This is a genomic window from Pleomorphomonas sp. NRK KF1, from assembly GCF_023721755.1.
Classification (GTDB): Bacteria; Pseudomonadota; Alphaproteobacteria; order Rhizobiales; family Pleomorphomonadaceae; genus Pleomorphomonas.
Genome location: NZ_JAMDLH010000010.1, coordinates 1 through 165,111, shown reverse-complemented (window position 1 = coordinate 165,111; position 165,111 = coordinate 1). Strand labels below are relative to the sequence as shown.

Annotated in this window: 158 protein-coding genes, 1 tRNA gene and 4 pseudogenes; 69 read left to right on the top strand and 94 right to left on the bottom strand. The window is 64.9% G+C overall.

Translation table 11 applies throughout. The annotated features are described in order from the left end of the window. Positions 1-92: 92 nt before the first annotated feature. Both M4J39_RS21240 and M4J39_RS21235 read right to left on the bottom strand, forming a co-directional pair. On the bottom strand, positions 93-1,109 hold the full coding sequence (locus M4J39_RS21240) for an ATP-binding cassette domain-containing protein (RefSeq protein WP_251730495.1): 1,017 nt from the start codon (positions 1,107-1,109) through the stop codon (positions 93-95). Between the two features lie 22 nt (positions 1,110-1,131). Next, positions 1,132-2,379, bottom strand: a complete 1,248-nt coding sequence (locus M4J39_RS21235) for an ABC transporter substrate-binding protein (protein WP_251730494.1) — start codon at positions 2,377-2,379, stop codon at positions 1,132-1,134. Positions 2,380-2,542: 163 nt separating this feature from the next. Between M4J39_RS21235 and M4J39_RS21230 the strand changes: the two genes are divergently transcribed. From M4J39_RS21230 to M4J39_RS21215, 4 genes and pseudogenes are all read left to right on the top strand, one after another. After that, on the top strand, positions 2,543-3,685 hold the full coding sequence (locus M4J39_RS21230) for an ROK family protein (protein WP_251730493.1): 1,143 nt from the start codon (positions 2,543-2,545) through the stop codon (positions 3,683-3,685). Between the two features lie 39 nt (positions 3,686-3,724). Next, a pseudogene (locus M4J39_RS21225) lies at positions 3,725-4,327 on the top strand (SPFH domain-containing protein); the annotation flags it as partial. A 265-nt stretch (positions 4,328-4,592) separates the two neighbouring features. Continuing rightward, positions 4,593-4,820: a hypothetical protein gene (locus tag M4J39_RS21220; RefSeq protein WP_251730491.1), complete on the top strand. Its 228-nt coding sequence runs from the start codon at positions 4,593-4,595 to the stop codon at positions 4,818-4,820. Next, positions 4,762-5,283, top strand: a complete 522-nt coding sequence (locus M4J39_RS21215) for a DUF2335 domain-containing protein (protein WP_251730490.1) — start codon at positions 4,762-4,764, stop codon at positions 5,281-5,283. Before M4J39_RS21220 ends, M4J39_RS21215 begins: the two co-directional genes overlap by 59 nt. Before the next feature lie 12 nt (positions 5,284-5,295). On the opposite strand, the gene M4J39_RS21210 is transcribed toward M4J39_RS21215, so the two are convergent. Both M4J39_RS21210 and M4J39_RS21205 read right to left on the bottom strand, forming a co-directional pair. Then, complete coding sequence (locus M4J39_RS21210; protein ID WP_251730489.1) at positions 5,296-5,493, bottom strand: hypothetical protein; 198 nt, start codon at positions 5,491-5,493, stop codon at positions 5,296-5,298. A 14-nt stretch (positions 5,494-5,507) separates the two neighbouring features. After that, positions 5,508-5,593 (bottom strand) — tRNA-Leu (locus M4J39_RS21205). Between the two features lie 545 nt (positions 5,594-6,138). Here M4J39_RS21205 and M4J39_RS21200 point away from each other — a divergent pair. Continuing rightward, on the top strand, positions 6,139-7,281 hold the full coding sequence (locus M4J39_RS21200) for an iron-containing alcohol dehydrogenase (RefSeq protein WP_251730488.1): 1,143 nt from the start codon (positions 6,139-6,141) through the stop codon (positions 7,279-7,281). Positions 7,282-7,821: 540 nt separating this feature from the next. After that, entirely contained in the window at positions 7,822-8,559 is a 738-nt protein-coding gene (locus M4J39_RS21195) for a peptidase (protein WP_251730487.1), read from the top strand. An 18-nt stretch (positions 8,560-8,577) separates the two neighbouring features. Here the strand turns inward: M4J39_RS21195 and M4J39_RS21190 are convergent, their stop codons facing one another. The 4 genes from M4J39_RS21190 to M4J39_RS21175 all read right to left on the bottom strand — a co-directional run bounded on the left by M4J39_RS21190 (position 8,578) and on the right by M4J39_RS21175 (position 12,546). Continuing rightward, positions 8,578-10,251, bottom strand: coding sequence for an NAD+ synthase (locus M4J39_RS21190; protein ID WP_251730486.1), 1,674 nt, complete (start codon positions 10,249-10,251; stop codon positions 8,578-8,580). Between the two features lie 44 nt (positions 10,252-10,295). Continuing rightward, positions 10,296-10,838 (bottom strand): response regulator, encoded by a 543-nt coding sequence (locus M4J39_RS21185; RefSeq protein WP_251730485.1) that lies wholly within the window; start codon positions 10,836-10,838, stop codon positions 10,296-10,298. A 184-nt stretch (positions 10,839-11,022) separates the two neighbouring features. Continuing rightward, on the bottom strand, positions 11,023-11,445 hold the full coding sequence (gene ndk / locus M4J39_RS21180; RefSeq protein WP_251730484.1) for a nucleoside-diphosphate kinase: 423 nt from the start codon (positions 11,443-11,445) through the stop codon (positions 11,023-11,025). A gap of 186 nt (positions 11,446-11,631) precedes the next feature. Further along, positions 11,632-12,546 carry a LysR substrate-binding domain-containing protein gene (locus tag M4J39_RS21175; protein ID WP_251730483.1) on the bottom strand — a complete coding sequence of 305 codons (915 nt, stop codon included), beginning with the start codon at positions 12,544-12,546 and terminating at the stop codon, positions 11,632-11,634. Between the two features lie 109 nt (positions 12,547-12,655). Here M4J39_RS21175 and M4J39_RS21170 point away from each other — a divergent pair, with 109 nt between their 5' ends. Further along, positions 12,656-14,098, top strand: coding sequence for a catalase (locus tag M4J39_RS21170; protein WP_251730482.1), 1,443 nt, complete (start codon positions 12,656-12,658; stop codon positions 14,096-14,098). A 75-nt stretch (positions 14,099-14,173) separates the two neighbouring features. On the opposite strand, the gene M4J39_RS21165 is transcribed toward M4J39_RS21170, so the two are convergent. Beyond that, complete coding sequence (locus M4J39_RS21165; RefSeq protein WP_251730481.1) at positions 14,174-14,848, bottom strand: invasion associated locus B family protein; 675 nt, start codon at positions 14,846-14,848, stop codon at positions 14,174-14,176. A 364-nt stretch (positions 14,849-15,212) separates the two neighbouring features. Here M4J39_RS21165 and M4J39_RS21160 point away from each other — a divergent pair, with 364 nt between their 5' ends. Together M4J39_RS21160 and M4J39_RS21155 are read left to right on the top strand one after the other, a co-directional pair. Further along, positions 15,213-17,036 (top strand): extracellular solute-binding protein, encoded by a 1,824-nt coding sequence (locus M4J39_RS21160; protein WP_251730480.1) that lies wholly within the window; start codon positions 15,213-15,215, stop codon positions 17,034-17,036. A gap of 41 nt (positions 17,037-17,077) precedes the next feature. After that, positions 17,078-18,706, top strand: coding sequence for a class I adenylate-forming enzyme family protein (locus M4J39_RS21155; protein WP_251730479.1), 1,629 nt, complete (start codon positions 17,078-17,080; stop codon positions 18,704-18,706). 214 nt (positions 18,707-18,920) lie between these two features. Here the strand turns inward: M4J39_RS21155 and recO are convergent, their stop codons facing one another. The 11 genes and pseudogenes from recO to M4J39_RS21100 all read right to left on the bottom strand — a co-directional run bounded on the left by recO (position 18,921) and on the right by M4J39_RS21100 (position 29,720). Continuing rightward, positions 18,921-19,658: a DNA repair protein RecO gene (gene recO / locus M4J39_RS21150; RefSeq protein WP_251730478.1), complete on the bottom strand. Its 738-nt coding sequence runs from the start codon at positions 19,656-19,658 to the stop codon at positions 18,921-18,923. Between the two features lie 11 nt (positions 19,659-19,669). Next, entirely contained in the window at positions 19,670-20,287 is a 618-nt protein-coding gene (locus tag M4J39_RS21145; protein ID WP_251730477.1) for a RecX family transcriptional regulator, read from the bottom strand. Beyond that, positions 20,284-21,060 carry an RlmE family RNA methyltransferase gene (locus M4J39_RS21140; RefSeq protein ID WP_251730476.1) on the bottom strand — a complete coding sequence of 259 codons (777 nt, stop codon included), beginning with the start codon at positions 21,058-21,060 and terminating at the stop codon, positions 20,284-20,286. The genes M4J39_RS21145 and M4J39_RS21140 overlap by 4 nt, the downstream gene beginning before the upstream one ends. Beyond that, positions 21,053-22,678 (bottom strand): hypothetical protein, encoded by a 1,626-nt coding sequence (locus M4J39_RS21135; protein WP_254005035.1) that lies wholly within the window; start codon positions 22,676-22,678, stop codon positions 21,053-21,055. The genes M4J39_RS21140 and M4J39_RS21135 overlap by 8 nt, the downstream gene beginning before the upstream one ends. A gap of 149 nt (positions 22,679-22,827) precedes the next feature. Continuing rightward, the gene (locus M4J39_RS21130) at positions 22,828-23,943 is read right to left on the bottom strand and encodes a branched-chain amino acid ABC transporter substrate-binding protein (protein ID WP_251730474.1); all 1,116 of its coding nucleotides are present in this window, start codon (positions 23,941-23,943) and stop codon (positions 22,828-22,830) included. 140 nt (positions 23,944-24,083) lie between these two features. Beyond that, positions 24,084-25,202: a branched-chain amino acid ABC transporter substrate-binding protein gene (locus M4J39_RS21125; RefSeq protein ID WP_251730473.1), complete on the bottom strand. Its 1,119-nt coding sequence runs from the start codon at positions 25,200-25,202 to the stop codon at positions 24,084-24,086. A 164-nt stretch (positions 25,203-25,366) separates the two neighbouring features. After that, positions 25,367-25,714: a DUF6867 family protein gene (locus tag M4J39_RS21120; RefSeq protein WP_251730472.1), complete on the bottom strand. Its 348-nt coding sequence runs from the start codon at positions 25,712-25,714 to the stop codon at positions 25,367-25,369. Between the two features lie 68 nt (positions 25,715-25,782). After that, entirely contained in the window at positions 25,783-26,520 is a 738-nt protein-coding gene (locus tag M4J39_RS21115; RefSeq protein ID WP_251730471.1) for an ABC transporter ATP-binding protein, read from the bottom strand. A gap of 26 nt (positions 26,521-26,546) precedes the next feature. Beyond that, a pseudogene (locus M4J39_RS21110) lies at positions 26,547-27,401 on the bottom strand (ABC transporter ATP-binding protein); the annotation flags it as partial. Between the two features lies 1 nt (position 27,402). After that, a complete protein-coding gene (gene livM / locus M4J39_RS21105; protein ID WP_251730469.1) occupies positions 27,403-28,797 on the bottom strand; it encodes a high-affinity branched-chain amino acid ABC transporter permease LivM in 1,395 nt (464 codons plus the stop codon). A 2-nt stretch (positions 28,798-28,799) separates the two neighbouring features. After that, the gene (locus M4J39_RS21100; protein ID WP_251730468.1) at positions 28,800-29,720 is read right to left on the bottom strand and encodes a branched-chain amino acid ABC transporter permease; all 921 of its coding nucleotides are present in this window, start codon (positions 29,718-29,720) and stop codon (positions 28,800-28,802) included. Positions 29,721-30,096: 376 nt separating this feature from the next. On the opposite strand from M4J39_RS21100, the gene M4J39_RS21095 reads away from it, so the two are divergent. Both M4J39_RS21095 and purB read left to right on the top strand, forming a co-directional pair. Further along, complete coding sequence (locus tag M4J39_RS21095; RefSeq protein ID WP_251730467.1) at positions 30,097-30,657, top strand: flavin reductase; 561 nt, start codon at positions 30,097-30,099, stop codon at positions 30,655-30,657. Positions 30,658-30,826: 169 nt separating this feature from the next. Continuing rightward, positions 30,827-32,152, top strand: a complete 1,326-nt coding sequence (purB, locus tag M4J39_RS21090; protein WP_251730466.1) for an adenylosuccinate lyase — start codon at positions 30,827-30,829, stop codon at positions 32,150-32,152. 52 nt (positions 32,153-32,204) lie between these two features. Here purB and M4J39_RS21085 read toward each other — a convergent pair whose 3' ends face one another. Next, on the bottom strand, positions 32,205-32,675 hold the full coding sequence (locus M4J39_RS21085; protein ID WP_251730465.1) for an SRPBCC family protein: 471 nt from the start codon (positions 32,673-32,675) through the stop codon (positions 32,205-32,207). Then, positions 32,668-32,991, bottom strand: a complete 324-nt coding sequence (locus M4J39_RS21080; RefSeq protein WP_251730464.1) for a helix-turn-helix transcriptional regulator — start codon at positions 32,989-32,991, stop codon at positions 32,668-32,670. The genes M4J39_RS21085 and M4J39_RS21080 overlap by 8 nt, the downstream gene beginning before the upstream one ends. A gap of 292 nt (positions 32,992-33,283) precedes the next feature. Between M4J39_RS21080 and M4J39_RS21075 the strand changes: the two genes are divergently transcribed. Then, complete coding sequence (locus M4J39_RS21075) at positions 33,284-33,844, top strand: alpha/beta hydrolase (RefSeq protein ID WP_251730463.1); 561 nt, start codon at positions 33,284-33,286, stop codon at positions 33,842-33,844. A 23-nt stretch (positions 33,845-33,867) separates the two neighbouring features. On the opposite strand, the gene M4J39_RS21070 is transcribed toward M4J39_RS21075, so the two are convergent. After that, positions 33,868-34,641 (bottom strand): HpcH/HpaI aldolase/citrate lyase family protein, encoded by a 774-nt coding sequence (locus M4J39_RS21070; protein ID WP_251730462.1) that lies wholly within the window; start codon positions 34,639-34,641, stop codon positions 33,868-33,870. Between the two features lie 16 nt (positions 34,642-34,657). Further along, the gene (locus M4J39_RS21065; RefSeq protein WP_251730461.1) at positions 34,658-35,041 is read right to left on the bottom strand and encodes a DUF1476 domain-containing protein; all 384 of its coding nucleotides are present in this window, start codon (positions 35,039-35,041) and stop codon (positions 34,658-34,660) included. Positions 35,042-35,389: 348 nt separating this feature from the next. On the opposite strand from M4J39_RS21065, the gene purC reads away from it, so the two are divergent. From purC to M4J39_RS21020, 9 genes are all read left to right on the top strand, one after another. After that, the gene (gene purC / locus M4J39_RS21060) at positions 35,390-36,187 is read left to right on the top strand and encodes a phosphoribosylaminoimidazolesuccinocarboxamide synthase (protein ID WP_026782764.1); all 798 of its coding nucleotides are present in this window, start codon (positions 35,390-35,392) and stop codon (positions 36,185-36,187) included. Positions 36,188-36,302: 115 nt separating this feature from the next. Then, on the top strand, positions 36,303-36,545 hold the full coding sequence (gene purS / locus M4J39_RS21055; protein WP_251730460.1) for a phosphoribosylformylglycinamidine synthase subunit PurS: 243 nt from the start codon (positions 36,303-36,305) through the stop codon (positions 36,543-36,545). A gap of 7 nt (positions 36,546-36,552) precedes the next feature. After that, a complete protein-coding gene (locus tag M4J39_RS21050; RefSeq protein WP_251730459.1) occupies positions 36,553-36,672 on the top strand; it encodes a phosphoribosylformylglycinamidine synthase-associated small membrane protein in 120 nt (39 codons plus the stop codon). A gap of 20 nt (positions 36,673-36,692) precedes the next feature. Continuing rightward, complete coding sequence (gene purQ / locus M4J39_RS21045; RefSeq protein WP_251730458.1) at positions 36,693-37,364, top strand: phosphoribosylformylglycinamidine synthase subunit PurQ; 672 nt, start codon at positions 36,693-36,695, stop codon at positions 37,362-37,364. 185 nt (positions 37,365-37,549) lie between these two features. After that, positions 37,550-38,110, top strand: a complete 561-nt coding sequence (locus tag M4J39_RS21040) for a BLUF domain-containing protein (RefSeq protein ID WP_251730457.1) — start codon at positions 37,550-37,552, stop codon at positions 38,108-38,110. 128 nt (positions 38,111-38,238) lie between these two features. Further along, on the top strand, positions 38,239-40,443 hold the full coding sequence (gene purL, locus M4J39_RS21035; protein WP_251730456.1) for a phosphoribosylformylglycinamidine synthase subunit PurL: 2,205 nt from the start codon (positions 38,239-38,241) through the stop codon (positions 40,441-40,443). 147 nt (positions 40,444-40,590) lie between these two features. Then, the gene (locus tag M4J39_RS21030) at positions 40,591-40,821 is read left to right on the top strand and encodes a BolA family protein (RefSeq protein WP_251730501.1); all 231 of its coding nucleotides are present in this window, start codon (positions 40,591-40,593) and stop codon (positions 40,819-40,821) included. 51 nt (positions 40,822-40,872) lie between these two features. After that, positions 40,873-41,214: a Grx4 family monothiol glutaredoxin gene (gene grxD / locus M4J39_RS21025; protein WP_251730455.1), complete on the top strand. Its 342-nt coding sequence runs from the start codon at positions 40,873-40,875 to the stop codon at positions 41,212-41,214. A gap of 445 nt (positions 41,215-41,659) precedes the next feature. Then, the gene (locus tag M4J39_RS21020) at positions 41,660-42,160 is read left to right on the top strand and encodes a hypothetical protein (protein ID WP_251730454.1); all 501 of its coding nucleotides are present in this window, start codon (positions 41,660-41,662) and stop codon (positions 42,158-42,160) included. 63 nt (positions 42,161-42,223) lie between these two features. Here the strand turns inward: M4J39_RS21020 and M4J39_RS21015 are convergent, their stop codons facing one another. Beyond that, the gene (locus tag M4J39_RS21015) at positions 42,224-43,009 is read right to left on the bottom strand and encodes an SRPBCC domain-containing protein (protein ID WP_251730453.1); all 786 of its coding nucleotides are present in this window, start codon (positions 43,007-43,009) and stop codon (positions 42,224-42,226) included. Between the two features lie 172 nt (positions 43,010-43,181). Here M4J39_RS21015 and M4J39_RS21010 point away from each other — a divergent pair, with 172 nt between their 5' ends. After that, positions 43,182-44,303, top strand: coding sequence for a beta-lactamase family protein (locus tag M4J39_RS21010; protein ID WP_251730452.1), 1,122 nt, complete (start codon positions 43,182-43,184; stop codon positions 44,301-44,303). Between the two features lie 59 nt (positions 44,304-44,362). On the opposite strand, the gene rpsD is transcribed toward M4J39_RS21010, so the two are convergent. The 4 genes from rpsD to M4J39_RS20990 form a co-directional block, all read right to left on the bottom strand. Then, complete coding sequence (gene rpsD / locus M4J39_RS21005) at positions 44,363-44,980, bottom strand: 30S ribosomal protein S4 (protein WP_251730451.1); 618 nt, start codon at positions 44,978-44,980, stop codon at positions 44,363-44,365. A 199-nt stretch (positions 44,981-45,179) separates the two neighbouring features. Then, positions 45,180-46,022: a glutamate racemase gene (gene murI, locus M4J39_RS21000; RefSeq protein ID WP_251730450.1), complete on the bottom strand. Its 843-nt coding sequence runs from the start codon at positions 46,020-46,022 to the stop codon at positions 45,180-45,182. A 107-nt stretch (positions 46,023-46,129) separates the two neighbouring features. Beyond that, positions 46,130-46,921, bottom strand: a complete 792-nt coding sequence (locus M4J39_RS20995; RefSeq protein WP_251730449.1) for an RNA methyltransferase — start codon at positions 46,919-46,921, stop codon at positions 46,130-46,132. A gap of 126 nt (positions 46,922-47,047) precedes the next feature. Then, a complete protein-coding gene (locus M4J39_RS20990; protein WP_251730500.1) occupies positions 47,048-48,079 on the bottom strand; it encodes an aldo/keto reductase in 1,032 nt (343 codons plus the stop codon). Between the two features lie 262 nt (positions 48,080-48,341). Between M4J39_RS20990 and M4J39_RS20985 the strand changes: the two genes are divergently transcribed. Continuing rightward, positions 48,342-49,256 (top strand): LysR family transcriptional regulator, encoded by a 915-nt coding sequence (locus tag M4J39_RS20985; protein WP_251730448.1) that lies wholly within the window; start codon positions 48,342-48,344, stop codon positions 49,254-49,256. Here the strand turns inward: M4J39_RS20985 and M4J39_RS20980 are convergent. Together M4J39_RS20980 and M4J39_RS20975 are read right to left on the bottom strand one after the other, a co-directional pair. After that, a complete protein-coding gene (locus M4J39_RS20980) occupies positions 49,253-49,882 on the bottom strand; it encodes a LysE family transporter (protein ID WP_251730447.1) in 630 nt (209 codons plus the stop codon). The two genes, M4J39_RS20985 and M4J39_RS20980, sit on opposite strands and share 4 nt — an antisense overlap. Then, the gene (locus M4J39_RS20975) at positions 49,879-50,334 is read right to left on the bottom strand and encodes an Lrp/AsnC family transcriptional regulator (protein ID WP_251730446.1); all 456 of its coding nucleotides are present in this window, start codon (positions 50,332-50,334) and stop codon (positions 49,879-49,881) included. Before M4J39_RS20975 ends, M4J39_RS20980 begins: the two co-directional genes overlap by 4 nt. Before the next feature lie 176 nt (positions 50,335-50,510). Here M4J39_RS20975 and M4J39_RS20970 point away from each other — a divergent pair, with 176 nt between their 5' ends. The 4 genes from M4J39_RS20970 (at position 50,511) to M4J39_RS20955 (ending at position 53,624) form a co-directional block, all read left to right on the top strand. After that, on the top strand, positions 50,511-51,062 hold the full coding sequence (locus M4J39_RS20970; protein WP_251730445.1) for an NADPH-dependent FMN reductase: 552 nt from the start codon (positions 50,511-50,513) through the stop codon (positions 51,060-51,062). A gap of 27 nt (positions 51,063-51,089) precedes the next feature. After that, complete coding sequence (gene map, locus M4J39_RS20965) at positions 51,090-51,839, top strand: type I methionyl aminopeptidase (protein ID WP_251730444.1); 750 nt, start codon at positions 51,090-51,092, stop codon at positions 51,837-51,839. A 159-nt stretch (positions 51,840-51,998) separates the two neighbouring features. After that, a complete protein-coding gene (locus M4J39_RS20960) occupies positions 51,999-53,216 on the top strand; it encodes an NADP-dependent isocitrate dehydrogenase (RefSeq protein WP_251730443.1) in 1,218 nt (405 codons plus the stop codon). Positions 53,217-53,447: 231 nt separating this feature from the next. After that, positions 53,448-53,624 (top strand): YegP family protein, encoded by a 177-nt coding sequence (locus tag M4J39_RS20955; RefSeq protein WP_251730442.1) that lies wholly within the window; start codon positions 53,448-53,450, stop codon positions 53,622-53,624. Positions 53,625-53,716: 92 nt separating this feature from the next. Here the strand turns inward: M4J39_RS20955 and M4J39_RS20950 are convergent, their stop codons facing one another. The 3 genes from M4J39_RS20950 to M4J39_RS20940 all read right to left on the bottom strand — a co-directional run bounded on the left by M4J39_RS20950 (position 53,717) and on the right by M4J39_RS20940 (position 55,192). Further along, positions 53,717-54,085, bottom strand: coding sequence for a VOC family protein (locus M4J39_RS20950; RefSeq protein ID WP_251730441.1), 369 nt, complete (start codon positions 54,083-54,085; stop codon positions 53,717-53,719). Between the two features lie 96 nt (positions 54,086-54,181). Further along, complete coding sequence (locus M4J39_RS20945) at positions 54,182-54,442, bottom strand: hypothetical protein (RefSeq protein WP_251730440.1); 261 nt, start codon at positions 54,440-54,442, stop codon at positions 54,182-54,184. Between the two features lie 261 nt (positions 54,443-54,703). Beyond that, entirely contained in the window at positions 54,704-55,192 is a 489-nt protein-coding gene (locus M4J39_RS20940) for a GNAT family acetyltransferase (RefSeq protein ID WP_251730439.1), read from the bottom strand. Positions 55,193-55,489: 297 nt separating this feature from the next. On the opposite strand from M4J39_RS20940, the gene M4J39_RS20935 reads away from it, so the two are divergent. After that, on the top strand, positions 55,490-56,104 hold the full coding sequence (locus tag M4J39_RS20935; protein WP_251730438.1) for a PadR family transcriptional regulator: 615 nt from the start codon (positions 55,490-55,492) through the stop codon (positions 56,102-56,104). Positions 56,105-56,186: 82 nt separating this feature from the next. On the opposite strand, the gene alaS is transcribed toward M4J39_RS20935, so the two are convergent. The 4 genes from alaS to recA form a co-directional block, all read right to left on the bottom strand. Then, positions 56,187-58,841 carry an alanine--tRNA ligase gene (gene alaS / locus M4J39_RS20930; RefSeq protein ID WP_251730437.1) on the bottom strand — a complete coding sequence of 885 codons (2,655 nt, stop codon included), beginning with the start codon at positions 58,839-58,841 and terminating at the stop codon, positions 56,187-56,189. Between the two features lie 349 nt (positions 58,842-59,190). Continuing rightward, positions 59,191-59,313 carry a hypothetical protein gene (locus M4J39_RS22950; RefSeq protein ID WP_256469841.1) on the bottom strand — a complete coding sequence of 41 codons (123 nt, stop codon included), beginning with the start codon at positions 59,311-59,313 and terminating at the stop codon, positions 59,191-59,193. Between the two features lie 16 nt (positions 59,314-59,329). Further along, the gene (locus M4J39_RS20925; protein ID WP_251730436.1) at positions 59,330-59,584 is read right to left on the bottom strand and encodes a RidA family protein; all 255 of its coding nucleotides are present in this window, start codon (positions 59,582-59,584) and stop codon (positions 59,330-59,332) included. A 75-nt stretch (positions 59,585-59,659) separates the two neighbouring features. Beyond that, a complete protein-coding gene (gene recA / locus M4J39_RS20920) occupies positions 59,660-60,745 on the bottom strand; it encodes a recombinase RecA (protein WP_371875492.1) in 1,086 nt (361 codons plus the stop codon). Between the two features lie 212 nt (positions 60,746-60,957). Between recA and M4J39_RS20915 the strand changes: the two genes are divergently transcribed. Beyond that, entirely contained in the window at positions 60,958-61,845 is an 888-nt protein-coding gene (locus M4J39_RS20915) for a PfkB family carbohydrate kinase (RefSeq protein ID WP_251730434.1), read from the top strand. A 187-nt stretch (positions 61,846-62,032) separates the two neighbouring features. Continuing rightward, positions 62,033-62,947 (top strand): pseudouridine-5'-phosphate glycosidase, encoded by a 915-nt coding sequence (locus tag M4J39_RS20910; RefSeq protein WP_251730433.1) that lies wholly within the window; start codon positions 62,033-62,035, stop codon positions 62,945-62,947. An 82-nt stretch (positions 62,948-63,029) separates the two neighbouring features. Here the strand turns inward: M4J39_RS20910 and cckA are convergent, their stop codons facing one another. The 7 genes from cckA to flgB form a co-directional block, all read right to left on the bottom strand. After that, on the bottom strand, positions 63,030-65,573 hold the full coding sequence (gene cckA / locus M4J39_RS20905) for a cell cycle histidine kinase CckA (RefSeq protein WP_251730432.1): 2,544 nt from the start codon (positions 65,571-65,573) through the stop codon (positions 63,030-63,032). A 187-nt stretch (positions 65,574-65,760) separates the two neighbouring features. Further along, complete coding sequence (flhB, locus tag M4J39_RS20900; RefSeq protein ID WP_251730431.1) at positions 65,761-66,837, bottom strand: flagellar biosynthesis protein FlhB; 1,077 nt, start codon at positions 66,835-66,837, stop codon at positions 65,761-65,763. A gap of 10 nt (positions 66,838-66,847) precedes the next feature. Further along, positions 66,848-67,612, bottom strand: coding sequence for a flagellar biosynthetic protein FliR (gene fliR / locus M4J39_RS20895; RefSeq protein WP_251730430.1), 765 nt, complete (start codon positions 67,610-67,612; stop codon positions 66,848-66,850). Then, a complete protein-coding gene (fliQ, locus tag M4J39_RS20890; RefSeq protein ID WP_251730429.1) occupies positions 67,609-67,872 on the bottom strand; it encodes a flagellar biosynthesis protein FliQ in 264 nt (87 codons plus the stop codon). The genes fliR and fliQ overlap by 4 nt, the downstream gene beginning before the upstream one ends. A gap of 26 nt (positions 67,873-67,898) precedes the next feature. Next, entirely contained in the window at positions 67,899-68,237 is a 339-nt protein-coding gene (locus M4J39_RS20885; RefSeq protein ID WP_251730428.1) for a flagellar hook-basal body complex protein FliE, read from the bottom strand. Positions 68,238-68,263: 26 nt separating this feature from the next. Next, complete coding sequence (flgC, locus tag M4J39_RS20880) at positions 68,264-68,674, bottom strand: flagellar basal body rod protein FlgC (RefSeq protein ID WP_251730427.1); 411 nt, start codon at positions 68,672-68,674, stop codon at positions 68,264-68,266. Positions 68,675-68,683: 9 nt separating this feature from the next. Then, positions 68,684-69,088 carry a flagellar basal body rod protein FlgB gene (gene flgB / locus M4J39_RS20875; RefSeq protein WP_251730426.1) on the bottom strand — a complete coding sequence of 135 codons (405 nt, stop codon included), beginning with the start codon at positions 69,086-69,088 and terminating at the stop codon, positions 68,684-68,686. Positions 69,089-69,491: 403 nt separating this feature from the next. Here flgB and M4J39_RS20870 point away from each other — a divergent pair, with 403 nt between their 5' ends. Together M4J39_RS20870 and fliP are read left to right on the top strand one after the other, a co-directional pair. Further along, the gene (locus M4J39_RS20870) at positions 69,492-70,778 is read left to right on the top strand and encodes a flagellar biosynthetic protein FliO (RefSeq protein ID WP_251730425.1); all 1,287 of its coding nucleotides are present in this window, start codon (positions 69,492-69,494) and stop codon (positions 70,776-70,778) included. 153 nt (positions 70,779-70,931) lie between these two features. Then, entirely contained in the window at positions 70,932-71,726 is a 795-nt protein-coding gene (fliP, locus tag M4J39_RS20865; RefSeq protein ID WP_371875494.1) for a flagellar type III secretion system pore protein FliP, read from the top strand. A 5-nt stretch (positions 71,727-71,731) separates the two neighbouring features. Here the strand turns inward: fliP and M4J39_RS20860 are convergent, their stop codons facing one another. From M4J39_RS20860 to M4J39_RS20840, 5 genes are all read right to left on the bottom strand, one after another. Next, positions 71,732-75,583, bottom strand: a complete 3,852-nt coding sequence (locus tag M4J39_RS20860; RefSeq protein ID WP_251730423.1) for a hypothetical protein — start codon at positions 75,581-75,583, stop codon at positions 71,732-71,734. Between the two features lie 170 nt (positions 75,584-75,753). Beyond that, a complete protein-coding gene (locus M4J39_RS20855) occupies positions 75,754-77,004 on the bottom strand; it encodes a hypothetical protein (RefSeq protein WP_251730422.1) in 1,251 nt (416 codons plus the stop codon). Next, a complete protein-coding gene (locus M4J39_RS20850) occupies positions 77,001-77,477 on the bottom strand; it encodes a DUF6468 domain-containing protein (RefSeq protein ID WP_251730421.1) in 477 nt (158 codons plus the stop codon). Before M4J39_RS20850 ends, M4J39_RS20855 begins: the two co-directional genes overlap by 4 nt. Further along, complete coding sequence (fliM, locus tag M4J39_RS20845) at positions 77,474-78,691, bottom strand: flagellar motor switch protein FliM (RefSeq protein ID WP_251730420.1); 1,218 nt, start codon at positions 78,689-78,691, stop codon at positions 77,474-77,476. The genes M4J39_RS20850 and fliM overlap by 4 nt, the downstream gene beginning before the upstream one ends. Before the next feature lie 11 nt (positions 78,692-78,702). Continuing rightward, the gene (locus tag M4J39_RS20840) at positions 78,703-79,212 is read right to left on the bottom strand and encodes a flagellar basal body-associated FliL family protein (RefSeq protein WP_251730419.1); all 510 of its coding nucleotides are present in this window, start codon (positions 79,210-79,212) and stop codon (positions 78,703-78,705) included. A 344-nt stretch (positions 79,213-79,556) separates the two neighbouring features. Here M4J39_RS20840 and flgF point away from each other — a divergent pair, with 344 nt between their 5' ends. Genes flgF through flgH form a run of 4 tightly spaced genes read left to right on the top strand, consistent with a single transcriptional unit; the run spans position 79,557 to position 82,866 of the window. After that, complete coding sequence (flgF, locus tag M4J39_RS20835; protein WP_251730418.1) at positions 79,557-80,300, top strand: flagellar basal-body rod protein FlgF; 744 nt, start codon at positions 79,557-79,559, stop codon at positions 80,298-80,300. 17 nt (positions 80,301-80,317) lie between these two features. Continuing rightward, entirely contained in the window at positions 80,318-81,106 is a 789-nt protein-coding gene (flgG, locus tag M4J39_RS20830; protein WP_251730417.1) for a flagellar basal-body rod protein FlgG, read from the top strand. 9 nt (positions 81,107-81,115) lie between these two features. Beyond that, positions 81,116-82,102, top strand: a complete 987-nt coding sequence (gene flgA, locus M4J39_RS20825; RefSeq protein ID WP_251730416.1) for a flagellar basal body P-ring formation chaperone FlgA — start codon at positions 81,116-81,118, stop codon at positions 82,100-82,102. A 20-nt stretch (positions 82,103-82,122) separates the two neighbouring features. Then, positions 82,123-82,866 (top strand): flagellar basal body L-ring protein FlgH, encoded by a 744-nt coding sequence (gene flgH / locus M4J39_RS20820; RefSeq protein WP_251730415.1) that lies wholly within the window; start codon positions 82,123-82,125, stop codon positions 82,864-82,866. Positions 82,867-83,142: 276 nt separating this feature from the next. Here flgH and dksA read toward each other — a convergent pair whose 3' ends face one another. Together dksA and M4J39_RS20810 are read right to left on the bottom strand one after the other, a co-directional pair. Further along, on the bottom strand, positions 83,143-83,559 hold the full coding sequence (dksA, locus tag M4J39_RS20815; protein ID WP_100078724.1) for an RNA polymerase-binding protein DksA: 417 nt from the start codon (positions 83,557-83,559) through the stop codon (positions 83,143-83,145). A gap of 164 nt (positions 83,560-83,723) precedes the next feature. Then, the gene (locus M4J39_RS20810; RefSeq protein WP_251730414.1) at positions 83,724-84,146 is read right to left on the bottom strand and encodes a flagellar assembly protein FliX; all 423 of its coding nucleotides are present in this window, start codon (positions 84,144-84,146) and stop codon (positions 83,724-83,726) included. Between the two features lie 274 nt (positions 84,147-84,420). Between M4J39_RS20810 and M4J39_RS20805 the strand changes: the two genes are divergently transcribed. From M4J39_RS20805 to M4J39_RS20790, 4 genes are all read left to right on the top strand, one after another. Next, positions 84,421-85,497 carry a flagellar basal body P-ring protein FlgI gene (locus tag M4J39_RS20805; protein ID WP_371875493.1) on the top strand — a complete coding sequence of 359 codons (1,077 nt, stop codon included), beginning with the start codon at positions 84,421-84,423 and terminating at the stop codon, positions 85,495-85,497. Then, positions 85,497-85,817, top strand: coding sequence for a rod-binding protein (locus tag M4J39_RS20800; protein ID WP_251730412.1), 321 nt, complete (start codon positions 85,497-85,499; stop codon positions 85,815-85,817). Before M4J39_RS20805 ends, M4J39_RS20800 begins: the two co-directional genes overlap by 1 nt. Further along, positions 85,814-86,293 (top strand): flagellar protein FlgN, encoded by a 480-nt coding sequence (locus M4J39_RS20795; RefSeq protein ID WP_251730411.1) that lies wholly within the window; start codon positions 85,814-85,816, stop codon positions 86,291-86,293. The genes M4J39_RS20800 and M4J39_RS20795 overlap by 4 nt, the downstream gene beginning before the upstream one ends. Before the next feature lie 342 nt (positions 86,294-86,635). Beyond that, positions 86,636-87,019: a flagellar protein FlaG gene (locus tag M4J39_RS20790; RefSeq protein WP_251730410.1), complete on the top strand. Its 384-nt coding sequence runs from the start codon at positions 86,636-86,638 to the stop codon at positions 87,017-87,019. A gap of 97 nt (positions 87,020-87,116) precedes the next feature. Here M4J39_RS20790 and flaF read toward each other — a convergent pair whose 3' ends face one another. From flaF to M4J39_RS20775, 3 genes are all read right to left on the bottom strand, one after another. Further along, positions 87,117-87,491 (bottom strand): flagellar biosynthesis regulator FlaF, encoded by a 375-nt coding sequence (gene flaF, locus M4J39_RS20785; RefSeq protein ID WP_251730409.1) that lies wholly within the window; start codon positions 87,489-87,491, stop codon positions 87,117-87,119. Positions 87,492-87,836: 345 nt separating this feature from the next. Next, complete coding sequence (locus M4J39_RS20780) at positions 87,837-89,633, bottom strand: flagellin (protein ID WP_251730408.1); 1,797 nt, start codon at positions 89,631-89,633, stop codon at positions 87,837-87,839. 525 nt (positions 89,634-90,158) lie between these two features. Next, positions 90,159-91,970 (bottom strand): flagellin, encoded by a 1,812-nt coding sequence (locus M4J39_RS20775; protein ID WP_251730407.1) that lies wholly within the window; start codon positions 91,968-91,970, stop codon positions 90,159-90,161. A 328-nt stretch (positions 91,971-92,298) separates the two neighbouring features. Here M4J39_RS20775 and M4J39_RS20770 point away from each other — a divergent pair, with 328 nt between their 5' ends. Next, positions 92,299-93,768 (top strand): flagellin, encoded by a 1,470-nt coding sequence (locus tag M4J39_RS20770; protein ID WP_251730406.1) that lies wholly within the window; start codon positions 92,299-92,301, stop codon positions 93,766-93,768. A 23-nt stretch (positions 93,769-93,791) separates the two neighbouring features. Next, on the top strand, positions 93,792-94,205 hold the full coding sequence (flbT, locus tag M4J39_RS20765; protein ID WP_251730405.1) for a flagellar biosynthesis repressor FlbT: 414 nt from the start codon (positions 93,792-93,794) through the stop codon (positions 94,203-94,205). A 93-nt stretch (positions 94,206-94,298) separates the two neighbouring features. On the opposite strand, the gene M4J39_RS20760 is transcribed toward flbT, so the two are convergent. From M4J39_RS20760 to M4J39_RS20735, 6 genes are all read right to left on the bottom strand, one after another. After that, positions 94,299-95,960 carry a flagellin gene (locus M4J39_RS20760; RefSeq protein WP_251730404.1) on the bottom strand — a complete coding sequence of 554 codons (1,662 nt, stop codon included), beginning with the start codon at positions 95,958-95,960 and terminating at the stop codon, positions 94,299-94,301. Between the two features lie 35 nt (positions 95,961-95,995). After that, positions 95,996-97,891 (bottom strand): flagellar hook-associated protein FlgK, encoded by a 1,896-nt coding sequence (flgK, locus tag M4J39_RS20755; RefSeq protein WP_251730403.1) that lies wholly within the window; start codon positions 97,889-97,891, stop codon positions 95,996-95,998. Between the two features lie 77 nt (positions 97,892-97,968). Continuing rightward, entirely contained in the window at positions 97,969-99,354 is a 1,386-nt protein-coding gene (locus M4J39_RS20750; protein ID WP_251730402.1) for a flagellar hook protein FlgE, read from the bottom strand. A gap of 207 nt (positions 99,355-99,561) precedes the next feature. Further along, the gene (locus tag M4J39_RS20745) at positions 99,562-100,560 is read right to left on the bottom strand and encodes a YcjF family protein (protein WP_251730401.1); all 999 of its coding nucleotides are present in this window, start codon (positions 100,558-100,560) and stop codon (positions 99,562-99,564) included. Then, a complete protein-coding gene (locus M4J39_RS20740) occupies positions 100,557-102,020 on the bottom strand; it encodes a YcjX family protein (protein ID WP_251730400.1) in 1,464 nt (487 codons plus the stop codon). Before M4J39_RS20740 ends, M4J39_RS20745 begins: the two co-directional genes overlap by 4 nt. 74 nt (positions 102,021-102,094) lie before the next feature. Next, entirely contained in the window at positions 102,095-102,622 is a 528-nt protein-coding gene (locus M4J39_RS20735; RefSeq protein WP_251730399.1) for a histidine phosphatase family protein, read from the bottom strand. Between the two features lie 147 nt (positions 102,623-102,769). On the opposite strand from M4J39_RS20735, the gene M4J39_RS20730 reads away from it, so the two are divergent. After that, complete coding sequence (locus tag M4J39_RS20730) at positions 102,770-104,149, top strand: glutamine synthetase family protein (RefSeq protein ID WP_251730398.1); 1,380 nt, start codon at positions 102,770-102,772, stop codon at positions 104,147-104,149. On the opposite strand, the gene M4J39_RS20725 is transcribed toward M4J39_RS20730, so the two are convergent. The 3 genes from M4J39_RS20725 to M4J39_RS20715 form a co-directional block, all read right to left on the bottom strand. Continuing rightward, positions 104,095-105,240: an acyltransferase gene (locus M4J39_RS20725; RefSeq protein WP_251730397.1), complete on the bottom strand. Its 1,146-nt coding sequence runs from the start codon at positions 105,238-105,240 to the stop codon at positions 104,095-104,097. The two genes, M4J39_RS20730 and M4J39_RS20725, sit on opposite strands and share 55 nt — an antisense overlap. Before the next feature lie 162 nt (positions 105,241-105,402). Beyond that, positions 105,403-105,723, bottom strand: a complete 321-nt coding sequence (locus M4J39_RS20720; protein ID WP_251730396.1) for a 2Fe-2S iron-sulfur cluster-binding protein — start codon at positions 105,721-105,723, stop codon at positions 105,403-105,405. Between the two features lie 230 nt (positions 105,724-105,953). Next, entirely contained in the window at positions 105,954-106,295 is a 342-nt protein-coding gene (locus tag M4J39_RS20715; protein ID WP_251730395.1) for an Hpt domain-containing protein, read from the bottom strand. A gap of 679 nt (positions 106,296-106,974) precedes the next feature. Between M4J39_RS20715 and M4J39_RS20710 the strand changes: the two genes are divergently transcribed. From M4J39_RS20710 to M4J39_RS20680, 7 genes are all read left to right on the top strand, one after another. After that, the gene (locus tag M4J39_RS20710; RefSeq protein ID WP_251730394.1) at positions 106,975-113,061 is read left to right on the top strand and encodes a hypothetical protein; all 6,087 of its coding nucleotides are present in this window, start codon (positions 106,975-106,977) and stop codon (positions 113,059-113,061) included. Positions 113,062-113,236: 175 nt separating this feature from the next. Beyond that, positions 113,237-113,551, top strand: coding sequence for a DUF2282 domain-containing protein (locus tag M4J39_RS20705; RefSeq protein WP_251730393.1), 315 nt, complete (start codon positions 113,237-113,239; stop codon positions 113,549-113,551). 28 nt (positions 113,552-113,579) lie between these two features. Further along, complete coding sequence (locus M4J39_RS20700; protein WP_371875491.1) at positions 113,580-114,503, top strand: DUF692 domain-containing protein; 924 nt, start codon at positions 113,580-113,582, stop codon at positions 114,501-114,503. Further along, positions 114,490-115,302 carry a DNA-binding domain-containing protein gene (locus M4J39_RS20695; RefSeq protein WP_251730392.1) on the top strand — a complete coding sequence of 271 codons (813 nt, stop codon included), beginning with the start codon at positions 114,490-114,492 and terminating at the stop codon, positions 115,300-115,302. The genes M4J39_RS20700 and M4J39_RS20695 overlap by 14 nt, the downstream gene beginning before the upstream one ends. Then, on the top strand, positions 115,286-115,807 hold the full coding sequence (locus M4J39_RS20690) for a DoxX family protein (RefSeq protein ID WP_251730391.1): 522 nt from the start codon (positions 115,286-115,288) through the stop codon (positions 115,805-115,807). Before M4J39_RS20695 ends, M4J39_RS20690 begins: the two co-directional genes overlap by 17 nt. Positions 115,808-115,989: 182 nt before the next feature. Then, positions 115,990-116,556 (top strand): sigma-70 family RNA polymerase sigma factor, encoded by a 567-nt coding sequence (locus M4J39_RS20685; RefSeq protein ID WP_251730390.1) that lies wholly within the window; start codon positions 115,990-115,992, stop codon positions 116,554-116,556. After that, positions 116,543-117,178, top strand: coding sequence for an NrsF family protein (locus M4J39_RS20680; RefSeq protein WP_251730389.1), 636 nt, complete (start codon positions 116,543-116,545; stop codon positions 117,176-117,178). The genes M4J39_RS20685 and M4J39_RS20680 overlap by 14 nt, the downstream gene beginning before the upstream one ends. An 18-nt stretch (positions 117,179-117,196) precedes the next feature. On the opposite strand, the gene M4J39_RS20675 is transcribed toward M4J39_RS20680, so the two are convergent. The 4 genes from M4J39_RS20675 to M4J39_RS23120 all read right to left on the bottom strand — a co-directional run bounded on the left by M4J39_RS20675 (position 117,197) and on the right by M4J39_RS23120 (position 121,499). Further along, complete coding sequence (locus M4J39_RS20675; protein WP_251730388.1) at positions 117,197-117,790, bottom strand: ABC-type transport auxiliary lipoprotein family protein; 594 nt, start codon at positions 117,788-117,790, stop codon at positions 117,197-117,199. Between the two features lie 134 nt (positions 117,791-117,924). Continuing rightward, the gene (locus M4J39_RS20670; RefSeq protein WP_251730387.1) at positions 117,925-119,577 is read right to left on the bottom strand and encodes an MlaD family protein; all 1,653 of its coding nucleotides are present in this window, start codon (positions 119,575-119,577) and stop codon (positions 117,925-117,927) included. An 8-nt stretch (positions 119,578-119,585) separates the two neighbouring features. Further along, positions 119,586-120,380 carry an ABC transporter ATP-binding protein gene (locus M4J39_RS20665; protein WP_251730386.1) on the bottom strand — a complete coding sequence of 265 codons (795 nt, stop codon included), beginning with the start codon at positions 120,378-120,380 and terminating at the stop codon, positions 119,586-119,588. A 3-nt stretch (positions 120,381-120,383) separates the two neighbouring features. Beyond that, positions 120,384-121,499: an ABC transporter permease gene (locus M4J39_RS23120; protein WP_251730385.1), complete on the bottom strand. Its 1,116-nt coding sequence runs from the start codon at positions 121,497-121,499 to the stop codon at positions 120,384-120,386. A 411-nt stretch (positions 121,500-121,910) separates the two neighbouring features. On the opposite strand from M4J39_RS23120, the gene dgcA reads away from it, so the two are divergent. After that, complete coding sequence (dgcA, locus tag M4J39_RS20655; protein ID WP_251730384.1) at positions 121,911-122,891, top strand: N-acetyl-D-Glu racemase DgcA; 981 nt, start codon at positions 121,911-121,913, stop codon at positions 122,889-122,891. An 8-nt stretch (positions 122,892-122,899) separates the two neighbouring features. Here the strand turns inward: dgcA and M4J39_RS20650 are convergent. Next, positions 122,900-124,120, bottom strand: a pseudogene (locus M4J39_RS20650) (MFS transporter); the annotation flags it as partial. A 130-nt stretch (positions 124,121-124,250) separates the two neighbouring features. On the opposite strand from M4J39_RS20650, the gene M4J39_RS20645 reads away from it, so the two are divergent. Continuing rightward, on the top strand, positions 124,251-125,615 hold the full coding sequence (locus M4J39_RS20645; RefSeq protein WP_251730382.1) for a protein phosphatase CheZ: 1,365 nt from the start codon (positions 124,251-124,253) through the stop codon (positions 125,613-125,615). A 176-nt stretch (positions 125,616-125,791) separates the two neighbouring features. Further along, positions 125,792-125,980, top strand: coding sequence for a putative motility protein (locus M4J39_RS20640; protein ID WP_251730381.1), 189 nt, complete (start codon positions 125,792-125,794; stop codon positions 125,978-125,980). Between the two features lie 116 nt (positions 125,981-126,096). Here M4J39_RS20640 and M4J39_RS20635 read toward each other — a convergent pair whose 3' ends face one another. The 14 genes and pseudogenes from M4J39_RS20635 to M4J39_RS20575 all read right to left on the bottom strand — a co-directional run bounded on the left by M4J39_RS20635 (position 126,097) and on the right by M4J39_RS20575 (position 140,799). Next, entirely contained in the window at positions 126,097-126,315 is a 219-nt protein-coding gene (locus M4J39_RS20635) for a hypothetical protein (RefSeq protein WP_251730380.1), read from the bottom strand. Positions 126,316-126,405: 90 nt separating this feature from the next. Next, a complete protein-coding gene (locus tag M4J39_RS20630) occupies positions 126,406-127,407 on the bottom strand; it encodes a glycosyltransferase family 1 protein (protein ID WP_251730379.1) in 1,002 nt (333 codons plus the stop codon). Positions 127,408-127,844: 437 nt separating this feature from the next. Next, positions 127,845-128,642 carry a patatin-like phospholipase family protein gene (locus M4J39_RS20625; protein WP_251730378.1) on the bottom strand — a complete coding sequence of 266 codons (798 nt, stop codon included), beginning with the start codon at positions 128,640-128,642 and terminating at the stop codon, positions 127,845-127,847. Then, positions 128,624-129,895: a hypothetical protein gene (locus M4J39_RS20620; RefSeq protein WP_251730377.1), complete on the bottom strand. Its 1,272-nt coding sequence runs from the start codon at positions 129,893-129,895 to the stop codon at positions 128,624-128,626. The genes M4J39_RS20625 and M4J39_RS20620 overlap by 19 nt, the downstream gene beginning before the upstream one ends. 74 nt (positions 129,896-129,969) lie before the next feature. Beyond that, positions 129,970-130,419: pseudogene (locus M4J39_RS23115) on the bottom strand (helix-turn-helix domain-containing protein); the annotation flags it as partial. Positions 130,420-130,559: 140 nt separating this feature from the next. Continuing rightward, entirely contained in the window at positions 130,560-131,387 is an 828-nt protein-coding gene (locus M4J39_RS20615; RefSeq protein WP_371875490.1) for a UDP-2,3-diacylglucosamine diphosphatase, read from the bottom strand. Positions 131,388-131,639: 252 nt separating this feature from the next. Further along, positions 131,640-132,332: a 6-phosphogluconolactonase gene (pgl, locus tag M4J39_RS20610; RefSeq protein WP_251730376.1), complete on the bottom strand. Its 693-nt coding sequence runs from the start codon at positions 132,330-132,332 to the stop codon at positions 131,640-131,642. A 244-nt stretch (positions 132,333-132,576) separates the two neighbouring features. Further along, positions 132,577-134,220, bottom strand: a complete 1,644-nt coding sequence (pgi, locus tag M4J39_RS20605) for a glucose-6-phosphate isomerase (protein ID WP_256469836.1) — start codon at positions 134,218-134,220, stop codon at positions 132,577-132,579. A 181-nt stretch (positions 134,221-134,401) separates the two neighbouring features. Then, positions 134,402-135,199, bottom strand: a complete 798-nt coding sequence (thiD, locus tag M4J39_RS20600) for a bifunctional hydroxymethylpyrimidine kinase/phosphomethylpyrimidine kinase (protein ID WP_251730375.1) — start codon at positions 135,197-135,199, stop codon at positions 134,402-134,404. Next, positions 135,196-135,804, bottom strand: a complete 609-nt coding sequence (locus tag M4J39_RS20595; RefSeq protein WP_251730374.1) for a thiamine phosphate synthase — start codon at positions 135,802-135,804, stop codon at positions 135,196-135,198. Before M4J39_RS20595 ends, thiD begins: the two co-directional genes overlap by 4 nt. Before the next feature lie 33 nt (positions 135,805-135,837). Then, complete coding sequence (locus tag M4J39_RS20590) at positions 135,838-136,863, bottom strand: FAD-dependent oxidoreductase (protein ID WP_251730373.1); 1,026 nt, start codon at positions 136,861-136,863, stop codon at positions 135,838-135,840. Between the two features lie 265 nt (positions 136,864-137,128). Continuing rightward, positions 137,129-138,055, bottom strand: a complete 927-nt coding sequence (locus tag M4J39_RS20585; RefSeq protein WP_251730372.1) for a DMT family transporter — start codon at positions 138,053-138,055, stop codon at positions 137,129-137,131. Between the two features lie 100 nt (positions 138,056-138,155). Beyond that, a complete protein-coding gene (locus M4J39_RS20580) occupies positions 138,156-139,034 on the bottom strand; it encodes a dienelactone hydrolase family protein (RefSeq protein WP_251730371.1) in 879 nt (292 codons plus the stop codon). 253 nt (positions 139,035-139,287) lie between these two features. Further along, the gene (locus tag M4J39_RS20575; RefSeq protein WP_251730370.1) at positions 139,288-140,799 is read right to left on the bottom strand and encodes a CYTH and CHAD domain-containing protein; all 1,512 of its coding nucleotides are present in this window, start codon (positions 140,797-140,799) and stop codon (positions 139,288-139,290) included. A gap of 291 nt (positions 140,800-141,090) precedes the next feature. On the opposite strand from M4J39_RS20575, the gene M4J39_RS20570 reads away from it, so the two are divergent. The 6 genes from M4J39_RS20570 (at position 141,091) to M4J39_RS20545 (ending at position 147,306) form a co-directional block, all read left to right on the top strand. After that, a complete protein-coding gene (locus M4J39_RS20570) occupies positions 141,091-142,683 on the top strand; it encodes an ABC transporter substrate-binding protein (RefSeq protein WP_251730369.1) in 1,593 nt (530 codons plus the stop codon). Between the two features lie 211 nt (positions 142,684-142,894). Continuing rightward, positions 142,895-143,392, top strand: a complete 498-nt coding sequence (locus M4J39_RS20565; RefSeq protein WP_251730368.1) for a GNAT family N-acetyltransferase — start codon at positions 142,895-142,897, stop codon at positions 143,390-143,392. 9 nt (positions 143,393-143,401) lie between these two features. After that, positions 143,402-144,412, top strand: coding sequence for an ABC transporter permease subunit (locus tag M4J39_RS20560; protein ID WP_251730367.1), 1,011 nt, complete (start codon positions 143,402-143,404; stop codon positions 144,410-144,412). A gap of 4 nt (positions 144,413-144,416) precedes the next feature. Further along, positions 144,417-145,301 (top strand): ABC transporter permease subunit, encoded by an 885-nt coding sequence (locus M4J39_RS20555; protein WP_251730366.1) that lies wholly within the window; start codon positions 144,417-144,419, stop codon positions 145,299-145,301. After that, the gene (locus tag M4J39_RS20550) at positions 145,301-146,317 is read left to right on the top strand and encodes an ABC transporter ATP-binding protein (protein ID WP_251730365.1); all 1,017 of its coding nucleotides are present in this window, start codon (positions 145,301-145,303) and stop codon (positions 146,315-146,317) included. Before M4J39_RS20555 ends, M4J39_RS20550 begins: the two co-directional genes overlap by 1 nt. Beyond that, positions 146,314-147,306, top strand: coding sequence for a peptide ABC transporter ATP-binding protein (locus tag M4J39_RS20545; protein WP_251730364.1), 993 nt, complete (start codon positions 146,314-146,316; stop codon positions 147,304-147,306). The genes M4J39_RS20550 and M4J39_RS20545 overlap by 4 nt, the downstream gene beginning before the upstream one ends. A gap of 4 nt (positions 147,307-147,310) precedes the next feature. On the opposite strand, the gene M4J39_RS20540 is transcribed toward M4J39_RS20545, so the two are convergent. Then, positions 147,311-148,240, bottom strand: a complete 930-nt coding sequence (locus M4J39_RS20540) for an NAD-dependent epimerase/dehydratase family protein (RefSeq protein ID WP_251730363.1) — start codon at positions 148,238-148,240, stop codon at positions 147,311-147,313. 301 nt (positions 148,241-148,541) lie between these two features. Between M4J39_RS20540 and M4J39_RS20535 the strand changes: the two genes are divergently transcribed. Continuing rightward, positions 148,542-149,441, top strand: a complete 900-nt coding sequence (locus tag M4J39_RS20535) for a LysR family transcriptional regulator (RefSeq protein ID WP_251730362.1) — start codon at positions 148,542-148,544, stop codon at positions 149,439-149,441. Then, a complete protein-coding gene (locus tag M4J39_RS20530; RefSeq protein WP_251730361.1) occupies positions 149,438-149,992 on the top strand; it encodes a DNA-3-methyladenine glycosylase in 555 nt (184 codons plus the stop codon). The genes M4J39_RS20535 and M4J39_RS20530 overlap by 4 nt, the downstream gene beginning before the upstream one ends. A gap of 4 nt (positions 149,993-149,996) precedes the next feature. On the opposite strand, the gene M4J39_RS20525 is transcribed toward M4J39_RS20530, so the two are convergent. Next, positions 149,997-150,413: a DUF2000 domain-containing protein gene (locus M4J39_RS20525; RefSeq protein WP_251730360.1), complete on the bottom strand. Its 417-nt coding sequence runs from the start codon at positions 150,411-150,413 to the stop codon at positions 149,997-149,999. Positions 150,414-150,541: 128 nt separating this feature from the next. On the opposite strand from M4J39_RS20525, the gene M4J39_RS20520 reads away from it, so the two are divergent. Next, positions 150,542-151,015, top strand: coding sequence for an Lrp/AsnC ligand binding domain-containing protein (locus M4J39_RS20520; RefSeq protein ID WP_251730496.1), 474 nt, complete (start codon positions 150,542-150,544; stop codon positions 151,013-151,015). A 182-nt stretch (positions 151,016-151,197) separates the two neighbouring features. On the opposite strand, the gene M4J39_RS20515 is transcribed toward M4J39_RS20520, so the two are convergent. From M4J39_RS20515 to M4J39_RS20500, 4 genes are all read right to left on the bottom strand, one after another. Next, positions 151,198-152,004, bottom strand: a complete 807-nt coding sequence (locus M4J39_RS20515) for an HAD-IA family hydrolase (protein WP_251730359.1) — start codon at positions 152,002-152,004, stop codon at positions 151,198-151,200. Between the two features lie 38 nt (positions 152,005-152,042). After that, the gene (gene gph / locus M4J39_RS20510; protein ID WP_251730358.1) at positions 152,043-152,705 is read right to left on the bottom strand and encodes a phosphoglycolate phosphatase; all 663 of its coding nucleotides are present in this window, start codon (positions 152,703-152,705) and stop codon (positions 152,043-152,045) included. Further along, positions 152,702-153,358: a ribulose-phosphate 3-epimerase gene (rpe, locus tag M4J39_RS20505; protein WP_251730357.1), complete on the bottom strand. Its 657-nt coding sequence runs from the start codon at positions 153,356-153,358 to the stop codon at positions 152,702-152,704. The genes gph and rpe overlap by 4 nt, the downstream gene beginning before the upstream one ends. A 151-nt stretch (positions 153,359-153,509) precedes the next feature. Continuing rightward, on the bottom strand, positions 153,510-153,767 hold the full coding sequence (locus M4J39_RS20500; RefSeq protein ID WP_251730356.1) for a YjhX family toxin: 258 nt from the start codon (positions 153,765-153,767) through the stop codon (positions 153,510-153,512). A gap of 464 nt (positions 153,768-154,231) precedes the next feature. On the opposite strand from M4J39_RS20500, the gene M4J39_RS20495 reads away from it, so the two are divergent. The 3 genes from M4J39_RS20495 (at position 154,232) to M4J39_RS20485 (ending at position 157,566) form a co-directional block, all read left to right on the top strand. Then, positions 154,232-155,158, top strand: coding sequence for a LysR substrate-binding domain-containing protein (locus M4J39_RS20495; RefSeq protein ID WP_251730355.1), 927 nt, complete (start codon positions 154,232-154,234; stop codon positions 155,156-155,158). A 113-nt stretch (positions 155,159-155,271) separates the two neighbouring features. After that, positions 155,272-156,645: a phage tail sheath C-terminal domain-containing protein gene (locus M4J39_RS20490; RefSeq protein WP_251730354.1), complete on the top strand. Its 1,374-nt coding sequence runs from the start codon at positions 155,272-155,274 to the stop codon at positions 156,643-156,645. A gap of 93 nt (positions 156,646-156,738) precedes the next feature. Beyond that, entirely contained in the window at positions 156,739-157,566 is an 828-nt protein-coding gene (locus tag M4J39_RS20485; RefSeq protein ID WP_251730353.1) for a hypothetical protein, read from the top strand. A gap of 8 nt (positions 157,567-157,574) precedes the next feature. Here the strand turns inward: M4J39_RS20485 and M4J39_RS20480 are convergent, their stop codons facing one another. From M4J39_RS20480 to M4J39_RS20470, 3 genes are all read right to left on the bottom strand, one after another. After that, on the bottom strand, positions 157,575-158,351 hold the full coding sequence (locus tag M4J39_RS20480; protein ID WP_251730352.1) for a trehalose-phosphatase: 777 nt from the start codon (positions 158,349-158,351) through the stop codon (positions 157,575-157,577). A gap of 149 nt (positions 158,352-158,500) precedes the next feature. Beyond that, a complete protein-coding gene (locus tag M4J39_RS20475) occupies positions 158,501-158,809 on the bottom strand; it encodes a Dabb family protein (RefSeq protein WP_251730351.1) in 309 nt (102 codons plus the stop codon). 40 nt (positions 158,810-158,849) lie between these two features. Further along, positions 158,850-160,307 carry an MDR family MFS transporter gene (locus M4J39_RS20470; protein WP_251730350.1) on the bottom strand — a complete coding sequence of 486 codons (1,458 nt, stop codon included), beginning with the start codon at positions 160,305-160,307 and terminating at the stop codon, positions 158,850-158,852. 155 nt (positions 160,308-160,462) lie between these two features. Between M4J39_RS20470 and M4J39_RS20465 the strand changes: the two genes are divergently transcribed. The 3 genes from M4J39_RS20465 to M4J39_RS20455 are packed head-to-tail and all read left to right on the top strand — an operon-like array spanning position 160,463 to position 162,041. Beyond that, positions 160,463-161,239: a LamB/YcsF family protein gene (locus M4J39_RS20465; RefSeq protein ID WP_251730349.1), complete on the top strand. Its 777-nt coding sequence runs from the start codon at positions 160,463-160,465 to the stop codon at positions 161,237-161,239. Then, on the top strand, positions 161,236-161,667 hold the full coding sequence (locus M4J39_RS20460; protein ID WP_251730348.1) for a biotin/lipoyl-containing protein: 432 nt from the start codon (positions 161,236-161,238) through the stop codon (positions 161,665-161,667). Before M4J39_RS20465 ends, M4J39_RS20460 begins: the two co-directional genes overlap by 4 nt. Then, positions 161,664-162,041: a hypothetical protein gene (locus tag M4J39_RS20455; protein ID WP_251730347.1), complete on the top strand. Its 378-nt coding sequence runs from the start codon at positions 161,664-161,666 to the stop codon at positions 162,039-162,041. Before M4J39_RS20460 ends, M4J39_RS20455 begins: the two co-directional genes overlap by 4 nt. On the opposite strand, the gene M4J39_RS20450 is transcribed toward M4J39_RS20455, so the two are convergent. Together M4J39_RS20450 and pxpB are read right to left on the bottom strand one after the other, a co-directional pair. Beyond that, a complete protein-coding gene (locus M4J39_RS20450; RefSeq protein ID WP_251730346.1) occupies positions 162,026-162,982 on the bottom strand; it encodes a 5-oxoprolinase/urea amidolyase family protein in 957 nt (318 codons plus the stop codon). The two genes, M4J39_RS20455 and M4J39_RS20450, sit on opposite strands and share 16 nt — an antisense overlap. Further along, the gene (gene pxpB, locus M4J39_RS20445) at positions 162,979-163,632 is read right to left on the bottom strand and encodes a 5-oxoprolinase subunit PxpB (protein ID WP_251730345.1); all 654 of its coding nucleotides are present in this window, start codon (positions 163,630-163,632) and stop codon (positions 162,979-162,981) included. Before pxpB ends, M4J39_RS20450 begins: the two co-directional genes overlap by 4 nt. Before the next feature lie 242 nt (positions 163,633-163,874). Between pxpB and M4J39_RS20440 the strand changes: the two genes are divergently transcribed. Beyond that, complete coding sequence (locus M4J39_RS20440; RefSeq protein WP_251730344.1) at positions 163,875-164,978, top strand: Xaa-Pro peptidase family protein; 1,104 nt, start codon at positions 163,875-163,877, stop codon at positions 164,976-164,978. Positions 164,979-165,111 lie beyond the last annotated feature (133 nt).

The window sequence follows — 165,111 nt, the reverse complement described above, 5'->3', positions numbered from 1 at the left end:
CTTGCTCTCCCACGGGCTTGGTGTCCCTAAGGGGCGTCGGTCTCCCGTCCACCACCGCAACCGAAAGGATACCAGATCGCGGTGGGGCTAAGTTACAAGACGGGCGCATCAACGCTGACGGATACGCGCGTGCCCTCGGCGAGAGGAGCTGCGCTTCCGCGACGAACCCGCAGCAGGTGATCGCCGATCCGGACGGTGTAGTGGACGTCGGCTCCCATGAAGACCGCCGCGTCGACGACGCCGGGGCCGGCGGGATCGGCGACGAGCGAAAGGCACTCGGGCCGCAAGGAGATCTCGCCGCGCCCGCTCGCCCTTTCGGCCAGGGCCACCGCCCCACCCCAAGGCAGACGCGCCCGATCGCCGTCGACATCGACGGGTACGATGTTGGTATGGCCGAAGAACAGCGCCGTGAAGCGCTGGCGTGGGCGCATGTACAGCGCACGCGGCGCGCCGCTTTCCACCACCTGACCGTCCTTCATGACGATGATCCGGTCGGACATGCTCATCGCCTCGCTTTGGTCATGCGTGACATAGAGCGTGGTGGAGCCTGTCCGCTTGTGAAGAGCGATCAGTTCCTCGCGCAGCGTCTCCCGGAGCTTGGCATCGAGGTTGGAGAGCGGCTCGTCGAGCAATAGCAGGGCCGGCTGCACCACCAGCGCCCGCGCCAATGCGACGCGCTGCTGCTGGCCACCGGAGAGCTGGCGCGGCGAACGCGTGACGAGGCGTTCAAGACCGCAGATGGCGACCACCTGGTCGAACCGGCGCTTGCGCTCGTCCTTCGGCACCCGCTTCATCTTCAGTCCGAACAGGATGTTGTCGGCGACGCTCATGTGCGGAAACAGCGCATAGGACTGGAAGACGATGGCGATGTCGCGACGCTCCGGCGGTAGGCGGGTGATGTCCCTGTCGCGCAGCAAAATGCGCCCGCCGCTCGGCTCGGTGATGCCGGTGATGATGCGCAGCAGTGTCGACTTTCCACACCCCGACGGCCCGAGAATGGTGACGAACTCACCTTTCTTCACGGCAAACGAGGTGGGCAGGAGTGCCCGCGTTCCGACAAAGGCCTTGGAAACGTCCAGGACGTCGAGTTCATTCGCCTGTGTCGTCACGGCGGCCACTCCCTTTTCTTGCTCAGTTCTCGAGAACCTTGGCCGCGAAAGCATCGCGGACGACCTTGGACATGATCGGATTGGGGCTGGAAATCTGCCGTTCCGCGAACAGCTTGGTGGGCAGCAGGAACTTCCGCACGTCCTCGGGGATCATGCCGTCGTCAAGCCCGGTCTTCGGCGACCGCGAGGCGAAGCCGACCAGCTTCCAGGCCTGATGCTCGGGCGCCAGCATCTCGTCCATGAACAGGAGCGCGGCGGCGAGATTGTCGGTGTTGGCGGGAATGAACGCGCCTTCCGCGCCGCCGGTCTGACCGCCCTCCAGGATCGTGACGCGGATCGTCTCCGGCAGCTGCTTTCCCTTGATGTAGGAGAAGGTCAGGTCTTCCCAGGCGGTGCCGATCGTGGCGACGCCATTGGCCATGAGATTCAGCGTATCGGTGTTGCCGTTGGTGATCTGGGCGGTCTGGAGCAGGGTCTTGAAGTAATCCCAGACCGGCGCAAAGCACGGGCTGTCGTTGACCAGGGCCTTCGACTGCGCCTCGTCGCTGGTGAGGTCCATGAACTTCGCTACGCACTCGGCCGACATCTTCTGCCGGGCGAGCGAGGTCAGGAAACCGCTGCCGGAGCCACCGCGCAGCGGCGAGGTGACGGCGACCTTTCCGGGATGTTGCTCGGAGTAGGCGAGCAACTCGTCGAAGGTCTTCGGTGCCTCCTCCACCATCGCCGAGTTGAAGGCGATCACCGTCTGGTTGGCATGGAAGGGAACGTAGGCGCCGCCGTGGGCGATGCCCCGGTAGGTGCGGGCGTATTTCGGATCGATATCCGCCGCGTTCGGCAGCAGGTCGACCAGACGAATGTTGGCGATTTCATCGAGGCTCGCCGGCAGATCGGACGAGAAGTAGGCGTCCATCGGCGACGGCTTGCCCTCCTTGAAGGTCGCATCGAGCTGCGGCAGGCCGACGTTGGTCTCTACGGAGTTGAAGTTGACCTTGATGCCGTATTTCTTCTCGAAGGACGGGATGATCTGCTGCTGGTAGACGACGAGCGGCGCCGGCGGCCAGTAGCTGTAGAAGGTCAGGCTGCCCTTCGCCTTGGCCAGCGGCACCAAGGTTTCATAGAAGTTGGCGCGCGTGAGCTTGTCGAGCGGCACAGAGGTATCGGTGACGTTGAACTTCTCGCCGAAAGCCGGCGATGCGACATCGGCTGCAAGAGCGGCCGTCGAGATCAGCGCCAGGGCGGCGACTGACGCGACGAGGGACGTGGAGGACATGACAAGGCTCCTTGTGAGACGGACTGCGCTCGGGTGGCGCCCTGTGACTTAACGACGGTCAGTGACATTTTCTTTACAGAAAGAAAATTAGTGGCGATATTGTTTCCGGTCGCCCGATCCGGCATCACTGAGACCGGCCCGCCCTCTTCGCCACAGGACCGTCATGCTGCAGCCCAGCTTCTCCCTAGGCCACAATCACCGACGCATTCTTGAGACGTTGCGGCTCTACGGCCCGATGCCGCGCATCGAAATCGCCGATCTCACGGACCTCCAGCCCGCCACCCTGACGCGTCTCAGCCAAGACTTGATCGACTGGGGGATGCTGGAAGATGTCGACTTCGAAAGCGTCGCTCAGCCCCGCTCCGCCGCCAAGCGCAAGACCCGCCTGCTGCGCGTGAACAGCGACAGGCTGCGCATGGCCGGTATCGCTTTCACGGTGGATCGGGTTGCGGTGTCCCTCAGTTCGCTGACCGGTGAGGTTATCGCCGAGCGGATGGTGGAAACCGAGATGCGCGACCCCGGCGCGGTCGCGGCGATGACGGCCGACATCGTGCAGGAGTTGCTGGAAGGCGCCGGTCTTGATCGACAGCAGCTGTTGGCCGCCGGCGTCTCGCTGCCGATCAACCTGACCGACAATGAGCGGCGCTTCTTCACGCCGAGCGAGTGGCCGCTCTGGCGCGGCAGCAAACCGCGCCAGATCTTCGAGGCAGCGCTTGGCGTGCCGACCTGGGTGGAGAACGACGGTCACGCCGCTGCCCTCGCCGAAGCCTATTTCGGCGTCGGCGCCCAGATGGAGAACTTCTGCCTGATCTACTTCGCCTACGGGCTTGGCGGCGGCAACATCCTGCACAGACGCCTGTTTCGCGGCTCGCTTGGCAACGCGGCGGCATTCGGCAGCCACTTTCCGCAGGACATCCCGCGTCCGAGCGGACGCGACCTGATGCGGTATCTAGAGGAAATGGGCGAGAGCCACCGCAGCCTGTTCGACCTGCCCGAGACGCTCGGCACCGACACGCGCATCGACGGCTGGCTGCACCGGGCGGCATCGCAGCTCGCCCCGCTCGTCCATCACGCCCAGATGCTCCTCGATTGCGAAGCGGTCGTCCTGGGCGGCCTTTTGCCGCGCAGCGTGCTGGAGGCCCTGGCGGAACATCTGCGGATACTGGTGAGCGAGCCACCGTCCGACACGCAGATCCTCGTTTCGCAGATCGACCGCGAACACTTCCATCTCGGCGCGGCGAGCATCCCCCAATATGAGGTCACCGCCCCCCACAAATATCGAGGCCGGGCGGTGAAAGGCATCTAGCGGACGGTCTGGCAGTGATCGAACTGCGATCAGCAGACCGCCGCGCTTGCCGTGTCGGTCAACTACTCGATCCCTGGCGACAAGGCCGGTCTGGTCTACAGCGATTACGGCAACGAAGAAAACCTCATGTCGCGCCTCGTCGAGCGCAAGCTGATGGCTCAGGTCAAGAACGTCTTCGGCCAGTACAACGCGGCCCGCGCCATCACCGAGCGCGCCAAGCTCAACGCCGACATCCAGCTCGCCCTTCAGGAAGCGGTCGAGGGGCCGGTCACTATCGAGGCGGTTCAGGTCGAGAACATCGACTTCTCAGCGGCCTACGAAGCCAAGATCGAGGAGCGCATGAGTGCTGAGATCGAGGTCCAGAAGCTCAAGCAGAACGCCGAGCGTGAAAAGGTCCAGGCGGAGATCACCGTGACCAAGGCAAAGGCCGACGCCGACGCCACCCGTGCTCAGGCTCAGGCCGACGCCGATGCTGCCCGCCTTCGAGGTGAGGCCGAAGCTGCCGCGATTCGGGCGAAGGGTGCCGCTCTGCGGGACAACCCGAACCTCGTCGAGCTGACTGCGGCCGAGCGCTGGAACGGCGTTCTCCCGACCACGATGGTTCCGGGAGGGGCTACTCCGTTCGTTCGTGTTGCTCCGTAAGCTAAGATCGACTGGGCAAGTGGGGAGTCCTCCCTGCCACTAATCCAATCTTGCCTAGCTGGGGGGAGTTAAGCTACACACACGGCAGGGCTGAGATAATTCACCACGACGTCGAGAAAGAAACTCTGTTTCGTCATAATCTCGTCGAAAGTGGAGCTACTGATAAAGCAATTGTCAACGGGATGTCGCTATCAATGGGTTGAGGCGTCACGTTGGAATGAGCATATATGCATTAGCAAAAGAACAAAAAGCCAGGAGTCGTCCGATGAAAAAGGCATTCAAAGCAGGTTTGGTGGATGGCTTCTCCGCACCGTTCGCGTTCTTTGTAAGAAAGTCCCTGCCCGTCGATACTTATCAGACAACGGTGGGCAGCGCATGGCGCGAGGTCGGTGACGCCTTCGAGCGAGTGATGACCACTGAGGAGGTCGGCACTCGTGGCGAGAAGCGTGACACAACCGCAAAAAGGTGTTCCCGGGCAGAAGAAGCAGCCTGAAACACCCCCGAGCTTGGCGGAAGCTCCGGAGAACATAGAAGTAGTCGTTGAGCAGCAGCTCGACTCTATTCTCTCGAGTATGAAGAACCTGAATGATGTGCAACGAGGGCAGATTGTTGCCCGCGTTACTCAGGTTGTTCAAAGCGAGGCGTTCTCCGGACCGCTGCCGCATCCTCGACATTTTGCGCAATACGACGCCGTCCTCCCCGGCGGAGCTGATCGTATTCTGACCATGACCGAGAAAGTGGTAGACAGCAATATCGCGGTCACTCAGAAAGCACAGAAGAATGATCAGTTTTATCGGATGACGGGCATGTTTATTGGAGCGACCATCCTCTTACTACTGATCGTTCTATGCTTTATTGCGGGTATGTATGAGCACACGGCACTCGCCGCGATACTTCTAGGCTCGACAGTTGTGACTGCAGTGGGGCTGTTCGTTCAAGCGCACCGCCCGAAATAGAGCGGTTAGGGCTCACTCGATTACTGTGAACCCTGCTCGCCCCAGGAGCGACACCACAGCACTGAAACGCTCCTTCACGTACATAACGCGGTTCTCGGCGGCGGTCGTGACAATCGTAGTCCCGTCTCCGTTCGGAGCAACTGAGATAATTTGCTCCGGGTTCACCAAGACCGCTTCGTCACTTTGCGACATGAACTTCAGGAATAGCATTCTGTCCCCCTAGGTGGTGCGGACGGCGGGACTTGAACCCGCAAAGCCAATGGCTGGCAGATTTTAAGTCTGCTGTGTCTACCGGTTTCACCACGTCCGCATCACCACTCGCTTTATATGCTCTGCATTTTCACGGCAAGAACCGCCCCCGAAACTTGTGACCAGCTTGTGACCAAGAGGGACGGTTGAACCATCTCTCGTGACCGAACGAAGACCATATTTCCCCGGATTTCCGCCATTCTGCCCAGACACCCAGGCACTTAAAATCCCTCGGCCTTGGTCATGCGGGTTCGATCCCCGCCGTCCGCACCAAGCGCTCGCAGCATCTCCTCCGCTCAGCGCGTTCTCCCGCATCCAGCCCCAACACAAGACCAAGTAGTTTCCCTCACAGTAAAGCTGACTATTCGCTACATATAAACCGTTTATATCTAAGACCCAAATACTTAAACGTTTTTAGTTAGCTTGAGTTTTTGCGACCAAAGTCTGATCTAGACATCAGGAAATAACTCCTCCAGCGGCAGTCGACCTCCCGACACCGCCTCAGAATTCGCAACCGAGAGCCCGCCTCCACCGCCTCCCGCAAGGAGCCGGACCGGACCGCCATGTCCGGACGAGCCCTCCCCTCGTTCCGACAAGGAGACAGAGATGACCGTGATGAACTTCTCCATCCCCCGCACCATCATTTACGGCGAGGGCTCGCTCTCCAAGCTCGCCGACCTCAAGGGCAAGAAGGCGGCTCTGGTCACCGGTGGTAGCTCCATGAAGCGCTTCGGCTTCCTCGACCAAGCGATCGAGATCCTGAAGAAGGGCGGCATCGAGTCCATCGTCATCGACGGCGTCGAGCCCAATCCCTCCGTCGAGACCGTCTGGCGCGGCGCCAAGGCCATGCAGGCGTTCGAGCCCGACTGGATCGTCGCCATCGGCGGCGGCTCGGCTCTCGACGCCGCCAAGGTGATGTGGTGCTTCTACGAGCATCCGAACCTCACCTTCGAGGACATCATCCCCGTCGGCGCCATGCCGCCGCTCCGGAACAAGGCCCGCTTCGTCGCCATTCCCTCGACGTCCGGCACGGCCTCCGAGATCACCGCCTTCTCGGTGATTACCGACACGGAGAACCACATCAAGTACCCGATCGTCGCCGCCGACATGGTGCCCGACATCGCCATTCTCGACCCGGCCCTGCCGATGGTCATGCCGGCCAACGTCACGGCCAACACCGGCATGGACGTCATGTGCCACGCCGTCGAGGCCGTCGCCTCCATCGCCGCCACGTCCTTCACCGACCCATACGCGGTGGAAGCCATCAAGCTGGTGCTGGAGAACCTCGAGAAGGCCTACACGACGCCTGATGACAAGACGGCCCGCTTCAACATGCACAACGCCTCGGCGCTGGCCGGCATGGCCTTCACCAACGCCTCTCTCGGCCTGGTGCACTCGATGGCCCACAAGATCGGCGGTGAGTTCGGCGTGACCCATGGCCTCGCCAACGCGATCATGCTGCCCTACATCATCGACTTCAACCGGCAGTTCACCGACAAGTACGCCTATGTGGAGCGGGTGCTCGGCATCGAGGATCTGGCCCAGGCGATCCGCGACCTCAACAAGAAGCTGGCCATACCCTCCACCTTCAAGGACTGCGACGAGGTCGACTTCGACGAGGCCAAGTTCAAGACCGTGCTGAACCGCATGAGCGAGAACGCCTTCGCCGATCCCTGCACGCTGACCAACCCCGGCACGCCCTCGGTGACCGACGTCAAGGCGCTCTACACGGCAGCCTACTACGGCTGAGGCAAACGGCCGACTTCGGGCGGGCGCGGCATCCTGACAAGGGTGTCGCGCCCGCTCTTTTGTATTTTCGGATATTCTGTCTCAAGATTTTCGTCCGTCCCCGCATTTTCCCGGATTGCCCGGCCACGTGAGGGACGGTAGAAATGATAATCATTTGCAACAAGGAAGCGCGGATGCGAATTGCTGCCGCCGAGGCGCTTCCAGATGGTATCGCATCGTCTCCGGGCCTTGCTTGGTTGTTCAAAGGATGGCGGTCGCTGGTCGCGCGGCGCCCGTCGTCTTCGTCGCCGCGGATCAGTCACTCCTCCTGCGACGGTGGTGCTTCGGCGGTTCCCGCCAAAACGATCGGCTCCCGCTTGTCCGTGCGGACGATCGCAGACTTCAGGCCGGGTATCCTCATGGATATCCGGCCTTTTCTTTTCCCCTCCCCCGTTCGGACGATGCCGCATCCATCGATGGGCGCCCCCGCGCAAATGGCGCTTTGGAATCGCAGACCGATGATCTAAACAAGACGGAAATTCAGCCTCTCGGGAGAAAGAGATGACCTATTGCGTCGGCATCCTCGTCAAGGAAGGCCTGACGATGATCGCGGACACGCGCACCAACGCCGGTCTCGACAACGTCTCCCAGTACAAGAAGCTGCACATCTTCGAAAAGCCGGGTGACCGCATGATCGCGGTGGCTACCGCCGGCAATCTCGCCATCACCCAGGCAGTTCTGTCCTTTCTGAATGAAGGCATCGAGAACAAGGAAACCGGCCAGATGGAGACCATCTGGACAACGCCATCGATGTTCAAGACGGCCCAGCTCGTCGGCCGCGCCGTGCGCGAGGTCTACCGCATCGACGGCGAGGCACTGGAACAGTCCAACGCCGGCTTCGAGGTGACCATGCTGGTCGGCGGCCAGGTGGCCAAGGGGCGCCTCCGCCTGTTCATGGTCTACCGACAGGGCAACTTCATCGAGGCCACGGAGGACACGCCCTTCCTGCAGATCGGCGAGCACAAGTATGGCAAGCCGGTCCTCGACCGCGCCATCACCTTCTCCTCCGATCTCATCGAGGCGGTGAAGCTGGGTCTGATCTCGATGGATTCGACCATGCGCTCGAACCTCGGCGTCGGCATGCCGATCGATCTGGTGACGGTCAAGCGCGACGCCATCGCGCATGACATCCTGCACCGCATCGAGCCGGGCGAGCCCTATTTCCACGATCTGCGCGAACGCTGGAGCGCCGCCTTGCGCGCCGCCTACCGGGCGATCCCCATCCCGCCGTACAAATAGGAAGGCCCCGCCCTTCCCCTACCCTCGGTCGCGGAACCGGTTGGTGATCGGATAGCGGCGGTCGCGGCCGAAGTTCTTGGTGGTGATCTTCACGCCAGGCGCCGCCTGCCGACGCTTGTACTCTGCGATGTAGAGCAGATGCTCGACCCGGCGCACTGTCGGTTCGTCGAAACCGGCGGAGATCAGTTCGGCCACCGTCTTCTCCTCCTCGACGAGACCGTTCAGGATAGCGTCCAGCACCGGATAGGGCGGCAGGCTGTCCTGGTCGGTCTGGTTCTCGCGCAACTCGGCCGTCGGCGCCTTGGTGATGATGCGCTTCGGGATCACCTCGCCGGCCGGCCCCTTCAACCCCTCCGGGCGATGGGCGTTGCGCCACTCGGCCAAGCCGTAGACCTGCATCTTGTAGAGGTCCTTGATTGGATTGAAGCCGCCGTTCATGTCGCCGTACAGCGTGCAATAGCCGACCGACATCTCGCTCTTGTTGCCGGTGGTCAGTACCATCGACCCGAACTTGTTGGATACGGCCATCAGGATCGTGCCGCGGGCGCGCGACTGAAGGTTTTCCTCGGTGGTGTCGGCCTTGGTGCCCTCGAACAGCGGCCCGAGCGACTTGAGGAACCCCTCCACCGGATCGGCGATGGCGACGACGTCATAATGGACGCCGAGCAGGGCGGCACATTTCGCTGCATCCTCAAGGCTGTCGGCCGAAGTGTAGCGATAGGGCAGCATCAGGCAGCGGACCTTGTCGGCCCCGAAGGCATCGACGGCCATCGCCGCGACGACGGCCGAGTCGATGCCGCCGGAAAGACCGAGCACAACGCCGGGGAAGCGGTTTTTCTCGACATAATCGCGAAGTCCGACGACGCAGGCGAGCCAGTTGGCCGCCTGAACGTCGGGATATGGGGCGACATCGCCGGGAACGACCCGCCAGCCGTCCGCCCCCTCGGCGAGCGTGACCAGCGCCACCGCCTCGGCGAAGGCCGGCAGGCGGCAGGCCACTTCGCGGTCGGGATTGAGGCAGAAGCTGGCCCCGTCGAAAACCAGCTCGTCCTGGCCTCCGACGGTGTTGAGGTAGACCATGGGAAGACCGCTTTCCACGACGCGCGCCGTGGCGATCTCGACCCGCTCACCCATCACCGTCCAGCGGTAGGGCGAGCCGTTGATGACGATCAGGAGCTCGGCGCCGGTCTCCGACAGATGCTCGACGACCTCGGACTTCCAGATGTCCTCGCAAACCGGCAGGCCGAGCCGGATGCCGCGGAAAGTCACGGGCATGGGCAACGGACCGGGCTGGAACACCCGCTTCTCGTCGAACACGGAGTAGTTGGGCAGGTCGGCCTTGAAGCGCAGAGCGGCAACGACGCCGCCGTCGAGCAGGGCCGCCGCGTTGCGCAGCGCTCCGTCGTCGTCCAGCCAGGGCGTGCCGATGAGCACCGCCGGCCCACCGTCGGCCGTCTCGGCGGCCAGACGCTCGATGGCCCGCCGGCAATCGCGCTGCACGGCCGGCTTCAACACCAGATCCTCCGGGGTGTAGCCGACGATGTAGAGCTCGGGCAGAATCAGGAGGTCGGCGCCAAGCCGCGCCGCTTCGGCGCGGGCCTGTCGCGCCTTGTCGAGATTGCCGAAAATGTCGCCCATTACCGGGTTGGCCTGGGCGAGCGCGAGCTTCAGGGAGCGAGGAGAGCTTGTCATGATGGCGGCGATTTAGCCAGAAAGCCCTCGCTACGGCAACGGAATCAATGGGTCGGCTTGCTCAGAAAATGTGAACGCACCCGAATGATTTCGCTTGGCCCGTCATGGATGACCTTGGCCGGCGGCACGGCCGGCACCAGCCGGTTGCCGCGCCGTGCATAAAGCTGCCGCGCCGACGACAGCTCGGCAAGCCGTTCGTAGAGACGCCGCGCCGACAATGGCTTGACCAGCACGTCGTTGGCGCCCAGTTCCACCGCCGAAAGCATACGGCGTTTGTCGGCATAGGCGGTGACCATGACCACGGCGAGGGTCGAGACCCGCTCGTCGGGATGGCGGCGCAGAAGATCGAGCAGCGCGGCGCCATTGCCAGCCGTGCCGAGATTCCAGTCGAGCAGCAACACGTCCGGCGACTGCGTCATGACCATGCTCAAGGCCTCCGCCTCGGTGGCGGCCTGCAGGATGACGCGTACGCCAAAAGCCCCCAGCATCGTTTCCGCAAGTTTGCGAAAATAGGCGCTGTCGTCGACGATACCGACGCGCAGGGCGTCGAGACGCACGTATGTACCTTGATCCGTCGGATCGATCATGAAGCGAAAAACCCTACGACAACAACCTGCTAGACGTAATAGCTCCTCTTCCGAGCTTGAGGCTTGCCATGGAATGAAGAAAATTTGGTTTACGACCGCAACGTTTTCTAAACGATGATCGGGCGCAAAAAAGGGCGCCCGACCGGGGCGCCCGTTTATTTTTCGGTTGGAATGCGAGAACGCGTCAGCCGACGATTTCGGTCTCGGAGAACCAGTAGGCGATTTCCTGGGCGGCCGTCTCCGGCGCGTCGGAACCGTGCACCGAGTTCTCGCCCATCGACAGCGCGAACTCCTTGCGGATGGTGCCTTCGGCAGCCTTCTCGGGGTTGGTGGCGCCCATCACTTCGCGGTTCTTGGCGATGGCGTTCTCGCCTTCGAGCACCTGCACCACGGTCGGGGCCGACGACATGAAGTCGACCAGCTCGTCATAGAAGGGCTTGCCCTTGTGGACGGCATAAAAGCCCTCGGCCTCTTTGCGGCTCATCCATACGCGCTTGGAAGCGACGACGCGCAGGCCGGCCGCTTCGAGCTTGGCGGTGATGGCGCCGGTGAGGTTACGACGGGTCGCGTCGGGCTTGATCATCGAGAAGGTACGTTCGATCGCCATGGAAGTCTGCCCCTCTGTGGTTGGCTGCAAGGCCGGGGTCCGGTCGGTGCCGGAGCTCTGGTCAGGCGCGCTTATAGCGGCGGGACGGCACCGGGGCAAGCGCGGCAAGGACTGTGAGACCGCGGAAATCCTTGCCCGACAAGGAAATCGAAGGAGCGCCGCGCTCCGGTTTGCTGGGATGTCCTTTCACCTCGGCAGGTCAATGATCGCCGGCTTCATCCCGGCGATCAGGCCGGCGATCTGCCCGCACAACTCCGACAACGGGCTGCTCTTCCGCCAAGCGAGACCGACCGTGCGATGCGGCTCGGGCGCATGGAAGCGACGGAGATGGACACGGACGGCATCGAGCGGCGTCGCGGCGAGGAAAAGCTCTGGTAAAAGAGTGACCCCCTGCCCCGCCGCCACCAGTTGCAGAATGGTGGCCAGCGAGGTGACGCCCGCCCGCGTCAGTCGCCGGGCGTCGAGTGCGCCGCAGGACGCGAGCGTCTGATCGCGCAGGCAGTGGCCGTCTTCCAACAACAGGAGCGCTTCGGTGGGAATGTCGGCGGCGCTTTCGAAGACGCCGAGCGACAGCGGCCCCGCCGCCGGCATCGCCAGCAGGAAGGCATCGGTAAACACCGGCATTTCCGAGAACGACGGATCCCCGAGCGGCAGGCTGGCGATGACGAGATCGAGGCCGCCATCCTGCAGCTCGCCCACCAGGGTGGCCGTCACCGTTTCGCGCACGCTGACCTTGAGAGCGGGAAAGACCTCGGCCAGAGCCGGCAGCAGCTTCGGCAGCAGATAGGGACCGATCGACGGAATGATGCCGAGCCGCAAGGAGCCGGCCTTGGGATCGGCGGCGACACGGGCGAAGGTTTCGAGATCGCCGACCTCGGCGAGAATGCGCCGTCCACGTTCGACGACGACGGCGCCGGCCGCCGTCAGCCTGGCGCCGGATACGGCGCGCTCGACCAACTGGCAGCCGAGCGCGTCCTCGAGTTCGCGGATCTGGGCCGACAGCGCCGGCTGGCTGACCGCCGCCCTGTCGGCGGCGCGGCCGAAGTGACCTTCGGCGGCGAGCGCATCGAGATAGCGCAACTGACGCAGGGTGATCCTCATAGGAAAATCCTATCAGCCCGGCCGGACAAAGCAATTGGAATGATTCCAGAAAATGCCGTCATGTCGGGGGCAACAGACACAAAACCAACCTCCGTCAGGAAGAGCCGCCATGACCGACAGACCGATCCAGACCACCACCGCCGGCGCCCCGATCGCCGACAACCAGAACTCGCTCACCGCCGGCTCACGCGGTCCGGTGCTGATGCAGGACTGGCAACTCATCGAAAAGCTCGCTCACCAGAACCGCGAGCGCATCCCCGAGCGCGTCGTTCATGCCAAGGGCTGGGGCGCCTTCGGCGAGCTGACGGTGACCCACGACATCACCCGTTACACCGGCGCCAAGCTGTTCTCCGAAGTCGGCAAGACAACGCCGCTGCTCCTCCGCTTCTCCACGGTGGCCGGCGAGCTCGGCGCCGCCGATGCCGAGCGCGACGTGCGCGGCTTCGCCCTGAAATTCTACACCGAGGAAGGCAACTGGGACATCGTCGGCAACAACACGCCGGTGTTCTTCGTGCGCGACCCGCTGAAGTTCCCCGACTTCATTCACACCCAGAAGCGGCACCCGCGCACCAACCTGCGCTCGCCCACCGCCATGTGGGACTTCTGGTCGCTGTCGCCGGAAAGCCTACACCAGGTCACCATCCTGTTCTCCGACCGCGGCCTACCGACCGACGTCCGCCACATCAACGGCTACGGCTCCCACACCTATTCCTTCATCAACGAGGCCGGCGAGCGCTTCTGGGTGAAGTTCCATTTCAAGACCATGCAGGGTCACCGCCACTACACCAACGCAGAGGCGGCGGACGTCGTCGGCCGCACCCGCGAATCCACGCAGGAGGACCTGTTCGGCGCCATCGAGGCCGGTGACTATCCGCGCTGGAAGTTCTTCGTCCAGATCATGCCGGAACTCGACGCCGAGAAGACGCCCTACAACCCGTTCGACCTCACCAAGGTGTGGCCGCATGCCGACTACCCGCTGATCGAGGTCGGCACCTTCGAGCTCAATCGCAACGCCGACAACTATTTCGCCGAGATCGAGCAGGCCGCCTTCTCGCCGTCCAACATCGTGCCCGGCGTCGGCTTCTCGCCCGATAAGATGCTGCAGGCCCGCATCTTCTCCTACGCCGACGCCCACCGCTACCGGCTCGGCACCCACTATGAGGCGCTGCCGGTCAACGCGCCGAAATGCCCCGTCCATCACTATCACAAGGACGGTGCCATGAACTTCATGCCCAACAAGGCCAATGTGGACGCCTATTACGAGCCCAACAGCTTCGGCGGTCCGCGTGAAGCGCCGGAGTACCGCGAACCGCCGCTCCGCATTTCCGGCGACGCCGACCGCTACGACCACCGCGCCGGCAACGACGACTATTCGCAGGCCGGCGCCCTGTTCCGCCTGTTCGACGAGGGACAGCGGCAGCGCCTTTTCCAGAACATCGCCGCCGCCATGGCCGGCGTGCCGCTGGAAATCGTCGAGCGCCAGCTTGGCCACTTCGAGAAGGCCGATCCGGCCTACGCGGCCGGCGTCCGCCAGGCGCTCCGCGTCGCCTGAGCGGCGCGCCACAGAACAGAAAAAAGCCCGGCTGGGAGACCCGCCGGGCTTCGTTCGTTTCGAAAGGCGCCCTGATCAGGGCTTGGCAGCGGCGCCGGAGGCGGCGTTCTGCGCGTCCAGCAGCTTCTGCTGGGCTTCCTTGGCCTTGCGCTGCACCTCGGAGGCGAGCTGCTCGCGCTGGCGCTGCAGCGCCGCGGTGTCGATCGCCGGGCCCTCGTAGGACGCGGTGAAGCCCGTTAGCGAGATCGGGAAGTTCAGCGCCTTGGCCTGCTGATTCTGCGTGGTGATGATCAGGTCCTTGCCCTTCTTCATCGACGCCGTGAAGTCGTCGGTGATCGGGATCTCGGCGAAGCAGGCGTTGGGCATGCAGATGGTGTACTTGCCCGGCACCTGGGTGTTCTGGTCAACCTGAACGCGGATGCCCGGCTGAAGCAGCATGGCAACAGGCGTCTGCACCAGAAGAATCTTTCGGGTCTCGCCGTCAACCTCGCGCACGCCGGCAGAGGCCAGGAACTGACCGCTGTCGGTGCGCAGCTCCCGAACCGTGAAGCAGACCTGCTTCTTGGTGCGCGCATCCTGGCCGCAGAGCTTGTTCCAGGGGTTGTCGGCCGACGCAGCGGGGGCAGCCGCATCGCTGGCGGCCGGAGCCTCGGCCGGCGCGGCCGGCTTGTCCTGAGCCAGAGCGGCCGTCGCCGACAAAAGCAGCGCCGCCACGCAGCCCAGAGTCCTGAAGGAGTTAACTGTTGCCATTCGCCCAATCCTTTGCATGCGTCGATCCGGAGGCACACATCTGTGGCGCTACCGATCGTCTGATTTCGATCGACTTGTCAACAGCGCTTCGCGCAATCTCAGCCCCAGGAAGCCTGCCGAAAGTGACTTTCTCTCTCCCCTGCGGCGCGCGGGGCGCACCTCGCCCCACCGCCCGGAAGTCGCAAAACCCGATGACGTCAAAATTGGGCAACACGGTGACCCGATGGTCCCAGACGGAAAAAGCCGTGTTCCAGCGTGCGGTTCGGCGGTGGACCGCGCACCGCTCGAACCAAAAATCATCGGTCCGAACAGGACGAACGTGTTAACGTCTCGGAAAGATTCGCTTCCGAACGGAGCCTGGTTCATGTCTGGCGTCATTACTCGCCGCGTCTTTTGTCTTGGCACCGCCAGCGCCGCCCTCCTTCTGTCGCTGCCGGCCCGCGCCGCGCCGGCCCACGGCATTGCCATGCACGGCGAGCCCGCCCTTCCCGCCGGCTTCGACCATCTTCCCTATGCCGATCCCACCGCCCCCAAGGGCGGCACTTTCGCCCTTGGCTTCCCCGGTTCGTTCGACAGTCTCAATCCCTTCATCGTCAAGGGCAACGCGCCGCGCGGCCTGTCGGACGTGCTCTACGGCTACAATGTCTGGGACACGCTGCTCCATCGGTCGGCCGACGAGGCCTTTTCGCTCTATGGTCTCCTCGCCGAGAGCGTCGAAATGCCACCCGACCGCAGTTGGGTGGAGTTCACGCTCAATCCGGCGGCCACTTTCGCCGACGGTCAGCCGGTAACGGTCGACGACGTGCTGTTCACTGTCGACCTGCTGAAGACGAAGGGGCGCCCGGTCTACAAGCGCCGCTTCGACAAGGTGGTATCGATCGACCGCGTCGGCGAGCGCACCCTGCGCTTTTCCTTTGCCGATGGCGGCGACCGCGAGCTGCCGCTGCTCATTGGCGGCTACACGCCGATCCTGCCCCAGCATGCGGTGGATCCCGAAACCTTCGACCAGTCGTCGATGAAGCCCATTCTGGGCTCGGGCCCCTATCAGGTGGCGAGCGTCGACGAAGGTCGGCAGGTGGTGCTGAAGCGCAACCCGGACTATTGGGCGCGGGAGTTGCCCATCAAGCGCGGGCTCGACAATTTCGACGAGATCCGTATCGAGTATTTCAAGGACAGCACCGCTTATTTCGAAGCTTTCAAGTCCGGCGCCTTCGATGTCTACATCGACACCGACCCCGGCCATTGGGCCAAGGCCTACGATTTCCCGGCCGCCAAGGACGGCCGCGTCGTCCTCGAAAAGATAGCCAACGGCTCGCCCAAGGGAATGACCGGCTTCGTGTTCAACACGCGCCGGGAGATCTTCAAGGACGTCCGCGTGCGCGAGGCGATGACGCTGCTGTTCGACTTCGAAGCCGTCAATCGGACGCTCTACTACGGCGCCTACGCAAGAAGCGGCTCCTATTTCGAGGGGTCGAGCCTGTCGGCGCTCGGCGTCCCCGCCTCGGATGACGAGAAGGCGCTGCTCGCCCCCTACGAGGATCAGGTCAGGCCCGACGTCATGGACGGTACCTATGCGCCACCGGTCAGCGACGGCACGGGCCGCGACCGCAAGGCGCTGCGTGCCGCCCTCGACCTTCTCGGCGAGGCCGGCTGGAAGCTCGACGGGAAGCGGCTGGTGGATGCCGACGGCAAACCATTCGCCTTCGAGTTCATGGCCAAGGTGCCCGACGAGGAACGTCTTGCCCTCGCCTATCAGGCGACGCTCAAGCTGGTCGGCATCGACATGTCGGTGCGCCTCGTCGATTCGACGCAGTATTACGACCGTCAGAAGTCCTTCGACTTCGACATGCTGCAGATGCTCTGGACGGCGTCGCTGTCACCGGGCAACGAACAGATGAACCGTTGGTCGCAGAAGGCCGCCGTCACCGAGGGCACCTTCAACTATGCCGGCGCATCGAGCCGGGCGATCGACGCCATGATCGACGCCCTTCTCGCCGCCACCGGCCGTGACGAGTTCGAGGCGGCCGTGCGTGCCCTCGACCGTCTGTTGATCTCCGGTCTCTACTGCATACCGCTCTATCACCTGCCCACGGATCTGGTCGCCCGCTGGACGCGTGTCCATAGGCCGGAGACGACGGCACTGACCGGCATCCAGCCGCCCGCCTGGTGGGCGGACGGCAAGTCCTGACGCCACGTAACGGAACCCGAGCGCATACAGGGAAACGCGCGATGATCCTGACGTCCGAACAACGAGCCGAAACCTACGTCGCCTCCGGAGTCTGGAGCAATGTGACGCTCGTCGAGCTGCTGCGCCGCACCGCCGCGGTGGCGCCCGAGACGATCGCCTTCGAGGACGTCGGCGTGGGCGCGGTGCCCGGCCTTTCCGCCACCTACAGCTTTGCTGGGGCGGAAAAGCGGATCAATGGCCTCGCCGCCTTCTTCGCCGCCGTCGGCCTACGGCCGGACATGGTGCTCGGCATTCACCTGCCGCCCTGCGCCGACGCGGCCATCATCCTGTTTGCGGCTCTGAAGGCCGGCCTCGTGGTCGCGCCACTGCCGATCTACTGGACCAAATCGGAAATCGAGGCGGCCATCGAGGCAGCGTCGATCAAGGCCATGGTCACCGCTTCGGAAATCGAAAGCGAACCTTCGGGCGAACTGGTCCGCGATGTCGCCGCCGATACCTTCGCCATCCGCTTCGTCTTCGCCGTCGGCGACGGCCAGCCGGACGGCCTGATCGACCTCTCCGAAGTGCTGGCCGATCTCGATGCGCTGGGCGAACCGCCCGAGGTGACGCGGCGCGGCGAAGCGGCCGACCACATCGCCCTGCTCTCCATGGCCCGCACGCCCGACGACGAGTTGCTGATCGTTCCCTACAGCCACAACCAACTGATGGCGATCGCCACCGGCCACCTCCTTGAGGCAGGCATCGTGGCGCCGGAGACGATTGTCTCCACCATGCATCCGGCCAGCCTGGCCTCGGTCGCCGGCTCGATCGTCACGGCCCTGATGTCCGGCGGCCGCGTCGCCTTCCATCACGGCACATCGCTCGCCGGCCTCGCCGAGGCGGTGGAGAGCGTGGGCGCCGACCGCATCGTGCTGCCGGAAGTGATGGTCGCCCCGCTCGCCGCTCAGCTCGACCGTCCCCTTGCCTTCTCGGCCGTCGGTGTCGGCCTCGGTCTGGCACCGGCACCGGCCGCTCGCACCGTCGACCTGCTGACGCTCGGCGGCCTCTGCCTCATACCGCGCGCTCGCGATGCCGACGGGGGCTCTGTGGCGCTGCCGGCGGGCGCGGCGCACATGGGTGGCCTCAGCGCGGCGCCGATCCTGTTCGAAGCGAGGGTCAAGGCCAAGGCTGGCGCGCGCGGCCGCAAGGCGGACGGCGGCGAGTTGCTGCTCGGCGGCGCCCTCATTCCCGATGCGCCCTGGCCCGAACCGCAGTCCGGCCGGCGCAGCGCCCTGCTTGGCGTCACCTCGGATGGTTTCCTTCGCACCGGCCTCGCCGCCGAGGAGCGCGAGGGACGCCTGACCATCACCGGCACTCTCGACGAAACCATCGGCATCGCCGGCATCACCGTGTCGCCGAAACGGCTCGATGCCTTGTTCTCGCGTCATCCCAGCGTCGAGGACGCCGCCGTTTTCCCGATCGAAGCCGGCCCGGTGGGCCATCGCCTGGGCCTCGCCGTGGTGCCGAGAAGCGGCGAGCGGCCATCGCTGACCGATCTCCTGATCTGGCTGGAGGGCGAGGAGGCCGGCAAGCTCGACCGCCCGGCGGCGTTGGTGTCCGTGCCGGAGATCCCGCGCAATGCCGACGGCACGGTGCGCCGCGAGGCACTGTTTCTCGCCGCTGTGGCGTGAGTCACTCGGCCAGTATATCGAAATCCAGATAGGTTTACCCCTCTCCCTGTTCCCTCTCCCACAAGGGGCGAGGGGACGACCGGATTTGTCGCCCCCCTTATTCTGAACCGGACGAGCTTTCCAGAAGTGGGTAGGCTCCAACCGCGTCCCCTCGCCCCTTGTGGGAGAGGGAACAGGGAGAGGGTAAGGTAACACTCTGGGTAACCAAGGAAATCTACGATAGGCCGCGCCGTTCGGCTTCCAGCTTGCCGAGCATTTGCGTTCGCGCCGTCGGCAGATCGATCGCCCGGGGGCCGGCGACATGTCGGTCGAGAAAGAAGCCCGTGAGTTTCAGTGCCGCGACGACATCGGCGGCATCCGGACTGTCGTCCGCGCCAGACAACAGGAAGGCGGGCAGCTTCAGCAAGCGGTCGGCATAGGGCGCGCCGGCTTCGGCCGAGACCGCACGGGCCGACCTGGGGCTGACGAAGCGAAGATCGTCGGTTCGTCCTGTCGCAGCGCAACAGGACAGATCGAGCCCGAAGCCCAGTTCGTCGAGCAGCATCAGCTCGAAGCGGGCGATCAGCGCCGCCGATTGCAGCAAGCCGTCGAGATGGTCGAGCAGCGCGATCGCCGCCCGGTAGAGACCCGCATGCGCCTCGCGTTCGGCCAGGAGCCTGAGGTGGCCGGCAACGATCTGCACGCCGAACACACCGGAGGCGCTTTCCATCAGCCGCGCCGCCCGCGCTTCCGACAGTTCGACGGAAAACAGACCGAGATGCGTCTCAAGCCGCGCCCGCCAGTTGACCAGCAGCGAGTTTCCCGTCTGCAGAACCGGCTGCAGGCGCCGCGAGCGGGCGCCCTTCACAAGGCCGAGATGACGACCGTAGTCGGGCGTCATCACTTCGATCACCGCGCTGGTCTCCCCATGCGGGCGAAGGCCGATCAGCAGCGCTTCCGACACCCATTCCATCGACGACAGTCTCAAATCGCGCCGAGCTTGTCCTCGGCTTCCTCAAGCGACAGTAGCACGACGGCGCGTCCGAGCTGAGTGGCAAAACCCTGCCGCGCCAGGATGGCGATCTCCCGGTTGAGACCGTCCCGATCCGGTCGCTCGCCCCGCCGCCACGGACCGATCCGTCGCCGACGGCAGAAGCGGAGCGCCGCGACCGTCTCGTCGGTGCCCTCGTCATCGATGGCCGCCCGCGCCAGTTCGCCGTCGACGCCCTTCGCCCGAAGACCGAGAGCGATCTTGAGGCGCGAGGCGCCCTTGCGACGCGCCGAGGCAACGCGCGAGGCGGCAAAGCCGGCGTCGTCGAGAAGGCCGAGCTCGCGAAACTCCGAGGTCAGCTCGGCGACGAGATCGGCAGCGCGGGCTTCGCCCAAAGCGACGTAGCCCGCCGCCTCCCATCGCCGAAGCTTCTGCTCCATCAGGCCGGAAAAATGCGCTTCCGAAGCGGAGTGGCGCTGAAGATAGGCAAAGCCGGAGCGACGCAGCTTGTCGCGCAGCTTCCGGGGTTCGGTCGGTGTCGCCCGGATCGAGCCATCCGGCTCGTCGGGGATGCGGTCCCAGCCATCAGCGCCGGGAGGCGCGCCGCTCACGGCTGCGCGTCCTCGTCCGCCTCCGTCCCGGCGGAGGGCCGCCCCTTGAAGCCCTTGGCGACGACGTACATCTCCACGCTTTCCTGCCGCGAAGACGGCGGCTTGAAGTGGAAGACCTGCGCGAAGTTCTGCTTCAGCGTCGCCAGAAGCTCGTTCTCGGTACCGCCCCGGAACACCTTGGCGACGAAGGCGCCGCCCGGCCGAAGCACGTCGACGGCAAAGGCGGCCGCCACCTCGCAGAGGTAGGTGGTGCGAAGATGGTCGGTCTTGTGGTGGCCGGTGGTCGGCGCCGCCATGTCGGAAAGCACCACGTCGGGCGTGTGCCCGCCGAGGGCGGCCATCAGCGCGTCCGGCGCGTCGTCGTCGAGGAAGTCCTTCTGAAGCAGCGCCACGCCCGGCACGCCGTCCATTTCAAGATAGTCGATGCCGACCACCAGCGGATTGCCCGGCGTCGACCCCGTCTTCCTGGCCGCCACCTGGCACCAGCCGCCCGGCGCGGCGCCCAGGTCGACCACCCGGTTGCCCGGCTTCAGGAGGTGGTACTTCTCGTCGATCTCGATCAGCTTGAAGGCGGCGCGCGACCGCCAGCCTTCCTTGCGCGCCTTGACCACATAGGGGTCGTTGAGCTGGCGCTGCAGCCAGCGCACCGACGAGGCGGTACGGCCGCGCGCCGTCTTCACCTTGACCTTGAGGCCCGTCTCGGCCCGCCCTTTACCCTTGGACTTGTCCGGACCGGCCGGCTTGTCTCCACCGGATTTTCCCTTGTCAGACATGCGCTTCCGTCCTTGCGGGCTGAGGCCGGCGACGCCAGACGCCGTCGCGGGCCATGAGTTCGACCAGGATACCCTCGCGCAGACCGCGATCGGCGACGCGCAACCGCTGGCAGGGCCACTTGCGGCGAATGGCTTCCAGAATGGCGCATCCGGCCAGCACCAGATCGGCGCGATCGGAGCCGATGCAGGGGTTGGCGACGCGTTGATCGTAGCCCATGCCGGTCAGGCGATCGATCATGTCGTCCACCTCGCCGCCATCGAGCCAGACGCCGTCGACGCGGCGACGGTCATAGCGCTTGAGGCCGAGATGAATGCCGGCCAACGTCGTCACCGTGCCGGACGTACCCAGCATGTGCGCACCGCCCGAGGCCACCAGCTCGGCGGCGCCGTCCATGCCGTCGAATCCCTCAAGAAGCCCCACCACCTCCTCGACCATGTCGCGGTAGATGTCGGGCGTGACCATGTGGCCGCCATGCCGCTCGCTGAGCGTGACGACGCCGACCGGCAAAGACGTCCAGCTCTTGATGAAGCGGGTGAGCGCGAAGCCGCGCGCCTCGCCCCGCCGCCGGAGATCGAGCCAGACCAGCTCCGACGAGCCGCCGCCGATGTCGAACAGCAGCACGCCCTGAGAGCGCGGATCGATCAGCGTGGCGCAGCCGGCCACGGCAAGTCGCGCCTCGGTCTCCCGACTGACGATTTCCAGGTTGAGGCCGGTCTCCCGCCGCACACGATCGAGAAACAGCGGGCCGTTGTCGGCCAGCCGGCAGGCCTCGGTTGCAATCAGCCGCATCCGGCGAACCTTGAGATCGGCCAGCTTGCCCCGGCAGACGGCGAGCGCGTCGACCGCTCGATCCATCGCCGCGTCGGAGAGGCGTCCGGTCCGGCCTATGCCCTCGCCGAGCCGGACGATGCGCGAATAGGCATCGACGACGCGAAAGCCACGATCCTGCGGCTCGGCCACCAGCAGGCGGCAGTTGTTGGTGCCAAGATCGAGCGCCGCGTAGAGCGGTCCCGTCGCCGGCAGACCACGACGGCCGTCGCGCCCGTGCGAACCGTGATGGCCATGGTGTCCCTGGCCGGCGGCCGACCGTGCCTCGCCGGCATCGGCATGCCGATCGCCGCCCTTGCGGCGGTCGCCCTCGCGGCTTCGTCCGTCGTCGGAGCGACCATCCTCCCGGCCGGGCTTGCGCACGCCGCGCAGGGCACCCTTCGAAGGACCGCGTCGCCGCCGGCGCCTGGCGCCATCGTCGCGCGTCCGGCCGGCCGGCGCTTCCGACTTGTCGGCAGACGGCTTGTCGGGGGATGAAATGGAAGGCGAATCGGCACGCGCCGGCTGCGCGGTTGCCCGCTCCGGCGGCTTGTCGCCCGGTGTTGGCGCATGTCCCACCGAGGTCCTGTCACCCGCCGTGCCCGAACCGGACCGGCGCTTGCGGCGGCGTCGCGCCGCCCGCTTCGACAGGACACCGGACGCTCCGTCCCCCGCATTGGCTGCGGAATCGGCACGTCCTCGCGTGGAGTCTGCGCGGTCGCTTTGGTCGCCCGCGTCACCCACTGAGAGTACTCCGGCGCGCCGCGATCCAGGAGCCGGCGTCCGTTGCGGGACAATCCGGCCAATCATCCGCACGCTCCCTTTCGGGAACGACACGGGGGCTCGAGCGGCACGCTTGCTCGTTTGTCGTCGGATCGACAGTACCAGTTGCCGGCAGCAAACGCCAGTAAAAGCCGCGCAAAGGCGGCCGGTCGCGGGAGAACCGATGGAAACGCGCGTCAGTCTTGTGGCAGGAGGGCGAAGGTGTCTCCCCGCCAGACGTAGGACTCATAGGTGCCGCCGCTCCAGTCGCCCTTGGCGTCGAACGTGACCTTGCCGAGCACGGTGTTGGCGCCGCTCCCACGCAGGAACTCCGCCTGCGCGGCAAGGTCGCCACCCGCGTTCAGCGCGGCGATCGCCGCTTCCGTGGCGGCATGGGCGGTAAAGACGGTATCCGTCGGCATCAGCTGCCGTTCCTCGAGCGACAGCAGCAGCCCCACCGCCTGTGGCAACGACTTGTCGACGAAGGGCAGAAAGAACACCGTACCCTCGGCGGCGTCGCCCGCCAGCGCCTTGAACTCGGACAGCGCCAGCGACTCATTGCCGATGAGCGCCGCATCGAGGCCGCGCGCGCGCATCTCGCCGGCGATCACCGCCGCGTCCGCCTGGAGGGCGCCCATCACCACCGCCGACACCGCAGCATCCTGGATCTTGCCGATCAGGTTGTTCTGGCTCTTCTCGCCGGGCGTGAATCTCTCGGTCATGGCGACGGCCCCGCCTTGGTCGGCGAACAGCTTGGCCGCCTGCTCGACCAGCCCCTGGCCATAGACGCTGCCGTCGTGAACGAAGGCGACCCGCTTGCCGTCGAACCTGGCCTTCAGGTAGTCGGCGATCGCCCGCCCCTGCCGATCGGAGCGGATCGTCAAGCGAAACACCCCGTCGCCGACCTTCTCGTCGGTGAAGCGCGGGTTGGTGGCGGCTGGCGACAGGAAGAGCACGCCAGCGTCGGCGTAGACGCGGGCGGCCGGCAGCGCCGCCGCCGTGCAGGCATGACCGATCACCGCCCGTACGCCCTTGCCGATCAACTGGTTGGCAACCGCCGCAGCGGTCTCGGCCTCGCACTTGTCATCGACGGCGACGGTCCGGATCTTCTCGCCGCCAATGCCGCCGCGCGCGTTGGCCGTCGCCACGGCGATCTCCACGCCGGCTTTGATGTCGCGGCCGACATCGGCAAAGCTTCCGCCCATCGGGCCGGCGATGCCGATCACCACCTCGGCCCGCGCCGGCACAAGGATGACGGCCAGGGCCGCGACCGAAAGACAAGCCCGACGAATGCCGCCCAACATGCTCATCATGACCAACCGATGCCCTCTGCCATCCACCCTGTTGCAGGCAGCAATAGCAGCTTGGCCTGCAAAACGGAACGCCGCCGGAGTGACCGGCGGCGCCCGATGCGAAGTGCCTGTTCCGGCCGCCGAAGCGGCCGAAGGACGACTTACGGCAGCATCTTGTAGGTGATCTTGCCGTCGTCGGCCTTGTACCACTCGTAGACGGTGTAGTCGGCGTCCTTGCGGTCGCCCTTCTCGTCATAGGCCAGCTCGCCGATGACCGTCGCGATCGGCTCGCCCTTGCGGACGTTCTCGGCCACCGCCTGCGGGTCGGTCGAACCGGCCGCCTTGGCGCCGGCGGCGATGATCTGCACGGCGGCGTAGCTGTAGAGCGTGTAGGCCTCGGGCTCGAAGCCGGCGTCGCGGAACTTCTTCACGGCGTCAGTAGCGGCCGGGTTCTGGCGCGGGTCGGGGCCGAACGTCATCAGCGTGCCTTCGACGGCCGGACCGCCGATGGCGGCGAACTCGTCGGAGGCGATGCCGTCACCCGACATCATCGTCGCCTTGAGGCCGGCTTCGGCCGACTGGCGGGCGATCAGGCCGCCTTCGGTGTGCAGGCCGCCCCAGTAGATGACCTCGACGCCGGCTTCCTTCATCTTGGAGATGAGGGCCGAGAAGTCCTTGTCGCCGACATTGACGCCTTCATAGAGGGCTTCGGTGACGCCGGCGGCATTGAGCGCCTTCTTGGTCTCGTCGGCGAGGCCCTGACCGTAGGTGGTCTTGTCGTGCAGCACGGCCACCTTCTTGCCGGCGAGCTTCTCGGCGATGTACTTGCCGGCGACGGCGCCCTGCTGGTCGTCGCGACCACAGACGCGGAAGGTGTTCCACAGGCCACGCTCGGTGAAGCTCGGGTTGGTGGAGGCCGGCGTCACCTGGAAAATGCCATTCTCGGCATAGACGTCGGACGCGGGGATCGAGACCGACGAGTTGAAGTGGCCGACCACGAACTGGACGCCGTCACCCACGAACTTGTTGGCGACCGAAACGCCCTGCTTGGGATCCGACACGTCGTCGCCAAGCTCGATCACCACCTTCTCGCCGTTGATGCCACCGGCGGCGTTGATGTCGGCGGCGGCCTGCTCCGCACCCTTCTGAAGCTGCGCGCCGAAAGCGGCGTTCGGACCGGTCAGCGGGCCGGCGACACCGATGATGACGTCGGCCGAAGCTGCGCCGGCGAAGGCGAGGCCAGCGGCAAACACGACGCCGGACAGGAGGAACTTCTTCATGTTGTGGTCTCCCATTTTTCTGTCACTGGAAGTCTAGCGGGCCCATTCCCGAGCCCTGGGTACTAAGCGGCGGCCGGCGGAGAAAACCCCTGCTCCATTTGCCGGTCGCCACCCGGAACGCCTGGCCACGGCTGAAATTCCAGCCCCGGCCTCGCCGTTTCCGCTCAACCGCGCCCCTTCCAGGAGAAGGGACCGGTCAACTCGTAGAGCCAGTAATACTGCGTAGCCATTTGCCGCGCGCGCGTAAACTGGAATCCGGCGAAGGCGATGGCTTCGAGCACGATCGCATCGACGAGGTAGTAGTGCAGCGACAGCAACGTGCCGCTGAAGATGGAGAAGTGGATGAAACGGATGCCGACGGAGAGGATCGCCACGTAAACCGCCATCACCGGCCTCGGCCGCCACGTCTTGGCGCAGGCGCGGCCGGTCATCCAGGCGCCGAGGCCGCCCAGAAGAAGCGTGACGAAGATAAAGGTGAGGCTCGACGCCTCTTCGTAGAGGATGCCCTGCATGATCTTTCTCCTTAGGGCCTGCCGGGGAAAGCAGAACCGCTCTCCCACGACCACAGGCCCAGCCAGTGTTAGTGGGCACCACCCTCGAGATACGCGGCGCGCACCTCGGGGTTCTCGAGAAGTTCGCGGCCGGAGCCACTCATGGTGATCACGCCGTTGACCATCACGTAGCCGCGATGGGCGAGCTTCAGCGCATGGAACGCGTTCTGCTCGACCAGGAACACCGTGAGGCCGTCGCGCCGGTTGAGCTCGCGGATGGCGTCGAAGATCTGCTTGACGATCAACGGCGCCAGACCGAGCGACGGCTCGTCCAGCATCAGCAGCTTCGGCCGGGCCATCAGCGCGCGGGCGATGGCGAGCATCTGCTGTTCGCCGCCCGAAAGCGTGCCGCCGCGCTGGTTGAGGCGCTCCTTGAGGCGGGGAAACAGGTCGAACATGTACTGGATGTCGGTGTCGAAGAACTCCATGTTGTCGATCGACGCGCCCATCTGCAGATTCTCGAGCACGGTCATGCGCGGGAAGATGCGTCGCCCCTCGGGCGACTGAGCGATCCGGAGGCGGGCGATCTCGTGGGTCGGCAGGCGCGTGATGTCCTGTCCGTCGTAGACGATCGAACCCTCGCGGGCCCTCGGGTTGCCGCAGATGGTCATCATCAGCGTCGACTTGCCGGCGCCGTTGGCGCCGATCAGCGTGACGATCTCGCCCTGGTGGACGTCGACGTCGACCCCTTTCAGCGCGATGATGTTGCCGTAATAGGTCTTGACGCCCCTGATGGTCAGCAGGGGCTTGGTGTCCGTGGCGCTCATGCCCTGCCCCCTTCGCTGCCGGTCGTCTCGTCGAGCTCGTGCTCGATCTCTTCCACTTCTTCGTCGTCGACGCCGAGATAGGCGGCGATGACGCGCGGATCGTTCCGCGTCTCGGTGGGCGTACCGTCGGCGATCTTGGTGCCGTATTCGAGCACGACGACATGGTCGGAGATTCCCATCACCACCGACATGTCGTGCTCGATGAGCAGGATCGAGGTGCCGTCGTCCTTGCGGATCGACAGCAGCAGCGCGTTGAGCTCGGCCGATTCACGCGGGTTGAGGCCGGCCGCCGGCTCGTCGAGGCAGAGCAGATCCGGACCGGTGCACATGGCGCGGGCGATCTCCAGGCGGCGCTGGGCACCGTAGGGCAGATCGCCGGCCGGGTCGTCGGCACGATCGATGAGACCGATCTTGTCGAGCCAGTAACGGGCCCGTTCGATCGCTTCCCGTTCATGGGTCTTGTAGCCGCCGATGCCGAGCACGCCGAGAATGGTCATGCCCGAAGCGATCATCAGCGGATTGTGCTGGGCGACCAGCAGGTTTTCCAGAAGCGTCATGCCCGAGAACAGGCGGATGTTCTGGAAAGTGCGGGCCACCTTGGCCTTGCGCGCAACCACGAAGTCGGGCAGCCGCTCGAGAAGATGCAGCGATCCGTCCCGCGTCCGCATCGACATCATGCCGGTGGTCGGCTTGTAGAAGCCGGTGATGCAGTTGAACACCGTCGTCTTGCCGGCCCCGTTGGGACCGATCAGCGCCGTGATGTCGCCCCGACCGACGGAGAAGCTAAGGTCGTTCACCGCCACGAGACCGCCGAAGCGCATGGTCAGATGCTCGACGGTGAGGACAGGATCGCTGTCCCAGTTCCGATGAGAGGTGGTCATGTCAGCCGTGGCCTTCCTTCACGAGATCGCCTGAAACCGTCTTCCGCTTGAACAGGAAGGCGGTCGGCTGACGAGCTGAGACGAAGCCTCTCGGTTTCCACACCATGATGATCACCATGGCGAGGCCGAACAGCAGCATGCGGTACTGGTCGGGGTTGAAGTCCTTGCCGAACACCAGCTTCAGGAAGTCGAGCTCGCGCAGGAGCTCGGTGCCGCCGATCATGGCCACCGCCGCCAGCGCGACGCCGATCATCGATCCCATGCCGCCCAGCACCACGATGGCGACGATGACCGCCGACTCCATGAAGATGAAGGATTCCGGCGAGACGAAGCCCTGACGGGCAGCGAAGAAGGATCCGGCGAAGCCACCGAACATGGCGCCGATGGCGAAGGCCGTCAGCTTGGTGTTGGTGGTATTGATGCCGAGCGACCGGCAGGCCACCTCATCCTCGCGCAGCGCCTCCCAGGCGCGGCCGATCGGCAGGCGGCGAAGCCTGATGGTGATGAAGGCGGTGAGCAGCGCCAGAAGCAGGATCAGGTAGTAGAGGAACACCTTGTAATAGGCCGACGACGGCGAGAGATGGAACGCCTTGATGAAGCTGTTGGAGGCGCCCATGTCGAAGGAGTAGATGCCGAACAACGTCACCTTGGGGATCGACGAGATACCCGCCGAGCCACCTGAGAAGTCCTTCCAGTTGATCAGCACCAGACGGATGATCTCGCCGAAGGCCAGCGTGACGATGGCGAGATAGTCGCCCCGGAGCCGGAGCACCGGGAAGCCGAGGATGATGCCCCAGAAGGCGGCGAGAATGCCGGCCACCGGCAACAGCACCCAGAAGCTGAGGTGGAAGTTGATGGCGAGCAGCGCGTAGGAGTAGGCGCCGACCGCATAGAAGGCGACGTAGCCGAGGTCGAGCAGTCCGGCGAGGCCGATGACGATGTTGAGGCCCCAGCCCAGCATCACGTAGATCAGGATCTGGACGCCGTAGTTGTCGACCCACTTGATCGATCCCTGCACGCCGAACAGCGAGATGATCAGGATCGGGTAGACGAACAGGAAGACCAGACCGGTGACCGAAAGCCCCCGGGTGACCCTTGCCCGCGCCTCCAGCTCGGCCAGCGTCACCGCCGACTTGCTGCGGCGGCCGCGCGCGGCGATCCATGGGTAGATGAAGGCCGACAGCAGGAACCTGCCGACGCCGATGATCACCGACAATATGGCGGCGAGGCCGAGCCTGTTCTGCAGGATCAGTTCGTTGGCCATGTTCTGGTCGGTCTTGAGGCCGACCAGAGGCCCGAGCAGGGCGAAGGCGACGATCCCGATGAGCACGCCATCCTTGAGGGCGCGGCCGAAATCGATGCCCGCCCCGTCTTTGGACTTCACAGCTGAGTTCATGATCAGACCTTCTCGACTTCCGGACGACCGAGCAGGCCCTGCGGCATGAAGATCAGCACGATGACCAGGATCGAGAAGGCGGCGACGTTCTGGTAGTCGGCCGAGACATACTGGCCCCACAATGTCTCGATGAGGCCGATCAGGAGCCCGCCGAGAACCGCGCCCGGCAGCGAGCCGATGCCGCCGAGAACCGCCGCCGTGAACGCCTTGACGCCCGGCGTGAAGCCGTCGGAGAACACCACGACGCCGTAGTACATGAGGAACAGCGTACCCGCGACGGCGGCCAGCGCCGCGCCGATGACGAAGGTCAGCGAAATGGTGCGGTCGACATTGACGCCGAGCAGCGAGGCCATCTTGCGGTCCTGCTCGCAGGCGCGCTGCGCCCGGCCGAGCGCCGTCTTCTGCACCACGTACCAGAAGGCGGCGAGCAGCAGCGCCGTCACCACCCAGATGATGATCTGCTTGAGGGAAAGGTTGACCGGGTAGCCGTTGGCGCCTTCCCACAGCGTGTAGACGTCGCGCGTCACCGGCGGGATCGGCTTGTTGCGCGGACCCTGGGCGACCTGGATGAAGTTCGACAGCACGATCGACATTCCGATGGCCGAGATGAGCGGCGCGAGGCGGAAGGAGCCTCTGAGTGGCGCATAGGCGACGCGTTCGATCGCCCAGACGAGCAATCCTGTCAGCACCATCGCCACGACCATGACGAGAATAAGCGCCAATGTCATCGAGGCGATGCCGAGCCAGGACGTCAGCACCAGGAGAAAGATGAGAGCGAAGAAGGCAGACACCATGAACACATCGCCATGGGCGAAATTCACCATGCCGATGATGCCGAAAACCATGGTGTAACCAATGGCGATCAGACCGTACAGCGATCCGATCGTGATCCCATTGATCACCTGCTGGACGAAAACTTCCATAAACTGAGACCCCCTGCAGACGCCCTTGGTGGCAGCATTTTCCAGGCTGCTTCATTTGTGGGCGTTATGGATTCCATTAACAGGATCGATCGATCAAGACAACCGAGCCCCTTGTCATTGCATACGGAATCCCCCCTCAAGAAGATAAATTCGGCCATTTGCACCAATAGCCGGCGAATAACCCTGTGATCAGGCTATATTTCGGTGATTTACGCGTAATCTCCGAAAAGGCTCGATCAAAGTGCAACCCGCGCCCCGCCACCCCTATGCAAGAAGTTTGCCGTTTTTGGCGTGACCGCATTATGGGGGGTCTGACAGGCGCTCCGTTCGTGATAAGCGTAGGCAGATCAACGGATTCGCTTTGCGAGAGACGACAATGGCCACCGACAGCACAGCCGAGCGCGACTTTTCTGGGCAGGAAAGCGCCACGAATGCACTGTCGCCGGCCACCGGCGAGGCATTTCGCGATGCGATCGCCCGCTTGCCCTCGGGCGTCAGCATCGTGACCACCGCAGGTCCTGCGGGAAAGGCCGGTTTTACGGCCACCGCCGTCGCCTCCGTGTCCGACGATCCGCCGACTGTGCTGGCCTGCCTCAACCGCAAGAGCCCGCAAAACAGGCTTATGCAGGAGAATGCTCAGTTCTCGATCAACCTGCTACCTAAAGATGCAGTAACACTGGCCAATATTTTTGCCGGCCGGACCGGACTGCACCTGGAAGACCGCTTCAAGCACGGCGACTGGACGGTGCTTTCCACCGGTTCGCCCGTTCTGAAGGATGCCATCATGGCGCTCGATTGCCGCCTGCTGTCGTTCCAGGACGTCGGCTCGCATACGGTCTACTTCGGCACCGTGGTCGCCACGCTGACCAAGCCACGCGATTCCGACGGCGCCAAGGAAGTGTTGATCTACCACGACAGACATTACAGCGAAGCCTGAACCGACCCACCGAGTCAGAAAACCGTTTAAAATCATATAATTACTGTTGAATTCGGACTCAGTTCATGAGTCTCCGGACTGCCGGGCTGCGCGCGGCGTTGCGAGGCCGGTTGAGCCCCCTCGCCCTTCCTGCTAAACCGCGCCCATTCCCACAAGAGAAGGCCGAGCCATGATCCCGCGCTACGCCCGCCCCGAGATGACCGCCATCTGGAGCCAGGAGACCAAGTTCCGCATCTGGTTCGAGATCGAGGCGCACGCCACCGATGCCCTCGCCGCCATCGGCGTGGTGCCAAAGGACGCGGCCAAGACCATCTGGGAGAAGGGCGGTGCAGCGACATTCGACGTCGACCGCATCGACGAGATCGAACGGGTCACCAAGCACGACGTCATCGCCTTCCTGACCCATCTGGCCGAGTTCGTCGGCCCCGACAGCCGCTTCGTCCACCAGGGCCTCACCTCCTCGGACGTGCTCGACACCTGCTTCAACGTTCAGCTGAAGCGAGCCGCCGATCTGTTGATCGCCGACCTCGATGCCCTGCTCGCCGCGCTGAAGCGCCGCGCCAAGGAGCACAAGCGCACCGTCTGCATCGGCCGCAGCCACGGCATCCACGCCGAACCGGTCACCTTCGGGCTGAAGATGGCCGAAGCCTACGCCGAGTTCGACCGCTGCCGCGCCCGTCTCGTCGCCGCTCGCGAGGAGATTTCCACCTGCGCCATTTCCGGCGCCGTCGGCACCTTCGCCAACATCGACCCGCGCGTCGAGATCCATGTCGCCGAGGCGCTGGGCCTGCGGCCCGAACCGGTTTCGACGCAGGTCATCCCGCGCGACCGCCACGCCATGTTCTTCGCCACGCTCGGCGTCGTCGCCTCGTCGGTCGAGCGCCTCGCCATCGAGATCCGCCACCTGCAGCGCACCGAAGTTCTGGAAGCCGAGGAGTATTTCTCCCCCGGCCAGAAGGGCTCGTCGGCCATGCCGCACAAGCGCAACCCGGTGCTGACCGAGAACCTCACCGGCCTTGCCCGCGTCGTTCGCGCCGCCGTGACGCCGGCTCTGGAGAACGTCGCCCTCTGGCACGAGCGCGATATCTCGCACTCGTCGGTGGAACGCTACATCGGCCCCGACGCCACCATCACGCTCGACTTCGCCCTCGCCCGTCTGACCAACGTCGTCGACAAGCTCCTGGTCTACCCCGAGCGCATGGTCGCCAACATGGATCGTCTCGGCGGCCTCGTTCATTCGCAGCGCATCCTGCTGGCGCTGACGCAGGCCGGCGTCTCGCGGGAGGACGCCTACCGCCTCGTCCAGCGCAACGCCATGAAGGTCTGGGAAAGCTACCACCACGGTGGCAGCTCGACCGTCGACTTCCTGTCGGAGCTTCTGAAGGACAGCGAGGTGCGCGCCGCCCTCTCCGAGGAAGAGATCCGCGACAAGTTCGACCTCGACTATCACTTGAAGCACGTCGAAACGATCTTCGCCCGCGTGTTCGGCGAATGACAGCGATGGGAAGCCCCGGATCACCGGGGCTCCCGTCCACCACGGAGGCCGCTCAGGCCGCCGTGCTCTCGGCATAAAGCCCGAGGATAAGCGTCCAGCCGCCGTCCGAGCCGAGCATTTCGGCCACCGCCGCCGCCCTGGCGCCGAAGCGCTCGATATTGCGATGCTCAAGCTCGACGCGGGTTCCCTCGCCGTCGGGGACGAACAACACCTCGACTTCGGTGATCAGGTCGGGGTCATATCTCCAGTCGGCATCGATCTGCCAGGCGAGAACCAGACGCCCCGGCGGCTCGTAGGCCAGCACCTTCCCCCACTCGCAGGTCGAGCCATCCTCGCCCACCTCATACCAGCGGCCGCCGATCTTCGGCTCCAGCACGGCATCGACGAGCGGCTTGCCGCCGATGGCATGGCTCCTCGGCCACCACCGGCCGATGTTGCCGACGAAGGCCTGGAAGGCCCGCGCCGGGTCCGCCCTGACGGTCACCGAACGGCGAACGGGGGCGGCAACGATCGTGTCAGTCATGCTCGTCATCCTTTGCTTGCGTTTCGAGATCGGCGGCGAAGGCGTCGAGAGCCGCACCCCAGAACTGATCGAGCCACGCCCTGAGCGGTCCGAGCCCCCGGGGATCGATACGATAGATGCGTCGCGCACCTTCGGCATGATCCAACACCAACCCGGCCTCCTTCAGCACCTTGAGATGCTGCGACACCGCAGGCCGGGACACCGGGAGCCCCTTGGCAATGTCGCCCACGGGCGCAGGGGATCGCGCCACGCGTTCGAACACGGCGCGACGCGTGGGATCGGCAAGAGCGAGCAAGGCGGAGTTCATGTTAGCCATAACTTACCGTAAGCCAATACTTACATAACAGTCAAGCCAGCCCGGATCACCGGCGGGCTTCATGTTGAATCTGAACATCAGGATGCCGCTTGAATCAGCATCGCAACGACCGGCACGACAAGGACTGCCAGAGGGACAAACACCAACCAACCCGTTGATAAAAAACGAATTCAAGTTGAATCTTCACATGAACTTCAGCACAGGCCGAATGCGGATTCAGAATCTGAACCAGACCGACGGCCACGAGATGGCTTGCCTTGCTTTCCGCTCGAAAGCCATTCAAGGTCGCATCATGAAGACCTCCGAATGTGACATCCTCATCATCCCGGGCTGGAACAACTCGGGCCCCAACCACTGGCAAAGCCGCTGGGAGAAGCGCCTGCCAACGGCGCGACGCGTCGCCCAGCGCGACTGGGCCAAGCCCGATCGAGACGCCTGGGTGTCCGCCCTGGGCATCGCCGTCGGCAAGGCAAGCCGACCGGTGGTGCTGGTCGCCCACTCGCTCGGCGTCGCCACGGTGATCCACGCCGCCCCCTATGTCGGGCGCAAGGTGGCCGCCGCGTTCCTGGTCGGCCTGCCCGACGTGGATCGACTTGAGGTTCCGGAGATCGCCAGCTTCGCCGGCCTGTCCACCGACCCCCTGCCCTTTCCGTCAATGCTGATAGCGAGCCGCGACGATCCCTACTGCGCCTTCGAGCGAGCCGACGAGTACGCCGCCGCCTGGGGATCGGATTTCGTCGATGCGGGGTTTGCCGGCCACATCAACGACAAGACCGGCTATGGCCCGTGGCCGGAAGGATTGACGCGCTTTGCAACGCTCTTGAAGCGCGCCGGAGCACCCGCGACGCCCTGACGGCGCCGCGACTGCGAAGTCCGTCAGCCACCCTCAGCCTCGGAGATCGCCGCCTTCACGGCGGAGTCAATGAGATCCATGTCGGTCGAAAGAGTGGCGAAGGTGAAGCCGAGCCCGAGATAGCGACGCACCAGCGCGGCATTCGCGCCAAAGGCGCCGCACACCTTGCCGGCCGCCTTGGCCTGTCGGACCACCCGCTCCATGGCAGCGATCGTATCGGGCCGATCAAGACCCGGCTCGCCCTCGGGCGACAGGGCGATGGAAAGATCATACGGACCGACGAACACGCCATCAATGCCGGGCACTGCCAGGATGGCATCGAGGTTTGAAAGCGCGGCCCGCGTCTCGATCATCACCACGGCGAGCGTCGAGGCGTTGGCCGAGGTCCGATAGGCATCGGCCGAAAGGCCCGACAACTGCACTGCGCGGGCAGGCCCGTAGGATCGTTGCCCATCCGGCGGATATTTCATGAAACTCGCAAAGGCGCGCGCGTCCTCGGCGGTCTCGATCATCGGCGCTACAACCATCTCGGCGCCCCAGTCGAGCAGCCGGGAGGCCGACTGATACTCGCCCACCGGAATGCGCGCCAGCGCGTGCCCACCGGCCGAGCGGATGGCGGTGAGCATGGCCGGCGTCGCGCCCATGTCGATCACGCCATGTTGGAGGTCGAGCAATACCGCTTCGAAGCCGGCGCGGACCATGATCTCGGCAGCCAGCGGATCGGGCAGGCACGACCAGCCGACCCTGAGCGGACGGGCACCGGCAAGCGCGGCGCGCAAGGATGGAGTTTCCATCATCTCCCTTTCGGACGGATCAGGCTTCGGTCCTGATCTCGAGCTCGGCGCGCGCCATGAAATCGCGCATCGCCGTCTGTATCTCGTCGTCCGTCACGGGAACTCCGGCGTCGGCGAGGTCCGCCGCCAGCTTGGCGGAGATGTCGCGACCGCCGACCCGCGTGAGATCCGCGAAGACGACCGCACGAGCATAGTCGGCCGCCTCGGACTCGCCCATCCCCAATTTCTGCGCCGCCCACAGACCGATGAGCTTGTTGCGCCGCGCGGTCGCGCGGAACCTCAACTCCTCGTCGCGGGCGAACTTGATTTCGAAGGCTTTCTCGCGGTTATCAAAGACTGCGATGTTGCCATTATGGTCACTTTCACCTGACAAAGGCAGGCTTCGGCTCCATGTCGTGGACATCCGAACCTCCTTTCTCTAAAAGGCAAAAGCTCAAACACTCTCCTTGATTTGAATATAAGCTTTCACGCCTCTGTGATCAACTTGGCCGGAAGTAGGTAAGTAGCCGAAAAAATTAAGGAATGACCACTACGCGAAATTGCAGCGCGACGGGATTGTTATCCGGAACCCGATCGGATAGTGTGCCCCACAGGCGAGGGAGCGGGCGGACGTCAGTTCGCCCGCTTTCTGTGCTTAGAATGTGCCCACGCTGACGGTGCATTGCGTACCGATCGTCGTGTTGTCGCATCCTGAATTCCCGCCGAGGCGACAAGCGGGCTAGTTGTAAATCGGACCCGGAGCCCCGGCCTCATGGATTTCATCAACAGACCACGGTATATCCCCATGAACCGCCGCCGGCGTATCTACGAAGGTAAGGCCAAGATCCTGTACGAAGGTCCCGAGCCGGGTACGTTGATTCAGCACTTCAAGGACGACGCTACGGCGTTCAATGCCAAGAAGCACGAAATCATCGACGGCAAGGGTGTTCTGAACAACCGGATTTCGGAATATCTCTTCACCCATCTCAACAACATGGGCATTCCCACCCATTTCATCCGTCGGCTCAACATGCGCGAGCAGTTGATCCGCGAGGTGGAGATCATTCCGCTTGAGGTGGTGGTGCGCAACGTCGCGGCGGGCTCGATCGCCACGCGACTCGGGATCGAAGAGGGCACGCAGCTGCCGCGCTCGATCATCGAGTTCTATTTCAAGAGCGACGAGCTCAAGGACCCGATGGTCTCCGAAGAACATATCACCGCCTTCGGCTGGGCCTCGCCGCAGGAAATCGACGACATCATGGCTCTGGCCATCCGCGTCAACGACTTCCTGGCCGGCCTGTTCCTGGGCGTCGGCATCCGTCTCGTCGACTTCAAGATGGAATGCGGGCGCCTGTGGGAAGGCGACATGATGCGCATCGTCGTCGCCGACGAGATCAGTCCCGACAGCTGCCGTCTGTGGGATATCGCCACCGGCGACCGGCTCGACAAGGACCGCTTCCGCAAGGATATGGGCGGCCTCGTGGAGAGCTACACCGAAGTCGCCCGGCGCCTCGGCATCCTCAACGAGTCCGAGCAGACGCGCCCCTCCGGCCCGACGCTGGTGAAGTGAGGGCGGGCGCCGCGAGAAGCAGCGCCATGAAAGGCGGAGACGCCGCGAAAACCGACTTGTGAATCCGAGAACGCCGGGTTATTCCCCCGGCGTTCTTCATTTTCGGGATACGGCCATGAAAGTGCGCGTCACCATCACCCTCAAGGCGGGCGTTCTCGACCCGCAGGGCAAGGCGATCGAGGGCGCGTTGCGCGGCCTCGGGTTTGCCGGCATCGACGGCGCCCGCCAGGGCAAGATCGTCGACCTCGCCCTCGCCGAGACCGACCCGGACAAGGCTCGCGCGGCGGTGGCCGACATGTGCGAGAAGCTGCTCGCCAACACCGTCATCGAGAACTACGACATCGCCATTCTCGGCTGAGGCGAACATGGCCGACGGCCCTGACGATACGCGCCGGATCATCCGCTTCATGCTGGTCAAGGCGGCGATCTTCGTCGGTATTCCGGTCGTCGCCGCCACTCTCGCCGTTCTGTTCCTGATGCCCTGACCTTTCGAGGAGAACACGATATGCGCTCGGCCGTCGTCCTCTTTCCCGGTTCCAATCGCGACCACGACATGGTCAAGGCCCTGCATTCGGTGACCGGCGTCGAGCCGACCGTCGTCTGGCATCAGGACGCGAGCCTGCCGGATGTCGACCTGATCGTCCTGCCCGGCGGCTTTTCCTACGGCGACTACCTGCGTTGCGGCGCCATCGCCGCCCGCTCGCCAGCCATGCTGGACGTGGCGAAGAAGGCCAAGGCCGGTGTTCGCGTCCTCGGCGTCTGCAACGGCTTCCAGATCCTCACTGAGGCGGGCCTCCTGCCCGGGGCGCTGATGCGCAACGCCCACCTTCGCTTCGTCTGCAAGGAAGTGAAACTCGAGGTCACCAACAACGACACCGACTTCACCCGCGCCTACGCCAAGGGCCAGGTGATCCGCTGCCCGGTGGCCCATCACGACGGCAACTACTTTGCCGACCCGGAGACGCTGGCGCGTCTTGAGGGCGAGGGACGCGTTGCCTTCCGCTATGCCGAGGGCACCAATCCCAACGGGTCTATCAACGACATCGCCGGCATCCTCAACGAGGAAGGCAACGTGCTCGGCATGATGCCGCACCCGGAAAACCTGATCGAAGCGCTGCATGGTGGCCTCGATGGCCGCGGCCTGTTCGAAAGCGTCGCCACCTCGCTCGCCGCCTGACACGTCGTGCGCACCATCGGTTGCGGTGGTGCGCATTGACAGTTTTTGCGAGCTCATTAACCTCAACTTACCTTAAGCGGCAGATAGCGCCCCGTTTTCTCGGCAACGCCAGCTCCGGTAACCATTTGTCTGCCACGTGGGGGCATGTGTGAAAGCCGGATCAACATTGGCCGGAGCCTTCTGCCATGCTGTCTCGCCTGGTGTTCTACGGTCGCACCAACGTCAAGATCGGTGAATCCGCCGGGATGATCAAAAGCATCCTGGCCGCGGCCAGCGATTACAGTCCTGCGTCGGGCCTGACCGGCGGCCTGGTCTTCAACGAAAAGTACATGATGGAGGTCATCGAGGGCGCCCGCGAGCAGGTTTCCAAGCGCCTGCGGCTGCTGTTCGAGGATCCGCGCATCGAAGACCTGACCGTGCTCGCCATATCGACCATCGACAAGCGCGTCTTCGAAGGATGGGCGGTGGGCTACGCGGGACGCACCATCGATGCCGAACGACTCTACTTGAAATACAGCCCGACGGTCGACATCAATCCGACGACCATGTCGGCGGCGGCCGTCCTCGACTTCGTTCGCGAGTTCTGCGCCCTCGATACGCTCTATGTGCAGCGGACCGGGCTCGCCGAGCAGCGAACGCCCGCTCCTCCCCTGCAGGCAACTCCCACACGCCCGACGCCGCCCAGGCAGGACCCGCCGGTCGAAACCATCAGGGTCGTCAACACCAAGACCATGGCGCCTACCTGACGGTGTCGGTCATTCCGGCCTGAAAAAGCGGCGACACGCGCTTTTTTGTGCGGCCGCTTTCTTGCGGTTTCTCGCCAGTCGTTCTATCCCCTGCCCAACCGTCGGCCCGGTCTCCAAGGGGATTGCCCGTGTTCCAGAACGACATCGAAATCACGCCCGACCTCATCTCTCGTCACGGGCTCAAGCCCGACGAGTATGACCGCATCCTCCAACTGATCGGGCGCAAGCCGACGCTGACCGAACTCGGCATCTTCTCGGCCATGTGGAACGAGCACTGTTCCTACAAATCGTCCAAGAAGTGGCTGAAGACCCTGCCCACCAAGGGCGACAAGGTCATCATCGGCCCGGGCGAAAATGCCGGCGTCATCGACATCGGCGATGGCGATGTCGCCATCTTCAAGATGGAGAGCCACAACCACCCGTCCTACATCGAGCCCTATCAGGGCGCGACGACGGGCGTCGGCGGCATCCTGCGTGACGTGTTCACCATGGGTGCGCGCCCCATCGCCGCCATGAACTCGCTGTCCTTCGGCGAGCCCGATCATCCCAAGACCCGCCATCTGGTGGCTGGCGTCGTCGCCGGTGTCGGCGGCTATGGCAACTCCTTCGGCGTGCCGACCGTCGGCGGCGAAGTGCGCTTCCACGCCCGCTACAACGGCAACTGCCTCGTCAACGCCTTCGCCCTGGGCATCGCCAGGCGCGACGGCATCTTCCTCAGCGAAGCCAAGGGCGTCGGCCTCCCTGTCGTCTATCTCGGCGCCAAGACCGGCCGTGACGGCGTCGGCGGCGCCACCATGGCCTCCGCCGAGTTTGACGACACCATCGAGGAAAAGCGTCCCACCGTTCAGGTCGGCGACCCCTTCACCGAGAAGCGCCTCCTGGAAGCCTGCCTGGAGCTGATGAAGACCGGCGCCGTCGTCGCCATTCAGGACATGGGCGCCGCCGGCCTCACCTGCTCGGCCGTCGAAATGGGCGCCAAGGGCAACCTCGGCATCCGCCTCGACCTCGACCGCGTGCCGCAGCGCGAAGAGGACATGACGCCCTACGAGATGATGCTCTCCGAAAGCCAGGAGCGCATGCTGATGGTGCTGGAGCCCTCCAAGGAAAAGGAGGCCGAGGCCGTCTTCCGCAAGTGGGAGCTCGACTTCGCCGTTTGCGGCGAGACCACCGACGACCTGCGCTTCCGCATCATTTGGCAGGGCAAGGAAGTGGCCGACCTGCCGATCAAGGAGCTCGGCGATGAAGCGCCGGAGTACGACCGCCCCTGGGTCGAACCCCGAAAGGCAGCGCCGCTCCCCGACGACGCCATTCCCGCCGTCAACGACGTCGGCGCCGCGCTCGTCCGCCTGATGGGCGCGCCCGACCAGGCCTCGCGCGCTTGGGTCTACGAGCAGTACGACTGCCTTGTGCAGGGCAACTCGGCCCAGATCCCCGGCGGCGACGCCGGCGTCGTCCGCGTCGAGGGCACGGGCAAGGCGCTGGCCATGTCGGCCGACGTCACGCCGCGCTACTGCGACGCCGATCCCTTCGAAGGCGGCAAGCAGGCGGTGGCCGAGAGTTGGCGCAACGTCACCGCCGTCGGTGGCGATCCGATCGCGCTGACCGACAACCTCAACTTCGGCAATCCCGAGAAGCCTGAGGCCATGGGCCAGTTCGTACGGGCGCTGCAGGGCATCGCCGATGCCTGCCGCGCCCTGAACTTCCCGATCGTCTCGGGCAACGTGTCGCTCTACAACGAGACCAACGGCGAAGGCATCCTGCCCTCCCCCACCATCGTCGGCGTCGGCCTCCTGCCGGACGTGACGAAGATGGCCACCATTGCCTTCAAGGCGGACGGCGACGAGGTTTTCCTTGTCGGTGGCCACGGCAGCCACCTCGGCCAGTCGGTCTACCTGCGCGACCTCCACGGCCGCGAGGAGGGCGCGCCGCCGCCGGTCGATCTGGCGCTTGAGAAGAAGAACGGCGACTTCGTGCGCGGCCTCATCGCCTCGGGTCGCGTCTCCACCTGCCACGACCTCTCCGACGGCGGTCTTGGTGTGGCGCTTGCCGAAATGGCGATGGCCGGTCAGCGCGGCGTTCGCGTCGAGCTTGGCGGTCTTGATCCACACGTGGCGGTCTTCGCCGAGGATCAGGCCCGCTACCTGATCGCCGTGCGCCCCGCCGAGAGCGCCGCCATCCTGGCGGACGCTGCCAAGGCAGGCGTGAAGGTCGAACGAGTCGGCACCGTCGGTGGCGACGCCGTCGACTTCGGTCCCGCCGGCAAGGCGCCGATCGCCGACATCAAGGCGGCCTTTGACGGCTGGTTCCCGGCTTTCATGGGCGGCAAGGCCTGAGACCTCTCCGATGGCCGGCCGCACGGTGGTCATCGGAATATGCCCGAAGGTATCAGCCCGGAGCATTCCCTTTTGGGCCGGATGATGCCATCTGATCGGAAGAAGCTGGGCGAATCCTGGCCGGCAACGAAGAGAGGGGTGTTCGACATGGCCATGCAGGCAAGAGACATCGAGGCGATGATCAAGGAAGCGCTGCCGGACGCCAGCGTCGAAATTCGCGATCTCGCCGGGGACGGCGACCATTATTCGGCCATCGTCGTGTCCGAGGCCTTTCGCGGGCTGACGCGGGTCAGGCAGCATCAGCTGGTCTACGACGCGCTCAAGGGAAAAATGGGCGGCGAGCTGCATGCCCTTGCACTTCAGACCAGCGCGCCTTAACTTTGAATGCTTCCAATTCGGACCTTGAATCCGACCGACCGAGGTAGACCCATGGCTGACATCAAGTCGTTCATCGACAACGAAGTGAAGAGCAACGATATCGTCCTGTTCATGAAGGGCACGCCGGATTTCCCGATGTGCGGCTTCTCCGGGCAGGTGGTGCAGATCCTCGGGTATCTCGGCGTGCCCTACAAGGGTATCAACGTGCTGGACAATCCCGAGCTGCGCGACGGCATCAAGACCTATTCGAACTGGCCGACAATTCCGCAGCTCTACGTGAAGGGCGAGTTCGTCGGCGGCTGCGACATCGTCCGCGAGATGTTTCAGAAGCAGGAGCTGCAGGCCCACCTCAAGGAGGCCGGCATCGCTGTCAACGAGGCTGCGGCCGAGTAAGAGACGCGATACGTTCCCTGTCGCTTTCCAGAGCCCTCGCCGAGACCGGCGGGGGCTTTTCGTTTTTCGAGCCCCTCTGAGAGCGACCTTCAAGCGACATGGACGGCGTTTTTCCGCCTCGGTAGAGCTTTTTTGTCCTCGGGATCGACGGCCTTTCGTGAACGACGCTTGATTATTCTCACATCGTAACCAGCCTGGTGTGAGCGATCGAAGTCCGGTTTCCTGCAGCGTACCGCGGGTTTCTCCCAACCACCCCTATACGTTCAATTCCGTAGACACATTTTCGCGACCCTTGTTCAACTGGATCGCTCGCACACGTCAGCGGAGTTCGGTTTGAACGTGAACGGCCACGCTCCAAATGAGGGTCATCGGCAGCGCAAAACCTCCCCGCTGCCAAGACGCGAAACCGGCCTTCGATAGAAGACCATTCCATGGAGTAGATGCCATGAATACCAAGTTCCTCCTCACCGCCGCCCTCGCCGCCGCTCTGGTCCCCTCGGTCGCCAGCGCCGCCGGCGTGACGTTCGATCCCGCCGCTCGCGACAACGAGCCGCAGTTCGTAGACACCTTCTTCAATGACGGTGGCGTCAACGCCGCTGCCGCCAGGGCCGACGCCGCCCGCTACGCCGCCGCCGAAGAGGCACTGAAGTCTGGCGCCTTGATCGCTACGCATGGTTCGGAGACGGCACGACTCGTCACCACCTTCAATCCGGCAGCGGACGATAACGAACCGCAGTTCAAGAACACCGTCGTGATCGAAAACCCGGCCAACGCGGCCGCTGCCCGGGCCGACGCCGCCCGCTACGCCGCCGCCGAGCAGAACCTTGAGTCCGGCGCGCTTTTCAGCACCCACGGCTCGGAAGGCGCGCGCGTCATGACCTATTATGATCCGGGTGCCGACGACAACGAGCCGCAGTTCAAGAACGTCGTCGTCTTCCCGAACTGATAGCGGAGCCTAAAGCTCAACGATATCGGGCCGCCCAAACCAGGGCGGCCCTTTTTCGTTTCTTCAGGCTCCCGGCCGCCCCGGCATGGTGAAGCTCCGGCCGGTTTCCACCAACGTCTTCAGACGAGAAATCGCCTCGACCCAGCCAGCCGACACCATGCGGCTGGTGGCCGTGTCACCCCCGAAATCGTCGTGCACCAACGTCAACTTCGTGGCTCCCTCCCCCGCCGGTTCCAGCTCCCAGGTCACTCGCGAGGGTGGGTCGCCCGCGACATCCTCAGCCCAACGGGCACAGAAGCTGTGCGACAGGCGCTTCGGCGGTGTCAGCTCCAGTACCTCACCGACGATCATCGCATGCCCGCCCAGCAGGAACTCGATCTTGCCACCGACGCGCCACTCGGTACGCGAATCCATGTTGAAATGCTGCCAAAGCGGCGTCTTAGCGTCATCGGTCAGGATCGCCCACACCGCTTCCGGCGTCGCATCGATGAGAAGCTCATAAACATGCTTCGGTGCAACCATCACAGTATTCATTCTGAAAACCCCTTGCTGGAAGCCGCTCTTCAAATCGGCAAGACCGCGCGCAAACGGCATGGCATAGCGCGAGATCCAACGATCGCTCACGTCCTGAATGGGGACGGGGTTGAGATAGTGGAACTTCTCGCGCCCGACCTTGCGGGTGACCACCAGCCCGGTTTCCTCGAGGACGCCGAGATGTTTCATCACCGCGAAGCGCGACAATGGCAGACAGGCTTCGAGCTCACCCAGCGTCTGGCCGTCCCGCTCGCGAAGAGAATCCAGTAGCCGGCGGCGGTGAGCACTGGCAAGGGCATCGAAGACGTCAACCATGGCGCGATAATAAGTTCCATTTTAGTAACGTGTCAATATGGTAACCTATAGACGCATCCGGCGGTGCGGTATGCCCTCGGTCTCCTGTCACAAACGGACCCGAAAAGGGTTAGGCTGTCAGTCGCCGGACCAAGGAAGCGAGTCCGAGAATGCAGGGTGAGGAGCAAGCCAGGTGGGCAGGACCATTCGGTTTTCAGGCGTCGACGCCGTTGTCGACAAGGCCGCCGGTCACAAGATCGTCGGCGCCAACATATTGATCTCGCTGAACGGTGACCTCGTCTACCAGCATCAGGCCGGTTTTCTCGATCGCGAGGCCGGCAGGCCGATGGCGCCGCGCACCATTTTCCGTCTCGCCTCGGTGAGCAAGCCGATGGTCTCCGTCGCTGCCCTTGCCATGGTCGAAGCCGGCAAGCTGCGCCTTGACGATCCCGTGACGCGCTACCTGCCCGATTTCCGCCCTCGCCTGCCCGATGGCGAAGCGCCGACGATCACCATCTCCCATCTGATGACCCACACGTCCGGGCTCACCTATGACATCGACAGCGGCAACGGCAAGCGCCCCTGCGGCGGAACAGGACCGTCCGATTTCGATCTTGCCGAGAACATCGCCCGCATCTCGACCCTGCCCCTCGCCTTCAGGCCCGGAACCGGATGGCAGTACTCGCTCGGCATCGACGTGCTGGGCGGGGCGATGGAGGTTGCCGACGGACGATCCTTGCCCGAGATCGTCAAGGCGCGCGTCACCGGACCGCTCGGCATGGACGATACCGGCTTCTGGTCGACCGATCCTGATCGTCTGGCCGCTCCCTATGCTGACGGCGCGCCCCCGACACGGATGGGCGAGGTGGAGCGCGTCAAGGATGGCGACGGCTTCATCGAGTTCTGGACCGGTCGCGCCTTTGACAAGACGGCTTTCCCGTCGGGCGGCGCCGGGATGATCGGCTCGGCCGAGGACTTCCTGACTTTCCTCGAGGCCATGCGCAAGGGCGGTGCGCCTGTTCTCTCTCCGGCCTCGATGCCGCTTCTTGCCGAGGCACACACGGTGGATATCGATCCAGCGCCGTCAGGCCAGGGCTACTCGCACGGCTGGTCGATCTACCGCGACCCCTCGGTACAGAACCAGCCCTGCAAGCCCGGCACATGGGCCTGGGGCGGCATCTACGGGCACCAGTGGTATGTCGACCCGGCAACCGGCCTCACGATCGTCAGCTTCACCAACACCGCCATAGAGGGCTGCAACGGCGCCTTCCCGAAGGACATCTTCCGCGCCGTCTACGCGGATCTCGGCCTCTGAACGGCAAAAAGGCCGCCCACAGGGCGGCCTTTCCACAGATCCGAAGCGTCGGAAACCTATCAGCGCGAGTAATACTCGACGACCAGGTTCGGCTCCATCTTGACGGCGTAGGGAACGTCGGCCAGGGCCGGCACGCGGACGAGCTTGGCGACCTTCTTGGCGGTATCGACCTCGATGTAGTCGGGCGTGTCGCGCTCGGCGAGCTCGACCGACTCGAGAACGATGGCCAGTTCCTTCGACTTCTGACGAACCTCGATCACGTCGCCGATCTTGCAGCGATAGGAACCGACGTTGACCTTGCGGCCATTGACGGTGACATGACCGTGGTTGACGAACTGACGGGCCGCGAAGGGAGTCGGCACGAACTTGGCGCGGTAGACGACGGCGTCGAGACGGGTCTCGAGCAGGCCGATCAGCGCTTCCGAGGTGTCGCCACGCAGACGGACGGCTTCCTCGTAAATCTTGTAGAACTGCTTCTCGCTGAGGTCACCGTAGTAACCCTTCAGCTTCTGCTTGGCGCGCAGCTGCAGACCGTAGTCCGAGGTCTTGCCCTTGCGGCGCTGACCGTGCTGGCCGGGGCCGTATTCACGCTTGTTGACCGGGCTCTTCGGGCGACCCCAGAGGTTCTCGCCCATGCGGCGGTCGATCTTGTACTTTGCACTATGGCGCTTAGACATCGCGTATCCCGCTTTTTGTCAGTGTTCATTCAGGACGCGCGCCCTCCTCTGCTCCGATCTGGCCCGAGAGCCACCCGAAACCGACAGGGAAACACTGCGCGCGGCAGGTCCCCCACGGGACACGTGAACGGCCACGCCGGCTCCTCGTTGCCAAGGAACCGGCGGGTTGAGGGGTCAATAGTCGAGGGAGCGGCCGCTGTCAAATCGAAAGCGCAGTTTTGCCGGCTTTCGCGCCGTCGATGGCGCTTTTTGGCTGACCATCGCGGAAGAAGGCCTCGCCCTCCACGAATCCAAAAGCTTCCAGCATGGCGTGCGCCGGCCACCGGCCAGTTGAGAAGAAGCGATGCGGGGCGCCCTCGCCACGCGACGGAGCGGCGCCCTCGGTCACGGTCGCCACGCGGCGGGCGATCGCCGGTGCCGGATCGATCCACTCCACCGGCCAGGGCGCCAGCGCCTTCAGCCGGTCGAGCAGGAGGGGATAGTGGGTACAGGCGAGCACCACGGCATCGGTTCGCTTCCCGGCGTCCTCGATGAAGCAGGGGGCGATCTCCGTCAGCAGCTCGGCGTCGGTCACCTGTTCACCGGAGAACTGACGCTCGACGAGTCCGGCCAGTCGCTCCGACCCGACCAGCGTGAAGCGGCAATCGCCGCCGAAGGTCTCGATGAGGTCGTGCGTGTACTCGCGCTTCACCGTGCCAGGTGTCGCCAGCACCGAAGCCATGCGCGTATGGCTGTGCTCGGCGGCCGGCTTGACGGCCGGCACCGTGCCGACGATCGGCAGCTTGAAGCGGGCGCGCAAGGGCGGCAGCACCAGGGTCGAGGCGGTGTTGCAGGCGATCACCAGTGCCGCCGGATCGAGCACGGAAAGCGCCTCGTCCATCAACGACACGACTCGGTCGATCAGGACATCCGGCTCAAGAGCGCCGTAGGGGAAGACGGCGAGGTCGGCAACATAGTCCATGCCGGCAGCCGGCAGCGCCTTGCCGATTTCGCGGGCGACCGAAAGGCCGCCGACGCCACTGTCGAACACCAGGATACGCATGGGATTTCCTAGAGTCTGCCTCGTTCCGTCAGCTGTGCCAGCCGAATGCGGCGACATCGGGCCAAGCACCGTTCAACGTCGACCGACAGCGTTAACGAAGCCTTGGCCTAAACCTCGCCGCCATCGACGATCCGCTTCTTTGGACGGTGGTTCTTGCCGTCGAGACAGGTGATGATGCCCCTCAGCGTCCTGATCTCCTGTTGCGTCAGCTGCTGACGCTGGAAGATGGCGCGGAGATTGTGGATCATCGTCGGCCGCTTTTCGGGCGGATGGAAGAAATGCCGTTCGTCGAGGACCGACTCCAGATGGTCGAACAGGCCGAGCAGTTCCGCCTTGCCGGCCGGCGGCGAGCGGTCCGAGGCGGCAAAGGGCAACGCGGCATCGGGATCCTCGAAACCGGCCTTGCGCCACTCGTAGGCCACCACCAGCACCGCCTGGGCGATGTTGAGGGAGGCATATTCGGGCACCACCGGCAGCGTCAGGATCTCGTCGGCCAGCGCCACTTCGTCGTTGTTGAGGCCCCAGCGCTCGCGGCCGAACAGCAAGCCCACGGCCGCGCCCTGCCCTTCCAGATGCCGCATGTGCTTGGCCGCATACACCGGCCCGCGCACCGCCTTGGTGACGTCGCGGTCACGCGCCGTCGTGGCATAGACGAAGGAGAGATCGGCGATGGCATCCTCCAGCCGATCATAAACGCGCGCGGCGTGGATGATGTGCGTCGCCTTGGCGGCGTTGGCTTCCGCCTTCTCGTTGGGCCAACCGTCGCGCGGGGCGACGATCCGAAGATCGGATAGCCCGAAGTTGGCCATGGCGCGCGCCGCCGCGCCGATGTTCTCGCCCATCTGCGGCTCGCAGAGGATGATGGCCGGTCCGCGCCCGGCCGTGGTTTCGTCCGACATGATCTTGCCTATCCCGCTTTCGGCGCGGGTTTGGCACATCGAGCCGACCAAGAAAAGGGGAGAAATCCCCGACCACGACCGGTTCGGAAGGTGGGTGGCGCCTCATCGCGCCACCCGAAGCACCAATCAGCGGGGAGTGGCCACCGAGGCCGTCCGCTCGGTGCCCTGGCGCTCCAGCATCCAGCCGGGATATTCGGCCGGCAGCGCCGAAACCGCATCGAGACGGGAAAGCTCGTCGGCCGACAGCACCACCTCGCTGGCGGCGATGTTGTCATCGAGCTGTTCGACCGACTTGGCGCCGATGATCACCGAGGAAACGAACGGCTTGTGCAGCACATAGGAAAGCGCGATCCGCGCCACCGACACGCCCTTGTCCCTGGCAATCTCGGCCATCACGTCGACAGCGTCGAAGGCCCGGTCCTTGTTGACCGGCGGGAAGTCGAAGTTGGCGCGACGCCCCTCGCCCTCGCCGTCGCGGTTGTACTTGCCGGACAGGAGACCGCCGGCGAGCGGGCTCCACACCATCAACCCAACCTTCTCCGATAGAAGCAAGGGGGCGATCTCGCGCTCGAGGTCGCGACCGGCGATGGTGTAGTAAGCCTGCAGGCTGGCGATGCGGTCGAGGCCGAGCCGGTCGGCGATGCCGAGCGCCTTCATGATGCGCCAGGCCGGCCAGTTTGAAACGCCGACATAGCGGATGAGACCCTCGCGAACCAGATCGTCGAGCGCCCTCACCGTCTCCTCGATCGGGGTCACCACATCGGTCCCGTGGATCTGGTAGAGGTCGATATAGTCGGTACCGAGTCGCTTCAGGCTGCCCTTGACGGCATCCATGATATGGCCGCGCGAGGCGCCGCGATCGTTGACGCCCTTGCCGGTGGGGCCGAACACCTTGGTGGCCAGCACCACGTCCGAACGGGATCGACCGGAGTTGCGGATCGCCGCGCCGGTGATCTCCTCCGACAGGCCTTCGGAGTAAACGTCGGCGGTGTCGATGAAGTTGACGCCCTTGTCGAGGGCGCCGGCGACGATGCGATCGGCCACCGACTGGTCGAGCGAACCGACGACGGTCCAGAAGCCCTTGCCGCCGAAGGTCATGGTGCCCAGGCAGATTTCGGAAACGAGAAGGCCGGTGCCACCAAGCGTGTTGTAGCGCATGTCATCACCTTGAAGAATGGATTGAGGAACGAGAAAGCGATCGGCGCCAAAGCGCGACGGGCGATGCGGCACGACGAAGGCTGCCCTGACGCCCACCAAGAACATAGGGTGCCCCGGCTGGCCGGACTAGCCGCGCCCGATCGCACAGCCTGATTAGTTGATCTATACAATCATGGCCTATTGCGACTGCTATTATGCCTCCGCCAGAACGGCTCGCCAAATCACGCCTCGGAGAGCCCGTGACACCGCCCTTGGAGAATCCATGGCCCGAACCGACCTCTTCGATGGAATCAGCGAGTTTCTCACCGTCGTTAGGCGGGGCAGCTTCCGCGCCGCTGCCCGCGAACTCGGCGTCACGCCGGGTGCCGTCAGCCAGGCGGTGCAGACACTGGAACGGCGGATCGGCCTGCCGCTTCTCCACCGCACGACGCGCCGCGTTGCCCTCACCGAGGCCGGCGAGCGGCTTCTTGCAGAAGTCCGACCGGCCGCAGAGGCGATTGCCGGTTCGCTCGACACGCTTGCCAATCTCAGTGCACGACCGTCGGGCAGGCTTCGCCTTCTCACCCACCACATCGCCGCCCGCCAAGTGTTGACGCCGATGATGTCTTCCTTCCTGACGACCTACCCCGACATCGCCGTCGAAGTCATCACCGACACCAAGCGGCATGACCTGGTCGGTGGCGGCTTCGACGCCGGCATCCGCATCGGCGAGTTCATCGACCAGGACATGCTGACGGTTCGCGTCACTCCACCTTTCTCCTGGGTGGTCGTCGGCTCGCCGGCCTATTTCGCCGCCCATGGCCGGCCGGAGACGCCGGACGATCTCGCCCACCATGCGTGCCTGCGCTTCCGTCTGCCAGACAGTGGCGACCTCTACCGGTGGGAGTTCGAGCGCGAGGGCGTCGCCGTCACCATCGAGCCTCCGGGGCAGCTCACCTCCGACGACTCCGAACTGCTGCGCGCCATGGCCGTGGCCGGTCTCGGGCTCACCTACGCATCGTCGCAGAACGTCCGCCGCGAGCTTGCGGAGGGGCGCCTCGAAACCTGCCTCGGCGGCTTCTCGCCGGCCCAGGACGCGCTCTACCTCTACTATCCCAAGTCGAGCCGGCTGCAGCCGAAACTGCGCGTCTTCGTCGACGCATGCCTCAGAAGCATGCGCGAGCGATCGAAGGATTAGCGCAAGAACCCGGCGGCGAAGGAGCCGACCGCCAGGACACCGAAGACGAGGATCAACGCGCCGGACAGCCGCCCGACCCACAGGGCGAAACGATCGCTGACCTTGTGACGCACCAGCGCCACGCCACCGGTCAGGATGATCCACCAGGCGAGCGAACCTGCGAACACGCCGGCGACCACCACCAGCGCCGAGGCTGCGTCCGCCGCCGATGCAAGGCCCAACCCGGCAAAGAATACGGCAAAGGACAAGATGGTCGTCGGATTGGCGATGGTGAGCAGGAAGGTGGCGCCAATGGTGCCGAGAAGATCGCGCGCTCCCACTTCGGCCGCCGGACGCGGCGGCTTCGGCTTCATGCCCTGCCAGCCAAGCCAGATCATGGCGAGGCCGCCAATGAGGCGCATCGGTCCGTCGATCGTGGCGAGAAAGGCCGAGAAGGCGGCAAAGCCCAAAGCCGCCAGAGCACCGTAGGCCGCATCGGCGAGCGCCGTTCCCAGCCCGCCGGACAGCCCGACCCAGAAGCCGCGTTGCAGCGTCCGGTTGATGCACAGCGCTCCAATCGGTCCGAGCGGCGCGGCAACGGCAAATCCGAGGGCAAAACCCTTGGCGGCGAACAGCAGAAGGCTCACGATCTGTCTCCACGAGGACGGAACGGCGGTTCGACGACGGTCGAAAGGGCAATCATCGTCTCGCTGCGGGCGATCAGCCGCCGCCGCTTGAGATCGTCGAGAAAGGCCTCGATACCCGCGAGCGACGCCACCCGGATCTTGACGAGATAGTTCCAGGCGCCAGTGACGTGCTGGCATTCGACGATGGCGGGATGATCGGCGGCAACCGCCCTGAACACCGCTTCGTCGGCATCCGCCGCAAGCCCGACGAAGACGAACGCGGCAATGCCCAGCCCCATTGCAGCCGCATCGGCGTCGACGGTGAAGCGGCGGATCACCCCACTCGCGACGAGGCGGCGAATACGCTCGTTCACCGCCGAGGTCGACAGACCGACCTCGCCGCCGATGTCGGCCAGGGAGCGACGAGCGTCGTCGCCAAGGCACATCACGATTTGACGATCGATTTCATCCATGCCGGACATGCTCCCACATTTTACCGAAACGTCAACATAATTTCCCGTTAAATCGCTACATGACAGGACATTTTCCCGAAATTCTCTGAGCAAGCCGCAAAGTTCGAGTGCGTGGACAGCATTCGGGGAAATCCCATATAACAAGAACGAAAGTTCCCCGAACGAAGGAGAGAAGCATGGCCTATGACGTGGCAGTTCTTGTCGGCAGTCTGCGCAAGGGCTCGTTCTCGCGGGCGGTGGCCGAGAACCTCGCAACACTCGCCGACGACAAGCTCGCGCTCCGCATCGTCGAGATCGGCGATCTGGCGCTCTACAACCCGGATCTCGAAGGCGATGCACCGCCGGAAGGCTGGGCCAGATTTCGGAGCGAGGTTTCCGGTGCCGATGCCGTGCTGTTCGTCACGCCCGAATACAACCGGTCGATCCCGGGCCTGCTGAAAAACGCCCTCGACGTGGGTTCCCGTCCCTACGGCCACAGCGTATGGAAGGGCAAACCCGCCGCCATCGCCAGCGTCTCCCCGGGCCTGCTGGGCGCCTTCGGCGCCAACCACCACCTTCGCCAGCCACTGGTCTTCCTGGACATGCCGGTCATGCAGCAGCCCGAAGTCTATGTTTCCAAGGTCGGCGACCTCCTGGACAAGGACGGCAAGCTGGCGAACGATGATACCAAGGCCTTCCTCTCCGGCTTCCTCGCCGCCTTTGCGACCTGGATCGGCAAACACCAATAGACGCCTGAGGGCGCCACGAAAGTCGACATGACCATTACCAACGAAGATGAACTCGACGGCCTCAAGGCGATCGGCCGCGCGGTGGCCGACGCCATCGCCGCCATGGCCACCGCCGTCCGCCCCGGCATCACCACCGCCGAGCTCGATGAAATCGCCGGCCGCGTACTGGACGAAGCCGGCGCCGTCCCCGCCCCGAAAGAGAGCTACGGCTTTCCGGGCATCGCCTGCATCTCGGTCTGCGAGGAGATCGCCCACGGCATTCCAGGCGACCGGGTGCTGAAGGCCGGCGACCTGATCAATCTCGACGTGTCCGCCTCCAAGGACGGCTTCTTCGCCGACAGCGGCGCGTCCTTTGCCGTATCCCCCGCGCCGGCCAAGCTGGACAAGCTCTGCCGGGACGGCCGCCGCGCCATGTGGGCCGGCATCGGCGCCGTGGCGCCGGGCAAACCGCTGGCTGGCGTCGGCCGCGCCGTCGGCGCCTTCGCCCGCAAGAACGGCTATACGCTCGTGCGTAACCTTGCCAGCCATGGCGTCGGCCGCTCCCTGCACGAAGAACCTTCGGAAATCGCCACCTGGCCGGACCCGCGCGAGCGGCGCATCATCACCGACGGGCTCGTCTTTACCGTCGAGCCCTTCCTGTCGCTCGGCGCCGAATGGGCCGAGGACGGAGATGACGACTGGACGCTCTACTCCGAGCCGCGCGCGCCGACCGTTCAGTTCGAGCACACCATCGTCGCCACCCGCAACGGCCCCTTGGTCGTTACCCTTCCATCCTGAGACCTTCCGTTTACGTTAGCGTACGCCCAAAAGCGGTGCGGCCGCACTGGCCTCGACGGCAACGTCATGCTACAGGCGGTGCATCCGTGCGTTTGCGTACCGGCAGGCGCACGAACCGGCCCTCAAGGCCCGGCCACACGTTCGGAAGGTCACCCCACTATGGCGAAGATCAAGGTTGCGAACCCGGTTGTCGATCTCGACGGCGACGAGATGACGCGCATCATCTGGCAGTTGATCAAGGACAAGCTGATCCTGCCCTATCTCGACATCGACATCGAGTATTACGACCTATCCGTCGAGAACCGCGACGCCACGGGCGACCAGGTAACGGTCGATGCCGCCCACGCCATCAAGAAGCACGGCGTCGGCATCAAGTGCGCCACCATCACGCCCGACGAGGCGCGCGTGAAGGAGTTCAACCTCAAGGAAATGTGGAAGTCGCCCAACGGCACCATCCGCAACATCCTTGGCGGCGTCATCTTCCGCGAGCCGATCATCTGCAAGAACGTGCCGCGTCTCGTGCCCGGCTGGACGCAGCCGATCGTCGTCGGCCGCCACGCCTTCGGCGACCAGTACAAGGCCACCGATTTCAAGTTCCCCACCAAGGGCACGCTCTCCATCAAGTTCGTCGGCGAAGACGGCGCGGTGATCGAGAAGGAAGTGTTCAAGGCCCCCGGGTCCGGCGTGGCGCTCGCCATGTACAACCTCGACGAGTCGATCCGCGACTTCGCCCGCGCTTCGTTCAATTACGGCCTGCTGCGCAAGTGGCCGGTCTACCTGTCGACCAAGAACACCATCCTCAAGGCCTATGACGGCCGCTTCAAGGACCTGTTCCAGGAAGTGTTCGACGCCGAGTTCAAAGCCGAGTTCGACAAGCTGGGCATCACCTACGAGCACCGCCTGATCGACGACATGGTTGCCTCGTCGTTGAAGTGGTCCGGTGGCTACATCTGGGCCTGCAAGAACTACGACGGCGACGTGCAGTCCGACACCGTGGCGCAGGGCTTCGGCTCGCTCGGCCTGATGACCTCCGTGCTGCTGACGCCCGATGGCAAGACGGTGGAGGCCGAGGCCGCCCACGGCACGGTCACCCGCCACTACCGCGAGCATCAGAAGGGCAAGGAGACCTCCACCAACTCCATCGCCTCGATCTTCGCCTGGACGCGCGGTCTCGCCCATCGCGCCAAGCTCGACGACAACGCGGAGCTCGCCAAGTTCGCCGACACGTTGGAGAAGGTCTGCGTCGACACCGTCGAAAGCGGCTTCATGACCAAGGATCTCGCCCTCCTGATCGGGCCGGACCAGAAGTGGCTGTCGACCACCGGCTTCCTCGAGAAGGTCGCCTCCAACCTCGAAGCCGAAATGGCCAAGTGGTAAGCTGACACCTTAGGCAAAAATCTGCGCGGCGGGCTGGAAACGGTCCGCCGCGTTTCGTTTGGCTATCCATAAGGATGAGAAGCCGGAGCTGAATTCATACCTGAAGAGCAATGACAGCCTTCAAGCTCGGTAATACTTTCGAACGGGATGGTGCTGTCCCCGGATCGCCACCGCAAGGCAGCATAATGGACAGATCATCCACCGTCTGGAGTTTCAAACGGAGGGGAAAACATGGCGCACAAGTTCGAGATCAAGAAGAACAAGGCTGATGAGTACGTCGCCTACTTCAAGTATAACGGCGAAATCATATTCTGGACCGAAGGCTACAAATCCAAGGCCTCGGCCATCAACGCCATCGAGTCGATCAAGAAGAACGGCCCGGACGCCCCCACCGAGGACAACAGCTGAGAGATTTGAGTTCGCCAGCCGAGCGAGAGCATCCGGCTGCCCGGCGAATGACGGAACCCGCCGGACCGGAGCCGGCGGGTGTCCTGCCCTCGTCAAGTCGCCACGGCGAAGACGCGGATGCGATGCCCATCGGGATCGGTCAGCATCAAACTGCGGCCGAAGTCCAGATCGACCGGCGCCTGGAAAACCGGCAGCCCGCGCGCCAGCCAGCGCTGGTGAAACGCATCGACGTCAGTGGGCGACTTCATCGCAATGCCGATTTCCAGGGCGCCCGGCGCCCCGCCGGTCACCGGTTCAACAGTCTGCTTGGACCAAAGGCCGACCTTGATGCCGCCATGGAGAACGAACAGCACGAAGGTTGGCGACGACTCGACCGGAGCCGTTTCGAACAGCTCGCGGTAGAAGACGCCGCTCGTCTCGGGATCGGCGACATGCAGCAGATAGTAAGTGGGGGTAATCACGGGCGCCTCCTCGCATTGCGATAAAACACCCATAGAACAAACTGCTGCCAATTTTTGGCAGCATCAAAGCGTCAAGCAAAGAATCCGGAACACACGTCAGACGCGGCGGCGCAGGAAGAATGCGGGCAGCCGGAGGTGAACCAGCGTAGCCCCAACGGCATACGCGACCTCGAAGAAGATGGCCGCTTCTACGATGTGAAGAGCCAGGCGCGAACCGGAAGCGCCAAGGGTCATGGCTTCCAGGGATGCACAGATGCAAGCCGCAAATGCCAGCGGAGCCATGGCGATGACGCGGAACTGCGTTCCGACGACAAGGCCGGCGACGACCAGCACAAGGACCAGTTCAAGCGCAAGCATGTATCGGCCTCCGATACTCGGGATCGCCCTCCCCCGCCGCGGGGCCGGAACGAACCGTCAGCCTGGGTTTTTAATCCAGTAGGAATCTATCATGTTTAAATCTTGCCAATCAGTCTATTTCTACTTAGTCGTAGTACCACGTGAAATGGTTAATGTCCTCTGGACATCTCGCTGGAAGTTGCACTGAGGACGCGGATACCCCTTTTTATTCAGCCACTTGTTAAGAATAGAGCCTCGACTAGACTTTAGTCGGCACGAAGGTCATCGACGACTTCTCGCCGCCCACTCGGCCTTTTGCTCCCGCTCGCGCTCCTCGCGTTCCGGGTCGAGCGTGCGATAAAGCGAAATACTATCGGTCGGTCGATATCCCAGCGCCGCGTAAAAGGCGAGCACAGCCTGATTTTCGCTGCGAACGAGCAGATTGAGCTTCGGGGCACCGCGCGCCCGACACCAGCCCTCAGCCGCCTCGACCAAGGCTCGCCCGACACCGCCGCACCGCTGATCCGGATCGACGCCCAGATAGTAAAGCGCGCCGCGATGACCATCATGACCGGTCATGGCAGCCCCGACGATGCGTCCATTCCGCCGCGCGACCAGAACAGTGGCGTTCTCCGTCGTCTCGGCCAACGCCATGTCCGCCACGGGATCGTTCCACGGCCTTGTCAGGCCGCAGCGCGTCCAGAGCGCGATGACGGCCTCGCGCTCGGCCCCGTCCATCTCATCGATCACCAAGGCACTCTCGAAATCCACGTCCTGCCCTCCGGAAATGACACGGCGATAGCCGGGACATCGCCAACACCACTTCAGATATAGCCGATCTCAATCGGAAATGCGGCGCCCCATCGCCGTCAGGCACCACGCGACGCGAAAAGCCATGGAGGAGTAAACTCTATGTATCTCAACAACTTCGAGCAGGCATCCATCGTCCGGCATCATGTCCGCGCGACACTCCGCCCCAGTTTTCTTCGCACCAACGGCGTCGGCCCTCTTGAAATTCGAGTCACTTTCGATATATCTAATTACATCACGAGATAACAGGAGCTATCTATGCATCACAGATTCCACCAAAATGACGACATTCACTGCCGGGATGACCGCCGTGCCGCCGGTAGCCGCGGTCCTTTCGGCCGGCCCTTCTGGGGCGAACGTGGAGATCGGCCGGAGCGTCATGGCCCCGGCCAGCGCGGCGGCCCCTTCGGTCGCGGTCGCTTCTTCGACAATGGCATGCTGCGCCTCGTCGTTCTGGCGCTGATCGCCGAACAGCCGCGCCATGGCTACGAGATCATCAAGGAGATCGAGGACCGTACCGGCGGCGCCTACGCGCCGAGCCCCGGCGTCATCTACCCGACCTTGACGCTGCTTGAGGAAACCGGGCAGATCGAGGTGATGAATTCGGAGGGCAACAAGAAGCTCTACGCCGCCACCGAGGCCGGTCGCACCACCGTGGAAGAGAACCGCGCCGCCATCGACGCCGTACTCGCCCGCTTCGCCGAGGCCGGCTCGGACCGCCGTCCCGAACACAACCCGCGCCTGTTCCGGGCCGTCGAGAACATGCGCCTCGCCATGCGGCTGAAGATGCAGAGTGCGGCCCTGACGCCAGAGCAGATCGACGCGCTGGCCGATCTGCTCGACGAGACGGCCCGCAAGATCGAACAAATCTGAGGCGGCGTCCTTTCGCAAAGCAAACGCCCGCCCGAGCCTCCGCTCGGACGGGCGTTTTTTTCTGCCTGACGATCAACCCGGTTCAGCCGGCGAGCGCCTTGCGGATGGCCTCAAGCGCCTCGGCGGCCTTGGCACCGTCCGGACCGCCGGCCTGCGCCATGTCGGGACGGCCGCCGCCACCCTTGCCGCCAAGCGTTTCGGACGCCACGCGCACCAGATCGACGGCGGAGAAGCGCGCCGTCAGGTCGGCCGTCACGCCGACCACCACGCCCGCCTTGCCGTCCTCGGAGACGCCGACCAGAGCCACCACGCCGGAGCCCAGCTTGGCCTTGCCCTCGTCGACGAGGCCCTTCAGATCCTTCGGGCTGACCCCCTCGGCCACGCGGCCCAGGAACTTGACGCCGGCAATCTCGGCCACCTCGTCGGCGGCAGTGCCGCCACCCATGGCGAGCTTGCGCCTGACGTCGGCCAGTTCGCGCTCCAGCTTGCGACGCTCTTCGACCAGCGCCGCCACGCGATCGACGACATCGCCGACGGGCACCTTGAGCTCGCGAGCAACGTTGCGAACCGTCTTCTCCTGATCCTCGAAATAGGCGCGGGCGCCATCGCCCGTCAGCGCCTCGATGCGGCGCACGCCTGCGGCGACGGCGCTTTCGGCGACGACATGAACGAGACCGATCTCGCCGGTACGCGACACATGCGTACCGCCGCAAAGCTCGGTCGAGTAGGTCTTGCCGGCCTTCTCGCCCTCGATGGCCGTGCCCATGGTGACCACACGCACCTCGTCGCCATACTTCTCGCCGAACAGCGCCATGGCGCCCTCGGCGATCGCCTCTTCCTGCCCCATCAGGCGGGTCATCACCGGACCGTCCTGCAGCACGATGGCGTTGGCGAGGCGGCTGACCTCGGCCAGTTCCGTCTCGTCCATCGGCTTGGGATGGGAGAAGTCGAAGCGCAGGCGATCGGGCGTCACCAGCGAGCCCTTCTGGGCCGCATGCTTGCCCAGAACCGAGCGCAGCGCCTCATGCAGAAGATGCGTCGCCGAGTGGTTGGCGCGGATGCGCGACCGGCGGGCATGGTCGACCGCCAGCTCGACCGGCTCGCCAACCTTCACGGTGCCTTCCTCGACCGTCACCTGATGCACGAAGAGACCGTCGGCCTTCTTCAGCACGTCGGTCACGGCCAGACGGAAGCCGGCGCCGGAGATGCTACCCGCGTCTCCCACCTGACCGCCGGACTCGCCATAGAACGGCGTCTGGTTGACGACAAGCGAGCCGGTCTCTCCGGCCTTGAGGTCGGCGACCTCCTTACCGTCCTTGACCAGGGCCACCACGACGCCCTCGGCCTTCTCGGTATCGTAGCCGAGGAACTCGGTGGCGCCGACCTTCTCGCGCAGACCAAACCACACCGTCTCCGTCGCAGCCTCGCCCGAGCCGGCCCAGTTGGCGCGCGCCTCGGCCTTCTGCCGTTCCATGGCGGCGGCGAAACCATCCGTATCCACGGAGATGCCGCGCGCCTTGAGCGCGTCCTGGGTGAGATCGAGCGGGAAGCCATAGGTGTCATAGAGCTTGAAGGCCGTCTCGCCGTCGAGGCTGCCGCCCTTCGCCAGGCCAGTCGTCGCCTCGTCGAGCAGCCCCAGGCCGCGCGCCAGCGTCCGGCGGAAGCGGCTTTCCTCAAGTTTCAGCGTCTCGGTGATCAGCGCCTCGGCTCGAACGAGTTCGGGATAGGCCTGGCCCATCTCGCGCACCAGCGCCGGAACGAGGCGATGGAGCAGCGGTTCCTGGGCGCCAAGCAGATGGGCATGGCGCATCGCCCGGCGCATGATGCGGCGGAGCACGTAACCGCGCCCTTCGTTGGACGGCAGCACGCCGTCGGCCACCAGGAAGCTGGAGGCACGCAGGTGGTCGGCGATGATTCGATGCGAGGCGAGCTGGCTGCCCTCGGCGGCGACGCCGGTCGCCTCGACCGAGGCGCGGATCAGCGCCTGGAACAGGTCGATGTCGTAGTTGTTGTGAACGCCCTGCAGCACGGCCGCGATACGCTCAAGGCCCATGCCGGTGTCGATCGACGGCCGCGGCAGATTGACGCGCTCGTCCTTGGAAATCTGCTCGTATTGCATGAACACGAGGTTCCAGATCTCGATGAAGCGGTCGCCATCTTCCTCGGCCGAGCCCGGAGGGCCGCCCCAGACGTGATCGCCGTGGTCGTAGAAGATCTCCGAGCAGGGACCGCAAGGACCGGTGTCGCCCATGGCCCAGAAGTTGTCCGAGGTGGCGATGCGAATAATGCGATCCTCGGAGAGACCGGCGATCTTCTTCCAGTAGGTCGCAGCTTCCTCGTCCTCGGAATAGACTGTCACCAGAAGCTTGTCCTTCGGCAGCCCGAACTCCTTGGTGATCAGGTTCCAGGCCAGCTCGATCGCCCGGTCCTTGAAGTAATCGCCGAAGGAGAAGTTGCCCAGCATCTCGAAGAAGGTGTGATGGCGGGCGGTATAGCCGACATTGTCGAGATCGTTGTGCTTGCCGCCGGCGCGGACGCACTTCTGCGACGTGGTGGCGCGGCTGTAGGGACGCTTCTCCAGGCCGGTGAAGACGTTCTTGAACTGCACCATGCCGGCGTTGGTGAACATCAGGGTCGGGTCGTTGCGCGGCACCAGCGGGCTCGACGACACCACCTCGTGACCGTTCCTGCCGAAATAGTCGACGAAGGTCTTCCTGATCTCGTTCACACCACTCATGACGATCCGCCTGCCTGCGCTGGGGCGGCGCCCGCGCGACACGCGCAGTCGATCCGCCCGAACCCCATTTCCCGCGAGCCGCTCGCACGCTCCCGCAACCAATGCCCTGCATCGAGCGACAGCGAAAAAGGGACCGGCCGGCGGGGGTCGTCTCGGCAATCCGTATGGCGCCTCGTGACGGCAACCTTTCGGAGGGAAGGACGCGCAGGCCAGACCGGCTCCGACGTCATCGGTTCCAAGCAAGGCAAAGCGTTATTTAGCCGCCGGCCATGCGCCTGTCCAGCGGCGGCGGTCCGCAGACCGCAAGGATATTCCGCCGCCGTGCGCGGCGCTCCAGCCGTCGGGACCCTCAGCCTTCCGGAGCCTCGCGCGCCGCCCAGGCGTCGATCTCCACCTTGAGGGCGGGCGAGGCCAGCGCCGACACGTAAAGCAGCGTCATGCAGGGCCGATGGGCGCCGAGAAACGCATCCAAAACCTGCCGCCGGCGGTCAGCGTCGATATCGCCGACGAGTTAGAAGGTCAGCTTGACGAGGTCGCCCCCCCATGCCGGCCGCTTCGAGATTGCGGCGAATATTGTCGAGCGCCACCTCGATCTGCCCCACCGGATCGGATGGCGGCACGCCATCGAGACCAAGTCCGATCTGGCCGGACAGAACCAGCCAGCGAGCACCCGGCGACACTTCGATCTGGTGGCTATAAGCGGCGACCGGCGCATGAACGCCGGCCGGATTGCGAAGTTGCATGAAGACTCTCTAGGTCCAGCGCCGAATGGCCGCCGGCCTTACGCCCGGATAGGAAGCAAGGCCGGGCCATCGATCTTACTCGCCGTCGGGCGCCGTTCCCTCGGCGTCATCCTCGGGCGCACCCTTCAGAATGGAGTCGGCGATGACGCCGGCATTCTGACGGATGGCCGCCTCGATCTCCGTGGCGAGGGCTTCGTTCTCGCGTAGGAACTGCTTGGCGTTCTCGCGGCCCTGGCCGAGACGCTGGCTGTTGTAGGAGAACCAGGCGCCGGACTTCTCGACGATGCCGGCCTTGACGCCAAGATCGATCAGCTCGCCGACCTTGGAAACACCCTCGCCGTAGAGGATGTCGAACTCGACCTCGCGGAACGGCGGCGCCAGCTTGTTCTTGACCACCTTGACGCGGGTCTGGTTGCCGACGATCTCCTCGCGGTTCTTCAGCGCACCGATGCGGCGGATGTCGAGACGCACCGACGAATAGAACTTGAGGGCGTTACCGCCGGTGGTCGTCTCCGGGCTGCCGAACATCACACCGATCTTCATGCGGATCTGATTGATGAAGATCACCATGGTCTTCGACTTGGAAACCGACGCCGTCAGCTTGCGCAGCGCCTGGCTCATCAGGCGAGCCTGCAGGCCCGGCAACTGATCGCCCATCTCGCCCTCGAGTTCGGCCCGCGGCGTCAGCGCCGCCACCGAGTCGACGACCAGAACGTCGACGGCGCCCGAGCGAACCAGCGTATCGGTGATCTCGAGCGCCTGCTCGCCGGCATCCGGCTGCGAGATCAGAAGATCGTCGAGATTGACGCCCAGCTTGCGGGCATAGACCGGATCGAGCGCATGCTCGGCGTCGATGAAGGCGCACACGCCGCCGCGCTTCTGCGCCTCGGCCACCGTGTGCAACGCCAGCGTCGTCTTGCCCGACGATTCCGGACCGTAGATCTCGACGATGCGCCCCTTCGGCAGACCGCCGATGCCAAGCGCGATGTCCAGGCCGAGCGAGCCTGTCGGCACCGTCTCCACTTCCACCACCTGGCCCTTGCCGAGGCGCATGATGGACCCCTTGCCGAAGGCCCGTTCGATCTGCGACAGGGCGGCGTCGAGCGCCTTGGTCTTGTCCATGGAGGTTCCTTCCACGAGGCGAAGTGAATTCTGCGACACTGGCTTCGCTCCTTATTTCACGGCCGTTCCCGGATTTCAAACTCGCCGTCAATGTACACGATTTGTTCCTGAGAGCAAGCGGCATATATGTCCTTGACACATAAAAGCAAGTCTGGTTTCGTTCCTGTCGTGTTCCGGCTGGTCCGAAACGCCGGAAATCGGGGAGAAAACTGCTGGCTACGGGGAATCGAAACGGGGCTTTCGGGCCGCTCATGGTGGTCGGCGGCTGTCATCAGGACGTACTCGGCCGCGCCGGCCTCATCTACGAGCCGGCGACCTCGTGCCCAGGCATCGTCACCCGTCGTCCGGGCGGCGTGGCGCGCAACATCGCCGTGTTGCTGGGGCGAGCCGGAGCGCCCTGTCGCTTCATATCCGTGGTCGGCGACGACTCGGCCGGCCGGGAACTGATCGCCGAACTCGACGCGGCAGGCCTCGACACCAGCGCGATGGGGATCGATGCGGCCGGCCGCACAGGCACCTACCTTGCCATTCACGACGAGACCGGCGAACTCGTCTCGGCCATCTCCGACCTCGGCCTCTACGATTCCTTCGTGCTGCCGGCGGCTGCACTTCACGCCGATGACAACGTCCTGGTCTTCGCCGACGCCAATCTCGCGCCCGGCGAACTCCTCCGTCTTGCCGACGCTCATGGCGACAGGCTGGTGGTCGATGCCATTTCGCGAGCCAAGGCCCCGCGTCTCAAGCCTCTCGTCACATCGGGCGCGCTCTTCATCTGCAACCTCCCGTCGGCGGAGCACCTCGTCGGTCATCCGGTGAGCCGGCCGATCGAGGCGGCCGAACGTCTGGCGGCAGCCGGCGCGCGGCGGGCCGTGATCACCGGCGGCTCGAAGCCGCTCGCCATCCTGCATGACGGCCGCATCACCGAGCTGACACCTCGACCGACCGAGGTAGTCGACGTCACCGGCGTCGGAGACGCACAGACGGCGGGCATCCTGCTGGCCCTGTCGGCGGGCGCGCCGCTGCTTGCCGCCGTCGAAGTGGGCATGGCAGCAGCCCGCGCCGCGCTTGCCACCGTCGGCGCCTTGCGCAGCCTGCCGGAGGATGTGGTCGCCTCGGCCGTGGCAACGGCCGGGATCTAGACCAAGCTAGGTTTATCAAAGTCCCATTGAAAGATCAGGGCGATTTCCGTTTTTTGCCGGATGTCGCGTCTTCCCCCTTTCACGAGGCAGTCATCCTGGCGTATAGAGTGCGGCTCGGAGATCCATCACTCGCCGCCGACGTCGCGTGCCCGCTCCGTGGCCTAGTCGTGCGGCCACAATCGGAGGCATGATGGCATCCCTGCCACTCGTCTATTCGCCCGAAGTCGAAGCCGCGATCGCAGCCGGCAAGCCGGTCGTCGCGCTTGAATCGACCATCGTCACCCACGGCATGCCCTATCCGGACAACGTCGAGACGGCCCGCGCTGTCGAGACCGAAATCCGCAGCCGCGGCGCCGTGCCGGCCACCATTGCCGTGCTCGACGGCAAGATCCGCGTCGGCCTCGACGCCGAGACGCTCGACAAGCTCGGCACCATGACCGGCGTCATGAAACTGTCGCGCGCCGACCTCGCCTTTGCGCTCGCCACCGGCCGTCCCGGCTCGACCACCGTCGCCGCCACGATGATCTGCGCCCGCCTCGCCGGCATCGACGTGTTCGCCACCGGTGGCATCGGTGGCGTCCATCAGGGTGCCGAGGAGAGCTTCGACGTCTCCGCCGACCTCGAGGAGCTCGGCCGCACGTCGGTGATCGTCGTCGCCGCCGGCGCCAAGGCCATCCTCGACCTGCCGAAGACGCTGGAGGTTCTCGAAACCAAGGGTGTTCCGGTGGTCGGCTATGGCACCGACGAGTTCCCGGCCTTCTGGTCGCGCGGCTCGGGCCTGAAGGCTCCCTTGCGACTCGATTCTGCCGCCGAGATCGCCGCCTTCCAGAAGGCGCGCGAGACGATCGGAATCGACGGCGGCATGCTGATCGCCAACCCGGTGCCGGAGACCGACGAGATCCCGGCCGTCCGCATGCAGGGTTTCATCGCGGCATCGCTCGCCTCGGCCAAAGCCGCCGGCATCTCGGCCAAGCAGGTGACGCCCTATCTGCTCGCCGACATGTTCGAGCGCACCGCCGGCTCGTCGCTCAAGACCAACATCGCGCTGGTCATGAACAACGCCCGCCTCGCCGCCGACATTGCCAAGGCCCTGAAGGGCTGATCGCAAGACCTGACCGCAAACGCTTCGGGGCCGGTCGCCCGGCCCCGACGAAATCAGTCTGCTGCAGGAAGCGCCGCCAACCTTATTCGGCCAGCGTTTCCTTCACCGTCGTCGCCAGCTGCTTCAGCGAGAAGGGCTTGGGCAGGAAGTTGAACTGCTCGTTCTCCGGCAGGTTCTTCTTGAAGGCGTCCTCGGCATAACCGGACACGAAGATGATCTTGAGATCGGGCTGGGTCTTGCGCAGCTCGCGCAGCAGCGTCGGTCCGTCCATCTCCGGCATCACCACGTCGGACACCACCAGATCGATCTTGCCGCTCACCTCGGCCATGACCTCCAGCGCCTCGGCGCCGGTCGATGCCTCGTGGACGGTGTAGCCACGCGAGGCCAAGGCGCGCGCGGCAAAGGCGCGCACCGCCTCCTCGTCCTCGACAAGCAGGATCGTCGCGTTGCCGGTGAGGTCGGCGATCGGCGTCGCCTCGACGTTCTTCTTCGGCACCGCGTCGGCCGGCGCCTCATGGCGCGGCAGGAAGATGTGGAAGGTGGTGCCGACACCCACTTCCGACACCGGATAGATGTAGCCGCCGGTCTGCTTGACGATGCCGTAGACGGTGGAAAGGCCGAGACCGGTGCCCTTGCCCACTTCCTTGGTCGAGAAGAACGGATCGAAGATCTTCTCCATGATCTCCGGCGTCATGCCCGAGCCGTTGTCCTCCACCTCGATATGCACGTAGTCGGCGGCCGGCATGCCCTTGAAGGGATAGGACCGGGCGCACTCGTCCGCCGTGACGTTGGAGGTGCGGATCTCCAGCTTGCCGGCTCTGGTCATGGCGTCGCGGGCGTTGACGGCGAGATTGATGACCACCTGCTCGAACTGGTTGAGGTCGGCCATCACCGGCCACACGTCGCGACCGTTGTTGACCTTGAGCTGAACCTTCTCGCCGAGAAGACGGCTGAGGAGGTTCGACAGCTCGGCCAGGACGTCGGACAGCACCAGCACCTGCGGCCTGAGCGTCTGGCGGCGCGAGAAGGCCAGGAGCTGCCGGACGAGACCGGCGGCGCGGTTGGCGTTCTGCTTGATGTTCATGATGTCCTGGAAGGACGGGTCGGTCGGCCGGTGGTTGTTGAGCAGCAGGTCGGAGAAGCCGATGATGGCGGTCAGCACATTGTTGAAGTCGTGCGCCACGCCGCCGGCCAGTTGGCCGACCGCCTGCATCTTCTGCCCTTGCGCGAATTGCGCCTCCAGCGCCCGCTGCTCGGTGGTCTCCAGCGCGTAGACGATGGCCACCTCGCCGTCGCCGGCGCCCTCCTCGACCGTCGACACATAGAAGCGGGCGGAGCGGTCGCCCTCGCCGGCCAGCGACACGTCGATGCCCGAAATGTTGCCCTGCCCGTTCACCGCCGACACGAGTGCCTCGGAGATCGCCTTGCGATCGCGTTCGGCGATCACGTCGGTCAGACGGCCGCGCGGCGCCGACGGATCCGGCCGGACCGAAGACCCGAACAGCCGCATGAACGGCGCGTTGTTGCGGCCGATGCGGCCCTCCTTGTCGATGGAGGCGATGGCAGCCGGTGTGTTGTTGAAGAAGCGGGTGAAGCGCACCTCGGCGGCACGCAGCGATTCCGACACGTCCTCGCCGGGCGAACGGTTCAGGACCAGGGTGCGGCTGTCGCCCACCGCACCGTCGCTGCCTACGGGCACGCGGTGGATGATGCGGACCGGCAGGATCTGGCCGTTGCGCTTGACCATGTCGAGGTCGACGATGCCGGTCTTCACCTCGCCGGACGCTCCCCGAATGCCGTCGAGCAGCGCCACGCCGTCGCCGACGACGATCTCCTTGAGCTGCATGGCGCCCGCCTCGAACTCGGTGAGGTCGTAGCCGAGCCAGTCGGTCAGCGTGGCGTTCATGTAGACGACGCGGCCGAGCGCATTGGCCGACAGGAAGCCGGCCGGCGCGTGATCGAGGAAATTCACCGCCCGCTGCAGCGCCTGGAAGCTGTTCTCCTGCTCGTCGCGGTCGCGCGTGATGTCGGCCACCTGCCAGACGTTGAGCGGCATGGAAAGGCCGGTGAGCGGCCTGACGCGGATGCGGTACCAGCGGGCCGGGCCGTCGATGCGGCCGAGCGGATGGGCGACGCGCAGCTCCTCCATCGCCCGCCGCCCTTCGCGCGACGCTTGCGCCAGGCGGAAGATCACGTCGGCGGTGTCCGGGTCGCCCGAAAACACCCGCTCGACGGTGCGGACATCGACGGCCGATTCGGCGCGGATCAGCCGGCCATAGGTGGCGTTGGCATAGACGATGCGGCCGTCGCCGTCGGTGACGCAGACGCCGTCGGTCATGGTGTCGAGAAAGCGCTTGGCGAGTTGAACCTGTCCGTCGTTGCGCGAGGAAAGGCGCACGAGGCCAATGGCGATGGCGAACAGCGAAAAGACGCCGATCACCGCCAGAAGGCCCAGAAGGCCGAGCACATAGGGTTCGGCCGCTGCCCGGTCGAGCACCGCGAACACCGCCGCGGCGGCCACCAGCGCCAGCGCCAGCGCAATGACCAGCCCCACGTTGCCGCCACGCTCGGAGCGATCGACGATCGGCGTTTCGACGGAAGGTGCCGACGGCTCGGTTTCGTTCATGCTGCTCTCGCCCTGCCCGCCTGCCGGCGCCGCACCGGATGGATTGACGCGGCGGCCGGGAATCGTCTGTTCACGCCATGATCTTTAGCAATCGCCCGTGACGAGGCAAACGCCGACTTGCGCCTTTTCGCCGATCCGGGCCGATGATACCAGCTTTTGAAGCCCACCCGCGCCGCGCTTGCCACCATCAGGACCGCCAACTCGGCTTCTTCTTGAGGTTCAGCACGTAGCCCACGACTTGCGCCACGGCCTTGTAGTGCTGTTCGGGAATGGCCTCGTCGAGGTCCACGCTGGCGTAGAGCGCGCGGGCGAGCGGCGGATTTTCGACGATTGGCACATCGGCGGTCTTCGCCATTTCGCGGATGCGCAGCGCCACCTCGTCGACGCCCTTGGCGACGCAGACCGGCGCCGGCGTCGTGTCGTCATACTTGAGCGCCACGGCATAATGCGTCGGGTTGGTGACGACCACCGTCGCGTCCGGCACTTTCTGCATCATGCGCTGCCGAGCCCGCTGCATGCGCAGCGAGCGGATGCGGCCCTTGACGTGCGGATCGCCCTCGGTCTGCTTGTGCTCGTCCTTGACCTCCTGCAGCGACATGCGCTGGCGGTGCATGTAGCGATAGCGCGACCAGAAATAGTCGGCGGCGGCGATCAGGAACATCAGCGCCAGCATGAAGCCGAGCATGCGGAGCGCCAGCGATTTCGCCACCGACAGCGTGCGGGCGATGTCGATGGTGACGAGCGCGTCGAGCCGGTCTCGCTCGGGCCACAGCACCATGGTCATCACCGTGCCGAGCACCGCCACCTTCAGAAGCCCCTTGACGAAGTTGGCGAGGCTCTCCGGCGAGAACATCCGCTTCAGGCCGGCAAGCGGCGACACCTTGTCGAGCCGTGGCTCCAGCGACTTCCACGAGAAGACCATGCGATGCTGGGCGAGATTGCCGGCGATGCCGCCGAGCGCCATCAGCAACAGCGGAAAGGCCAGCGCCAGCAGAAAGCCGCCGACGATCGTGAGATAAAGCCGGCGGAGACCGCCGCCATCGACGGCGATCTCGGCGGCATGTTCCACAAGCCCACGCAAGGGCGACAGCAGCGCGCCGGTCATCGCGGTTCCGGTGAGCCCGATGACGGCGGTCACGGCGACGAGCCCGAAGAACGTGCTCACCTCCATGCTCTTGAGGACGTCGCCCTGCTCGTGCGCCTGCTCGAGTTTTCGTTGTGTTGGTTCTTCTGTTTTGTCGCTGTCGTCGTCCGGACCGGCCATGGCGCTGCCCTCAGGTGGGAACGAGGCGCATCAGGCCGGTTTCCATGAAGGACCGGTAGAGGCCGAGAATGGTGGCGACGAGCGAGGCGAGAATGGCAAGGCCGATCATGATCGTGAGCGGCATCGCCAGGAAATAGACCTGGAACTGCGGCATCAGCTTCTGCAGCACGCCGAGACCGAGGTTGTAGACCAGCGCAAACACCATGAAGGGTGCGGCGATCTGCAAGGCCGTCTTGAAGGACTCGGCGATCGTCAGGATGGCGGCATCCTTGAAATCGCTGACAGGCACCAGCTCGCCGGGCGGAAACATGGTGTAGCTGCCGGCAATGCCGGCAAGCGCCACATGATGCAGGTCGGTCGCGAAGATGATGGTCACGCCCGTCACCGACAGGAAGGACGAGATGATGGCGCCCTGCTGGCCCATGGTGGGGTCGACGCTTTGGGCGAAGCCGAGGCCGATGTCGGAGGCAATCGCCGTACCGGCAATCTGGATCACGCTCATCAGAAGGCGGGCGGTCAGGCCGATGGCGACGCCGATGATGACCTCGGCGATCAGCGCGAAGATCAGCCGGTTCGTGTCGTTGGCGAGCCCGGAGGGCAGCCGGCTCGACAGGAGGGGGTAGAAGACGGCGGTGAGAAGCAGCGCGAAGGTCAGGCGCGCGCGTGACGAGATCGTCGGCTCGCCGATGCCGGGCATCAGCATGCAGAGCGTGCCGATGCGGGCGAACAGCAAGAGGAACAACACCGTCACGTCGGGAAGGATGCGGATGGTCATCCCCGGACGATCCATTCGCTGAGCGTCACCATAAAGCTGTTGAGCGAGTCGGCCATGAACGGCAGCACCAGCATCAGCACGATGAAGATGGAGAGAATCTTCGGGATGAAGGCCAGCGTCTGTTCCTGGATCTGCGTCAACGCCTGAAACAGCGACACGACGAAGCCAACCGCGAGGCCGGCCAGCATCACCGGCGCCGCGATCTTGATGGTCACCCAAATGGCGGTCCGGGCCAGGTCGAGAACCTCAGCGCCACCCATGCCGTCCGCTCCGCACCGCGCCGGCGTCAGATCGCCATGCGCATGATTTCCTCATAGGCCGAGATCACCTTGTCGCGCACCGACACCATGGTATCGAGCGCCACCTCGGCTTCCGACACGGCCGTGACGACATCGATGATGTTGCCCTTGCCGGCCATGTAACTCGCCTGCTTGGCTTCCGAGGCATTGCCCTGATCGATCACCTCCCGCACCTGATCGCGCAGCATGGAACCGAAATCGGGAGACATCGCTCCGGCGGCCCCGGCAGCCGCGTCGCCAGCCTGCCCCGCCTGACCGTGATTCGCCAGCCTCGACATGGCGCCGTACACATTGCTTGCGTTGAGCGCGGTGGTGGTGAGCGCCATGATAACGGTCCTCCGTGATTACGCGCTCAGCCGCGCAGGATGTCGATGGTCTTCTGGAGCATGGCGCGGGTCGACGAGACCACGTTAAGGTTGGCCTCGTAGGTGCGCTGGGCGCTCTGCATGTCGACCATCTCGATGAGCGGCGACACGTTGGGGTACTTGACGTTGCCGCTAGCATCGGCCGCCGGGCTGTTCGGCTCGTACTTCAGCTCGAAGTCGGAGCGGTCGGGCACCACGCGTCCGAGACGCACCATCTCGGCGCCCAGTTCCTTGTCGAACTTGGAGGTGACGGTGGGAATCTGCCGCCGGTAGGGATCGCCGCCCGGCGTCGACGCCACGGAATCGGCGTTGGCGACATTCTCGGCGATGACACGCATGCGACCGGTCTGCACCTTGAGGCCGGCGGACGAGATCATCAGCGTCTTCAGAAAGTCCATGACTTCACCTCACCTCTTGCCGACGGCGGTCTTCAGAAGGCCGAGGCTGCGCTGGTAGAGCGACGTCACGGCCTGGAAGTCCATCTGATTGCCGGTAACCTTCATCATCTGGTCTTCGAGCGACACCGCGTTGCCGTCCGGCGTCACTTCGTAGCCGCCGACCTTTTCGGGCCGGAGCGGCCCAACGTTGCTGATGCGAGGCCCGGCGATGTGCATCGGGTTGGTCAGGACAGTGGCGACACCCCCGTCCCCCTCGCCTTCGACCGCCATGCGGAAGAAGTCGGGAGCCTTGAGGTCGCGCGCGGTGTAGCCAGGCGTCTCGGCGTTGGCCACATTCTCGGCGAGCACCTTCTGCCGCGTCTCATGGAAGCGCAGCTTGCCTTTGAGGGCCTGCAGGACCGGAAGATCGGTCATCGACATCGAAGAACTCACCACAGTTGGCGGCCGATGGGGCCGCCTGTTACACCGCTCGGGGAGCGGCGCCCTGCAAGTCGCGATCCGTCACAAGGATTCGCAACCTGAAAATCCTAGGCAATATTTGCCGAGCTCACGGTTAATGAATGGTTAACAATCTATTCTTCTACCCCAGGAGAGACTTGAAAAACGCCCGATTTGGCTGGTAGCTGGGGAAAAGTGCCTAATGGGCTTATGGTTGCGCTCTGCAACGCCCTGGTGAGGGGGAGGCGTGGGAGCCAAGCGGAACGAAGCGATCGACGGCGGAAGACGTTTCCGAATAATTTCCCATTTCGAGATAAACCGGCTATCGACTTGACGAACTGGCGCCTTCAACGAAACAGGTCTTGAGTGGAAAAGTGAGATGCAGGATTTGCTGGTAACTTGGTTTGGTGCCACGGGGGCAACCGTCGTGCGCTATGCCCTGGCCCTCGCGGTGGTAGCCGGGCTGCTGCTGCTGCTCCGCTGGGTCCTCCGGAACTATGCCACAGGCGGCCAGCTGTCGATCGGTCGGAGCCGCCACAATCGGCTGACGGTCGTCGAGCAGATCGCCCTCGACCAGCGTCGGCGCCTGCTGCTGGTACGGCGAGACGGCGTCGAGCATCTTATCCTGGTGGGCGGCGGCAACGACCTGGTCGTTGAGCCGACCATCATCCGGGGCGTTCCGGTCGGCAGCCTCGGACGGACCGCCCGCCCGGCGACCGCCTCGGCGTCCCCCACCGAGGGTGCCGAACCATCCGCCGCCGACATGCCCGCCGTGGGAGCTGCCCCCGCCGCTCCGATGGTCGAAGCGCCCGCCACGGTCCGCCCTGTCACCATTCCGAGGCAACCTGCCGCCGCCGAGTCCGTCCGCCCCGCCTTCCCGTCCCACGTGGCCGGCGAGCATCCGAAGGCGACGTCGATCCAGGCACGCCTCAACCGTGCACAGCCTCGCACGCCCGACATCGCCAGGGGCGCACCGCCATCGCCCTACATCCCGCCGGAAGCCCACCGGGTCGAGCCGACGGTAGCGCCTATTTCGCCGATCGTGCCCGACAAGCAGTCGGCGGACCGGCTTGAGCCCACGCATGAGGCCCCGGCGGAGCGCAAGCCCGAGCCGGCACGTGTCGTACCCGTCGAGTCCATTCCAGACGTGGAAGAAGGCGCCGGTTTCGACGACCTTGCCCGCCAGCTCGACGAGGCGCTGAAAAGCGAAATCGAGGAAATGAAGATCGAAGCGGCGGAGCCGCCCGTTGCCGTCACTCCGGAACCGGCACCCAAGCCCGAGCCGCCGAAGCCGGTCGCGTCCGCCGCATCAGCCTGGCTTCGGCCGCGCACAACCCAGGCCCCGCGTCCGATCGCGCCGCGCGAACCGGTAGCGCCCCGGGAACCGTCTCCGCCGCGCGAGCCGGTGGCAACACGCGAGCCCCCGGCGCCTGCGATTCCGACACGTTCGCAGGTCAGGCCACTCCCCGCCGAGCCTCGGGTCGTCGAGTCTGCTCCGGAACCGGCCGCTCCTCCGGAACCGGAGGCGGCTCCGCGCGCGGCCGAAAAGCCCGTCGCCGAGAAGCCGGAGGAAGACGTCCGCAACAGCCCCGAATTCTCCTCGCTGGAAGACGAGATGGCCCGTCTGCTCGACGATCTGGCCGGTGATTCCAAGGGAAAACGCTGACCTCTATCGCGCTTTCGATGCCTGTCGCCTTGAGCCGCCTGCCGGCCGGGGCGACAGTGTCGCGAGATGCCGGATGATTCGTGTCCGGCCGCGATCGGACGCGTGACGCGCCGGTCCTCTCGGATGGGCGCGATGACGACGGACGACAACGGAATGGACGGACGGGAAGCGAAGACGGTGCCGCGCAGCTGCCTCGGCATCCGGCGATTCGTCATCTTGCTGTGTCCGCTTCTTCTCGGCCTCCTGTGGCTCGGTCTATCGTCCGGACTGGCCCTCGCCCAAGACGTCAGCATCACGCTCGGCGAAGGATCGACGCTGACCGAGCGCGCGGTTCAGCTCGTCGGGCTGCTCACCGTTCTCAGCCTCGCTCCCTCGATCGTCGTGATGATGACTTCGTTCACGCGAATCGTCGTCGTGCTGTCGCTGCTCAGGTCGGCGATCGGCCTGCAAACCGCGCCGCCAAACGCAGTGATGATTTCGCTGGCGCTATTCCTCACCGCCTTCATCATGGCCCCGACTTTCCAGGAGGCCTACACCACCGGCATCGAACCCGTGGTCAACAACCAGATCGAGCTGACCGAGGGGTTCACCCGCGCCATGCAGCCGATGCGGGCCTTCATGCTGGCTCACGCCCGCGAGGTCGACCTGCGCCTGTTCGTGGACCTCGCCGGCCTGCCGCAGCCGGAAACCCAGGAAGACCTGGAAACCCGGATCATCATCCCCGCCTTCATGATCTCCGAGCTGCGCCGCGCCTTCGAGATCGGCTTCCTGATCTACCTGCCGTTCCTGATCATCGACATGGTGGTGGCGTCGATCCTGATGGCCATGGGCATGATGATGCTGCCGCCGCAGGTGGTGTCGCTGCCGTTCAAGCTGATCTTCTTCGTGCTTGTCGACGGCTGGGCCATGCTCGCCGGCAGCCTTGTTCGCAGCTACGGCGGCGGATAGGAGACTCAGCCGGCGCTGGTCGTGCCGCCGGCATCCACCTGCGCGTTGGACTCCGTCTGCTTCGGCGCGACGGCCCCCTCGGGAGGCGTCACCATGTCGGGCTTGTCGCCGGTTTCGACATCCAGGTAGCGCTTGCGGTAGTCGGCGAGGAAACTCTTCATGGTGTCGGCGTCGGCGATCGACTTGACGATGCTCTGGAAATCGCTTCCGCTCGCCACGATCGGGCCGGTCACCGCATCGAAGGCCGAACCGTTGGCGGTCGGCGCCATCTTCTCGGTGTACTTGGAGCGAAGCCGGTCGACACTCATGCGATCGCCGGCCAAGGTGTAGGCGATGCCGGCCTTGAGCACGCCCAGCTGCTCGCTGTCGCTGAGCGGCATGGCATCGGTCCAGCGGGCGCCGAGCGTCCGCTCATAAGCCGTTCCGGCGTCGGCATAGCGATTGGCCGACCAGAGGATATCGGCCCTGAGACGGCCGATCTCGACCCCGTCGAGCGGTGCCAGCACTTCCAGCGCGCCGTCGGGATTGCCGGATTCGGCCATGGCCTTGGCCTCCACCGTGCGCCGCTGCCGCTCGATCGCCACCGGCAGCGAGGCCTGGCGCGTGGTCGACAGCGTGAACATCGCCTTGTCCGGCCGATCGTCGAGCAGATAGACCATGGCGAGATCGGCGGCCACCTGAGCACGGGCGGCGCCACGCAGACGGTTCTTCACCTGATACTCCAGCAACGAGGCCGCCTGCGGCAGCAGGTCGACCTCGACGAGGCGGTCGGCCAGCTTGCGCACCATGGCGTCGCCCCGGCGTCCGCTCGGCGTCAGCTCGCGATAATCGTAGTAGAGCGACAGGGCCTGGACCGGGCTGAGATCGGACTGTTTCTTGTCGAGGAAGACCTGAGAGAAGGCCGTCTGCATCTCCTCGGTCATCTGGCGGGACGTGGTGGAGTTCGGATTGACCTGTTCGGCAACGCGCATCACCTCGAAAGCGCGGCGATAGTTTCCGGCTTCGATCGAGTACTGGCCGAGCAGGCGCAGCGTCTTGAGTTCCATTTCGTCGCCGCGCCAGGCGACGGCCAACTGCTCGAGCCGGTCGATGGCCTGGTCGAGGGTGATCAGCCCCTCCCGCCGTTGTAGCTGCACAAGGCGATAGGTGGCCTCGGCGGCCACCGGCCCCTTGTCCTCGCGGACGATGTTCGACAACAGCGTCACGGCATCCATGGCGTGACCGGCCGCATCGCGCGCCAGGGCGTTGAGCAGGTCGAGCCGCGAGCGCTCGCTGGCGCTGACGCTGTTCGGATCGAGCCGCGCCAGCAGATCGCGCGCCGTGGTGTAGTCCTTGAGATCGATGGCCGATGCGATGTGGCTCAGCGCATAGCGCCGCTGGATGGTGGGCGGAAAGCTGCCGATCACCGAGTCGCCCTTGGCGAACTCCGCCACCGCCTCTTCATGCCGCCCCAGATCGCTGAGCGCCATGGCCTTCCAGACCGCGGCATCCGGACTGTCGGCGAACTCGCGACGATCCAGCAGCTTCAGCGTCTGCTCGGGCCGATAGGTGAAATACTCACCGCCCGCCCTCACCGCGGCCATGCGGCTCGACACGGTCTCTTCCGGCGCCAGCTTGCCGACGAGGTCCAGGATACCGGTGGTTTCGGGGCCGAGCCCCTGCGCCAGCGCAAAGGTCGCCGCCTTGTACCAGCGGTCGACGCGCTCGGACAGATCGCGCGCCTGGGTGACATCGGTCATCAGCTTGTGACGGGCCTGCCAGTAGTTGGCGGGATCGATGTTGCGAGCTTCGCCGAAATCGATGACGGCCGCCTTTCGGGCGACCGAGGAACCGAGTGCTGCCGGCAGATCGAACAAGGTCGCCTTCTTCTCCTCGGCGAGCGTCGACACCGCCAGCCCTCCGGGCCGACCGATCGACACCAGGATGCCATCCGACGTCACCGCGAGGTCGTCGACCTTCGGCACAAGGGCAAGACCGTGAATGGAGGCGAGCGCATCCAGTTCGGCGAAGGCATGCGACTTGACGAGACCGCGCGCCTGGCCCTTGCCGGTCACGACGACGACCGTGTCCTCGCTGCGCGGGTCGGTCAGCGTGTGGATGCGAGAGACGGGGCCGAAGGGGATGTCGAGCGACTTCGAGCCGTCCGGTCGAACCTGCCGGCCGATGGACAGCGGTCGCGTCGGATCGGTCACCAGCTCGCCGATCGTCACCACCCACTTGGGACCGTCGGGACTCATGGTCGACACGAAGCGATCGGTCATGTCGATACGGATCAGCTGGGCGCCGTCGAGTGTCGTCGGCTCGATGCTGCGGGCAAAGCCGACGAAAGCATCCTGCAACGTGGCGGCGTCGATGGGCGCCGCGTCGTCGAACACCATCCAGAGCGTGCTGTCGCGCATGAACAGGGCGGCGCCCACTTCCTTCTTGTAGGGGAAGGTGATGTGCACGGCCTGGCCGACCCGCTCGGACTCGACGCGGATGACCCCGTCAACCAGCGCCCGCGCCACCGCGTTCTCCGGCAACTCGGCAATATCGGCATGCGGCTTGTCGGCCGACGAGACGATCACCGGGCGGGGGGGAGTGGGCTGGGCATCGGGATGCTCCGGCGCAGCGCCGGCAGCTACCTTGGCGGCACCATGTTCCTGAGGAACCGTCTCGGATTGCGGAAGCGAGGCAACCTCATGCGCACCGGAAGGCGCATCGGAAGCAACGATGGGCGTCGAATGGTCCGCCGATGGCGCAGCGTGATCCGCCATCGGTGTGCCGTGATCCCCAGCCGGCGCGGCCGGCGCCGAATGATCTGCCACCGGTGCGGCATGGTCGGCGACCGACGCAGCGGCATGATCGACGGTGGGAGCTGCATGATCGGCAGCGGGCGTTGCATGATCGGCGACGGTCGCTGCGTGATCGGGCGATGACGCATCATGACCGCCGGCATTGACCGTTTGCGTCGCACCGGCCGGAACGGCGGGCAACGGCGAGACGGCCGCCTGAAGCGCTCGATCAAGCGGCGTCATCGCGGCCGGGTTGTCCGGGCCGCGCACGTCGACGACGTAGCTGTCGTCGTCCTTGTAGGCGCGAACGTCGGCGACGCTGTCGGTGAGTATGTGAACGACCAGTCCCTGATCGCCCTGCTCGGCGGTAATGTCGTTGACGAAAGGCGGCGGATCGGAGCGGATCATCGAGAGATCGGGCGTCGCCACCCGGTTGAAGCGAAGATCAACGCCGAGATCTGTACGCCGGAAATCCACGTCGAACGGGACGTTCCACTTGAAGTTCAAGCGGCTGAATGTCGGAGCGCGCGCGGCCGCGACGTCGACCCGGATCGGCTTCTCGGTCTCGGCGATGAGCCGTTGCGCCGCCGCTGCGGCCTTGGCCATCTCGTCGGCTTTCCGGGCGAGAGCGGCCACCACCTCGTCGGGCAGGCGTGGCGGCTCGCCCTTCCAGGTGCCCGGCAGGAAATCGACGAACAGCTGCGGCCCCGCCTCCATCACGTTGACCTTGACCGAGCGGGCCAGCGCCATGCGCACGCCGAGGCCATCGGGATCGGTTCGCACGATCAGCACGTAGTCGGCGAGCCTGGTCACCGCCGCCTCGGCGTTGAGGGTAACCGGCTGGTCGAACTGGATCACCAGCACGCCGCTGTCCGACGTCACCTTGTGCGGCGGAAGAAGATTGAGGTTGGGAAAGGTCAGGACCATGCGGCCGAAATTGGGCGTGTTCCGGAAGTCGACAGTCACCGGCTCGACGGTCTGCTGAGCCGCCGCAAAACCCGACGCGCCGATCGTCGTCCCGACGGCTGCAAGACAAAGCGCCACGGCAACGGCCGCATGACGGGCCGACGACCGAGTACGCAAAGCAACCTCACGCAGCAACCGGGCACAACGCATGAACACACCCCGATGGCGCCGAAACACATCGGCGCTCCGGGAAGCCTAGGAGCCATGCGCTTAATTTGCCGTTACTTCAGCCTCGAAAATGACCGGATTTTCAGGGAAATGCCACAGACTCCATCGCCTTTTCGGCACTACGGCGCCGGCATGATCTGCGGCAGTTGCGAGGTATCGGTCGCCCCAGCGGCGGCGCCTTCCGGCAGCGAACCAAGCGACGGCGCCACCTGCTCCACCTGAACGACCACACGCTTCTGCGCCTGCTGGGCGCCAACCATCAGGCCGGTGATGCGGCTGGCCTTTTCCGGATCCATGGCCGCCATGATCGGCGACAGCTTGCGCGGATTCATGCGAGCAGCGAGCTCAAGCAGCGTTCCCGTGTCGAGCTTGTCGAACACGGCGGCTGCGGCCTTCGGCTTCATGCCCTCATAGAGCGAGACCAACGCCGCGAGCCGATCGTCCACCGGCGGCTGCGCTGCTCCCGGAGCGTCGCCGGCTGCCAGCGCGCCACCGCCGCCTGCTGCCGGCTCCGAAGCCGGTGCGGAGGCAGGACTCGCAGCGCCTGCCCCGCCGCCTCCGGCCACCCCGAGCTGAGACTCGATGGATTGGAGTTGATTCAGTCGCTCGTTGAGGCGCTTTTCCGTCGCCTCCAGCAACTTGGCCCGAAGATCGAGATCATGCGCGCGCTTGTCGAGTTCGTCCCGCCGCACGGCGAGGCCTTCGAGAATCGCCCGCTCCGACGAACCGATCGGCGGCGAGTATTCCTTGGGGCGTTCGGTGTAGACATCGGTCGGCGTCTTGGCGCCGTGTCCGTCCTCGGCCGGCGCGCCATGCCCCCCATCGGCGGGGGCGCCGTGACCGGCGTCGGCGGCGGGAGCTGCCTCATGACCACCTTCCGCGGAGGCGGCGTGCCCGGCGTCGGCAGGAGCTGCGTCATGGCCGCCCTCGGCGGGCGCTGCATGACCGGCGTCGGCTGGCGCCCCATGCCCGGCATCGGTCGCCGACGTCTCTCCATGAGCGGCGCCTTCGGCCGGCGCCGCATCGTGAGCCGCCGGCGCTTCGCCATGCCCAGCCGCTGGCGTATCGCCGCCATGCCCGGCCGGCGCTTCGCCGTGTCCACCGCCCTTCTCCTGTTCCTCTTTCAGCTTCTTGTACTCGTCGGCCAGATCGATCGGCGCCGTCAGGCGATCGACGGCCGACGTATCCGGCGCACCACTAGTATCCGCCGCCGCCTCGCCATGCCCCGCGGGCGCCTCCCCGCCGGAGGCAACCGCCTCGCGAGGGCCGACCGCGAGTGGCTCCACCCCCATCACGAAGCCGAGCACCTTGACGGCAAGCAGCGCCGTAACGGCGATCAGCACCAGCGGGAGCAGGCGGATCTTCTTCACGCAGCCGCCTCCCGCTTGCCGCGCCGCAGCGCCGACAGACGTTCCGCCGCCGCTTCGGCCGCCGCCTTGAGATTGCGCGCCGTGCTCTCGCGCCCCATCGGCTCGGCCTCGATCTCGCTCATCGGCGCGACCGTGTTGGTACGCGCCGCGCCGACGATGGCGCCGATGCGCTTCACGATCTCGTTGCCGGCGGTCAGCCGCTGGTCGAGATCGCCGAGCAGCGTCTCGGCAGCCAGCATACGCCCGCCCAATGCTCGCTCGCACTCGGAGGCCGTGGCCTTGAGACCGAGGATCGCCCGCTCGGCGATCTCGGTAGCAGTGATAAGCTCGGAGATCGTCGCGCGCAGCACTTCCTCGTCGGCCCTGAGGCGCGTCAGGCGGCGGTTGAGGATGGCGCAGTAGACGATGGTGAGCGCGAGAAGGATGGCAACGACGATCTCAATCGCCACGCCGAGATTGAGGCCGGAAATCATGTGTTCTGCATCTCCTTCTGAACCGCACGCTCGAAAGCGGCCAGCGTCATGCGCGGGCGCCTCAGATTCCTGTTGACCTTGACCGATACCTTGTCGCCGAGCCGGCCGATATTGCCCGAGGTGATATGCACGTCGCCGCACTTGATCGCCACCGGGTCCTCCGGCGACACGCCGAACAACAGCGTCTGCCCCACCTCAAGGTCCATGACCATGGAGAGCGGCAGCTCCTCCTCGACCAGAACGGCGTCCACCTCGATGTCGGCGTTGTAGATCTCGGTGGCGAGATGGCCTTCCCAGATGTTGTCGCGGCCGAACTTCTCGCCCATGATCATCTGCAACAGAAGGTTGCGAATGGGCTCGATGGTGGCATAGGGCAGCAGCATCTCGACGATGCCGCCGCGATCTTCCATGTCGACGCGGAACTGGATGAGGATACAGGCGTTGGCCGGACGCGAGATCGGAGCGAAGCGCGGGTTGGTCTCCAGACGCTCCAGCGTGAAGTTGATCTGGGTGAGCGGCGCGAAGGCCTTCTCGCAGTCCGCGAGCAGCAGGTCGATCATGCGACGGACTAGGTTCATCTCGATCGTCGTGTAGGGCCGCCCCTCGACGCGGATCGCCGAGGTGCCGCGCCCCCCGCCGAGCAGCACGTCAATGATCGAATAGATGAGCGACGAGTCGACCGTCATCAGGCCGTAGTTGTCCCACTGCTCGGCCTTGACCACCGCCAGGATGGCCGGCAGCGGAATGGAGTTGAGATAATCGCCGAAGCGCACCGACGAGATGCCGTCGAGCGACACTTCGACGTTGTCGGAGGTGAAGTTGCGGAGCGTCGTCGTCGTTTCCCGCACGAAGCGATCGAAGACGATTTCCAGCATCGGCAGGCGTTCGTAGGAAACGAGCGCCGAGTTGACCAGCGACCGGATGCCGCTCTGGTCGTTGGAGACGTGATCCTCGACGTTGAAGCCGAGGAGGTTGTCGATTTCTTCCTGGTTGAGGACGCGGTCGGCGCCACGGCTCGACGCATCAAGTTCGGCGTCGTTGTCGTCTATCATCGCCGCCCACTGGGCAGCCACCGCGTCGGCGTTCTCGACGCCCTGCTCTTCGAGCGCCGCGCCCCACTCGGCGGCGAGGTCGTCCATGTCGTCGCCGCTGTCAGCCCGTTGCTCGGCCAGTGCCGCGCCCCAGTCCGCCGAAAGGTCGTCGTCGTCAGCCATGCTCGACATCCTTATTGCACGATGACGTTCTTGAAGAGCACGTCGTCGACACGGGCCGGATAGACCGCGATGTTGACGCGCCGCTGCAGCTCTTCCTTCAGGCGAAACAGTCCGGCCGAACCCTGCAGATCGGAGGCCCTGAGCTCGCGCATGTAGGTCTGGAAGGCATCGAGCACGCGCGGCAGATTGGGCTTGATCACCTCCAGCATCTTCTCGTCGCTGACCTCGAGGGCGATCTCCATCTTGACGAAGGTCGGACGTTCGTCGGCCGTCGACAGATTGAGGATCATCATCGGCAGGTCATAGTAGTAGGCATGCGGCTGGGAAGCCGCTTCGACGGCGGCGACATCGCTCACCGCCGGGGTCGCGGGCGTGCCGCCCATCAGAAAGAAGGCCGCGCCGCCACCGACCAGAACCACCGCCGCGGCCGCGCCGCCGATGATGATCAGCTTCTTCTTCGAAGAACCGCCACCGGCCTCACCGCCGTCCTGCTCGCCGTCTGCTTTCGGGGTTTTGGCCATGGCCCTTGGCGCCTGCTCCGGAATCGGGGAAGCCGAACGCCTCCACCTCAAAGCTATGGGTCGGCCCCTTCCCAGCGACAACGATTCTTTGCCGGTGCCCACAGCCCTTTCATTGGCCTTCAGGATAGTTAATGATTGGTTGATAATTGGTTAACGGCCCGGCAAAAGTTGCCGCCCAGACATGGCGTTTCTTGCCGGCCGGCAAGCTCGATGCAGCGGCGACAATACGATAACCAATTGAAATGCATGTAAATTCAAGTTGGCACGTTCCCTGCGATACAGGTTTCGGGCAGCGACGCTGGGGAGCGTGACGCCGCCCGACTGGGACTTGGGAACGATTTGCCATGCAGAATGCAACTCTGGTGGCGCTGTCGAGTCAGGTTGCGCTGAGGCGCAAGCTGGACGTCATCGCCAACAACGTGGCCAACATGGACACCGCCGGCTTCAAGCGCGTTTCGCTCGACTTCGAGGAAACGACGATGCCGAAGGCGTCGGCAACGCTTTTTCCTCGCCGCGATCGCGATAACCGCTTCGTTCGCGAGCTGGCCACCGTGCACGACTTCTCGGCCGGTTCGGTCGAAATGACCGGCAACGACCTCGATGTGGCCATCGAATCCGACAACAGCTTCTTCGTTGTCAACACGCCGGCCGGCGAGCGCTACACTCGCGCCGGCGACTTCGCCATCGACAACACCGGCCGCCTGGTCACCGCCGACGGCAAGCCAGTGATGGGCGACGGAGGCGAGATCGTCTTCGGCAACGAAGAAACCAACATCGCCATCGCCCACGACGGAACGATTTCCTCCAGCGCCGGCCTGAAGGGCGCCCTCCGCATCGCCTCCTTTCCGGACATCACGGTACTCTCCAAGGACGGCGAGAACCTCTATTCGGCCAGCGCGGCGCCCCAGGCGCCCGCCAGCATCCGCGTCCGCCAGGGCGCCCTCGAGAAGTCCAACGTCTCGGGCGTCGAGGAACTCACCGCCATGCTGGACGTCCAGCGCGCCTACGAGCGCATCTCCAACATGGTGAAACAGCAGAACGACCTCAGTGCCAAGGCGATCGAGCGCCTCGGCTCCGTCAACGCCTGATCCGGGAACGACCGCACATGAAAGCCCTGACCATCGCCGCCACCGGCATGAAGGCCCAGGAGACCAACGTCTCGGTCATCTCCAACAACATCGCCAACATGCGCACCACCGGCTACAAGAGCCAGCGCGCCAACTTCCAGGATCTGCTTTACCAGACCCTGCGCCGGCAGGGTTCCACCACGTCGGACGCCGGCACCCAGGTACCGGCCGGCGTGCAGCTCGGTTCGGGCGTTCGCGTGGTCGCCACGCCGCGCAACATGACGCAGGGCGACCCCGAGGCCACCGGCAACGACAAGGACATCGCCATCCGCGGCGAGGGCTTCTTCCAGATCAACCTGCCCGACGGCCGCACCGCCTACACCCGCGATGGCGCCTTCGAACTCGATTCCACCGGTACTCTGGTGACCGCCGACGGCTACACCGTGCAGCCGGCCATCACCGTGCCGCAGAACGCCAGCGACCTCACCATTTCCAACACCGGCCAGGTGCAGGCCAAGATCGGCAACGCCACCACGGCCACGGTGCTCGGCCAGATCGAGCTCGCCCGTTTCGTCAACAAGAACGGTCTCGAGCCCATGGGCGACAACCTGTTCCTCGAGACGGCGTCGAGCGGCACGGCCCAGACCGGTAACCCCGGAGATGCCGGCTACGGCACCCTGCTGCAGAGTTACCTCGAGTCCTCCAACGTCGAAGCGGTGAACGAACTGTCGTCGCTCATCTCGGCCCAGCGGGCCTACGAGATGAACTCCCGCATCATCACGGCCGCCGACGAGATGTCCCAGACGACGTCCAACCTCGGCAAGTGAGGCAAGACCATGATGCCCGCCATCGTCCTTAGGATCGTCCTTGCCGCCGCGCTTGCCACGCTGGCAGCCGGCTTCATTGCCACCCACCAGGCCGCGGCGGCCGAACTCCGCCCGCGCGTCGAGATCGACGCCGCCATCGTCACGCTCGGCGATCTGTTCGACGGAGCGGGCGAGCTTGCGGACCGCGCCGTGTTCCGGGCGCCCGAGCTCGGCGTCACCGGCGCCCTGCCTGCCAACGAAGCGGTCAAGGCCGCCGTCGCCGCCGGCCTCGCCGTCGACCGCCTGCCGACTTTTGCCAGCGTCACCGTCGTGCGCCGCGCCGTCACCATCGACGATGCCACGCTCAAAGCCCAGGTCGCCGACGCCGCTGCTGGCCGGCTGGGCGCCACCGTCGACACCATCGACGTGACCCTGGACGAGCCGGTTGCTCCGATCATCGCCGCCACGACCGCCTCGACGCCGATCGCACTTGCCGATTTCGTCCTGCAGCCGGCATCCGGCCGCTTCAGTGCCACCTTCACCGTCGATGTCGGCGACGGCAGCCACTCGGTCTCGCTGACCGGCCGCGCCGTCGAGACCCTGGCCATCCCCATGCTCAACCGGCCGATCGACCGCCGCGCCGTCATCCATGCCTCCGACGTGACGATCGTCCGCATCGAAAAGCGTCGCGTGCCGGGTTCGGCCGTCATCGACGCCGACGAGATCGTCGACATGGCCGCCAAGCGGCCGCTCCGGGCCGGCGAAGTGATCGCCAACTCCGACGTCGAGCCACCTCGAGTCATCATGCGCGGCGACCTCGTCACGCTCCAGTACACCCGCCCCGGCCTGACCCTCTCCGCCCGCGGCCGCGCCCTCGCCGACGGCGCCAAGGGAGACATCGTCTCCGTGCTGAACGAGCAGTCCAAGCGCACCATTCAGGGCATCGTCACCGGCGCCGGCATCGTCTCGGTCACCGCGTCGAGCGCCCCGGCCGTCGTCAAGACGGCAATGAACTGAGCCAAACCGAGGATCTTCAGATGCGTTTGTCCACCACCCTCGCCATCGCCCTCCTCGGCATCGGCCTTTCCGCCTGCGGCAGCACCATGGATCGCCTGTCTCAGGTCGGTCAGACGCCCAAGCTGACCGCCATCGAGAATCCCACCGCCCAGCCCGGCTACAAGCCGGTGCAGATGCCGATGCCTACCGTGCAGCCCGTCGCCTACAGCCCCAACTCGCTATGGCAGTCCGGCTCGCGCACTTTCTTCAAGGACCAGCGGGCCCGCAATGTCGGCGACATTCTCACCGTCAAGGTGGACATCTCCGACAAGGCAGCCTTCGACAACTCCTCGGAGCGCTCGCGCGCCTCAAGCGACTCGACCGGCGTCGGCGGCGCGCTTGGCACGGCGATCGACAACATCATCATGCCGGCGGGCATGGCGGCCAGCGACATCGCCTCGACCACCGGCGCCTCGTCCTACAAGGGAAGCGGCACCATCGACCGGTCGGAAAGCCTGTCGACCAACGTCGCCGCCGTGGTGACCCAACTGCTGCCCAACGGAAACCTCGTCATCGAGGGCCGTCAGGAAGTGCGCGTCAACTACGAGATCCGCGAACTGGTGGTGGCCGGCGTTGTGCGACCCGAGGACATCGCCGCCGACAACACCATCGAGAGCACCAAGATCGCCGAGGCCCGCATCTCCTACGGCGGCCGGGGCCAGATCTCCGACGTGCAGCAGCCGCGCACTGGCCAGCAGGTTCTCGACATTCTCCTGCCGTTCTGACGACACGCCCATCGGCTCGCGCTCCCCAAGCATCCCAAGCGAGCCGTATCGCCGAAGGACCGCTCCCCAATTGGTCCGAGGCGATCCCGCCGGCCCCTTCCCAAATCCGGGCCGGCTTTCCCCGAGCGGCGCGACCTCCCTTCCCAAGTCATCACGGAGGTCGCGCCCAGGCGGCATCATCCGATCTGGAAATCGAGCCCCACCGCTCGACGCGCACACGAAAAAGGGGCATCCGCCAGGACGCCCCTTCATCATGTTCCCGGAAGGCAAGAGCCTTCATTCGTCGCGATAGACTTTCTCGCGTCGCTCGTGACGCTCCTGCGCCTCGATCGACAGCGTGGCGATCGGGCGGGCGTCGAGGCGCTTCAGCGAAATCGGTTCGCCGGTTTCCTCGCAGTAGCCATAGGAGCCATCCTCGATCCGCTTGATGGCCGCCTCGATCTTGGAGATCAGCTTGCGCTGGCGGTCGCGCGCCCGAAGCTCGATCGACCTGTCGGTTTCCGACGATGCCCGGTCGGCGATGTCGGGAAGGTTGGTGTTCTCGTTCTGAAGGTTCTGGAGGGTCTCCTTGCTTTCGCGCAGGATGTCCTCCTTCCACTGAAGAAGTTTGCGCCTGAAGTATTCGCGCTGGCGATCATTCATGAACGGCTCGTCGTCGGACGGCCGGTAGTCATCCGCAAGCTCAATCGACATCGACGGTCCTCACACACCACGAAGGCGGGCGGAATATAGCTATCTGACCTCCACCCTACAACGGCAAATGCAAGAAAATCACCAAACCTTGTAGGGATGGCGTTTACCATTACATATCAATCGATTAAGCCAAACGCACCGTTGGCGCTGCCCGTCGCGGCGCCTCAGCTCCGGAAGTAGCCGAGCTTTGCAAGCTCCACTTCGGCCCTGAGAGCGATGTCCTCCATCAGCTCGTCGAGGCGTGGATCACCGGTCGCTTCGGTCTCGTCGAGAAGGCTCAGGATCCGGGCGATCGCCTCGCCCGAGAGCTGCCCCGAGAGCAGCCCGATGCGAATCTCATCGAGACGATCAAGAAGGTCGCGCCCTCGCTTCACCGCCTTCCGCTTCTTGCGCGGCGCGTCGGCATCGACCGCCTGCAGGGCGATGAGAGCGTCGAGCCCGGCCAACGCGTGGGTCGCCGTAGCGGTGGCCGTCTTCGGAGCCCCACCTTCGGACTCCGACGGCAGCGCGAACCCCGACCCATCGGTTCGCTTTGTCTGCGACCCCGAGGAAACACCCCCGAGGCGGTTCGGACCCTGAATGCGCATCGATCGTCCTTTGAAGCTGACCCGGCAGTTTCGACCTGCCAAGGTTACCGCTTCCCCACTCGCCCGGCAAGAAATGCCGGCTCGAAAACGCGAGCAGCCCTCTACCCCACGGCCGAGCGCAAAGATATTCGATAAAAATCAACAGCTTAGATAGATGCCGCTTCAAGTTGAGAGTCTGGCACGACGATTGCGAATTCCCCGTCGGGAAGCCGTGTCGGGAAACACGGGGATGATGACAATGCGGATTAGGATTCTCGGCGCACTGGGCGCCCTCATGATTGGCCTGATGAGCGTCGAAGCGGCGATGGCTGCCTCGCGCATCAAGGACATCGTCGATGTCGAGGGCGTTCGCGAGAACCAGCTCATCGGCTACGGCCTTGTCGTCGGCCTGCAAGGCACCGGCGACAGCCTCAACAACTCGCCTTTCACCAAACAGAGCCTGCAGGCGATGCTGGAGCGCCTCGGCGTCAACGTGCGCGATTCCACCATGCGTACCGCAAACACGGCCGCCGTCATGGTCACCGCTAAGCTGCCGGCCTTCGCCGCCCAGGGCACGGCCATCGACGTGACCGTCAGCGCCCTCGGCGACGCCAAGAACCTTCAGGGCGGCCAGTTGCTGGTCACGCCGCTGATGGGCGCGGACGGTGAAGTCTACGCCATCGGACAAGGCGCGATCGCCGTCGGCGGCTTCGACATCCAGGGCGAGGGAGCCAAGATTTCCCGCGGCGTCCCGACCCAGGGGCGCATCAGCAACGGCGCCGTCATCGAGCGCGAGCTGCCGTTCAAGCTGGCCGACCTCGGCGCCGTCCGCCTGTCGCTGCGCAATCCCGACTTCACCACGTCGCGCCGCATCGCGCTGGCCATCAACGACCTCTACGGCGCACCGGTCGCCGAGCCGACCGATCCGTCCACGGTTCGTCTGTCGATGCCCCCGAAATTCAGGGGCAACATCGTCGACCTCCTCACCGACGTCGAACAGCTGATCGTCGAGCCGGACCTGCCGGCCAAGGTGGTGGTCGACGAGGCCACCGGCATCATCGTCATGGGCCAGGAAGTGCGCGTGTCGACGGTCGCCGTCGCCCAGGGCAACCTCACCGTGATGATCACCGAGGACCCGCAGGTGTCGCAGCCGGCGCCCCTGTCGGACGGTGAAACCACCGTGACGCCCCGCACTCAGATCCAGGTCGCCGACGGCAAGGAGCACCAGCTCGCCGTCGTCCGCTCCGGCGTGACGCTGCAGGAACTGGTCGACGGCCTCAACGCGCTCGGCCTCGGCCCGCGCGACCTGATCTCCATCCTCCAGGCCATCAAGGCGGCCGGCGCGCTGCAAGCCGACGTGGAGGTGATGTGATGGAAGCGAACAACCTCACCTCCGTCGCCACCGCCTTCGCCTCGAAGACCTACTCGGGCATGGACAAGAGCGCCGTGGCCAAGAAGGCCCATGAGGTCGCCGCCGACTTCGAGTCCGTCTACGTCGCCGATGCCTTCAAGGCGATGTTCAAGGATATCTCCGTCGATCCGCTGACCGGCACCTCCAACAACTCCAACGAGACTTGGCGCGACATGCTGATCGACGAGTACGCCAAGGATTTCGTCAAGAAGGGCGGCATCGGTATTGCCGACGGCATTGCCGCGCAGCTGATCAAGATACAGGAAGGGCACCTCGGATGAGCCTAGCGTTGCAGGAGAACCGCCCGAAGCTCGTCACCAGCCCGGAAATCGCAGGCAAGCTGGTCGAGAAGCTCGGCTCCGCCATGGAAGACCTTCTCGTGCTGCTCCGCCAGGAGACGGCGCTGGTCAAGGACGGCAAGCTCCGTCAGGCCGGCGAGCTCGCCATGGACAAGGAAGAGAAGGCTGCCCTCTACACCCGCCTGATGCTCGCCGCCCGCGACGAGATCGAAACGCTCAAGGCCTACGTGCCGGTCGAGACGGCGGCGCTCCTCAAGCGCCACGAGCTGTTCCGCTCCGAGGTGCAGATCAACCTCGCCGTACTCGACACGGCCCGCGACGTCGCCGAGGACATCCTGCGCACGGTGGCAAACGAGGTCGGCCGGGCCGAGACACCTTCGGTCTACGGCCGCAGCGGCCACCCTCAGGCCGCCTACGCCGTGAGCGCGCGCGGGGTCGCCATCAATCGCAGCCTCTGACGCTTGAGGGTTGGGCCGGGCCCGTCCACGCGCTTCGTGCTGGGCCCTGCCCTTCCGGTGCGGGCGGAGAACGGCACCACCACTACGTGTTGTTGCGAATTGTCAGTCTTTCCATGGCGGCGCCGCCGTTTCTTTCGCTCTTTGTTAAGACTTGGGCCCTTATCTGGACCGGCCGGAGGAGCGACAGCCCGTACTCTCCCACACAACTCGACCATCCTAAAAACCTGCGGAAAACGCCGGATCGATAAAACTTTACCGATTTCCTAAACGCCGCCTTTATTTCTCGATGCTAACGTCCTTTCCAGGCGAACCCTATGGGATTCGCACGAAAGGACTTAGGTCATGGATATCGGCAGCGTGAGACCGGTCATACCCGGCATGAACGCGCCGGTGCCGAGAGCGCCGGCGGCGGCGGAACAGGCGGCAAGCACCGACCTTCCGGTTGGGTCGGCTGTCGTCAAGACCGACGAAACGGCCCGCCCCGGCAGTGACACGCGCGGTGGCGCCAATCAATCTCAATCCTCCGTCTATTCATCAAACCTCAAGTCCACGGTGACCCGGGACGAGGAAGCCGATATCATCGTCTATCGCCAGATCGACAAGACGACGGGCGACGTCGTCGACCAGATTCCCGACGAAAGCCGGCTGCGCCTCAGGGCGATGATCAACGCCTGGACCGAGGCGGTGCAGAGCCCGACGACGTCGGCTGCGAGCACCTTCGTCTAGGAGGGCGCGGCGCGCCTACGCGAACAGCACAGAGCCCATAAACAACAAAAAGGCGCCTCCTGGGCGCCTTTCTCAGTTCCAGGGAATCTCCCCTCGCCTACTCCTCCTCGGCCTGCCCACGCAGCCCCTGCGCCAGCGACCGGTTGATGGAGATCAGCGCCGACAGCTTCTCGGGCGACGGATCGTCCATGATCTCCAACGTACGCTTCAGGACGAACACGGTGAGATTGCCGATGTTCTCCTTGATCGCATCCGGCAGCGGATTGCTGTCGTCTGTCGCCGACGTGCCGAGGATGGTCCAGAGCTTGCGGTTCAGCATCAGGGCTTCCGCAACGGCACTCTCGTCATATGACCAGTTGTCCTTGAACGACTGCAACTGAGCCGCCGCCTTGAGCAGCAAGTGCGCTTCCAGCTGGCGCGGACCCAGTGTCGTCTGGACCCGCTGGTACGCCGACGCTCCATACCCGTTCATCGAACAAACACTCCCCGGTGTTTTCGGGCCTGTTGGCCTACCGGCCAGGGCCTGTTATCAGTCCACCCCGCCATGCAGCAGCCATCGGCCCTCATGATGGGCGGCTTCGTTCGCCGCGATCCGGTGTCCGGAGACCCGGTTCGAACCGGCTCCTCCATTGTCACAACTAGACACCCATCACGGTTAACAACTGGTTTCCCTAAAGAAACTTAACAACAAACGAAGTTAACGACTCGCAAATCTGCTTCGCTCCGGAAACAAAGCAAGAATTTCTTCAACCAGGAAAAGAAAAAGGCGGACCTTTCGGCCCGCCCTTGTACTTCTCTTGCGCTTTCGACCCAGCTCTCAGCGGAGAAGCTGCAGCACGTTCTGGTCGGCCTGGTTAGCCATGGAGAGCGAAGACGTCGCCAGCGACTGCCGGGTCTGCAGCGCCACCATATTGGCCGCCTCTTCGTTCATGTCGGCCAGCGTCAGGTTGCTGGCGCCACCCTGCAGGGTGTTCATCATCTTCTTGGTGAAGTCCTGGCGATTCTCGACGACCGAAAGATTGGAGCCGAAGGTCGACGCCTGGGCGCGGACCTGGGTGATCGCCGCCTTCACGTCGTCCAGAAGCGAGTCGATACCGCTATCGGTATCGAGATCCTTGGCCACCATGGTGGTCGGCAGGCCGAGCTCGGTGGAGTCCACCGACTTTCCATCTTTCACCTGAATGTCGATCGACGAGGTGCCGGTCTCGTTGAAGGTGATCTTCAGCTTGTCGCCGCGCAAAAGGTTGACACCGTTGAACGAAGCGTCGTCGGCCATCTTGTCGAGCTGGTCACGCAGAACGTTGAACTGGTCCGCAAGCCCGGAACGAACCGAGTTTCCGTCCACCACCGAACTGTCGCTGCTGTCGCCCGTAGCCTTGCCGGACGTGTCGGTGCCCTGCACGGTCAAATCCTGAGTCGACAGGTTCTGAATGCGCAACTTACCGTCGTCGTTGGAGGCCTTGATGACCCCCTTGGTCGTGGCGTTGTTGTTGATTTCGGCAACGAGCGTGTCGATGGTCTTCATCACGACGAGCGCCGCATCCGTCGTACCGGCGACGCTGGTGACATCCGGCGTCGCCGAGAAGATATCGGCGTCGGCGCCGGTAACCTGAAGAGCGCCGGCATTGGTCGTGGCGCCCTGAATCTGCAGCGTCGAGCCGGGTCCGATGACCGCTTTGAACTTCGAGCCAGCCGATGCAAGCTGGTTGTTGACGTTCTCGACCGCCGTCGTCACGTCAGAACCGGTCGTGGAGTCGAGTGTGATGGCGACACCGTTCACCGAGAACTCATACTTGCCGGACGCGCCGCTCACGTCAGCCGCGCCACCCGTCAGGAAGTTCGCAATGTTGCCGGTCGTGGTGATATCGCTGTTCACGGTGTCCTTGGCCTGCAACTGCAGGGTACCACCGACCAGCTTGGCTTCCAGCTTGCCATTGAGATCGCTACCGGCGATCGCCTGGTTGATCGTGGTAACGACGTCGGTCGCATCCGTGTTGGCCGCATAGTCGCTGAGAGTGACGGAGACCGATTTGCCCTGATAGGTGATCGTCGACACGCCGTTACCGGTAATGGTCGCAGCTCGGGCATTCGTCAGATCGACGGCGCTGTTCAACGTCGCCTTGGCCGCCGTCGCAGCCGGAGCCGTGTAGGCGGCATTCGAAACCACCTTTTGGCCGGACGCGGTCGTGGTCAGATCGATGGTCGGGGTGGACGTTCCGAATGCGCCACCGACCAGGGTCAGCTTTGCTGCACCGGGGGTCAGCGAAACGTTGGCCGGCGAGAGGGTATAGGATGCAGTCTCGAAGGTCTTGTCCTGGCGGGCCTGCCGCAGCGTCGACTGCATCGACTCCAGCGTCTTGGTGATCGAGGTCAAGCCGTTGTCCGCCGCTTCCAGCGTCTTCACGCCGTTGTTCATCGAGTCCAGCAGGGCATCGAGTTCGCCGGCTCGCGAGTTGAGCGAGGACGCGGTGAAGAAGTTGGTCGGATTGTCGAGGGCCGTGTTGACCTTGTTGCCGGTTGCCAGACGATTTTGAGTCGTCGCCATCAGCTTGGCGGTGTTCTGCAGAGACAGAAGATTCTGGCGAACTGCCTTGGTCAGATTGATGTCGCTCATTTCTGCATCCCACTTCCTTGGGGCTGACGGGTTTCTTTCACCCCGAAAACGAACCGGACCTGACCGTCGACCATCCATGTTGGGAGGACGCGGCGGTGCCTTTCACGTGGGAGTTAACACCCGACATGGTTAACAAAAAGTTTCTCAGTCGCGTTTTGCAACGAAGCGGAATTAATTCCGATAAACTCTTGTTAACCGGCGCAAAATCGAACGGCGCCTGCCGGCAAGGCGCGTGAGCACGCCCCACCTGCCCGGCAACCGGCGAATCCGGATGGACAGCCGCCTCCCGGAGTCGGGTCGGACCAAAACGACGTTGATTCTATTGAACTTCTCGCACAATCGCAGGCCAAACCGGCCAACAAGGGCGCCAACGCCGCGAGATCTTCCGCCCGGGAAAGCGAAGCAGATCGTTAAGAAAGCAGAAAGAAACGTTTTCCACCTCGCCAGACGCGTGGGCGCAAAAAAGAAGGGGCGGGCCTTCTGGCCCGCCCCAACTTCTGTCGTATGATTCGGCCAGACTTGGCGTCAGCGGAGAAGCTGCAGCACGTTCTGGTCGGCCGAGTTGGCCATGGAGAGCGAGGAGGTCGCCAGGGACTGGCGGGTCTGCAGCGCAACCATGTTGGCCGCTTCCTCGTTCATGTCGGCGAGCGTCAGGTTGCCGGCGCCCGTCTGCAGAGTGTTGATCATGTTCTTCGAGAACTCCTGGCGGTTCTCGACGACCGACAGGTTCGAGCCGAAGGCCGAGGACTGCGAACGGACCGTGTTGAGGGCCGTCTTCACCTTGGCCAGGGTGGCGTCGATGTCGGTATCGGCATCCAGGTCCTTGGCGGTCAGCGTGGTGGGCACGCCGAGCTCGGTCGAGTCGACCGACTTGCCTTCCTTGGCCAGGATATCGATCGACGAGGTACCGGTCTCGTTGAACGTGATCGTCAGCTTGTCGCCGCGCAGCAGGTTGATACCGTTGAACGAAGCGTCGTCAGCCAGCTTGTCGAGCTGGTCGCGAAGTTCGTTGAACTGATCAGCGAGGCCCGAACGAACCGAGTTGCCATCGATCGTCGCGCTGGAGCTGTTGCTGCCGGTGATTTGACCCGCGTCGTTGGTGCCCTGAACCTGCAGGTCCTGGGTCGACAGGTTCTGGATGCGCAGCTTGCCATTGTCGTTGGAAGCCTTGATCAGTCCCTTGGTCTCGCTACCGTTGTTGATTTCGGCGACGAGCGTGTCGACGGTCTTGAGCAGGGTCAGCGCGCTGTCCTGCGTGCCGGCGACGCTGGTGACGTCGGCGGTGGACGAGAACAGGTCGGCATCGGTTCCGGTGATCTGAAGGGCACCGGCGTCGGTGGTGGCGCCCTGGATCTGGATCTTGCTGCCGTTCGCGACCGCCTTGAACTTCGAGCCAGCCGTCTCGAGCGTGTCGTTGATGGTCTTGAGGGCAGACGTCAGCGTGGTGTCGGTCGAGTCGAGGGTAATCGCCGTGCCATTGACGGAGAACTCATACTTGCCCGAAGAACCGGCCGTGTTGGTGGCGCTAGCCGTGGCTGCGGTGCCGAAGTAGGCGGCAGCAATGCCGGCATCCGAGCCCGTGAAGTCGATCGCGCTGTTGTCGTTGCCAATAGCCTCGATCTTGACGCCCGTTCCGGCCGTGTTGTCGCTCGCCTGCAGCTTATCGGCGAGATCGCTTCCTGCGATAGCCTGCTGAATCTCCGACGCGATATCCGACGAGTTCGTGCCAGCGGCAGAACCAATGGACGACAACGTCACCGAGACGCTCTTGCCGGCATAGTTGATCTTGAGTGTACCACCGGTGATGGCGGTCGCAGCGTCAAGATCAATGCTGCCCTCGGCCTTAGCCTTGGCGGCAGTGGCCGGAGCCGCGTAGTTCTGGTCGGAAACGACCTTCTGGCCCTTGCCCGTCGTGGTCAGATTGATCTCGGGGGTGTCGGTACCAAAGGCGCCGCCGATCATCTTCAGCTTGTCGCTGCCGTTGAGGGAAACATTGGCCGGAGACAGGCCAAACGATGCCGTCTCGAAGGACTTGTCCTGACGGGCCTGACGCAGCGTCGACTGCATCGACTCGAGAGTCTTCGTGATCGAGGAGAGGCCGTTGTCGGCGGCTTCGATGGTCTTGATGCCGCTCGCCATCGAATCCATCAGGTTACCGAGATCGCTGGCACGAGAGTTCAGCGACGCGGCCGTGAAGAAGTTCGAAGGATTGTCGAGGGCTGAGTTGACCTTGTTGCCGGTGGCCAGCTTGTTCTGCGTCTTCGCCATCATCGAGGCGGTGCCCTGCAGCGTGAGCAGGTTCTGACGGACGGCCTTGGTCAGGTTGATATCAGACATTTTTTACATCCCATTCCTTGGGTGAACTCATCTTCCCCTTTCTGAGGAAGTGCGCCGACCCTAGCGCCCAGGTGTTGCCGAGGCGTTAATGGATTGGTTCAAATGCCGTTTCGACCGTCGAATTTCGCGCAAACAAGACTTTGGTCGCAGAGGCCGCCACGTGCCGGCCGGATAAAAGGTTAATGACGGAAAACAGAAGATTCGGCCGCATTTTCGGGCTGTTCCCGTCTTTTCTTCGCGCCTTGAACAGCTATTTTTAACGAATTGGACGTTATGATTCTCAAATTGCAACGAGCAGCTCCCTGGGGCATCCACGAAAGACACGCGCATGGTCGACATTTCCCTGACGAAATCGCTGCGCAGCACCGTCGCGACGCTGAACTGGGTGAGCGAGGAATCCGCCGCCGCCAACCAGCGTCTGACGAGCGGCGTCAAGATCCAGTCGGCGCTCGACGACCCCAGCACCTTTATTTCAGCCAAGAGCCTGTCATTGCATGCCGCAGCGCTCGACAAATATCTTGAGCGCCTGGATCAGGGGCTCGGCGTCATCAATGCTGCCGACAACGGCCTCTCGTCGATCAGTGACAGCATCAACACGTTGAAGGGCGTGGTCACGCGGGCCGCCGCCAGCAAGGACGCCTTCGAGCGAGCCGACCTCGTCAAGGAATACAACGACATCCTCGACAAGATCGTCGATACGGCGAAGGACTCTTCCTACAACGGCAAGAACCTGCTGCTCGGCGACGGCAACGATCTGACGCTTTTCCTGTCGACCGATCAGAACGAGTCCGTCACGATTGAAGCGGTGGACTTCACCGATCTTCTCAATACGCTCGGCCTCAAGAAGCTCGACGAGGGCAAGCTTGCCACCTACGAGACGAAACTGACCGACGGCGGAGCCCCCGCCAAGCCGCTGAAGACGACCAGCAAGCTCGTCGAGTCTCCGGAGTATGCCGTCGGCGACGAGATTGCCGTCAAGGATGCCTCCGGCACCATCATCAGCACGCTGAAGATCACGGCCGACACCACGGCAGGCGACCTGGTCACTGCCCTTTCCCTGCCCGACAAGGGGCTGCGGGCCACGCTCGGCAGCGACGGCGTTCTGAACGTCGAGTCGGCAAACAAGATGACCGTCGACGTCACGCGCGCCGCCGACACGATTGCCTCGGCCGGTGCGCCTCCCTCCGCGACGACCGCCCCGCTGATGATCGGCGCGACGCCTGCCACCGGAGCCGACCTGTTGACGGCAACCGGCCAATACAAGGAAGGCGACGTTATTTCCATCCGCCAGGGGAACACCGTCGTCGGGTCGCTGACGGTCGGCGCCGCCACGACGGTGGGCGATCTCGTGAACGCGTTCAACGTTCCCGCGTCAGGCCTCAGCGCCACGCTGGATGCCGCCGGTGTCATAACGATCGATTCCGCGTCGGCGGCTTTCGCAATCGACAAGTCTTCGATCTCGGCCGACCTGACCACGGCCACGGCTTCCGCCTGGGTGAAGCGCACAGACGCCGAGGACGCGCAGCAGACCGTCACCGACGCTCGTCACGCCGCCGAAAAGCACGCCACGAACATCGGCATCGGTCTGACTCTTCTGAAGAGTCGCGCCGAATATGTCGGCAGCTTTTCCGACATACTCGGCGCGACCGCCGAATCGATGCGCGCCTCTGACAAGAACGAGGAGGCCGCCATCATGCTGGCGCTCGATACCCAGCAGCAGCTTGCCATCAGTTCGTTCTCGATCACCCAGACCGCCGACAACGGGATTCTCCGCCTGCTCGGCAGCAAACTCGGCTGACCCCCAGACAGGATTGCGAAGAGATGACCCTCAAGGTTGAACTGAAGCCCGGCGAGCGCATCATCATCGGCGAGTCGATGATCACCAACGACGATCAGCGCACCCGTCTTTACATCGAGGGCAATGCCCCGATCCTGCGCGAGAAGGATATCCTGACCGTCGAGTCCGCCGACACTCCGGCCAAGCGGATCTATCTCGCGGTGCAGCTCATGTATCTGTCGCGGGAAGTCACCAAGTTCCAGGATAACTACTTCTCGCTCATCCAGGACATCATGCAGGCCGCCCCGAGCACCATCCCCTACGTGACCAAGATCAGCAACCACATCATCGCCGACCAGCTCTACAAGGCGCTAAAGGAAGCCCGCGCGCTGATCGAGCACGAGAGAAAGATCTTCGCCGCCCTCCAGCCGGCCGCCATGGCCGTCGAGGAAAAGTAACCCCGCCCATCGCGACAAAGCCTCGAAAACAAGCCGCCGACCAGGTCATCACAACCTGATCGGCGGCTTTGTCGTTCGGGCCGTGGCCCTCGCCTACTTCATGTAGTTGAGCAGGCTGAGGTTGTTGAGCAGCATCGACGTGGTGTAGCTCGCTTCCATGCGGGTCTGCAGCGTCAGGATCTGCGCCGTCAGCTCTTCCTTGTTGATGCCCTCGACGCCGTCGAGCATCACCTGCAGCGTCGTCTTGGAGTTGATCTGTCGCTCGGCCGCGCTCTTGGCGACGTTGCCGGACACGGCGACCTCCGTGTGGATGTCGGTCGGCTTCTGGCTTCCGTCGGCGAAGGCCAGAACGCCGTCGACGCGCGAGGCCAACGCCGAATAGCGGGCCTTCTCGACCTTGAGGTTCTGTTGCCGCTCGGCATCGGTCGTTGCGTTGGGATCACCCAGCGTGCCGGCCTTCGGATCGAATTCGGCAATGGTCATGACGGCGAGCGAGCGCACCATGTCGGCATAGGCCGACTCGTTGGCGCGAACGCCGTAACCGACGTCGATGTTGCTGTCGACCCGCGCGATCACGTCGTTGCGCGGCGAGGTGGCGCTGTCGCTGGGATCGATCGTCGCGTTGTAGCCGACGTACCACTCGACCGTGTCGGTGTCCGTGCCGTCGCGCAGCCCCGTGGCGGTGGCCAGCTGACTGTTGTCGGTGGGATCGGCGACATCGACCCGCTGCGGCTTGCCGCCGCCGGCGGTGTCGAAGAAGGTCTCCGACGCGCGCATCATCGAGGCCGCCTGGAAGGTGGTTTCCGTCTCGATCTTCAGGCTGTTGTCGAGACGATCCATGAAGTTGGCGGCCGTCGCCGCGGTGTCGACGGTCGGAGGCGTGGTGCTGGTATCCTGGGCGATGGTGAACTGCCCCTCGCCGGGCGGGCTGGTCAGCGTGGCCGTCAGCTTGACGGTCGACTTGGTACCATCGGGGTTCTCCAGCTCCAGCGACACGCTGTCGCCGGCCTGAAGATTGGCGCCGAACTGAACGCCATAGGCGGTGTTGACGGTGTTGCCGGCACTGTCGAGGCCGGTGGTCGGCGTCACCGAGATGTGGGAGGTGTCTGTCGTCGAGGCCGACGCGGAGGCGATCTTGTAGCCGAACTCGGCCGAGGGCGGCGTGCCCTGACGGGTGATCGTCACGGTATCGGGGGTCGCCACGGGATTGTCCAGTTCGAGGCGGCCGAGCTTGCCCGTGCCGAGGTCGGCCGTGTAGCGCTCCGCGACGACCTTCTGCAGCCCGTATTTGCTGCCGGTGCCGTAGAGCATCTCGTTCATGTTGACGACGGGCTTGGTGTCGGTGGTCTTGCCGGACATCAGGTAGCGGCCGTCGGCCTCGGAGTTCAGAAGGCCGATCACCTCGTTGAGGGCGATCTTGGCGCCCTTCTGTCCCGTGGTGGTTCCGGTGGAATCGATGTTGTAGGTGTTTGGGTCGATGGCGGCCGACGCCTCGCTGGGAATATCCTCAAGGCGGCTCATGGACTTGTCGAGCAGCGAGATGCGCATGTTCAGAACGTCGGTGTTCTGCAGGTAGCCGTTGATCTCGGAAATCTTCGAGCGGAAGGTGATCGATTGCGTGCGCCCGGCGCCGAGCGTGCCGTAGGTCGCCGCCTTCTGCCCGGTACCGAGCTGGCGCTGCATGTCTTCCAGCTGCTCCCGCATGGTTGACAGAAGCGACATGTTGGGGCTGACGAGCACATTGTTGATCGGCATGGCATCCTACCCGTGTTCAGGCGGCATCCGGTCGCCTACTTGAACGTGTTCATCAGAACGTCCATCAGCTCCTGCGCCACGGTGAGCACCCGGGCGTTGGCCGAATAGGAGTTCTGAAGCTGGATGAGCGTCATCAGCTCGGTGTCGAGATCGACCGCGCGGCTGTTGTCGTAACGCTCCTTGAGGTTGGAGGTGACGACCTTCTGGCCGTCGGCGACATTCTGGGCGTCCTCGACGAGGGCGCCCTGGGTGTTGACGACCTGCGACACGAGGCCCTCGAACGTGCCCCTGAACGGCGTCGTCGCCGAGCCGATGCCGATCGAGGAGGAGTAGGAGTAGACGCGGCTGTCGAGCGCATCGAGGATAGCCTGCGGCCGCGTACCGTCGCCCGACAGCGTGCTGCCGCTGTATTTCACCGTCAGCGACGGATCCGCCACCACCTTCGGATTGACCGAAATGCGGGCGGCAAGGCCGGTGATGGTGTCGGTGCCGTTGGTGAGGCCGGTGTAGGGCTTGCCGGTGGACCCATCGAGAAACAGCGGGAACTCCTGGTAACCCGACTGCTCGGTGGGCGAGGAGATCTCGCCGGTCACACTACTGATGCTGCCATGGCTGGCCGGCACCGTCGTCGCATTGATGGTGACCGAGGTCGCGGCGCTCGGCGGCGCGGGCAGCGCCGAACCGGAGAAGTCGGTGCCACCGGTCGCCGTGTTGAGCGCAGCCGCGATTTGGGCGCCGATGTCGGTGCCGCTCGTGAGGTCGAGGCCGACGACGGTGTCGTTGGGATCGGGCGTGAAGCCGTTGCCGGGAGCCGTGCCGCCATTGTAGGCGACGAAGGTGAGCGTGCCCTTGGTGCCGGACGCGTCGACATACTCGACCTTGAGGGTGTTGCCCTCGGTGAGGCCCGAGACGTCCAGCGTGTATCCGGCCGTGCCGGCGCCACTCACGGCAGTGCCCGAGGCCTGGCGCGTCGAGGTCGCCTTCGACAGCGTCGCGGCAATGGTGTCGAGCTGGGCCTGCGCGTCGACCAGCGTCTCGTCGCGCAGTTCCTTGTAGGCGGCGATCTTGCCCGAACGGATCGATCCGCTCTTGAAGAGATCGATGCCGGCGCCGGGACCGTCGGTGATGGTGATGGTGCCGAGCGAACGCTTGCTGTCGTCGGTCGAGTAGGCGCGCGATGCGTCAACCACGCCCTGCTGGTCGAAGTTCAGCGTCACCGGCTCGTCGTCGTAGAGCTGTGTCCCGTCCGACAACGCGATGGAAACGGCCCCACCGATCTGGTCGCTGACGCGGATGTCCATGTATTCGGACAACTCGTCGATGGCGGCGTCCCGCTTGTCCTGCAAGCCGGCGGTGCTGTTCGTACCACCCGCGCCGACGGCAACGATCTGCTTGTCGAGTTCGGAGACGGTCTGCAGCAGCGAGTTCACGCGGCTGACGGCATTGGCGATGTTGGACTCCGCCTCCTGGCGCAGCGACTGCACGTCGCCCGACAGTTGGTTGAGGCGGCTGACGAGGTTTTGCGAGGCGGACACCGCGCTGCCCTGGATCGCCGTGTCGCCCGGGGTCGTCGCCAGTTTCTGAAGCGTGGCCGTGAAGTTGCTGTAGACCGAGCTCAGCGAACTGGCGCTGTTGGGCGCGCCCCAATAATTGTCGAGCGCCGACAGCGCGGTGACGCGCGTATCGGCATAGGCGGAGTTGGCGGTGGACATCCGCCACTGCTTCTGCACGAGAAGATTGATCTCGCGCGTGACCTGGTTGGCCTCGACACCGTAGACGCGCGAGTTGGCGACCTGCGCCGTCGACGACATCGTCTGGCGGCTGTAGCCGGCGCTCTTGGCGTTGGCGATATTGGCCGACGTCACGCCCAGTTGTTGCTGGGTCGTCCTGATGCCGGACAAAGCCGTGGAAAGGGCACTCGATACAGCCATATCCGTCTCGCAATCGACGATGGTCGCGGATTGGGGAGGCGGCCGTCACGCAGCAGGTGCGGCGGCCGCCGAAGACATCAGCGGATGATCTGCAGGATGTCGGTCATCATCTGGTTGGCCGTGGTGATGACCTTGGAGTTGGCCGAGAACGCCTGCTGGGAGACGATCAGCTTGGTGAACTCTTCGGAGATATCGACGTTGGACGCCTCGAGCGCCGAGCTCGAGAGCGCGCCGTTGATATCGATCGGACCGCCGCTCTGGATGGTCTCGGTGTAGGCGCCACCATCCTCGGCCTTGAGATAGCTCGCGCCGTTGAAGGCGACGATGGGGATCGACCACTTCTTGACGGTCTGGCCGTTCGAGTAGTTGTAGCTCATGACGCCGCTGTTATCGTCGATCGACACGCCCTCGAACTCGCCGGTGGCGTAACCATCCTGCGTCAGCTGATTGGTGGTCGCCTGCCCGTTCTTGTCGGCGAACTCGGTGGCGGCGAGGTCCATCGTGATGCCGGAAAAGTCCTTGCCCTCGATGGTGATGGTGCCGAGATTGATGGACGACGTGTCGTCCTGCTGGATACCCTTGTCGTCGAAGAAGAAGGCGCCGCTGGCGAGAGCGCTGTTCGGGGTTGACGTCGTATCCTGCGTGGCCGTCGTCTTGATCTGCTGCCAGGCTGGGTCGGTCGGGTTGGTGGGATTTTCGTCGGTGCGGTAGAAGAGGCCCCACTCGCTGCGGCCTGTATCGGACTCGGTGAGCTTCACCCAGCGGAGCTGTACGATCGACGGCGTGCCCTGCGCGTCGTAGATGGTTCTCGATCCGCCAGCGATCGAGTTGTCCATGAAGGTGGACAGCTCGGACTTCGGCACGGTGCCGGCTGCGATGGCCGCCACCGACGCGCTCGGATAGACCGCGGCCTTGGATGTCGTCGACGGCTCCGTCGGCAGGTTCAGCTTGTAGGTGATTTTCTCGGTCGCCTTGGCGCTCTGCGACGTCTTGTCGATGGTGATGACGGTCTTGTCGCCGATCGGCTTGCCGGTGGTCGGGTCGATGGTCTGCCCCATCAGCGAGTAGCCGGAACCGTTGCGGAGGTAGGTCTGACCGTTGCGCGAGTCGTAATACTGCTCGAAATCACCGGCGCGGGTGTAGCGGGCGCCCAGGCTGCCATCGAGCGGGTCGGCCGACACGCAGAAGAAACCGGTGCCGTTGATCGCCATGTGGGTATCGACCTTCGAACCCTGAATGTCGCCATCGAGCGTGATGGTGGAGCGCGACCTGGCCGTGACGCCGCCGGACGTGACGCGGGAGGCATTGGTCGTGTTGGAGCGCACGAGGTCGCCGAAGCTGGTGTCCTTGCGCTTGAAGCCGGTTGTCGAGGAGTTGGCGATATTGCCCGAGATGTTCTCGAGGGCGAAGGACTGCGCTCCGAGGCCACCGACGGCCGAGTTCATTGCGGTCAGGATACCCATGCTCGTTTCCCTTACGATCTGCAACGCGGTCGGCCGGACGAATGGCCGCTACGGACCTAAGGGCAACGGGCGTGCCAAACGGCGCTCCCTAGTTTTTCCGTTTGTTTTCAGGAAACAGGCGCTTGGCTAAGGTGAACGAGAAGTTAACGCCCCGGCAAGGTTCGGCGCACCGGGCAAATCCTGCCGGGCCGAACCGGCCACCCGGCACTATTTGGCGCCCGGTGCGCGAATGCCGGCCATGATCTCGGAGATCTGAGGACGCCGCCGTTCGAGGAACGGCAGGGGGCGGCAAACGTCGATGGCGGCGACGCCGACGCGGGCGGTCAGCAGCCCGTTGATCACCCCTTCGCCGAGGCGCGCCGACAGCTTGGCGGCAAGGCCGTGGCCGATCAGCTGCTGGGCAAGGCCGTCGCCGACGGCGATCGAACCGGTCACCGCAAGGTGGGTGAGAACGAGCCGAGTGAGCCGCGCCAGGCCCATGAAGCCGGGTCGCCCGCCATAAAGCGCGGCAAGCCGGCGGATCAGACCAAGCGTCGCCACCACCACGAACACCACGTCGATGGCGGCGCGCGGCGACACCGCCGTCACCACCGACACGCGGGCGGCGGCGTCCGACACTAGGCGGCGCGCCGCCGCGTCGAGCGGAGCCAGCAGGTCCGCCTCGGCCAGCACCAGCCGGTCGCGCCCGTCGATGACATCGTCGACGCGCGCCTCGGTCGCCCGCCGGCCGGGCGCGAGATCGACCCGGTCGGCATAGAGCACCATCAGCTCGCCCACCACCGCCTCGGCCTCCGGCCGGTCGTCACGCGCGGCGGCAAGGTCGGCGCGCGTCCGCATGCGGTCGATGCGCTTCAACCAGATCAGGCCGGAGATCTCGCGGGCAGCGATGGCGACCACGGCAACGACGGCAAGCGCGATCAGGCCGATCGCCAGCCAGCCGAGCCAATCCTCGCGGGCGAACAGCTCGCGCACCAACTGGTCGAGCCAGAGCCCGATGGCCAGCGACAGGATGCCGGCCACGGCGCCGAAGAACAGCCGCGACCAGGCGAAACGTCGACGGACGGGTGGCAGGGGAACGGGCAGATCCTCCGTCTCCGCCGCTTCCTCGACGATGACGCCGGTGGCGTCCGATGGAGACGCCTCGCCGGGACGAACATGGCTGACGTGGTCAGCCCCGAGATCGAAGGCGGTGGGACGGCGCGTCATGCCAGGCGGTCTCCGATCAGGAAGTCGAGGGCGCGGTCGAGACGGATGTGCGGCAGCGACAGGCTGACGCCCTCGGCCGTCACCTCCACCGGTGGCGGCCGGAAGCGCAGGAAGCGCAGCGCGTCGAACGCCGGATCGTCGGGCTCCGGCTCACGGAACAGGGCCTGCGGGTTCTCCGGAAGATCGCCGGGAAATAGCGCGATTTCTTCGTTGCCGTCATAGAGATGGTCGTCGAGAAGCTCGCCCTGCTGCGGCACGCCGAGAATGCAGGGCAGGCTCTCGCCATTGCGCCGCACCGTCGCCTCGCGGGTCGCCCGCACGGCGGCGAGCGCCTTGACGTCCACCTCGGCGCCGGAGAACGAAGCGCGGGCGATCGCCCGGTCGGTGAGGCGACGCAGGATCAGCTCCAGCCGGTCGTGGCTGGCGTGGTGAAGGTGATCGGCCTTGGTGGCGGCGAACAGGATGCGGTCGATGCGGCGCGTCAGCACCTGCCCCAGCCAGGAGGAGTGGCCCGGACGGAAGCAGGCGAGGATCTCGCCGAGCGCCACTTCGAGGTCGATCAGCGCCTCTCGCCCGCCGTTCAGCGCCGCCAATACGTCGACCAGCACCACCTGCCGGTCGAGCCGGGCGAAATGCGTGCGAAAGAACGGCCGGACGACCACGTCCTTGTAGGCCTCGAACCGGCTCTCCATCAGCGCCCAGAGGCTGTCGCGTGGCGCCTCGCCCGTCTCCGGAAGGTCGAGCGGCGCGAAGGTCAGCGCCGGCGAGCCCGCCAGATCGCCCGGCATCAGGAAGCGGCCCGGCGGCACCATGGACAGCGACAGGCTGCCGCCGCGCGCCGCGCCGAGATAGGCCGAGAACAGCTCGTGCAGACGCCCCGCCGCCTCGTCGTCGGCCGGCCCCATGGGATCGATGCCCGACGTGTGGGTCAGCCAGTCGGCTGCAATGGCGGTGCGGCGCGGCTCGCGGGCCCGCTCCAGCGTCTCGGAGCAGAAGGCGCGGTAGGTCTTGGAGAGAAGAGGCAGGTCCAGCAGCCATTCGCCGGGATAGTCGACGATGTCGAGATCGAGCTTGCCGCGCCCCAGAGATCGGCCGAGGAAGGTGGCGCTCTCATAGGCGATGGTCAGGCGCAGTTCGGAGATCTGGCGCGTCGAGTCCGGCCAGATGCGCGCATCGGTCAGCTTGCGCACGTGGCCGCGGTAGTCGAAGGTCGGAACGTCGGGATGGAGCTGCGGCCGGATGTCGGCGCCGAGAAGGCGCCCCGCTCGCCACGGCTCGAACATAGGCAACCGACCGCCGTGGATCAGATTGTGGATCAGCGCCGTGATGAACACGGTCTTGCCGGCACGGGACAGTCCGGTGACACCGAGCCTCAGCGACGGCGAACCGAGGCTCCAGGCGAAATCGGCCATGTTGTCGAGCGCTATGCGCGCTTCGTCGGAAAGCGTGGTGAAGCTCACGACTTCGTCGAACCTCGTCCGGCGCGGAAGGCGCCGCGCCTCTATGTAGGCACGGCCCGCGCGAGAACAATGGCTTAGTCGCCGTCGGGACCGCCGAGGTCGGCCGGCGTCACGAAGGAGATCAGCCGCCCATCCCCCGGTCCGAGATCGCTCCACGCGCCGGAGAACTCGATCACGGCGAGCGAGGCCGTCGGAAACTTGGCGGAGAGCCTCTTCATCAGGGCGGGATCGCCCTCCCCCGGCAAGGTCGACGCCAGCCGGTGGATCGATGGATTGTGTCCGACGACCAGAAGATTCTCCGATCTGTCGGCGTGGGTGGCGATCACCTTGAGCATGGCACCCACAGAGGCCTCGTAGAGGTCGCGTACGAGATCGACGGCAACGCGCTCGGGCAGAAACGGCTTCACCCCGTCGAGCGTCTCGCGCGTCCGCGCCGACGGCGAGCAGAGCACCAGATCGGGCACGTATCCCTCGTCGGCCATATGGCGGCCGACAGCCGGCGCGGCCTCCCTGCCCCGCGCGGTGAGTGGCCGGTCGAAGTCCTTCTGGCCGGAAACGGCCGGCGGCGACTTGGCATGTCGGAGAAGAAAAAGGCGTGGCATTGGCGGCCTCCGGGACTCCCATCGCGCCGGACTTGGCGTAATGTCCAATCATTCTAACCTGATTCCGGGCTGCCGACGCGGCCTCGACGATCCGCCACCCCCTCGGGGCTCGCGAGTTCGGTCGGTCAGGTCGCCGAGGATCGCTTCATGCCCACCTCTTCAGACGTCGCGCCACGCTTTTCCAACCAGGCCGACGCCATTCACTGGCTCCGCGACCGTCGCATCACCGAGGTCGAGTGCATCATCCCGGACATGAACGGCATCATGCGCGGCAAGATCGTGCCGCGAGAGGATTTCATCCGCATCATCGACGCCGGTGTGCGATTGCCGGAGTTCGTGTTCTTCCAGGCGGTGACCGGCGACAGCGCCGTCGAAAGCAAGATCGTCAACCCGCTCGACCGCGACATTCGCTGCCTCCCCGATCTCACGACGCTGCGCCTCGTGCCCTGGTACGACGAGCCGACGGCGCAGGTGATCTGCGACTGCCACTTCGCCGATGGTCGCCTCGTCGACTTTGCGCCGCGTTCGGTCTTGCGTCACGTCGTCGAGCTTTACGCCGCGCGCGGCATCCGACCGGTGGTGGCGCCGGAGGTCGAGTTCTACCTTACGGGGCAAAACGACGATCCCGACCTGCCGCTCGAGGTCCCCATCGGTCTTTCGGGCCGCAAGGAGAGCGGCAGCCAGGCCTATGGCATCGAACACGCCAACGATTACGACCACGTCGTCAACCAGATGTACGATTACTGCGAGGCCTCGCGCATCGAGATCGCCACCATGGCCCACGAGGCCGGCCCGGCGCAGCTGGAAATGAACTTCCGCCATGGCGATCCGATCGAGCTTGCCGACCAAACCTTCCTGTTCAAGCGAACCGCCCGCCTCGCCGCCCGCAAGTTCGGCATGGTGGCCACCTTCATGGCCATGCCGCACCAGGAAATGCCAGGCTCGGCCACTCACATCCACCAGTCGGTGGTGCGCGCCGACGACGGCAGCAACATCTTCTCCAATTCCGACGGCACGGATACCGACAAGCTGGGGCACTACATCGGCGGCCTGCAGCGCTACGTTCCGAAGTCCATGAGCCTGTTCTGCCCCAACGTGAACAGCTACCGCCGCATTCGCCTCGAAAGCGATGCGCCCATCAACGTCCACTGGGGCCGCGACAATCGAACTTGCGGCCTGCGCGTGCCGGATTCGGGGCCGGAGTCCCGCCGCGTCGAAAACCGGGTGATTGGCGCCGACAGCAATCCCTACATCGCCATGGCGACGACGCTGGCCTGCGGCCTGATCGGCCTTGAGGACAAGGTGGAGCCGGACGAGGTGGTGACGGTCGATGCCAAGACGCTCGGCGTGACGCTGCCCCTGCATCTGTCGGACGCTCTGATCGAGCTCGGCGAGTGCGAGCGCCTGAAGACGGTGCTGGGCTCCCGTTTCGTCGAGGCCTACATCGACGTCAAGCAGCTCGAGCTCAGGCTCTACAACCGCGTCATTTCCAGCTGGGAACGCGAGTACTTGCTGCTCAACGTCTGAGACCTGCCGATGCGCTTGGCAATCCTCGCTGCGAGGCGTTGGCCCGGCAGCTCGATGAACCGCCACGTGACCGCCGACAGCGCCAGGACCCAGGCGATGTAGATCGCCGCGACCGCCGCCTCGCGCAACGCAATGGCGTCGGGCAGGAACTGGCTGACCGTCAACGACAGGCGCGGAACGACATACGCGACCAGGAACAGGTGGGTCAGGTAGATCGAGTAGGAGAGACGACCGAGCCACTGCATCGGCATGGTCGCCATCAACCGCGACAGCGGGCCGCGATCGCTGGCGTGAGCGAACACGAGGGCGAAGAACACCAACGGCCCGGCATAGTGAGCAGCCGGATACGAGGCAGCGACCCAGAGCAGGACGACGGCGGCGAGCGCAGTGGGGATTTCGGCCTTCCCATTGGCAAGGGCCGCGAACGTCCCCCGCCGGTGCAGCCATTCGGCGACGACGCCCGAGAAGAAGCCGAGAAGGCAGCGCACGATGCCGAACACGTCCGTGCTGAGCATGCCGCGACCGGTGACATCGACGAACAGGACCAGCCAGGCGGCGACCGCTATGGCGCCGGCGACGATCACCCGTCGGCCGGAGAACCCGGCTGTGCGCAGGGCGACCAGCGCGAAGACGGCATAGGCCCAGACTTCGGCCGAAATGCTCCAGCTCGGGAAGTTCCACGTCAGCTCCGGCCCGAGACGGGCCGTCTGCAGGAACAGCGCGATCGGCAGGATGTCCTGGGGATTGCGCGGACCGGTGAAGGCGGCGTGCTCGGGTGCGAAACCCGTCTCGCGCTGAAGCGCCAGCTTCGCCAATTCGACGGCGATGAACAGCGCCAGCATGAACAGGTGGAGCGGCCAGAGACGGCCGAGGCGCCGAACCACGAAGACCGCGACCCGCTCGCCATCGACCAGATCGTCGGCGTAGACGCGGGCCATGACGAAGCCGGAAAGAACGAAGAAGAAGTCAACCGCCAGGATCCATGAGTCGAGCGACGGCGCCGAGGTCAGGTAGCCGTTGAGCTGCAGATGGATGAAACAGACGGCGAGCGCCCCGATCCCTCTCCAGCCGTCGAGTGCCTTCATGCGCATGGCGACGCTCCAGTCCGCTGCCCGCATGCCGGAACAGGTCCGGCCATGCTGCGGCGACAATCCGACGAACAAACTCCGTCGGTAGGCTCATCTTTAATGCCGGCGGCCGGTTGGAAGCAATCTAAACAAGAAATTAAGGATAACGGCGCCTTTCGGTGCCGGTCAGGCCTGTCGCGCCGGAATGTGGACCACCAGCCCGTCGAGATCGTCCTTCACCTTGATCTGACAGGAGAGGCGCGAGGTCGGCTTGGGATCGGCAGCGAAATCCAGCATGTCCTCCTCCATCGGCTCGGGCTCGCCGGCGGCGGCCACCCAGGCCTCGTCGACATAGACGTGGCAGGTGGCGCAGGAGCAGGCGCCGCCGCACTCTGCCTCGATGCCGGGAACGAGGTTCTTGACGGCATTCTCCATCACGGTGGTGCCAACCTCGGCCTCCACCTCGTAGCGGGTGCCTTCGTGGGAAATGTAGGTGATCTTGGGCATGAAAACCTGTGGCTGCGGGGCGCCGCCCCTCTGGCCAACGGCCCGGCTTCGACACCCGCACCCATCCGGCGAAACCGGAGTGCGAAACGCAAAGCGCGCGGAACCATCGGCAAGTTACTGTTTCAACGAGGCATTCGAACTCGACATCCGACCGGACGGCGGCGTCCGCATGAACTCGGATATGGAGTTCGGTCCATTGGTATCTGCACATATAGAAGAGTTGGCCGCCGTCAACCCCTACCGCCGAGACGCGCCTCGATAAACGCGGTGGCGGCGACAACCGCCTCCCTCAACCGGACGAGATCGGCGCCTCCGTCGAAGCCGCGCAGCAGGGCTGCCTCCAGCGCCGAAGCCGCCTCGGCCACCGCCCTCGCCCCGATGCCGCGCGCCGACCCGAGCAACAGATGCGCGGCGCCGGCGTCGGGCGCCGTCGAGAGCCGATCCAGGCAATCGCGACTTTGCTTCAGGAACAGGCGCAGCACCTCCGCCTCAAGATCGGCGTTGCCGAAGGTCTGTTCGGCAAGGTGCCCGAGGTCGATGGGAGAGCCGGACACTCGCTCGTCGTCGTTCATCGCTGTCGCCTCATTGCTCTCTCGGAGGGCCGTCCGTGTCTTCCGCGCGGGCATCGAACAGGACTTGAAGTTGACCCGGTTGCTCCGAGGAGCGGCCGGAATTCTGAAGATATGGTTAATTCGCCGGATGCAATCCAAGCCTGTTGCCGCTGTGAAGAATGGCAAGGCTGCGCAAGGAGGCCGGGGACGCACCCGATACGGGCGATGACCGAGATCGCAACAACCGGCAAGCCGGTCGGTAACCATATGTTTTAAGCCAATATTCAACTCGACGGCCTAGCGTCTTGACTGTGTCTGTCCGGCATCTTTGCCATTTTGGACGCCGGCACGCGCACCAACGGCGAGGGATCGTCGCCCCCTGGAACATCCGCCCTCGGGTCCGGAAATAACAACCAGAAGATGAATAACAATGTTTGACGCCTATTAGCGGCTTGTTAACAATACGGGTCGCCGGGGGAGCTTTCCTTGTTCGGAAGGGCCTGTTGTGCCATTACGTTTTATTAGGCATTCCTCGGCCGGCGTAGCTATTGCTGTCTCTTCAGGGGACGCATGGCGGTCGGGAAGGCCCGAGTTCGTGTCGTTCGCCTAGGCCGGGCGGAGGCACGGTTCGACCGGGACGGCAACCGGGAGTACGCTTCCGGGTACCGTCCGGCTTCAAGTATGCGGACATGAGGGTACCATGGTAAAAAGCACCAAGGCATCGGATCCGGCGGAGGCCGCACTCTCCGCCGTCGAGGAGGCCCTGAAGATCGACTTCGGCGTCTCGGCCGATGCGCCGAATTCGCCCGACCAGGATACCTTCACCGAAAGCTCTGACGCTGCTTCGCGCCAGCCGCTTGCCGACAACGCCGATGCGCCACGCACCTCGGCGCGTCCCGGCCGCGCCCCGGCCAACGACGACCGCCGGTCGGTCGCGACGCTGCTCTATCAGATGCAGCGCCGGCCATCGGCCGCTCCCTTCTGGATTGCCCTCGCCGCTTCCGTCATCTGGGTCGCCGGCGGCTTCTACGTCGCTCGCGCCGCCTTCGGCGACTTTTCGGTTCTGGCCGACCCGGCCGCCCTGTTCGCTCGACCCGACGGCTTCGCCCTCGTCGGCGGCATCGTCGCTCCGGTCGTGCTGTTCTTCGCCATCGCCACGATGATCTGGCGCGCCCAGGACCTGAGGCTCGCCGCCCGCTCGCTCTCCGAAGTCGCCATCAAGCTCGCCGAGCCCGAGATGTCGGCCAAGGAGAACGTCGTCACCGTCGGTCAGGCCATCCGGCGCGAAGTCGCCGCCATGGGCGACGGCATCGAACGGGCCCTCGCCCGCGCCAGCGAGCTCGAGGTGCTGGTCCATAACGAGGTATCCTCGCTCGAACGGTCCTACGCCGAGAACGAGATGCGCATCCGCAGCCTGGTCGAGGAACTGGTCAGTCAGCGCGAGAGCGTGATCGCCAACGCCGAGAAGGCGCGCACCGCCATCTCCGGCGCCCATCAGAACCTCTCAGAAGAGCTGCGCACCGCCGGCGATCTTCTCACCAACCGCATCGACGAGACCGGCCGCAACGTCACGCGCACCTTCGGCTCCAAGGCCGAGGAGCTTGCGCTGGCCTTCGAGGCCGCCGGCAACTCGGTTACCGAGACGGTGGCCAAGCGCGGCTCCGACTTCCTGGCGACGCTGGGCGCCGAGCGCGAAAGCCTGATCAGCGGCCTCGCCGAAACCGGCACCGCCATCAACGAGGCGATCTCCACTCGCAGCGAGACGCTGACGCGCACCATCACCGAGGAAGGCGGCCGCCTCACCGCCGCCATCGGCAAGGAAACCGAACAGCTCGGCAGCGAACTCGCCAAGCGCTCCGACGAGCTGGTGTCGACCATCGCCACCCGCGCCGCCGACCTGTCGGCCGCCCTCAGCGACGGCACCGGCGAACTGGCCTTCACGCTGGCCTCGCGCACCGAGGAGCTGGTTTCCACGCTGACCGCCCGCTCGGAGGAGCTGTCGTCGACCCTCACCGATCGCACCGCCGACATCGCCTTCACCCTGTCGGCCCGCACCGAGGAAATCGTCTCGTCCATCGCCGCCCGCTCCGACGAGCTGTCGTCGACGCTGTCGGTCCGCACCTTCGAGCTTGGCAAGACGCTCGGCGAGAAGGCCGAAGAGATCGGCGCCACGCTGGAAAGCCGTACGACCGAGTTCTCCACCGCGCTCGCCGAGAAGAGCGATGCCCTGGAGAGCACGCTCGCCCTGCGTTCGGCCCAACTGGCCAGCACCATCGAAGCTCGGACCGGCGAACTCAGCGCCGAGCTGACCGACAAGACCCAACTGATCGACCAGACGATCTCCGGCCGCACCAACGAGCTCGCCGAGACCCTGTCGACGCGCGCGGAACTGTTCGGCGCCACGCTCGCCGAGCAGTCGGCCAACTTCGACCGCACCATCGGCCACCGTGTCAACGAGCTGGTTTCGACCGTCGCCACATCGACGTCGGTCATGGAGACGCAGCTCCTCACCCGCACCGACAATCTCGACAAGGTGCTGACCGAGCGGTCGCAGGAAATCGCCTCCGCTCTGGAGAGCCGGACCGGCTCCCTCGATACGCTGCTGCGCGACCGCAGCGACGCCATCATCTTCTCGATCGACACCACCGTGGCCGCCCTTGAGGAAAACCTCACGCTGCGCACCAAGGAGATCGACGAGACGCTGGCCCGCTCCGGCCAGACCTTCGCCGAGGACATCTCCCAGCGCGCCTTCGCCGTCAGCGAGCAGGTCGCCCGCACCACGGACGAAGCCTCCAAGGCGATGGCCGAGAAGATCGAGACCATCAACGAGACGCTGCGCTCCACGTCCGAGGGCGTGCTGCTCGACCTGTCGATCCGCGGCAGCGAGATCACCGACCGCCTCGACCAGACCGGCAACATGATCACCTCGACGATCACCGAGCGCGGCACCGATCTCGTCAACAAGCTGGCCGTCACCGGTGAAGCGGTGCACACGGCGATCAACGTCAACGGCGTCGACCTCGCCGACCGCATCGCCGCCAGCGGCCATGAGGTCGCCCGCATGATGGACGACCGCACAACGTCGATCCGCGGCATCATCGACGGCGCCACGCTGTCGGTGGAGACGCTGCTCGCCGACAGCGGCAGCCTGTTCTCCGAGCGCCTGTCGACCATCGGCGCCGAGATCGCCCGCGCCGTCAACGCCCGTGGCGAACGCGTCGCCGAGACCATCCTCGCCGCCGGCAGCCAGATCGCCAACCTGCTCGACGACCGGTCGGACAGCATGTCGGTCAGCTTCGCCGAACGCATCCGCGTGCTCGACGAGATCATCAACGGTCGCGCCGCCGAGCTGGTGGAAAGCCTCGTCAGCCGCACGTCGATGCTCGACGGTTCGCTCGAAGAGCAGATCGCCCGCATCGAGGCGGCGCTCGCCGAGCGTACGCTCACCATCCAGAACGCTCTCGCCGAAGGCACCAACGCCCTCGAGGCGACCCTCAGTGGCCGCTCCGGCGCCATCACCGGCCTCATCGACGAGCGCGTCGAGCGCCTCGGCACTGAGTTCGACAAGCGTTCCGGCGCTCTGGTCGAGACATTGGACGGTCGCACCCAGGCGGTGCTCACCTCTCTGGAAGGCCGCGCCGGCAGCTTCGGCGAAGCGCTGGAAGGCCAGCTCGCTGCCTTCGACGGCAGCGTCGGCAAGCGCCTCGAGGATGCCACCCGCACCTTCGCCGACAAGGCGGATGCGCTGACCGGCACCCTGGACAACCGCATCGAGCTGATCGACCACGCCCTTGACGGCCGTGCCCGCCAGATCACCGAGACGCTGATGGCCCGCACCCGCGACCTGGCCCAGGCTTTCTCGGCCGGCCAGTCGGAAATGGTCGACGCCATCGAGGGCCGTCTCGACGCTGTCGGTCGGTCGCTGCAGCGCAAGACCGAGGAGTTCACCGAGACGCTGGCCGACAAGGTGGCCGAGATCAACGTGTCGCTCGGCTCCAAGGTGTTCGAGGTTGCCGAGACGCTCGACAGCCGCGCCAACTCGCTGGAAGTGTCGCTCACCCAGCGCCTCGCCTCCATCGTCGACATGCTCGGCAGCCAGACCGAGACGGCTCGCGAGGAACTGGCCCGCGCGCTCATCAACGCGGCGTCCGTGCTCCAGAAGGAAAGCGCCCGCGTCCGCGAGGATCTCACTGGCTCCGTGGAAGCGGCCACCGACAAGCTGCGCGTCGAGGCCGACCGGGCCAAGGAGATCGTCACCGAGGCCATGAACGCCATCGCCCACGAGATGGAAAGCGGCTCGGTTCGGGCTCGCGACGTGGTCGCCGGTGTGCTGGAAGGCATGTCCGAGCGCCTCGCTGGCGAGAGCGAGCAGGTTCGGGCCGTCGTCGTCTCCGCCATCGACGGGGCCGCGACGCGCCTTGCAACCGAGGGCGAGAACACCTCGCTTGCCGTCAGCCAGTCGCTGGCCGGCGCCGAGGATCGGCTCGCCAGCCTGCGCGACGAAACCCACGGCACGCTCAACGAGCTCATCAGCACACTGTCCGACGTTCTGTCTACCGAGAGCCAGAAGGCCCGCGAGAACGTCTACGAAGCGATCACCGCCGTCGAGGGTCGCCTCGCCGGTGAAAGCGAGCGCGTTCGCGACACCATCATCGGTTCGGTCGACGACGTCACCGGCCGCATGGCGGCGGAAAGCGAGCGGGCACGTGCCGGCCTGATCGGCGCCATCGACGAAGTCACGGACCGCCTGTCGGAAGAGACCGCCCGCGCCCGTTCCAACCTCATCGGTTCGGCAGAGGCGGTCACCAGCCGCATCGCCGGCGAGACCGAGCGGTCGAACGAGGTTCTGGCAGCAGCCATCGCCAGCGCCACCGAGCGTCTCGCCGACGCGACGCGCGATCTTGAGGCGGTGCTCAATGCCCGCACCGAGGCCGCCGCCGACGCCATGGACAGCCGTGCCGAGAAAGTGGTCGACGTCGTCACCCGCCGCATGGCCGAGCTGGCCGAACTGGTCGACGGCCGTGGCGGCGATCTCGCCAACGCCTTCCTCTCCAGCACCCGCGCCCTCGACGAGGCCGTCGGCAGCCGTGGTGAGGAAGTGGCCGGCATGGTCCGCAACGCCGCGGGCGATGTCCTGGCGGCGCTGGCCAAGGGTGGCGAGGGCGTCAGCCGCGCCATCACCCAGCGTGGCAACGACGCCGCCGAGGCGCTGAAGCAGGCGACGCTGTCGCTGATGGCTACCTTCGACGAACAGGGTCGCGAAGTCCTGCAGTCGCTCGACGACACCACGACGCGCGTCAAGACCGACGTCGTCGCCGTGCTGGAGCAGGTGGACGACGCCAACCGCGGCCTCCGCTCGCTCGTCGACCAGGCGGCCGGCAACCTTGCCCGCATCGAGCGCGGCCTCGAGCAGCAGACCGGCGACCTTCGCCTGTCGCTCGAGCGCGTCGTCGCCGACACCAGCGCCTCCAGCACCACCGTCGCCGAGACGACCGAGGTGCTGCGCGAGGTGTCGCGCACCGTGCTGGCCGACATCGGCACCATCGCCTCCTCGCTCGCCGAGCAGACCGGCGATCTGCAATCGTCGGCCCGCGCCCTGTCGTCCGTCGGCGGCACGCTCCAGGACGTCATCGGCGATCGCCTCTCGGCGCTCGACGGCGTGGTCTCCACGCTGCAGGAACGCAGCGAGACGATGTCCGAAAGCCTGCAGTCCATCGCCGGCCAGATCCAGGAGACGCTGTCCAACGCCGAGCGCCGCGCACGCGATGTGGGCTACCAGCTGGCCCGCAACGCCGAGACGGCCATGAACGGCGTCACCCAGCAGCTCGAACAGCTGTCGGTCAGTGCCGAGGAAGAAGGTCGCAAGACGCAGGTGACGATCGAACGGGTGCGTGGCGAGCTGATCTCCGAGATCAACGCCTCCATCGGCTCGGCCGTGGACCGCTTCGCCGGCGCCACCGAGGAAATGCGCAAGGCCACCCGCGCCGTCGGCCGGGAGCTGGAGCAGATCCGCGAGGATCTGAACCGCGGCGTCCTCGACCTGCCGGAAGAGACCAGCCAGCACACCGCCGCCATGCGCCGCGTGGTCAGCGAGCAGATCCGCGCCCTGAACGAACTCTCCGAGATCGTTTCGCGCCAGCTGCCCGGCGAAGCCGTCTCCGACATGCCGGTCCGGGCCCAGGCTTCGGCCCAGGCGCACCGCAGCCTGCCGGTCCAGAGGCCGTCGCAGCCGTCCGAGCCGCGCGCCTTCAGCCGCCAGCCGGCCAACCAGCCGCCTCGCCCGGCCGTCGCCGAGCGTCGCCAGGAACCGGCGGCGCGCCAGCCGGCCTCCGAGGAGCGCGGCGAGCGGTCGAGCGGCTGGATCTCCGACCTGCTGCGCCGCGTCAACGACGAGGATACCCCCTCGCCGCGCCTGCCGTCGTCCGACCGCAACAAGGGTGGCAACCCGCTCGATGGCCTGGGTTCGCTGACCTCGGACATCGCCCGGTCGATCGACCCCGAGTCCTACACCGAGCTCTGGGATCGCTACCGGCGCGGCGAAGGCAACGTGTTCACGCGTCGCGTTTACACGCTGCAGGGCCAGCAGACCTTCGACGAGGTTCGCCGTCGCTATGGCCGCGAGGCCGACTTCCGCGAGGCCGTCGACCGCTACATCGATCACTTCAGCGCCCTCTACGAGGAAGCCGTCCAGAAGGACCCGAATGGCCGCCTCGCCGAGAACTACCTGAACTCCGATACCGGCAAGGTCTACACGCTCCTGGCGCATGCCAGCGGCAAGCTCGGCTGAGCCAGAGCAACAAAGCATCACGGGAAGGGGCGCCACGCGGCGCCCTTTTTCGTTTCTGCCCGGAGTGACGACCGATCACGCGTTCGTGATCGTCCCGTCTGTAACAAAAGCCCCTCCCCCTCCGAGTACCGCATGTGCCCCGACAATGGCGCACGTCGAACCACGGAGAACACGGATGCTGAAGGCTTCGATTACCACTGCCATCCTCGCCGGCGCGGTCACCACGGCCCTCGCCACCCTTGCGAGCGCGAGCCCCCTGACCAAGGCCGAAGCGGATGCCGCGACCGCCGCCCACAAGGAGAAGTGCTACGGCGTCGCGCTCAAGGGCCAGAACGATTGCGCCGCCGGTCCGGGAACGACCTGCCAGGGGACGTCGATGAAGGACTTCCAGGGCAACGCCTGGAAATTCGTCCAGGCGGGCACCTGCGCCTCGCTGGAGCTGCCCGGCGGACGCCAAGGCTCGCTCATGCCGCTCGACCGCGACATCTGACCCTGAAGCCCGGAAAGCGGAGGTGGCCATGGCCAAGGTCGATATGACTTCCAGCGATTCCGCGAGAGCGGAACCAACACCCCGCTTTCCGGCATTGACCGTGACCGGACAGGACGGCACCAGTTTCAAGCCGGAGCACCTTCAGGCGATCATGGCCGAGAGCGGCTCGCAAGGCTTCTTCGAGGTGCACGCCGAGAACTACATGGGCGACGGTGGCCCGCCGCATAGGGCCCTCGAAAGGGTAAGACGGGATCATCCCGTCTCGCTGCACGGCGTCTGCATGTCGCTCGGCGGGCCGCAGCCGCTCGACAAGGAGCACCTCGCCCGCTTCAAGCACCTCGTCGACCGCTATGAGCCAGCGCTCGTCTCCGAGCATCTCGCATGGTCGACCCACCTCGACACCTATCTGAACGACCTGCTGCCACTGCCCTACACGAGCGCGACGCTCTCCCGCGTCTGCGACCATATCGACGAGATGCAGGCGGCGATCGGCCGTCCGATCCTCTTGGAGAACCCATCGACCTACGTGCTGTTCGCGGCCTCGTCGATGAGCGAGACCGAGTTCATCCGGGAGATCTCGCGGCGAACGGGCTGCGGCCTTCTGCTCGACATCAACAACGTATTCGTCTCCGCCACCAACCACGGCTTCTCGGCGCTCGACTACCTCGGCGACTTCCCGCTGTCTCAGGTGGGCGAAATCCATCTGGCCGGCCATGCCGAGCAGGAAGACGACGAGGGCGACCTGTTGCTGATCGACAGCCATGACGGACCGGTCGCCGATGCCGTCTGGCGCCTCTACGAGCTCGTGATAGCCCGCCGCGGCCCAATCCCCACGCTGATCGAATGGGACAGCCAGATTCCCGATTGGCCGGTGCTGCGCGCCGAGGCCATGGCAGCGCAGGTCATCCTGGACCACTACGCCCAAGGAGACCCGTCCCATGCGCTCGGCTGACATCCTGCCGCTCTATCCAAACGGGATTGACTACGCCGGGCCGTTCTCTGCTGCCCTGCTGGCTCCCGACAGCCCGGCTCCGACGCTGGTAACGGGACCTCGCGGCAAACGAGCCGAGATCCGCTACAACGTCTACCGCAACAACGTCACCGTCAGCCTGATCGGCGCCCTGTCCTCGATCTTCCCGGCAACCGAACGCATCACGGGGCCGGATTTCTTCCGCGCCATGGCTCGCTTCCATGTGCGGGAGACCCCGCCAACCTCGCCGCTGCTGTTCGAATACGGGCGCGCCTTTCCCGATTTCATCGACCGCTACGAGCATGCGGCGGGCATGCCCTGGCTCTCGGACGTGGCGCGGATCGAGCGCCTGTGGCTCGACAGCTATCACGCTGCCGACGCCCCTACCCTCAAGGCCGAGATGCTGTCGAGCGTGCCGCCCGAACGGCTCGGGGCGCTCGTCTTTGTCCCGCATCCGGCAACGCGGTTGATCTCCTCGGTCCATCCGGCCATCACGGTCTTTGCCATGAACAGGAGCGCCGCCCCGGTAGGCCGCGTGGAAGACCGCCCCGAGGACGGACTGATCACGCGGGTCGACGACGAGGTGACCGTCCGTCTCCTGCCTCCCGGCAATCTCGTCTTCCTCAAGGCGCTGATTGCCGGATACCCCCTGGCGACGGCGGCCGGTGCAGCCTTCGCGGCCGAGCCAGCCTTCGATCTCTCCGACGCCATCGGCGGAATGATCGCGGCCGGCGCTTTCTCCCACGCCGAGATGGAGACCTCCAATGTCGAGCCTGCCTGATTCAATGCCTCGCCATGGTGCGCGCATCTCCCTTGCCAGGGTCGTGGCGTCGGCTGACGGCCTCGTTGGCAGGATGGCGCAGCCGGATGTCGTGCTGGCCGTCCTCCGCGTTGCCCTCGCCGTGCCCTTCTGGCGATCCGGCATCCTGAAATGGGATGGCGTCCTGCGACTGAACGACACGGCGGTCTATCTGTTCAGCCAGGAGTTCATGCTGCATCTTCCCGGAGGGCCCTATCCTTTCCCGGCGCCGGACGTGGTGGCGTTCCTGTCCGGTTGCGGCGAGGTCGTGCTTCCGGTGCTGCTTGTTCTGGGGCTGGGCGCTCGCTTCGCCGCCCTTGGCCTGCTTGTGATGACGGCCATCATCCAGATCACGGTCCCCGATGGCTGGCCGATCCACCTGACATGGGCGGCGATGGCACTTGCCCTGATGCGGCACGGGCCGGGGCGCCTCTCCCTCGACTATCTGATCGCGAGGATCTCTTGCCGCGGCGCTCGTCCATCGTGACCGGGGCCGACACAGCTCTGGCGCTTTCGCCCTCCGGTTCGCCAGGGACGGAGCGCCGGTCGGGTTCTCTTGCCTTTTGCCAGTCGATGGGTTCATCTGGCGCTGGTGTCTCCTTGTCGCTCGCAAGCCGCGCCCGAGGCCGCGACGATGACGACGCTGGTCCGCGCGGGGGGACATGGCGGATGAACCATTCGGCCCGGGAAGAGGAGTGGGCGGCCTGGATGTGCGCGGCGATGGCCGGCGACACGATGGCCTACCATCGCTTCCTGAAGGCCGTGACGCCCTATCTTCGATCGATCGCCAGCCGACGGTGCGCTCAGTACGGAGCGCCGCCCAGCGAGGTGGAAGACGTGGTGCAGGAAGTCCTGCTGGCCGTTCACCTGAAACGCGGAACCTGGGACGTCTCGCGCCCCGTCGGCCCGTGGCTGTCGTCCATCGTGCGCAACAAGCTTATCGACAGCCTGCGTCGGCGCGGCCGCCACGTCAGCATCCCCATCGACGACGTGATGGAGACCCTTGAAGCCATACCGCAGGCAGAGGCTGGCGAGTCTATCGACGTCGACCGGATGGTCGAGAGCCTGCGGGACCCGCAACGCGAGATCGTGCGATCCATCTCGCTAGGCGGCGCCGGCATTCGCGAGACGGCCGAGCGATTGCAGATGACGGAAGGCGCCGTGCGGGTGGCGCTGCATAGAGCGTTGAAAGGGCTGGCCGCCCTCTATCGGAGCGACGGACGTGCAAACGGATGATCTGATCGAACTGCTGGCGAAGGATGCCAAGGTGCGCGCCCGCTTCGGACACGCGTTCGCGGTCGCGCTGGCGATCGGATTGGCGGTCTCGGCCGGCCTGCTGCTGTCGACCTATGGCATCCGGGACAACATGGTCTCGGCGATCGAGACGCCGCGCGTCCTGTTCAAGCTCGGCCTCACCCTGTTGCTGGCGGTCACATCCACCCGCCTCGCCTTCCTCATCGGCAAGCCCGGGCTATCCCTCCGCTCGGCGGTCCTCTCGCTCGTCTGGCCTCTGCTCGTCCTGCTCGCCGGCATTGCCATCGAGCTGACCGTCCTGCCGCAAGACGCCTGGGAGACGAGCCTTAAAGGGCAACACTGGGCTTTTTGCCTCGTCTTCGTGCCCACCCTTGCCATCGCGCCGCTCGCCGCCCTGCTTTACTCCGTCCGCCAGGGCGCGCCGGAAAACCCTGGACTGGCCGGCGCTGCGGCGGGACTCGCGGCGGGCGGCATCGCGGCCGCCATCTACGCCTGGCACTGCCCGGACGACAGCCCTCTGTTTGTCGCGACCTGGTACACCATCGCCATAGCCATCGTGACGGCGATCGGCTTTCTGTTCGGCCGCCGCATCCTTCGCTGGTGAAGCGACCGCCGAGCCGAACTACAGCGTCGACGCCGTCCAGATGACCACGTCGGCCACAGCCGCCGATACGGCCTGGTCGAAGGCGGCGATGGCATCCTTCGGTCGATCGGATGCCGAGGGACGGCTGACGTCGAACACGCGGCTTGCGCGCACCTTGCCGGTCCGCTCGTCCAGCAGCTTGACGCCGAGCGCAACATGCGCGACGGGAGCGCCGGTGACATCCAGCTCGAAGGCGCGGATATCTACGATCACTTGATCGTCGATGGCGAGACTCTCGCCCGGCTTGCCGACCGCCTTCACCCGCCCCGAATTCTCGAAGGCCCGAACCATGATCGTCTGCACAAGCGGCGGCAGTTCGTCCGACCAGGACACGCCCGGCAGATAGGAGATCGCGCCGCCATCGGAGCGCACGGCGATCAGCTCCGACGCCAGGGCATCGCTGGCGCTCGGCAAGGGCACGAGAATCTGGGCAGAAGACCGTCTGATCGCCCCGTCGAAGGCCGTGGGAGCGGCGAGATCGTAGATGTCATCGGGTTTCGGCGTCGTCCCCAGACCGAGCGTCGAACAGCCAGCGAGCGCGAACGCCAGGCAGAGCGCAGCAGCGGAAACCAATCGCCGTCCCGGATGAGCTGAAACCAACATAGCCTCCTAGAGCATCTGCCCGAAACGCTGCGGCCTTTTCGGAAAAACCGGATGCGTGAGATACAACGCACAGGGCCGAAAGCCGTTGCGATCCATGATCCCCTTTAGCGGCGCGGCGCGTATTGCGGCACGCCCTGCCCGCCGAAGATGAACTGCTGCGGATTCTTTTCAACGCCTTGCAGCACGCGGTCAAGCCGTGCCAGTGCCTGCCGACCCTGATCGGCCAGCGCGACAAAGCTGTCGAGCCCGCGACCGGAGAACTTCGAGACGTTGGAGGTGATCGGTCCGACCTGCGCATTCAGCTTGTCGGCCACCTCGCGGATCGACTTCGCCGCCGCCGTCGCCTCCGCCACGAGCCCCTGCCCGTCGCCGGTGACGTAACCATCCACCTTCTGGAGAATGCCGTCGGCCCGCGCGGCGATGCCGTTCAGCTGCTCGGCGAGGGTGCGCGTGTCGCGCACGATGCGGTCGACGTCGGGCGTTCGCGCATCGATGGTATCGCCAAGGTTGGCAAGACTGGCCGAGGCGCGGTTGACGTCGGCCATGATGGCGTCGAGCTGCGGCTTGTAGCCCTTGAGCATGGCGGCAAAATCGCTGACGTCGGTCACCGTCGACCGGACCTTCGCCGGATCGACCGCCTCGACGACGCCGCGCGCCGCGCCAAGCGTCTGGCGCGCGTCATCGACCACCATGCCCAGCGAGCCGGACGCCGCCGCAATGTTCTGCGAGGCAGTATCCACGGCCGACACCACCGACTGCACCTTCTCGGTATCGACGGCCGCCAGCAACTCGTCAGCCCGCGTCGCGGTGGCGCGCAACTCGTCGGATGTGGCGGTGATGCTCGCCACGAGACGGTCGACTTCCTGCGGGTCGACCGCCGTCAGGATCGCCTTCGCCTGGGCGACGGTCTCGTCAAGCGTCTTTGCGGCGTCGGCTATGTTGTTGACGACGCCGTTGACCGCTTCGGGGTCGATGCCATCGGCGATCACCTTGGCGCGCTCCAGCACGGCCGTCAGCCGCTCCGACGAGGCAGTAAGCCGTTCGGTGATCTCCGTCACCCGCTGGGGATCGACGGCGTTGAGGATGCGCGTCACCTGCGCCGCCGCGCCCTTGAGATCGCGCGAGATGTCGCCGATGGAGTCGGCCGCCGACGAGATCGAGCCCATCGCCTTGGAAATGTTGTCGGAGTTGTCGGCGAGCGCCGCCGAGAACTTCTCCACGTTGTTGACGGTGCGATTGAAGGCGGGGCCGTTCTCCGTCACGAAATCGTCGATCGCCGCCATGGCGCTGTCGGCGCGCGTCAGCACGTTGCGCGCGCTTTCGAGAATATCCTGGAAGGGTGAGATTTCGCCCAGCATCGTCGGCATGCCGTCGGGCGCCACGTCGAACACCCCCGGCGCGTTGCGCGAGCCGCCCTCCAGTTGAAGCGTCGCCGCGCCGGTCAGCCCCTGATAGGACAGCATGGCGCGGGTATCGGTCTTGAGCGGCACGTCGCGGTTCACGCGGATGATGGCGATGACGGTGCGCGGATCCTTCTCGTCAAGCCTCAGCTCCCGCACCTCGCCGATCTTGATGCCGTTGAACAGCACACCCGAACCGGTGGAAAGCCCTGTCACCGCCCCGGAGAACACCACGCGTATCTCGGCTTGTCGCTGGCTTTCTCCGGCGTTGCCGAGCCAGCCGAGGAACGCGAGGCCAAGCGTCAGCATGACCAGGACGAAGGCGCCGATCACCGCGTAGTTGGCCCGAGATTCCATGGCGTTTCCTATCCGAAGGTAAAGTGCTCGGCGCGCGGGCCGTTGAAGTAGGCGCGCACCCATGGGTGGTCGAAGGACTTGAGCTCGGCGAAGGTCCCGTCGACCAGAACGCGACGATTGCCGAGTACGGCGATACGGTCGGTGATGGTGACCAGGCTGTCGAGATCGTGCGTGACCATGAACACCGTAAGACCCAGCGTGTCACGCAGTTTCAGGATCAGCTGGTCGAACTCGGCGGCGCCGATGGGATCGAGGCCGGCCGTCGGCTCGTCGAGGAAGACGATGTCCGGATCGAGCGCCAACGCCCGCGCCAACGCCGCTCGCTTGATCATGCCGCCCGAAAGTTCCGCCGGATACTTGGCGCAGGCATCGGCGGGCAGACCGGCCATCTCGATCTTCAGTCGCGCCAGCTCGTCGGCCAGCTTCTCCGGCAGTCGCATGTGTTCGTGAAGCGGCACCGCCACGTTCTGCAGCACCGTGAGCGAGGAAAACAGCGCCCCTTGCTGGAACAGCACGCCCCATCGCCGGCCGATGTCCTGCCGCTCCTGGCCGGAGATGTCGTCGAAATCCTTGCCGAATACCTTGATGGTGCCGGCCGAGGGCCGGTTGAGGCCGATGATCGTTCTGAGCAGCACCGACTTGCCGGTGCCCGAGCCGCCGACGACGCCCAGGATCTCGCCGCGCCAGACGTCGATGTCGAGGTCTTCGAGGATAGGCTCGCCGGAAAAGCCGACCACGAGCCCCCGGGCGGTAATCACCGCCTCGCGTTCCCCCTCATCCTGCCGCGTCGCTTCGCCGTTCATCCGTCAGATTCCGATCGTCGCGAAGATCATGGCGAAAACGCCGTCGGTGACCACCACCATGAAGATGGCCTTCACCACCGCCGCCGTGGTGTGCTCGCCGAGCGACTCGGCCGAGCCTTTCACCTTCATACCCTCGACGGCTGCGATCAGGCCGATGATCGCCGCCATGAACGGCGCCTTGGCAAGGCCGATCAGCACGTAGGTGATTGTCAGGGCCGCCTTGAGGCGATCAAGGAACACATCGGTGGGGATGCCGATGTAGAAAAGCCCGACCACCCAGGCGCCGGCCAGCGCCGCCAGGTCGGACACCAGCGTCAGGATCGGCAGCGCGATGACCAGCGCCAACAGGCGCGGCAACACCAGCACCTCCACCGGCGACAGGCCGAGCACCTTCAGCGCGTCGACCTCCTCGCGCATCTTCATCGAGCCGATCTCGGCGGTATAGGCCGCGCCGGAGCGACCGGCGATCATGATGGCGGTGAGCAGCACGCCGATTTCACGGCAGGTCAACACGCCGACGAGATCGACCACCAACACGTCGGCGCCATAGGTGGAGAGGTAAAAGCCGCCCTGCTGGGCGATGATCATGCCGATCAGGAAGCTCATCAGCGCGATGATGGGCACCGCCTGGATGGAGGCGCGGCTGATGTTGTTGAACAGGGCCGCCCAACGCATGCGCCGCCTGAACAGCAGCACGTCGACGAAGGCGACGGATGCCTCACCCAGGGTGGCCAGCAACAGGACGGCATCCTCGACGATGCCCGCCGCGCCGCGACCGACCTCCTCCAGCGTCCAGGTGATCGGGTTGACACGCGGCGGTGCCGGCAACCGCTCGCGGCCGAGCGGATCGATCTCTGCGACCAGCGTCGCTGCCGGCTTGGAAAAGTCCTTGAGCTCGGACGAACCGCCAGCCTCCTCCTGCTGACGCATCAACCCGATGAGCGCCCAGGCGCCAGCGGTGTCGAACCGTCCAAGTTCGCTCCCGTCGAAAACGAGATGCCGGCCGGGCGCCACCTTATCCGCGACGGAAGGCAACACCTTGCCAACGGTTTCCACCGTCCAGTCGCCGGCAATGCCGAGCACTGTCACATCGTCCCGCGCCCCATCTGCCGACTGCACGCCATTACTCCTTGAGCACCCTCGCCGCGCCGAAAGCGCCGCAGCCGAGCATCCCGCCGATCCTGTGACTCGGTAACGACGAATACAGGAACGCACGATACATCAGCGTCGACCGCCGACGCCAGCCTCGAACGTGCTGCGCTTCGCTGTCGGCGCATGACCGACGTCAGCTAGACCAAAGATAAGGGTTTCGACCTAGCGGCGCCCCTTTACGGATTCCCATTCGGCCTTGATATCTCTAGTCTGGGGAGCGATCGGCCGCGGAGGTCGAGCGTCCGTGGACCAACTGATGGACAAAGTTGACTGAAACGGACAGTTGTTCGGTCCCCATGATGGGACGCTTTTCCGGCGTCGTGCCGGCGGCATCCGTCGAAGCCGCCCCGCCGCCACGGAAATCAATGTGAGGTCGCCTTGCGTAAGCTCAGCCTAGCCGTCGAGAGGTTTCCCATCGCCGGCACCTTCACCATCTCCCGCGGCTCCAAGACGGAGGCGGTCGTCGTGGAGGCCACCATCAGCGAGGATGCCGTATCGGGACGGGGCGAAGGCGTGCCCTACGCCCACTACGGCGAAACCGTCGAAAGCGTGATGGCGCAGATCGAATCCGTCCGCGACTTCATAGAGAAGGGCGGAGACCGCTTCGCCCTGCGCGCGACCATGCCGCCCGGCGCCGCCCGCAACGCGCTTGACTGCGCGCTGATCGATCTCGAGGCCAAGGCGACCCAGCGCGGCGTCGCCCATCTGCTCGGTCTGCCGCCGCTCGAACCGGTCAATACGGCCTTCACCATCTCGCTCGACAGCGTCGACGCCATGGCGGAAGCTGCCAGATCGGCCAGCGACCGGCCGACGCTGAAGGTGAAGCTCGGCGGCGACGGGGGCCGCGAACGCCTCGTGGCCATTCGCCGCGCCGCGCCGCGCAGCCGCATCATCGTCGATGCCAACGAGGGTTGGACGCCGGAAATGTTCCCGGAAATGATGGAGGCCTGCATCGAACTCGGCGTCGCCATGATCGAACAGCCGCTGCCGGCCGGCGCCGACGACTATCTTGACGAAGCCAAGCGGCCGGTGCCCGTCTGCGCCGACGAAAGCGCCCATACCACCGCCGACATCAAGCGGCTCGTCGGCCGCTATGACGCCGTCAACGTCAAGCTCGACAAGACCGGCGGCCTCACCGAGGCGCTGGACATGATCGCCGCCGCCGAGGAGGAAGGGCTGATCGTCATGGTCGGCTGCATGGTGTCGAGCTCGCTGGCCATGGCGCCGGCCTTCGTCGCCGCCCAGCGCGCCCAGTATGCCGACATCGACGGCCCGCTCCTGCTCGCCCGCGATCGTGTTCCAGGTCTGATGTTCTCCGGCTCGATCGTCCATCCGCCCTACCCCGACCTCTGGGGCTGAGGCCGAAGTCACCTCACCGTGGCTTCACCTGCGGCGACGCTGACGGTCATCGTCGCGTCATGCGCCGGCAGACGCCGGGCGCCGCCGCCGGCAGCCGTCAGGATGATCAGGCCGATAATCGGGAAGATCGACATCACCACATAGACGTCCGAGCCGAGCGCCGGCACCAGCCGCCCGGCCAGCGCCGTGCCGAGCGCCATGGCAAGGCCGTTGAAGATGACGAAGGTGCCTTGCGCCGACGCCGCGCGCTCGGTGGGCACCACCTCGCGCAGGAAGCGCATCAGCCCGATATGGGCGAGCGCGAAGGAACCGGCGTGCATTACCTGCAGCACCAGCGTCGGCAAAAGCGGCAGGTCCAGCGAGAACAGCAGCCAGCGGAGGCAGCCGATCGCCGCGCCACCGGCCATCAGCTTCAGCGGCGAGACGACGCGGAACATCCGTCCGGCCAAGGCGAACAGGATGATCTCGGCAATGACGCCGATGGCCCAGAAGATGCCGATGGTGAAGTCGGAAAAGCCGTTGGCGCGCCAGAGGATCGTGCCGAAGCTGTAGAGCGCGGCGTGTCCCGCCTGATTGACGGCGTGCCCCAGCAGCACGGCGAGGAACGCCGGCTTGCGCAGCACGGTGAGGGCCGCCGCCGAGGTTTGGGTGTTCGCCGGCGGAGGCGGCGGAATGGCCACCGTCGACAGCATGGCCACGGCGAAGCCGAACAGCACCAGAAGATACACCGCCGTCGACCCGGAGTGGTCCATGGCATAGCCGCCGACGACGTTGCCCAGAATGAAGGACACCGAGCCCCAGAGCCGCATCTTGCCGTATTCGCCGAGGCCGTGGCGGTCCATGATCATGGCGAAGGCGTCGGCAAGCGGCCCGACGCAGTAGGACAGCACCAGGAGAACGGCACCGACCGCCATGACCGCGATATCGCCCTTGGCAATGCCGAACAGCAAGGCAAAGCCGAGCGTCAGGCCGATGACGCCGGCCATCACGTGGCGCCGATCGCCCGCCCGATCCGAAAGGCCGCTCACCACCGGCATGGTGAACATGCGCATCACCTGCGGCGTCGCCAGCACGAAGGCGATCTGCTCGCCGCTGAGCCCCTTGACCTGCAAGAGAACAGGAAAGAATGGGGTCATCACTCCATTGACGAAGAAGGCGATGGCGTAGAAAGCGCTCATCAAATAGGCGGGGGCAAATCGCCCGATCATTCTTGTCAACGGTGCAACTCGGCATAAACTCGTTGTGAAGGATTCGCGGCGATGATGGCGGCTCGCCCGATTGAATCGCTTGCCTGTCTTCGGCCGGCGCTTTACCTGTAGCTTGGTCCGTTTCGTCTACAAAGGGGTCTGCGGCGAAAATATGGAAAATTCGCAAGCCCTCTCGCCCTTGCGCGAATCCGATTACGAGGCCATCGAAGCCGCCGTCATGGAGACGGAAAAGGGCCGCTGGTTCCTCTTCGAATACGCACGGCGTCATCGGTCGGCCGATACCGATCTGGTGATGGGCGCCATCGGCCGCCTTGAGACCCTGCTGAAACGCGAGCGCCGCCCGGACGCCGACCGCATTCGTCTCGACATCGGCGAGATGAAGGATGCCATCGAGCGCACCAAGCTGGAGATCGCGCAGATCAAGAGCGACGGCCGTTCGCCGCTGAGCCGCTTCGACCGCGCCTCCAACGAGCTCGACGCCATCGTCGAGCAGACCGAGGGCGCCACCTCCGAGATCCTTGGCTCGGCCGAGAAGATTCAGGAACTCGCCTGGACGATGCGCGAAGCCGGCGTCGACAACGCGCTTTGCGACGAGGTCGAGAACCTCACCACCAACATCTACATGGCCTGCTCGTTCCAGGATCTGACCGGCCAGCGCACGCAGAAGGTCGTGCAGGTCCTGCGCTATCTCGAAAACCGCATCAACGCGATGATCGAGATCTGGGGCATGGACGACGAGGAGGTCCACAAGACCTCGATCGATCGGCGCGTCGAAGTCAACGCCCACGACAGCCGGCCTGATGCCCACCTGCTCAATGGCCCGGCATTGGCCGGCGAAGGCATCGAGCAGAACCTCGTCGACGATCTTCTGGTCGAGGACGCCGATGCCGACCGCGCCGCTCTCGACGCGGTCACCAGCCACGCCATCGACGAGATGGACTTCGAGCGCATCGAGGCCATGGCAGGGCTCGGGCAGGCCCCTGCCCCGTCGATGGTCGGGGCCGACGGACAGATCGACTTCGACTCCATTCCGACCGACGCGCCCGAAGACGCCGCAGCGCTTGCCGACAGTATCGACTTCGACTCGATCGACACCGAGGAGAGCTTGCCGGAAGACGCGGCAGCCCTCGCCGACAGTATCGAGTTCGATGCCGTCGAAGCCGACGAAGACCCGATCGGAGATGCTGCGACGCTTGCCGACAGCATGGAGTTCGACGCCATCGAGGCGAGCGACGATCTGCCGGAAGATGCCGCGGCCCTTGCCGACAGTATCGAGTTCGACGCCGTCGAGGCCGACGAAGATGCTGCGACGCTAGCCGACAGCATCGAGTTCGATGCCGCCGAGCCGGAAGCCGAGGTCGAGCCGACCGACGAAGCGCTGGCTATCGCTTCGGAAGCCGTGGATACGGCCATAGAGGCGCTGAAGGAAGTGTCGGACACCGTGCGTCAGGGCAAGGATTCCGACGATCCCTTCGCCAAGATGACCAAGGCCGAACGGCAGGCGCTGTTCTCCTGAGTTAACTCAGTTCGCCCTGCGCGTTTCCCGAGAGGCGCGAGACGTTTGTCTCGGGCCGACGGTTGTCATAAGCGGCCCGGTTCTCGCGTCGTCGGTTCTGCCTGGAGTAACGGCTTGTCAATCTTTCGGTCGCCTACTCTGGCCACTGGAACAACCAGATGGCGCGAGGACCGAAAATGGACATTGCGACGACCGCCTCGACCATGCTGCAGGCCAGCACCAAGAGCGACATCGGCATGGCAGTGATGAAGATGGCGCTCAAGTCCGACCAATCGGCCGCCGACCTGCTGAGCAAGGCCGCCGAGTCGGCAGCCTCTGCCCCGCCACCGGCTGGCATGGGCAAGAACGTCGATCTGACCGTCTGAACGCCGCCTGGAGCCCAACCATGCAATCTGCTCCGACAAGGGCGGGGCAAGGTTGATAATCCGGAATTTCTCGCAGAGAGCCAAACCGGCCGGCGAGCCTGGTTCGCCGGATTGTTCTACGCTGTCGCCGGAACGAAGGGCGCCTCATCCAGCGTTTCGCCGTTGGCAAGCCGGACATTGTCGAGAAACTGCATGGCCGCGCGCCGCCAGCTGAAGGACAGCGCCAGCTCGCGCGCCGCTGCGGGGTCGATAGCGAGGGCGCCGAGGCACACTGCCCTCAGGTCTTCGTCGAGAATGCCGGCGTCGCTGTCGCCCAGTATGTCGAGTGGCCCCATTACTGGATACCGAAACATGGGCAGAAGACCATGGGAAACCGCCAGCAAATTCATCAGCCCAGAAGCTTAAGAGGACAATTAATAGGACAGCTAATAGAAAATTCTGCTGAGATTAGAAAGAAACTGATCGCAGCTTACGTCCCACGTCCTCTCCAAAGCGTATTCTCGACACTTCTGCCGATTTATGCTCAATGCCTCAATACACGCTTGCTTCAAGTTAGCACTCAAAACTCCGACGGGAGCGTTTCCAATGACATCGATTGGTCCTGTAACAGGGTACGCGGCCACCGGGACTCCGCACGCGAGTGCCTCAAGCTGAGAGTTTCCAAATGTGTCTGTCGTGCTAGGAAAGACAAAAACATCCGCAGCAGCGAGGTGCCGCGCCAGATCACGTCCCGTTTTCTCTCCCAGAAAAACCGCCTCGCGGTACTTCTCCTTCAGCCGCTGTTCGTCCGGTCCTTTCCCAATAACAACTTTTGTTCCGGGTAACTCCAGAGACAGAAACGCTTCCAGATTTTTCTCGATTGCAACCCGCCCCATGCTCACAAATATCGGTCGTTTATAACCCAATGTTATAGGGCTCTCGTTGGTAAATAACTCTGTATCCACCCCGCGCCCCCATGCCACTAGAGATTCAAATCCATACTGTTTCAGTTCTGCAATAAGTGAGGGGGTTGCGACCATTGTACGATCCGCAGCCGCATGGAAGCGCCTTAGTATCCTATATGACCATGACTTCGGTAGCCGAAATCTCTTCTCGATGTACTCTGGAAACTTGGTTGTAAAGCTCGTAGTAAATGGAATACAACGCTTTCTGCATACGAACGAAAAAGCATATCCGACAGGACCCTCTGTCGTAATATGAATGGAATCTGGTTTAAATTCATCAATAATACTTTTTATTCTATGTATACGAGGTATCGCTAGTCGTATCTCTGGGTATGTCGGTGCAGGAATTGTAACAAAATCATTAGGTGGCACGATTTTTATTATTATACCGCGATTTCTAGCCACTTTACTGACCGAGTCCAGCGTCCGTACCACTCCATTTACCTGCGGATGCCACGCGTCAGTCGCAATAAGAACGCGCATTGTACCCCCCCACAAAAAGACACTCTATTCTATATACACCGACATCCAACTTAATAATCTCATAATCAAAGTATATCTCAGTAAAATTACAAGTAATATGCACTATTATGCATACTTATACGAATCAACAACTCCGAGGAGATCAAAATACACTACCAGCTACCATCTAATATCCATGATATATCTAATAAAGACGACGTACTAGGCCAACTGTCCGACCTCGGCACTCCACCGGTAACCCACCCACAGGCCTGCCCGAATGCCCCCCTTCATAGAACTGCTCTCCCTGATGTACCTGCCGCATTTAGTCGCTATGCAGCCAAAGAGAAACGAGGTAAAGGCGAAGGCTCGCATCCTTTGCGCTTTTGAGCTCACCAGTGGAGGCCACAGGTTCGAACGCTGATCATCTATCGCCAATAACGCGCCCTGGATTACAGTTAAATGACGCGCGCAAGCACTTCAGCGACTTTCCTCTCAGCTGCCCTGCGCCCAGCCTCGATAGCAAATTCCCTTTTTGAAATATCAAATGCGCGCATATCACCCAGCCGCGGCTCAATTACAATACATTTCCTGGCCGCAATTTGGCAGCGCCCGTAATGGTAGTATGTTATGTCGTAGCTTTTCAAAAGATACTTCGAGATTGTCTTAAATGGTAGGTGCCCCCACAAGCGAAAGCCTCGATCAATACCAAGATTCCAATCTGGGCGGACTGATGAGTCGATAACCAGTTCGATATTTCGCTCTGGAAATAGTCCAAACGGGATGGGGCAAGAATAGCCACCGTCTCCATATATTGTACCATTCCAGACCATGGACTCGAAAAAACCTACCAACGTACAGCTAGCTAGCAAGGCTGGTTTAAGATCACCTTTTGCAAATATCTCCGTCTGTCCAGATGTCATATTTGTTGCAACAACACCTAGTGGTATCTTCAGTTGTTCGAAAGTTTCAGAGTCAACCATCGCGTCTATGAACGCCCTTAGCGTGCAGCTAGACAGCACACCAGATCCACGAAAGGATGGGCGCAGTGTCCTAATGAACTTAAAGCTCAGTATTTTCTCTTTAATTTCATCCGGCGTTTTCCCTTCACAGATTGCAGCTCCGATTATTGCACCAATGCTAGACCCGGAGACGCTAGAAAACCATATATCACGCTCATATAGACACTTAATGCTGCCTGCAATCGAGAAGCCACGGGCCCCGCCGCCCGGCAAAATTAGCGAGATACCGTCCATGTCATAACCCCCAAAATGAAAGTTCTTATATCGTCAGAGTATAATAAATTGATCATCCATATAGATAAAGGAAGAATAGAAACAAAAGCTGATTTTGATATAGAAAACAAACCGATCGATTTTAAGCTAATGCTATTTATATGCGCATATATATTATGAATTGCATCCACTGCTACTAGTGATTTAATAATGTCATCAGAACGAGAATGGGTCGAAGATGAGCGTTGAGCGCAGACAAGAACCGAAATCTCCTTCATATGGAAAGAGTATTCGTATTCAATCGGATGTAAAAGCTTCGCCTTTCCACAATCAAGAACTGAGAATATTGTTTTGAGCGGAAATACAAAAACTGCGACAAGAGAGAACGTATAAAGAGTCGTTCCGATTAACGACCATACATCGGCACCAAATACGAACACCCAAGCTATAACGAAAATAACACCAGATCCGCAAAGTGAAACGGTAAACAATATCAAGTTGGCTATGGCGCTGAGATCGCCATCTCCGTTCACATATAGAGGGTTAATGGAGACGCGGCCAGCAACAGAGTTAGTGTGAAGAAAATAGAATATTCTTGTCAGCGTAACGTATATGTACCACAGCGCATTCGATAGGCAGACAACAAAAACAAGAAAACTGCCGATTATTGCTGTAGCGAAAGGGAGAGGATGCTCCGCTGGCAGCAGCGCCCAAGTTTTAAGCCATACGCCGAATATTGGAAGAAACACCTGCATAACAGAAAAACATGTAAATAAAAATACCAGAATCATCGAGAAGTGGCGCCGCCCAGAAAGATTATCAAGAAGGACATATCTCCTTATTTGCTCAATACTTTCGGCTACCGGGGCCTCATCTACTACACCTGAGAGAGCATCAATAGCCAGAATTACTGACGCAATGAGCTTTCTCAGTATTATCATAGACATTAAAACGGTAGCCAAGAGTGCCGGTACTGCGTAGTCGTCCTTGAATCCAACAACTCCATCACTTAAGACAAGCGCATCATCGATATAACATGCAGCATAATTCGCTGAGTAGGCAATATATACTAGAATAACACTCCATATGGCTGATGATCCATTACGGAAATGGATGAGACGAACGATATCGACACCGGAGAAGAGAGAGAATAACTTTTTAGAGAGTTTGGTGACCGTGCTCTTGATACAACCGAGAGGCTTGCAGCGCGTTCTTAATTTCATCGATGCCCCCATCTTCGCCTGATCGTTACGCAATAAGGAACCAAATAACAACAGATATCCGGTGAAGCACAACTTGGGTAGGGCAGGTCCAAGTGTCTTCTTAAGCTGCCCTCTTAAGCTTCTTGGCCGATCAAGAAGTTGTCGATGGCGACGAGGCTGCCCGGTGTGATCGGCCTTGATATGGCGTTCGGGGAACTCGGGCGAGAGATGTTCGAGGGGATCTGGCGCTCGGAGGCCTCCTTCTCCAGCCTAAGCAGCCATTCATGCTTGGTAAGCAGGTTGTCGCGTTACCAGACGCCGCGCACGCCGGCCGACGAGAGGGATGGTCGAGCGTTTGGGCGAGCACGGCTTGTTCGATCTCAGTAGCAACCCGTTGGAATGCGGCCCTTGGTGCCGGGAGCCCAGTCGATCCGGCCTTAGGCGCCATAGGTCCGGAAGTTGCGCCAGATCTCGTAGAGCTGCTGGCGAGAGTAGCCCATCATCTTGCAGGCGCGGCTGACACTAGAAAGTTCGCTAGCAAGGTCGAGCAGAGACGGCTTGCGACGGCTATCTTGTCCTTTGTGTCTATACGCGATGTCCTCGAGTTGGGGGCCTTTGGCGACACCATCAAGCCCGCTTCGACTCGGCGACTAGAATCTCAGGACAGTCCGCTCGATCGAACGGACGACGCCGTTGACCTGCGGATGCCAGGCATCGGTGACGACGGTGATGCGCGTCATTCCGCAGCCTCGGCGCGCGGCAGCATCAGCGGCTGCCGCCGTTCGTGCTCGAGACGGGTCCAGCGGATGATTTCCAGGCTGCCGTCGTGGTTCTCGGCAATCGCCGTGCAGCTCTCCACCCAGTCGCCCGTGTTGACATAGGCGATGCCGTTCATGTCGCGCATGGTGGCATGGTGGATATGGCCGCAGATGACCCCATCCGCGCCGACACGCCGCGCCTCGTAGGCCAGCGCATCCTCGAAGGCGCCGATGAAGTTGACGGCGTTCTTCACCCGAAGCTTGGCCCAGGCCGACAGAGACCAGTAGGGCAACCCGACGAAACGCCGCGCCCTGTTGAGCCAGGTGTTGATCCACAGCGCCGTCTCGTAGGCCCAGTCGCCGAGATAGGCGAGCCAGCGGGCGTGGCGCACGACGACGTCGAACTGGTCGCCATGGATGACCAGGAACCGGCGGCCGTCCGCCGCCTCGTGCAGGCAGCGATCCATCACCTCGACGCCGCCGAAGTGGGTGCCGAGGTAGTCGCGCAGGAACTCGTCGTGGTTGCCGGGAATGTAGACGACGCGCGCGCCCTTGCGGGCCTTGCGCAACAGCTTCTGGACCACGTCGTTGTGGCTCTGCGTCCAGAACCAGGAGCGCCGCATCCGCCAGCCATCGACGATGTCGCCGACGAGATAGATCGTCTCCGCCTCGTGGACCCGCATGAAGTCCAGCAGAAGATCCGCCTGGCAGTCGCGCGTGCCGAGATGAATGTCCGACAGGAACAGCGCTCTGAGGCTTCGGGTAGTATTGGCGTCCGTCATGGCAAACAAAGATGCGCGTCGCATCTTCTCCGAGGCGGGAATCAACGGCAACTCGCCCTTCCCGTTTCCTCCTTTTGTCCCGACAGCTTCTCAGTTTTATGACAAGGCGGCCAATTGTGTCACATCGAACCGCTCGACGCCCCACAAATGCAACACGGCCCGGTCGAAACCGGGCCGCTAAAAGTTAGGGTCGCAGAAAGTTTGGCTCGTAATTCGCTGAGGCGCGGCAGAATTCGAAGCTAGATGCCCGGCTCAGTAGAGTTTCGGGCCGGACTTTCAAGGACACCAGAGAACCTTGACCAGCTTCTCCGACTTGAGAAGGCTGCGCACCGGCATCTCCAGCACGTCGTCGCCGGCCACGGCCTTCTCGAAGGCGGCGCGCTTCTCGGCGCCCTCGATGTGCAGCAGGATTTCATCGGCACCCAACAGCAGCGGCAGGGTGAGCGTGATGCGCGGCTCGCCGGCGGCCTTGGCGTTGATCGCCATCACCTGCGCCTTGCAGTCGGGCGAATTGGCGGCGGCAAGGTTGTCGCCACCCGGGTAGAAGGAAGCGGTATGCCCGTCCTCGCCCATGCCGAGCACCACGGCGGCGAACGGAAGCGGCAGATCGGCGATCACCTTCCCCACCTCGGCCACGGCCTCCTCGGGCGTCGGCACCGGCCGGTAGAGCGGCACGAACTCGATATTGCTGAGCGGCCCCTTGAGGAGATGGCGGCGAGCGAGACCGGCATTCGAACGCTCGTGCGTCTCGGGAACCCAGCGCTCGTCGACCAGCGTCACCACGACGTCATTCCAGGGCATGCGATAGCGCGACATCGCCTCGAGGAAGCGCACCGGCGTCTTGCCCCCCGACAGTGCCAGCGCCGCCTTGCCATGCAGGCGGATAGTGTGGGCGAGCGCACCGGCGACCTCGACAGTCAAGGCATCGGCAAGCGCAGCGCCATTCTCGAACTCCTGAAACTCGTACATCCCATCCTCCAGATCGGCGACCCCGTGACGCCGCCGGCTGTCATCGGCTGCACGGTGGTTCGGCCAAGGCATCGGACGGTGCCCGTGCCGGCCAGCTTTCCCCTTGTTCAAATATACACAATCGGCCGGCGTTGGCACCGGCCGACTTTGCGCAATCCCTGAAAACCCGCGTCAAGACGCCTCACGGCAACAACAGCACGGGAAGAGCCGGTGGCGAAAGCGCTCGCCGGCTCCATCGCAAAGGTCAATCCTTTCGCAGCGCCTTGATGGCCGCAACCAGTCCCTTGGTCGACACGTCCTGACTGGCAGCCGGCTCGGCCTCGCCCTTGAGGACGGGCAGGAGACGGTTGGCCAGCTCCTTGCCGAGTTCGACGCCCCACTGGTCGTAGGAGTTGACGCCCCAGATGGTGCCCTGCACGAACACCTTGTGCTCGTAGATGGCGATCAGCCGGCCGAGCGTCCTCGGATCGAGCGTGCGGTAAAGGATGGTGTTGGTCGGGCGGTTGCCCGGGAAGGCCTTGTGCGGCGCCAGCGCGGCGACGTCGGCGTCCGACTTGCCGGCCTTCTTCAGCTCGGCGGCGGCTTCCTCGACGGTCTTGCCCAGCATCAGCGCCTCGGTCTGGGCGAGAACGTTGGACAGGAGCTTGGCGTGGTGGTCGCCCACCTGCTCATGCGGCACGGCGGCGGCCAGGAAGTCGGCCGGGATGATGTCGGTGCCCTGGTGGATCAACTGGTAGAAGGCGTGCTGGCCGTTGGTGCCCGGCTCGCCCCAGACGATCGGGCCGGACGCGCGCGGCACCGGCGTGCCGTCGGTACGAACGCCCTTGCCGTTACTCTCCATGTCGAGCTGCTGGAGATAGGCGGCGAAGCGGGAAAGGCGCTGGTCGTAGGGCAGCACGGCATGGGTCGAGAAGCCCCAGACGTTGCGGTACCAGACGCCGAGAAGGCCGAGGATGACCGGGATATTCTTGTCGAGCGGCGCGGTGCGGAAGTGGTTGTCCACCTCATGGGCGCCGGTCAGGAACTCGACGAAATTGTCGAAGCCGACGGCGATCGCCACCGGCAGGCCGATGGCCGACCACACCGAATAGCGGCCGCCGACCCAGTCCCAGAAGCCGAAGGCGCGCTTCACGTCCATGCCGAAGGCGGCCACCTTGTCGAGCGCGGTCGAAACGGCGCAGAAGTGGGCGCCGACGGCCGCTTCGCCGAGGTGCTTCTTGATCCACTCGCGGGCGGTGCCGGCGTTGGTCATCGTCTCGGAGGTCGTGAAGGTCTTCGAGGCGATGACGAACAGCGTCGTCTTCGGATCAAGTCCGGCGAGCGTATCCGAGATATGAGCGCCATCGACGTTGGACACGTAGTGGAGGCGCGGGCCGTTGCCCCAGTAGGGCGACAGCGCGATGGTCGCCATGGCCGGGCCGAGATCTGAACCGCCGATGCCGATGTTGACGACGTCGGTGAACTTGGCGCCGGTCGACGAAGCGATCTTGCCGGAGCGAACGCCCTCGGCGAAATCCTTGATGCGGCCGAGCACCTCGTTGACGTCGGGCATCACATCCTTGCCGTCAACGACGACGGGCGTGTTGGACCGGTTGCGCAGCGCCGTGTGCAGCACGGCTCGCTTTTCGGTGGTGTTGATGATGGCGCCGGAGAACATGGCGTCGCGGCGCTCGGCGACACCCGCAGCCTTGGCCAGCTCGATCAGCAGGGCGAAGGCATCGGCGTCGAGGCGATTCTTCGAGAAATCGAGCAGCATGTCGTCGAGATGCACGCTGAAGCGATCGAAACGACCGGCGTCCTCGGCAAACAGCTTGCGCATGGGGCGATCGGCCAGTTCGGCCTTCTTGGCTTCCAGACGCTTGAAGATAGGATCCAGCTCCGCGACCATGTTAACGCACTCCCAATGCCGGGCCGTTGCCCGCTTATGTTCCACCGATTGGCGCGGGATATTACGGAGCGTCGCGGAGCAAGGCTAGTACCTTCGTCTAGGTTTGATTGCGAACTCGGCCGATTTGCCGCGACAAATCGCTGAAAACGCGACGGGATTGGGCGCCCATCAACTGCTCGTGTCACCACCAGGCGTGGAAGTGATGGACCGGGCCGTGGCCGTGGCCGATCTCCAGCCGGTCGGCGGCGACGATGGCCGAAGTGACGTAGGCCTTGCCCTCGGCGACGGCGGCGGTCATGTCGAGCCCCTTGGCAAGGCCGGCGGCGATGGCCGAGGACAGCGTGCACCCGGTGCCATGGGTGTTGCGCGTCGCGTGGCGCGGCGCCGTCAGCCAGCGCTCTCCGTTGCCGTCGAGGTAGAGATCTGCGCTTTCGGCCCCGCTGCCGTGACCGCCCTTGATGAGCACCGCCTTCGGGCCAAGGGAGAGCAACTCGCGCGCCGCCGCCAGCATGTCCTCGGGCCTTTCGTCGACCACCCGCCCCAAGAGCTTGCCGGCCTCGGGAAGGTTGGGCGTGATGAGGCTGGCCAGCGGAAACAGGTCCTCGCGCAGCGTCGCCACCGCTTCGGCCTTCAAGAGGCTATCGCCCGAGGTCGCCACCATCACCGGGTCGAGCACGACGCGACTCTGGCCGTAATCCCGGAGACCGGCGGCAACAGTGCGGATCAGCTCGGGACTTGCCAGCATGCCGATCTTCACGGCGTTGACCGCCAGGTCGGAGAACACGGCGTCGATCTCCGCCCGGACGAAATCGGCAGGCGCCTCGTGGATCGCCGTCACGCCGCGCGTGTTCTGCGCCGTCAGCGCCGTGATCACCGACGCGCCATAGACGCCGAGCGCCGAGAAGGTCTTGAGGTCGGCCTGGATGCCGGCGCCGCCGCCCGAATCCGACCCCGCGATGGTAACCGCGATCGCCGTCATGCCCGCGCCTCCCATCCCCTAGCCGTATCGAGCCATTCGGTCATCCGAGCCTCCGGACTGGCGGCGGACAATACGTCCGAGATCACCGCCACGCTGTCGGCCCCGGCGTCCCAGCAGATCGGCGCCCGGTCGAGCGAGATGCCGCCGATCGCCACCAGCGGCTTCCTGGCGATGCGTTTCCACTCGGTCAGCAGCTCCGGCCCGCTGGCGGGCGCCGCGTCATCCTTGGAGACGGTCGACCAGATCGGCCCGAGCGCCACGTGATCGGGATCGACCGCCAGCGCCCGATCAAGCTCCGCCCGGTTGGCGGTGGAGACGCCGAAGCGAATGCCCGCCGCGCGGATCGCCTTGAGGTCGGCGGTATCGAGATCTTCCTGGCCGAGATGCAGCCACTCGGCGCCGAACTCGATGGCCTCCCGCCAGTGGTCGTTGACCACGCACATGGCGCCGGCCGCCTTGCAGAGAGCAAGCGAGTCGGCAATTTCCTTGCGTCGGGTTTCGATATCGGGCGCCTTGGTGCGGATCTGCACCAGCTTCAGGCCGAGCGGCAGGAGGCGCGGCAGCCAGGCGGCACGGTCGATGATCAGGTAAAAGCGGTCGAGCATGGGCAGTCCGTCAAGAAACAGGAAAAGGCTGGCTCAGTGGCGCATTGGCCGGCTGGCGTGGATGACCTTGGTCGCCTGCGTGTAGATCACGCGCAATAGATCCTCGGCAATGGCCGGCGCCACCATCCAGCCATAGCGGAACAGGCCGTTGACGGCGATGATCCGCTCGCCGACGACCACCTTCGGCACACCGTTCATCAACACCGGCATCAAGCCGGAGCGTAGCTCCAGCACCTCGGCGTCGGCAAAGGCCGGCAACAGCGACACGGCATGCATCATCAGTTCGCCGGCCGACCGCACCGACACGCCGCTGCGGTCGTCATCGACCGTCGTGGCGCCGATCACGTAGACGCCCTGGCCACGCGGCGTCACATAGAGGGAGTGCCGGTTGTGCAGCAGTCGGATCGGACGGCTGAGCTCGATCTTGTGGCTGCGCACGATGGCCATTTCCGCCGTGACGGCCCTGAGTTCGGGAAAGCGGTCGCGCGCCCCGAGACCGCGCGTGTCGACGATGCGCTCGGCGTGCAGCCCGTCGATGGTGCCGACCCAGTCGAAACGAATCCGTATGCCGCCGGCTTCGAGCACGTCCTTGAGGCCGCTGAACAGAATGCGCGGATCGGCGTGCGCGGCCTGCGGGAAGAATATGCCCCTGTTGTAGATGCCAGCGAGCGACGGCTCCAGGGCGGCGATCTGCTCCTCGTCGACCCAGTCGTAGTTGAGGACGAAGGTGGAGTAGTCGTCGAGTGCCGTCGGCTGGCGGCGGTTGCCAAGCACCAAGGCGCCGTTGGTGATCATGCCCGAGACCAGCGTCGGCCAAAGCTCGATCGAACGGCGCCCGAGATCGACGATGGTGGCATCGGCCGCATCGGCCTCGCTGTCGGGCGCAAGGACACCGGTCCCGTTCCAGGCCGGCGAGGCGGAAAAATCGCTCTGCCGCTCGTAGATCGCCACCTTGAGGCCGGCACGGGCGCACATCAGGGCCGTGACGAGGCCCATGGGACCGGCGCCGACGATCGCCACATCCACCGTTTCGCGTTTGCCATTCGCAATTTCGCTCATCGGATATCTCTCACGCAGAAGCCTTTGCTCGCGCGCCCTGCCGCATCTCTTTGGCCCGCACCTCGAACGGTGTCAACGCCATCCCGCTCACCGCAGGACACCCCTACCTAACGACACTTACCGGTAGCCCCCGAAGTCGCCTTGGCGGCTTCCGGCGCCAAGCGGCGCCGCGCGGAGCGAGTCTTTCGTGGCGAAGCCCCGAAAGACGAAAAGCGAAGCGAAAGCCAAGGCGACGGATGTCGCCGCCGGCGCCTGAGGCCAAGAATCAAGTCGGCGTGTCGGCGCTCCGCGCCTTGGCCTTGGCTTCGAGGATGCCGAGACGCCGCTCCCGCCAGACGACGAACACGCCGGAAGCAATCACCACCAGCGAGCCGGCGAGCACCGCTATCGTCGGCACGTCGCCGAACACCATGTAGGAGATGATCACGATCCAGATCATGTTGATGTAGTCGAAGGGCGCGATCACCGAGGCCTCGGCAAGGCGGTAGGATTGGGTCATCAGCACCTGCCCGATGCCGCCGAATAGGCCGGCGACGATCAGCATGGCGACATCGGCGAGATCCGGCACCACCCAGCCGAAAGGCAGCGTCACGAAGGAGAACACCGAGCCGCAAGCCAGGAAGTAGAAGACGATGGCGCCAGTGGTCTCGGTCGCCGTCAACTCGCGTACGGTGACGGCAGCAACCGCCCCGAGCATGGCCGAGGCCAGCGCGCAAGCAGCGCCAATCGCCCGGTCGCCCTGCAGGCCCGCACTGAAACCACCCATCTGCTCCGACAGAACAATCAGCACGCCGAGAAAGCCGATGCCGACAGCACCCCAGCGGAACGCCCGCACACGCTCGTGCAGCAGGAGAGCGGCGAAACAGACGCCGAACAGCGGCCCGGAATAGCTGATGGCCGTAGCGTCCGGCAGCGGCAGATAGGAGACCGCCGTGAACCAGCAGAACATCGAAGCGGTTCCGACCAGCGACCGACGCACATGGCCCAGTGGGCGCGTCGTGGCAAGCGAGGCGGGGAAGACACCGAGAACCGCGAGATAGACGATGACCGGGACGATGCCGAAGAAGGAGCGGAAAAACAGGATCTCCCCTGGCGGCACGCGGCCCGACACCAGCTTGATCAGCGTCAGCATGATGGCGAAGGCGATGGTCGATGCGAGCTTGAAAAGAACGCCCGCGGCAGTCGGCGACATGGGAAAGTGAGCTCCTTGCTCAGCCGCTTATATAGGGATTTGCCGCGGGACCAAGTCCCGATTTGTCATATTTTTCGACTTCGCCGTCACCAGGCCAGCTTCAGGCAAGATGGGACTTCAGGAAATCCACTGTGCGCTGCCATGCGAGATCGGCCGCCGCCTTGTCGTAGCGCGCCGCCGACGTGTCGTTGTTGAAGGCGTGGTTGACGCCTGGGTACATGTGGAGCTCGTAGGTTTTGCCGGCCTCCTTCAACGCAGCCTCGAACACCGGAATGCCGGCATTGATGCGATCGTCAAGGCCGGCGTAGTGCAAGAGCAGCGGCGCCTTGATGGCGGCCACCGTTTCCGCCACCGGCTGGGCACCGTAGTAGGACACCGCCGCGCCGAGCCCGGGATCGGCCACCGCCGTCTGCAGCGACAGTCCGCCGCCCCAGCAGAAACCGACGCTGCCGGACTTGCCGTTGCCGCCCTCACGGCCGCGCAGGAAGGTGGCTGCCGCCACCGCGTTGCCCACGGCCTTCATCCTGTCGAGCGCGCCGATCATCTCGCGCGCCTTGTCCTCGTCGGCGGGCGTGCCTCCGGCCGGCGACAGGAAGTCCGGCGCCAGCACGAGGAAGCCCTCAAGGGCGAGGCGGCGGGCGACGTCCTCGATGTGGGCGTTGAGCCCGCGGTTCTCGTGAATGACCATCACCGCCGGCAACGGTCCGGTCGCCGACTTGGGATGGACGAGATAGCCCTTCATCGTGCCGCCGTCGCCGGGGAACTCCACCGCCGTCGCCTCGAGCCGGTCGTCGGTCGCTTCGACCATGGCCGCCTGGGCCTGCCGAGCCTCGATCATCGGCACGATGGCCACTGCCGCCGCGCTCGAACCGGCCAGCTTTGCGAGCTTTTCCATGAAGCCACGGCGGTCGTATGTCAGGTGGGTGTACTCGTCGTAGAGACGGATCATGTCCTGGGTGATGACGATGCGTTCGCTCATGTCGATGCTCCCTGGGGTCCGTTTGGTGCCCGTGCTCGCCCGGCATGACTCACGAAGCGAATAGCGAAGCAAAACGAACCACTTACGGTCAGGTGTTTCGGTGGAGCTTTTGGATTCAGAACTTGAATCTCTTGATGAGGACGAACGTAAAAGCCGACCTCAGCTCCCCGGATGCAAGACGCTTCAACGCCCGCGCTGACAGTCACGTATTTTTACTGACATGTAAACCGCATAATTCCGCCACCGCTGATAATCAGTCCAGCGACAGATCGTCGGCACGGCGCTCCCAGATGGCCTTGGCGCGTGCGCTGTGCCAGCCGAGGCAGTAGCCGATGGCCCGCTCCACCGCGCCCGCCTTGGGTCCGGCGGCATGGATGTCGTCCAGCATCAGATGGGCCATGTGGATGTCGTTGAGCACACCCAGCACATTCTGGGCCGCCTTGACTCTCGGCAATAACTTGCGCCGCACCGACTTCGGCAATAAATCCTCAAAAAAATCATAGGCATAGCGCAGGCGCTTGAATCTTTTCCTGAGTTCGTGCCGCTCATCCGAAGACAGCGCTTCAGGATCGCGCCCCAGCTTTTCGACCTTGCGCCGCAGGCGGCCGACAATGTGGTCGGCGAATGGCTCGATCGGCGCGGCCAGCCCCAGGCTCTGGCCGATATCGTCGGTGGACAGCCAGCCGCGCGTCTCGGTGAATGCCAGAAGGTCGAGCAGGAAATCCCCGGTGCTCCGATCGGCGAGAACGGCCGCGAGCCGCACCCGTGCCGCCTTGCGGCGCTTTTCGAGAAGCTCGATCAGCGCCGCCATGTCGCCGCCTTCGAGCGGGGCGACGAGTTCGTCGATCAGCACGTCCATGTCGCGCGTGGCGGCAACCTCCTGGGCCAGTCGCCGCGCCTCGGTGGCGAGCGGATCGCCGGACCCCGGCGCCATCACGGAAGCGAAGATCTTCAGCGCGGTGCGGAGGCGACGCAGCCCGACGCGCAACTGATGCGCGCCCTCGGGATCGTCGTCGGCCCGCAGCGCCGCCACATTGGCGGAGATCTGGATGGCGCAGGATCTCAGTACCCGCTGCAGCGCCATCTCGACCGACATGTCGTCGTCGAGGTCGGCATCCGTCGCGGTCTTCGGTTCGGCCGCGCCGATCTCGCCTTCGAGCAGCGCGTAGCCGAGATCGGACTTGGCCTCGGTCGAGAAATGAAAGGCGACGCCGTTGAGTGCCAGCCGCGCCGCCTCGAACAGGGCTCGCCGGTCGCCCGAAAGGAGCTCGAACTCAACTTCGCGAATGTCGGCTCGTCGGCTGCCGGCCGTGGCCGTGCCACGGTCGAGCGCCATCTCGACGCGATCGCCACCCGGCGTCGCAATTTCCCAGCGCCGCCGCGTCACCCGCATGGAGAACAAAGGCACCAGCGGACGACCGTCGACGAGCCTGGTCAATTCCGCCGCCGCCTCCTCCGGCAGGCGGGCAAGATCGGGCACCCGGCCCGCGTGGGCCACGTTGAACTCCGGCCGCTCGGCGAGACCAAGCGAGAAGCTGCCGGAGAACTTCACCGTCTGTTCGCCGCTGCGACCCGACCGTCGCAGGCGAAGGCTGATGCCCTTGGCGCGTAGAGCAAGATCCGGCGTGTCGAAGTAGGTGCTGACGAGCCGCTTGTCGCCCTTGGCGACGACGGTCAGCCCAGGCAGATCGGAAAGGCGCGCCAGCCGCGAGGCGCCAGCCGCGTCCACGGCCACCTTGAGTTCGGCCTCGATCCCGTCCGCCATGCGCATCCTCCTCCACGTCGACGCGATCCTATCGCCGGCGGAAGGCTTTGACGAGCCACCCACGGAAACGATTCGGGGTTCGGACCGCCCTCCGTCCGCCGAAACCGGGACACGGTCCGCGTCGGGGCGGTCGGATGCCGCATTTCTGACCAGGCGGGAAAAAACGCTTGCCAACCGGTCAATTGTCGGTTCGGATAAAGGCTCGCCGGCCGACGGGGAAAAGTGACAAGAAGACCGTCCGGCCAGGCACGGGGTTCGCCGACCTCGCTCGGCAACAGGGGAGTATACCTTATGAAAACGATGTCCCGCCTTCTGGCGGCCACCATGCTCGTGGCCGGCCTTGCCGGTGCCGCCCACGCCAAGACCTTCGTCTACTGCTCCGAAGGTAGCCCGGAAGGCTTCGACCCGGCGCCGTATGCCGCCGGCACCACCTTCGACGCCTCATCGAAGCCGGTCTACAGCCGCCTGACCGAGTTCGAGCGCGGCACCACCAACGTCATTCCCGGCCTCGCCGAGAGCTGGGACATCTCCGAGGACGGCACGGTCTACACCTTCCATCTTCGCAAGGGCGTCAAGTTCCACACCACCGAGTATTTCACGCCGACCCGCGACTTCAACGCCGACGACGTGATCTTCTCGTTCCAGCGCCAGAACGACAAGAACGACCCCTGGTACGCCTACGCCGGCGGCACCTGGGAATACTGGACCGGCATGGACATGCCGAACCTCGTCAAGTCGATCGAGAAGGTTGACGACTACACCGTCAAGCTGACGCTGACGGCCGCCAACGCGCCGATGCTCGCCAACCTCGCGATGGACTTCGCCTCGATCCTCTCCAAGGAATACGCCGACAAGCTGGCCGCCGAAGGCAAGCAGCCCGACCTCAACCAGCTACCCGTCGGCACCGGCCCGTTCCAGTTCGTCGCCTATGAGAAGGACGCGGTCATCCGCTATCAGGCCTTCGCCGACTACTGGGGCGGCAAGCAGAAGATCGACGATCTCGTCTTCGCCATCACCCCGGATGCCTCGGTCCGCGTGCAGAAGCTGAAGGCCGGCGAATGCCAGCTGATGCCCTACCCGAACCCGGCCGACGTCGAGACCCTGCAGTCCGACGACAGCATCCAGCTGATGAGCCAGGCCGGCCTCAACGTCGGCTACCTCGCCTACAACACCATGATGAAGCCCTTCGACGACGTGCGCGTCCGCAAGGCCCTCAACATGGCGATCAACAAGAAGGCGATCATCGACGCCGTCTTCCAGGGCACCGGCCAGGAAGCCAAGAACCCGATCCCGCCGACCATGTGGTCCTACAACGACAACATCCAGGACGACCCCTACGATCCGGAAGCGGCCAAGAAGCTGCTCGCCGAAGCCGGCGTCAAGGACCTGTCGATGAAGGTGTGGGCGATGCCGGTGTCGCGTCCCTACAACCCGAATGCCCGCCGCATGGCCGAGCTGATCCAGGCCGACTACGCCAACGTCGGCGTCAAGGTCGAGATCGTCTCCTACGAGTGGGCCGAGTACCTGAAGCGCAGCCAGGACAAGGAGCGCGACGGCGCCCTGCTGATGGGCTGGACCGGCGACAACGGCGATCCGGACAACTTCCTTGCCGTGCTGCTCGGCTGCTCGGGCGTTGGCGGTTCCAACCGCGCCAACTGGTGCAACGAGGAATTCAACAACCTCGTGACCAAGGCCGCCGCGGTGTCGGACATCGCCGAGCGCACCAAGCTCTATGAGGACGCGCAGGTCGTCTTCAAGAAGGAAGCGCCCTGGGCGACCATCGCCCACTCGACCACCTACGTGCCGATGTCCAAGGCCGTGATCGACTACAAGGTCGATCCGCTCGGCTCGCACCGCTTCGACGGCGTCGACCTCGCCGAGTAAGCGACACCACCAAGACGGACGCGGTTCCGGGGAGCGATCTCCGGAACCGTTTTCGCATCCGGAGACTGGTCCGGACGACGGCGCGCCAATCGCTTCTCATGCGGGAAATCATGTAGAATGGCGGAAATCGTGGCAGTTTCATGCCGCGAAAATGGTCAAATATCGACGTTGTCGCTTGCGGCCCGGGTTTTCGGCCGCTACTGGAACCCCCATGCCTAACGCGCCCATCCTCCGTCCATATCGTTCCGACGACCGCGCCGCGGTCGTCCGGCTATGGCACGACGCTTGGCACGACGGCCATGGGTCGGTCCTGCCGGCGCATGTGGTTGCCGAGCGGAGCCCGGAAAGCTTCGACCTTCGCCTCGGCCCGCTCGAGGCCGGCACCCTCGTCGCCGATCTCGACGGCAACGTTCTCGGCTTCGCCGCGATCGAGGGGGAGGAGATCGACCAGCTCTACGTCGCCGCCGAGGCGCGCGGCACCGGCCTTGCGGCCGCGTTGCTGGCCGCCGCGGAGGCGGAACTCGTCCGGCGCGGCATCCGCGACGCGGCGATCCAGTGCTCGGCCGGCAACGATCGCGCCTATCGGTTCTACGCGCGGGCCGGATGGCGCGACAGCGGCGTCCGGCAAGCCCCGATCTGGACTCCGGACGGGCGCCATGAAACGCATCCGACCCACATCTTCGTCAAGCAACTCTCGAGTCAGGACTGACCCCGCACCATGTTCGGTTTCATCCTCCGACGTCTCGGCCTCTTGATCCCGACCTTCATCGGCGTCAGTCTGGTCGCCTTCTTCTTCATCCGCCTGCTGCCGGGCGACCCCGTGCTCCTGCTGGCCGGCGAGCGTGGCATATCGCCCGAGCGTTACGCGGAGCTGATGCACCGCTTCGGCTTCGACCTGCCGCTGTGGAAGCAGTTCATCTACTATTTCACCGACCTGATGCACGGCGATTTCGGCACCTCGATCTCCACCAAGAAGCCGATCTTCAACGAGTTCTTCACGCTGTTTCCGGCGACGCTGGAACTGTCGATCTGCGCGGTGATCTTCGCCGTCGTGCTCGGCGTGCCGGCCGGCGTCATCGCCGCCGTCAAGCGCAATTCCTGGTTCGACCACACGGCCATGGCCACCGCGCTGGTCGGCTACTCCATGCCGATCTTCTGGTGGGCACTGCTGCTCATCATCGTCTTCTCCGGCATTCTCGGATGGACGCCGGTGTCGGGCCGCATCTCGCTGCTGTTCTTCTTCCCCAAGGTGACCGGCTTCATGCTGATCGACAGCTTCCTGTCCGGCAAGGCGGGGGCGTTCCAGTCGGCGGCGAGCCATCTCATCCTGCCGACCATCGTGCTGGGCACCATTCCGCTGGCCGTGATCGCCCGCCAGACTCGTTCGGCCATGCTGGAGGTTCTCGGCGAGGACTATATCCGCACGGCCAAGGCCAAGGGGCTCAGCCCGTTCCGCGTGGTCGCCGTGCATGCGCTGCGCAACGCCCTGATCCCGGTGATCACCACCATCGGCCTGCAGATCGGCGTGCTGATGGCCGGCGCCATCCTGACCGAGACGATCTTCTCCTGGCCGGGCATCGGCAAGTGGATGGTCGATTCCATCTTCCGCCGCGATTATCCGGCCGTGCAGGGTGGCCTCGTGCTGATCGCCCTCATCGTCATGGGCGTCAATCTCGTGGTCGACATGCTCTACGGCCTCGTCAATCCCAAGATCCGGCACCAGAGGTAACCCGATGACCGCCGTCTCCGCTTCCGTCCGTCCGGGGCGCCTCAAGGAATTCTGGCGCTATTTCTCGGAAAACCACGGTGCCGTCGCCGGCCTCGTGCTGTTCGTGGCGCTGGTGTTCGTCGCGCTCGCCGCGCCGCTCTTCGCCCCCTTCGATCCCGACCAGCAGTTCCGCGACGCGCTTCTGGTGCCGCCGCTCACCCATGGCACCGAGGGCATCTTCCTTCTCGGCACCGACGCGCTCGGTCGCGACATCCTGTCGCGCCTGATCTTCGGCTCCCGCTTCTCGCTGTTCATCGGCGTGGTGGTCGTCTCGGTATCGCTGATCGGCGGCGTGATCATCGGCATGTTCGCCGGCTTCTTCCGGGGCTGGGTCGACACCGTGATCATGCGCATCATGGACATCATCCTTGCCTTCCCGTCGCTGCTGCTGGCCCTGACGCTGGTCGCCATCCTCGGCCCCGGCCTCACCAACGCGATGATCGCCATCGCCATTGTGGCGCAACCTCACTATGTGCGCCTGACCCGCGCCGCCGTGATGTCGGAACGTAACCGCGACTATGTGACAGCTGCCCGCGTCTCCGGCGCCGGCCCGCTGTGGCTGATGTTCGTCACCATCCTGCCGAACTGCATGGCGCCCTTGATCGTCCAGGCCGCCCTCTCCTTCTCCGGCGCCATTCTCGACGCCGCCGCCCTCGGCTTCCTCGGCATGGGAGCCCAGCCTCCGACGCCGGAATGGGGCACCATGCTGGCCGAGGCGCGCGAGTTCATCACCCGCGCCTGGTGGGTGGTGACCTTCCCCGGCCTCGCCATCCTGATCACCGTGCTCGCCATCAACCTGATGGGCGATGGCCTGCGCGACGCCCTCGATCCGAAGCTGAAGAGGTCGTGATGCCCATTCTCGAAATCAGCAACCTCTCGGTCGATTTCCGCACGGTGGGCGGCCAGTTCCGCGCCGTCGACGGCGTGTCGATGACCGTCGAGCCCGGCGAGATCGTCTCCATCGTCGGCGAAAGCGGTTCGGGCAAGTCGGTGTCCATGCTGGCCTTGATGGGCCTCCTGCCATGGACGGCGACCATCACGGCCGACAAGATGATGTTCGACGGCAAGGATCTCCTCTCCATCTCGCCGCGCGAACGTCGTCGTATCATCGGCAACGACCTTGCCATGATCTTCCAGGAGCCGATGAGCTCGCTCAACCCGTGCTACACGGTCGGCTGGCAGATCGGCGAGGTGCTGAAGGTCCACCTCGGCCTCAACAAGCGCGCCCGGCGCGACCGAACCGTCGAGCTGCTCGAGCTCGTCGGCATCCCCTCGGCCGCCGAACGCCTCGACACCTACCCGCACCAGATGTCGGGCGGCATGAACCAGCGCGTGATGATCGCCATGGCCATCGCCTGCAACCCCAAGCTCCTGATCGCCGACGAGCCGACCACCGCGCTCGACGTGACCATCCAGGCGCAGATCCTCGACCTCCTGGCCAAGCTGCAGCGCGACGCCGGCATGGCGCTGGTGCTGATCACCCACGACATGGGCGTCGTCGCCGAAACCGCCAATCGCGTCTCTGTGCAATATGCCGGGCAGAAGGTGGAGGAGCAGCCGGTCGCCGAACTGTTCGCCGACCCGCATCATCCCTATACGGCGGCTCTCTTGTCGGCGCTGCCCGAGCGGGCCACCACCCGCCGCCTGCCGTCGATCCCCGGCGTGGTGCCCGGCCAGTACGACCGACCCGCCGGCTGCCTGTTCAGCCCGCGCTGCGAGTTCGCCACCGAGCGCTGCGTCGAGAAGGCGCCGGTCACCCAGGGGCAGGCCGCCGGCTACGCGCTCTGTCACTATCCGCTCAACCAGGGCAAGCCGGTCGGCCATCCCGGCCCGGCCGCCATCCTCGACCGGAGGATTTCGGCATGAACGCTCCCGTTGCATCCACTGTCGTCCTCGAGGCGCAGCATCTTGCCCGCCACTACAGCCTGAAGCGCGGCATGTTCGGCGAGCCGGCCACCGTGCGCGCGCTGTCGGAAGCCTCCTTCAAGCTCACCGCCGGCAAGACGCTGGCCGTCGTCGGCGAGTCCGGCTGCGGCAAGTCGACGCTCGCCCGCCTCGTCACCATGATCGAGCCGCCGACCGCCGGCGACCTGATCATCGACGGCAAGCCGGTCCACCTCGATCAGACGCCGAGCCATGAGCTCCGCCGCACGGTGCAGATCGTCTTCCAGGACCCCTATGGCTCGCTCAATCCGCGCCAGAAGGTCGGCACCATTCTGGAGGAGCCGCTGCGCCTCAACACCTCGCTGTCGGCCTCCGAGCGACAGGCCAAGGCGCGGGCGATGATGGAGAAGGTCGGCCTCCGGCCCGAACACTACGACCGCTATCCGCACATGTTCTCCGGCGGCCAGCGCCAGCGCATCGCCATCGCGCGCGCGCTGATGCTCAACCCGAAGATCCTGGTGCTCGACGAGCCGGTATCCGCGCTCGACGTGTCGATCCAGGCGCAGGTGCTGAATCTCCTGATGGACCTGCAGCAGGAGTTCGGCCTCGCCTACCTGTTCATCAGCCACGATCTTTCCGTGGTGCGCCACATCGCCGACGAGGTGATGGTGATGTATCTCGGCCGCCCGGTCGAGTTCGGCACCGCCGACGAGATCTTCAACACGCCGCGCCACCCCTATACGCGCGCGCTCCTCTCGGCGACGCCGACCACCGAGCCGGAGAAGCGGCGCGAACGTATCCGCCTCACCGGCGAGTTGCCGTCGCCGCTGCGCCCGCCCAAGGGCTGCGCCTTCCATCCGCGCTGCCCCTTCGCCTACGAACCCTGCGACGTCGACCAGCCGAAGCTCTTGCAGGCGCCCGGCGGCAACGCCAAGGTCGCCTGCTTCGCCGTGCAGGGCGAACTGCTGTGAGGCCTTAGCGGCCGATCGATGCCAGTGCCTTTGAAAGCGGGGTCGCCACGAGCGGCCCCGTGATCATTTCAAGGCGCCGGTCGGCGAGCCGGTGCGGCACGCGCCAGAGGTAGGCCATCTCGCGCGAGGCGCGGATCACCGGGTCGAACAGGCCGAGCAGCGTGAACATGAAGCCCGGCACGCGTTGCACCCGCATCGGTCGATGGTGGACGACCCCGGCGGCATCGGCGATGTCGGCAATCGACGCGGTGTGCCCTTCGAAGTGGAAGACCTCGAACGGGCCGAGGCGATCGCGCTGTTCGGCCAACCGCACGAAGGCGCGGGCAAGATCGGGCAGATAGGCCCAGGCGTGCGGCACGTCCTCCGGACCCGGCGAGCGAATGACGCCCTGCCCGGCCTTGGCGGCGATCAGGGCCGACAGCCAGCTTTGCCCGGTGATCGTCGGGCCGAAGAAATCGCCAGCCCGGAGGATGCAGGTCCGAACCCGACCGGCGCGCGCCGCCTCGGCGAAACCCCGTTCGATCTCGACGCGAATGCGCCCCTTCTCGGAGGTCGGCGCCGCGACGAGATCGGGCGTCAGCCGATCGGGCATCCTCTCGCCGAAACCGTAGACGTTGCCGGGAAAGAGATGCAGCGCACCCAGGCGTTCGGCGATTGCGAGCGCTGCGTCATAGAGCGGCTTCGCCAGTTCGGCCCAGCGATGATAGGGCGCATTGAGGCCATCGAAGACCACGTCAACAGGCGAACTCGCCGCCTTGGCCACCGCCTCGGGATCGTTGAGATCGGCCTCCACCGGCCAGACCCAGTCCGGCAGATCGCCGGCCCGTCCCCGACGCACGAGGCCCGACACCTGCCAGCCCTGGCGATGGAACTCCTCGGCAACCGCCCGGCTCACGCCGCCAAGGGCGCCAAGGACGAGAACATGTCCGCTCATCGTAGTCTCCCGAAACGTAAAATATTCCAACTGACTAACTTGCGGTTGGCCGCCGCCCCCCTCTCCCTGGTCCCTCCCCCACAAGGGGGGAGGGGACGCAGCTTGGGTCTACCCCCTGCTGGAAGATCCGGCCTGCCTCGGACATGGGTAGGCAGCTCCAATCGTCCCCTCCCCACCTGTGGGGGAGGGACCAGGGAGAGGGGTGTTTTGTGTACGAACCGGCAACCTCTGATCCAATCATTGATGTATTTCCATTCGCACATCAATTCGCTATATCTGTCGCAATCATATTCATTTTTGCATGACAATGCTCGACTGGACCCTTCTTCGCTCCTTCCTTGCCGTGGTCGACGCCGGCTCTCTGTCGGCCGCCGCCGATCGGCTCGGCCTCGTCCAGCCGACCGTTGGTCGGCATATCCGCGAGCTTGAGGAAACGCTCGACACGCCGCTGTTCCGGCGGCAGCCGCGCGGTCTGGAGCCGACGCCGGCCGCCCTCGACCTCATCGAAGATGCCCGCCGCATGGGCGAGGCGGCGCTCGCCCTGGAGCGAAAGGCGAGCGGCACCGGCGACAGCCTCGCCGGCACGGTGCGCGTCACGGCGAGCCGCATGGTGGCGACCTACCTGTTGCCCGGCATCGTCGCGGCGCTGCATGTCGATGAGCCCGATGTCGACATCGAGATCGTCGCCAGCGACGAGACGCAGAACCTGCTGCGTCGCGACGCCGACATCGCGCTGCGCATGTACGAGCCGCGCCAGCCCCAGCTGATCCGCCGTCGCATCGGCGACCTTCCGCTCGCCGTCTACGCGTCGCCCGCCTATCTCGCCCGGCGCGGTACGCCGACCCGCCTGGTTGACCTCCTGGAACACGACATCATCGGTCTCGACCGCGCCGACGATCTTCTGCAAGGCTTTGCCCGCGCCGGCCTGCCGGTGCCGCGCGAGTGGTTCCCGATCCGCTGCGACGATCACGTCGTTGGCTGGCAGATGGTCATCGCCGGCGCCGGCATCGGCTTCGTCCAGGTGCCGATCGCCGACGCCGAGCCGCGCGTCGTGCGCCTGCCGGTCGAAGATATCGGCTTTGCGCTGCCGCTCTGGCTCGCCTATCACGAAGACCTCAAGCCGAGCCGACGCATCCGCTTCGTCGCCGATCGTCTCGCCGAAGGTCTCGCCCGCCGCATCAAGCCCCGGAAGGCCAAGTGATCGCCACTCTCTCTTCCCGTCCCGCCGTCGAGCTGGCGCCGCTCTTGATCGGCGCCACATTCCTGGTCGACGGCGTCGGCGGCATCATCGTCGAGACCGAGGCCTACGAGGCCGACGACCCCGCCTCGCACTCCTTTGCCGGCGAGCGGCCTCGCAACCGCGCCATGTTCGGCCCGCCGCTCACGGCCTATGTCTATCGCTCCTACGGCGTGCACTGGTGCGTCAACATCGTCACCGGCCCGGTGGGCTACGGCGCCGCCGTGCTGCTGAGGGCCATCGAGCCGACCGCCGGTCTCGCGACGATGGCGGAGCGACGCCGGACGACCGAGCCGCGCCTTCTCGCCTCCGGCCCCGGCCGGCTGACCGAGGCGCTCGGCATCTCCATCGCCCACGACGGCTTGCCGCTCGATGCGCCGCCCTTCGAGCTGATCCCGCGCCAAGGCATCCCCGACATCGTCGCCGGCCCGCGCATCGGCATCACCAAGGCCGCCGATCGCCCCTGGCGCTTCGGCCTCCGGGGATCGCCCTACCTCAGCCGGCCCTTCCGCTGAGCGATCACCGCAACAATCGCAGCGAGCCGGTCAGCGATTTCACCCACTTCGCCGGGCCACACAGGCCGACGCCGTCGATCATCTCCTCGGCGAGGCGTTTGTCCGGCAGCATCGCCTCATATTCGCGATAGTCGTGCAGCGACCGCGAGAAGGCCGGAAAGACCACCAGCGCACTGTCGTCGCCGCGCGGCATCGCCTTCAGCATCAGTGTGCGAATGGCCTCGGGCGTGGCTGCCAGGATCGGCACCGGCAGGATGGAACTGTCGTCGATGACCTGGTTATCCAGATCGGTGAGCTGTCGGTTGCCGAGCCATGGCAGACGGGCACCGAGGCCGATGCCGATGGCCCCAACCGTATTGGCGAGCAGACCGAGCGGCAGATCGGGATTGACGACGATGGCGAGGCGATGGTCGGGCGGCATGGCAACTCCTGAACGCTGAACGATGCCGGCAAGGTAGTCGCGTGTCCAAGGCATTTCATGCCGGAGTTTGCGCAGGATCGATGAATTGAGGTAGGATCTACCAAGTTCAACCAAATGAGAGACAGAACATACCGAACGCCGAACTTGAGACGGTCGATATCAGAATTCTGGAGGCGCTCCAGGGTGACGGCCGCCTGACCAACCAGGCGCTCGCCGAGGATGTCGGTCTGTCGACGTCGCCCTGCTGGCGGCGCGTGCGTCAGCTTGAGGAGAGCGGCGTCATCGGCGGCTATCGCGCCGCGCTAGATCGCCAGAAGATCGGCCTCGGGGTGCTCGCCTTCGTCCGCGTCAAGATCGACAGCCACAGCGAAGCAGAGGCTGAGGAGTTCTCGAAAAGCGTCGCCCGGCTTCGCGAGGTGATCGCCTGCTACTCCATCGCCGGCGATGCCGACTTCCTGTTGCAGGTCGTCTCGCCCGACCTCGACACCTACGCCGACTTCGCCATGACGGTGATCCGACGCCTGCCGCGCATCAAGGAAATGCAGACAACCTTCGTCCTGAAGGAGATCAAGCCGTTCACAGGCTTTCCGGTGGGGCTGTGAGACGGCGTCATCGGGCAGGCGACCTATATCGGCCTCCCGCTTTATTCTGACCGAGGTCCTGCGCCTTCGCGCAGGATGACAACATTATATAATAAAAACAAATATTTAGATGTCATTCTGTGCGAAGGCGCAGGACCTCATGCCGAAAGGGGCAATCGGCGGCTATAGCCCACTCGGAGCCTTCAATACACCGGCTTACCACCGATGGTCAGCAGCCCGAGCATGTCGTCGTCGTCGGACACCCAGCGCTGCAAGGCCGCCACCGTCACCATGTCGGTGCCGCCCTCGTCGCCGACACCGGCGATGTGATGGTAGGGCTCGAATGGATCGCCGAGGTGCGACAGCACGGCGAAGGCGGTGCTGAAATCGTCGTCGCCCGCGTAGCGGCTCGGCGTGACGATGGTGCGAATGCCGGCCGCCGTGGCGGCGGCAAGACCGGGGCCGTTATCCTCGAACACGATCGCCGCGCGCGGCGTCAGACCCAGCTTCGCCAGCGCCAGCTCGTAGACGTCCGGCGCCGGCTTCGGCCGCACGGCCCCCGCGCCGCCGACGATGGCGGTGATCTTCTCGAGCCCGTCGAGCCCGAAGTTGGCGAGGATCAACGCCTCGGCATTCTCGATGCTCGACGTGGTGGCCAGCACCACGGCAAGCCCCTGCGAACGGGCATCCTCGATCAGCCGCTCGATGCCGGGCCGGGGACGGGCGAGCCGGCGATCCACCAGCTTGGCGAACAGCCGCGTCTTGGCCGCGTGCAGTTCGTCGATCCTTTGCCGCCCCTCGTCGGCCTCAGGCGGCGCGTAGTGCTCGATGAAATGCGCAAGCCGCGCCCAGCCGCCATGAACGGCCAGGAGCTCTCCGTAGAACTCGGGCTCCCACACCCAGGGCAGTCCGGCCTCCGCGAAGGCGCGGTTGAAGGCCAGGCGGTGAACCTCCTCGGTTTCCGCCAGCGTGCCGTCGACGTCGAAGATCAGTGCCTTGATGGGTGCCATCACGCCCTCTTGGCCAGAGCATCGCGCGGCGATGCGGTCTATCGAAGCTTCTCCAAGACTGCCGGAAGACCCCGGAAATCGTCCATGACAAAATCGGCGTCCAGCTCGTCGGCGGGTATGTCGGTATAGCCGTAGCGCACCACCGCCACCTTGACGCCGGCGGCCTTGGCCGAGGCGACGTCGTTGGCGCTGTCGCCGACCATCAGCAAATCTTCCTTCGGCAAGCCGAGCCGTTCGGCCACCAGCCACATCATGTCGGGCGCCGGCTTCGGCGTGACGCCGCTGTCGCCGCCCACCACCACGGAGATCTCCGCACCGATACCAAGGCTGTCGACGATCTCACGCGAAACCGCCGCCGGCTTGTTGGTGCAAACGGCGAGCCGGTAGGTCCTGGCGAGCTCCTTCACCATGTCGGCGGTGTGCGGGAAAAGGCGCGTCAGGCGGGTGGCGCGCGGCTCGTAGAAGCCGAGATAGGTCTTCACCTGCGCGGCGAGCGCCTCGCCTTCCATGGTCACGCCATGGGCGGCGAAGGCCTTCTGCACCAGCACGGGCACGCCCTTGCCGACCATGGACGCCACGGCGCGCTCGGCGTGCGCGGCGAGGCCATTCTTGGCCATCAGGTCGTTGATCGCCTCGGCGAGGTCGGGCAGGCTGTCGACCAGCGTGCCGTCGAGGTCGAAGATCAGGGCGCGAATGCTCATAGGCTGTCTCTCAGGGCTTGGATGTTGCGGCGGTAGTCGGCCTCGGTGCCGCCCTTGAACACCGATGTGCCTGCCACCAGCACGTCGGCGCCGGCGCGGGCCAGCAGGCCGGCGTTGGCGGTGGAAACGCCGCCGTCGATCTCGATGTGGATCGGCCGGTCACCGATCAGCGCCTTCACCTTCTTCACCTTCTCGACGACGGCCGGAATGAACGCCTGGCCGCCAAAGCCGGGATTGACGGTCATCACCAAGACGAGGTCTATCTCGTCGAGCATGTACTCGAGGCCGCCGACGTCGGTACCGGGGTTGAGCACCACGCCCGCCTTCTTGCCGAGCGAGCGGATCACCTGCAGCGAGCGGTGGACGTGCGGCCCACCTTCCTTGTGGACGCTGATCACGTCGGCGCCCGCATCGGCGAAGGCGGCGAGGAACGGATCGGCCGGCTCAATCATCAAGTGCACGTCGAACGGCAGCTTGGTGTGCGGACGCATCGCCTTCATCACCGCCGGGCCGAAGGTGATGTTGGGCACGAAATGCCCGTCCATGATGTCGATGTGGACCCAGTCGCCCCCCGCCCTTTCGACGGCGGCGAGCTCTTCGCCGAGGCGCGAGAAATCCGACGACAATACGGAGGGAGCGATCTTGACGGTCATGGGAAGCGTTCCGGCAAAGGTTTCAAAAGCCAGACGTTCTTAAAGCAAGACGCCGCCGAGTGCTAACCCCGTTTCCCCCGTGCAGGGGAAAAACCCGGCGTAATCGATCAAGAGCCGACGGCGGCCAATGGGACCGCCGCCGGCACTTTCCTTATCGATTGTCAGGCTGGGCGCGTACAAGCTCCAGCCCGCGCTGGGTGATGCGGTAGGGCTTGCTGTTCTTGGACGCGATCGCCCGCTTGTTCTTCAACTTGCGAAACATGACGAGGTTGAAGTCGGTGTAGAGCCAGCCGTCGCGGCTGAAGCAGGAGAGCTCTTCGATGTCGCCGCGATCGTCGCGGACGATCTCGATGCGTCCGCCTTGAGCGAGCAGGTGCAGGATGCGCTGCTCGGCGCGTGAAATATCCATGGGTCTGAAGTCCGGAAGTGGCGCCATCTGGGCGCACCAAAGCGTTCCGGAAGCTGGAAGCCTCCGGGGCGACAATGGGAATCGGCCCGCGTTGCCGGCACCACGCCGGGCGGGCCTTCACCGGGATTCAGACAGACGTGACATCCACGCTCCTGTTGTGACGGGCCGATCCTTGCCCATCGCGCCCCCAGCGGTCAACGGCGGGCAGCCTCCGCCTGGATCGTGACCTGTCGAATGTGGCTCCCTGGCCACGATCCCGTCGCTTTTGGCGAGCAGGCAAGGGGCCGACCTCCGGGGGCGCGATGGAGCTTTCATCTTTTCCCCGCGACAATGGTCGAAACGGCGCCGGGCAAATGGCGCCTGAGGATAGCTTGCGGTAAGCTTCGGAAGACCATTGTGATTCCGGAGCGGGCACCCTCGCCGGGCACACCGGCAGCGGGACATGGAGAGACGGGAATCCGAGCATGCGCCACACGACTTTGAAGCAGCTGCGATTCCTGTCGGCGGTCATCAAGACCGGCACCGTCACCGCCGCCTCCTCCGCCATGAACGTCACGCCGCCGGCCATCACCGCCCAGGTGAAAGCGCTGGAGGACCTCGTCGGCCTGCCGCTTCTGGAGCGCGTCGGCGACCGCTTCATCGCCACCTCGGCCGGCAAGGAAATCGCCACCACGCTCGACCGCATCGAGGCGCTGCTCAACGAGTGCTCCGGCGCCCTCGCCGAGATGCGCGAAGCGGGGTCGGGTCGTGTCGCCGTCGGCGTCGTTTCCACCGCCCGCTATTTCGCGCCGACCGTGCTCGCCGCCTTCCGCAAGGAGCGCCCCAAGGTCGATATCGACTTCATCGTCGGCAACCGCGACGAGACCATCCAGCGCCTCCGGAACTACGAGGTCGACCTGGCGGTGATGGGCCGGCCGCCGGTCGAGTTCGAGGTCGAGGCCAAGCCCATCGGCAAGCACCCGCAGGTGATGATCTGCGCGCCCGACCACCCGCTGGCCCACGAGCGCAACATTCCCATCGAAGCCTTGATGGGCGAAACCTTCCTGGTGCGCGAGGTCAACTCCGGCACCCGCAACTCCTTCGGCCAGATGATCAGCCAGCACGACGGCGGGCGCGACGTCCGCGAGTTCGAGATGGGCTCCAACGAGACCATCAAGCAGGCGGTGATGGCCGGCCTCGGCATCTCCTTCATCTCCTCGCACACCATCGCCGCCGAGGTCGAAGCCGGTCGTCTCGTCATCATGGACGTGGTCGGCCTGCCGCTCATGAAGACCTGGAACGTCGTCCGCCGCACCGACAAGCGCCTGCTGCCGTCGGCCGAAGCGATGTACCGCTTCTGGGTCGAGCACGGCGGCGAGTATCTGCCCAAAATCACCGGTCACGTCGAGTAACCTTGGAAACCGACGATCTGTTCGCCGCTTTCTAGCTTGCCGTCCCCTTTCCTGCTTTCTTGGATGCGCGCGGCGCGGATTGCCGTTCGCGGTCGGCGCACGGGAGCCGAAGCATGTCCGAAGCAAAGAAGCCGGGCATTCATATCGCCGAACCGAGCGTCGCCCCAAGCGCGGTGCTGCAGGCGCCGACGGCCGTGCCGGCGTTCGTCGGCCATACGGAGAAGTTTGGCGACGGGGCTTTCAAGCCCAAGCGCATCACTTCGCAGGCGGAATACGAGAGGGCTTTCGGCAAGGGCGCTATCCCGCGCTTCGCCATTGTCGAGAAGACAGACCCTACAGCGACGACCGATTTTCAGTTGTCAGACGCAAACGGCAAACTTGTCGATCACGTGCTCGAACAACCGGTTGGAGCAGCTGGCGGCCGCTATCTCCTCTACAACGCCATCCGCCTCTTCTATCGGAACGGTGGCGGCCTCTGCTACATCGTGCCTGTGGGCGACTACGAGCACGACTTCGACTCGTCCCTTTTCCAACGCGGCTTCGACGCCCTGTGCCAGGAAGAGGAACCCGCGATGCTGGTGGTTCCTGAGGCGGTATCGCTCGAACCACTCGCCTGCTTCGACTTGCAGCAGAGGATGCTGGCACATTGCGGGGCTGTGAAGAACCGCTTCGCCATTCTTGACGTCTGGGGCGGCGACAAGCCGCGCAGTGCCCCTGATGGGGACCCGGTCGAACGCTTCCGCCAGGGGATAGGCACCCAGTTTCTCGACTACGGTGCGGCCTATTATCCTTGGGTGAACACCACACTGTTCGAGGCCACCGACCTCGGCGAAAAGAACGTCATTTCTGGGAGATTCCTGCAACGAAGCCCAAAGGAAGCCTCAACCATCGCCAGGGCGATGCTGGAAAAGCTGAACTGCATGCCGCCGAGCGCGGCGCTGGCCGGCATCTACGCCACGATCGATGCCCAGCGGGGCGTTTGGGGGACGCCTGCCAATGTTGCCCTGGCCGGAGTCTCGTTACCAACGACTCCAGTCTCCGTTGACGAGCAAGAGGACCTCAACACTCCCGTATCGGGGAAGGCTGTCAACACGATCCGTGCCTTTGTCAATGAAGGTACGTTGGTGTGGGGCGCGCGGACGCTGGACGGCAACAGCCAGCACAATCGCTACATCAACATGCGCCGCACGCGAATGATGCTGGAACAAACGGTCAGGCAGGCGCTCAAGGCTTACGCGTTCGATCCGAATACTCCTGAAACCTGGATTGCGGTCAAAGATGCGCTGCGCACCTTTCTGACTGAGATCTGGACACTTGGCGGCTTGGCCGGCGCAAAGCCCTCGGAGGCGTTTGACGTTCGATGCGGCCTCGACGAAACGATGACGTCCGATGATGTCGTCGGGAAAGCCTTGCGCGTCTCTGTACTGATTGCCCCAACCTCTCCGGCGGATTTCATTGAGATGACGTTCGAGCAGCGTATGAGATGATCTCAGGTGGGTAGGCATCACGAGCGCCACCGGGCGGTTCGAAACGCCGATATGTGGCGGCAGCCTGCCGCCGACCGGAACAAGGAGAGGCCGATGACAGTCGCCGCGCGTCCCTTCCAGGTGGTCGAAAGCCTGTGCGCCACCGGCAAGGAATCGGAGGCGAAGAAGGAAGATCGCCTGGTCGTCACCGAAGACTTCGCCGCCGTGATCGACGGCGCCACATCTTCCGGCCCGATCGACGGGCGGCCGGGCGGCATCGTCGCCGCCGAGGCGGTGGAGCAAGCGGTCAGGGCGCTGGCGCCGGACGCCACGGCCCGCGATTTCGTCGATCGCGCCACGGCTGCCATCGCCCTGGCAATCGGCGACTGGCCGGATGAGACGATCATGCGCCCCTCGGCGGTGGCCGCCGTCTGGTCGCGGTCGCGCGGCGAGATCTGGCGGGTGGGCGACTGCCATGTTCGCATCGACGGTCGGGACTATCACGGCGGCAAGGAGATCGACCGCATCGGCTACGAGTTCCGCTGCGCCGTCATCCGGGCGCGCCTCCGGCTCGGTCTCACCAGTCTCGACGCCGAACTCAGGGTGCCGACGATGGAGCAGCCCTTCCGGCCGCTGGTCCTCGCCCAGCACGCCTTCCTCAACCTCGACAGCGACGATCCCCTCGCCTACGGCGGCCTCGCCGGCACCTACGTGCCCGACCGCTTCGTCGAGGTGTTCGAGGCGGCGGATGCCCGCGAGATCGTGCTCGCTTCCGACGGCTTCCTGTCGCCGGCAGCGACGCTTGCCGAGGGCTTGGCGGAGATCGCCGATGTCAGGGAGAACGATCCGCTGATGGTGGAGAGGGTCATGGGGTCGCGGCCGTTCATGCCGGGCCGCGACTATTTCGACGACACCACCTATCTGCGGCTCGCCATCGGCTGATAAGGCAACTACTGCGCGGCGGCGCGCTCGTCGTCCAGCCAGCGCGCCTCGTAGGCGGCGAGCATGTCCCACGTCGCCTCGTGGTCGGGCAGACGGCTGTCGACGCCCGCCACCTTGCGGCCGATGGTGATGCCGAAGCCACCGAGGTCGCGCGCCATGAAGAAGCCGGGCTCGTCGGGCGTGTCGTCGCCGACATGCACCGGCACCCGGCCGAGGAACGGCTTGTGTTCCATCAGGAAAGCGATGCCGGAGCCCTTGTTGGCGCCCCGCGGCACCACGTCGACCGACACGCGCCCGGGAATCACCGCCACGTGGCCACCGGAATGGCGCTCGGCCAGTGCCGCCGCCTCGAGCGCAATCGGATCGCCCTCGTTGTAGACGATGGCCAGCGCACCGATCTTCCACTGGATGTCCATGGTGGGATAGGTTTCGGCCACCACTTCGGCGATCTCTTCCAACGCCTTGCGCTCTTCCGGGGTCTGCACCGGCGTGAAGCGGCGTCCGTCGGCAAAGCGGCGATCGGCGCCCTGCAGCGCCGCGACGGGCAGCTTCAGCGGCGTGAACATCGGATCGACCGTTTCCACCGAACGACCGCTGACGATGGCGAGCGCGCCGCCGAGGAGGTCATACAGCCGGTCGATCAGGGCGATGCGATCGGCGGCGATGCCGCGCTCGCGGTCGGCGTAGGTGGGACCGATCAGCGTTCCGTCGACATCGAGGAACAGGGCGAGGCGGTCGGGCGCGGGCAGACGGGCGGCAAGGTCGAGCGGATCGGAGAAGGACATGGGCCTGCTGTGGTCGGCGGGAAAGGAAAGTCACTCAGACGAAAGTATCGTCCGCAACACTCCCAATCTCTACAGCCAACGCCGTCCGCCGACAATGCCTTGGCGGTTGAATCGATATGAAAGCCGCCAGATAAGCCGAAAAGCGCCGTTCACACTTCAAAATCGTAGACGAGGATGCCTTCAAGTCCACCCTCGGCCGCCGCCACGATCTTGTCGCCGACCTTCACGTGCTCGGGATGGACGAGATAGGCGTCGCGCGCCGCTGCGTCGGTGAAGGTGACGACGAAGCCGTGCTGGAAGCCGTGACCGAGGCCTTCCGGCGAGGCGTTCGGGCCGGCCTTGAAGTCGACCATGCCGGGCACGAACGACTTCAGCGCCGCCACGGCGCCATAGAGCTTCAGGACGTCGGCCGACGAAGCGGCGGCCGGCATCTTCATGAACACGCAATGCAGGATCATTCGAACTCCTCCCTCGCCGACCGACCCGGCCGGCCAGACCTTACTCTTCGACAGACGGCGGCGTACGGCCGCGCAACGGTCGCTCCTCGATGCGGGACAGCAGCACCAGCGACAGCAACTGCGCCGCCGCGGCTGCGAAGAACAGCGCCCTGAAGGCCGCCACCGCGCCCTCCCGGGCCGCCGGCGCCAGCGCGCCTTCGCTGATATGGTCGCCGATACCGGCGCTGCCGACGATGGCGCCCAGCACGGCGATGGCGACGACGGAGCCCAGCGACCGCACGAAGGTGTAGGCGCCGGTGGCCGTGCCGAGATCGCGCGGATTGGCGGCGTTCTGCACCATCACGGTGCCGACCGGGAACAGCGTGCCTTGGCCGAAGGCGGTCAGCGCCGCCAGCGCCTCGATCACCCAGAAGGACACGTCGCCCGCAAGGAGGCCGACCACCGCCAGCGACACCATCGACAGGGCGCTACCGAACATCGGCAGCCGCTTATAGTGGCCGCCCTTGCGCAGGATCCGCGCCGAGATACTGGAGCCCGCCACCGATCCGAGCATCGGGCCGAGCAACGCCAAACCGGCCGCCGAGGCGCCGAAACCATCGATCAGTTGCAGGTAGACCGGATAATAGACCGAGAAGCCGAACATGCCGGCCGCCGCCAGGAAGGAGGTGGCCGACGTGAGAGCGATCACCCGGTCGCCGAAGATGCGCGGCGGTAAAAGCGGCTCTTCGGGCTGGAACTGGTACCAGGCGAACAGCACGAAAGTGGCCGCCGACAGCGCCAGCATTCCGAGAACGAGCGGCGAGCTCCAGGGATAGGCATGCCCGCCGAGCGTCAGCGGCAACAGAAACAACAGCGTCGCCGCCATGATCATCAGCGCGCCGAGGATATCCAGGCGGTGGTCGCGGCGGATGTCCGGCAGGCGCGACAGCGGCTTCATCGACAGGCTGACGGCCACGATGCCGAGCGGCAGGTTCAGCCAGAAGATCGCCGACCAGTGGACATACTCGGCCAGAAGGCCGCCGAGCACCGGTCCGGCGATGCTGGACGTCGCCCAGACGGCGGAAATGTACACCATGTACTTGCCGCGCTCGCGCGGCGGCGCAACGTCGCCGATGATGGTCTGGACGAGCGCCATCAGTCCGCCGCCGCCGAGGCCTTGCAGCGCGCGGCCGGCGATCAGCACCGCCATCGACGGCGCCATGGCCGAGATCAGCGAGCCGGCCACGAAGATGCCGACACCGGCGTAGAGCACCGGCCGCCGCCCCTTGAGATCGGCCAGCTTGCCATAGAGCGGCGTCACCGCCGTCGCCGTCAGGAAATAGGCCGACACGATCCACGACACCCATTCGCCGCCGCCCAGCGAAGCGCCCATCACCGGCAGCGCCGGGGTGACGATGGTCTGGTCGAGAGCGGCCAGGAACATGCACAGAAGGGCGGTGACGACGATCTTGGTCTTGTCGTCCTCGGTGAGAACCGGCTGGTCGGTCGTATGCGTCATGGTCTGGTCCGGCGGATTGCGGGCGCACCCTATCCGCTGTCCAACGCGAATGCCAGCGGCGGCGTTCCGGCGTCCTCGCTCTGTGAAGAACGCCCTTCGGCCTTTCGCCCCGTGGCCGAGCCTCTATACTGAACCGAACGAACCGGAACCCAGCGATGACACCTCCCCGCTCCGTCGATCTCAATGCCGACCTCGGCGAGGGTTTCGGCGCCTACCGCATCGGCGACGACGCCGCGCTGCTCGACGTGGTCACGTCGGCCAACGTTGCCTGCGGCCTGCATGCCGGCGATCCCGAAATCATGGCCGAGACCTTCCGCCTCGCCAGGGAGGGCGGCGTCGCGGTGGGCGCCCATCCCGGCTTTCCCGACCTCTGGGGCTTCGGCCGCCGCGTCCTGCCTTATTCGGCCGGCGAAATCGAGCGCCTCGTCGCCTACCAGATCGGCGCGGCGGCGGCGCTGTCCTCGCTGGCCGGCCACCCGATCGCCTATGTGAAGCTGCACGGCGCGCTCGCCAACCTCGCCGTCGCCGACGCCGACATCGCCGCCGCCAGCGTCAGGGCCATCAAGGGCGTCGACGCCTCGCTCGCCTGCCTCGCCATCGCCCACGGCGAGCAGGAGCGAGCGGCCCGCGACGCCGGCCTCCGCACCTTCTCCGAGGTCTTCGCCGATCGCGGCTATCGGGACGACGGCAGCCTGGTGCCGCGTGATCGCCCTGGCGCCTTCGTCCACGACCCGACTGAGGCGGTGGAGCGGGCCTGCCGCATGGTGCTGTCCGGCGAGATCGTCTCGGTGAGCGGCAAGGCGCTGCCGACCTCCGTCGACTCCATCTGCGTCCATGGCGACAGCCCGACGGCGCTGATGACGGCGCGACTGCTCGCCGAGCGCCTCGCGGCCCAGGGGGTCGCGCTCGCCCCCTTCGTGGGCAAACCATGATGGACGACGCGCTGCTCGACCGCCTCGTCGCGCTCCTCCACGACACCGGCCTTCGGGAGATCGAGTTCGAGGAGGGCGACATCCACATCCGTCTCGTCAAGGATGACGACGGCGGCGTTCGGCCGACGGCACCCGCCGTGCCCACCGCCGCTACCGAGTCGGAACCGATCCCTGCCGGCGATCACGCCATCGTCGCCGGCCTCACCGGTACCTTCTATCGGGCCGCCTCGCCGGATGCTCCGCCCTTCGTCGAGATCGGCGACCGTGTCGAAGAGGGACAGACCATCGGCCTTCTCGAAGCGATGAAGATGCTGAACCCCATCGAGGCCGATCGCGCCGGCCGCGTCACCCACATTCTCGCGGACAACGGCGCACTGGTGATGCGCGGCGTACCACTCATCCGCCTCGCCCCGGACGACGCATTATGACCTTCGAGGAGATCGAAGCCATCGTCCGCCGCCTCGATAACAGGGGCATCGCCAGCGCCGACATCCACGTCGGCGCGGCCCGGTTGAGATTGCGCTTTGCCGTCGAGGAGAGGCCCGATCCGGCTCCGACCGAACCGTCGCCCGCTCTCGCGGCCGCGCCTTCACCCGGCCGTTTTCGGCCCCTGCACCCGCTGGAGATGGCGTCGCGCTTTGCCGACGGCGACCGGGTCCGGCAGGGCGAGACGATCGCCTATGTCGAGGCCAACGGCCTCCTGCTGCCGGTCGTCGCGGCCGCCGACCTGACGCTCGGCCGCGCCCTGGTGGAAGACGGCGAGGCCGTCGGCTGGGGAACGCCGCTCTACGAGACGCGATAGAGCGCCGCCGCCCCTCGCAGCCGGTCGAGCCACTCGGCGACCTCGCGAAGGGCCTCCAACGCCTCGCTCCGCTCAACCACGACAAAACGCAGGTCGTCGCCCGGCATCGCCTGCCCGAGCCACCAGAGATCGGCGTCGATCACCGTCGCGATCTTGGGATAACCGCCGCAGGTGTTGGCTTCGGCAAGCTGGACGATCGGCCGACCTGCCGGTGGCACCTGCACCGTCCCCGGCACGATGCCGTGCGACAAGAGCTCGCGCCGCTGCTCGCGCACGAGCTCCGGTCCATCGAGCCGGCAGCCCTGCCGGTCGGCCTCGGCAGTCACGCGCCAGCTCGTCTCCACGAACAGCCGGCGGGCTTCCTCGGAGAAGTCAGGCCACTCGGCGGCCGGCAGCACGCGCAACGGCCGGCCGGCCTCGCGCCGCCGCGGCGGCAGTGGTGCGCCGATTCCGCCGTCAGGCAGCTTTCCCGGCCGCCGGAGCCCCACCGACAACCGGTCGCCACGCTTGAGTCCCCTGCCCTCGTGGCCGCCATAGCCGCTCTTGAGCTCGGTCGCCCTGGCCCCGAGCAACAGCGGCACATCGGCGCCACCACCGATGGCGACATAGACGCGGGCCCCGAGTGTCGGCGGATCGATCGTCAGTTCGTCCCCCGCTTTGGCCTCGATCGCCCACCAGGGCGGCACGCGGCGGCCAGATAGTCGTGTTTCGGCGAGAGCGCCGGTGACGGCCAAGGTCGCCGCCACATCGAAACGCAGCCGGAACGGAAAGGCGGCCACCTCGATCGCCGCCGCATCGGGTTTGTTGCCGACAAGCGCATTGGCTGCGTCGAGAGCCACGATATCCATGGCGCCGGAACGGGAGACGCCGCTCGACAGCAAGCCGCGTCGCCCGCGATCCTGCACCGTGTTCAGCGCGCCGGACGACAGGATCTCGATCACGGCTTCACCCCCGCGACCGTGAAGCGCACCGTATCTCCCGGCCTCAGCGTTGCCGGCGCGGCGCGATGCGGATCGAACAGAACGAAGTCGGTATGGCCGAGAATATGCCAGCCCGACGGCGCGGTGATCGGCATGATGCCGGCCTGACCGCCACCGACGATCACCGCGCCCTTCGGCACGCCCTGCCGAGGCACCGCCCGGCGCGGCATGGCGAGCGTCGAATCCAGACCGGAAAGATAGGGAAAGCCGGGCATGGCGCCGATCGCTGCCACCTTGTAGACGGCGGTCGAGTGCCGCTCCACCACGTCGGCAACGGCAAGGCCGAGATGCGCCGCCGTCTCCTGAAGGTCCGCCCCGCCGTAGACGACAGCGATCTCATGCTCTCGGCCAGCTTCATCCGCCGCCACGGCGCCCGCCCACCCCTGGGCAAGGCGGCGCTCGATCTCACCGGCATCGACCAGAAGCGGATCGAAGACGACCATCAGGTTGTTCATGCCGGGGACGATGTCCTCGACGCCTTCCACGCCGTCGAGATTTGCCGCCAGCGCCAGCAGGCGCGCCTGCCGCGCATCGTCGAAGGCGCCGCCGATGGCAACGTCGAGCAGAAGCGCGCCGGTTCCGGCTTGGGAGAGGGTGAAATCGTCGACCAAACCGGTCCCCTTGGGTTGAAGCCTATTATCGGTGGCCAATGCCCACCACGCAAGGGAGCCACGCGGCAATGCGGTTGGTCGTTGCTTGCCGAAAGTCTATACTCCCGCCCCGATAGCCGACCGAGAGACGTCGGCACACCCCGGAGCGAAGGCCAGCTTCGCTCCTGCCTTTTATGTTCGTCAGCCTCCGCTCGTGCTGAAGTCTGCGACTCTCCCGGCCGGATGCTCTTAAGGACCGCACAATGACCCCTGAGACCCAAGCCCGCCTCGCCGCCCTGCGGGAGCGGATGGTCGCAACCGAAACCGGCCTCGTCGCCGTTGCCCCGGGCTCGCACATGCAGTGGCTGCTCGGCTTCACCCCGGCATCCGACGAGCGCCCCTGCCTGCTTCTGGTCTCGCCGGGCGGCACCGCCTTTCTGATGCCCGCCCTCAATGCCGACGACGTGCGTCAGCAAACCGATATCGACTTCTTCCGCTGGTCCGACGAGGTGGGGCCGCATGTGGCGCTCTGCCAGGCGCTGGCCGCCATCGGCGCCAACGCCCCCGACCGTGTCGCCCTCGACGAAACCATGCGCGCCGACTTCGCCCTGCTCGTGCTCGACGCCCTGCCCACCGGCGTGTTGCGCACCTTCACCGCCGACACGTTGGGCGGCCTGCGCATGCGCAAGAGCGCTCGGGAGTACGAGCTCCTGAAGATGAACGCGGCCATCGCCGACCGGGCGATCGAGGCCGCCGTCGCCGCCCTCAAGCCCGGCATGACCGAAAACGAGCTTGCCGCCATCATTCGCAGCCATTTCCTCAAGGAAGGCGCGGCGCCAAGCTTCTGGATCGTCGGCAGCGGCCACAACGGCGCCTTCCCGCACCACACCGCCTCCGATCGCCACATCGTCGAGGGCGATGCGGTGGTGATCGATATCGGCGGCATCAAGTCGGCCTTTCCGAGCGACATCACCCGCGTCGCCGTCGTCGGCCACCCGCCGGAGGGCTTCGCCGAGATCCACGCCATCGTCGAGCGGGCCGTCGAGGCGGCCCTCGCCGCGGCCAAACCCGGCGCGCTCGCCCGCGACGTCGACGCCGCCGCCCGCACGGTGATCACCGAAGCCGGCTACGGCAAGTTCTTCACCCACCGGACCGGCCACGGCATGGGCATCGACGGCCACGAGCCGCCTTACATCACAGCCACCTCGGAGACCGTGCTCGAGGAGGGCATGGTGTTCTCCATCGAACCCGGCATCTATCTGCCCGGCCGCTACGGCTGCCGCCTCGAGGAGATCGTCATCCTGAGGAAGGACGGCCCGGAAATCCTGTCCGGCCTGTCGCGCGACATTCTGGTGGCGAGGGGATAGCCACCGGCGCCTTCTCGAAAAGCGTGGTGTTCACCCCTTGTAACTTAGCCCCACCGCGATCTGGTATCCTTTCGGTTGCGGTGGTGGACGGGAGACCGACGCCCCTTAGGGACACCAAGCCCGTGGGAGAGCA

What these genes read in the sequence shown, in the direction of transcription:
- M4J39_RS21235 (WP_251730494.1), bottom strand. Translation starts at nt 2,379, where the DNA reads ATGTCCTCCACGTCCCTCGTCGCGTCAGTCGCCGCCCTGGCGCTGATC.
- M4J39_RS21230 (WP_251730493.1), top strand. Translation starts at nt 2,543, where the DNA reads ATGCTGCAGCCCAGCTTCTCCCTAGGCCACAATCACCGACGCATTCTT.
- M4J39_RS21220 (WP_251730491.1), top strand. Translation starts at nt 4,593, where the DNA reads ATGAAAAAGGCATTCAAAGCAGGTTTGGTGGATGGCTTCTCCGCACCG.
- M4J39_RS21210 (WP_251730489.1), bottom strand. Translation starts at nt 5,493, where the DNA reads ATGCTATTCCTGAAGTTCATGTCGCAAAGTGACGAAGCGGTCTTGGTG.
- M4J39_RS21200 (WP_251730488.1), top strand. Translation starts at nt 6,139, where the DNA reads ATGACCGTGATGAACTTCTCCATCCCCCGCACCATCATTTACGGCGAG.
- M4J39_RS21195 (WP_251730487.1), top strand. Translation starts at nt 7,822, where the DNA reads ATGACCTATTGCGTCGGCATCCTCGTCAAGGAAGGCCTGACGATGATC.
- M4J39_RS21190 (WP_251730486.1), bottom strand. Translation starts at nt 10,251, where the DNA reads ATGACAAGCTCTCCTCGCTCCCTGAAGCTCGCGCTCGCCCAGGCCAAC.
- M4J39_RS21185 (WP_251730485.1), bottom strand. Translation starts at nt 10,838, where the DNA reads ATGATCGATCCGACGGATCAAGGTACATACGTGCGTCTCGACGCCCTG.
- ndk (WP_251730484.1), bottom strand. Translation starts at nt 11,445, where the DNA reads ATGGCGATCGAACGTACCTTCTCGATGATCAAGCCCGACGCGACCCGT.
- M4J39_RS21175 (WP_251730483.1), bottom strand. Translation starts at nt 12,546, where the DNA reads ATGAGGATCACCCTGCGTCAGTTGCGCTATCTCGATGCGCTCGCCGCC.
- M4J39_RS21170 (WP_251730482.1), top strand. Translation starts at nt 12,656, where the DNA reads ATGACCGACAGACCGATCCAGACCACCACCGCCGGCGCCCCGATCGCC.
- M4J39_RS21165 (WP_251730481.1), bottom strand. Translation starts at nt 14,848, where the DNA reads ATGGCAACAGTTAACTCCTTCAGGACTCTGGGCTGCGTGGCGGCGCTG.
- M4J39_RS21160 (WP_251730480.1), top strand. Translation starts at nt 15,213, where the DNA reads ATGTCTGGCGTCATTACTCGCCGCGTCTTTTGTCTTGGCACCGCCAGC.
- M4J39_RS21155 (WP_251730479.1), top strand. Translation starts at nt 17,078, where the DNA reads ATGATCCTGACGTCCGAACAACGAGCCGAAACCTACGTCGCCTCCGGA.
- recO (WP_251730478.1), bottom strand. Translation starts at nt 19,658, where the DNA reads ATGGAATGGGTGTCGGAAGCGCTGCTGATCGGCCTTCGCCCGCATGGG.
- M4J39_RS21140 (WP_251730476.1), bottom strand. Translation starts at nt 21,060, where the DNA reads ATGTCTGACAAGGGAAAATCCGGTGGAGACAAGCCGGCCGGTCCGGAC.
- M4J39_RS21135 (WP_254005035.1), bottom strand. Translation starts at nt 22,678, where the DNA reads ATGATTGGCCGGATTGTCCCGCAACGGACGCCGGCTCCTGGATCGCGG.
- M4J39_RS21130 (WP_251730474.1), bottom strand. Translation starts at nt 23,943, where the DNA reads ATGATGAGCATGTTGGGCGGCATTCGTCGGGCTTGTCTTTCGGTCGCG.
- M4J39_RS21125 (WP_251730473.1), bottom strand. Translation starts at nt 25,202, where the DNA reads ATGAAGAAGTTCCTCCTGTCCGGCGTCGTGTTTGCCGCTGGCCTCGCC.
- M4J39_RS21120 (WP_251730472.1), bottom strand. Translation starts at nt 25,714, where the DNA reads ATGCAGGGCATCCTCTACGAAGAGGCGTCGAGCCTCACCTTTATCTTC.
- M4J39_RS21115 (WP_251730471.1), bottom strand. Translation starts at nt 26,520, where the DNA reads ATGAGCGCCACGGACACCAAGCCCCTGCTGACCATCAGGGGCGTCAAG.
- livM (WP_251730469.1), bottom strand. Translation starts at nt 28,797, where the DNA reads ATGAACTCAGCTGTGAAGTCCAAAGACGGGGCGGGCATCGATTTCGGC.
- M4J39_RS21100 (WP_251730468.1), bottom strand. Translation starts at nt 29,720, where the DNA reads ATGGAAGTTTTCGTCCAGCAGGTGATCAATGGGATCACGATCGGATCG.
- M4J39_RS21095 (WP_251730467.1), top strand. Translation starts at nt 30,097, where the DNA reads ATGGCCACCGACAGCACAGCCGAGCGCGACTTTTCTGGGCAGGAAAGC.
- purB (WP_251730466.1), top strand. Translation starts at nt 30,827, where the DNA reads ATGATCCCGCGCTACGCCCGCCCCGAGATGACCGCCATCTGGAGCCAG.
- M4J39_RS21085 (WP_251730465.1), bottom strand. Translation starts at nt 32,675, where the DNA reads ATGACTGACACGATCGTTGCCGCCCCCGTTCGCCGTTCGGTGACCGTC.
- M4J39_RS21080 (WP_251730464.1), bottom strand. Translation starts at nt 32,991, where the DNA reads ATGGCTAACATGAACTCCGCCTTGCTCGCTCTTGCCGATCCCACGCGT.
- M4J39_RS21075 (WP_251730463.1), top strand. Translation starts at nt 33,284, where the DNA reads ATGAAGACCTCCGAATGTGACATCCTCATCATCCCGGGCTGGAACAAC.
- M4J39_RS21070 (WP_251730462.1), bottom strand. Translation starts at nt 34,641, where the DNA reads ATGATGGAAACTCCATCCTTGCGCGCCGCGCTTGCCGGTGCCCGTCCG.
- M4J39_RS21065 (WP_251730461.1), bottom strand. Translation starts at nt 35,041, where the DNA reads ATGTCCACGACATGGAGCCGAAGCCTGCCTTTGTCAGGTGAAAGTGAC.
- purC (WP_026782764.1), top strand. Translation starts at nt 35,390, where the DNA reads ATGGATTTCATCAACAGACCACGGTATATCCCCATGAACCGCCGCCGG.
- purS (WP_251730460.1), top strand. Translation starts at nt 36,303, where the DNA reads ATGAAAGTGCGCGTCACCATCACCCTCAAGGCGGGCGTTCTCGACCCG.
- M4J39_RS21050 (WP_251730459.1), top strand. Translation starts at nt 36,553, where the DNA reads ATGGCCGACGGCCCTGACGATACGCGCCGGATCATCCGCTTCATGCTG.
- purQ (WP_251730458.1), top strand. Translation starts at nt 36,693, where the DNA reads ATGCGCTCGGCCGTCGTCCTCTTTCCCGGTTCCAATCGCGACCACGAC.
- M4J39_RS21040 (WP_251730457.1), top strand. Translation starts at nt 37,550, where the DNA reads ATGCTGTCTCGCCTGGTGTTCTACGGTCGCACCAACGTCAAGATCGGT.
- M4J39_RS21030 (WP_251730501.1), top strand. Translation starts at nt 40,591, where the DNA reads ATGGCCATGCAGGCAAGAGACATCGAGGCGATGATCAAGGAAGCGCTG.
- grxD (WP_251730455.1), top strand. Translation starts at nt 40,873, where the DNA reads ATGGCTGACATCAAGTCGTTCATCGACAACGAAGTGAAGAGCAACGAT.
- M4J39_RS21020 (WP_251730454.1), top strand. Translation starts at nt 41,660, where the DNA reads ATGAATACCAAGTTCCTCCTCACCGCCGCCCTCGCCGCCGCTCTGGTC.
- M4J39_RS21015 (WP_251730453.1), bottom strand. Translation starts at nt 43,009, where the DNA reads ATGGTTGACGTCTTCGATGCCCTTGCCAGTGCTCACCGCCGCCGGCTA.
- rpsD (WP_251730451.1), bottom strand. Translation starts at nt 44,980, where the DNA reads ATGTCTAAGCGCCATAGTGCAAAGTACAAGATCGACCGCCGCATGGGC.
- murI (WP_251730450.1), bottom strand. Translation starts at nt 46,022, where the DNA reads ATGCGTATCCTGGTGTTCGACAGTGGCGTCGGCGGCCTTTCGGTCGCC.
- M4J39_RS20995 (WP_251730449.1), bottom strand. Translation starts at nt 46,921, where the DNA reads ATGTCGGACGAAACCACGGCCGGGCGCGGACCGGCCATCATCCTCTGC.
- M4J39_RS20990 (WP_251730500.1), bottom strand. Translation starts at nt 48,079, where the DNA reads ATGCGCTACAACACGCTTGGTGGCACCGGCCTTCTCGTTTCCGAAATC.
- M4J39_RS20985 (WP_251730448.1), top strand. Translation starts at nt 48,342, where the DNA reads ATGGCCCGAACCGACCTCTTCGATGGAATCAGCGAGTTTCTCACCGTC.
- M4J39_RS20975 (WP_251730446.1), bottom strand. Translation starts at nt 50,334, where the DNA reads ATGGATGAAATCGATCGTCAAATCGTGATGTGCCTTGGCGACGACGCT.
- M4J39_RS20970 (WP_251730445.1), top strand. Translation starts at nt 50,511, where the DNA reads ATGGCCTATGACGTGGCAGTTCTTGTCGGCAGTCTGCGCAAGGGCTCG.
- map (WP_251730444.1), top strand. Translation starts at nt 51,090, where the DNA reads ATGACCATTACCAACGAAGATGAACTCGACGGCCTCAAGGCGATCGGC.
- M4J39_RS20960 (WP_251730443.1), top strand. Translation starts at nt 51,999, where the DNA reads ATGGCGAAGATCAAGGTTGCGAACCCGGTTGTCGATCTCGACGGCGAC.
- M4J39_RS20955 (WP_251730442.1), top strand. Translation starts at nt 53,448, where the DNA reads ATGGCGCACAAGTTCGAGATCAAGAAGAACAAGGCTGATGAGTACGTC.
- M4J39_RS20945 (WP_251730440.1), bottom strand. Translation starts at nt 54,442, where the DNA reads ATGCTTGCGCTTGAACTGGTCCTTGTGCTGGTCGTCGCCGGCCTTGTC.
- M4J39_RS20935 (WP_251730438.1), top strand. Translation starts at nt 55,490, where the DNA reads ATGCATCACAGATTCCACCAAAATGACGACATTCACTGCCGGGATGAC.
- alaS (WP_251730437.1), bottom strand. Translation starts at nt 58,841, where the DNA reads ATGAGTGGTGTGAACGAGATCAGGAAGACCTTCGTCGACTATTTCGGC.
- M4J39_RS20925 (WP_251730436.1), bottom strand. Translation starts at nt 59,584, where the DNA reads ATGCAACTTCGCAATCCGGCCGGCGTTCATGCGCCGGTCGCCGCTTAT.
- M4J39_RS20915 (WP_251730434.1), top strand. Translation starts at nt 60,958, where the DNA reads ATGGTGGTCGGCGGCTGTCATCAGGACGTACTCGGCCGCGCCGGCCTC.
- M4J39_RS20910 (WP_251730433.1), top strand. Translation starts at nt 62,033, where the DNA reads ATGATGGCATCCCTGCCACTCGTCTATTCGCCCGAAGTCGAAGCCGCG.
- cckA (WP_251730432.1), bottom strand. Translation starts at nt 65,573, where the DNA reads ATGAACGAAACCGAGCCGTCGGCACCTTCCGTCGAAACGCCGATCGTC.
- flhB (WP_251730431.1), bottom strand. Translation starts at nt 66,837, where the DNA reads ATGGCCGGTCCGGACGACGACAGCGACAAAACAGAAGAACCAACACAA.
- fliR (WP_251730430.1), bottom strand. Translation starts at nt 67,612, where the DNA reads ATGACCATCCGCATCCTTCCCGACGTGACGGTGTTGTTCCTCTTGCTG.
- fliQ (WP_251730429.1), bottom strand. Translation starts at nt 67,872, where the DNA reads ATGGGTGGCGCTGAGGTTCTCGACCTGGCCCGGACCGCCATTTGGGTG.
- M4J39_RS20885 (WP_251730428.1), bottom strand. Translation starts at nt 68,237, where the DNA reads ATGGCGCTCACCACCACCGCGCTCAACGCAAGCAATGTGTACGGCGCC.
- flgC (WP_251730427.1), bottom strand. Translation starts at nt 68,674, where the DNA reads ATGGACTTTCTGAAGACGCTGATGATCTCGTCCGCCGGCCTCAAGGTG.
- flgB (WP_251730426.1), bottom strand. Translation starts at nt 69,088, where the DNA reads ATGACCGATCTTCCGGTCCTGCAGGCCCTCAAAGGCAAGCTGCGCTTC.
- M4J39_RS20870 (WP_251730425.1), top strand. Translation starts at nt 69,492, where the DNA reads ATGCAGGATTTGCTGGTAACTTGGTTTGGTGCCACGGGGGCAACCGTC.
- fliP (WP_371875494.1), top strand. Translation starts at nt 70,932, where the DNA reads ATGGACGGACGGGAAGCGAAGACGGTGCCGCGCAGCTGCCTCGGCATC.
- M4J39_RS20850 (WP_251730421.1), bottom strand. Translation starts at nt 77,477, where the DNA reads ATGATTTCCGGCCTCAATCTCGGCGTGGCGATTGAGATCGTCGTTGCC.
- fliM (WP_251730420.1), bottom strand. Translation starts at nt 78,691, where the DNA reads ATGGCTGACGACGACGACCTTTCGGCGGACTGGGGCGCGGCACTGGCC.
- M4J39_RS20840 (WP_251730419.1), bottom strand. Translation starts at nt 79,212, where the DNA reads ATGGCCAAAACCCCGAAAGCAGACGGCGAGCAGGACGGCGGTGAGGCC.
- flgF (WP_251730418.1), top strand. Translation starts at nt 79,557, where the DNA reads ATGCAGAATGCAACTCTGGTGGCGCTGTCGAGTCAGGTTGCGCTGAGG.
- flgG (WP_251730417.1), top strand. Translation starts at nt 80,318, where the DNA reads ATGAAAGCCCTGACCATCGCCGCCACCGGCATGAAGGCCCAGGAGACC.
- flgA (WP_251730416.1), top strand. Translation starts at nt 81,116, where the DNA reads ATGATGCCCGCCATCGTCCTTAGGATCGTCCTTGCCGCCGCGCTTGCC.
- flgH (WP_251730415.1), top strand. Translation starts at nt 82,123, where the DNA reads ATGCGTTTGTCCACCACCCTCGCCATCGCCCTCCTCGGCATCGGCCTT.
- dksA (WP_100078724.1), bottom strand. Translation starts at nt 83,559, where the DNA reads ATGTCGATTGAGCTTGCGGATGACTACCGGCCGTCCGACGACGAGCCG.
- M4J39_RS20810 (WP_251730414.1), bottom strand. Translation starts at nt 84,146, where the DNA reads ATGCGCATTCAGGGTCCGAACCGCCTCGGGGGTGTTTCCTCGGGGTCG.
- M4J39_RS20805 (WP_371875493.1), top strand. Translation starts at nt 84,421, where the DNA reads ATGATTGGCCTGATGAGCGTCGAAGCGGCGATGGCTGCCTCGCGCATC.
- M4J39_RS20800 (WP_251730412.1), top strand. Translation starts at nt 85,497, where the DNA reads ATGGAAGCGAACAACCTCACCTCCGTCGCCACCGCCTTCGCCTCGAAG.
- M4J39_RS20795 (WP_251730411.1), top strand. Translation starts at nt 85,814, where the DNA reads ATGAGCCTAGCGTTGCAGGAGAACCGCCCGAAGCTCGTCACCAGCCCG.
- M4J39_RS20790 (WP_251730410.1), top strand. Translation starts at nt 86,636, where the DNA reads ATGGATATCGGCAGCGTGAGACCGGTCATACCCGGCATGAACGCGCCG.
- flaF (WP_251730409.1), bottom strand. Translation starts at nt 87,491, where the DNA reads ATGAACGGGTATGGAGCGTCGGCGTACCAGCGGGTCCAGACGACACTG.
- M4J39_RS20780 (WP_251730408.1), bottom strand. Translation starts at nt 89,633, where the DNA reads ATGAGCGACATCAATCTGACCAAGGCAGTTCGCCAGAATCTTCTGTCT.
- M4J39_RS20775 (WP_251730407.1), bottom strand. Translation starts at nt 91,970, where the DNA reads ATGTCTGATATCAACCTGACCAAGGCCGTCCGTCAGAACCTGCTCACG.
- M4J39_RS20770 (WP_251730406.1), top strand. Translation starts at nt 92,299, where the DNA reads ATGGTCGACATTTCCCTGACGAAATCGCTGCGCAGCACCGTCGCGACG.
- flbT (WP_251730405.1), top strand. Translation starts at nt 93,792, where the DNA reads ATGACCCTCAAGGTTGAACTGAAGCCCGGCGAGCGCATCATCATCGGC.
- M4J39_RS20760 (WP_251730404.1), bottom strand. Translation starts at nt 95,960, where the DNA reads ATGCCGATCAACAATGTGCTCGTCAGCCCCAACATGTCGCTTCTGTCA.
- flgK (WP_251730403.1), bottom strand. Translation starts at nt 97,891, where the DNA reads ATGGCTGTATCGAGTGCCCTTTCCACGGCTTTGTCCGGCATCAGGACG.
- M4J39_RS20750 (WP_251730402.1), bottom strand. Translation starts at nt 99,354, where the DNA reads ATGGGTATCCTGACCGCAATGAACTCGGCCGTCGGTGGCCTCGGAGCG.
- M4J39_RS20745 (WP_251730401.1), bottom strand. Translation starts at nt 100,560, where the DNA reads ATGACGCGCCGTCCCACCGCCTTCGATCTCGGGGCTGACCACGTCAGC.
- M4J39_RS20735 (WP_251730399.1), bottom strand. Translation starts at nt 102,622, where the DNA reads ATGCCACGCCTTTTTCTTCTCCGACATGCCAAGTCGCCGCCGGCCGTT.
- M4J39_RS20730 (WP_251730398.1), top strand. Translation starts at nt 102,770, where the DNA reads ATGCCCACCTCTTCAGACGTCGCGCCACGCTTTTCCAACCAGGCCGAC.
- M4J39_RS20725 (WP_251730397.1), bottom strand. Translation starts at nt 105,240, where the DNA reads ATGCGCATGAAGGCACTCGACGGCTGGAGAGGGATCGGGGCGCTCGCC.
- M4J39_RS20720 (WP_251730396.1), bottom strand. Translation starts at nt 105,723, where the DNA reads ATGCCCAAGATCACCTACATTTCCCACGAAGGCACCCGCTACGAGGTG.
- M4J39_RS20715 (WP_251730395.1), bottom strand. Translation starts at nt 106,295, where the DNA reads ATGAACGACGACGAGCGAGTGTCCGGCTCTCCCATCGACCTCGGGCAC.
- M4J39_RS20710 (WP_251730394.1), top strand. Translation starts at nt 106,975, where the DNA reads ATGGTAAAAAGCACCAAGGCATCGGATCCGGCGGAGGCCGCACTCTCC.
- M4J39_RS20705 (WP_251730393.1), top strand. Translation starts at nt 113,237, where the DNA reads ATGCTGAAGGCTTCGATTACCACTGCCATCCTCGCCGGCGCGGTCACC.
- M4J39_RS20700 (WP_371875491.1), top strand. Translation starts at nt 113,580, where the DNA reads ATGGCCAAGGTCGATATGACTTCCAGCGATTCCGCGAGAGCGGAACCA.
- M4J39_RS20695 (WP_251730392.1), top strand. Translation starts at nt 114,490, where the DNA reads ATGCGCTCGGCTGACATCCTGCCGCTCTATCCAAACGGGATTGACTAC.
- M4J39_RS20690 (WP_251730391.1), top strand. Translation starts at nt 115,286, where the DNA reads ATGTCGAGCCTGCCTGATTCAATGCCTCGCCATGGTGCGCGCATCTCC.
- M4J39_RS20685 (WP_251730390.1), top strand. Translation starts at nt 115,990, where the DNA reads ATGAACCATTCGGCCCGGGAAGAGGAGTGGGCGGCCTGGATGTGCGCG.
- M4J39_RS20670 (WP_251730387.1), bottom strand. Translation starts at nt 119,577, where the DNA reads ATGGAATCTCGGGCCAACTACGCGGTGATCGGCGCCTTCGTCCTGGTC.
- M4J39_RS20665 (WP_251730386.1), bottom strand. Translation starts at nt 120,380, where the DNA reads ATGAACGGCGAAGCGACGCGGCAGGATGAGGGGGAACGCGAGGCGGTG.
- M4J39_RS20645 (WP_251730382.1), top strand. Translation starts at nt 124,251, where the DNA reads ATGGAAAATTCGCAAGCCCTCTCGCCCTTGCGCGAATCCGATTACGAG.
- M4J39_RS20640 (WP_251730381.1), top strand. Translation starts at nt 125,792, where the DNA reads ATGGACATTGCGACGACCGCCTCGACCATGCTGCAGGCCAGCACCAAG.
- M4J39_RS20635 (WP_251730380.1), bottom strand. Translation starts at nt 126,315, where the DNA reads ATGGGGCCACTCGACATACTGGGCGACAGCGACGCCGGCATTCTCGAC.
- M4J39_RS20630 (WP_251730379.1), bottom strand. Translation starts at nt 127,407, where the DNA reads ATGCGCGTTCTTATTGCGACTGACGCGTGGCATCCGCAGGTAAATGGA.
- M4J39_RS20625 (WP_251730378.1), bottom strand. Translation starts at nt 128,642, where the DNA reads ATGGACGGTATCTCGCTAATTTTGCCGGGCGGCGGGGCCCGTGGCTTC.
- M4J39_RS20615 (WP_371875490.1), bottom strand. Translation starts at nt 131,387, where the DNA reads ATGCGACGCGCATCTTTGTTTGCCATGACGGACGCCAATACTACCCGA.
- pgl (WP_251730376.1), bottom strand. Translation starts at nt 132,332, where the DNA reads ATGTACGAGTTTCAGGAGTTCGAGAATGGCGCTGCGCTTGCCGATGCC.
- pgi (WP_256469836.1), bottom strand. Translation starts at nt 134,220, where the DNA reads ATGGTCGCGGAGCTGGATCCTATCTTCAAGCGTCTGGAAGCCAAGAAG.
- thiD (WP_251730375.1), bottom strand. Translation starts at nt 135,199, where the DNA reads ATGACGGCGATCGCGGTTACCATCGCGGGGTCGGATTCGGGCGGCGGC.
- M4J39_RS20595 (WP_251730374.1), bottom strand. Translation starts at nt 135,804, where the DNA reads ATGCTCGACCGCTTTTACCTGATCATCGACCGTGCCGCCTGGCTGCCG.
- M4J39_RS20590 (WP_251730373.1), bottom strand. Translation starts at nt 136,863, where the DNA reads ATGAGCGAAATTGCGAATGGCAAACGCGAAACGGTGGATGTGGCGATC.
- M4J39_RS20585 (WP_251730372.1), bottom strand. Translation starts at nt 138,055, where the DNA reads ATGTCGCCGACTGCCGCGGGCGTTCTTTTCAAGCTCGCATCGACCATC.
- M4J39_RS20580 (WP_251730371.1), bottom strand. Translation starts at nt 139,034, where the DNA reads ATGAGCGAACGCATCGTCATCACCCAGGACATGATCCGTCTCTACGAC.
- M4J39_RS20575 (WP_251730370.1), bottom strand. Translation starts at nt 140,799, where the DNA reads ATGGCGGACGGGATCGAGGCCGAACTCAAGGTGGCCGTGGACGCGGCT.
- M4J39_RS20570 (WP_251730369.1), top strand. Translation starts at nt 141,091, where the DNA reads ATGAAAACGATGTCCCGCCTTCTGGCGGCCACCATGCTCGTGGCCGGC.
- M4J39_RS20565 (WP_251730368.1), top strand. Translation starts at nt 142,895, where the DNA reads ATGCCTAACGCGCCCATCCTCCGTCCATATCGTTCCGACGACCGCGCC.
- M4J39_RS20560 (WP_251730367.1), top strand. Translation starts at nt 143,402, where the DNA reads ATGTTCGGTTTCATCCTCCGACGTCTCGGCCTCTTGATCCCGACCTTC.
- M4J39_RS20555 (WP_251730366.1), top strand. Translation starts at nt 144,417, where the DNA reads ATGACCGCCGTCTCCGCTTCCGTCCGTCCGGGGCGCCTCAAGGAATTC.
- M4J39_RS20550 (WP_251730365.1), top strand. Translation starts at nt 145,301, where the DNA reads ATGCCCATTCTCGAAATCAGCAACCTCTCGGTCGATTTCCGCACGGTG.
- M4J39_RS20545 (WP_251730364.1), top strand. Translation starts at nt 146,314, where the DNA reads ATGAACGCTCCCGTTGCATCCACTGTCGTCCTCGAGGCGCAGCATCTT.
- M4J39_RS20540 (WP_251730363.1), bottom strand. Translation starts at nt 148,240, where the DNA reads ATGAGCGGACATGTTCTCGTCCTTGGCGCCCTTGGCGGCGTGAGCCGG.
- M4J39_RS20535 (WP_251730362.1), top strand. Translation starts at nt 148,542, where the DNA reads ATGACAATGCTCGACTGGACCCTTCTTCGCTCCTTCCTTGCCGTGGTC.
- M4J39_RS20525 (WP_251730360.1), bottom strand. Translation starts at nt 150,413, where the DNA reads ATGCCGCCCGACCATCGCCTCGCCATCGTCGTCAATCCCGATCTGCCG.
- M4J39_RS20515 (WP_251730359.1), bottom strand. Translation starts at nt 152,004, where the DNA reads ATGGCACCCATCAAGGCACTGATCTTCGACGTCGACGGCACGCTGGCG.
- gph (WP_251730358.1), bottom strand. Translation starts at nt 152,705, where the DNA reads ATGAGCATTCGCGCCCTGATCTTCGACCTCGACGGCACGCTGGTCGAC.
- rpe (WP_251730357.1), bottom strand. Translation starts at nt 153,358, where the DNA reads ATGACCGTCAAGATCGCTCCCTCCGTATTGTCGTCGGATTTCTCGCGC.
- M4J39_RS20500 (WP_251730356.1), bottom strand. Translation starts at nt 153,767, where the DNA reads ATGGATATTTCACGCGCCGAGCAGCGCATCCTGCACCTGCTCGCTCAA.
- M4J39_RS20495 (WP_251730355.1), top strand. Translation starts at nt 154,232, where the DNA reads ATGCGCCACACGACTTTGAAGCAGCTGCGATTCCTGTCGGCGGTCATC.
- M4J39_RS20490 (WP_251730354.1), top strand. Translation starts at nt 155,272, where the DNA reads ATGTCCGAAGCAAAGAAGCCGGGCATTCATATCGCCGAACCGAGCGTC.
- M4J39_RS20485 (WP_251730353.1), top strand. Translation starts at nt 156,739, where the DNA reads ATGACAGTCGCCGCGCGTCCCTTCCAGGTGGTCGAAAGCCTGTGCGCC.
- M4J39_RS20480 (WP_251730352.1), bottom strand. Translation starts at nt 158,351, where the DNA reads ATGTCCTTCTCCGATCCGCTCGACCTTGCCGCCCGTCTGCCCGCGCCC.
- M4J39_RS20475 (WP_251730351.1), bottom strand. Translation starts at nt 158,809, where the DNA reads ATGATCCTGCATTGCGTGTTCATGAAGATGCCGGCCGCCGCTTCGTCG.
- M4J39_RS20470 (WP_251730350.1), bottom strand. Translation starts at nt 160,307, where the DNA reads ATGACGCATACGACCGACCAGCCGGTTCTCACCGAGGACGACAAGACC.
- M4J39_RS20465 (WP_251730349.1), top strand. Translation starts at nt 160,463, where the DNA reads ATGACACCTCCCCGCTCCGTCGATCTCAATGCCGACCTCGGCGAGGGT.
- M4J39_RS20460 (WP_251730348.1), top strand. Translation starts at nt 161,236, where the DNA reads ATGATGGACGACGCGCTGCTCGACCGCCTCGTCGCGCTCCTCCACGAC.
- M4J39_RS20455 (WP_251730347.1), top strand. Translation starts at nt 161,664, where the DNA reads ATGACCTTCGAGGAGATCGAAGCCATCGTCCGCCGCCTCGATAACAGG.
- M4J39_RS20440 (WP_251730344.1), top strand. Translation starts at nt 163,875, where the DNA reads ATGACCCCTGAGACCCAAGCCCGCCTCGCCGCCCTGCGGGAGCGGATG.